This is a genomic window from Rhodococcus sp. RD6.2 (assembly GCF_001040705.1).
Lineage (GTDB): Bacteria > Actinomycetota > Actinomycetes > Mycobacteriales > Mycobacteriaceae > Rhodococcus_G.
Genome location: NZ_CVQP01000003.1, coordinates 1 through 167,865, shown reverse-complemented (window position 1 = coordinate 167,865; position 167,865 = coordinate 1). Strand labels below are relative to the sequence as shown.

153 protein-coding genes and 2 rRNA genes are annotated in these 167,865 nt (G+C 68.6%); 71 read left to right on the top strand and 84 right to left on the bottom strand.

Going from position 1 to position 167,865, the window contains the following annotated elements; genetic code table 11:
- The 5 genes from RHCRD62_RS06175 to RHCRD62_RS06155 all read left to right on the top strand — a co-directional run.
- Nucleotides 1–210 (top strand): 23S ribosomal RNA (locus RHCRD62_RS06175); the annotation flags it as partial.
- Nucleotides 211–329: 119 nt separating this feature from the next.
- Nucleotides 330–446, top strand: a 5S ribosomal RNA gene (gene rrf / locus RHCRD62_RS06170).
- 307 nt (nt 447–753) lie between these two features.
- Nucleotides 754–1,452 (top strand): GNAT family N-acetyltransferase, encoded by a 699-nt coding sequence (locus RHCRD62_RS06165; protein WP_253277219.1) that lies wholly within the window; start codon nt 754–756, stop codon nt 1,450–1,452.
- A 75-nt stretch (nt 1,453–1,527) separates the two neighbouring features.
- Complete coding sequence (locus tag RHCRD62_RS06160) at nt 1,528–1,986, top strand: MarR family winged helix-turn-helix transcriptional regulator (RefSeq protein WP_050063823.1); 459 nt, start codon at nt 1,528–1,530, stop codon at nt 1,984–1,986.
- Nucleotides 1,979–3,757, top strand: a complete 1,779-nt coding sequence (locus RHCRD62_RS06155; RefSeq protein WP_050063849.1) for an AMP-dependent synthetase/ligase — start codon at nt 1,979–1,981, stop codon at nt 3,755–3,757. Before RHCRD62_RS06160 ends, RHCRD62_RS06155 begins: the two co-directional genes overlap by 8 nt.
- Before the next feature lie 30 nt (nt 3,758–3,787).
- Here the strand turns inward: RHCRD62_RS06155 and RHCRD62_RS26330 are convergent, their stop codons facing one another.
- The 3 genes from RHCRD62_RS26330 to RHCRD62_RS06140 all read right to left on the bottom strand — a co-directional run bounded on the left by RHCRD62_RS26330 (nt 3,788) and on the right by RHCRD62_RS06140 (nt 6,192).
- Nucleotides 3,788–4,375, bottom strand: a complete 588-nt coding sequence (locus tag RHCRD62_RS26330) for a hypothetical protein (protein ID WP_253277218.1) — start codon at nt 4,373–4,375, stop codon at nt 3,788–3,790.
- An 85-nt stretch (nt 4,376–4,460) separates the two neighbouring features.
- Nucleotides 4,461–5,372 carry a TIGR03619 family F420-dependent LLM class oxidoreductase gene (locus RHCRD62_RS06145; protein WP_050063822.1) on the bottom strand — a complete coding sequence of 304 codons (912 nt, stop codon included), beginning with the start codon at nt 5,370–5,372 and terminating at the stop codon, nt 4,461–4,463.
- Nucleotides 5,373–5,385: 13 nt separating this feature from the next.
- Nucleotides 5,386–6,192, bottom strand: a complete 807-nt coding sequence (locus tag RHCRD62_RS06140; RefSeq protein WP_050063821.1) for an SDR family NAD(P)-dependent oxidoreductase — start codon at nt 6,190–6,192, stop codon at nt 5,386–5,388.
- Nucleotides 6,193–6,338: 146 nt separating this feature from the next.
- Here RHCRD62_RS06140 and RHCRD62_RS06135 point away from each other — a divergent pair, with 146 nt between their 5' ends.
- Nucleotides 6,339–7,889: a carboxylesterase/lipase family protein gene (locus RHCRD62_RS06135; protein ID WP_253277221.1), complete on the top strand. Its 1,551-nt coding sequence runs from the start codon at nt 6,339–6,341 to the stop codon at nt 7,887–7,889.
- Between the two features lie 30 nt (nt 7,890–7,919).
- On the opposite strand, the gene RHCRD62_RS06130 is transcribed toward RHCRD62_RS06135, so the two are convergent.
- Together RHCRD62_RS06130 and RHCRD62_RS06125 are read right to left on the bottom strand one after the other, a co-directional pair.
- Nucleotides 7,920–9,140, bottom strand: coding sequence for an MFS transporter (locus RHCRD62_RS06130; protein ID WP_050063819.1), 1,221 nt, complete (start codon nt 9,138–9,140; stop codon nt 7,920–7,922).
- Nucleotides 9,141–9,224: 84 nt separating this feature from the next.
- On the bottom strand, nt 9,225–9,521 hold the full coding sequence (locus RHCRD62_RS06125) for a DUF2470 domain-containing protein (protein WP_050063818.1): 297 nt from the start codon (nt 9,519–9,521) through the stop codon (nt 9,225–9,227).
- A 50-nt stretch (nt 9,522–9,571) separates the two neighbouring features.
- Here RHCRD62_RS06125 and RHCRD62_RS06120 point away from each other — a divergent pair, with 50 nt between their 5' ends.
- The 3 genes from RHCRD62_RS06120 (at nt 9,572) to RHCRD62_RS06110 (ending at nt 11,663) form a co-directional block, all read left to right on the top strand.
- A complete protein-coding gene (locus tag RHCRD62_RS06120) occupies nt 9,572–9,937 on the top strand; it encodes a VOC family protein (protein ID WP_050063817.1) in 366 nt (121 codons plus the stop codon).
- A 72-nt stretch (nt 9,938–10,009) separates the two neighbouring features.
- Nucleotides 10,010–11,155, top strand: coding sequence for an acyl-CoA dehydrogenase family protein (locus tag RHCRD62_RS06115; protein ID WP_050063816.1), 1,146 nt, complete (start codon nt 10,010–10,012; stop codon nt 11,153–11,155).
- Nucleotides 11,156–11,204: 49 nt separating this feature from the next.
- On the top strand, nt 11,205–11,663 hold the full coding sequence (locus RHCRD62_RS06110; RefSeq protein WP_084734110.1) for a MaoC/PaaZ C-terminal domain-containing protein: 459 nt from the start codon (nt 11,205–11,207) through the stop codon (nt 11,661–11,663).
- 19 nt (nt 11,664–11,682) lie between these two features.
- Here the strand turns inward: RHCRD62_RS06110 and RHCRD62_RS06105 are convergent, their stop codons facing one another.
- The 5 genes from RHCRD62_RS06105 to RHCRD62_RS06085 are packed head-to-tail and all read right to left on the bottom strand — an operon-like array spanning nt 11,683 to nt 16,166.
- Nucleotides 11,683–12,081, bottom strand: a complete 399-nt coding sequence (locus RHCRD62_RS06105; protein WP_253277217.1) for an OsmC family protein — start codon at nt 12,079–12,081, stop codon at nt 11,683–11,685.
- Between the two features lie 41 nt (nt 12,082–12,122).
- A complete protein-coding gene (locus tag RHCRD62_RS06100) occupies nt 12,123–13,484 on the bottom strand; it encodes an LLM class flavin-dependent oxidoreductase (protein WP_253277216.1) in 1,362 nt (453 codons plus the stop codon).
- Nucleotides 13,485–13,494: 10 nt separating this feature from the next.
- Nucleotides 13,495–14,568, bottom strand: a complete 1,074-nt coding sequence (locus RHCRD62_RS06095; RefSeq protein ID WP_050063813.1) for an NrtA/SsuA/CpmA family ABC transporter substrate-binding protein — start codon at nt 14,566–14,568, stop codon at nt 13,495–13,497.
- A 21-nt stretch (nt 14,569–14,589) separates the two neighbouring features.
- On the bottom strand, nt 14,590–15,318 hold the full coding sequence (locus RHCRD62_RS06090) for an ABC transporter ATP-binding protein (RefSeq protein WP_050063812.1): 729 nt from the start codon (nt 15,316–15,318) through the stop codon (nt 14,590–14,592).
- Entirely contained in the window at nt 15,318–16,166 is an 849-nt protein-coding gene (locus RHCRD62_RS06085; RefSeq protein ID WP_084734109.1) for an ABC transporter permease, read from the bottom strand. The genes RHCRD62_RS06090 and RHCRD62_RS06085 overlap by 1 nt, the downstream gene beginning before the upstream one ends.
- 193 nt (nt 16,167–16,359) lie before the next feature.
- Here RHCRD62_RS06085 and RHCRD62_RS06080 point away from each other — a divergent pair, with 193 nt between their 5' ends.
- A complete protein-coding gene (locus RHCRD62_RS06080; RefSeq protein WP_050063811.1) occupies nt 16,360–16,983 on the top strand; it encodes a GntR family transcriptional regulator in 624 nt (207 codons plus the stop codon).
- 92 nt (nt 16,984–17,075) lie between these two features.
- Entirely contained in the window at nt 17,076–18,518 is a 1,443-nt protein-coding gene (locus RHCRD62_RS06075; protein WP_050063810.1) for a hypothetical protein, read from the top strand.
- A gap of 15 nt (nt 18,519–18,533) precedes the next feature.
- On the opposite strand, the gene RHCRD62_RS06070 is transcribed toward RHCRD62_RS06075, so the two are convergent.
- Nucleotides 18,534–19,319 (bottom strand): enoyl-CoA hydratase/isomerase family protein, encoded by a 786-nt coding sequence (locus RHCRD62_RS06070; RefSeq protein ID WP_050063809.1) that lies wholly within the window; start codon nt 19,317–19,319, stop codon nt 18,534–18,536.
- An 86-nt stretch (nt 19,320–19,405) separates the two neighbouring features.
- On the opposite strand from RHCRD62_RS06070, the gene RHCRD62_RS06065 reads away from it, so the two are divergent.
- Nucleotides 19,406–20,812, top strand: a complete 1,407-nt coding sequence (locus RHCRD62_RS06065) for a plasmid pRiA4b ORF-3 family protein (RefSeq protein WP_050063808.1) — start codon at nt 19,406–19,408, stop codon at nt 20,810–20,812.
- 33 nt (nt 20,813–20,845) lie between these two features.
- Here the strand turns inward: RHCRD62_RS06065 and RHCRD62_RS06060 are convergent, their stop codons facing one another.
- Both RHCRD62_RS06060 and RHCRD62_RS06055 read right to left on the bottom strand, forming a co-directional pair.
- Entirely contained in the window at nt 20,846–22,369 is a 1,524-nt protein-coding gene (locus RHCRD62_RS06060) for an acyl-CoA synthetase (RefSeq protein WP_050063807.1), read from the bottom strand.
- A gap of 96 nt (nt 22,370–22,465) precedes the next feature.
- Nucleotides 22,466–23,467: an MBL fold metallo-hydrolase gene (locus tag RHCRD62_RS06055; protein WP_050063806.1), complete on the bottom strand. Its 1,002-nt coding sequence runs from the start codon at nt 23,465–23,467 to the stop codon at nt 22,466–22,468.
- 292 nt (nt 23,468–23,759) lie between these two features.
- Here RHCRD62_RS06055 and recC point away from each other — a divergent pair, with 292 nt between their 5' ends.
- From recC to recD, 3 genes are read left to right on the top strand one after another with little or no spacing between them, the layout of a single operon-like run.
- A complete protein-coding gene (gene recC / locus RHCRD62_RS06050) occupies nt 23,760–27,023 on the top strand; it encodes an exodeoxyribonuclease V subunit gamma (RefSeq protein WP_050063805.1) in 3,264 nt (1,087 codons plus the stop codon).
- Nucleotides 27,023–30,364, top strand: a complete 3,342-nt coding sequence (locus RHCRD62_RS06045; RefSeq protein WP_084734117.1) for a UvrD-helicase domain-containing protein — start codon at nt 27,023–27,025, stop codon at nt 30,362–30,364. Before recC ends, RHCRD62_RS06045 begins: the two co-directional genes overlap by 1 nt.
- Nucleotides 30,361–32,181 (top strand): exodeoxyribonuclease V subunit alpha, encoded by a 1,821-nt coding sequence (recD, locus tag RHCRD62_RS06040; RefSeq protein ID WP_050063803.1) that lies wholly within the window; start codon nt 30,361–30,363, stop codon nt 32,179–32,181. The genes RHCRD62_RS06045 and recD overlap by 4 nt, the downstream gene beginning before the upstream one ends.
- A 68-nt stretch (nt 32,182–32,249) precedes the next feature.
- Here the strand turns inward: recD and RHCRD62_RS06035 are convergent, their stop codons facing one another.
- Nucleotides 32,250–32,831, bottom strand: a complete 582-nt coding sequence (locus tag RHCRD62_RS06035; protein WP_050063845.1) for a T3SS (YopN, CesT) and YbjN peptide-binding chaperone 1 — start codon at nt 32,829–32,831, stop codon at nt 32,250–32,252.
- A gap of 163 nt (nt 32,832–32,994) precedes the next feature.
- On the opposite strand from RHCRD62_RS06035, the gene RHCRD62_RS06030 reads away from it, so the two are divergent.
- The 4 genes from RHCRD62_RS06030 (at nt 32,995) to RHCRD62_RS26325 (ending at nt 34,807) form a co-directional block, all read left to right on the top strand.
- Nucleotides 32,995–33,504 carry a DUF3558 domain-containing protein gene (locus tag RHCRD62_RS06030; protein WP_050063802.1) on the top strand — a complete coding sequence of 170 codons (510 nt, stop codon included), beginning with the start codon at nt 32,995–32,997 and terminating at the stop codon, nt 33,502–33,504.
- 142 nt (nt 33,505–33,646) lie between these two features.
- Nucleotides 33,647–33,898 (top strand): hypothetical protein, encoded by a 252-nt coding sequence (locus RHCRD62_RS06025; RefSeq protein ID WP_253277215.1) that lies wholly within the window; start codon nt 33,647–33,649, stop codon nt 33,896–33,898.
- Nucleotides 33,895–34,410, top strand: coding sequence for a DUF3558 domain-containing protein (locus RHCRD62_RS26710; protein WP_084734108.1), 516 nt, complete (start codon nt 33,895–33,897; stop codon nt 34,408–34,410). The genes RHCRD62_RS06025 and RHCRD62_RS26710 overlap by 4 nt, the downstream gene beginning before the upstream one ends.
- A gap of 217 nt (nt 34,411–34,627) precedes the next feature.
- On the top strand, nt 34,628–34,807 hold the full coding sequence (locus RHCRD62_RS26325; protein WP_253277214.1) for a hypothetical protein: 180 nt from the start codon (nt 34,628–34,630) through the stop codon (nt 34,805–34,807).
- 68 nt (nt 34,808–34,875) lie between these two features.
- Here the strand turns inward: RHCRD62_RS26325 and RHCRD62_RS06015 are convergent, their stop codons facing one another.
- The 3 genes from RHCRD62_RS06015 to RHCRD62_RS06005 form a co-directional block, all read right to left on the bottom strand.
- On the bottom strand, nt 34,876–36,126 hold the full coding sequence (locus tag RHCRD62_RS06015) for a T3SS (YopN, CesT) and YbjN peptide-binding chaperone 1 (RefSeq protein WP_050063799.1): 1,251 nt from the start codon (nt 36,124–36,126) through the stop codon (nt 34,876–34,878).
- Nucleotides 36,127–36,603: 477 nt separating this feature from the next.
- Nucleotides 36,604–37,266 carry an HD domain-containing protein gene (locus RHCRD62_RS06010; protein ID WP_050063798.1) on the bottom strand — a complete coding sequence of 221 codons (663 nt, stop codon included), beginning with the start codon at nt 37,264–37,266 and terminating at the stop codon, nt 36,604–36,606.
- Nucleotides 37,267–37,340: 74 nt separating this feature from the next.
- Nucleotides 37,341–38,654: a T3SS (YopN, CesT) and YbjN peptide-binding chaperone 1 gene (locus RHCRD62_RS06005; protein WP_157050829.1), complete on the bottom strand. Its 1,314-nt coding sequence runs from the start codon at nt 38,652–38,654 to the stop codon at nt 37,341–37,343.
- Between the two features lie 309 nt (nt 38,655–38,963).
- Here RHCRD62_RS06005 and RHCRD62_RS06000 point away from each other — a divergent pair, with 309 nt between their 5' ends.
- The 6 genes from RHCRD62_RS06000 (at nt 38,964) to RHCRD62_RS05975 (ending at nt 51,735) form a co-directional block, all read left to right on the top strand.
- A complete protein-coding gene (locus tag RHCRD62_RS06000; protein ID WP_050063796.1) occupies nt 38,964–41,132 on the top strand; it encodes a hypothetical protein in 2,169 nt (722 codons plus the stop codon).
- A gap of 96 nt (nt 41,133–41,228) precedes the next feature.
- Nucleotides 41,229–47,294 carry an AAA domain-containing protein gene (locus RHCRD62_RS05995; RefSeq protein ID WP_050063795.1) on the top strand — a complete coding sequence of 2,022 codons (6,066 nt, stop codon included), beginning with the start codon at nt 41,229–41,231 and terminating at the stop codon, nt 47,292–47,294.
- Nucleotides 47,291–48,982, top strand: a complete 1,692-nt coding sequence (locus RHCRD62_RS05990; RefSeq protein ID WP_253277213.1) for a DEAD/DEAH box helicase — start codon at nt 47,291–47,293, stop codon at nt 48,980–48,982. Before RHCRD62_RS05995 ends, RHCRD62_RS05990 begins: the two co-directional genes overlap by 4 nt.
- Nucleotides 48,979–49,827 (top strand): ParA family protein, encoded by an 849-nt coding sequence (locus tag RHCRD62_RS05985; RefSeq protein WP_050063793.1) that lies wholly within the window; start codon nt 48,979–48,981, stop codon nt 49,825–49,827. Before RHCRD62_RS05990 ends, RHCRD62_RS05985 begins: the two co-directional genes overlap by 4 nt.
- The gene (locus tag RHCRD62_RS05980; protein WP_084734107.1) at nt 49,818–50,318 is read left to right on the top strand and encodes a hypothetical protein; all 501 of its coding nucleotides are present in this window, start codon (nt 49,818–49,820) and stop codon (nt 50,316–50,318) included. Before RHCRD62_RS05985 ends, RHCRD62_RS05980 begins: the two co-directional genes overlap by 10 nt.
- 64 nt (nt 50,319–50,382) lie before the next feature.
- Complete coding sequence (locus tag RHCRD62_RS05975) at nt 50,383–51,735, top strand: sigma-70 family RNA polymerase sigma factor (RefSeq protein WP_157050827.1); 1,353 nt, start codon at nt 50,383–50,385, stop codon at nt 51,733–51,735.
- 461 nt (nt 51,736–52,196) lie between these two features.
- On the opposite strand, the gene RHCRD62_RS05970 is transcribed toward RHCRD62_RS05975, so the two are convergent.
- On the bottom strand, nt 52,197–52,517 hold the full coding sequence (locus tag RHCRD62_RS05970; protein ID WP_216596615.1) for a hypothetical protein: 321 nt from the start codon (nt 52,515–52,517) through the stop codon (nt 52,197–52,199).
- Between the two features lie 226 nt (nt 52,518–52,743).
- Here RHCRD62_RS05970 and RHCRD62_RS05965 point away from each other — a divergent pair, with 226 nt between their 5' ends.
- A complete protein-coding gene (locus RHCRD62_RS05965) occupies nt 52,744–53,022 on the top strand; it encodes a hypothetical protein (protein ID WP_050063789.1) in 279 nt (92 codons plus the stop codon).
- 67 nt (nt 53,023–53,089) lie between these two features.
- On the opposite strand, the gene RHCRD62_RS05960 is transcribed toward RHCRD62_RS05965, so the two are convergent.
- Complete coding sequence (locus RHCRD62_RS05960) at nt 53,090–53,326, bottom strand: hypothetical protein (RefSeq protein ID WP_050063788.1); 237 nt, start codon at nt 53,324–53,326, stop codon at nt 53,090–53,092.
- Between the two features lie 434 nt (nt 53,327–53,760).
- Here RHCRD62_RS05960 and RHCRD62_RS05955 point away from each other — a divergent pair, with 434 nt between their 5' ends.
- The 3 genes from RHCRD62_RS05955 to RHCRD62_RS26320 all read left to right on the top strand — a co-directional run bounded on the left by RHCRD62_RS05955 (nt 53,761) and on the right by RHCRD62_RS26320 (nt 59,818).
- Nucleotides 53,761–54,126, top strand: coding sequence for a hypothetical protein (locus RHCRD62_RS05955; protein WP_050063787.1), 366 nt, complete (start codon nt 53,761–53,763; stop codon nt 54,124–54,126).
- Between the two features lie 216 nt (nt 54,127–54,342).
- Nucleotides 54,343–56,448, top strand: a complete 2,106-nt coding sequence (locus tag RHCRD62_RS05950; RefSeq protein WP_084734106.1) for a DUF262 domain-containing protein — start codon at nt 54,343–54,345, stop codon at nt 56,446–56,448.
- A gap of 226 nt (nt 56,449–56,674) precedes the next feature.
- A complete protein-coding gene (locus RHCRD62_RS26320; RefSeq protein WP_172671013.1) occupies nt 56,675–59,818 on the top strand; it encodes an AAA domain-containing protein in 3,144 nt (1,047 codons plus the stop codon).
- Nucleotides 59,819–59,875: 57 nt separating this feature from the next.
- On the opposite strand, the gene RHCRD62_RS05940 is transcribed toward RHCRD62_RS26320, so the two are convergent.
- The 3 genes from RHCRD62_RS05940 to RHCRD62_RS05930 form a co-directional block, all read right to left on the bottom strand.
- Nucleotides 59,876–60,250: a hypothetical protein gene (locus tag RHCRD62_RS05940; protein WP_050063784.1), complete on the bottom strand. Its 375-nt coding sequence runs from the start codon at nt 60,248–60,250 to the stop codon at nt 59,876–59,878.
- A 9-nt stretch (nt 60,251–60,259) separates the two neighbouring features.
- Nucleotides 60,260–61,030 (bottom strand): 8-oxoguanine DNA glycosylase OGG fold protein, encoded by a 771-nt coding sequence (locus RHCRD62_RS05935; protein ID WP_050063783.1) that lies wholly within the window; start codon nt 61,028–61,030, stop codon nt 60,260–60,262.
- A 113-nt stretch (nt 61,031–61,143) separates the two neighbouring features.
- Complete coding sequence (locus tag RHCRD62_RS05930; protein ID WP_050063782.1) at nt 61,144–61,431, bottom strand: hypothetical protein; 288 nt, start codon at nt 61,429–61,431, stop codon at nt 61,144–61,146.
- A gap of 139 nt (nt 61,432–61,570) precedes the next feature.
- Between RHCRD62_RS05930 and RHCRD62_RS26315 the strand changes: the two genes are divergently transcribed.
- Nucleotides 61,571–62,479 carry a hypothetical protein gene (locus RHCRD62_RS26315; protein ID WP_253277212.1) on the top strand — a complete coding sequence of 303 codons (909 nt, stop codon included), beginning with the start codon at nt 61,571–61,573 and terminating at the stop codon, nt 62,477–62,479.
- A 282-nt stretch (nt 62,480–62,761) separates the two neighbouring features.
- Nucleotides 62,762–63,124, top strand: a complete 363-nt coding sequence (locus tag RHCRD62_RS26310; RefSeq protein WP_253277211.1) for a hypothetical protein — start codon at nt 62,762–62,764, stop codon at nt 63,122–63,124.
- A gap of 52 nt (nt 63,125–63,176) precedes the next feature.
- Here the strand turns inward: RHCRD62_RS26310 and RHCRD62_RS05915 are convergent, their stop codons facing one another.
- Nucleotides 63,177–64,142: a zinc-dependent alcohol dehydrogenase family protein gene (locus RHCRD62_RS05915; RefSeq protein ID WP_050063781.1), complete on the bottom strand. Its 966-nt coding sequence runs from the start codon at nt 64,140–64,142 to the stop codon at nt 63,177–63,179.
- Nucleotides 64,143–64,225: 83 nt separating this feature from the next.
- Here RHCRD62_RS05915 and RHCRD62_RS05910 point away from each other — a divergent pair, with 83 nt between their 5' ends.
- Nucleotides 64,226–64,873 (top strand): TetR/AcrR family transcriptional regulator, encoded by a 648-nt coding sequence (locus RHCRD62_RS05910; protein WP_050063780.1) that lies wholly within the window; start codon nt 64,226–64,228, stop codon nt 64,871–64,873.
- Nucleotides 64,874–64,885: 12 nt separating this feature from the next.
- Here the strand turns inward: RHCRD62_RS05910 and RHCRD62_RS05905 are convergent, their stop codons facing one another.
- A complete protein-coding gene (locus RHCRD62_RS05905; RefSeq protein WP_050063779.1) occupies nt 64,886–65,575 on the bottom strand; it encodes an SIMPL domain-containing protein in 690 nt (229 codons plus the stop codon).
- Nucleotides 65,572–66,144: a TetR/AcrR family transcriptional regulator gene (locus RHCRD62_RS05900; RefSeq protein ID WP_050063778.1), complete on the bottom strand. Its 573-nt coding sequence runs from the start codon at nt 66,142–66,144 to the stop codon at nt 65,572–65,574. Before RHCRD62_RS05900 ends, RHCRD62_RS05905 begins: the two co-directional genes overlap by 4 nt.
- A 121-nt stretch (nt 66,145–66,265) precedes the next feature.
- Between RHCRD62_RS05900 and RHCRD62_RS05895 the strand changes: the two genes are divergently transcribed.
- From RHCRD62_RS05895 to RHCRD62_RS05885, 3 genes are all read left to right on the top strand, one after another.
- Nucleotides 66,266–67,441 (top strand): oxygenase MpaB family protein, encoded by a 1,176-nt coding sequence (locus tag RHCRD62_RS05895; RefSeq protein WP_050063777.1) that lies wholly within the window; start codon nt 66,266–66,268, stop codon nt 67,439–67,441.
- Nucleotides 67,442–67,550: 109 nt separating this feature from the next.
- Entirely contained in the window at nt 67,551–68,177 is a 627-nt protein-coding gene (gene pnuC / locus RHCRD62_RS05890; protein WP_172671012.1) for a nicotinamide riboside transporter PnuC, read from the top strand.
- Nucleotides 68,177–69,250, top strand: coding sequence for an AAA family ATPase (locus tag RHCRD62_RS05885; RefSeq protein WP_050063776.1), 1,074 nt, complete (start codon nt 68,177–68,179; stop codon nt 69,248–69,250). The genes pnuC and RHCRD62_RS05885 overlap by 1 nt, the downstream gene beginning before the upstream one ends.
- Before the next feature lie 140 nt (nt 69,251–69,390).
- On the opposite strand, the gene RHCRD62_RS05880 is transcribed toward RHCRD62_RS05885, so the two are convergent.
- Nucleotides 69,391–69,960, bottom strand: coding sequence for a DUF4334 domain-containing protein (locus RHCRD62_RS05880; protein WP_050063775.1), 570 nt, complete (start codon nt 69,958–69,960; stop codon nt 69,391–69,393).
- Between the two features lie 214 nt (nt 69,961–70,174).
- Between RHCRD62_RS05880 and RHCRD62_RS05875 the strand changes: the two genes are divergently transcribed.
- The gene (locus RHCRD62_RS05875) at nt 70,175–70,798 is read left to right on the top strand and encodes a hypothetical protein (RefSeq protein ID WP_050063774.1); all 624 of its coding nucleotides are present in this window, start codon (nt 70,175–70,177) and stop codon (nt 70,796–70,798) included.
- A gap of 9 nt (nt 70,799–70,807) precedes the next feature.
- Nucleotides 70,808–71,443, top strand: a complete 636-nt coding sequence (locus RHCRD62_RS05870; protein ID WP_050063842.1) for an RES family NAD+ phosphorylase — start codon at nt 70,808–70,810, stop codon at nt 71,441–71,443.
- A gap of 51 nt (nt 71,444–71,494) precedes the next feature.
- On the opposite strand, the gene RHCRD62_RS25735 is transcribed toward RHCRD62_RS05870, so the two are convergent.
- From RHCRD62_RS25735 to RHCRD62_RS05850, 5 genes are all read right to left on the bottom strand, one after another.
- Entirely contained in the window at nt 71,495–71,656 is a 162-nt protein-coding gene (locus RHCRD62_RS25735; RefSeq protein WP_157050826.1) for a hypothetical protein, read from the bottom strand.
- A 63-nt stretch (nt 71,657–71,719) separates the two neighbouring features.
- Nucleotides 71,720–72,163 carry a hypothetical protein gene (locus RHCRD62_RS05865; protein WP_050063773.1) on the bottom strand — a complete coding sequence of 148 codons (444 nt, stop codon included), beginning with the start codon at nt 72,161–72,163 and terminating at the stop codon, nt 71,720–71,722.
- Between the two features lie 257 nt (nt 72,164–72,420).
- Nucleotides 72,421–73,740, bottom strand: a complete 1,320-nt coding sequence (locus tag RHCRD62_RS05860) for an ATP-dependent DNA ligase (protein ID WP_050063772.1) — start codon at nt 73,738–73,740, stop codon at nt 72,421–72,423.
- Between the two features lie 486 nt (nt 73,741–74,226).
- On the bottom strand, nt 74,227–74,505 hold the full coding sequence (locus RHCRD62_RS05855; protein ID WP_050063771.1) for a GNAT family N-acetyltransferase: 279 nt from the start codon (nt 74,503–74,505) through the stop codon (nt 74,227–74,229).
- Between the two features lie 214 nt (nt 74,506–74,719).
- The gene (locus tag RHCRD62_RS05850) at nt 74,720–75,631 is read right to left on the bottom strand and encodes an SDR family oxidoreductase (protein ID WP_050063770.1); all 912 of its coding nucleotides are present in this window, start codon (nt 75,629–75,631) and stop codon (nt 74,720–74,722) included.
- A gap of 59 nt (nt 75,632–75,690) precedes the next feature.
- Here RHCRD62_RS05850 and RHCRD62_RS05845 point away from each other — a divergent pair, with 59 nt between their 5' ends.
- Nucleotides 75,691–76,299 (top strand): TetR/AcrR family transcriptional regulator, encoded by a 609-nt coding sequence (locus RHCRD62_RS05845; RefSeq protein WP_050063769.1) that lies wholly within the window; start codon nt 75,691–75,693, stop codon nt 76,297–76,299.
- A 28-nt stretch (nt 76,300–76,327) separates the two neighbouring features.
- On the opposite strand, the gene RHCRD62_RS05840 is transcribed toward RHCRD62_RS05845, so the two are convergent.
- Nucleotides 76,328–77,692: an MFS transporter gene (locus RHCRD62_RS05840; RefSeq protein ID WP_050063768.1), complete on the bottom strand. Its 1,365-nt coding sequence runs from the start codon at nt 77,690–77,692 to the stop codon at nt 76,328–76,330.
- Between the two features lie 67 nt (nt 77,693–77,759).
- On the opposite strand from RHCRD62_RS05840, the gene RHCRD62_RS05835 reads away from it, so the two are divergent.
- Entirely contained in the window at nt 77,760–78,599 is an 840-nt protein-coding gene (locus tag RHCRD62_RS05835; protein WP_084734104.1) for a helix-turn-helix domain-containing protein, read from the top strand.
- Nucleotides 78,600–78,773: 174 nt separating this feature from the next.
- Here RHCRD62_RS05835 and RHCRD62_RS26590 read toward each other — a convergent pair whose 3' ends face one another.
- The 4 genes from RHCRD62_RS26590 to RHCRD62_RS05820 form a co-directional block, all read right to left on the bottom strand.
- Nucleotides 78,774–78,905 carry a hypothetical protein gene (locus RHCRD62_RS26590; protein WP_283235440.1) on the bottom strand — a complete coding sequence of 44 codons (132 nt, stop codon included), beginning with the start codon at nt 78,903–78,905 and terminating at the stop codon, nt 78,774–78,776.
- 335 nt (nt 78,906–79,240) lie between these two features.
- On the bottom strand, nt 79,241–82,468 hold the full coding sequence (locus RHCRD62_RS05830; RefSeq protein ID WP_050063767.1) for a DEAD/DEAH box helicase: 3,228 nt from the start codon (nt 82,466–82,468) through the stop codon (nt 79,241–79,243).
- 82 nt (nt 82,469–82,550) lie between these two features.
- On the bottom strand, nt 82,551–83,489 hold the full coding sequence (locus RHCRD62_RS05825; protein ID WP_050063766.1) for a GTP pyrophosphokinase: 939 nt from the start codon (nt 83,487–83,489) through the stop codon (nt 82,551–82,553).
- A 17-nt stretch (nt 83,490–83,506) separates the two neighbouring features.
- The gene (locus tag RHCRD62_RS05820; RefSeq protein ID WP_050063765.1) at nt 83,507–84,583 is read right to left on the bottom strand and encodes a TY-Chap domain-containing protein; all 1,077 of its coding nucleotides are present in this window, start codon (nt 84,581–84,583) and stop codon (nt 83,507–83,509) included.
- A gap of 268 nt (nt 84,584–84,851) precedes the next feature.
- On the opposite strand from RHCRD62_RS05820, the gene RHCRD62_RS26035 reads away from it, so the two are divergent.
- Nucleotides 84,852–86,294 carry a hypothetical protein gene (locus tag RHCRD62_RS26035; RefSeq protein WP_050063764.1) on the top strand — a complete coding sequence of 481 codons (1,443 nt, stop codon included), beginning with the start codon at nt 84,852–84,854 and terminating at the stop codon, nt 86,292–86,294.
- 7 nt (nt 86,295–86,301) lie between these two features.
- On the opposite strand, the gene RHCRD62_RS05810 is transcribed toward RHCRD62_RS26035, so the two are convergent.
- The 6 genes from RHCRD62_RS05810 to RHCRD62_RS05785 form a co-directional block, all read right to left on the bottom strand.
- Entirely contained in the window at nt 86,302–87,669 is a 1,368-nt protein-coding gene (locus RHCRD62_RS05810) for an FAD-binding oxidoreductase (protein WP_050063763.1), read from the bottom strand.
- A gap of 64 nt (nt 87,670–87,733) precedes the next feature.
- Nucleotides 87,734–88,087: an iron chaperone gene (locus RHCRD62_RS05805; RefSeq protein ID WP_050063762.1), complete on the bottom strand. Its 354-nt coding sequence runs from the start codon at nt 88,085–88,087 to the stop codon at nt 87,734–87,736.
- 17 nt (nt 88,088–88,104) lie between these two features.
- Nucleotides 88,105–88,677 (bottom strand): DUF4232 domain-containing protein, encoded by a 573-nt coding sequence (locus RHCRD62_RS05800; RefSeq protein WP_050063841.1) that lies wholly within the window; start codon nt 88,675–88,677, stop codon nt 88,105–88,107.
- Nucleotides 88,674–90,107, bottom strand: a complete 1,434-nt coding sequence (locus tag RHCRD62_RS05795; protein WP_050063761.1) for an HAD-IB family hydrolase — start codon at nt 90,105–90,107, stop codon at nt 88,674–88,676. Before RHCRD62_RS05795 ends, RHCRD62_RS05800 begins: the two co-directional genes overlap by 4 nt.
- On the bottom strand, nt 90,104–92,431 hold the full coding sequence (locus tag RHCRD62_RS05790) for a glycerol-3-phosphate 1-O-acyltransferase (protein ID WP_050063760.1): 2,328 nt from the start codon (nt 92,429–92,431) through the stop codon (nt 90,104–90,106). Before RHCRD62_RS05790 ends, RHCRD62_RS05795 begins: the two co-directional genes overlap by 4 nt.
- A gap of 60 nt (nt 92,432–92,491) precedes the next feature.
- Nucleotides 92,492–93,958, bottom strand: coding sequence for a wax ester/triacylglycerol synthase domain-containing protein (locus RHCRD62_RS05785; RefSeq protein ID WP_050063759.1), 1,467 nt, complete (start codon nt 93,956–93,958; stop codon nt 92,492–92,494).
- Nucleotides 93,959–94,402: 444 nt separating this feature from the next.
- Here RHCRD62_RS05785 and RHCRD62_RS05780 point away from each other — a divergent pair, with 444 nt between their 5' ends.
- Together RHCRD62_RS05780 and RHCRD62_RS05775 are read left to right on the top strand one after the other, a co-directional pair.
- Nucleotides 94,403–94,714, top strand: a complete 312-nt coding sequence (locus RHCRD62_RS05780; protein ID WP_050063758.1) for a hypothetical protein — start codon at nt 94,403–94,405, stop codon at nt 94,712–94,714.
- 222 nt (nt 94,715–94,936) lie between these two features.
- A complete protein-coding gene (locus RHCRD62_RS05775) occupies nt 94,937–95,224 on the top strand; it encodes a hypothetical protein (RefSeq protein WP_157050823.1) in 288 nt (95 codons plus the stop codon).
- A gap of 8 nt (nt 95,225–95,232) precedes the next feature.
- Here the strand turns inward: RHCRD62_RS05775 and RHCRD62_RS05770 are convergent, their stop codons facing one another.
- The 4 genes from RHCRD62_RS05770 to RHCRD62_RS05760 are packed head-to-tail and all read right to left on the bottom strand — an operon-like array spanning nt 95,233 to nt 97,340.
- Nucleotides 95,233–95,865, bottom strand: coding sequence for a Type 1 glutamine amidotransferase-like domain-containing protein (locus RHCRD62_RS05770; protein WP_050063756.1), 633 nt, complete (start codon nt 95,863–95,865; stop codon nt 95,233–95,235).
- 5 nt (nt 95,866–95,870) lie between these two features.
- Nucleotides 95,871–96,707 carry a maleylpyruvate isomerase family mycothiol-dependent enzyme gene (locus tag RHCRD62_RS05765; RefSeq protein WP_084734103.1) on the bottom strand — a complete coding sequence of 279 codons (837 nt, stop codon included), beginning with the start codon at nt 96,705–96,707 and terminating at the stop codon, nt 95,871–95,873.
- 58 nt (nt 96,708–96,765) lie between these two features.
- Nucleotides 96,766–96,960 (bottom strand): hypothetical protein, encoded by a 195-nt coding sequence (locus RHCRD62_RS25720; protein ID WP_157050822.1) that lies wholly within the window; start codon nt 96,958–96,960, stop codon nt 96,766–96,768.
- A complete protein-coding gene (locus RHCRD62_RS05760) occupies nt 96,957–97,340 on the bottom strand; it encodes a DUF488 domain-containing protein (RefSeq protein ID WP_253277210.1) in 384 nt (127 codons plus the stop codon). The genes RHCRD62_RS25720 and RHCRD62_RS05760 overlap by 4 nt, the downstream gene beginning before the upstream one ends.
- Nucleotides 97,341–97,789: 449 nt before the next feature.
- Between RHCRD62_RS05760 and RHCRD62_RS05755 the strand changes: the two genes are divergently transcribed.
- Genes RHCRD62_RS05755 through RHCRD62_RS05745 form a run of 3 tightly spaced genes read left to right on the top strand, consistent with a single transcriptional unit; the run spans nt 97,790 to nt 100,649 of the window.
- A complete protein-coding gene (locus tag RHCRD62_RS05755; RefSeq protein ID WP_050063754.1) occupies nt 97,790–98,902 on the top strand; it encodes a Re/Si-specific NAD(P)(+) transhydrogenase subunit alpha in 1,113 nt (370 codons plus the stop codon).
- The gene (locus tag RHCRD62_RS05750) at nt 98,902–99,225 is read left to right on the top strand and encodes an NAD(P) transhydrogenase subunit alpha part 2 (RefSeq protein ID WP_050063753.1); all 324 of its coding nucleotides are present in this window, start codon (nt 98,902–98,904) and stop codon (nt 99,223–99,225) included. The genes RHCRD62_RS05755 and RHCRD62_RS05750 overlap by 1 nt, the downstream gene beginning before the upstream one ends.
- Nucleotides 99,225–100,649, top strand: coding sequence for an NAD(P)(+) transhydrogenase (Re/Si-specific) subunit beta (locus RHCRD62_RS05745; protein WP_050063752.1), 1,425 nt, complete (start codon nt 99,225–99,227; stop codon nt 100,647–100,649). The genes RHCRD62_RS05750 and RHCRD62_RS05745 overlap by 1 nt, the downstream gene beginning before the upstream one ends.
- A gap of 367 nt (nt 100,650–101,016) precedes the next feature.
- On the opposite strand, the gene RHCRD62_RS05740 is transcribed toward RHCRD62_RS05745, so the two are convergent.
- From RHCRD62_RS05740 to pdhA, 4 genes are read right to left on the bottom strand one after another with little or no spacing between them, the layout of a single operon-like run.
- Entirely contained in the window at nt 101,017–102,204 is a 1,188-nt protein-coding gene (locus tag RHCRD62_RS05740; protein ID WP_050063751.1) for an MFS transporter, read from the bottom strand.
- A 53-nt stretch (nt 102,205–102,257) separates the two neighbouring features.
- A complete protein-coding gene (locus RHCRD62_RS05735) occupies nt 102,258–103,478 on the bottom strand; it encodes a dihydrolipoamide acetyltransferase family protein (protein ID WP_050063750.1) in 1,221 nt (406 codons plus the stop codon).
- A 4-nt stretch (nt 103,479–103,482) separates the two neighbouring features.
- Nucleotides 103,483–104,460: an alpha-ketoacid dehydrogenase subunit beta gene (locus RHCRD62_RS05730; RefSeq protein WP_050063749.1), complete on the bottom strand. Its 978-nt coding sequence runs from the start codon at nt 104,458–104,460 to the stop codon at nt 103,483–103,485.
- Complete coding sequence (pdhA, locus tag RHCRD62_RS05725; protein ID WP_050063748.1) at nt 104,457–105,545, bottom strand: pyruvate dehydrogenase (acetyl-transferring) E1 component subunit alpha; 1,089 nt, start codon at nt 105,543–105,545, stop codon at nt 104,457–104,459. Before pdhA ends, RHCRD62_RS05730 begins: the two co-directional genes overlap by 4 nt.
- A 245-nt stretch (nt 105,546–105,790) precedes the next feature.
- Between pdhA and RHCRD62_RS05720 the strand changes: the two genes are divergently transcribed.
- The gene (locus tag RHCRD62_RS05720; protein WP_050063747.1) at nt 105,791–106,822 is read left to right on the top strand and encodes a phosphotransferase family protein; all 1,032 of its coding nucleotides are present in this window, start codon (nt 105,791–105,793) and stop codon (nt 106,820–106,822) included.
- A 610-nt stretch (nt 106,823–107,432) separates the two neighbouring features.
- Here RHCRD62_RS05720 and RHCRD62_RS05715 read toward each other — a convergent pair.
- Both RHCRD62_RS05715 and RHCRD62_RS05710 read right to left on the bottom strand, forming a co-directional pair.
- A complete protein-coding gene (locus RHCRD62_RS05715; protein ID WP_050063746.1) occupies nt 107,433–107,882 on the bottom strand; it encodes an acyl-CoA thioesterase in 450 nt (149 codons plus the stop codon).
- A gap of 9 nt (nt 107,883–107,891) precedes the next feature.
- On the bottom strand, nt 107,892–109,052 hold the full coding sequence (locus tag RHCRD62_RS05710) for a benzoate/H(+) symporter BenE family transporter (protein ID WP_253277220.1): 1,161 nt from the start codon (nt 109,050–109,052) through the stop codon (nt 107,892–107,894).
- Nucleotides 109,053–109,226: 174 nt separating this feature from the next.
- On the opposite strand from RHCRD62_RS05710, the gene RHCRD62_RS05705 reads away from it, so the two are divergent.
- Nucleotides 109,227–110,597 (top strand): serine hydrolase domain-containing protein, encoded by a 1,371-nt coding sequence (locus RHCRD62_RS05705; protein ID WP_050063745.1) that lies wholly within the window; start codon nt 109,227–109,229, stop codon nt 110,595–110,597.
- Nucleotides 110,598–110,613: 16 nt separating this feature from the next.
- On the opposite strand, the gene RHCRD62_RS05700 is transcribed toward RHCRD62_RS05705, so the two are convergent.
- Nucleotides 110,614–111,444 (bottom strand): shikimate 5-dehydrogenase, encoded by an 831-nt coding sequence (locus RHCRD62_RS05700; protein ID WP_301280715.1) that lies wholly within the window; start codon nt 111,442–111,444, stop codon nt 110,614–110,616.
- A 349-nt stretch (nt 111,445–111,793) separates the two neighbouring features.
- Between RHCRD62_RS05700 and RHCRD62_RS05695 the strand changes: the two genes are divergently transcribed.
- From RHCRD62_RS05695 to yhjD, 5 genes are all read left to right on the top strand, one after another.
- Entirely contained in the window at nt 111,794–113,017 is a 1,224-nt protein-coding gene (locus tag RHCRD62_RS05695) for an NADP-dependent isocitrate dehydrogenase (protein ID WP_050063744.1), read from the top strand.
- Nucleotides 113,018–113,214: 197 nt separating this feature from the next.
- Nucleotides 113,215–114,369: an MFS transporter gene (locus RHCRD62_RS05690; protein WP_084734115.1), complete on the top strand. Its 1,155-nt coding sequence runs from the start codon at nt 113,215–113,217 to the stop codon at nt 114,367–114,369.
- Nucleotides 114,370–114,409: 40 nt separating this feature from the next.
- Complete coding sequence (locus tag RHCRD62_RS05685; RefSeq protein WP_050063743.1) at nt 114,410–115,213, top strand: exodeoxyribonuclease III; 804 nt, start codon at nt 114,410–114,412, stop codon at nt 115,211–115,213.
- Between the two features lie 41 nt (nt 115,214–115,254).
- Nucleotides 115,255–116,289, top strand: a complete 1,035-nt coding sequence (gene trpS / locus RHCRD62_RS05680; RefSeq protein ID WP_050063742.1) for a tryptophan--tRNA ligase — start codon at nt 115,255–115,257, stop codon at nt 116,287–116,289.
- A 19-nt stretch (nt 116,290–116,308) separates the two neighbouring features.
- A complete protein-coding gene (yhjD, locus tag RHCRD62_RS05675; RefSeq protein WP_050063741.1) occupies nt 116,309–117,340 on the top strand; it encodes an inner membrane protein YhjD in 1,032 nt (343 codons plus the stop codon).
- A 56-nt stretch (nt 117,341–117,396) separates the two neighbouring features.
- Here yhjD and RHCRD62_RS05670 read toward each other — a convergent pair whose 3' ends face one another.
- From RHCRD62_RS05670 to sdhC, 9 genes are all read right to left on the bottom strand, one after another.
- Nucleotides 117,397–118,746: a D-alanyl-D-alanine carboxypeptidase family protein gene (locus RHCRD62_RS05670; RefSeq protein ID WP_367379634.1), complete on the bottom strand. Its 1,350-nt coding sequence runs from the start codon at nt 118,744–118,746 to the stop codon at nt 117,397–117,399.
- A gap of 34 nt (nt 118,747–118,780) precedes the next feature.
- Nucleotides 118,781–119,770 (bottom strand): hypothetical protein, encoded by a 990-nt coding sequence (locus tag RHCRD62_RS05665; protein ID WP_050063740.1) that lies wholly within the window; start codon nt 119,768–119,770, stop codon nt 118,781–118,783.
- Complete coding sequence (locus RHCRD62_RS05660; protein ID WP_050063835.1) at nt 119,767–120,204, bottom strand: M48 family metalloprotease; 438 nt, start codon at nt 120,202–120,204, stop codon at nt 119,767–119,769. The genes RHCRD62_RS05665 and RHCRD62_RS05660 overlap by 4 nt, the downstream gene beginning before the upstream one ends.
- 92 nt (nt 120,205–120,296) lie before the next feature.
- Nucleotides 120,297–121,940, bottom strand: a complete 1,644-nt coding sequence (locus tag RHCRD62_RS26145; protein WP_050063739.1) for a hypothetical protein — start codon at nt 121,938–121,940, stop codon at nt 120,297–120,299.
- A 3-nt stretch (nt 121,941–121,943) separates the two neighbouring features.
- Nucleotides 121,944–122,363: a helix-turn-helix domain-containing protein gene (locus tag RHCRD62_RS05650; RefSeq protein ID WP_050063738.1), complete on the bottom strand. Its 420-nt coding sequence runs from the start codon at nt 122,361–122,363 to the stop codon at nt 121,944–121,946.
- A gap of 221 nt (nt 122,364–122,584) precedes the next feature.
- Entirely contained in the window at nt 122,585–123,361 is a 777-nt protein-coding gene (locus tag RHCRD62_RS05645) for a succinate dehydrogenase iron-sulfur subunit (protein WP_050063737.1), read from the bottom strand.
- Nucleotides 123,361–125,112: a succinate dehydrogenase flavoprotein subunit gene (gene sdhA / locus RHCRD62_RS05640; protein WP_050063736.1), complete on the bottom strand. Its 1,752-nt coding sequence runs from the start codon at nt 125,110–125,112 to the stop codon at nt 123,361–123,363. The genes RHCRD62_RS05645 and sdhA overlap by 1 nt, the downstream gene beginning before the upstream one ends.
- Before the next feature lie 6 nt (nt 125,113–125,118).
- A complete protein-coding gene (locus tag RHCRD62_RS05635) occupies nt 125,119–125,562 on the bottom strand; it encodes a succinate dehydrogenase hydrophobic membrane anchor subunit (protein WP_050063735.1) in 444 nt (147 codons plus the stop codon).
- Between the two features lie 2 nt (nt 125,563–125,564).
- Nucleotides 125,565–125,969 (bottom strand): succinate dehydrogenase, cytochrome b556 subunit, encoded by a 405-nt coding sequence (gene sdhC, locus RHCRD62_RS05630; protein WP_084734113.1) that lies wholly within the window; start codon nt 125,967–125,969, stop codon nt 125,565–125,567.
- Between the two features lie 267 nt (nt 125,970–126,236).
- Between sdhC and RHCRD62_RS05625 the strand changes: the two genes are divergently transcribed.
- Genes RHCRD62_RS05625 through RHCRD62_RS05615 form a run of 3 tightly spaced genes read left to right on the top strand, consistent with a single transcriptional unit; the run spans nt 126,237 to nt 129,077 of the window.
- On the top strand, nt 126,237–126,638 hold the full coding sequence (locus tag RHCRD62_RS05625) for a cytidine deaminase (protein ID WP_050063733.1): 402 nt from the start codon (nt 126,237–126,239) through the stop codon (nt 126,636–126,638).
- Nucleotides 126,635–127,930, top strand: coding sequence for a thymidine phosphorylase (locus tag RHCRD62_RS05620; protein ID WP_050063732.1), 1,296 nt, complete (start codon nt 126,635–126,637; stop codon nt 127,928–127,930). Before RHCRD62_RS05625 ends, RHCRD62_RS05620 begins: the two co-directional genes overlap by 4 nt.
- Nucleotides 127,931–127,940: 10 nt before the next feature.
- A complete protein-coding gene (locus tag RHCRD62_RS05615) occupies nt 127,941–129,077 on the top strand; it encodes an adenosine deaminase (protein ID WP_050063731.1) in 1,137 nt (378 codons plus the stop codon).
- Here RHCRD62_RS05615 and RHCRD62_RS05610 read toward each other — a convergent pair.
- The 5 genes from RHCRD62_RS05610 to RHCRD62_RS05590 all read right to left on the bottom strand — a co-directional run bounded on the left by RHCRD62_RS05610 (nt 129,074) and on the right by RHCRD62_RS05590 (nt 132,668).
- Nucleotides 129,074–130,333: a hypothetical protein gene (locus RHCRD62_RS05610; protein WP_050063730.1), complete on the bottom strand. Its 1,260-nt coding sequence runs from the start codon at nt 130,331–130,333 to the stop codon at nt 129,074–129,076. The genes RHCRD62_RS05615 and RHCRD62_RS05610 overlap by 4 nt on opposite strands.
- 10 nt (nt 130,334–130,343) lie before the next feature.
- On the bottom strand, nt 130,344–130,646 hold the full coding sequence (locus tag RHCRD62_RS05605) for a YbaB/EbfC family DNA-binding protein (RefSeq protein WP_157050821.1): 303 nt from the start codon (nt 130,644–130,646) through the stop codon (nt 130,344–130,346).
- A 74-nt stretch (nt 130,647–130,720) separates the two neighbouring features.
- Entirely contained in the window at nt 130,721–131,185 is a 465-nt protein-coding gene (locus tag RHCRD62_RS05600) for a hypothetical protein (protein ID WP_253277209.1), read from the bottom strand.
- Nucleotides 131,182–132,327 (bottom strand): C40 family peptidase, encoded by a 1,146-nt coding sequence (locus RHCRD62_RS05595; protein ID WP_050063728.1) that lies wholly within the window; start codon nt 132,325–132,327, stop codon nt 131,182–131,184. The genes RHCRD62_RS05600 and RHCRD62_RS05595 overlap by 4 nt, the downstream gene beginning before the upstream one ends.
- Nucleotides 132,324–132,668: a type VII secretion target gene (locus RHCRD62_RS05590; RefSeq protein WP_253277208.1), complete on the bottom strand. Its 345-nt coding sequence runs from the start codon at nt 132,666–132,668 to the stop codon at nt 132,324–132,326. Before RHCRD62_RS05590 ends, RHCRD62_RS05595 begins: the two co-directional genes overlap by 4 nt.
- Before the next feature lie 171 nt (nt 132,669–132,839).
- Between RHCRD62_RS05590 and upp the strand changes: the two genes are divergently transcribed.
- Nucleotides 132,840–133,469, top strand: a complete 630-nt coding sequence (gene upp / locus RHCRD62_RS05585) for a uracil phosphoribosyltransferase (RefSeq protein ID WP_050063727.1) — start codon at nt 132,840–132,842, stop codon at nt 133,467–133,469.
- 3 nt (nt 133,470–133,472) lie between these two features.
- Here upp and RHCRD62_RS05580 read toward each other — a convergent pair whose 3' ends face one another.
- Both RHCRD62_RS05580 and RHCRD62_RS05575 read right to left on the bottom strand, forming a co-directional pair.
- A complete protein-coding gene (locus tag RHCRD62_RS05580; RefSeq protein WP_172671015.1) occupies nt 133,473–135,074 on the bottom strand; it encodes a phospho-sugar mutase in 1,602 nt (533 codons plus the stop codon).
- Nucleotides 135,075–135,082: 8 nt separating this feature from the next.
- A complete protein-coding gene (locus RHCRD62_RS05575; protein ID WP_050063725.1) occupies nt 135,083–135,868 on the bottom strand; it encodes a purine-nucleoside phosphorylase in 786 nt (261 codons plus the stop codon).
- Between the two features lie 51 nt (nt 135,869–135,919).
- Between RHCRD62_RS05575 and RHCRD62_RS05570 the strand changes: the two genes are divergently transcribed.
- The 3 genes from RHCRD62_RS05570 (at nt 135,920) to RHCRD62_RS05560 (ending at nt 139,049) form a co-directional block, all read left to right on the top strand.
- A complete protein-coding gene (locus tag RHCRD62_RS05570) occupies nt 135,920–136,618 on the top strand; it encodes an enoyl-CoA hydratase/isomerase family protein (RefSeq protein ID WP_050063724.1) in 699 nt (232 codons plus the stop codon).
- A 71-nt stretch (nt 136,619–136,689) separates the two neighbouring features.
- A complete protein-coding gene (locus RHCRD62_RS05565) occupies nt 136,690–137,883 on the top strand; it encodes a M20 family metallopeptidase (protein WP_050063723.1) in 1,194 nt (397 codons plus the stop codon).
- A complete protein-coding gene (locus tag RHCRD62_RS05560; protein ID WP_050063722.1) occupies nt 137,880–139,049 on the top strand; it encodes a M20 family metallopeptidase in 1,170 nt (389 codons plus the stop codon). The genes RHCRD62_RS05565 and RHCRD62_RS05560 overlap by 4 nt, the downstream gene beginning before the upstream one ends.
- A gap of 12 nt (nt 139,050–139,061) precedes the next feature.
- Here RHCRD62_RS05560 and RHCRD62_RS05555 read toward each other — a convergent pair whose 3' ends face one another.
- Nucleotides 139,062–139,538 carry a gamma-glutamylcyclotransferase family protein gene (locus tag RHCRD62_RS05555; protein ID WP_050063721.1) on the bottom strand — a complete coding sequence of 159 codons (477 nt, stop codon included), beginning with the start codon at nt 139,536–139,538 and terminating at the stop codon, nt 139,062–139,064.
- A gap of 197 nt (nt 139,539–139,735) precedes the next feature.
- Between RHCRD62_RS05555 and RHCRD62_RS05550 the strand changes: the two genes are divergently transcribed.
- The gene (locus RHCRD62_RS05550; RefSeq protein ID WP_050063720.1) at nt 139,736–141,139 is read left to right on the top strand and encodes an NAD(P)H-quinone dehydrogenase; all 1,404 of its coding nucleotides are present in this window, start codon (nt 139,736–139,738) and stop codon (nt 141,137–141,139) included.
- Between the two features lie 187 nt (nt 141,140–141,326).
- Nucleotides 141,327–142,478, top strand: a complete 1,152-nt coding sequence (locus tag RHCRD62_RS05545; protein ID WP_050063719.1) for an aminotransferase-like domain-containing protein — start codon at nt 141,327–141,329, stop codon at nt 142,476–142,478.
- Between the two features lie 84 nt (nt 142,479–142,562).
- Here RHCRD62_RS05545 and glpK read toward each other — a convergent pair whose 3' ends face one another.
- Nucleotides 142,563–144,065 carry a glycerol kinase GlpK gene (gene glpK, locus RHCRD62_RS05540; protein WP_050063718.1) on the bottom strand — a complete coding sequence of 501 codons (1,503 nt, stop codon included), beginning with the start codon at nt 144,063–144,065 and terminating at the stop codon, nt 142,563–142,565.
- Nucleotides 144,066–144,146: 81 nt separating this feature from the next.
- Between glpK and RHCRD62_RS05535 the strand changes: the two genes are divergently transcribed.
- Nucleotides 144,147–145,880 carry a glycerol-3-phosphate dehydrogenase/oxidase gene (locus RHCRD62_RS05535; protein ID WP_050063717.1) on the top strand — a complete coding sequence of 578 codons (1,734 nt, stop codon included), beginning with the start codon at nt 144,147–144,149 and terminating at the stop codon, nt 145,878–145,880.
- On the opposite strand, the gene RHCRD62_RS05530 is transcribed toward RHCRD62_RS05535, so the two are convergent.
- Both RHCRD62_RS05530 and RHCRD62_RS05525 read right to left on the bottom strand, forming a co-directional pair.
- Nucleotides 145,877–146,374 carry a hypothetical protein gene (locus tag RHCRD62_RS05530; RefSeq protein WP_050063716.1) on the bottom strand — a complete coding sequence of 166 codons (498 nt, stop codon included), beginning with the start codon at nt 146,372–146,374 and terminating at the stop codon, nt 145,877–145,879. The genes RHCRD62_RS05535 and RHCRD62_RS05530 overlap by 4 nt on opposite strands.
- Before the next feature lie 28 nt (nt 146,375–146,402).
- Nucleotides 146,403–147,047 carry a TetR family transcriptional regulator gene (locus RHCRD62_RS05525; RefSeq protein ID WP_050063832.1) on the bottom strand — a complete coding sequence of 215 codons (645 nt, stop codon included), beginning with the start codon at nt 147,045–147,047 and terminating at the stop codon, nt 146,403–146,405.
- Between the two features lie 99 nt (nt 147,048–147,146).
- Between RHCRD62_RS05525 and RHCRD62_RS05520 the strand changes: the two genes are divergently transcribed.
- Together RHCRD62_RS05520 and RHCRD62_RS05515 are read left to right on the top strand one after the other, a co-directional pair.
- Entirely contained in the window at nt 147,147–147,914 is a 768-nt protein-coding gene (locus tag RHCRD62_RS05520) for an SDR family NAD(P)-dependent oxidoreductase (RefSeq protein ID WP_050063831.1), read from the top strand.
- Between the two features lie 88 nt (nt 147,915–148,002).
- Nucleotides 148,003–148,587, top strand: a complete 585-nt coding sequence (locus RHCRD62_RS05515) for a TetR/AcrR family transcriptional regulator (protein WP_050063715.1) — start codon at nt 148,003–148,005, stop codon at nt 148,585–148,587.
- Between the two features lie 4 nt (nt 148,588–148,591).
- Here RHCRD62_RS05515 and RHCRD62_RS26305 read toward each other — a convergent pair whose 3' ends face one another.
- The 7 genes from RHCRD62_RS26305 to RHCRD62_RS05475 form a co-directional block, all read right to left on the bottom strand.
- Nucleotides 148,592–149,176, bottom strand: a complete 585-nt coding sequence (locus tag RHCRD62_RS26305) for a type II toxin-antitoxin system Phd/YefM family antitoxin (protein WP_253277207.1) — start codon at nt 149,174–149,176, stop codon at nt 148,592–148,594.
- Between the two features lie 4 nt (nt 149,177–149,180).
- Entirely contained in the window at nt 149,181–149,969 is a 789-nt protein-coding gene (locus tag RHCRD62_RS05500; RefSeq protein WP_050063829.1) for a DNA-formamidopyrimidine glycosylase family protein, read from the bottom strand.
- 2 nt (nt 149,970–149,971) lie between these two features.
- Nucleotides 149,972–154,540 carry an ATP-dependent helicase gene (locus RHCRD62_RS05495; protein ID WP_050063714.1) on the bottom strand — a complete coding sequence of 1,523 codons (4,569 nt, stop codon included), beginning with the start codon at nt 154,538–154,540 and terminating at the stop codon, nt 149,972–149,974.
- An 88-nt stretch (nt 154,541–154,628) separates the two neighbouring features.
- Nucleotides 154,629–155,162 (bottom strand): fascin domain-containing protein, encoded by a 534-nt coding sequence (locus RHCRD62_RS05490; protein WP_212744385.1) that lies wholly within the window; start codon nt 155,160–155,162, stop codon nt 154,629–154,631.
- A 100-nt stretch (nt 155,163–155,262) separates the two neighbouring features.
- Complete coding sequence (locus tag RHCRD62_RS05485; protein WP_050063713.1) at nt 155,263–156,285, bottom strand: acyl-CoA dehydrogenase family protein; 1,023 nt, start codon at nt 156,283–156,285, stop codon at nt 155,263–155,265.
- Between the two features lie 79 nt (nt 156,286–156,364).
- A complete protein-coding gene (locus tag RHCRD62_RS05480; RefSeq protein WP_050063827.1) occupies nt 156,365–157,159 on the bottom strand; it encodes a VOC family protein in 795 nt (264 codons plus the stop codon).
- Between the two features lie 191 nt (nt 157,160–157,350).
- Nucleotides 157,351–157,953 carry a TetR/AcrR family transcriptional regulator gene (locus tag RHCRD62_RS05475; RefSeq protein ID WP_050063826.1) on the bottom strand — a complete coding sequence of 201 codons (603 nt, stop codon included), beginning with the start codon at nt 157,951–157,953 and terminating at the stop codon, nt 157,351–157,353.
- Nucleotides 157,954–158,022: 69 nt separating this feature from the next.
- Between RHCRD62_RS05475 and RHCRD62_RS05470 the strand changes: the two genes are divergently transcribed.
- Genes RHCRD62_RS05470 through RHCRD62_RS05460 form a run of 3 tightly spaced genes read left to right on the top strand, consistent with a single transcriptional unit; the run spans nt 158,023 to nt 161,269 of the window.
- The gene (locus RHCRD62_RS05470; RefSeq protein WP_050063712.1) at nt 158,023–158,976 is read left to right on the top strand and encodes a patatin-like phospholipase family protein; all 954 of its coding nucleotides are present in this window, start codon (nt 158,023–158,025) and stop codon (nt 158,974–158,976) included.
- On the top strand, nt 158,973–160,436 hold the full coding sequence (locus tag RHCRD62_RS05465) for a flavin-containing monooxygenase (protein WP_050063711.1): 1,464 nt from the start codon (nt 158,973–158,975) through the stop codon (nt 160,434–160,436). The genes RHCRD62_RS05470 and RHCRD62_RS05465 overlap by 4 nt, the downstream gene beginning before the upstream one ends.
- Nucleotides 160,433–161,269, top strand: coding sequence for an SDR family oxidoreductase (locus tag RHCRD62_RS05460; RefSeq protein WP_050063710.1), 837 nt, complete (start codon nt 160,433–160,435; stop codon nt 161,267–161,269). Before RHCRD62_RS05465 ends, RHCRD62_RS05460 begins: the two co-directional genes overlap by 4 nt.
- A 49-nt stretch (nt 161,270–161,318) precedes the next feature.
- On the opposite strand, the gene RHCRD62_RS05455 is transcribed toward RHCRD62_RS05460, so the two are convergent.
- On the bottom strand, nt 161,319–162,497 hold the full coding sequence (locus RHCRD62_RS05455) for a serine hydrolase domain-containing protein (RefSeq protein WP_050063709.1): 1,179 nt from the start codon (nt 162,495–162,497) through the stop codon (nt 161,319–161,321).
- Between the two features lie 93 nt (nt 162,498–162,590).
- Nucleotides 162,591–164,099, bottom strand: a complete 1,509-nt coding sequence (locus RHCRD62_RS05450; RefSeq protein WP_050063708.1) for an L-piperidine-6-carboxylate dehydrogenase — start codon at nt 164,097–164,099, stop codon at nt 162,591–162,593.
- Between the two features lie 71 nt (nt 164,100–164,170).
- On the opposite strand from RHCRD62_RS05450, the gene RHCRD62_RS05445 reads away from it, so the two are divergent.
- From RHCRD62_RS05445 to RHCRD62_RS05430, 4 genes are all read left to right on the top strand, one after another.
- Nucleotides 164,171–164,611: an Lrp/AsnC family transcriptional regulator gene (locus RHCRD62_RS05445; RefSeq protein ID WP_050063707.1), complete on the top strand. Its 441-nt coding sequence runs from the start codon at nt 164,171–164,173 to the stop codon at nt 164,609–164,611.
- Nucleotides 164,612–164,675: 64 nt separating this feature from the next.
- Nucleotides 164,676–166,007 carry an L-lysine 6-transaminase gene (gene lat, locus RHCRD62_RS05440; protein WP_050063706.1) on the top strand — a complete coding sequence of 444 codons (1,332 nt, stop codon included), beginning with the start codon at nt 164,676–164,678 and terminating at the stop codon, nt 166,005–166,007.
- Nucleotides 166,008–166,157: 150 nt separating this feature from the next.
- Complete coding sequence (locus RHCRD62_RS05435; protein WP_050063705.1) at nt 166,158–166,340, top strand: hypothetical protein; 183 nt, start codon at nt 166,158–166,160, stop codon at nt 166,338–166,340.
- A 26-nt stretch (nt 166,341–166,366) separates the two neighbouring features.
- A complete protein-coding gene (locus tag RHCRD62_RS05430) occupies nt 166,367–167,179 on the top strand; it encodes a tyrosine-protein phosphatase (protein WP_157050819.1) in 813 nt (270 codons plus the stop codon).
- On the opposite strand, the gene RHCRD62_RS05425 is transcribed toward RHCRD62_RS05430, so the two are convergent.
- Entirely contained in the window at nt 167,166–167,507 is a 342-nt protein-coding gene (locus RHCRD62_RS05425; RefSeq protein ID WP_050063704.1) for a hypothetical protein, read from the bottom strand. The genes RHCRD62_RS05430 and RHCRD62_RS05425 overlap by 14 nt on opposite strands.
- Before the next feature lie 78 nt (nt 167,508–167,585).
- Nucleotides 167,586–167,865: acyl-CoA carboxylase biotin carboxyl carrier protein subunit (locus tag RHCRD62_RS05420; protein WP_157050818.1), on the bottom strand; the 280-nt coding region annotated here is incomplete at its 5' end.

The window sequence follows — 167,865 nt, the reverse complement described above, 5'->3', positions numbered from 1 at the left end:
CCAGTTGTCCTGCCAAGGGCACTGCTGGTTAGCTACGTTCGGAAGGGATAACCGCTGAAAGCATCTAAGCGGGAAGCCTGTTCCAAGATGAGGTTTCTCACCCCCTTGAGGGGGTAAGGCCCCCGGCAGACTACCGGGTTGATAGGCCAGAACTGGAAGTGCAGTAATGCATGTAGGTGACTGGTACTAATAGGCCGAGGACTTACCACAAAGAAGCTACGCGTCCACTGTGCGGTATCTGAAACAACACACGTTGTTCAGAGCCGGAAATTTCGATCCTGATTGTTGGGGTTGTGTGTTTCTGGTTCCGTGTGACAGTTTCACAGAGTTACGGCGGCCATAGCGGAGGGGAAACGCCCGGTCCCATTCCGAACCCGGAAGCTAAGCCCTCCAGCGCCGATGGTACTGCACTCGACAGGGTGTGGGAGAGTAGGACACCGCCGTACATAACATCCCGGGGACCCCGGAACCAGAGTTTTCTGGTTCCGGGGTTTTCGGCGTTTCAGGGGACCTTTCCCTTGCTCCCCGCAATTCGTCCTGCGCAGGGGTTGTGTGGTGTTCGCACGGGGACTGCGCGCGCAACAGGGGTGCTGACGCACCACAAGGTATGCGAACATCCGACGCTGGGCTCGGGTTGGAGGCCCGGCGGTCCGTCCGCCGTACGATCGCGGCGTGTATCGAACTCTGCAGGCAATGGACGCGAATCTTGCCTCTCACGCATCTCACCTCCATCCCGTGCTTTCCGGCGCACGAGTGCATTCCACGGATGACCTCGTCATTGCGGACAGCGGGCTTGGCGACGACACCTTCAACCTCGTGTGCCGGGCACGGTTCTCGGCGGAACACGCATCGGACCGCGTCGCGGAGACGACGGCGCTCGTTCGAGAGTCGGGGCGCCCCTTCTCGTGGTGGGTCGGGCCCGCGTCGACACCGGACGATCTGCCGGACCTCTTGAGGCTGCACGGTTGGAGCGAGCACGAATCCGAAATCGCCATGACGGCAGAGCTGTCGGAGATTCCGGCACCCACGATCCCTGGCGAACTGCGGGTCGAGACGGTGACGGATGGCGCGGGTCTGCGCGACTATGCCGCGCTGATGGCGGCCAACTGGACCCCGCCGTCGGTGACGGTGACGGAGTACTTCGCCGGCGTCTCGTCCGCGGTGCTGTCTGCGACATGTGCCAGTACGTTCGTCGTCGGGTATGTGGGGGATCGGCCGGTCAGCGGTGCGGAGATCCATGTGAGCGACGGTGTTGTCGGTCTGTACGGCGTCGTGACGCTCGACGATGTCCGCAGGCGCGGGTACGGGACCGCGGTGACGCTTCATGCTCTGGATCGTTCCCGCCGGTCCCGTGTCACGACCGCGGTGTTGCAGGCCAGCGCCGACGGCGTGTCGGTCTACACGCGGATCGGATTCGAGCCGGTCGGTCGGTACGCGGAGTTCGCGCTCTGAGTTGGGCCGGCTCGAGGCGGCCGGGTTTCGCTACCCGGGGTATCCATTCGAGTTGTCCGCGGATATAGTTGCGATATGCAACACCGTGGTTCCGTGGCGCAGGTGCACGAGGAGCTCGTGCACCTGGTCCGGCAGTTGGTGACGGGCGACCGAGTGGACGCGGCCGCCCCGAGTTTCGCTCTGCATTCCGTCCTCTCGTACATCGAACGCAACCCCGGGTGCCGGGCGACGCAGATCGCGGACGCGTTCGGGGTACACCGCTCGACGGTGTCCAGACAGATCAAGACGTGCGTCGACAGTGACTGGGTGGAGGCGGAGATCGGGCCGGTTCGCAACGGGCACCCGCTCACCCTCACCGACACCGGCGCGCGAATGCTCGAGCGCGCGGACCGGAGCAGGCAGGCCGAGGTCGCCGACCGCGTCCGAAGCTGGCCGAGCGAGGACGTCGACACCTTCGCTCAGTTGTTGCGCAGATTCAGTGCGACCGAACCGATTTCCGACACCGACACCAGTGGAGGCGACCCGAATGCGTGAGTACGCGACCGCGCCCAACTTCACCATCGGCGACGACGATGCGATCGTCCGCACCGTTTATCGCCACGCGCAGCAGACGCCGGATCTGGTGCTGTTCTCGCGTCCTGACGGCGACGTGTGGGTGGATGTCACGGCAGCAGCGTTCGCGGACTTGGTCACGGGTGTCGCGAAGGGTCTGATCCAGGGTGGCGTGCAGTCGGGTGACAGGGTGATCCTGATGTCCTCCACTCGTTTCGAGTGGACGTTGCTCGACTTCGCGATCTGGGCTGTGGGTGCGGTATCGGTTCCGGTGTACGATTCGTCGTCCGCGGATCAGGTGCGCTGGATCGTCGACGATTCCGGGGCCAATGTCGCGATCGTCGAAAAGCCCTCCCAGGTCGGGTCTTTCGAGTCGACCGGTGTTCGAGTGCTGCAGATCGACGACGCGGCGATCGACACCCTGCTGGCGTCGGGCACCGGACTGGACGACGCTGCCGTCGAGCAGCGGATGAGTGCGTTGCGGGCGGATGACCTGGCATCGCTCGTCTACACGTCCGGGACGACGGGACGTCCGAAGGGGTGCGAGCTGACGCACCGGAACTTCCTGTCGGAGGTACGCGGAATCCTTGCGGCAAGTATCGGTGAGGTGGCGCAGCCGGGGAACCGGATGCTCACGTTCCTGCCCCTCGCGCACGTCCTTGCTCGCGCGGTGTCGCTGGCGATGTTCGAAGCGGGTGGGGCGCAGGCGCACTGGTCCGACTTCAGCACAATTGTCGGTCAGTTCGGGCGGTACCGACCGAATGTGATCCTCGGTGTGCCGCGGGTGTTCGAGAAGGTTCGGGACGCCGCCGCGCAGCAGGCGTCTGCCGGTGGCGCTGTCAAGAAGCGGGTGTTCGACCTCGCCGAGGCCACCGCCGTTTCCTACAGCGAAGCACTCGACTCCGGTCGGCTGTCGATCACTCTGCGAGTCAAGCATTTCGTCGCGGACAAGCTCGTCTACTCGAAGCTGCGGTCGGTCCTCGGCGGCGAGTGCTGGTGGGCGATCTCCGGGGGCGGGGCGCTCATGCCGCGGCTCGGACACTTCTTCCGCGGCGTCGGCGTTCCCGTCTACGAGGGCTACGGATTGACCGAGTCCACGGCGGCGCACTGTGTGAACGTCCCGGGCGCGCAACGCATCGGCAGCGTGGGGCAGCCTCTCGGCGGCAATGCCGTCCGGATCGCCGCCGACGGCGAGATCGAGCTCAGTGGCGGTGTGGTGTTCGGCGGCTACTGGAAGAACGACGCCGCGACCGAGGCCGTGTTCGACGGGCCGTGGTTCCGCACCGGCGATCTCGGATCCCTCGACGAGGACGGCTATCTCACGATCACAGGCCGGAAGAAGGATCTCCTCATCACCGCCGGAGGAAAGAACGTGTCGCCCGGGCCGCTCGAGGATCGGATGCGATCCCACGAACTGGTGTCGCAGGCGGTGGTCGTCGGTGACGGCAAACCGTTCATCGGTGCTCTCGTGACGGTCGACCCGGAGGCGTTCACCCGGTGGCGGGCCGCGAACGGCAAGGACGCCGACGCCACTGTGTCCGACCTTCGTGGGGACGGGGACCTCCGTGCGGCGATCCAGTCCGTGATCGACGATGCGAACACGCTCGTGTCGCATGCGGAGGCGATCAAGAAGTTCGTGATCCTCGATCACGACCTGACGGAGGAGAACGGCGCGCTCACCGCCACCCTCAAGATCAAGCGGAACGTCGTCTCCGAGCGCTATCGCACCGAGATCGACTCCCTGTACGGCTAGGAGTACCGGTTTCACGCGGAACGCGGAAGTTCACCAGAGCCGATAGGCGGCGTCCGACACAGTGAAGCCGTGTCCCGTGGAACTCTCGCAGGTCACGCCGGTCCGTTCGTCGACGGTGCACGTGAATCCCTGCACTCGGAGCGGCGAGCCGTAGGGCAGTGCCTTCGCGGGGCGGTCGAAACGGTGGAATGCCGGGTCGCCGGTGCTGGCGAATTCGCCGGCACCGGAATCGGTCACACGGATCGCGTTCGGCGCGACTCGACCCGTGCCGCCCACCGCCGACACCGTCGGTGCGTTCGCCGGGAGCGCGCCGTGACATCCGGCGACCGGATCGGGTGCGGTCACGACGGCGCATTCGAATTTCGTACTGGGACTGATGAAGTAGTACGAGCCGTTGTCGGCGCCCATGTACTCGGCGACCTGGGCGGCGGGCACCGGGGTGGTGGTGACCGCGGTTGTCGTTCGGCTGGTCGGCGCAGGCCCGGGCGTGGTCGTCGCCGGTGTCGTCGTCGCCTGTCGCGGAGCGGGACTCGCATCGCCGTCGACCGCGGTGGAGCACGCCGCGGTCGACGCGATGCAGAGCGTGGTCAGCAGCAGGCGAGGTCGGGTGGCGCGCATGCGTGCCATCGTAGGACGCCGACCGTGAGGCTCCTGTCGTCGGTTCTCACGCACTGCGCCGACCGCCGAACGCTCGAGAGTCGGCTCAGGCGAACGCGGCGCGGAAGGTGCGCACGAGGTCGGGGAGGATGGCCGCCGCGACATCGGGATCGGGGTCGAGTGCCTGTAGCGCCACCACGACGTCGGTGACGCCGAGTTCCGTCTGAGCGACCGCGTTCGCGACCGTCTCGTCGAGGTCGACGTTGCCGCCTGCGGTCCGGGCGACGGACAGCCTCCCGCGAGTCTGCAACTCGGCGGGATCACGTCCTGCCTCGGCGAATGCCTTGTGCAGCTGCTCGATTCCGGCTGCGAGGTCGTCGTTCGTGGCGCCCATGATGGGGATCCATCCGTCACCCCAGGTCACGAGCCGGCGGACCACGGGTCGCGACAGCGTGCCGGACACCCAGATCGGGATGCGTCGATCGGGGGCGGGACGCGGTGAGCAGTACACGTCGTCGAACGTGATGCCGGGCCGGTCGACGGCGGCGGGGGCGCCGTCCCACAGGGCTCGGCACACAGCGAGCGTGTCGTCGAGCAGCGGGCCGCGCCGCGTGAAGTCGAGTCCGACCGCCTCGTACTCCTTGGCTTGCCAACCGGTCCCGACACCGAGGTCGAGGCGTCCGTTCGACAGGAGGTCGAGGGTCGCGCCGGTCTTCGCGAGCATCGCACCACCGCGGAGCGCCGCGATGACGATACCGGTGCCGAGTCGGATTCGCCGTGTCCGTCCGGCGACCATCGCGAGGACGGTCATCGGCTCGAGCCACGCCGCGTCGGGGTCGGTCGGGAACGGGCCCCACGTGTACGCGTCGGTGTCCGGTCCCATCACCACGTGATCGGTCATCAGCAGTCGATCGACGCCGGCATCCTCTGCGGCACTGCAGATGTCGAGCAGGTGCCCGAATCGGTCCGCGGCGAGGAGGGTGCCGAAATTGGGAACATTGAGGCTCAGGGTGGGCACGCGAGTGCTCCTTTCAGGGGTTGCGGGGTCGGTTGGTCCAGCCGCCCGTCGCGCGGGGAACCCAGCCACCGGAGCCGTGGGTTCCGCCGTCGACGTGGACGGTGGTGCCGGTGACGAAGCGGGAGAGGTCGGAGGCGAGGAACAGGGCGGCGCCCGCGACGTCGTCCGGTGTGCCGGGCCCGCCGAGCGGCGACCAGCGGGGCCACAGCGCGCGTTCTCCTTCGGGCACCAGATCCGCATACGGAACCTGTGGCGTCTCGATCAGGTCGGGAGCGATGGCGTTCACCCGGACGCCTGCGGGCCCCACCTCGGCGGACAGTGACCGCGTGAACTGCATCAGCGCCGCCTTGTAGGCGGAGTAGACGCTGTGGCCGGGTATCGCCCGATGGGCCTCGACGGTGGTGAGGTTGACGATCGAGCCGCCTCGCTCGGCCAGTCCGGGCAGGAGGGCGTGCGTCAGGCGCAGGACGTGCCCCAGATTCACCTCGTGCAGCGCCGCCCACTGGTCGTCGGTGTCGTCGACGAACGGCCGGGGCGCGCGCACGAAGTGCCCGACGTTGTTGACCAGGACGTCCGCGCCGTGTGCGGCCAGCGCGGGATGGACCGGCGCCGCACACACATCTGCCTCGATCGATTCGATGCTGCCACCGGCGGCGCGGTCGAAGTCGACGTCCGGACCGGGCTCGACGTCGACGACGAGCACGGTCGCGCCGTGCGCTGCGAACGAGCTCGCGATCGCCGCCCCGATTCCGCGGGCACCGCCCGTGACGACGGCGCGCCGGCCGGTGAGCAGGGGGCCTGGGGTACGGACGGCGGTCATGTCGGCGATTGCACATCATCCGTCTCTTGTGTGAGTAGTTCGATCCCGATCACCGGGAGACACCGCGAGCGTCCCCGCGCGGCCCGCCCCGATTGGTACGTTGGCGAACGAGGTGATCGCGGGCCGAAAGGGAGGCTGCCGTGCAGATCGACGAGGACGCGACCGTGAACTCGAGTGACGCCGTCACCGTTCGCGTGACGGGTGGTGACCTGCGTGGACACCCGGCGGGTGGGGTGTACGTGTGGAAGGGCGTCCCGTACGCCTCGGCGGGGAAGGCGCGGCGATTCCGGAGCGCGCTGCCCGTGCCCGCGTGGGACGGCGAACGCGACTGCATTGACTTCGGTCCCATCGCCCCGCAGGCGAAGGCGATGCAGGTGCCGATGGATCCGGCGATGGTCCAGGACGAGGACTGCCTGTCGCTCAACGTCTGGGCCCCGCGACCGGGCGGTGAGCCGCGACCGGTGATGGTGTGGATCCACGGCGGCGCCTACTGCGTCGGCGCGTCGTCGCAGTCCGTGTACGACGGCACGCATCTCGCCGAGGTCGGTGACCTGGTCGTGGTCACCGTCAACTACCGACTCGGGGTGTTCGGTTTCATCGACCTGTCCACGTTGGGTGAGGGTTTCGAGTCGAATGTCGGCCTGCGGGACCAGATCGCGGCGCTGGAGTGGGTCCGCGACAACATCGCCGCCTTCGGCGGCGATCCGGGCAAGGTGACGGTGTTCGGGGAGTCGTCGGGCGCGGCGTCGATCACGACGTTGATGACGGTTCCGCGTGCGGAGGGGCTGTTCCATCGCGCAATCGCGCAGAGCTCACCCGCGACGTCGGTGTACGGGGCGGAGCGGGCGGCGGCGGTCGCGTCGAGGTTCGCCGAACTGGCGGGTGTCGGGAACGGCGACGCCGAACGGTTGCGCGAGATGCCGTTCGAGGAACTGACCGCGGTGGGTGACCGGCTCCTGTCCGAGATCGTGGAGACGGTACCCGGGACGCTCGCGATGGCGCCGGTGGTGGACCGCGACCTGGTGCCGAAGTATCCGGTCGCGGCGTTCCAGAAGGGGTTGTCGCATCGGATTCCGCTCATCATCGGGACCAACAAGGACGAGGCGTCCATCTTCCGGCTGACGAAGTCGCCGATCATGCCGGTCACGGCGGGCACCGTGAACCAGATGTTCACGGCGATCGCATCCGACCATCCGAATCTGCCGCCCACGAAGGTCGCGGACATCATCGCGGCGTATCCCGATTTCGCGAAGTCGACCGGCGCGATGGCGGTGTCGAGGGACGCGGCGTTCCGGATGCCGTGCTTGTGGATCGCCGACGCGCATTCGCAGCACTCACCGACGTGGGTGTACCGGTTCGACCATGCGACACCGATGCTGCGGGCGGCACGTGTCGGTGCCAGCCATGCCACCGAATTGCCATATGTGTTCGGCAACTTCGGCACGTTGAACGTCGATCCGACGTTCTGGCTCGGCGGCAGGAAGGCGGCGGTCGAGGTTGCCGGCCGGGTGCAGCGGCGCTGGCTGGCGTTCGCGTGGCACGGTGTGCCTGCCGCGTTGGACGCGTCGAAGCACTGGGCTCCGTACACGGCGGAGACACGCTCGACGCTGCTCATCGACAAGACCGACGCGATGGTTCCGGATCCCGACCGTGAGTTGCGGTCGGCGTGGGGCGACGAGGTGATGGGGTTCAGCTGACCCGCGGGTAGCGCCCGAGAGGGCGCATCCTCAGTCGTCCAACTGACGCAGCGACGGCAGCGCAACGCAGACGAGAGCCAGCACGCAGACCGGTAAGGCGAGCGCGAAGAACGTCGCGCGCAGGCCGACGGCGTCGATCATCGGTCCGGCGAGCAGGTATCCGAGCGGACCGGCCGCGTACGCCGTGGACGTCATGACCCCGACGACGCGACCGCGCATGTGTTCAGGGCTCCGCGTCTGCATGGCGTAGTTCGCGATCGGTCCGACCGGTCCGTAGACCAGTCCGATCAGCACCGCCAGCGTCAGCGTCACCCACAGGGGCGGCAGGAACGCCATCCCCACCATGCACAATCCGAGCACGGCCACCGCGACGAGCATCATCGTCCGCCGGCTCACTCGCACCGCCAGGGAGCCGTAGGCGAGCGCCCCGGCGACGCCTCCGATGCTCATCGCCATCAGTACCCATCCGAGTTGGGCGGGCTGTCCGAGTTCCGTGAAGTGCACCGGGAACAGGACACTTTCGACGGGCATGTACAGGGCGACGAGCGCCATGTCCACGAGCGCGAGTGTGCGCAGCAACCTGTTGCGCCACACGAACTTCAGGCCCTCTAGGGTGCCCGACCACATCGAACTCGGGCGGGTGTCGTGGTCCGGAACGCCTGCGCCGTCGAGATGGAGGAAGGCGATCGTCGCGAGTGACCCGCCGAAGCACACGGCGGTGACCCACAGAGTGTTCACCGGGCCGACCGTCGCGATGAGGACGCCGCCGACACCGGGCCCGATCAGGTACGCGACGTTGTAGTTCGCTTCGTACAGGCTGTTGGCGCGGTCCAGCCGCCAGCCGGCCGCCTTCGTCGCGGCGGGCAGCATCGCTTCACGGGCCGAGATTCCGGCCGGATCGAAGGCGGCGCCGAGTGCCGCGAGGGCGGCGATCAGCGGGAGCGACAACCCCACCGTGGCGGCGGATATCGGAATCAGGGCCACCGACAGCGCCGACAGTAGGTCGGAGACCAACGAGGTGGGTTTGCGTCCGAACCGGTCGACGACGGTGCCCGAGAACAGTGACGACAGCAGTAGTGGGAGCGTGGCCGCGCCTGCGACGATCGCCGCGTCGGTGGCGCGTCCGGTCTGTTGCAGGACGAGCCACGGCAGCGCCACGATCGTGATGCCGTTGCCCGTCGCCGACAACAAGGTCGCGAGGTTGACGAGCAGGAACGGCGTCAGGCGGCCCGTCGTGGTCGCCGTTGTCATGTCTGAGTTCTTTCAGTAAGGAGGGGACATGACTCGACGCTAGCGGCCGCGGGGTGGGTCCGCGACTGATTTTTCCGCGGGCCGTCAGTGTCCGGCGGGTTCGACGCCGAGGCGTTCGCACGCCGCGTGGTACAGCGCGACCACCTCGGTACGGATCGATGCCCGGTCGGTGACCTGCCCGGGCCACGGCACCCGGACGGTCCGCTCGGCGCCGTCGACGGTCGCCGCCCATTCGCCTGCCTCGGTGTCGAGGCCCGTCATCCGCGCGGCCGTGGCCGCCGGTTCGGCGAAGGCACGCACGATGGCGAGGTTGTCGGCGGCATGGTCGCCGTTCATGTGTCCGGTGACGGCGGCGATGACGGCATCGTCGAAGTTGCTCATGCGCGTCATCGTAGGTGGTGGGAGTTCGCCGGCGGGCCTAGCCTGACCCCATGACGCGTCCCGCGATCGACGTCGACTACACCGTCCTCGACTGCCCGGACCCTGCTGCGCTCGCGGGCTTCTATCGCAAGGTTCTCGGATGGGAGCTGGTGCGCGCGGAGGGCGACTGGGCGGTGCTGCAGGGGCCGGGGGACCTGCGGTTGGCATTCCAGCTCGCGCCCGATTTCGTGCCGGTCCGCTGGCCCGCCGAGGGAGTAAAGGTTCACCTCGACTTCGTGGTCGACGACATGGATGCCGCCGAACGCTGGGTGCTCGGGGCGGGTGCGGAACTCGTCGAGGGCGGCGAGAACCATCCGACGTTCCGGGTGTACCGGGATCCCGTCGGGCACCACTTCTGCCTCTGCGTGCGGGACTGAACGAACGCTCGCACTTCGGACCGTTAGCATAGGTATCTAGTAACGGCACGGATTCGACGAGGCGGTTGTTCGATGAAGAAGTACGTCCCCACCTGGCACGACGACGAGGTTCGGGCACTGTCCGAACTCGCGGCCGGATTCTTCGACCGTGAGGTGGTCGCGCACAACGAGAAGTGGGACGCGCAGCATCGCATCGACCGAGAGGTGTGGCTCGAGGCGGGCAAGCTCGGGCTGTTGTGCTGCTCGATCCCCGAGGAGTACGGCGGAGGCGGCGGCACCTTCGCCCACGACCTCGCCGTGTTCGAGGCGCAGGGCTATGCCGGTGACCTGTCGCTCGGCATCTCCGTGCACTCCGGCATCGTTCCGCACTACATCCTCGAGTACGGCACCGAGGATCAGAAGAAGGCATGGTTGCCGGGGATGGCGACCGGGGAGATCCTCGGCGCGATCGGCATGACGGAGCCCGGTGCCGGATCGGACCTCAAGGCCATCAAGACGACCGCGATCCGGGACGGCGACGAGTACGTCGTCAACGGGTCGAAGACGTTCATCACCAACGGCTCGTCCGCGGACGTCATCGTGATGGCCGTCAAGACCGACCCGAAGGCGGGCGCCAAGGGCGTCTCGATGCTGATCGTGGACCTGCGGGACCAGCCGGGGTTCGCCGTCGGTCGGGTCCTCGACAAGGTCGGCCAGCACGGTGCGGACACGTCCGAACTGTCGTTCACCGACGTCCGTGTCCCGGTGTCAAACCTGCTCGGTGAGGAGGGGCAGGGCTTCGGGCAACTGATGGCGCAGCTGGTGCAGGAGCGGCTGATCATCGGCGCGCAGGCGTCCGGTGCGATGAACCGTGCCGTGCAGGAGACCGTCACCTATACGCGAAACCGGGAAGCGTTCGGGCACACGCTGTTCGAGTTCCAGAATGCCGCCTTCGAGCTCGCGGAGTGTCAGACCATCGCCCGGACCTGCGAGGTGTTCCTCGACCACTGCATCCAGTCGCACCTGCGCGGTGAGCTCGACCCCGCCGAGGCCGCGATGGTCAAGTACTGGCTGACGGACAAGCAGTGTGAGGTCGTCGACCGGTGCGTGCAGTTGCATGGAGGCTACGGCTACATGCGCGAGTACATGATCGCGCGGATGTACGAGGACGCCCGCGTCCAGCGCATCTACGCGGGCGCCAACGAGGTCATGAAGGGCATCATCGCCAAGGCGCTGTGATCCTGGGGGCGTGTGATCCTCGGCGCGTGGCTCTGACACCATCGAGGTCGTGAGCACAGTTAAGTATGCGGAGGATCTGACCGTCGGAGATGTGGTCGAACTCGGCGAGCACACCGTCACCGAAGCCGAACTCCTCGACTTCGCGGGCACCTGGGATCCGCAGGACTTCCACGTGGACGCCGAGGCCGCCGAAAAGGGCGCCTTCGGCGGCCTGATCGCGAGTGGACTCCACTCCATGTCGGTGCTGCAACGCCTTTCGGCGCTCGGGTGGTATAGGCACCTCAGCGTCATCTGTGGCCGTGGAGTGCGTGACGTGCGATTCTGGCGGCCGGTCCGACCCGACGACACCCTCACCGGCACGATCCGCGTCGACGAGATCGTGCTCGACGACCACGGTCGCGGTCTGGTGACCACGACCAGCGAATTGCGGGACGCAGGCGGGAACGTGATGCTGCACGCCGTCATGGACCTGTACGTGCGGCGGCGTCCCGAGCCCGCCATCGGATGACGGCGGGCCCGGGAACGCGTCACGCCGCGACGACCGCCAGGTCGACGCCGCCGCCGCGACGGATGGTGTTGTAGATCGGGCAGGTTGCCACGAACCGTGCACCGAGTGCGTCGGCGTCGCGCTGCTCGACACCCCGCACGGTGATCGTCAGCCGGGTGAAGTCGTAGCGCGTCGGGTCCTCGGTACCGCGGCGGTGCTGCGCGTCCACCGAAATGCCGGTCAGTGGCACGCCGAGTTCGTGCGCGGTGGCCTCGAAGTTGGCCATCGCGCACGAGGCAAGCGCCGACAGGAACAGCTCACCCGCCTGGACGGCTTCGCCCGGTCCGAGTCGCGAGTCGGTGACGAGGTGGTTGGTGCGTGCGCCCAGCACGAACCGTCCCGGTACGCCCGCGATGGTGTGGCCGGAGACGGTGGCCACTGCCGTCCTGGAATCGGAGGCGGAGACGGTTGCCGACCGTGTCATCGGGTGGTGCTCGTGGACAGAGGGATTCGGTTCGCCCACTCCCCGGCGGCGGCGCGGTCGAGGCCGAGGTTCTCGCGTAGCGTGACGCCCTCGTACTCGGTGCGGAACAGGCCGCGCTTCTGAAGTTCGGGGACGACCTGGCGGGTGAAGTCCTCGAAGCCGCCGGGCTGGTACGGCGCCTGCACCATGAAGCCGTCGCATGCGCCCTCGGTGAACCACTGTTCGAGTCCGTCGGCGACGTCGGTTGCGGTGCCGATGAATCCGCCCTCGACACGTCCGCCGTACTGCTTGCCGAGTTCCCGCAGGGTGAGGCCTTCACGTTCGGTGATCTCGCGGACCTCCCGGTAGTGGCCCTCGACGCCGGGGACCTCGACGTCGGGCAGTCGTTCGTCGAGCGGGAACGTGGAGAGGTCCACGTCGAGGTGGTAGGCGAGGGTGGACAGGCCGCCGAGCGGCGGAACGAGGTCGAACAGCAGGTCGGCAGTCTGCCGCGCGATGTCGGTGGTCGCGCCGACGACCGGCGCGATCGATGGCAGGATCTTCACCTGCTCCGGGTCGCGACCGTGCGCGGCGGCGCGTTCCTTGATCTCGCGGTAGAAGTCCCGCGCGGATTCGAGTGATGCGTGGCTGCAGAAGATGACGTCGGACCAGCGGGCGGCGAAGTCCTTGCCCTTGGCTGATGCGCCTGCCTGGATGACGACCGGGTAGCCCTGCGGCGGGCGGGGGACGTTGAGCGGGCCCTGGACGGTGAACCATTCGCCCTTGTGGTCGATCGCATTGACCTTGGCGGGTTCGGCGAAGAGCGGCTCCGCAGTGTCGAGGACCAGGGCGTCGTCGTCCCAGCTGTCCCACAGTTTCGCGGCCACTTCGAGGAACTCGTCGGCCCGCTCGTACCGCTTCTCGCGGGGGAACTGCTCGTCCCGGTTGAAGTTCCTGGCCTCGGACTCCTGGAAGGACGTCACGACGTTCCAGGCGGCGCGGCCCGAGGTGAGGTGGTCGAGGCTCGCGAACGAGCGGGCGACGGTGAACGGTTGCGCGTAGGTGGTGGAGACGGTGGCTGCGAGCCCGAGGTGCCGGGTGACGGCGCCCATCGCGGAGAGAACGTGCAGCGGGTCGAGCCGCATCGACCCGAGGGCGCCGTTGCGGAGCTGGCTGTCGGTGCTGGACCCGAACCGGTCCGGGACGGAGAGGATGTCGGCGAAGAACGCGAGGTCGAACCGGCCGTCCTCGAGGGTGCGCGCGATGTTCTGGTAGTACTCGGCGGACAGCCACCCGGGGACGGACGCGGGGTGGCGCCAGCCTCCGGGGCGTCCGGGGCCGGCAGTGACGAAGGCAGCGAGGTGCATCTGGGAAGTCATGGGGGATGGCCTACTTCGCGAGTTCCTGGTCGATGGCGGACTTGATCGAGTCGAAGCGCGGATCCTGGAGCCAGGACGCCACGTCGACCTGCTCGGGGTAGATGCCGAGACGGTGGAAGTTGTCGGCGAGGTCCTGGGTGCCCGCGATCGCGTCGGCGCCGACCGAGGTGAACTGCCCCGCACCGGAGTACGAGAGGCGGCCCGACTTCACGAGGTCGAGATACACCTGGGCTTCGAGTTCGCTGCCACCGAAACCGCCGAGCCGGGTGAACTCGGCGACCGCGCCCTCCGGGTTCGCCTCGATCCAGCGCTGCGCGTCCCGCACGTTCCGGACGAGGGTGGCGGCCGCCTCCGGATGATTGTTCGCGAACGACTCGCTCGCCACGAAGAACGCGTAGTCGTAGGTCTTCACGTCGGGCAGCGTCGTGGCGTTGTGCTTGCGCTTGGCGAGTTCCGCCGTGGGCTGCCACGTGATCCAGGCGTCGACCTTGCCCTGCGCGAACGCGGCCTCGGCGTCGGCGGCGGTGAGGTTGACGTACTCGATGTCGTCGAGGGTCAGGCCCGCGGATTCGAGGTACTTGACGAGGCTGTAGGTGCCGGTGGTGCCGCGATGGTCGGCGACCTTGCGGCCCTTCAGATCTGCAGCGGAGCGGATGTCGGAGCCCTGCGGGACGAGCACGTCAACCTCGTCGCTCGGCAGCGGGTACGCCACCAGCGGGACGATGGGCACGCCGCCGCCGATCGCGTAGATCACCGCCGTGGCGGTGGCGAAGGAGAAGTCGACACTGCCGGCCTTGATCGCCTCCATCACGGGGAGTGACGCCGGGAAGCCGGTGGGCCATTCGACGGGAACGCCGAGGTCCGCACCGACGTCGAATCCGCCGAGGTTGTTGCGTAGCAGGGTGCCCGGCTCGGCGTTGCCGTCGCCGATCAGCGCGTATCGAACCTGGGCGAGGGGGCCGTCGTCGGCCGCGGCGGTGTCGGAGCTGCAACCGGCGAGCGACAGTGCCGTCAGACCGAGGAGGCCGGCGCCGGTGGCCCTGAGGAAGCCGCGCCGGTTCAGGGAGGTGGTGAGGGGAGACATGGTGGCCTTTCGGGGATGGATCTACGAGTGCAGGGCGCGGTCGGCTTCGAGGAGTCCGTCCAGGAACTCCTCCTTCCATTCGGCCAGCCTGCTGTCACCGCGGTGACGGGGTCGGGGCTGGTCGATCCGCAGTTCCCGGGTGATGCCGCGCTCGGTGAGCAACAGCACCCGATCGGACAGGACGAGGGCTTCCTCGACGTCGTGGGTGACGAGCAGGACGGTCCGCGGGTGTTCGGCGAGCATGCGTTCGAGCAACTGCTGCATCGTGACCCGGGTGATGGCGTCCAGCGCGCCGAACGGCTCGTCGAGCAGGAGCACGTCTGGTCGGTGCAGCAACGCCCGGGCGAGGGCGACCCGTTGCCGCTGGCCGCCGGAAAGCTCCGAGGGCCAGTCGTTCTCGCGTCCCGCGAGTCCGACCTCGCTCAGCAGGGTGGCCGCCTCGCCCTTGCGTCCGCGGGTGCCGAGGGCCGTGTTGTCGAGGACGGTGCGCCAGGGGAGGAGGCGATCTTCCTGGAACATCATGCGGGAGACGACGCGGCGGTCGGAGGTCGGTTGGACGCGGCCCTCCGTCGGCTCCTCGAGTCCGGCGAGGATGCGGAGCAGCGTGGACTTGCCGACGCCACTCGGTCCGAGGAACGTGACGAACTCGCCGGGTGCGATCGACAGGTCGATCTGGTCGAGGACCCGCGTGTCGCGGTAGCTGTGCCCGACTCCGAGGAGGTCGAGGCCGACCAGTGGTTCGGTGCTCATCAGCGGATCTCCTTCTGGTAGTTCGGGTTCCAGCGCAGTACGCGGGACTCGACGAACCGGATCAGCTGGTCGGCGAGGAGTCCTGCGACGGCGTAGAGGAGGATCGCCAGGACGATGCGGTCGTTGCGGAGCAGGTCGCGGCCGTTCTGCGCGAGGAAGCCGATGCCCTCGCTCGTCGCGATTGTCTCGGCGATCACCAGCGTCAGCCAGGCGACGCCGAGCGCGTAGCGCAGGCCGGTGAGGATCATCGGCATTGCGCCGGGCACGATGATCTGCCTGATGCGTTCGCCCCGTCCGAGCCCGTAGGACTCGCCGAGCTGGACGAGTTTCGGGTCGACCGTGCGGATCCCGGCGACGGTGTTGAGGTAGACGGGGAAGATGACGCCGAGCGTCACCAGCACCACCTTCGGAACCTCGCCGATACCGAACGCGGCGATCAGCAGTGGCACCAGGGCGAGGTGCGGAAGCGCACGGACCATCTGCAGTGTCCGGTCGACCAGGCCCTCCGCGATTCGGGAGAGCCCGACCGCGAAGCCGAGGATCAGGCCGATCGAGGCGCCGATGGTGAAGCCGAGGATGATTCTGCGCACGCTCACGAGCAGGTGGTTCTGCAGTTCTCCGCTGCTCCAAAGATTTCCGGCAGTGTCGAGCACCTTGCTCGGCGGCGGCAGGATCGCCGCCGAGATCACTCCGTTCGACGACGCCCACTGCCAGCCGAGCAGAACGAGGACCGGAACCACCCACGGCAGAAGCGCGGTGTGACGGGGTAGCCGCGGTGCGCGCGTGCGGGCTGGTGTCTCGGTGGTGGGCCGGGTGGTCGGGGGTGACGTGACGGCGGTGTCAGGCATGGTCTGCCGCCTGCGGTGTGGGTGGTGCGGTGCTCATCGTTCTCCTCGCGTGCCGTGGTGCGAGAGCCATGTAAATACAGATGAACGCCGATGACGACATTTGTATACACACGGATTCAAACTCTTCCGTCGAGCCCGACGGCGCCGGTAGGTATCTCTGTCGTAGACCGCGAACACGAGGTGAGGGGCCGCAGTGCCAGACGACAGATCGCCCTACGCGCAGCTGCGCGCACGCATCACCGGAGGAGCGCACCTGCCGGGATCGCTCCTGGTCCCCGCCACCGTCGGCGTGCAACTCGGGGTGTCGCGAACCCCCGTGCGCGAGGCGCTGCAGCGGCTCGAGTTCGAGGGCCTGGTCACCAAGGTGACGCGCGGCTACGTCGTCCGGGTGCGCACCGAGGACGAGGTGATCGCGATCTGCGAGGCGCGCATCGCGCTCGAATCCGCGGTCGCGTTCGCGGCCGCCACCCGCCGCTCCGAGTTCGACCTCGCGCGCCTCATCGGGCTGTTCGACCGGGCGGTCACCGCACCGGACGCGGTGACCGCGCTGCGACTGCACAACGACTGGCACGCCGCACTCCGCGTCGCCGCGCACAATCCGACAATCACCGAACTGATGGAACGTCTCGACGCCCAACTCGCCGTGTACGACGCCGAGGAGTCCAAGGCGCCGACGAACCTCACGGCCATCGAACACGAGCATCGCGGCATCCACGAGGCCGTCGTCGACGGGGACGGCGACCGTGCGAGGGCCCTCATGGTTGCTCATCAGGAACGCACCCGTGACATTCGGATCGCGGCCATGGCCGCTCGCTGACGTCCCGCGACGTGGTCCGAGTCCGGGTGGCGCCGCGTGGGTGTTCGTCCGGCAGGATGGGTCCGTCAGGAGAGGGGCGGCGGGTGCATTCGGTGGGGGAGATCGACGCATACGCGTCGCGGGTCGTCGCGGCCTGCACGGTCGGTGACGTCGGTGCGCTGAACGAAGTGGCCACGTGGATGGCGGGTCTGGCGGCCGAGGATCTGGTCCGGCTGGATCAACGTGCTCGCCGTCGCTGGATGTCGCCGCAGCAGCGCGACGGCATCGCGCGTGATTGGGGCGCCGATCGGTTGGCTGCGCACCCTCGGTCTGCGCTCGCGATGAGCATGGTGGCTGACGGCTACGTGCGCGAGCGCGCCGTCGCGGTTCTCACTCGGCAACCCGGAACGCACGCATCCCGGGCGCTCGCGCTGCGGACGTGTGATCACATCCTCCCGATCCGCGTCTCGGCCTGCGCGGCCATCCTCGGTCGGACCGATCCCGCTCACCTGGACGCGATCACTCCCGTGCTGCTGGTCCTGAATCGGTTCGCCCGCGACTGGCGCGGCGCGGTTCTCGACGAGTACCACGCTTCCGCCGGGCAGCGGCACGGCAACCGGTCGATGTGGGCGCTGTTGCGCGCCAACGAGGATCGGCTGGTCAGGCGCTTCGCGGCCGGACGGAGCATCGAGGACGGAACCCTCGGCCCCGACGGTGCGGCGGCGTCCTATCCGGGGGAGAAGGACGTCGTGGTGCAGCGGGTGCTCGGCCGACTGTTGTTGCGGGACGGCGAGCCGTCGGTGGTGGCGCCGCTGCTCACCCGGGGCATCTCGGCGTCCGATCGGGCCGGTGCGCTGGCCCGCTTCGACGCCGATGTCCTCGCCCGCGACGACGTCCGGCGCCTGCTGTTCGACAGTTCCGTCCTCGTCCGGTTGTGGGCGTGTCGCAGGTGGGCCGAGTTGGGGGAGGACCCGGTGGCCGCCTGCCGGGACGTAACCGGCTCCGCGTCGCTGCCCGCGCGTGTCCGCGCACGTGCTCACCTCGGCTTGCGGGAGGCCGGATGTCCACCCGGTCCGGACGAGATCCGTGCCCTGATCGAATCGGACGAATCGCCATTGCGTGCAATGGGTTTGCGCCTGTTGGTAGGGCAGGCCGTCGCAGATGACGTCCCCGGTCTGCTCCGGCAGGTGGTGGACGGCTCTCGCGGCGAAGCCCGATTGGCGACGGGCGTGCTCGCCGCGCAGCTCGAACTCTGGCGAACGGCCGACGTCGAGGCGCTGTGGGGTGAACCGGATCCGGAGACGCGCCGCCGTGCTTGGGTGTTGGAACGAGCGCGGGGCGGATGGGACGCCGTCGTCGCGGACCTGCGGGCATGCGGGCATGACGATCCTGCCCTGCACGCGGCGGCCTACTCGGTCGTGGCAGCGTTACCGGCATACACGGTGCCGACAGCCGCGCACCGTGAGCGGATCTCGGAGTTGTTGCCGGGAAGCCGTCTCCCCGAGTCGAAGCGTCGCGCGATCGCGGTGTGGGCGGGTGTCGAATCGGGCCACTGACACCCGCCGTCCCGCTCAGGCTCCCGCGGGGAGCTTCGTGAAGTCGGGCTCGCGTCCCTCGGCGAAGGCGACGAGCGCCTCGATGTTCGCGGGCCCACCCATGAGTTCGGCGAAGCAGGCGTTCTCGCGTTCGCGGGCGGCGGCGATCTCGGCGCGTAACGGTGCCGTCATCGTCTGCTTCACCGCGACGAGGCTCGAGATCGGTTTGGTGGCAAGTACTTCGGCGTGCTTGCGTGCGACGTCCAGAAGATCGTCCGGCTCGCAGACCTGGAAGACGAGGCCCATCTCCTTCGCCTGCTCGGCGTGAATCCACTCCGAGCTCATCAGCACCCAGGCGGCGTTCTGTCGTCCGATGAGGGTGGGCAGCAGGAAGCTCGACGCGGCCTCCGGTGCCACGCCGAGGCCGGTGAACGGGCACTTCAGCTTCGCCGAGGTGGACATGAATGCGAGGTCGGCGAATCCGATGATGGTGGTGCCGATACCGAGGCCGAGCCCGTTGACGGCGACGATCAGCGGCTTCGGGAACTCGGTGAGTGCGTCTATCAGGCCGAGGAAGCCGTGCTTGCCGGGCTGGAAGTTCGGGTCGCTGGTGCGGGCGTGCATCTCCCGCAGGTCGGTGCCCGCGCTGAACGCGCGGCCGTTGCCGGTCAGGAGTACCACCGCCACCGACGGATCCTCGGCGGCGTCCCGCAGCGCCTCGGTGGCCGCGTCGTAGAGGGCCTCGTTGAACGCGTTGAGTGCGTCGGGACGGTCGAGAGTCAGCGTTCGGACGCGCGCGCGGTCGTCGATGAGGATGCTCATGTCCCGCATGGTAGAACGTGTTGCATTTCAATGGGGGCGATCCTGCGTGCCCTGTCTGCGGCCCCGATCTGTCCTAGGGTTGCCGAATGGGAGCCTTCGAACCGGGAAGACGCCTGCGGGTCGTGCCCACCGACCCCGACGAGCTGCGGGCGTTCGTTGAAGCGGCGGGCAGCCTGCCGGTGCCACCGAATGGAGGTGCCGTCGCCTACCGCCTGCGGATCTCACTCGACGGCGTCACGCCGGAGGTGTGGCGGAGCCTGACCGTCAGGTCCACCTCGAGGCTCGACGAACTCCATCCGGTGCTGCAGACCGTCATGGGATGGACCGACTCCCACCTGCATCAATGGCGACGCCCGGACCCGAACGACCCCGGTCGCGTCGAACGGTTCGCGACACGCTCCTGCATCGAGGAGGGTTTCGCGAACGGGTCTCGATGCGAGGACATGGTGCGGCTCGACGACGTCCTCACCGCACCCGGTGACGCCCTCGTGTACGAGTACGACTTCGGTGACGGTTGGGAGCACACGGTCGTCCTCGACGGCATCGACCACGACCAGTCGCCCGAGGGGGCGCACTGCATTGCGGGCGAGCGGGCCTGCCCGCCCGAGGACTGCGGCGGCGTGTCCGGCTACGCGCGACTGACGGACGCCCTCGCGGACCCGGAGCGTCCCGCGCACGCGCCGCTGGTGGGCTGGGCCGGTGCCTTCGAACCCGAGTCCTTCTCGGCCGCCGACGTCAACATGATGCTGGCCGCGCGGGACGCCATGCGACAGTTCCCGCCGGTGATCGGATCGCAGGTGGAGCCCCTGCTGACGCGTATCCCGTACCAGGCGGCGCCGCATGTCCACGCGTTGATGGCCCGCGCCCACCTGCAGGTGCGTTCCGACGTCCGCACGGTGGACATGCAGGACGGTGCGCTGACCCACCTGCGTTGGTTGCTCCGGCGGATCGGCGACGACGGCATCACGCTGACGGCGTCCGGCTACGTGCCGCCCGCCCACATCGAGGCCGCCCGCACCGAACTCGACTGGGGTGACCGGTGCCTGCCCGACAGCACCCGCGAAGTCGACAACTCGTACTTTCAGCGGTTCCGGGACTCCGCACTGACGCTCGGCCTGATCCGGAAACACAAGGGCAAGCTGGTGCTGTCGAAGCGTGGAGCGGAGTTGCTGGACCGGGAAAACGACCTGTGGGAGCACGTGCTCGCCACCCTTCCCCTCGGCAGCGAGTCCATCGAACGGGAGGCGGGGCGTCTGCTGTTGCTCACCGTGGCGGCTGGTGCGTCGGCAGACGAGCGGCGCGTGGCGATGAGCGAAGGCCTCGCCGCACTGGGATGGTGGAACGAGGACGGCAGCGCCCTCACCCAGTTCGACGTGTCCTGGGTGGCCGCGCCGACCCAGGACTTTCTCTCCACGATCGGGGCGCTGGGTCCGATGGGCGGGGTGCCACCGGACTGGGCGCGCGGGTTCGCCCGGATGACACTGTCGATGTAGCGGGCCGCGGCAGGAGCCGCGACCCGCTACCCGTCAGGCCCCGGTGCGCAGCTCGCGCTTGAGCAGCTTTCCGCTCTGGTTACGGGGCAGCGCGTCGACGAACCGAATCTGCTTGGGCACCTTGAACGGTGCGATCCGCTCCTTGACGTGCCCGATCAAGCCGTCGGCCGTCGCCTCCTGGCCGTCGCGCAGCACCACGACCGCCGTGATCGCCTCGATCCACTTCTCGTCCGGGGTGCCGATCACCGCGACCTCCGCGACCGCCGGATGGGTGTAGAGGGCGTCCTCGACCTCACGGGACGCGACGAGGATGCCGCCCGTGTTGATGACATCCTTGATGCGGTCCACGACGGTGACGAAACCGTCGGAGTCGCGGGTGACCAGGTCGCCGGAGTGGAACCAGCCGTCGCGGAACGCCTCCGCCGTCGCGTCCGGATTCTCCCAGTACCCCTGGCACAGTTGCGGGGACCGGTAGAGGATCTCGCCGGACTCGCCGTCGGCGACGTCGTTGCCGTCCGCGTCGACGACCCGGGTCTCGACGAAGAACACGGCACGCCCGCACGCCGACGGCCGGTCCTCGTGCTCCTCCGGCCGCAGCACGCAGGCGAGGGGCCCGATCTCGGACTGGCCGAAGCAGTTGTAGAAGCCGAGGTCGGGGTAGCGCTCGCGCAGCCGGTTCAGCACCGTCACCGGCATGATCGACGCGCCGTACTGGGCCTTGCGCAGCGACGACAGGTCGCGGGTGTCGAGGTCGGGGTGGTTCGCGAGCGGCACCCACACCGTCGGCGCCAGGAACAGCGAACCGATGCGGTCCTCCTCGATCCGGCGCAGGATCTCCGGAATGTCCGGCGCCGCCATCAGGTTCACCGTCGCGCCCACCGACAGGTACGGCAGCATGAACACGTGCATGCCCGCCGAGTGGTACAGCGGCATCGCGATCAGCGGGTTGTCGTCGGCCTTGAGGTCGAGGGCGATCACCGACGAGACGTACTCGTAGGCGAGTGCCTCGTGGGTCATCATGGCGCCCTTGGGCTTCGACGTCGTGCCCGAGGTGTAGAGGAGCTGCGCCAGGTCGGTCGCGGCGGCGCGCGGCGGGAACACGGGTGCCTCGCCGGTCAGGGACTTCTCGAGCAGCGATCCGTCGGCGTCACGCAGGGGCAGCACGTGTGCGACGGCCGGCAGGGCGCCGCGCACCGAATCGAGGACACCGGTCAGCGCCGGGTCGACGAGCACCGCACGCGCGCCCGACTGCGACACGAGGTAGGTGAGTTCCTCACCCTTGAGGGCGTAGTTCACCGGAACGTGGACGAGGCCGGCGCGGGCGCACGCCAGGAAACCGATGACGTAGGCGTCCGAGTTGGTGCCGTACGCCGCGACGCGGTCGCCCGGTTCGAGGCCGAGTGCGGTGAAGTGCGCGGCGGCGCGGCTCACGGCGGCGTCGAGGTCGCGGTAGGTGTGGGTGCGTCCGTCGAAGATCAGTGCGTCGCGGTCGGGGAACTTCGCCGCCGAGCGTCGCAGGATGCCGTCGAGGGTGTGGGTGCGGGGGTCGAGACTCATGTACGTCAGATTATGGGACGTCCAATAGTTGCGCTAGAGCCTGTGAATTCTTCCGGTGCCGGGAGGGCCGGAAGGACTCACAGGCGGCGCCGTCGCCTACACGCGAACGAAGCGGGCAGGCTCGGAGCCCTGCACCTGGACGACCTGCTCACGGGTGACGAGGTGACGCAGGTGCGCCGCGGCCTCGGACACCGCCATGCCCTTCGCGAGCGGGTGGAAATCGGACCACGCCCGGTACCACTTCATCCGCTCGGCGACCTCCCACAGCGTGATCTCGTCGTCGCCGAACGCGTCGTACAGGTGCTCGAGGCGCTCCTCGTGGTGCTCGACGAGTTCCTTCGCGCGCCCCGGCAGGTCCGTGATCGGCAGGCCGTGCGCTCCGAGTCCACGCGTGACGCCCATCGACTGCACCCGCTGCAGCGAGCTCAGGAACTCGGCGAGCGCGTCCCGCTCCTCCAGCGGGTAGATGAAGTTCCCGACGTGCGGCGTCGTCTTCTGCAGGACGTGGTCGCCGGTGAACATGACGTCGGCGTCCTCCAGATGGAAGCACGCGTGGCCGGGGGTGTGACCGGGCGTGAACACCATCCGCAGGGTGCGGCCGCCCGCCAACGGGATCACCTGGCCGCCGGTGAGAATGCGATCCGCCGCCGACTCCGGGCCGGCAGGCGGCTTGAGGTGCGTCGCCGCCCGGTAGGCCTCGCAGTCCGCGTCGGACGCACCCGCCCGCCGCAGGTTCACGATCTGATCCTCGAGCCACTCCGCGGTGTGTCCCGACGACATCAACCGGAACATCTCGTTGTCGGCCTCGTGCATCGCGATCCACGCGCCCGACGCCTCCCGGACCCGTCCGCACAGGCCGGTGTGGTCGGGGTGGAAGTGGGTGAGGACGACGCCCTCGACGTCGGCGATCGAGTGGCCCATCGACTCGAGTCCGCCGGTCAGGCCCTCCCAACCCTCGTCGCCGTCCCAGCCCGTGTCGACGAGGACGACGCCGTTCGGCGACTCCATCGCGTAGATCAGCGTGCTGCCCAACGGGTTGTGGGTCATCGGAACCGTGATCTGGAAGATGCCATCACCGATGGCTACTGCGTCGGACATCGCTACCTCTTCAAGGGTGAAATTCGATCTAGTCTTTCGATCATCACTACCTCACGACGTGGCCTGGAGCACAGCCTGTGTGCCCGTTCAGTGGGCGTTGTGTGACAAATTCAACTCGGTGGCAGCGGGAGATTTGCAGGGGTTTCGACGGGTGCGCACGGGCATTCGGCGTGCACAACCGGTGTGCATGCGCGGACAGGCGTGCGAACGCCGTGACCAGGCACGCGGGACGTCCGGTGCGCTGTCGGAACGCTGTGGTAAGCCTGTTTCGAACCGATCGAGGGGGCCTCGCTTGCTGACTCTGCACCGCGCCGAACGTTCGGACGTGCTCGCCGACGCGCTCGCGAAGGTTCTCGTCGTCCCGCTGCCGGACCCGTTCGCCCGCGAGGTCGTCGCCGTCCCAGCGAAGGGCGTGGAACGGTGGCTGACGCAACGACTTTCGAGCGTTCTGGGTGCGGCGCCGACGGGGGCAGACGGGATCGCCGCCAACATCGACTTCCCGTCGCCGACCCGTCTCGTCGACGATGCGCTCGCCGCGGTCACCGGCGCGACCGCGGACACCGACCCGTGGCACCCGGCGCGCGTGCTGTGGACGCTCCTCGATGTGGTCGACGACAGCCTGGACGATCCGTGGGCCGCGGTCCTGGCCCGGCACCTGGGCCGCGACGATCCGTCCGGTCACCGTGTCGGACGCCGCTACGGCACCGCCGCTCACCTGGCCGAACTGTTCCGCACCTACGGTGTGCAGCGTCCGGGGATGCTCGTCGACTGGGCCGCCGGCCACGACACCGACGGCGCGGGCGGCGACCTGCCGTCCGACCTCGTGTGGCAGGCGCAGCTGTGGCGACGCCTGCGCGACCGGATCGGTGCCGACAGCCCCGCCGAGCGGTTGGCGCCGGCGTGCGAGGCGCTGCGGGCCCGCCCCGACGTCGTGGACCTGCCCGACCGGATCTCCGTGTTCGGACCGACCCGGCTGACCACGGCGCAGCTCGAGGTCCTCGCCGCGTTGGCGGTCAATCGTGATGTGCACCTGTGGGTTCCGCACCCCAGCGTGGCGATGTTCGACGCGTTGACGCGGTTCGAACCGCCCTCGACCCGCGCCGGCGACGAATCCGGGCTCGCCGTGACACACCCGCTGCTCGCGAGCCTGGGCCGCGACGTGCGGGAACTGCAGTTTCGGATCGGCGCCGAGGGCGTCGCGCACGAGCACCACGCCGCGCCGCCGCGGCCGGAAACCCTGCTCGGGCGGCTGCAGGACGACCTGGCGGCAGATCGGGAGCCGAGCAGCGCGGACGATGACGGGTCCGTGCAGATCCACGCCTGCCACGGCCCGGCGCGGCAGGTGGAGGTGCTGCGTGAATCCCTGCTGCACCTGTTCACCGACCTGGACGACCTCGAACCCCGCGACGTGCTGATCATGTGCCCCGACGTCGAGACGTACGCGCCGCTGATCCGGGCGGCGTTCGGGCAGGACGGCATCGGGCATCCCGGTCACGGGCTGCGGGTCCGGCTCGCGGACCGTGCACTGCACCAGACCAATCCGGTGCTCGCCGTGGTCGCGTCGCTGCTCGACCTCGCGGACGGTCGCGTCACGGCCAGCCAGATCCTCGATCTCGCCGACGCGGAGCCGGTGCGCCGCCGGTTCGCGTTCACCGACGACGACGTCGAACGACTCCGTGAGTGGACCACCGCCGCCGGTGCCCGCTGGGGAATCGGGCCGCGGGAGCGCACCGCGTACGGGCTGCCGGACTTCGCGCAGAACACCGTCCGTTCGGCGCTCGACCGCATCCTGCTCGGCGCCGCGGCCGACGACACCGACGGCGACTGGCTGGGGCTGACGCTGCCGCTCGGCGGCGTCGACAGCAACGACATCGACCTCACCGGCAAGCTGGCCGAATTCGTCGACCGCCTCGATGTCGCACTGCGGGGGCTGACGGGCCCGCAGCCGACACCGGCGTGGGCCGCCGCCCTCACCCGTGCGCTCGACCTGATGGTCGACGTCCGCGAGCGGGACGCGTGGCAGTTGGGGCAGGCGCATCGCGAACTGGCGGCCGCGATGGAGCACGGCACCGCGGAACTGAGATTGGCGGACGTGCGGGCCATGCTGGCGTCGCGGCTCGCGGGACGCCCCACCCGCTCGAACTTCCGCACCGGCGAGTTGACGGTGTGCACGATGGTGCCGATGCGGTCGGTGCCGCACCGGGTGGTCGCGCTGCTCGGCCTCGACGACGAGGCGTTCCCCCGCAGTCCCGGAGTGGACGGCGACAACGTCCTCGGCCGCACTCCGCTTCCGGGGGAACGGGATCCGCGCAGCGAGGACCGGCAGCTGCTACTGGACGCCATCGGTGCGACGGGGGAGCGGCTGCTGCTGTTCTACACGGGCATGGACCCGGTCAGTGGTGCGCCGCGGCCCCCGGCGATCCCGCTGAGCGAGGTCCGCGACGTCCTCGACGCGATGGTCGGCGGGTCCGGCACCCTCGTGCGGTCGCATCCGTTGCAGCCGTTCGACCCCCGCAACTTTCGTCCCGAGCACCCGTTCAGCTTCGACCCCGCCGCGCTCGCCGGAGCGCGTGCGGCGCAGCGGCCGGCCCTGCCGGAACCGGAGTTCCTGCCCGCACCGCTGGCGGAACCGGAGCGCGGCGACGTCGCCCTCGCCGACCTCGTCGCGTTCGTCGTCCACCCCACCCAGGCCTTCCTCAAACAGCGTCTCGGCGTGCGGATCGCGGACCTCGACGAGGAGATCGCCGACTCGCTCGACCTCGAACTGGACTCCCTCGCCGCGTGGTCGATCGGCGAACGCATGCTCACCGCGGTCCTCGCCGACGACCGCGACATCGCCGACGCGATCGCGCAGTTCCGGCAGGCGGAGTGGCGTCGCGGCACCCTGCCCCCGGCCGCGCTCGGGGGTCGGGCGCTGGCGGGCATCGAGGAGGCGGTCCGCGTCCTCGGGTCCGCGGGGCGGGTGCCGGGCCGGCCCGAAACCGTCGACATCGATCTCGACCTCGGGGGTCGTCGTCTCGTCGGGAGCGTCGACGGCGTCCACGGCGACCTCGTCGCCCGCACCACCTACTCGAAACTCGGCCCGAAGCACCGGCTCACCGCGTGGGTGCAGGTGCTGGCGCTGGCGGCGTCGTACCCGGACCGGCAGTGGAAGGCCGACACCACGGGCAAGGCGCCGATGCGGCGTCCGACGGCGTGGCGCTCGCACCTCGTGGCTCCCGCGGACGCCCGTGCCCACCTCGACACCCTGATCGCGCTGCGGGACAACGGCCTTCGAGCGCCACTGCCGATCGTCACTTCTGCCACCGCCGCCTACGCCCAACGCCGCGCCGGCGGCGACGCCGTCGCCTCCGCACTCGACTCCGCCGAGAAGGAATGGTCGAGCCTCTTCGGCGACGCCAAGGACAAGCACGTGGCGTACCTGTACGGGGTGGACGCACCGATCACGGTGCTCACCGCCGCCGGAGCGCCCGGTTCGGAGGGCACCGAATTCGGTGAACACGCCCGCACGCTGTGGGCGCCGCTGCTCGCCGCCGAGACCGTCGGAGCCGCCTGATGACCCCCGCCACCGACCGCGCCGCATTCGATCTGCTCGGCGACCTGCCCACCGGGACAACGGTCCTCGAAGCCAGCGCGGGCACCGGCAAGACGTACGCCATCGTCGGCCTCGCCGTCCGCTATGTCGCCGAACTCGGCGTCGACCCGGAACGCCTGCTGCTCGTGACGTTCAGCCGCGCCGCCACGAAGGAACTACGCGAACGCACCCGCGACCGCTTCGCCGCCGTCGCCGCGGGCCTCGCCGACCCCGCCGCGAGCAGCGACGGACTGGTCGCGTTCCTCGCCGATGCCGACCCCGACACGGTGACGCTGCGACGTCAGCGGCTCCTGCAGGCGCTGTCGAACTTCGACGCCGCCACCATCGCGACCACCCACAGTTTCTGCCAGCGGATGCTCGACGGCATCGGCATCGCCGGCGAACGCGACCCCGACACCGAACTCGTCGAGGAAGCCACCGGCCTGATCGCCGAGGCCGTCTCCGACCTCTATCTGAGCCGATTCGGACGCGACCCCGACCCGACCCTCACTCCCGAGGAGGCGCGAAAAGCGGCGCGGGCGGCCATCTTCGACCCGCAGGCCGTCCTGGCCCCCGCGAACGCGGACGGCACCGCGGCCGGCGATGCGGTCGCGTTCGCCCAGTCCGTGCGGGACGAGGTGCGTCGCCGCAAACGCGCCGCGGGGATCCGCGACTTCGACGACCTGCCCGCCCTGCTGCACGGCGTCCTCACCGACGACGAGCACGGCGAGGACGCCCGGCGGCGGGTGCGGGAACGGTACGACGTCGTCCTCGTCGACGAGTTCCAGGACACCGACCCGTTACAGTGGGGGATCCTCAAGGCCGCGTTCCACGGGCACGCCACCCTGATCCTCGTTGGTGACCCCAAGCAGGCGATCTACGCGTTCCGCGGCGCCGAGGTGTACGCGTACCTCGACGCCGTCACCGAATCCCGCACCCTCGAACTGACCACGAACTGGCGCAGCGACAAGCCCCTGCTCGACGCGCTCGCGCACGTGCAGGGTGGTGCGGCGCTCGGACATCCCGACATCGTCGTGCACCCCGTCGCCGCCGAGAACGACGGATCCCGGGTGACGGGGGTGCCGCCGATCCGGCTGCGGTACCTCACCCGAGCAGGCGCGGGGCCGTTGGGCAAGAGCGGCTATCCCGCGATCGCGCCGCTGCGGGCGCGGGTCGCGGACGACGTCGCCGCCGACATCGTGCGCCTGGTGTCCGGGGAGGCCACCATCGACCTCGGCTCACCGTCCGCGGGAGGGCGGGGCATCGTGCCCGGCGACGTGGCCGTGTTGGTGCGCACCAACAGGCAGATCACCCTGGTGCACGACGCGCTGGACCGCGCCGGCATCCCGGCCGTCACGGTCGGTGGGCTCAGCGTGTTCGTCACGCCCGCCGCCCGGGACTGGCTGTGGGTGCTGCAGGCATTGGAACAGCCGCACCGCTCCGACCGCGTCCGGCCCGCCGCGCTGACGTCGCTGCTGGGGAAGACCGCCACCGACCTCGACGCCGGCGGCGACGAACTGGTCGCGCAGATCGGCGGCGGCATCCGGGATCTCGGACGTGTCTTCGCGACGGCGGGGTTCGCGGCGATGGTGGAACGGCTCGCCGCGTGGAGCACCCTCGAATCCCGGCTGCTGGCCCGGGTCGGTGGCGAGCGCCGCCTGACCGACCTGCGGCACATCGCGCAGCTGCTCGGTGAAGTTGCCGTCGCGCAGGGCCTTGGCCTGACCGCGCTCACCCGCTGGCTCACCGACCGGATGCGCGAACCCAACGTCGGCACCGCCGACCGCAGTCGTCGCCTCGACTCCGATGCCGCCGCCGTGCAGATCGCGACAGTGCACGCCACCAAGGGACTCGAGTACCCGATCGTCTACGTCCCCTTCGGGTGGGACGCCGCGAAGAACCCGACCCCCGACAAGCTGCTGCTGCACGACGACGAGCACCGGCGCATCCTCGACGTCGGCGGGCCGGACGGCCCCGGCTACCGCGAACGCCGGGCACGGCACGACGAGGAGGAGGCAGGCGAGGAACTGCGCCTGCTGTACGTCGCCTTGACCCGCGCCAAGTGTGCGCTGGTGTTGTGGTGGGCGCCGTCCACGTCGACGGCGTCGGCGCCGCTGCACCGGATGCTGCTCGCCCGCGTGCCGGGTGCGCTGGAGGTGCCGCGCAGCCTGCCGGTGCCCGCCGATCCGCAAGTGGCGCAGCTGTTCACCCGCTGGGCGGACGGGGTGCCCGGCGTCGACGTGGAGGCCGTCGCACCCGATCCGATCGAGGTGGGGTCGTGGAACCCGCCGCACGAGAGCATCGACGAGCTCGAGGCCGCGACGTTCCACCGCGTCCTCGACGACGAGTGGCGTCGCACCTCCTACACCGCCATCACCGCCGCCGCGCACGCTCTCGCGCCCGTCGCGAGCGAGACGGAGGAACCGGCTCTCGACGACGAACCCGAGGAACCGCCCCTCACGGCGTCGGGCGCCGACACCGGCGACGGGCACCTGCCGTCCCCGATGAACGGGATGCCCGCCGGCGCCGCGTTCGGCACCCTCGTCCACGCCGTACTCGAATACGTCGACACCGCCGCCGACGACCTCACCGCCGAGGTGCTGCAACGATGCCGTGAGGAGGTGACATCCGGGTTCGCGGACGTCGACCCGGACGCACTCGCCGCGTCGCTGATGCCGGTCCTCGCGACGCCGTTGGGGGAGTCGCACACTCTGGCGTCGATCGCGCCCTCGGACCGCCTGCCGGAGTTGGATTTCGAGTTCCCGCTGGACCACGATGCCCGAGGCTCCGCCCGAGGATGGGCAGGCGACGATGCCGCGGCCGAGGTCACCTTGGACGCCACGGTCGCGCTGTTGCGCAGGCACCTGCCCGCCGACGACGTCCTCGCGTCGTACGCCGACGACCTGGCCGAACTCGGCGCGGTCCCGCTGCGCGGCTACCTGACCGGCAGCATCGACGCGGTCCTCCGCCTGCCCGGCCCGCGGTTCGTCGTGGTCGACTACAAGACCAACCGCATCGTGCCCGGCGACGTGACCACCGGACACTTCACCCGCGACTCGATGGCCGCCGAGATGATGCGCTCCCACTATCCGCTGCAGGCGCTGCTGTACTCCGTTGCCCTGCACCGCTACCTGCGATGGCGGTTGCCCGGATACGACCCGGAGGTGCATCTCGGCGGCGTGCAGTACCTGTTCGTTCGCGGCATGGCCGGGCCGGACACTCCGGACGGGTGCGGGGTGTTCGAGTGGCACCCGCCTGCCGCGCTGATCACCGACTTGTCCGATCTGCTCGCCGGACACACGACCCACGGGGGTGCGCGATGACCGACGCGCGGATCGCGCAACGCGGCAAGGGTGTGTTGCGGGTGTTCAACGAGGCGAAGGTGCTCGGCGCGGCGGACGTGCACATCGCGGTACGGCTCGCGCAGATGGCGGGGGAGTCGTCGGAGGACGCCGTGCTGGCGACGGCGCTCGCGGTGCGGGCCGTGCGGTCGGGGTCGGTGTGTCTGGAGGTCAACGGCATTCGGGACATCGGTGTCGACGCGGTCCAGTCCGAGGACGGGTCCGAGATCGATCTCGACGCGTTGCCGTGGCCCGAGCCGGCGGTGCTGCTGGGTGCGCTGCGCGCCAGCCCCCTTGTCGTCGGCGGCGCCGCCGGTCCGCTGCGCCCGTTGCGGCTCGTCGACACCGACGTCGGTTCGCTTCTGTACCTGGAGAAGTACCACCGGCAGGAGGAGACGGTGCGCCGTGTCCTCGACTCGCGGGCCGGCGATCACCCCGATGTCGACGTGGACGCGCTGCGCGCGGGACTAGCCGAGCTGTTCCCCGGCGCCGAACCGGACCGGCAGCGCGTGGCGGTCGCCGTCGCGGCGACGCACAGGACGGCGGTCATCGCGGGCGGCCCGGGCACCGGCAAGACCCACACCGTCGCGCGGGTGCTGGCGATGCTTCGCCGCCTGCACGGCGACGGTCTACGCATCGGGCTCGCGGCGCCGACAGGGAAAGCGGCTGCGCGGCTGCAGGAATCGGTGCGGGCACAGGACGCATCGCTCGGTCTGCCGCCGACCCTCGCGGCGTCGACGCTGCACCGCCTGCTCGGGTGGGGTCACAACGGCCCCCGCTACCACGCGGGCAACCACCTGCCGTACGACGTGATCGTCGTCGACGAGACGTCGATGGTGTCGCTGACCATGATGTGCCGGCTCCTCGAGGCTCTGCGTCCGCAGACCCGACTGGTGCTCGTCGGCGACCCGAACCAGCTGGCGTCCGTCGACGCGGGCGCCGTGCTCGCCGACCTCGTGGATCGACCCGTCACGGTCGCGGCGAACCCGGTGCTGGACCGGGTCGTCGGGGCCGATCTCGAGACGTGGACCGCGGACGAGCGGGATCGGTTGCGGGGCGGCATCGTTCGGCTTACCCGCGGCTGGCGCTTCGACCGTGACATCGGTGCCCTCGCCGACGCCGTCCGCGACGAAGAAGAGGACCGCGTCATCGACCTGCTGCGGGCGGGCGGGGACCAGATCGAGTTCCTGGCACCCGACGACCTCGACGCGCTGCGGCGTGAGGTGGTGGGCACCGCGGTGGACGTGGTGCAGGCTGCGGAGGCCGGTGACGTGGCCGCGGCGCTGGACCTGTCGGAGCGGCACCGGCTGCTGTGCGCGCACCGCGACGGACCGTACGGCGTCGCGTGGTGGGAGCGGGCGTCCCTCGAATGGATCGGCGCCGAAGTCGGGCACCGGCTCGACCCCGACGCCCTCACCGCGGGCCGGCCGCTGCTCGTCACCGCGAACGACTACGACGCGCGGATCTACAACGGCGACACCGGAGTCGTGGTCCGGCGCGGCGACGGTGAACTCGTCGCGGCGTTCGCGCGCGGCGCCGAACCGCTGATCCTGCACCCCAGCAGGCTCTCGTCCACGCAGTCCGTGTACGCCATGACCATTCACCGCAGCCAGGGCAGCCAGTACGGCACGGTGTCCGTCATCCTCCCCGACGAGCGCTCTTCGCTGCTCACCCGGGAACTGCTCTACACCGCCATCACCCGCGCGAAGGACAAGGTGCGGATCATCGGCACCGAGGACGCCGTGCGCGAGGCAGTACGGAGGAAGGTGCGGCGGGCCAGCGGTCTGCGGTTGGGATGACGTCCGCGAGCTGACAGACGAAAGCCCGGCAGACAACATGCCTGCCGGGCCTTCGGGGTGTTCGGGTGTCAGACCTTCGGGACGCCGACGGGAATCGTCTCGCCGAGGTCACCGGCGTCGTCGTGCCCGCACGCGCAGTCGTCGCCGCAGCCCCCGCCGCCGCACACACCCGCGTAGGTGACGTCGTCGGCATCGCAGTCCAGGGTCGCACCGAAACGGTCCGCGAAGTCGTCATCCAGGTCGTGCGTCAGATCGTGGAACTCGTCGACGACGTTCAGCAGATGCTGCGGCGCGAACGGATCGGCATCGACGAACGTCGACACCAGCAGGTGCTCGCCGTCGATCACGAAACGCAGCAGCGGCCACTCATGCGCCAACTCGATCAGCTGCTCGGCGGCCTTCGCGCGATCCGTCACGCCGTCCAGCAGCGACGCCCACACATGCAGCTGCGGCGCATCCTCCGCGACCGTCACGAACAGCCCGAACCCGTGCACGGGGATCGCGACGTCGCCGTCCTCGTCGGTCTCGGGAGCCTCGCCGAGGAACTCCGTCAGAGCCCGCACCGTCAGCGCATGCAACTGCTCACGATCCTCCGTCGCGATCGCGAAAGCGCCATCGAACTGCAGCGGCTGGTCGTTCAGGTCGGTCATCATTCCTCTTTTGCTGGTCACACGTGTGTTTATCACCCGGTCGGGGCGCCACCCACCGTAGCGCGAGCCGGTGAACAGAAGCTTGCCGAGTGACAGACGGAACCCCCAGGTCGCCGGCTGCGTCTAGATACAGTGTGCGCACGTTCTGCAGGGGGAGAAGAACATGAGAACGACCATCGGGGTGATGTTGTTCGCAGCGGCGCTCGTTTCCGGATGCGGCACCGTCAGCGGGCAGGCCGAGGCGGAGGATCCGACCGCCAGCGACCCGGCCTTCGACCCGTGCGAGGACATTCCTGACGAGGCGCTTCGTGAAGTGGGAATGGACCCGGCCACCGAGGGCCGGGACATTCTGGGGGTTCATCAGCCCGGGTGGAATCTGTGTGGTTGGGGCGGCGAGTCTGTGACGCTTTCGGCGTATGCAAGCAACTACACCCTCGACGACGTCCGGCGCCACCCCGACTACGTCGGGTTCGAGGAGATCGAACTTGATGGAAGCGCAGGGCTGACCTTTCGACACCGGGCGTTTGCAGAAGGTGAGATCTGCTACGCGGCCGTCGAACGCCCCGCCGGGCTTCTTATGGTGGCGGCATCGATGATCACTGGGTCGGATCCGAATGTATGTCGCTTCGCTGAAGATGCTGTCGTTCGATTCATGCCGTACTGGTCGAAGTGAGGCGTGATCAATGACAGACGGGAAGACCGATTCCTGGAGTTCGCTGGCAGAGTCCGTGGACCAGGGGCACCTCACACTCGAACGCGGGACTGCACAACAATGCGCACGCCACTGCACAGACTTCATTGCGAAGCTGGCGAGTATGCGCGATCTTGCGCGCCAGCTCGGCGAGATCAAAGGCTTTGGCACCTTCCCAAGCGGAATAGCGCTGGCAGAGAAGTTCAGCAAGAAGGCTGTCGGCGGCGACTATTCGATGGTGCAGGCGCTGACGGACCACATTGCCGAGGTTGAGGCGATGCGAGACGTGTTTCTGCGGATCGAAGCGCAGTACGTGGCGACGGATGAGCGTGGGGCGCAGGCACTTGCCGCGATTGATCCTGAGGTGGGCGGATGAGGGCGAAAGCGGTTGTCGGGGTGATGGTCTGCGCGGCAGCCTTGGCATCCGGGTGTGGGACTGTCGCCGGTGAGGCCAAGCCTCAAGACCCGACGGCGAGCCAGCCGGAGTTCAATCCGTGTGACGACCTATCCGATGACGCGGTGCGTGCTGCGGGGATGGATCCTGCGACTGAGGCGCGAGAAATTCTGGGGGTCCAGCAACCGGGGTGGAGTATCTGCGAATGGGATGGCCCGTCCTACGCACTCGGCGTCGCTGCGACGAACTACTCACTTGGCGACGTTCGACGAAACCCGGAGTTCAAGGGATTCGAGCCGGTCGAGGTTCCAGGCAGGAGTGCGATTCGGTTCGGGTCCGCTAGCGGTGGGAGCGACGATCGCTGCTACGTCGCAACGCCGTCCGGATCCGGAACTGTGCTGATATCGGCGACTCTCCCTGTAGGCCGGCCGGGAGACCCGTGCGCACTCGCTCTTGATGGGACCCGGGTACTCCTCCCGTATCTACCGGAATAGCGAAAGGAACGATCGGAAATGCCGGAACCAAGTCCGTTGACTTGGATTGAGTTGGGGCGCAGCGGTTGACTCGGGCGAACTGTCCCTCGACGGAAATGTCGCGGCCCGGTGCGCGCAGCACTGTCGAGATCTGGTCGGGAAGTTGGAGGGATTGAGAAAAGAGGTGTTCTGGCTGGGAGCTGTTAAGGGAATGGGGACGTTTCCCAGCGGAATCGCATTGGCAGAGAAGTTCGGCAAGAAGGCCGTCGGCGGTGATTACTCGATGGTCGACGCCTTGGCCGATCACATCGCCGAAGTGCAGGCGATGCAAGCGGTGTTCCAGAAGATTCAGGCGCGCTACGACGCAACGGAACAATCGAATGCCGACCTCCTCCGCGGGATCCCCGGCGCGAGCTGACAGACCAAGGGCTGCTCCGGTGGAGCACGACAGATCCGCTTGGTTCCGCGGAGCGCGATGAAGCGTTGTCAGCTGAACAGGTCGGGCTGGTCGGGTTGGGTGTCGAACAGCTTCATCTGCTGAGGCCGACGGTGAACGCCGAGGGTGACGACTCGCAGCGCTTCGCGCAGTGACGTGACGGTTCGTTCCCATCCGTGGGATTCGTGGGCGCAGGCGTCGGCCTCCTCGAGGTCGCCCGCATCGCGGGCTTCGTTCGAGGAGTTGTACCAGGCGATCTCCTGCTCTTCGCTGATGTGGAGATATTCGAGGATGGTGTCGCGGTCGAATCCACACACCGTCGCGACCTGCTCGGAGTCGAGGGCCCCGCCGCTACCCGGGTCCAGGTGTAGGAGTGCAAGGAGTCCCGCCGGCAGATCGGGCTCCGGTTCGTCGATCTCGTCGTCCGTACGGGTGAGCTCTCCGTCGAATCGTTGGGCGAATTCTTCGTCGATCGTGTCGAGAAATGCTGCCATGCAATCGAGTTGATCGCTGAGCTGCTGCGCGGAGAACGGTGAGGTGGGAAGGTCGATGGCGGCGTCGACCTGATCGCCGTCCCACGTCAGGCGCACGAACCGGTACTCGGAGTTGAGGTCGGCGAGCACCTCGGCTGCACGAGTGCGGCCAGTGATACCGGTCAGCAGTGGGACCAGGATGCGCAGTTGAGGGCGTTCCGGATCCGGCAGCACGAACGCCTGCATGGTGCCGAGGGTGAGGACGAAATCGCCTCCTTCGTCGGTGACCGGAGGGGTTCCGTACTTCCATTCCAGTGCAAGGGAAATCGCGGTGTGCAGCTCGTCGTAGTCGGTCGGGAACTCGACCTGAGGAGGCGTCGGCACCACTGCTTCGAGTGGAACGTCCGCCGATCGGGAGCGCAGGGCGACCGGTCCCTCCGAATCGCGGGCGTAGACGAAACAGGGATGTTGGATGCCACCGACCTGACGGAGAAACTCTGCCGACAACACGGCGGCGCGGTCAGCGAATCGCAGGGGCATGTCTGTGCGGACCGAGTCCTGTTCGCCCGTCGGCAACCAGCCCTGGCCGTGGACCCTGCCCAGCAGCGCCTGGTCGACCGCAAGTCCGGCACATCGGGCGACACACACGAGGTGCTCATCCGACACCTGGTAGTCCACCGTGACGGACAGGGAGGTGAGATCTGCCGACGCCGCTCCGACGATGAAGTAGTCGTCGCGATCCATCGAAGCCAGCTGATTCGCCAACTCGATGCGGAACTCCCGCCACGACTGCTCGACTGCGCCGTCGAAGGTGTTCGTCTGAATCATGTGTGCCCCCTGCCTCCCGTGTGGTGGAGACGGTACGGGGAGGCACCGACAGAGTTGTCTTCCAAGTTCGCGATCCCCGAGCCGCGGGGCAGATCGGCATGGGCACTCCGGATTCAGAGTGCACGATCGGTGGGCGGTGACGTGTGCGGACTGCGCGCCACGACGTCACCGCAGTGCTCGACGACCAGGAATCCGCCGTTGTGGGAGGGCGCGAGGCGCAGGACGCGATCGCAACGATCTGGGACGTCTGCGACTGCCAGGCAGGAAGCGCGTGAGTTTGGCTGTGGCGGGCGATGGTTCGGGGTCGTGATGGCACGATGCCGATCGAGCAGGTGACTACTCGTGAATCACTCTGCACCACGAAACTCGGCCGGTTCGTGTCGGAGGAGCAGGCCCCGTACTTGGTGAGGCCGTGCGCCAGGGCGGTCTCCGCCGGACCTTGATGCCGACATGACGAGGACTCGCCCGGTGGTCAGCTCAGGCGCCGGCCCTGACGAGGACCTCGGCGACCATGTCGAGCTCGACGCGCATCCCCGCCACCCCGGTCGGTGACAGCGAGAGCGCGTCGCGGTGCCGCTCGAGGGCGGCGGCAAACACCGGCACGAGTGGCGCGTACTTGAGAGCGAGCCTTCGGCGCTTGGTCCCATCGGTGATGGCGCCGAGGCTCCCGGCATTGTCGATGTAGTCCGTGAACTTGGCGAGCAGAACCTGGGGATCGCCGATCACCGTTTCGACGTGCGCGGCATAGGCGGCCCGTTTGGCCGCAGGGTCCAGTCCGGGTGCGGTCGGTGGGTTGGTGACGGCGGCGACGATCCGTTCGACGTCGGGGCCGAACCACGCGCGGATCGCATCGAGTGCGCGTTCGGTGCTCGGGTCGTCGCCGCCTGCGAGGGCGACGAGTTCGGTCGCGTGGTCCTCGACGGTGTCGTGCAGGACTGCGGCAGCGAGCACGGCGGGGTCGGTGCATCCGTGGCGGGCGAGCCGCACGGCGTTCCGTAGTGGGTGCGCGGTGTACGGCTCCGTGCCGGGCCCGACTGGCCGCGTGTCGGTGCGGTGCACGTAGGCAGCGACGCGGATCGCGGCGGGGATCGGGTCACCATGACCCTCGAGCAGCTCGACGGTGAGCAGTGCCGAATCCATCTCGTGGAGCGGCAGGCGCGCAAGCGCGTGGATGGAGGTCAGGGGTGATTCTCCTTGCGTCGATTGGCTGAACGTCAGTCGAACAGGCCAGGCTGGTCGGGGTGTTCGAACAGCTCGCCCTGCCGCGGCCGCGCTGAATGTCGTTGCGGCGCCGTGTGTGCACGTGGTGTGTGCGGCAATGTGACGATCCTAAGTGCCGCGCGCAGCGCACCGACGGTTCGCTGCCAGGCGCCGGCCTCGTGCATGCAGATGTCGAACTCGTCGCGGTTGTCCGCGGCGGAGGCGTCATCGGCCGACCGATTCCAGGCGATCTCCTGCTCTTCGCAGATACGCAGGTAGTCGAGGATCGCGTCGCGGTCATGGCCGCAGACCTCGGCGACCTCGTCCGGGTCGAGGGCGCCGGCGCCGCTCGCGTCGAGCTGGATCAGGGTCAGCAGGCTCGGCGGCAGGCCTGTGTCGTCGTCGGTTTCGCTGCCCTCGGGCACGGGTGCGCTGTCATCATCGGCGGCGGTGTGTTTGCAGTACCGGCCGCCGAGGCGTTCCGCGAACCTCTCGTCGAGGCGCTGCAGGAAGTCCTCCATGAGGTCGAGGTGATCGCACAGGTGCACACCGGAGAACGGCGAGGCGGGCAGGTCGATGATCGCGTTGACCTGATCGGACGCGAGTGTCAGCCGGATGAACGCGTACCGGGAGTTGAGTTCGGTGAGCACCTCCGAGGCGCGGGTGAGTCCGGTGACGTCTTGCAGCAACGGCACCAGGATCCGCACCTGCGGGCGCCCGCCATGCGGGATGACGTAGGAGGTGAACCCGTCGAGGGCGATCACGAAGTCGCCGTCGTCATCGGTGGTGGGTGCGGCGCCGAAATGGCCCGCGAGAACTCTCCCGACCGCTGCGTGCAGCTCTTCCGGATCGCGAGGGAACTCGACATCGGGCGGTTCCCACGTGTCGGATTCGATCGGCGGCTGCGACATTGCCCGCGTGAGTTCGAGTGGACCATCGGAGGTTCGGGCCTCCACGAAGCTCGGGTGGGCGATACCGGCCACCTCCCGCAATACCGTCACCGAGGCAGCGGCCGTCCGATCCACCTGATGCAGCGGAACCTCCAGGAAGAACCGGTCCGGCCGGCCGTCTTCGACCCAGCCGTCCGCACACACCAGGTCGAACAGTGAATGGTCATCGGCAAGCGCATCCTGCTGGGCGGAACACACGATGCGTTCGGCTGTCAGGAAGTACTCCAACGTCACCAGGAGCGACTCACGATCCGCGGACAGCGCGCCGACGACGAGCACCTCGTCCCCGCTAATTGCCGCCAACCGGTCCGCCAACGCGCCCCGGAACTCCCGCCACGCCTCATCGACCGCGCGGTCGAACTCGCCTCCATCGGACATCGGCCACTCCTTCACCCCGGACGTCGCGTCGACGTTATCGCGCGGCCCCGACAGGGTGCGCGTCGATTTCGGAACGAGGAGCCGCCGTGCCTCCCTCGACCTCGTGACAGGGCAGCTCGGCATCAGCGATCGATCTGTGGCCTGGACTCCCGCGCCTGCGCGCCTTCCGATTCGAGCGACGGCAGTGGCGTCATTCAGTCGACCGATAGCGGTCGGGTCTGTCGGTTGCCTCGGCTAACCTCAGTGAAGCGTGAGGAGGCCAGCCCTGGCCGTCACTCCGTAGCCGTGGAGGGATGAAGGGAGACAGCGGTGGTGGCCAACGGGCTCGCGGGCTTCCTCGAGCCAACCGATGAGGAACTCGACGACGCGTGGGGTTCTGTTGCAGACCGTGTCGATCCGAGTGTCGGGCGACAGGTCAATTTCATCCCGTCCGAAGTCGTGGTGTGCCTGTGCGCGATGCGAATTGTCGACCACAGTCGCTTCGGAAGCAGTTCCGCGACTCGGGCGCCGTTTCCTGTTCCCGAGCTTGCCCGCCTGTTCCGGAGACCGAACACCAGCATCCTCGCCAAGATGGCCAACCTCGACGGAAGTCGGCCGAACGGGGGCCGGTTCGACCGGGAAGTGTTCGACACGCTGACCGCAGACCCTGACGCACTGGATGTCCTCTACGCGCGCATCCTCCGTGCCGCGCGGCGGCAGGGCTTCGGTCCGGATCTGCTTCCGGATTTCCTCGAACTGCTGGACGACGTCGAGTCGACAGAGACAGTCGACGACCCCGCCGACGATGCTGCAACGGCGTCGCACGGTTCGGTCCTGTGGTTCACCGGAATCGACGGCGAGGTGATCGTCGACGCCACTCACGTGTGGATCACGCGGGAGCGTGTCTCCGACTATCCATTCCCCACCAGTCCCCGCCGCGCACCCCGTAGCGCTGTTCGTGCCTGCACGGTGCTACCGCCTCGCCGCGACGAGGCGGACGGCGCGGTACACATTCGCGTCGAGGGCTGTGGCGATCTCCCTGACAACTTCTCGGCTCATCCCGACGTTGTCTACTTCGGTCCGGGTCGTCGTGCCGAGTTCGAATCGTTGGCAGCACTGTTGAATCCGGGGCCTCTCCCCGAGCAACCGATGACCCTGCGGGACGACTTCCTCGAGGCGCTCGACCGGCTCGAAGGGGTCGCCACCGCGCAGGAGATCCTCGATTCCGTTGCAGCGGCGAATGGCGCCGCCGGTGACATCGGCCGGATGGAACAGATGGCCGACGAACTCGACGCACTCGACGACGATCCCTGTCTCACCTGGGCGTGGATGGGAACGGCCTGGGTTGCGGTCGGAGGTGTGCACCCGGAACCAGAGGAACGGCGTATCGATCTGGTGCGCGCGGTGGAACAGATCGTGACCATTTCTGGCGATACCGGTGTCAGCGCGCTCGTCGCGGCCATCGCCGGCACGCCACTGGAGAAGCTGTCGAGGCCGCGACTCGCGGAATTGTGGGAAGCGGTGCACACAGGCGACAGTGAGCGCCGCGACGGCACTATCGTCTCGGACGGTGCGCCACGTTCGGTCACGAGTCCGTCGGTGACGCCGGACAGGGAAGTCGCGCTGGCGGTGGCGCTGCCGAGTGCCGTCGCGACCGTGCCGGCACGCCCATCCGACGTGCCATTGGAATCGGTTCGGGTGCAGCCGGCTTCGCCCCCGAATCCGAAGGCCAACGCCGACACTGCCGTGATCCGCAATGCGCAGGTGGGCAGCAGCTGGCGTGTGTATCTCGATTGGGCTGGATTCCGGACGATCGCGGTCTGTGATCCGATCACCGGAGCCACCGAGATCGCCAAGGGGGAACTGGAGGGCCGCCGCTTCCCCGGCCCCGCGGCCGCGGCCGCCGCCGTCATCGAACGAATCGAGCCGGGCGCCGTGCCTCCGGTGGACGGCTGGACGTCGTGGACGCTCGACGACGGCACCAGCCGTCCGCTCGACGCGGTTCGCGGCGTTGCAGTGCCAACTCCACAGCCGCGCCGGCAGCCAGAGACGGTACCGAGCAACGCCGGTCCCTCGACGGCGACCACCGCCGACCGGGGAATCGCCTGGTTCATCGAGCAGGTGCGGGATCGCGGCGCCTCCGCAACACGGGTGACGGGGACGCGTCGCACAGCGGTTCGAGTGACCGTGCGTGGCCACGACCCGGTGGTGGTGCGGGTGAAGACCCGCACGGATGGAACCTGGCAGGCGTCGAAAACCGATGAGGATCCCCGTACCGACGACACCGGGGCCGGATTTTGGGCCTTCGTCGACCTGTGGCTCAGTCCGCCGGCGGTGTTCATCCTTCCGTCCAAGGATGTTGCTGACGGGATTCGGCGAGCCACCGATGCCTGGGTGGCACGGGATCCGAGCCGTCAGCGCACAGGCCACCACGCGATCGAGCCCGCGCGAGTCCGATATGGCCGCGACCGATGGGACCTGCTCGGTCTGTTCCGGTAGTTCGTTCACTGGGGGTCGGCCCGGGCGTGTCGCGCCGAGTCCCTACCCTGTACTTCAATATTGCGCAGCTAACCAGGATTTGAGAGGGACAACGCCGTGAACAGGGAGGACGATCCCCACCTCAAGGACCGGGTTCAGAGGCTGATGCGGTTCCTTCGGGAACTCGTGAAGTCGCGCAGCAAACCGGTTCTGGACCACCGTCGGCACGAGGACGTGGTGTGGCTGTCCGGGGACGCCGTCGAGGTCGCACTCGTCCGGGACGGGGCGGCCGGTGACGTGGTGCTCCGATCGCGACGCGTCATGCTGGCCGACCCTCCGGAGCTTCCGGCTCACCTGCGCGGCCACGTTCGCGGGGATGTCACCGACTCGGCTGCGACGCCGACCCTGGACGCCGAGGCCACCGACAGTGCCACCGCATTCGGTGACTGGCTCGTGGAGTGGCGAACGTGGGCGGCGACGGACCGGGAACGGCGACCGGTCTGGCAACTGAACAACTCGCTACAGCGGGCGATGCAGGAACTCGGCGCGCGACCCGAATCCATCGAGCTGGTCGTCGCGTCAGGCCTACTCTCCTTGGCTGCGACCGACGGGAATGAGCCCGTCCGGACGCACATCCTCACCCAGCCCGCCACGATCGAACGCGACGAGTCGTCCGGGGATCTGCTGGTCCGGTTGGCCGTAGAGACCACACCGCGTCTCGAGGACACGCAACTGCTGACGGGCTTGCCGATCTTCGATCCCACCGGTTCGCGTGCCCTGCAGGACGAGCTGCACGACCTGTCCTCGCCGATCGACATGGCTATCCCGGTGTTCCTGAAGGCCTGGGCCACACGATCGCTGACGGTGCCGGTCCAGGTCGAGGGCGAATCCGATGATCCGGGCTCGGGCCGGACGTTGGTCGCCGCACCGGCGTTGGTGCTCCGCAAGCGGGGCGCCTTCGCGCTCGTCGAGTACTACGACAGGATGATCGCCGAAGCCGAACGCGACAGTGTTCCGGTGCCGCTCGGATTGGCGCAGCTCGTCGAGGCCATCGAACCGGACGACAGGGTGGACTGGCTGGACCGTGCCGGTTCCTCGCCGTCCGCGACGCTTGCCGAAGATCCGCTGTTCCCGCTGCCCGCGAACCCGGAGCAGCGGGAGATCATCGCGCGACTCGCCCGTGACAGCGGGGTGGTGGTCGAGGGTCCGCCCGGAACCGGCAAGACGCACACGATCGCAAACCTGGTGTCCGCGTTGCTCGCTCAAGGTCAGCGCGTCCTCGTCACCAGCGAGAAGGCGCAGGCGCTTCGGGTGCTTCGGGACAAGCTTCCCAAGGAGATGCAGGAGCTGTGTGTCGCGATCACCGATGTCGGACGCGGGGGGTCGGCCGAGCTGAACCGCAGCGTCGCCGAGATCGCCACTCGCAAGTCGTCGTACAACGCCGCCGCCACCGGCGCGCGCATCGACGACCTCACTGCTCGGCGCAACGAGGCGTTGAGCCGACGTACCGCCATCACGGAGCGCATCCGATCGCTCCGGGAAGCCGAAACCTTCGTTCATCCCCAGATCGCCGCCGGGTACGCCGGCACCGCGGCGTCCATTGTCCGCGACGTCACCCGGCGCGCCGACCGCTACGAGTGGCTGGCCGGACCGCTGCACTCCGCCGAGCCGGGGATCGGTTGTGCGCAGTTGCAGGCGACGATCGAGCTGACCGCGAGGTCGACGCCCGAGCGGAGGCAACGCCTGCAGCAGGCGCTGCCGCGGATCGACGGCGTACTGCCGACTGCTGCAGCGCTGCAGCAGCTGTGCGCGCGGGCGGGTGCCGCACCGCAGGACGTGCGTCCCGAAGCAGCGTGGCTCATGTCGGCGCTGGCCAGCGCGTCGCCACACGTCCTGGCCGACGTCCGATCGCGGTGCGAGCGACTGCAGGGAGTGGTCGGCGACATCCGACGCCAGTCCACGGCCATCCAGGCCGCGGCGGACGCGGTACTGTCCGGCGCCGTCGGGCACCTGTGGTCGAAGACCGCCGACCTTCCCGGGCTTCTGGAACTCGCCGTTCACTCCGACACCTTCGTGGGGCAGCGGACGGTGGATGTGCCGGTCGTGAACCGACACGCACTCGACGTGTACGGCGCGATGGCGTTGGCGATGCACGGCGGGCTCGAATGGCGTGGCCGGTTCCGCAAGAGTGACCAGCAGAAAGCGGTGGAGGCACTCGGGCCTGTCGCAACCGTCGACGGACAGCCGGCGACGACGACGGAATCGATGCGGGTGGTCGCGGAGCACCTCCGGGCGCTGGACTCCGTTCAGCGGGCGGCCGCCCTCCTCGCCGACCTCGGGGTACCCGTTGACACCGCCGGATCGCGTGGGGCGCAGGTCAATGCGCTCGGCAACGTGGAGTACTCGATCCGGATCGTGAATGCGCTTGTCGAACAGGTGAACTCGATCACGGATGCGTTGAGGTCAATTCACCCGATGGCGCCTCCGGTCCGGAGCGTCACGGAGGCGGCAGCGATCGCCGCGGCTGCAGCGGCGATCGCGGCACGGTCCGACACTGACGCAGCCCGCACCGCATTGCAGGAATTGGGGGAGTCGGTGGCGGCGTGCTTCGCGTCTGCGCCGTCCCCGGAGAGCGGGGCGCTCGTCGGCGCCGTCGGTGCAGGCGACTACGCGGGCATCGAGGCTGCGCTCTCCGCTCTGGAGCATGCGCGGGCCGTCCAGGCCGACGAGGAGCTGCTGGAGAGTCTTCGACGACAGTTGGTGGACTCCGCGCCTGCGTTGGCTTCGCTCGTCGCCGACACCGCGTCGGACGAGCGATGGTTCGTTCGCGTCTCCGAGTTCGAGGAGGCGTGGGCGTGGCGCCGCGCGCAGCAGTGGGTGCTGGCCCACCACGAGGAAGGTCTGGACCGCCGCCTCGAATCCGACTTGGAGCAGGTCGAGGCCGAAATCTCACGTCTTACTGCACAGCTCGCCGCCGAGCGGGCGTGGCGAGGCTGCCTGGAGCGGATGACGGCAGAGCAGGTGCAGGCATTGCAGGCGTATCGCGGGCAGGTCGCGAACATCGGTAAGGGCACCGGCAAGTACGCCGAGCAGTACCGCTCGGCGGCGCGGTCTGCCATGCAGGTGGCGCAGGGTGCGGTACCGGCATGGGTGATGCCGTTGCAGCAGGTGCTCGCGTCCATTCCGGCGGAACCCGGTGCATTCGACGTGGTGATCGTGGACGAGGCCAGCCAGGCCGACATCGCCAGCCTGTTCCTCCTGTGGCTTGCGCCCCGGGTGATCGTCGTCGGCGACGACAAGCAGTGTGCGCCGAGTGAGGTCGCGTCGGGCGCGCTCGACGCGGTGTTCCAGCGGCTCGACACATACCTGCCGGACATGCCGGAGTACCTGCGTGCCAGCCTGACCCCGCGCGACAGCCTGTTCTCGATGTTGCGCACCCGATTCGGTCAGGTTGTTCGGCTCCGCGAGCATTTCCGCTGCATGCCCGAGATCATCACCTGGTCGAGCAACCAGTTCTATCGAGATGCCCCTCTGGTTCCGTTGCGGCAGTTCGGATCCGATCGCCTGAAGCCGCTGCGTACCTCATACGTCGAGGGCGGTGTGGTCACCGGGCGGGATGCGAAGCTGGCCAACGGGCCGGAAGCACTGGCGATCGCGGACGCGATCGAAGCCTGCCTGGATGATCCCGCGTACAACGGGAAGACGTTCGGCGTCGTGGTGCTGCAGGGGCAGGCGCAGGTCGACGTTATCCGGAACGAACTGCTCGAGCGGCTCGACGGCAAACAGTGGGACGAGCGCCGCCTGCGGATCGGCACACCACCGGACTTCCAGGGCGACGAACGGCACGTCGTCTTCCTGTCGATGGTGATCGCACCGGGTCAGCGGGTGGCAGCGCGGACCGACAACAAGGCGCAGCGTGCGTTCAACGTCGCCGCGTCGCGGGCGCAGGACCAGCTGTGGCTGTTCCATTCCGTGACCGCGGACTCGTTGCGGGAGACGGACCTTCGGCATTCACTGCTGACCTACATGCTGTCGACCTCGCCGGCCCCGGCCGACCCGATGCCCGTCGGCGTCACCCGCGACGACCGGCATGTCGCATTCGACAGTCTCTTCGAGCAGCGCGTCTTTCTCGACATCACCGACCGCGGGTACCACGTCAACCCGCAGGTCGAGGTGAACAGCCGGCGCATCGACCTGGTCGTGACCGGCGGTGCAGGCCGGCTCGCAGTCGAGTGCGACGGCGACGCCTTCCACACCACGCCAGAGCAGCGGGCACGGGACCTCGAGCGTGAACGCGAACTCAAGCGGTGCGGGTGGGAGTTCTGGCGGATTCGGGAATCGGCGTATTACCTCGACCCGGTCGGCGCGCTGAGCGGGCTGTGGGCGGAGCTCGACCGCCGCGGCATCGCGCCGACGATCCTGGACGGCGCACGCCCGGATACCGGCCCCACGTGGACGCCGGCGGTACTGATCGACGACGAGTCCAAGTCGGACGAGCCCGACGACTGGGTGCCAACTCCTCCGGTCGTGAAGGTCGAGCAGATCGCCGATATCGCGACCTTTGCGGAGCAGGCGGGAGTTGTCGCCGAGCGCGAGCCCGTCGTGGTTTCGGTGCACGACGTCTCCACGATGTCTGAGCCCGATGAACGAGAATCCGACCTCGCTCTGGTTCGGGGGCAGACGACGGATCCCGAGGAGCACACCGACAGCGGTGCAGGAGCGCATGCCGGCCTCGGTGGGTGGACGGTGATTCCGGACGAGCAGGCGGAGGCCGCTGCCGAGACAGCGCACCCGCGAACGGTGTCGACGGCAGGTACGGGGCCCGTCCCTGCGACGGGTGGTGACACAGTCTCCGCGAGTTCGGATACGTCAACGGCCGGTGAGTCGGCGGGTTGGTACGACCAGTTCGCGCAGCACAAGCCGCTCTCGCTGTTCGACGAGCTGGAGGTGGACGAGCCGCCCTCACTGTTCGACGGGTTCGCGGCCAGCGAGCAGGTGTCGCCGGTCGAGACCGCTGCAGCGACGGTGGACGAACCCGAATCGACGGTCGGGGTAGTCGAGGCCGAGTCGACGACGGCGAGCGTCGCCGTGTCGGCGTCTGCGTGGGAAACCGTCGATCCAGCATTGGTTCCGGTAATGCCGCACAGGATGGGAACGCCGGAGCCCAAGAGTGTGGACCCGCTCCCGACACCGTCTCCGAATATCCTTCAGCATGCTGGGACCGATTCGTCGGCCGCATCGCCGCCCCGGACAACGCACCCACTCCCGGTGGACAACCAGGTGGGGGATGGCGGCGGAGGCTCGGCGTCGGCGTCGGCATGGGAGATCATGCCGCGCAGCGCAATCCCACGCGACGACGATGCCGGACGGTCGAGCGGGCTGAATGAAGGGCACGAGAGATCTGTGGGCAGGAGCGCAGCTGCACCGGCCGATGACGAACGCGCCGGTGATCGCGAGGTGTCGCCTCGCCTGCTCCAACAGCTCATCCTTGCGGAGGCCAAGCGGGGGCCGGTAACCATGGAAACGCTGGAGAGACACCTGAGGGTCTCCGGTGCGAAGGTCCGCGAGGCATCAGAAATTCTCGTCGAGACCGGTTCACTCATTCGGACCGGAGAACATCTCTTGCTACCGGAGGACGCCTCCGACGAGGCGGAACGAGGCGCACCAGCGCAGTCCGGAGCGGGCGCCCCGCGCGGTGCGACCGTGCGTCCCGGGTCGGCCGAGGCGAAGATCCTCCAGGTGCTCGAACGGGGTCCAGCCAAGTTCGGGGTGCTCTGGCGCGCAGCCGGAAGTGACACCATCAAGCTCGGACCCAGGATCGACCAACTCGCGGTCGACGGGTTGATCACCTATTCGGACGGCGCGTACCGACTTGCGTCAGCAAATCGTTCGCCGGAACCGCCAACCAACGACTCGGACGAGTCGACGACCCGCGGCTTGGCCGAGCCGACGACCGAGTCCAGCGCTCAGTCCACGGCGACCACACTCCCTCGCGCGCAGCCGCCGTCGGCGAAGAGGATCTTGCAGGCGGCCTCGTGGAGCGCGCCGGTCACCCTTGCTCGAGCCGTTCAGATCACCCGTCTGACCGAGACCGAACTGGAGCCGATTTTCGCCGAACTCGAGCGAGAGTCCGTGCTTCGCAGGGAGAACGGCGCAGATGGCATGAGGTGGGTGCGCCGATGAGCGCAGTCGGCGGCTTCGAACTGCGGGCATGGCAGCAGGAGGCATTCGACAGGTGGGTCGCGGCCGGACGTAGGGGTGTCGTCGAGGCCGTCACGGGAACGGGCAAGACCGCGGTCGGGATCACCGCCGCCGCGGATGCGGTCGATCGGGGACGGACCGTGCTGGTGGTGGTGCCGGGGGTGGCGCTGCTCGAGCAGTGGTACCAGGCGATCCGCCGGGCGGTCCCGAATGCTCGGGTCGGGCGCCGCGGAGCGGGCGTGACTGACAGTTTTGCAGGCGTCGACATCCTGGTGAGCACGGTCCAGTCCGCGATCGGGTCCGGTGCGCCCATGCCCGACGGGCCGGCGCTTCTGGTGGCGGACGAGGTGCACCGCTACGGGGCATCGTCGTTTTCGCGGTTGCTCAGCGACGCCTTCGACGAACGGATCGGTCTTACAGCGACATTCGAGCGAAACGACAATGGCATCCAGGAACACCTGCTGCCGTACTTCGAGACGCTCATCCCCGGTTGTGACTACCCACGTGGGCACACCGACGGGATTCTCGCGCCTGTGCGGGTGATGCTCGTTTCGGTGCCGTTCACACCAGAGGAACAGTTCGAGTACAACGAACTGGACGAGACCGTCACGAAGGAGCGGTTGGCGCTGACCCGGAAGTACGGGTGCCGTGAGGAGCCGTTCGGCGAGTTCATGCGTGACGTGATGATTCTCAGCGAGGGCGGCGCAGACCGGGCCACGTGGTCGGCGCGGCGCTATCTGAAGGCGTTTTCGCGCCGTCGAGCGATCTTGGCGGAGAGTCAGGGCAAGTTGGACACCCTCCGGGAGATCGGCAGCGTCCTCGCCACCGGCGGACGCAGCATCGTGTTCTCCGAGACCAAGGAGTCCGCCAAGCTGGCGGCGGAGGCGCTGCTCGAGCAGGGAGTGGTCGCCGCGCCCTACACGAGTGACCTGTCGACCGGCGACCGCGCGGAGCTGCTCGGGTTGTTCAAAGAGGGCATCATGACCACACTCGCGGCGCCGCGAGTGCTCGACGAGGGCGTCGACGTCCCTGAGGCCGACGTGGGAATCATTCTGGCCAGCAGCCGGACCCGTCGGCAGATGATTCAGAGGATGGGCCGGATCGTCCGCCCCAAGTCGGACGGACGTCACGCGTCCTTCCTGGTGCTCTACATCGGGGAGAGCAGTGAGGACCCGGGCCGCGGCGCACACGGCACCTTTCTCGAGCAGCTCACCACGATCGCGTCGGACCTCGTCGACGTCGATGCGGGCGACGCGCCGGGACTGCTCGCCGACTGGTTGTCGCGGGCGCCGCAACCCGCCGAGCAGTTGGCGACACAGCCTCTTGCCGACAACGATGACGTGGAGACGGTGAGCGAGACGCGCTCCCTCCTGACCGTGAGTGTGGCCAGCTCCGACCTCGCGGTCACGGACTTGTTGCTGTCGTGCCTCGCGGTGCTCGAACCCGGCGAGATCCAGGTGATGCTGTGCCGACTGGGGATCGGAGAAGGAAATCGTGCGTCGATCCGACAGACATCCGAGATGCTCGACATCACCGAGTCGGACGTGCGGGCCCATGAGGCGGCGGCGCTGGCCCGACTCGAAGCCGCTGACGTCGCAGGGGCTCTGTCGGACCTGTCTGCCATGGTGATGCAGGCAGTCGGCGACGAAGGATTGGGGGAGTCCGCGTGACCCACGTCGTGGCAACGATCAACCTCAAAGGCGGGGTGGGGAAGACAACGACGACCGCGGCGCTCGCAGAGATGCTGTCCGGGGAATTCGGCCAGCGGGTACTCCTCATCGATCTGGATCCGCAGACGAACTTGACGATCATGATGATCGGCGAGCAGCGATGGGGTGAACTCGACGCCGCGGGAGGGACACTCGCGACGCTGTTCGAGGTTGCGCTCGGCGATCGTCCCGGACCCGTGGACGTGTCGACGCTCATCCAGCGGCAGGTGTCGGCACTGCCCTCCGTCACGTCGGTGGACCTGCTGCCGTCGTCGCTCCGGTTGATCGGCCTGCAGGACCGGATCACCGACATCGCCGACGGCCCAACCGAGGTCCTGGCGCGGGCACTGAAGCCGGTCCTCGTCGACTACGACTACGTCCTCATCGACTGCCCGCCCAACCTGGGTGCGATGACACTCAACGGGCTGCGGCTGGCGGACGCGTACCTCATCCCGACCATTCCGGACGTGATGTCCACGTACGGGATCGGGCCGGTGCAGGAACGGGTTCGGCAGTTCGCCGACGAATGGGGAACCAGCATCGTCGAGCTCGGAGTGGTGGTGACCAAGTACCGCAAGGCGTCCGCCGTGCACCGCAACACCGTCGACGACCTGAATCGCAACAGACAGATCTCGATGGTATTTCCGTCGCTGATCCCGGAGGCGAACCAGATCGCCGCGGCCGCCGAGTACGCGGACTTCGGCACGCTGCACAAGAAGTACGGCAACGACGGCCAGTTCGCGGCACTGCGTGACCTGGCCCAGGATTTCATCGCGACAACAAAGGTGCGGTTGGCATGGCAATGAACGGACAGAGTGGCGGACTGGATGCGGAGACGCTGCGCCGTCGGCGCGCGGTGACGGAAGCGGAGACATCACTCGTCGCATTGGTCACCGCCAACCCGGCTGCAGGGGAAGCGCTGTCGCGGCTCGTGCACGTCATCGCGGCAGAGGCCGCTCGGACGCCGCGGTTCGCGAAAGCGCTCGCCGACGCACTCACCGCCGACTCAGAGGCTGCGGGTACTCCGGCGCCCGCCCGCCCACGGGCGGCAGCGAAGCCACGGACACGACGGTCCAAGGGACTGCTGGACCCGTTCGCCGTCTACGAGGTGTCCGGGGAACCGGGTCTGCGCGCCCGGCTGACCACCCTGGATGCCGACCAGCTCAAGGACATCATCGCCGAGCAGGGCATGAATCACGACGGTGCCGCGATGCGGTGGAAGACCACGTCCAGGCTCGTCGATCGGATAGTTGAACGGGTGCAGGCACGGGCGACGAAGGGCGACGTGCTCAGATAGGGAGGCAGTCGTGTTCATACGGTTCGACGGTGACGACGGGCAGCTGATCCTGCACGACGGGTACGTGTGGATCACCCGCGAGAACCTGCCTGCGAGTGTGGAATTCAGACACCCGACCGACCCACGGCGAGCGCCCCTGCGTTCGGTCGAGTTGCTGACCGTGTTCCGCGGCTCCGAAACAGGATCGGCATGTGCGCACGTCATCGCGCGAGGCGACGACGATCGCGTGCGGTGCGCTGACGTGGTGTGCGACGGGCCCGGAGGCGTTCGGTTCGGAATCGGCACGACGGAAATCGACCGACTGGTTGCGTCCTTCGTTGACGTGGGTGTCGAGGTGCAGGAGGTCCGATCAAGGGCCACACGACCGCCACTGCACGGGATCATGATCGAACCCGTCGCAATCGATTCGGACGGCGATACGACTTCCGCTGATGCCATCGACTGGTACATGAAGCGCATTCGTCGGATCGACCTCCTCGCCGCCGAAGTGGAGGTGGACCTGGCGCAGCGAATCGAGGCGGGCCTCTACGCCGAGGAGCTCCTGAATCTCGCAGAGGAGAGCGGCGAGCGGATTTCATCGACAGATCGTCGGGACATGCGGAGCCTTGTTCGCGATGGTGTCCGCGCTCGAAACCACATGATCGAGGCGAACCTTCGGCTCGTGGTGCACACCGCCAAGGCGTACGAGGACCGCGGACTCGAGCTGCTCGACCTGATCCAGGAGGGCAACCTGGGTTTGATCAGGGCGGTCGAGAAGTTCGACTACATGCAGGGCAACAAGTTCTCCACATACGCGACGTGGTGGATTCGGCAGGCGATCACCCGTGGGATAGCAGACAAGGCGCGCAGCGTGCGACTTCCAGTGCATGTCGTCGAAGACGTCAGCCGACTCGGCCGATTACGTGACGAGAGTGAGCGCATCACTGGGCGGGTGGCGAGCGACGCGGAGATTGCGATCGCCGCTGAGATGGATGTCGACAAGGTGCGAATGCTCGAAAGCTGGTCACAACCTGTCGAAAGCTTGGATGACACGGTCGATTCGAATGCGACCGTGCCGAGCCCGGACGAGGATCGTGGGCCGAACCCCGACATCGAGGACGACGCTGTGGAGGGTCTGGAAGTCGTCTTTCACGAGGATCTGCATCGGCAATTCGAGGCGATGTTCGATCGCCTCAAGGACCGCGAGGCTGCCGTAATCGCCTTGCGGCATGGGTTTGTCAGCAACTACGCAGGGCCGTGGCATGGCCTCGACGAGGGGACCCTCGACGGCGAACCACGCACACTCGACGAGATCGGTCAGATCTACGGCGTCACACGCGAGCGCATCCGTCAGATCGAAGCCAAGACACTGAAACGGCTTCGAACCGAGAGCGGTTTGACGGATGCGCTGTGGCCGTACCTCGACCTGATCGAGTAGCTCACCGTGACCGTCTCCACGTCGGCCTCTGAAGGGTCTCCGGTCATGCCGACGGGTTTGGCGAGGCGATTGCGGTGACCATTTCTGGTCGGTTCCTCTCAACCACGACTGGGCCACGGATACTGACGCGGTCGGGTGTGTCGGTGACGACCACGATGATCGACGCCGACAGTCGCTCGACGACGAACTCCTCCGACACTGGATCTCGGCTTCTTCCAGGACAGTCAATTCGGCCGGATCGATCGTTGACGACCTTGCAGAGAATCTGCATCCGGGTACGGTACTGCAGGTCGACGAGCTTGGTGTCGGCGCCGTCGTTGTCGTTGGCTACCTGACCTCCTCAGGTTTGTAGCGACATCGGCGCCGTCGTCGGAGGCCGAATATCTCTGCGGTTGCTTACCCTAGGGTTCACTGCATCCCGCGGGCCTGTAACAAGTCGTTCGCACGAGCAGCCTGATCCGTCACGCCGAGTAGTCGAACTGCTCCAGACGTCGACGCGCGATGTTCAACTCATCGAGGTCGAACAGCGTCTCGAACCGAGGATCGAGGACGAGCGCTTCCACAGTGAGATCGAGGCGTCCGCGCTCCCAGAGCGATGCGAAGCCGTCCGACACCGTGGGCGACGCCAGCAGCTTCTTCGCGGTCGCGACCGGGCCGATCTCGGCGAGCATCGAACGGAAATAGGTGGCGTTGTACCCGGCCTCGCTGCGGCCGCGTTCGTAGCCGGCGATCATGTGGCGGCTGAAGTCGGCGGTCAGTTCGCCGTCGTTTGGTTCGACCACCTCCACGGTGTCGAGCTCGATGTCGGTGCCGGCAGCAACCTCGTTGCCGATGGTCCAACGCCAGACCGCGGCCGGGCGGCCGCGACCTGCCCGGGAACAAGATTGTCGGTGCGCGCCAGCCTGGGGGTGGATGTGCGGTCAGGGCTGTCACGTTTCGCTTGCTCGCAAGCCTCCGATCCCGCACTCTCACCGGGACAGCACGCCCCACGCACCGGAGGAGCCCACCGTGGCCCGACAGGAGTTCATCGTCAGCATCGAGCTCGCCGAGCGATTCGACGGACTCACCCAGGACGACCTCGATGACCGTTACGAGCGGCTCGACGCGTTCACTCCGAAGACCGAGTGGGGAGCGGCGCACCGGACAGCGATCACCCTCCGGGTTCTCGGCGAGACCACCGACGAGGCGCACGATCTCGCGCAGGGGCTGGTTGACCTGCACGCCAACCCGAATCAGGTCCATCGCCTGACCGCCTCGGTCACGAGCCTCGGGGAGATCAGCCCGTAGACGCTGGCGGCGACCTCGCCCGACGGGCGGCCTACACCGACGAACCCGGTGTGGGCCGCCGGTCCGATCAGGTGTAGTTGAAATCCTCGTCCAACTCGCCGTTGATCACCGGGGGCGGCGTCTCGTTGCACGCCCGCTGGAAGTCGCGGGCGATGGTGGGGTTGGAGTCGTAGGGTGCGGAGTCGTACCACTCGCGCAACTCCGCGCACCGTTCGCTGTCGCCGCAGGCCGCGACCGCCGGCATGACCGCGATCAACGCGGCCGCCGCCATGACTCCGTTCCGTACGTGGACCTTGCTCAGCATCTGTGCTCCTCGTCGTGCCTGTGTTGTGTGGGCGGCCCGAGTGCTGGTCGGGATTCGATTGCGCTGCACCGGAGGTCCGGTCGTTCGCCGGTCCGTCACTGCTCCCAGATGTAGCCGCCGTTGTCGTGTTGGTTCACCGGCACACAGCGGGCACTGATGCCGTTGCTCGTGTGGCCGGTCGATCCGGGTGTGCAGCTCGTCCCGAGCGTCACCTCGTAGCCGTGCTGGGCAGGAAGGGGCCCGGTCGGCCGGTACGGCTCGACGGTGGTGGGCGTCGGCTCGACGTACGAGGGTACGTCAGGTGCCGGCGCGGGCGGCGGTACCTCGGGAGGCCGTGTCTTCTCGGCGACGCAATCGGGGGAGTACCCGTGGTCCCGTCACTCAGCAGCGTCGCACCGTCGCCCACAGCGAGGCAGTGCACGAAATGCGCCTCGGTGACCGGCGGATGCACCTCGGGTGCGGCGGGGGGAGTTAGTTCGGCGGCCGCCGGCGTGATGGCGGGCGGACTCACGACCACCGATGGCATTGCGGTGGGGGAGCTGGTCGCCGCCGACGGGGTGGACACCTGGGTGGTCGGCGGCGGCACGGACTCCGGGGTTCCGCATGCCGCGAGCGCCACCAGCAACGCGGGTGCGGCCAGCATGCGTCGTCTCACGAGCTCCTCGGTTCCGGTCTATGCGGCCTCCCTCGGGTCCGTCCGCGGGTCGCTGACGGCATGGGCCGGCCAATACCTGTACCAGCAGGACGCGCCAGACACCGCCGAATTCCGCACGGCCCGCGGGTGGGTGTCAGTCGAATGATGGACCTCCCTGGGATGTGCTCACGGGGAATGACATAACGTCAGGGGCTATCGGCCCAGCTGGCGCAGATCGGCGGGAGCATCCGCGGGGAACGGATGGGTGCTGTGATCGATGCCCATGCACACGCAGGGAAGCACCCTCTCGGCCACTCGATCATGCTGGTGGATCATCATGTGACATCGCTGGAGATATTGGCCGCAGCAGCAAGGGAGACCAGTGGAAGCGCATCCACGCAGACTGAAGACGGTGTTTCGTAGCGAGGTGCGGTTAGTCGTACCGCTGTTCCAGCGTCCATACGTGTGGGACGAGGATGAGCAGTGGGCGCCGTTGTGGGAGGACGTCATTGCGACGTTCGACCGGCGGGAAGACGCGGAGACCACTCCTCATTTCCTCGGTGCCATCGTGCTTGAGGAGAAGCGTCATGCCTTGGGCAGCATTGAGGTCAGAGAGGTTATCGATGGTCAACAACGCCTGACCACCCTGCAACTTCTCATCGCGGCACTACGCGACACCTACGCCGCCGAGGGCATCAAGACCCGCTCGCTGAGCCGGCTGAGCAAGACCTTGGTGAACGACACCGACTATGTCGACGGGCCGAACGAAGAGTTCAAACTGTGGCCGACCAACCGTGACCGCGATACCTACGCCGCGGTCATGCGCGGCCTCCATCTCACCAGTACCCGTGATCCGGCGCTGCCGAGAATCGCCTCGGCATACGTGTACTTCCGTGAACAGATCGATGCCCTCGTCTCCGGCTGCAAAGAGGACGACATCGAGGCCGTCCTGGATGGTTTGGCCGAGGTCATGCTCGAGCACCTGGAAGTGGTGGTGATCGACCTCGGTGTCGACGACAATGCGCAGGTCATCTTCGAAACCCTCAACGCGCGGGGAACGGCTCTCCGTGCCTCCGACCTGATCAAGAATGCGTTGTTCCGGACACTGCAGGACAGCAGCCGTCCTGTCGAGGCGCTCTACGAGAAGCTCTGGGAACCGCTCGAGCTTCCGCAATGGCAGAAGGACGTGCGTCTAGGTCGACTCACCCGGCCGCGGCTGGACGTCTACGTCGGCTACTTCCTCACCATCCTGTTGCGCCGGGAAGTCCAGTCCCATCAACTCTTCGCGACGTCACGTAGCTACTTCGCGGGCGATGCCGATCGAGCAGAGCAGTTCCTTACGGACCTGGCCCAGTACGCCCGAATCTACGACGAGCTCGACGACGGAACCATCGGAACCCCTGCCGAACGACGCCTCCTGATTCAGCTTGAGATCGTCGACACCCACACCGTCATCCCCGTCCTGCTCTGGCTGTTCGCCCACACCGACGGGGAAGAACGACTGCGTTCGATTGCCTTGCTCGAGGCCTATCTGGTGCGTCGCGCCGTCTGCCGGCTCACCCCGAAGAACTACAACAGACTCTTCCTCGAACTGCTGCGCCGGCTCTCCTCCGGTGAGACTCCTGCCCACGAGACCATCGAACAGTTCCTGGTGCAGCAGGATTCGGACTCGGGACTGTGGCCGAGTGACGAGGACCTGGCGAAGTCGTTGCGGACCTTGCCCCTGTATCGACTGCTCAAACGAGACCGACTCCAGCGTGTGCTCCTGGCGTTCGAGAATCACCTGACCACCGACCGCACGGAGCCGGTGCCGGCCAGCTCGAAGCTGTCGATCGAACACCTGATGCCGCAAAGTTGGAGTGAGAACTGGCCGCTGCCACCGGGGCTGGCTGCGGAGAGTGAAGAAGAGCAGAGAGACAGCCTGCTGCACACCATCGGCAACCTCACGCTCGTCACCGGCAAGCTCAATTCCAGCCTGTCCAACGGGTCTTGGGCCACCAAGCGCGAACACCTGCTCACATACTCTGCGCTGACTCTGAACCGGACACTTCCGCGGGACTGGACCACCACGCAGATCGAGCACCGATCCGAGGCGTTCGCGCAGGCGGCCATCGCCATCTGGCCGCGCCCGGCGAGGGACGCCACCGTCACGGTCCGGCGCATCGCCGATGCGGATCGCGTTCTCACCCCCGACCGGGACCACGCACCGGAACGGGTCCGGAACCAGAGGTCCGCGGCGCCGAGGACCTCCGCACGGCGTGACATCGGGCAGCACATTGTCAATGCCTTCACCGGCCTCGAAGGCGGTGACTTTCTGACCATCGCCGAGATCCGCAAGGTTCCGTCTCCCCAGTACCCGGTGGATGACCTTCCCTCACCGGGTGCGATCAGCGCGCGCCTGTTCCCCGGCAACGGGGGCCGGACCACGGTGCCCGGAGTTGTCGGGGAGATCTTCAATGGCAGGCAAGGAGCGCGTAAGGCGCGATAGTGGCCTCGGTTCGCGTTCGTGACCAGGGTGAATGGCGTAACGCGGCTATCGGTGCGCAAAGGTGACCAATTGCATCCGATGCACGAATGGCCGGCTTGCCGTCGCTGCCGGCCGCCACGCAAGATCGCTCGGTGCGAGCCGGGGCGTCCCATCACCGTCGACAACCACGAGGAAGAATCCTGGGCGAAACCCGGCAGCCCGTATCGGCCTACTCTCGTGTGATCGCATGCGAACAACAGGGGGCGGGGCCGTGAGCGGGGACTGGAATTCGAAGGCCGACATCGTGGCGTTCTGGAGGGCCGTGGAGCTGTTCAGTCCACAGACGGTGCCGAAGGTGGATCGGCTCGACACGCAGGCGCCGGTGGAGAAGGTCTCGACCGGGTCGCCACTGCCATGGGAAACAGGGCACCGGCTCGCGGCGAAGCCGCCTCGGCGTGGGTTCCAGCGGCGACATGTCGTGTACCTCGGCGTCTACCGCATCGACGACGTGTGGGTGGCGGTCGATCACATCCTCGATCCGGGGACGGAGAACTTCGACCCACGTCCGGCGGGGGACTGCGCGCTCGCCGCGATCCTCGTCGACGAGCACGGCCGCTTCCTCCCTGACACCGCGATTGTGTCCGGGCTCGCGTGGGCCGCGGGCCGCACTCGGAATCCGGGACCGGGTGATCCGTTGTGGCTGGACGGTTTCGGCGATGCCGGCAAGCGGTTCGCGAAACTGGTCGACGACGTCCAGTCGGTCGACGAGGACCGAGGAGGCCGGGCACCACTCGACGACGCCGCACTGCTCGCGATCCGCGCGCGAACTGAAGCGCTCCTCGACCTGGGCGGACTCGTCTCGTGCACCGAGATTCGGGTCCGGTCCGTCGAGGTCCGCGAGTCGGACGGCGTGGACAGCACCGACTTCCTCAACAGCTTCATCGCCGCCGACCTCGACCTTGTTCGGGGCGAGGTCGCGGCAGGCAACATCGGTGTGGCGCTCTCGCAGTACCTGACCGAGGATTCCGGCCTCGACGCTGCCCGGCGTGTCGATGTCCACGCACAGCCCTCCGCGTCCCTCGACGGCTGCCGGCCCGGCGCGACCCCGCTCGGTCGGTGGCCCAACAATCCGGATCGCCCCCTCGCCCTCGGCCAGCAGTTCGCTGTCAACTCGATCATGGGGGAACTCGCCGACGGCGCAGGAATATTCGCGGTGAACGGGCCTCCCGGCACCGGGAAATCGACGCTGCTGCGCGACCTCGTCGCCGCGATCGTCGTCGAACGCGCGAACCGCCTCGCCGATCTTCGGCACCCCGCGGACGCCTTCACCGCGGCGCCGCACCGCTGGAAGGCAGGCGACTACACCCGCGTCGTCCAGCGGTGGGCGCCCACGTTCCACGGATTCGAGATCGTCGTCGCGTCCTCCAATAACGGCGCCGTCGAGAACATCAGCCACGAGATGCCTGCCGCGGCCGCCATCGACTCGACCGTCTTCGAGGCGGACTACTTCGGGGACATCGCGTCGGCGCTGCTCCCCGACGACGAGGACACGGCCTGGGCTCTGACCGCGGCGCGACTCGGCCGCAAGTCGTATCGCACACGGTTCGCGGACACACTGTGGTTCGACGAGAAGGAGCCGCGCGGAAAGCAGGAGGACGGCCCGCCGCGGGTCCTGCGCCGCGGCATCCAGTCGATCCTGAAGACCTTCGAATCGTCTGCGCCCCAACGTCCGTGGCGGGACGCCGTCGCGGATTACGAGACGAAACGAGCCCGTGTCGCGGCGCTGCTCGCGGAGCGGCAGCGGGCGCACGACGAGCTCGCCGAGGCCACCGCGGTGCGCCGCCGGCTCGTCGAGTTGGATCCGCAGGTGGCCGCCGCAGCCGACGCCCTGCGTCGCGGACAGGAGGCCGAGACGCACGCGCGGTCGGCCGTCGACCGCGAGGGTCAGGGCCGTACGGCCGTCGCCGCGGAGATCGAGTCCCACGACCGCACGCGCCCGGCGTGGTGGCGGATGGTCGGCAAGAAAGCGCGCGCCGAGCGGGAACGATGGCAGGCCCGAAGCCGACAGCTCTCCGAGGCGCTGGCCCGGTGGGACGCGACGTACCAGCAGGTGTGGGCGGCCCACCAGGAGACGATGCACGTCCTCGTCGACGCCCAGGGTCGGCACGAGCCGCTCGCCCGCGAGCAGCAGGCCGGACAGGAACGACTGCACCACCTCGACGCCGCCCTCGATCTCCACCGTGAACGGTGGGGAAACACTGTGCCGGAACATGACTGGCACGACGACACCGAACGCCGTGAACTCGCAGCACCATGGTCGGACCCCGAGGTCGCCGAGGCCCGAAGTCGACTCTTCCTGGCGGCGCTGACCCTGCACCGCGAGTTCCTCGCGCACGTCCCGAAACAGATGCGGCAGAGCCTGCACGGCGCGTACGACGTCGTCACCGGGGCCTCGCCTCGCGAACTCGGGGCTGACGCCGTCGCCGACGCCTGGCGGGCACTGTTCTTCCTCGTCCCGGTGATGTCGTCCACCTTCGCGTCCTTCGACCGCGTCTTCCGCGGCCTCGGAGCGGAGAGCCTCGGCTGGCTCCTCATCGACGAAGCCGGTCAGGCCACACCCCAGAACCCGGTGGGTGCGATCTGGCGGGCCCGCCGCACCGTCGTCGTCGGTGACCCGATCCAGCTCGAACCCGTTGTCACGCTGCCGTTCCGTGCGCAACAGGCCGTCCGGCGGACCTTCGGGGTGTCGGAGCGGTGGCTGCCCGCGCGGGGTTCGGCGCAGTCCCTCGCCGATCGACTCAACCGTTGGGGCACCACACTGTCGGACGGGGAGGAGCCGATCTGGGTGGGTGCGCCGCTGCGGGTCCACCGCCGGTGCGACGACCCGATGTTCACCATCGTCAACACCATCGCCTACGACGGCACCATGCTCCACGGTCGCGACCCCAGCCCCAGCGGGCCGCTCCAGCCGTCGCAGTGGATGCACGTCACAGGACCGTCGTCCGGGCACTACGTTCGGGCCGAGCACGACCTACTCATCGAGCAGCTGAACGCGTTGCGCGACAGCGGGCACGAGATGAGCGAGGTCATCGTCATCACGCCGTTCAGACAGGTGGCGAGCCGACTCGTCGCCCTCGAACGGCAGTACCCCGGACTGTCCGCGGGTACGGTGCACCGGGCACAGGGTAAGGAAGCCGACGTCGTGTTCTTCGTCCTCGGCGGCGACCCGAGCAAGGACGGCGCCAAACGGTGGGCGGCGTCGAAACCGAACCTCGCGAACGTTGCGATCAGTCGGGCAAAGGAGCGGCTGTACGTCATCGGCGACCGCGACGCGTGGTCGCGGCACCCGCGGTTCGACGTGCTCGCACGCGAACTGGCCCGTCACGAGTAGGTGCGAGACAGGACCGCGCGCGGAGCTTCCATGCAGGTGTGGCGGCAGGTGCGACAGTCAGGTGTCGAGGACGAGCCGTGGTGGCCGCGGGCAACGGATCCGGACCCGACCCCAGTCGCCCTCCAGCAGATACCGGTCCTGAGTTTCGACGGTGAGGCTGTCGATGTTGCCGACGTCGGGTTCACCGGTCGCGTAGGTGAACCCGACCGCGGTCCGTGACAGCCACACAAGCTCCGTCACGTCGTCGAAGGTCAGTTCGGCACGCGCGTAGCAGTACTGTTCGCCCGGAACTGGTGGGTGATACCGCGGGTGCTCGGACCTCAACACGGCGTCCAACGTGAACGAGAACCGGTGCGGCGCTGCCTCGATCGACAGGACGTAGCTGTCCTCGAGATAGACGCCGACCAACTCGGGAAGATCGGCATACGTCATGGTGCGGGATCAGAACAGTGTCGGCTCGGCCAGCGACCCGCTGCGCGCCTCCTGAACTCGCGCGTTCCACCGTTCCACCAGCCAACGCTCGACGAGTTCCGGGGTGGTCCCAGCCGACTCGCTCCAGTGCTGGAGGACTTCGAGGTACCGGTCGTAGCGACGGCGCGTGAAGCCGCTGACCGCCGGATCCTCCAACCAGCCCAGATGGATGAGGGTGGAGACGCCATGCTGATCCAGCAGTTGCGCCCTGATGCCTGCGGCCTTGACGCCGAGGGCCCACAGGAACACCGTCGTCAGCGGAACCCCGACGTTCGGCAGACCGGGCCAGCCCGTACCCGACGTGTAGTCGAAGTCGGGGAGCCGCTTGTCGCGGACGAGCTGGTCGATGGCGGCCTTGACCGCGGCGTGCCGGTGCACGTTCGGCGCCGCGAACCGGTTCGACACGTCCGGGAATCGACGCGCCGCGCGCCGCTTCTGATGGGCGCTGCGCCACGCCGCGCACAGGAACAGCAGCCCGAGGCCCCTGTGCTCGGCCTCGACCAGCTCGCTTCCCATCTGCAAGTCGTTGCGCAGCACCGTCGCCCGACCACCACTGACGACGCGGCCGTCCATGTCGCGGCCCTTCAACTGAACCTGGTGCTCGTCGCTCTCAAGGTGGTCATTCCACCAGTCCAGGTCGACGAGGACACCGTCGTCGAGGACGTGGATGTCGTAGGTCCTGTTCGTGCACCACAGGACGCAGTCCTTGGGTGGTTCGAAACCCTCGTCGAACGGATGCATCCGCCCATGATGGCAGCGCGCACCCACGACGCCGCGGAGGCGCGGCGAACGGGCCGACGGCCGCGACGACCCCGGTGCTCGTTTGCCGGCTCGTGGGAGCGCGCGGCGACTGGCTAGAAGAACGCGGCGGCGCTGGCTGCGGTGTCGGCGTAGGAGGCGGCGATCGACGCCACGCGGTCGGCGGCCTCGCGAATGCCGGCGATCACCTCGGTCCACGCGGAGAGCCGTTGGTCCCACAGGGACAGCCATACCTCCAGTGGGGGACCAGACCGACCATGGGCGATTGCCGTCGTCTCGGCGTCGACACTGCCGACTGCGTACTGCAGTGCATCCGCCGCGCGAACCAGATTCTGGGCTTCGCCGGTGAGGAGTTCTGCTCCCGCAGAGAAGGATTGGGCCACGTTGCCACACTACGTCCGGTTGCGTCCCGCGAGGGACCGATCGAGGTTGTCGGTGCCATACGGGATACTCTGTGCCGGGCTTACGGCCCGGGGGACGTAATTCACAGGGGGAGATGTGCAGGATCAACGGAATTGGCGTGTGCGGCGGACGTCGACGTCGACGTGGTTGTGGCGGGGACTGTGTGCGCTGTCCATTGCCGTACTGGCGGCCGGATGTTCGACGTCGACGCAATCCGGCACCACCACCGAAGTGTCGTCTGCGTCGACGTCCAAGCCTCAGGCGGTTGCCTCGTCGACGCCACCGTCCTCCGAGTCCGGCGGCTCGAACGCGGTGCAGAATGCGAACGCTGACGAGTACTACCTCGGATACGGCAAGCACGCCTTCCGCCTCGAGTCCGGAACCGCGGGATGCTGGTTCAACCCGAAGAATCACGATGACCCGCAGCCGCATCTGTCATGCAACGTGCGGGATCTGGTCTCCGACCCTCCGGTGCGAAATCAGTTCACCGGGCGCGACGAGACGGCGAACGATGTCGTGCTCGACGCCGCGGGAGTGCGGCGCGACATCGACATGGCCGGCGGGCAGTTGGCAGGGCCCACGCTTCATCCCGGGGTGACACTGTCGGTTGGACCACTCGCGTGCACCGCGACGTCGGTGACCTCACTGTCGTGTTCGGGTCCGACGGGATCGTTCGACTTCGACGGTGACGCGGCGTCCGTCACGATCGCCGGCGAAGACACCTCCGCCGCATCCAACGCCGCCGTGCTCGCTGGGCCCGGTCAGGTCTGTGGCGAGGTGGGGACCCGGTCGGGGCCGCGTCCGGTGGCAGTCCTGACAGGTCAGGTCGACTGCGAGACCGCCCTTCGCATTGCGGACACCTATGCCAACGATGTGTCGGTGGTGAAACAGGGGCAGGGGCAGTTCGCCCAGGTCGAGGGCTGGTTGTGCATGTGGGCGTATGTGGAAGGTCGCTCCCATCGGGACTCGTACCTGCGGTGCGATGACGACCCCGTAGCCGCGCAGGCGTCGTTCCGAATCGGAAACTGAACCGGCGGGGCGAAGTGGGTCGTCGAGGGCGACGTATCCTCCGGGAATGAGGCCCTCACCGCACATGCAGCGACGTATCGGGGTCTCCGGGCCGCACGGAACCGGCAAGACCACGCTGGTCGAAGAACTGTGCGCCCGACTGGACGGTCACACCCCGATCGACGAGCCCTACCTGCTGCTCGAGGAGGAGGGTACGAGTGCGAGTTTCCGCCGTCCGTCGGCGATTATCGCGCGCAACTGCGGAGATCGCTGCGCTCGCTCCAGGACTCCGGGGCCGGCGTCGTGTTCGACCGGACCCCGCTGGACTTCCTTGCCTACCTCACTGTGTGCGGCGTCGACCCCGCGGACATGGTCGACGTGGATCTGGTCAGGTCGGCGATGGCGACGATCGATCTTCTGGTGGTGGTGCCGATCACCGAGGACACGGATCGGCTGCTGCCACGGGCCGACTTTCCCGAACTCGGTGCGGCCGTCAACGACGCACTTCTGGAACTGGTGTACGACGATCCGCTGCAGCTATGCGAGGGCCTGACCGTCGTCGAACTGGCCGGGCCTGTTGACCGACGGGTCGAGACGGTGCTCGCCGCACTCCGACCCGACGTGGGTGCTCGATCTCCGAGCTTCGGCCGGACGGACCTGTCGTAATTCCACTGCGCGCGTGTTTTTCTCGCGGCCCGAAGGGTGCGACCGCGCTCGGTCAGTTCGGGGTGAGGACGATCCGGCCGAACACCGTGCCGTCGTCCATCTGGCGGTGCGCCTCGGCGGCCTTCTCCAGTGGGAGGACCTGGTGCACGACCGCGTGTAGGTCCCCTCGGGCCGTGGCGGCGAACTGCTCGGCCCGCACGCGGTCCCGCTCCGTGACAGGGACGCTGTCGAGGCTGAACACGGAGAACGAGGGGGACCGCTGAAACGAGCTCATCAGCCTGGTGCCGAAGTCCGCGGGCGGTGGACCTGCGACGAGTCCGACGAGGACCAGTCTGCCGTTGGGTGCGAGCCGGTCGATGAAGGTGGGGAGGTCGTCGCCGGCGACGATGTCGATGATGACGTCGAAGGACTCGGGGGCGGATGGGTCGCCGGCGCCCGAGCGGTCGAGGACGTGGGTCGCGCCGAGGTCGAGGAGTCGTCGCCCGCGCTCGGGTGAAGAGGTGGTGACGGTGATGACGCCGGCGCCGCCGCGCGCGGCGAGTTCGACGGTGGCGATACCGATGCTGCCTGCCGCGCCGCGCACGAGCACGGACTCGCCGGCCGCGAAGCGTGCGTGTGCCAACGCGAAATGTGCGACGGTGGCGGAACTTCCGGCGGTGACCGCGTCGATCGACGTCAGGTCGTCGGGTAGCGCCACGATGTCCTCGACCCGGGCGACGGCCTGCTCGACGTACCCGCCGCCGGTCCCGGTGAACGCCCACACCCGGCGTCCGACCCAGGACGCGTCGACTCCGTCGCCGACCGCCGTCACGGTTCCGGCGACCTCGCTGCCGGCGATCAGGCCCTCGGTGAATCCGTAACCCGCGAGGGTGCCGCGGCGGATGACGGCGTCCACACCGCCGACCCCGATCGCCTCGGTGTCCAGGACGACCTGTCCGGGCCCGGGTGTCGGTGCCGGGATGTCGATCACCTCCATGCCGTCGGGATCTCCGAATCGTCGTATCGCGATCGCTCGCATGGGTGGCTCCATTTCTGTTGCGGCGGTAAGGTTCTCTCGCGAAGGTAGTGGACGGTCCCGTCCGCTTAGGGGAAGTGAGAGTCATGACGGACCAACTGCCTCACATGCTGCGAGCCGATGCCCAGGACAACCGCGACCGGGTGATGGACGCGGCGAAGGCACTGTTCTCCGAGTACGGGCTGACGGTCACGATGCGGGAGATCGCGCGCCGCGCCGGTGTCGGGCCCGCGACCCTGTATCGCCGGTTCCCGACCAAGCAGGTCCTGGTCGAGGAGGCGTTCGCGCAGGAACTGCGGGCCTGCCGCGACATCGTCGACGACGGCGCCGCGGACCCGGACCCGTGGCGGGGATTCTGTGCGGTGATCGAACGGACCGTCGTCCTCAACGTCCGCAACCACGGTTTCGTCGAGGCGTTCATGTCCGAGGATCGGGAGGCCGGCGGCTTCGCCGTGCACCGCGCGACGTTGTTCCGGAAGGTCGCCGCGTTGGCCCGGCGTGCTCAGGCGGCGGGAGAGCTGCGCAGGGACTTCGTCCTCGACGACGTCGTGCTCGTACTGGTCGCCGCCCGCGGCCTGGCGTCGCTGCCGCTCGACAGTCGGCCGGCGGCGGCTCGCCGGTACGCCGGGCTCGCGATCGACGGATTCCGGGCATCGACTGCGCACGGGACGCTCCCGCGCGCCCCGAAACTCGGCGCTGCGGTCACGACGGGACGGGCCAAGAAGCCGTCCTAGTCGCGGTGGGTGTCAGGACGCCTCGAACCGCGCTTCGACGTCGGCGCTGATGGTGATCCGGTCGGGTTCGAGCACCAGTTCGGGTTCGCCGTCGACACCCATCGGCGCGGCGAGCGCCCGCATCATCGGGGCGCCGGCAGGGTGGACGGGCCCGGTCGGCGGAGCGACGCCGAGCATGCCCGGGTCGGCGATCGCGACCGCGTGAAAGGTGCCGAACCCCAACGTCTCCGTGAACCGCTGCGCCTTCTCGATGGCGTCGAGGACGGCGAGATGCCGCACCTTCGCGAGCCGCTTCGCTTCCGCCTTGCGGCTCACCCACCACCGCAGGTGGTCGACGTTGACGGCCTCGACCTCGGAGGCGCGGGTGACGAACGGGCCGACGGCGCGGAAGTCGCTGAACGTCACCGTGATCGACGCCGACGACTGATATCGCCATGGCTTCTTCTTGCCGTCCTGGCTGTACGGGCGGTGGCGGCTGTGCTGCACCTGATCGAGGGTCCACCGCTTGACGGGACTGTTCTCGTGATCGCGCAGCGCCGTCACCAGGTCGGTGACGGCCTTGACCGCCGCGGTGGCGGGCTCAGCCGCTGCCTCGTGGGTCGCGCCGTCGGCGTGGACTCGCAGTCGCACCGTGCAGCGGTTCGGCGTGAACTCACGCTCCGCGTGGCCGGTGACGGTGATGGCGATCGAGTGCTGCGTCATACGTCGAGTGTGCCAGCGTGTCCGAACGCGGCCAGCAGCATCCGGGCCGTCGTCGCGATCAGGGTGTCCCGATCGGACCCGGGTGGACGCAGCAACGCGATCCGGGAGCACAGGCTCGCCGTCGCTCCCATGGTGATGAACACCAGGTCGTCGATCGCCGCGTCGTCCAGGTCCGGCCGCAGCCGCGTCGGAATGATCCGAGCCAACGGCAGCAACGGTCCCTCGACCTCTGCCCACGCGTCGCCGAACGCGCTCTCCGCCGACGTGTACGACGCCCGCATCACCGCCGCATGCGCCTCGAACGCCGACGTCAGACCCTCGACGACCGTCACCATCGCGTCGAACGGTTGCTGGTCCATGGCGCGGCCGATGCTGCTCGACAGCCGGGTGGTGATGTCGTGCACGGCGGCCAGGCGTAGTTCCTCGACGATGGCGTCCATGTCCGCGAAGTAGCGGTAGACGGTGCCGATGCTGACGTGGGCGTGCTCCGCGAGTGCGGCGGTGCTGGGTCTCCTGGTGGGGTCACGCTCGAGAAGAGTGAGGGTAGAGGTGAGGATCCGACCTCGCATCTCGCGTCCGCGCTGCTGTACGGGTGAGCGTCGTGCGGTCTTACCTGCCATTTCGACCCTCCCGATGAGGCTGTGTGAAAGTGAATAGTAAGTGAGGATTCCTCGTGTTTACATGAAATGCATGGATCGACCGACTCCCAGCGCCCTCGTCAACGCCGATCTCGCGCTGCGCCGCTACGGCGACGCCGGCCGCGTGTGGCTCGACGGGATGTGGGAGGCCGATCCACTGGCCGACGCGGTGGTCGACGATGGGTTCGGGGGATCGTCGGCCACCGCATCGGTCCGTGCCGCGATCGACGGCGGCATCGACTCCGTCGTGGACGCCCCGCAGTCGCTGCGCGACCTCTTCGCGTTCCTCGACGACGAACCCGAGTGGCTCGACCACGACCGGCTCGACCGCGCCGCCGACGCCCTCATCCAGAACAGCGCCGTGATGGGCATGGTGCTCGGCGCCGCGTCCCTCGTTCGGGGTGCGGGCAACACCATCGCAGGCAAGCCGCTCGCGCTCACCGGCCGGTACGCCAGCGAGCCCGCCATCCGTTCCGTCGAGGTGGGGGAGTGGCTGCGTCACGTCATCTCGCGCGGCGGAATGCGCCGCGGCGGTGCCGGTTTCGAGTACACGGTCCGCGTCCGCGTCATCCACGCGCACGTGCGTCGCGGCATCCGGCTCAGCGGACAGTGGGACGACGCGGCGTGGGGCGTGCCGATCCCGCAGCCGTACATGGCATTCACCATCGCCGAGTTCGGACACATCGCCAACGAGGCCATGCACGGCCTCGGCGTGCGCTTCACCGATCGCGAGCTCGCCGACATCTACCACCTGTGGCGATACGTCGGGCACGTCATCGGCATGAGCGACGCGCTGAACCCGCACACCGAGGCCGACCACGTCCGGATCGAGGAGCTGTACCGGCTCACCTCGCCCGGCCCCGGCGACGACGACCGCGACTTCGTCGTCGCGCTCACCGAGGACTACCTGGCGCCCGAGCTCGCGAACCTCCTCCCCGGAAGCGGGCAGATGCGGAAGTCGTTGGCCGTCAAGCTGATGTACGGACTGCAGCGGGTGTTCATCGGTGACGCGGACGCCGACGCCCTGCGCCTCCCCGACAGTCGGATCAAGCACGTCCTCCGTCACGCCGGCCCGGTGCTGGCCGCGGTCGGGCGGGTCCAGCGGCTCCGGGTCACCGATCGGGAAGCGGCGACTTTGAAGGCGTACCGGATGAGGGATTCCGAGATGGCGCGGATGCGCGCCTCGTACCGCGTCGAGCACGATCTGGTGGACGCGGCACCGCACTGACTCCCTCGCGTCGACGACCCCGCGCGTGCGCTCGGGGTCGTTTCGCGTTCCCGTTGCATCAGTAAGCGTAGAAATGATCTAATCTGTGCAGCAACTGAAAGGGGGCATCATGATCACCTTCCTCAACTCGACCGCCTTCACCGCATTCGGTGCGCCGACCACCTGGGCCGAAGTGCTCGGCTTCGTCACCGGCGCCCTGTGCGTGTGGCTGGTCGCGCAGCAGTCCGCCTGGAACTGGCCGATCGGCATCGCGAACAATCTCGTCTGGATCCTGCTGTTCGCGACCGCTGGCCTCTACGCCGACTCGGGACTTCAGGTCGTCTACATCGCCCTCGCACTGTGGGGATGGTCCAACTGGGTGCGTGGCGCCGACACCGGCGCGCTGCCCGTCACCGGCACCAGCGCGCAGGAATGGGTGTGGCTGGCGGGCGCGGGGGTTCTCGGCACCGCCGCGCTGACTGTCCTGCTCGACACGGCGACATCGTCCACCGTTCCCTTCTGGGACGCGGTCACCACCGTCCTGTCGCTGCTCGCGACGTGGGGTCAGGCGACGAAACGCTGGGAGTCGTGGCTGCTGTGGATCGCCGCCGACCTCATCTACATTCCGCTGTACCTGCACAAGGGGCTGACGCTGACCGCCCTGCTGTACTGCGGGTTCCTGCTGCTGTGTGTCCGCGGACTCGTCGCGTGGCGCCGTAGCCGCGTCGCGGCGCCCGAGTTCGCGGTGGTGACGTGATGTATCGGCACGCGCTCGTGATCGGCAAGTTCTATCCGCCGCACGCCGGCCACCACCACCTCGTCCGCTCGGCGGCCGAGGTCGCCGAGCGGGTGACGGTCGTGGTGATGGCGTCCGCCGCGGAGTCGATTCCGTTGGCGGACAGGGTGTCCTGGATGCGCGACACTCACGCCGTCGACGAGACGGTGACCGTCACCGGCGTGGTGTGCGACGCGCCGATGGACCTCGACTCGCAACCCGTGTGGGCGGCGCAGGTCGCGTGCATGCGGGCCGCGGTCCGGCGCGTCACCGCTGTCCCCGTCGACGCCGTCGTCTCCAGTGAGAAGTACGGAGACGAACTGGCGCAGTGGTTCTCGGCCACCCACGTGAGCGTCGACCCCGCGCGCGTCACCCACCCCGTGTCCGGGACGGACTGCCGCGCCGACCTGCCCGCACGCTGGGACGACCTCGCCGCTCCGGCTCGTGCGGGTCTGACGACGCGGATCGTGGTGCTCGGCGCCGAGTCGACGGGCACCACCACCGTCAGTCGCGCACTGGCCGAGCGGCTTCGCGGGCGCGGCGGTGTCTGGGCTCGGACCGGCTGGGTGTCCGAGTACGGGCGGCAGGCCACGGTGGACAAGCTCGACCACCTGCGACGCGAGCGCCCGGATGCGTCGATGGACGATCTCGTGTGGACCGGCGACGACTTCGCCCACATCGCCGCCGAACAGACGCGGCTCGAAGAGGCGGCTGCCCGTGCCGGGTCGCCCGTCCTCATCTGCGACACAGACGCGTTCGCCACCACCGTGTGGGAACGGCGGTACCTCGGGGAGTTTGCCGGGCACGCCGTCGCGCCCGAGCGCCGTGCCCTCTACCTGCTCACCGACCACGACGGAGTTCCCTTCGTGCAGGACGGAATTCGCGACGGCGAACACCTCCGCGCCGACATGACCCGCTGGTTCGAGGACGCGCTCACTGCAACGGATCGGTCCTGGGTGCTGCTCACCGGCACCCTCGACGAGCGGGTGCAGCTCGCGGAGCGCGTCGTCGACCAGGTGCTGCGGGTCAACACGACGTTCGCGGACCCGCTGTGAGTGGGTGGTCGTGGCGCTGCGCCGGCGTGACCGAATGTGGCGTTCGGTCACTTGAAGTGACCGAACGCCACATTCGGTCAAAAGAAGGGGGTGTTGGGGCGGCGTCGGTCAGACGAGTGGTGTGGGTTGGGGGCGGTGGGTCAGCGGGAGCCGGCGACCACGGGCAGTGACTCGTCGCGGGTGAGGGAGAAGAAGTAGGGGCGCTCCGATCCGCGGAGGTCCATCCATCCGATGACGGTGTCGTCGGAGATGCGGCGGAACACGTCGTTGATGGGGTGGGCGTCGTAGATCATCGTGGCGGTGTCGACGCCGCGGAAGCGGGTGGACCGCAGCCGTGCCTTGGGCTTGCGTGTCGAGACGACGGGTCGGCCGGTGGCGACGAGCCTCGACAGGTCCTTGCCCTCGAAGGACGGGACGAGGCGGTGCATCAGCAGCGTGAACGGGATGCGCTGCGGATCGAGCGCCCACAGGGACCGGCCGTCCGCGGACGGGAACAGCAGTGGGTGAACGGTCTCCGCGTCCACGAACTGCTTGCCCCACCAGCCACTGGCGTCGAGCATGCCGTCCATCTTGTGTCCCGTGCGCAGTTCGGCGCCGCGCCACGTGCCGATCAGGAAGTCCGGGTCGGCGGGGGATGCGTCGTCGAACACCGCCTGTGCCTCGCCCACCGTCGCACGCTGCTCGGCGATGATCCGCTCTGCCACCGACATGCCGTCCTCCTGGTCGTTAGTTAACCGACATTCTGCACAGAGTTGTGCAAACAGGGAAGGGGGTGGTGTGCGTCGAGGTCCGACGAGTGCTAGCCGGTGAGCATGGGGAGCTGGCGGGGGAGGCCCGCGGTGTGGACAGGATCACGGTGGCGATTAACCCCACCTGCGACTATCGTGGATTTACGCGAGCAAATGACTGTAAGGATGCGGTGGGATGGGGAACACGAGGCGAAGCGTCGAGGACCGCTACCGGCACGGTGAGCTGGACTTCGAGGCCGCGGTACGGGAAGTGACCGGCGCCGACGTCGACCGTGAGTTCTTCGCGCGGATCGTGCACGGCCTCTCCGTGAAGGACCCGGCCGGACTGGCCCTGTCCGAGCACGACGCCGCACTGCTCACCGACGGCGGTTTCGTCACCGACCCCGCCGCTGCGACCGCAGCGCGGGTGGACCGGGACATCCGCATGCAGGACCTGGTCCACCGCTCACTGTCGGTCGCCGACGCCGCCGAACGCCTCGGGGTCACCACAGCCCGTGTCCGCCAACGCCTGACCGACGGCACCCTGTGGGCGTTCACCTCGGGCCGCCGCCGCCTGCTGCCGCCCGCCCAGTTCACCGCCGCCGGCGCGGTCCCGTTCCTCGATCAGGTGCTGCCGCTGCTGAGCAAGGAACTGCACCCGCTCACGGTGCAGGCGCTGCTGACGCAGCCGCAGCCGTCCCTGACCGTGGAGGGCCGCTCAGTGTCGATCGTGGCGTGGCTGACGGGCAGCGCGGGCACCGCCTCGGACATCGAGCAGGCCGCCGACGTGATCACCGCCGCAGACTGGGAATCGGCGTAGATGGGGTCGATGCTGCCCCCACCTCCAACCGCCTCCGTCCTCCGTGACGCGGGAGTTCATCCTGACGAACTGATCACCTGGCAGCCCACCGAGCTGGTGTGGCGCGTGCACCGCACCACCGGCGGTCACGTCCTGCCGTGGAACGGGATGCGGACCCACGGGCCGATCCTGCGATTCGACCACCACCCGCGCGCGGTGGGCGATCACCCCGGCTACGGCATTTGGTACGGCGCATCCAGTCCCCGAGGTGGCCTGGCCGAAGCGTTCCAGTCGGCGCGGGTCATCGACCGCGAGTACGGCGACCCGTACCTGACCGGGCTGCGGTTCCTGCGGCCGCTGGGGCTGCTCGACGTGTCCGGGATCGGCGGCGCGGCGTGGTCGACCCGAGTCGGCGGCAACCACGCCCTCGACTGCGCCCCGCACCGCCGCAGCCAGCACTGGGCGCGCACCATCTTCCGTGCCCACAGCGACCTCGACGGCGTCATCTACCGGGGCCGGTTCGCCGGCAGCGTGAGCGTCGCGCTGATCGAACGCGCCACCGACGCGTTCCCCGCCCGCCCCGCGCTGTCGCTGCCGCTTGCGCATCCCGCGCTCGACGGTCCGATCGCGACTGCTGCACATCAGCTCGGCTACACCATCACCTGACGACTGTGGCCCGCCCTCGGAGGGCGGGCCACAGTCAGTTCGGTGCACCGATCAGGTCAGCATCGAGACGGACAGCACGAGGGCGGCGACGGACACGAACTCCGCACGTGTCGGAGCCATTTTCTGTCGGCGCCAGACGGCGACCGCCGACGCGAAGGTTGCGGCGGCAATCAGGAGAAGGAAGAACCGGCCGAGCATGGCAGCTGTAGTCATGAATCGGAGTAGACAACGGATCCCCGAAATCGCACAACGGGGGGTACCCGCCAGTGGGCCCGTTCAGAAGGCGTCGTCGGGGTGCAGCGGCCCGAACACTGCCCGCCACGGCCCCGCCAACAGGTCATAGTGCTGCTGCTCGAATCCGTACCGGCCGATGAGATCTCGGACGACGAGCGCGAGCGCAGCCTCCCAGGCGGCCTTCCACTCGACGGACCAGACGCCACCGAACGGCCTGGTGGCGTCCGCAGCCGCGACCCACGCGGCGTCGACGTTGCGGGCCTCGCACCAGGCGGCGCAGATGGCGATACCGGCAGCGTCGATGGCCCCACCGTCGGCGGCTGAACCTCCACAGGCGCCGGCCGCCGTGGCCCGGGTGGTGGCGAACTGCTCGACTTGTTCGGGTGTCGCGGTGGCGACGATGCGGACCAGAGCGCCGATCTCCTGCCACTGTGGATCGGTGATCGCTGCTGTCTCGGCATCCAACGTGTGGTCGATGACCTGCATGGTTTCCCCCAAAGCGTTGCGGATCCAGCGGTGCACGCCAGGCGGCGCAAGCAGTAAGCCTGGCGTACGACAGCTTGCCGGTGCCGCTTCCGATCACATCCCGGCGTGGCGCCACCGAATCCGGACAGCCGCGCAGGCGGCGACCCGGGCGTGGGACGACGGTGGCCCCAACCGACGCCACCATGGTGGCCACCGGGTTGACGGGTTCGACCTCGTAGCCGTTGTCATCGAGCCAGATGTGATGGCTCCGAAGGGGGTCAGACGGTCTTGTTCGTGCCTGCGTCGGCGAACTGACCGAGCAGGCACTCCACGGGGGCCTTGTCGTAGCGCTGGCGGATCAGTCGCGGCTGGACCATGCGCGGGTGTTCGGGGTTGGTGACGTACAGGAACGTCACCACCCAGACCTGACCGACCTCGACTGCGCCCTTGCCGATGGTGGACGCGGTACCGACCTGGACGAGGTTCCCCTCGGCGTCGTGGACGGCGAGCTCCGCGGAGTCCTTCACCGGGTGCAGGGCGGTGACGACGACATCGACGTCCTTGATGAGCTTGTGCTTGACCAGCATGGTCGAGCGGCGACCGGACTCGTAGGTGCCACCGCGATGGCGCAGGATGATGCCCTCACGCTGCTCGGCCACAGCGGATTCGAGCATGGCGACCTTCGTCTGGGCGGTCACCGCGATCGGCGCGAGCACCACCGAACTGCCCTCCGGGGCCTTGTCGACGGCGGCGATGCCCAGCACCTCGGTGAGGATGGTGAGCGCGTGGTGACGGTCCGGGAACGTGGTGGTCTCCCGCGTCCAGGTGTGGACGCCGTCGGTGGCGACGATGAGGTCGAACAGCACCAGGGTGCGTCCCACCACCTCACCGTCGAAGACCCAGCGACCGGAGTGCAAGGCGCTGAACGGATTCAGGTGCGCCGGTCCGACATTGCGGACCTTCGCCTGGCCCTGGCGGTTGAGCACGCGAATCTCACCGTTGTCGACTTCGATGACGACACGGTCGCCGTCGTACTTGAACTGGGCGTACCAGTCGTCGGAGTCCATCGCGTCCGCGACGGTCTCGGCGGGCTGCACGGACGCGAGCATCGGTCGCACCGGCAGCAGCGGAATGGTGTCGTCAGCGACCGCGGGACTCACTCCCAACGCGCCGCTGGTCAGCGCCTCGACAGCCAGCGCCGTGAGGTTCAGACGCGGGGCATCAACCTCGACGGCAGCGACCGGTTCGGTGACGATGCCGACGGCGTCACCCATCGGCAAACCCTCCGCGAGCTTGTCGAGCACCGTGAGGTTGTCCGCGGTGATGACGGCGCTGGTTTCGACGGCACCCGAGCGCACCGGCTCGTAGCCCTTCTTCACCTTGCCGGCGAACTTGGCGGCGGCGGCCTTCGCTGCCGCCTCGGGGCTGGCGGCCTCGACGATCTTGGTGAAGGTGCCCAGGGTGCCGTTGCGGCCGTACTGAGAAACCCACACGGAGCCGAAGGTGAAGGTCCGGTAGAACTTGTCGTTCCCGGCACGCGGGTCGATGTAGACGGCCTCGTTGATGTGGGCGGTGGTGGTCACTGCGGGGACCGACATACTCGGCTTCCTCCTGAAGGGCGGTGGGTGCTGCGATGCACCAACCTTGACAGCCACCCCCGACAGGGTGGGGCAGTCGCAGCAGTGGGTGCGACGCCGCAGGCAGTCCGCACCCCGGGAGGCCGAGCTGGGGGCGGCGACCCGGACAGCCGCCACCCGCAGGGATGACGAACCCGATCAACGAGCTTGAGGCCACGGACGGCAGCAAGATCGAGCGGGCCTCGATCTACCCAGAGCCGAGCACTGCCCAGTCGAGGCCTCTCACGCCGCGAGCACGTGAGCCGTCGCCTCGCGACCGCCCGAGGCCGAGCAGTGCAGCCTCGACACCGATCGCGTGGTGGTCATTCGCGCGAGCAGGCTTGTCTCGGAACCCAACTCACCCATCGCCTTTGTGGCACCTCGACGCCAACCCGGAGTGCCGTGAAATGGTCCGGCAGGCAGGTACCCGCGACCTGCTCCGGTCCGCTCAGATCTACATCCGAGGGCTCAGGCGACGAGATCCTGGTATTCGGGATGCTTCGCGACATAGGCGTCCACATACGAGCAGGACGTCCGAATCTTCAGCCCCTCTGCGCGCGTGGTGTCGAGGGCGGCCGCGACCAGTGCACCGGCGAGTCCCTGTCCACGGAACTCGGTTTCGGTGACCGTGTGGTCGAAGTCCCGGACGCCGTGGTGCTCGGTGTACTCGGCGTACGCGGCAACCTTGTCGTCGACGAGGATCTCGAAACGATTGTGCTCCGGAACGTGCTCGATGCGATGCGACACGGTTGCCGTCCTTTCGTCGGGATACCCAGCACGCTACGGCGTGGGGTCAACGACTCGAACAACCGCTCCTGACGGACGGCTATTCCGTCGAGAAGTGCGATGTGCGCCGGAGGTCGGGTTCGCTGCCACCGTGCGTCGACGAATCCGGAACCACCGACCAACCCGCAGCGCGCGGGTTCGGTGTTGACGGGGTGATCCCACGAGCTTTCGCCGATCAGCCGATCCGGATCGCGTCGGCGTCGAACGCAGGCGCGATCGACGCGAGATCGGTGATCTGATGCAGCCACGTCGGCCGGTCGACAGGGGACGACAGTAGTAGGCGCGTCGCTTCGGCCGCGACGAGCGCGGTGGCCCGCGACTGGCCGCGCCCGGATGCCCACACGGTCTTTGACGCGCCACGGGCAGCGATCACCCATGCGTCGCCGCCCGGCATCGCGCCCGCAGGCACCCAGCGCGCCGCCCATGGGGCCCAGGTCAGCGCCGCCAATCCGACGGTGGCCAGTCGGGAGTCGAGACGGAGGTGCGTGCGCACGGGAACGTCGAGGTCGACGCTCAGCCGGTGCTGGTCCGCGAAATCGGTTCGCAGCACCGGGAATCGGGAGTAGCCGGGCAGGGGGAAGCGGGTGGGTCGCGTGTAGTTGCGGACGCGGCGCCCGTCGGGATCGAGGAAGTGCTTGCCGGCAAGTCCGTACGTCCATGCCGTGGCTGCGGCGCCGTGTGCCTCGCCTGCGCCGAGGCCGATCGCGACGTCCACCGGACCGCCGCCCCGCGCTGCCTCCACCGCAAGCAGGCTCGACAACCCGGGTGCGATGCCGACCCCGAGCAGGACCGGGCCCGAAACGGCTTCGAGGGCAGCCGCATACGACGAGGTCGCGGTGATGTCGACGAACGGGATGCCGCGGCCGGCGACGTCGGCCGCGAGCGCCGGATCCTCGATGCCTGCGCAGTTCACGACGACGTCGATGCCGTCCACGGAAGCATCGAGCGGTACTGCGGGGTCGATGACTCGGTCGGCCCGCGCCGGGTCGCGGCCGCCTGCGAGTGCCGTGATGCCCGTCGTGCGTAGCGCCGCCACGAGATGTGTGCCGACGGCCCCGTAGCCGCCCAGTACGAGAACTGTGGTCATCGTTTCTCCGATCTCTAGAGCAACACTCTAGTGTCCAACTCTAGAGTTAGACTCTCGGCATGGCAACGGCCCCCGACGACAGCATCCCCGCGCGGCGCAAGATCCTCGTCGCGGCGCGAACGCTCTTCACCACCGCGGGATACGCGTCCACCACCATCAAGGCGATCGCCGTGGAGGCCGGCGTGGCGGTGCAGACCGTGTACTTCGTGTTCGGCAACAAGCGCAGCATTCTCGCGGCACTGCTCGATGTGTCGATCGCAGGCGACGACGAGCCGGTGCCCACCCTGGAACGGCAATGGGTGGCCGACGCGGTCGCTGCCCGGGACCCGATGGAACAGTTGCGCATTCAGGTTCACGCGTCTCGTCAGGTGCTGGACCGAGTGGGTCCGGTGCTGCTCGCCGTACGGGCAGCGGCGGGAGCGGACGCCGAAGTGGCGCAGCTCTGGGCGACCACGTGCGCACACCACGAAACAGTGTTGCGCCATCTCATGACGGCGCTGGCCGGGAAGGTCGAAGCCCTCGATGTCGAGCGATGCGTCGACATCGGGCTCGTGCTCCTCGCGCCGGAATCACACGACCTGCTGCTCAATGAACGAAGCTGGTCCGCAACGGACTACGAGCAGTGGGTTGTGGAATCGCTCGCAGCGACGGCCGATATTCGGCGCTGACTTCGCGGGGTCGGTGCCCCCAGTTCGTTCAGGTTTGTGTGCCTGACGGCGTCTTTCGGCCGTCGGCTCCACGTCGAATGGGCAGCTGTGGGCTGGTGTCACTCGACGGCAGCAGGATGAAGACGAGTGCAGCCGCGAGCGCCACGCAGGCCACGCCTGCAGTGAGGCCACCCGAGTAGCCCATGACAGCCAGTGCGGCCACCCCGACGGCGCCGCCGATCTGCTGGACGGACGTGAACAGGGCCGAGCCGAGCCCAGCGTTCTCCTCCGTTGTCCCGTCGACAGCAGCTACGGCCAGGACGGGCAGTGTCAGCCCATTGCCGATGCTCAGTACGAGCATGCCGGGCAGGACGTGAGAGGCATAGGAGTCATCCGCAGCCAGGCCGGACAGCAGAAGCAGACCGGCGATGTCGACCAGGAGGGCCAGCAGGAGCGCCCGGCGCCTCCCAATCCTGAGCGAGACGCGGGAGGACAGCCACATGCCCGCCAGAATGCCTGCGCCATAGGGCAGGTAGGCCACGCCTGCGAGGAGCGGGCTGTACTCCAGAGCCGTCTGCACCTGGATCATCAGCAAGAACGACATCGCGTACATCGCCATCGAGAACAGCAGGGTGGCAACGTTGGCGACTGCCCGAGTCCGCGAATCCAGGAACGACCGTGGCACCAGCGGAGCCGTCGACCGCGACTCTGCCACCACGAACGCCACCGCCAAGGCGGCGGACAGCAGTACGACGCCGATGACGAGTGGATCGCTCCAGCCGGCCGCACCGGCTCGCAGCAGCCCGTACACCAGCGACACTGCGGCACCGGTCACCAGGACCGCGCCGCGCACGTCGAGAGGGCGTCGGCTGCGGGCGCGGGACTCGGGAACCAGGCGCGGGAGCAGCGCCAGCGCTATGGCGACGATGGGCAGGTTGATCAGGAAGATCCCGCGCCAGGAGACAAGGTCGGTCAGCGCTCCGGACAGCACTAGACCCGAGGTGCCACCCAAGGCGGCGATGCCGCCCCAGATGCCCAGCGCCTTGGCCCTTTCCTCCCGTCCCGGATACAGCAACGTGATCATCGACATTGCTGCCGGACTGGCCATCGCAGCACCCGCGCCCTGTACGAACCGCCCGATCACAAGCTGCCAAGGCTCCTGCGCGATCGCGCAAGCCAAGCTGGCCACGCCGAACAGCGCCACGCCAATGAGGAAGACGCGACGGCGACCCAGCAAATCCGCCAGCCGGCCACACAGCAGCAGCAGCCCACCGAAGGCGAGGAAGTAGGCGTTGACGACCCAGGGCAACCCGGAAGGGCTGAATCCCAGCTCATCTCGGATGCTGGGCAGGGCCACGATCACGACGGTGTCATCGAGCACGAGCATGAACTGGACGAGACACAACACAATCATGGGCACGAGACGACGTTATGACCCACGACATTTGGCCACAATCCGCGCTGAGGCCAGACTGTGTCGCATGGAGGACATTGGCGCGATCATCGTGGGCCACTTCCCGCTTACCTCCGGGGAGTGGATCCCCGCGCACAGTCACACCCACCACCAGATCGCCTGGACCCGACGCGGCGTCCTGAGCGTCGGTGTGGGCGAGTTGTACTGGGTCTTGCCGCCCACCAGGGCCCTGTGGGTGCCCGCGGGCGTCACCCACACAACCGGCGCCACCCGAGATGCGGTGCTGTGCAGCCTGTACCTGGCCCCGGAACACTGCCCGCTGGACTGGACCGAGCCCACCGTGGTCGGCATCGACGGCTTGCTGGCGGAGCTGACGACGTACCTGGCCCGCACCGACATCCCCGACGAGGCGCGGTTGCGCGCCGAGGCGGTGGTGCCCGACCTGCTGCACCCGTTGCCCACCCGGCCCATTGATGTGCCGCAACCCACCGATGAGCGCGTTCGGATCGTGGCGAACACCCTGCTCGCGGACCCGGCCGACCAGCGGGGCCTCGAGGCTCACGCCCGCGTGGTCGGCGTGAGCAGTCGGACCTTGACTCGGCTTTTCAGCGGAGACATGGGAATGAGCTTCGACCGTTGGCGCACGCGGGTCCGGATGCGCGCCGCCCTGCCGCTGCTGGCCGAGGGCCAGCCGGTTTCGCGCGTGGCGCACAGCGTGGGATACGCCACGGCGAGCGCGTTCCTGGCGGCCTTCCGACGCACGGTCGGCACGACGCCCGGGCAATACCTGCGCAGTGGGCACGACGGAAGTGGCCGTCCTGGCAACACCGGTGCCGCGGCCGGCTCACCGAGGAAGATCAGCGCGGCGCGTGATTCCGGCAGCGGAGGATCAAAGCCTTGGAAATAGGAGGGAATTGCTCTGAACAGAAGCAGCAGATACAGCCCGTGACCACGCAACGCGAACTGCACGGAACGGTGCCATGGGTGGCGGAGCCAGGTCGGTGCGGGATCGGTGTCCGACGACGACCAAGGCCCGTACGGCGCAGTGCCGTACGGGCCTTGGTCGGTGACGAGCGTCGGATCAGCTCTGGCTGATCCCGCCGGCCAGGATGACCAGCGCGTTGATGGTGTTGGTGACCGAGTCGACCAGGCCGGCACCGACGATGTCGACGCTGCCGAGCGGAATCAGGGCGGCGGTTTCGAGAGAACCCATGGTGTACCTCCAAATGCGGCGGGACCAATGCGGTCCCGGGTGAAAAAGTTCACCCCGACGGGTCGGGGAGTGGCGCTGCGTCCGCTGTTCGGGGCGCAGCCGGCGGTCAGGAGGCGGAGAGTCCCGCGAGCACGCCGAACAGGTGCTCCAACGACGAAACGAGCTGGCTGGACGCCAACAGATCCTCGACCGATCCCATGTGTATCTCCTCACGTGAAAGCGCCGCTCGACGCAGTTCTCTTGAGCGGCAGTCATCTTCGATGGTTCTCGGGTCGGTGACCCAGGAACTTAGGTGATGCTAACAGTGGGAGGGTTGGCGTGGGGGAGCCACGATTTCAGTTGAGCAGCTCGCGGATGTCCTCGGCCGACAGTGACGAGCTGAACGCACCGCCCTCGTCGACCACCGACGAGAACAGTTCCGACTTCCGCCCCTTGAGCGTCATCACCTTCTCCTCGATCGTGTCCTTGGCGATGAGTCGATACACCATCACGTTTCGGGTCTGGCCGATTCGATGGGTGCGGTCCACCGCCTGCGCCTCGGTGGCGGGGTTCCACCACGGATCGAGCAGGAAGCAGTAGTCGGCCTCGGTGAGATTCAGCCCGAACCCGCCCGCCTTGAGGCTGATCAGGAAGACGGGCGCGTCGCCGCTCTTGAACTCGTCGAGCACCTGCGCGCGACCCCGGGTCCGCCCGTCGAGGTAGGAGTGCGCGATGTTCTCCGTGTCGAGGCGCGTGCGAACCCGGTCGAGGAAGCCGGTGAACTGGCTGAACACCAGCGCTCGGTGCCCGCCCGCGACGACGTCCTCGAGCTGCTCGATCAGCGCGTCGATCTTCGCAGACCCCACCGTCCGGTGCGTGTCGTCGACGAGGGCGGGGTCGAGGCTGAGCTGCCGCAGCACCGTCAGCGACTGCAGGATCGTGAACCGGTTGGAGTCGAGGTCGTCGACCAGACCGAGAATCTTCTGCCGCTCCCGCTGCAGCCGGGTGTCGTAGAGCTTGCGGTGCAGCGGCGACAACTCGACCTCGAGCACCTGCTCCTGCTTCTCGGGCAGATCGGCGGCGACCTGCTCCTTCGTGCGGCGCAGCATCAGGGGACGGATCCGCCTGCGCAGCTGGGCGAGAAGTTCGGTGTCCCCGGACTTCTCGATGGGTGTGCGGTAGAACTCCTGGAACTTCGTCGGATGCGGGAACAGCCCCGGCGCCGTGATCGACAGCAGCGACCACAGCTCCATCAGGGTGTTCTCCAGCGGCGTGCCCGAGATCGCGACCTTCGTCGGGGCGTCGATCCGGCGCATCGCCTGATACGCCTTGGATCGGTGATTCTTGACGAACTGCGCCTCGTCGAGCAACAGCATCGACCATCGGTACGACTCGTACTCGTCGGCGTCGAGCCGTGCCAGCGTGTACGAGGTGATCACCACGTCCGCACCCTCGATCGACTCGCCGAGTGCCGCACCGCGCTTCGCGGACGTCTCGGACATGGCGACGACGTTCAGATGCGGCGCGAACCGCTGCGCCTCGGACGCCCAGTTCGGCACCACCGACGTCGGCGCCACGATCAGTACGGGTTCAGCCGACGACTTCGTCTGCCGCGCATGGCAGATCAGCGCCAACGACTGCACCGTCTTGCCGAGTCCCATGTCGTCCGCGAGGATGCCACCGAGTCGGTTCGTCCACAGGAACGCCAGCCACCGGAACCCCTCGAGCTGGTAGGGCCGCAGTGTCGCCTGCAGCGTTGACGGTGGCTCCAGGTCCGCGGTCTCGGTGAGGTCCAGCAGGCCCTGTACCTGCACCCGCCACTGCTCGGCCTGACGCTCCACGACGCCGAGCGCCGCCAACTCCTCCCACACCCCGGCCTGGAACCTGCTCAGCCGCAACTGGTTCGGATCCTGGTCGTGCATGTCCCTGGCCTCGGTGATCAGCGCCTTCAGGCGCTGCAGCTCAGGCTTGTCCAGGGACAGGTACGCGCCGTCGGGGAGCAGCAGATGCGAGTCGCCCGCGCTGAGGGCGGTGAAGACGTCCTTGAACGGAACCGGCTGACCCTCGACGCGGACCGTGATCTCCAGATCGAACCAGTCACCGTCGTCCGTCGCGTCGGTGCCGACCCCGATCTGCAGGGATTCGCCCGCGTCCCGGTAGTCGGCGGGACTGCCGCTCACCCGGACCTCGACGTCGTCGCGGCCCTCGAGCAACGGCAGCAGCTCGCCCGCCACCCGGGCGGTGTCGAGGCCGTGCAACGTCACGCGCGGGTACGGACGGTCGATGCCCTCCCGGCGTAGTCCGTACTGGTCCAGTGGCGCGTCGAGTCCGGCGAGCAGCGCACGTTCACGCTCCTCCGAACGGAACGCCTCGTGCAGGGGACCGTCCAGCGCCGCCAGCCGTTCCACGCCGTCGATCCGGTAGGCCATCCACCACGTCACATCGGCGCGGTGCCCTTCGGAATAGGCGACGTCGAGGACCAGTCCGGGGCCCTCCACTGTCGGCGGCGTGAAGTCGTCACTCGACGAGCGGACCGCCGCAGCGCGCTGCAGGCGGGGGAAGTACTCGCTGGTGAACCGGGTCGTGTCCTCCGGTGGCACCGTCACCGACTCGTTCCCGATGATCAGGTCCTGCATCGCCCGTGGTGCGCGCCCGGTGAGCCGGGCCATTCGGAACGGCCATCGGTCGGGTTCCGGCTTGCGTGGCTCGTCGGAGGGAAGGTAGAGCACCCCGTGCGGGTCGGAGCCGAAGAATCCGAGCACGCTCACGGGGACGTCGGAGTCGTCGACGTGGATGGTCGGTGTCACGTCGAGACCACGATCCGACCGGGAGAGGTCCACGACCAACTCGGCACGGGCAGGCCGCGGTATCGTCCCCATCTCCTTCCGGGTGTGGACGAATTCGACACCGGCGTCGTACATCTCGTCGATCAGCGTCCACAATCGTTCCGGCACCACGGATGTGAGGTCGATGTCCTTCTCGTTGCCGTATCCGTAGTAGCCGCGCCTGCCCACCTGATACGTCGACCACAACTCGGCGAGAAGCAGGACCTGTCGTGGGTCCGCCTCGGGAACGTGCCCGAGACCGGACCACGTCATGTTGCCGTTCACCCAGCCCGCCTTGCCGGGCCGAACCAGCCTCGCTGCCATGCCCCACCGGTCCGAACGCGGGCCGCGCATCAGTGACAACTGCACACCCAGTGGCATCGTCCCGCCCTGGGCGTGGTCCTCGGGCAGAGCGGAGTCGAGGACAGCCTCCCAGTCCGGTCCGGACTCCGCCTCGTCCAACGCGGATTCGACCAACACGACCGTCAACGCCACCACGTGCTTGCAGTTCATCCGGACCGGGCACGAACACTGTCCGAAGGTGAACTCGATCTCCTCACCGAACCGCTGGAAGTTCGCGATCGCCTGATACGAACCCGTACCCTCCACGGTCCCGATCGCCCTCAGTTCGTCCGGATACCAGTCGATGCCCGCGACCGCGCCCGAACGGGCATAGCGGACGCCGCGACCGTAGGACGTCTGCCCGACCACCCGCGCCAACGAAGCAAGGGTGAAATCGGCGTGCGGGTCGGCGCTCATAACCTCCGACCGTACCGCGACCGCGAACCGAAGCGGTGTGCACAGGTGGCCGGTCCGGGTGACTCCGCTGCTGGTCCCACGCTCAGCCGAGTGACACGGGATGGAAGTAGAGGGCCGTGTCCGTCTCCTCGATCCGCACGTCCACCGTGTCCCCGACGTGGAGATGGCTGGCGACGTTGATCCGGGCATTCGTCCCGAGTGCGGCCCGCACGGATCGTGCGGGAATCAGCCCCTGCCTGCCGTCCGGGGAGATCGCCAGCGCATAGCGTCTGCCCGTTCGGGTGACCCGCGCGAACACCGTCACCTCGTCGAGCTCCGGGCCCGCTTCGCCTTCCGGTGCGGTCTGCCGATCCAGTTCCGCCGCGAGCAGATCCGCCATCGTGTCCACGTTGTCGAGGAGTTCCGCCATCCGGCGCGCCACCTCCTGGTGGAACTCGTTGGGCTTGAGCGCCTTGCCGGGCTTGTACATGTCCTCGTGCGTCAGCTCACCCCACGCGTCCTGCAGGCGCGTCTTCACCTGCACCTCCACCTTCACCGGGAGATCGCCCTCGTGCGTCGCAACTTTCACCAGCAACACCGCGTGGTAGGCGCGGTACCCGCTGTCCTTCGGTGCGGTGACGTAATCGGTGGGCGGGTGCGCGAGCCGTACCGAACACGCAGGGGACGCGCACGCCTCCTCCAGCTTTTCCGTGAAGGCGGTCAGATCACGAGGTGTCTTGCACAGCACCTTCACGCCGAGCAGGTCGTGCAACGACTCGGCGACCTCCTCCGGAGTCGTCGGGCGCTGGATCCGCCCGTTCGCCACCTTGCGCATGATCTTGTCGACGGTCCGCGCCCGATCCTTGATCCGGGCCTCGTCGGCGTTCAGCCGGTCGCGATCCTCGTCCTCGAGTACCGAATCGGCCAGCGTGTCCAGGAAGGTCTGCGTCGTCACCAGCGCCGCCGCCCACGCTCGCTCCCGCTGGTCGTACAGCGTGTCGACCAGCGCCGCCACCGCGTCCGCCTTCTTCGTCCTCCGCATGGTCCGTCGGTGGTCGATCAGTTCGGCTCGTCGAAGAGCGTCTGCTCGTCCGGATCCGGGAACAGTTCACCCTGACGCCCCGGTCGTCCCTGACTCGGCGCCTGCGGCGGCGTCAACTCACCACGCTGCACCTCGACGGCGTCCGTTTCATCGTCCACCAGAGCGTCCAACCGGCCACCGAACCGGTGGGCGAAACGCGGATCGACCGTCCGCGCGAACGCGAACAACTGTTGCATCGTGTCGATCAGATGCTGGGGAACGTACGGGGTCGCCAGCACTGCCGCCCACACGTCCACCCGATCCGCGGTCAGCGTGAACTTCAGATGCGGCCACCGCCGATTCAGATCCGCCACCAGCTCACTCGCCCGGGTGCGGTCGCTGACGTCCCGCACCAGCGGCATCCGGACCTGCACCTCACCGCCGTCGAGGTGTGGCCCCACGAAACCGACGAGCTGCCCGATCGCCACCATGAAGTCGTCGTCGCCGTCCGGGTCGTCGTCGCCGGCCGGCTCGTCGAACAACTCCGACAACGTCGACGCGACCAGGTCGTACAGGTGAGCGGAGTCGCGTGGAGTCACCGCCCGCGCCAGATCCAGCGAGTACGGCTCGTCGTCCGCCTCTGCCGGCTCCAGCGCGTCGGCCCACTCCTGTGCACCCGGCGCATCGACCCGCAGGAACGTCGGATGCGGCACCGACCACACCTCACGGAAGACCGTCACCGACATCGCGGCCAACTGATCCGCCCAGTTCGACGGCTTGTCGACGAAGAACGCGGGCGAACCCGAATCGGGCTCGTCGTCGGGGGCCCGGGTCGGTCGTTGCCACCCCAACGTCACCAGCTGTGCCTCGTCGGCCGCGGACAGCCGATACCGCGGATCGAGATAGGCATTCGACGGCACCTCGCAGCGGATCTGGCCGTTCCCCCACGCCAGGAACTGCACGCACGGGACGAACCCGTCGACGCTGGACTCCTCGCCCAGTTCGAGGGCCAGAAGATCGTCCTCCCGCATCACCGCGATCACGTCGGCCAGGCGATCCTGATGGTCGGACCAGGCGCGGTCGACGACGACATCGAAACTCTCCGATTCGGCCATGATCCCCCTCGTCCGTCGTGCCCGGCATGCATGTGACGTCCACGCTATCGCGACTGACGGCCCGCAGCCGGGAGCCGAGCCGGTAGTCCACGACATGTCCCGAGAACGTGGAACCGAATCGGACTCCCACGCGTCCAAACGACCAGTGGGCCGACTTCGACAGGGGGTGACATGCGGCGAATCGCAGTTGCGGGTGTCGCGTGGGTGGCCATCGCCGTGAGCGGGATCGTGAGCGGGGCCTGATGGAAGCGATGTGGAGGGGGCGAGTATGAGCTTCGTGGACAAGCTCGTGCCGACCGAGGTGCTGGGCTCGGCCATTGTGGGCGCGGCGGGTATCGCCATGGACGTGGCGGGGCCCGCCCTGGTGGACATCGTCGGCGGTGAGGTGCCGGGGCGCGCGCAGATCGACCACTGGAGCGTCGGAAACGACGACCGTGCCGCGATCTACCCCAGGCAGTCCGAACTCGAAAGCCGCTTCGGCGGCGAGTTCGACGCCAACGTGTACGTCGACGAGAACTTCGATTCCCTGTCCCACGAGGCGATCATGGCAGCGGTGGAGCCGATGAACCCGGCTGTCGTCACTGCCAGTGCGGAAGGGTGGACCGCGATCGGCGCCGCACTGAGCGTGGGGCTCAACGACTTCAAGGTCGCCGTGATGGGCGAGATCGGGAGCGGTGACGCGGCCCGATGGGCGGGTATCGCGGCGGACAGTGCCAAGGAGGCCACCGAGCGCTACGTGACGGCGTCCGATCAGTTGGCGGCCGCGGGCAGCCTCGTGGGAACGAAGGTGGAGGAGGCGGCCACGGCGATCACTCAGGTGAAGGCGACCATTCCGCCGCCGGTGGAACTGGGCTTCCTGTCCCGACCCCACGACTTCGTCCTCAGCGCCTTCGGGATCAAGGGGCCGATGCACGAGGCCAGTGAAGCCCACCAGCAGGCCATTCACATCATGAAAACGGTGTACAGCCCGGTCATGCGGCAGGCCGACACGCGGGTGCCGACGCTGCCGTCGCCGGTCAGCGTGACCGGTGGTCCCGGGAGTGGCGGCGACGGAGGCACGGGCGACGGAGGCACGGGCGGCGGAGGCGCGGGCGGCGGTGGCGGCACCGGAACGTGGCCGGCCGACCAGGAGGGGCCGCGGAACGCCGACGTCGACACCGCGGCGGGCACTCCCGGAAGCGAGAGCGGATCGGCGCAGGGCACCGGCCACGCAGCGGCGGGGGACGACGCGACCGCCGCGAATCCGAACGAGTTGGCGGGTGGGTCGGACGACCGGAGCGAGGTGCGGGCGGCCGGGCTGGGCCCGGACGGCTCGGGCCCGGCGGTCGGGGGCGCCGGTGTGGGTTCACCGGGCAGTGGCAGTGGCAGTGGCAGTGGTTACGGTTCCACGACACCCGGCCACGGATCGGGTGGGGCAGGGTCGGCCGGGTCAGGCTATGCGGGAACAGGTCCCGGGTCCGGAGGGTACGGAGGATCGGGTGTCGTGGCCGCTCCCGGTGGCGGACAGGTGCCCGCGGCATCGGCTGCCGGTGCGGGCGCTGCGGGGAAGCCGGGCGCACCCGGCGCGGGCATGATGCCGCCCGCTGCCGGGCGCGGCCAGGGCGACTCCGACGCCGAGCACGACACGCCCGCCTACCTGGTCAACGCCGACAACGGCAACGACCTGGTCGGGACGTTGCCGCTGGTTGCGCCACCCGTTCTTGGGGCGTGACGCCGGGTCAGGAGAGGACCGCGCCGGGATTGAGGATGCCGTCCGGATCGAGAGCGTTCTTGATCCGGCGGGTCAGGTCCATCACGTCCGGCCCCAGTTGGTTCGGCAACCAGTCCCGCTTGAGGCGACCCACGCCGTGTTCGCCGGTGATCGTGCCGCCCAGCTGGAGTGCCAGGTCCATCACGTCACCGAACGCACGCTGAGCGCGGGCGGTCTCGTCGGTGTCGTTCGGGTCGAAGACGATCAGCGGGTGGGTGTTCCCGTCGCCGGCATGCGCGACGACACAGATCCGGACCCCGCAGTCGGCGGCGATGCGCTCGACGCCTGCGATCAGCGTCGGCAGCGCCTGCATCGGCACCCCTACGTCCTCGAGGAGCAGAGACCCGAGCGCCTGCACTGCGGGGAACACCGCGCGGCGGGCGGCGGTGAACGCCTCACCCTCGTCGGGATCGTCGGTGGCGAACACCTCGGTGGCGGAACAGGATTCACAGGCCGCGACCATCGCGGCGATCTCCTGTTCCGCGGCAGCACCCGGAGCGTCGGACTGCGCCAACAGCAGGGCGCGGGCGGACCGGTCCAGTCCCATCCGCAGCGAATCCTCGACGGCGTTGATCGACGCCTGGTCCATGAACTCGAGCATCGCCGGGCGCAGCGTTCGGGTGATCGCCAGCACCGCTTCCGCCGCGGCCTCCACCGTCGCGAACGACGCAACCATCGTCGACCTCGGCGGTTGCGCCGGAATCAGTTTGAGGGTCAGCTCGGTGATGACGCCGAGAGTGCCCTCGCTGCCCACGAACAACTTCGTCAAGGACAGGCCCGCCACATCCTTCAGCCGCGGCCCACCCAACCGAACCGCCGTCCCGTCGGCCAGCACCACCTGCATCCCGAGCACATAGTCCGTGGTGACGCCGTACTTCACGCAGCACAGGCCGCCCGCGTTGGTGGCGGCGTTGCCCCCGATCGAGCAGATCTCGAACGACGACGGGTCAGGCGGGTACCAGAGACCGTGCTCGGCAGCGGCCTGCTTGACCTCGGCGTTGAGCAACCCGGGACCGACGACGGCGGTGCGTGTCACCGGATCGACCTCCACGGCCCGCATGCGCTCGGTGGACAACACGATCCCACCGTCGACGGCGGACGAACCACCCGACAGCCCCGATCCGGCGCCGCGCGGCACCACCGGGACGCGGTGCGCGGCGGCCCACCGCACCGCGGTCTGCACGTCGTCGGTGCTGGTGGCGCGCACCACCGCGAGCGGTGTGCCCGCGTTCGGGTCGGCGGCCCAGTCCTGGCGGTAGCCGGCGACGATGTCGGGGTCGGTGAGGAGGACTCCGTCGGGGAGTTCCCCGGCGAGGGCGGTCAGATCAGCGGTCATGCCCTCATCATTCGCTCACGGTCCCCGCGTGGCCACCAGGCGCCCCGCCGGGGTCGTCGGTGGCTCATCCGGCGCGTTCGATCACGAGGAAGGTGGCGATGCGGCCGATCAGGTCGTAGGGGATCGGCTCGCTCAACGGGAACTTCGCGGTTCCCGGGCCGGACCGGTAGGGGGCGAGATCGGCGGCGAACGCGTCGTCGCCCTCCGGGAGGGGATACACACTGACGTGCTTGGCCCACCCGGCGAAGTGCACGACCGACTTGCCGTCGACGGTGAGAGTGGGGATCTGGTAGCTGATCTTCTCGCCTGCGTCCGGAACGGCGTCGTGGAGCGTGCGCCGGATCCCGTCGAGCACCTCGCGGGTCTCGTCGGGGAACGACGCCAGGTAGTCGTCCACCGAGTCGAATGTCTCTGCCATGACGCCCCTTTCGGCGATCACATCGGTGCGACCGCGGTGACCTGCAGTTGATCCACGTTGGGCAGTGCGCATCCGGTGCCCGGGTAGGCGACGAACAGTGCGGCCGAGTCGTCCGGCGGATACACGTGAAGTCCGGCAACCGGTGTCGGGCCACACTGGTAGTCCGGGTAGTTCAGGACCTGCACCGCGCGGACCGACGCCGTCGCGCGTCCGCCGGGGGCCAGGGTGACGGGACCGCTCGGCGAACCCGACCGCGTCGCCGCCGCGCCGACCTCCGTGCCGTTCTCGGCGGTGACGTAGGAGACGCCGGGGAAGCCGGACAGGATGCAGGTGCGGTCCCCGGTGTTCGTGAACACCAGCGGCATCGTCACGGACCCCGCCGACCCGTCGGTGCGCCCGAGGTTCAGCGACAGTTCGTCGGCGGTGCACCGGTCCGCGACCGGAATGTCCGTCGTCGCCGACGCGACCTGGTCCGTGGGTGCCAACTCGATGGTGATCGATTTCGGTGGTTCGTCGTCCGAGGAGCACCCCGCGAGGATCGCCACGGCGCCCAGGACAGCGGTGCCCAGCGCAGCGGCGCGAGTGATCATCGCGGACCCCGTCGCAGGCATTCCTCGAACAGCTCGCGCACTTCGCGGACGTGGTCGTCGAGATTCTCCGTCGTCCAGTCGGTCGTCGGCACCGGATCGAGGACCTCGGCGTGAACCGTACCGGGGTGGGCGACGAACGAATTGCGCCACATCAGTTCGCCTGCATCGTGGATGACGATCGGCACGACCGGAACCCCGGCCTGCAGCGCCAGGTGGAAGCCGCCCTTCTTGAACCGGCCGAGTTTCGGAGTGGGAGACCGGGTTCCCTCCGGCGCGATCGCGATGGAGATCCCCGACTTCAGCTTCTGCACCGCGGGAGCGAGCGCGGCCTTGGCTCGTGACGTGTCGGCCCGATCGACGTATGCGACGTCGAGCAACGCCCCGACGGGAGCGAAACGCGGATCGTGCGCCGCCTCCTGCTTCGCCACGCCCGTGACGTCCCGGCGGATGACGGTCCCGAGCACGAGCACGTCCAGCGAACTCTGGTGGTTGAACATGAAGACCGCGGGACGATGGCTCCACGCGTTGTCGCGTCCCTGTACCTCGACGTGAATCCCGAGGATCGCCAACGCGAGATCGGGCCCGACGGTCCCGACGAGATTCGCCGCGTTCTGGCGACTGCGGGTCAGCAGACCGGCGCCGACGCCGACCGCACTGGCGGTCATCAGCGCACCGAGCGCGGTCGCGGTGCGGGCCGTGGACAACACCGTCGGTCCGCGCTGCGGCTCCGCGAGGCGCACCACGGGCCACTCGCTGCGCTGGGCGCGTCGGGTGAGGCTGCGGTCCGGATTGAGCGCAACGGGCCTGCCCACCGACTCGAGCATCGGCACGTCCTCGTTGCCATTCGAGTAGGCGAACGCGTCCGCGAGGTCGGCGCCGTGATCGGCCGCGTACTCGGCGAGTGCCTTCGCCTTCGCCTCGCCCCACAGCGGCGGTGCCGCGAGGCGTCCGGTCAGCATGCCGTCCACCACTTCGGGAGTCGAGCAGAGCACGTCGGCGATGTCGAGGTCGTCCGCGACGTACTGCGCCTGGTACGGCGTCGCGGACGTCGCCATGACGATTGTGTGCCCGGCCCTACGGTGCGCGGCGAGGATGTCACGGGCGTCGCGGTAGATCATGCCCGCGATCTGCTGCCGGAACAGCCGCAGACCCCACTCCCGCAGTTCGTCGTCCTGCCTGCCTGCGAGGGCCTGCACGGCGATGTCCATCAGTGCGCCGACGTCGGCTCCCCGGAACTGCGTGTCGAAGGCCGCACCCGTCGTGCGCAGCAGCTCGCCGAGACTGATGTCGAAGCTGCGCAGTCGATCCCGGTACACGACGGACGCCGAGTACCCCGAGATCAGGGTGCCGTCGAGGTCGAAGGCCGCCAGCGTTCCCGGGCCGGGCGGCGCCTCCGCAATCGCCCGGTACAGGTCGTCGAGGGCGGTCATGCGCTTGGTCCGTCCGAGTTGGATTCCGGTGCGCCCGAAGCCACATCGGGTTCGGTCAGGGTGGCAAGTCGCTCGTGGGCGAGTTCCCGGATCCGCCGCACCCGACGGACCAGGGCCCGGATCTCCGCGGCGAACTCCTCCCGGCGTACCACGACGGCATCGGCGCCCGCCGCGTCACCGTCCTCGACGTCGGTTTCGACGAGCCCTCGATTGCGGGCCAGTGCCAGGGCGGTGCCGAACAGTTCGCTCGAGATCGACTCGCTGCTGGCGATCTGCTGGCGCAAGCGGCGCTGTTTGGCGATTCCGAGACACTTTGTCATGAACGATTTCTCGTCGAAGGTCGACGACACCGGCATCACGACCAGCTGATCGGCCACCACCTCGTAGGCTTCGAGGAACGGCTGCAGCACCCGGTGTGCCAGGTAGGGGAGAACCGCCGCCAGCATCGTGGACGCGTGGTCGGGGTCGTCGAGGTCGTCCTCCCAGCCGGAGCGGATGATCGTCAGTTCGTCCCGCATCTGTTGTTCGAACGTGGCCTTGTCCGGGAAGAAGAACTCGAACTTGAGGATGTCGCGGATGCGTTTCGCGTCTTCCCACCCCGACGTCACCAGATTGTCGGGGTGATCGTCGACGGCGCCCTGGATCACCAACTCCGCGATCGCACGGTTGACGAGGAAGTGGATGCTGTTGTTGCGGTAGAACGCCGCGACGAGGTGCTGATCGGATCCGAGATAGTAGACGAGCTCGTCACCCTCGGCGTAGCGCCGCAGGACACCCGAATCCAGGTGTGTCTGCAGTGCCTTCCGCACCACCTGCGGGTTCGTCAGGTCGACGTCGCCTGCCGTCGGCAGGTCCCGGATCACGATGTATTCGATGAGCGGAGTCAGGATGAGCTCCAACTCGCGGACGGTCAGCGCACGATCCTCGATGCCGAGGAAGGCGAGCAGCACCAGCGACGAGGCGGTGATCGGCGTGACCTCGTTGATGCGGTGACAGACCTCGAACGCCGTCTTCTGGATGGCGCGACGCTGATCGGATTCCTGGGCGAGAGCCTGTGCCAACGACAACGGTCTGCCGATGGTCACGTGCGCGACACCGTTGCGCTCACCCTGCGCGCGGACGTAGCCGACCATCCACCGCAGACCTTCCTTCTGCTTGACCTCGCCGTGCGCCTCCGCCGCCATCGCCGACACCTCGTACAACTGGTCGTAGATGAGAGAGACCGGAACGAGATACACGTCCGAGGCGACCGACGACTGGAACGCCTGCGCGAGGTACGTGAGAATCCCGAAGCGCGGCGGCCGCAGCTTTCCGGTGCGGCCGCGGCCGCCCTCGATATACCACTCGAGGTTGAACCGCTTCGTGATCAGGTACCGCATGTACTCGCGCAGCGTCCACTTGTACACCTCGTCGTCGCCGAACTTGCGCCGGATGAACACGGTGCCACTGCGTTTCCCGATCGGACCGATCGGCCAGAAATTGATGTTCAAGCCGCCCATGACGTGATTGAGCGGAAGATCGTTGGCCAGCAGCGCCGGACGCAGCACCAGCGGGTCGAGATACGAGCGGTGGCTCGGCAGGAATACGAGTGAGTGCTGGCGGTTGAGTTCCCGCAGCTCGTCGAACCGGGCGGTGTCCACGTCGAGGCGGTAGGCGCGGGAGAAGTAGCGGCCCAGCCGGCCCCACAGCGCGACCGCGCGTCTGCTCTGCGTCGCGACCAGCTCGTCGAGGGATGCCCGGGCGTGCTGGTCGACGTCGCTGAGTCGGACGTGCTGCTCCGCCGAGAGACGACGGATGCCCTCGCGGTACCGCCTGCTGTCGGTGATCTCGTCGACCACGAACCTCGACACCTTGTACTGGTCGCCGAGCAGGGTCCGTTCGGCCCGTTCCAGTGCCAGCGCGGCCTGCCTTCGGATGTACTCGGGCAGCGATCCGCCGCCGTCCTCCGCGAGGCGGCGTTCGAGGTCGCTGAGCGGGGCGGGCTCACCCTCGATCACCCGGCAGCGCGTCGGATCGGTGCGGAGCAGTCGACGCTGCGCGCCGCGGCCCGGATGCAGTGGGTCGCGCGGTGATATCGCCTCGCGCACGCGAACCGTGCCCGGCTCGTTCGGGTTCCGCGGCAGCCACACCACCCGAACCGGCGTCAGGAGCGGGTCGTCCTCGCGCCTCGTCAGGTCGAGCAGCGCCTGATCGGTGATGGCGACCGCGGTCGCCGGGACGGTGGCGTCGCTCAGTTGCTCGCCGAGCCAGGTGTGCAGCACCCCGGACTCCGTCTCCGTCATCGCCTCGGTCAGGTACACCCGAGGCCTCGTCGAGTTCGTCATCGCACTCCCCATCCTCGCTGCACGGCCATGCTCACAGCACCTCCATCCTCGCCGAGGTCGTCACCTCGACCCGTCGGACACGCCAAGGGCCACCACTTCGTCGAGGGCCTCCTGGAGGCAGTCCATGAACAGCTTCGGATCGGCTACCGCGGCGGTGTCGAGGTTGACTCCGATGCAGCACACTCCGACGTGCGAGACCATCGTCGCCATCACCGCGCAGCCCGGTGCCGGGCCGAACGGGAACATTCGCTCGATCCGTGCGCCCGCGAGGTAGACCGGAACGGGAACTCCGGCGACGTTGCTGGCCTGCAGATCGAGTCCCGTCGACTGTGACAGGTACCAGTTGGCGAGCAACCAGGTCGGGAGTCGGGACAAGACGGGCGCGGCCATGTCGAGTGCGTCGATCGCCGGTTCCTCCCGCAACCCGAGGACGATCGCCCGCACCTTCGCGATGCGCTCGGTGGGGTCGTCCACGGTCGCGGGACCCACGAACCGGACCGCGGTGAACCGGTTGCCGCCCGACGGATCCGAGGCGGTGCGCATGTTCACCGGCATACCCATCGGGACGGGGGAGGGCTCCTGGCCTCGTGCACGCTGATACCGGGCGAATCCTCCGAGCAGCGCGGCGACGTAGGCGTCGTTCACCGAGCCGCCTGCCGCCTTGGCCGCGGTCTTGAGTTCGGGCAGACCGACTTCGAGGACGCCGAACCACCGTCCGAGGCCGCGGTCGCGGAGCAGGGGAGAGCCTTCCGCCGGCGGCGGCGTGACGATACGGCGCAGTGAGTTCGCGTAGCCGAGCACGTCGCCCGCCGTCCCCAACGGATCGGTGACGGCTGCCGCCGCGGTGCGCACCGCGCCGTCGACGAGCCCTCGGATGAGGCCTGGAGTGCGGCGTAACTGCGTGACGACCTCCTCACCGAAGGCCGTCACGGTGTTCAGGTTCTCCGGCGGCGCGGGCAGACGGTCGGGCTTGTCCGGGGTCGGCTCGCGGCGCCTGCTGTGCAGGAGCGTCATCAGGCCGATGCCGCCCATGCCGTCGGTCATGCTGTGGTGGGTCTTGACGAAGTAGACCGCGCGGCCGTCGTCGAGTCCCTCGATCAGCATCGCCGTCCACGGGGGCCTGGCCTTGTCGAACGGCTCGCAGGCCAGATGCCTGCAGATCCGCAGCGCGTGGTCGAACGTCGCGGGCTCGGGCAACCGAACCCGACGCAGGTGGTAGTCCAGGTCGAACTCCGGGTCCACCGACCACACCGGATTGCCCAGGCCGAAAACGGGTTCCACGGCGCGCATCCGAATTCGCGGGACGATGTGCGACGCCCATTCGTGCGCCCGCACGAGCCGATCCCAGTCAGGGGACTCGTCGAGGACGTCCACGGCGACGATCGGCGATCGGAGCCTCGGCTGTGCCTCCTCCATCCGCCACATGCCCGCCTCGAGATCGGACATGGTGCGGTCCCAACCCGCTGCCACACCGGAGAGGTCGACATCCACCGCGCTCGGAGGAACGAGAGGTCGGCCGTCACCCATGTCGCACTCCCAACGTCGTCGACTGCGGTTGCGCACACGCCGCCGTCCACTCCAGGTCGTTGCCGACGCGGGTCACGCCTGCGGGTGCCTCCCTCAGTCTGTACCCGCCCGGTGCGCTCCGGGGCGGATTCCGTCGTGAGTGCGAGTGTCGTGCCGGGTGGGCAGGCGTGCGCGCCGTGCCGAGGCCGTCCACCGGACGGGGGAGTCGATCCATATCGCCTCCGGAACCAGCCGGGGGGTGTATGAGTATTTTGTGGTGCATCACACACGCCGGTTAACCAGATGTTTCGATGCTGGCTATACAAACAATGCTCTGACCGCGCTAGATTGCCCCCATCGCTCGGTACCGGTGATTCGTTACAGGTCCGGCGAAAGTGTCGGTTGGTTGGCCGACGCTCGTTGTTACCGCGCCCGGATGCGCGGAGTGCGTGATTGGAGTTACCGATGGCCGTGACGAGTGCAATCGACGGGATCGTGCGGGCAATCTTCGCCTATGAGTTCGACGACCTGGACTCCGTCGACTCGGATGCCGTCGACGCGATCAGGGCCGGAAAGCTGGACGACTGGGTCTGCGCCGTCGCCGACTCCGGACTGCTTGCCAACGACATGGTGCGCGACCTCGAAGCTGCCTGGCGTGGAAATCCGGAACTCCTGGTCGACGCCCTGTTGGATGGCGCCGACGAGGTCACCTCGCGGCGAGTGCGGGCGTCGCGGGTGCCTGCCGCTGTCGCGGCCGAAGCCGCGTTCGTCAGCTGATCCCCGGAGGGCGGCCGACCGTTCGTCGTCTCGTTCGTCACATCAGTCACAGTGGACACTCTGTTACCAGATTGTGGCGATTCGTCCTCGTCAAGGCCGAGAATTCCGGCTAGGTTGGGCTCCAATCGCTCGACGGCGTCACAGTGTTACACCGTCGCTCGAAGTCATTACGACGAAGGGATCGGCCGTATGAACAACCTGGCAACTCCGACCCAAGAGTTGATGAGTGCGGTTCTGTCCTGTGAGTGGGATGGCGGGGAGATCGACGTCCACGCCGTCGACCAGGTGCGCGACGGTGAGCTGAACACCTGGCGGGAGGCGCTCTCGGACAGTGGACTGTTCACGGACGAGGCCCTTGCCGGAGTGGTCGCGGCATGGCGCCGCGACCCCGAGATCCTCGTCGACGCGCTGCTCGCGGGAGCCGACGAGATCTCCCGGCGACGACTCAAGGCTCCGCGCCGCCCGTCGCTGCTTCCCGTCCTCTGCACCCGCTCGGGCGTTCTCGGCTGATCCGACATTCACGAACCCTCATCGATCACGACGACCTCGTCATCGGTGAGGGTTCTGTATTTCACGCCCGACCTCAGGTAGCCGTCGGCGATGCGGTCGATCAACTCGACCTCCTCTGCCGGATAGCCCGGAGAACGATGGTGCGGCACGATTGCGAAATCGATCAGACCGAGACCGTCCCAGATCGGCGTCGTCCCGCACACCGCCTCGACCTCGGCCGGGTCGTCCACGAGTTCGAGGCCGCGCAAGCTCGGCGACATCACACACGCGCCCGCACTGTAGCCGGCATACGCCAGCGCATCCTGCCGCAGCAGATCCGTCAGAACCGCGTCACCGCCGCACGCCGCGAGCCGTGCGCGCAACACGAAGGTGTTGCCGCCACGGACCCACACCGCGTCGCACCCCGCCAGGTGATTCCGCAGCTCGTCGGGCGTGCCTGCGTACTTTCGCAGGTCCAACTCGTGCGCGTCGAAACCGAGTCTCCGTAACGGAACCAGGTCGGACACCACGGCAGAGTCCCGCGCCGTTCCCCATGCATCCGCTGCGTTCGCGATCACCGCGACCCGGCCCGAGCCGCCGACGAGGTGCACGAACCGGTCACGGTGCGCGCCGAACCGGTACGACGCGAGAAACAGTCGCATCGCCGTCAGATCGTGAACGCCAGATTGGTCGCGATCTGGATGCCGAGTTCCTCGTGACCGGTGATCGTCACCTCGCCCGCTCGGTCGGTGGGCGAGACCCGGCCGCCGCACAACCGGGTGAACAGCCGCGAATCCATGGTCAGTGTCGTCGTCGCCGGGCCCGGCAGCTCGTCGACGAGCGCGGCGCGGCCCTCGACCGCCACGTGAATGTTCCGAGCCAGGGGGCCGGTCAGTGCGAAGGTCACCGACGTGCCCTGCGGAGCCCTGCCTTTCTTCGCAACGGCGAAGGGGACACCCGAGAGGAGTTCGGCGAGGGCGTACTCGGCGCGCACGTCACCCTCGTCGCCCGGCCGCCCGATCGCGTCGCGGATGTCGTGTTCGTGGAACCAGCAGTCGAACAGGCGGGTCCGCATGAAGCGGCCGTAGCTGTCCGGGCCGACCGGCGTCATCGACGGCGCGTCGAAATCGGCCTGCGTCATCGTCCGGAGCGCGTCGGCGCGGCGGGAGGTGATGTCCCGGTAGTGAGCGAGGATCTGCTCGGGCGTGTGCTCACGCAGTCCGTGGATCCAGCGTTCGTTGAACGCGCCGATCGGATTGTGGACGTGGGGCGAATCGGGGACGTCGCCCTCCTCGACCGGCGGATCGATACCCGCGAGCATCGACTCCGTTCCGATCAGGTGTGCCACCACGTCCTGTACCGACCAGCCGGGCAGGGGAGACGGCGTCGACCACTGCGCGGGGGTCAACTCGTCGAGCAGGAATCCGATCGTCTGCCACTCGCCGATCAAGGCGTCCGTGAGGGGTTCCTTGTCGAGCAGGGTCGGTGTCTTCGCGTCACTCACCCGGCCAACTCTAGGACCGGCCCACCAGCAGCGCCGGGAGTCGGCGAATCCGGCGTGCCTACCCGGCGCAGCGCGGGCAGGGGTGTTCGGGGCCGTCGGGCAGGAACGCGCCGCACTCCGGGCACACGCGATCCAGCCAGCACACCGGGTCGCCGCCGAGGTCCTCGCCGCCCGGTTTCCGCGCGTCGGAGTGCTCCGTCATCGGCTCCTGGGTCATCGGCTCCCGGGTCATGTGGTCACGGCTCGCGATCAACGTTTCTCCTCCAGGAACTCCGCCAGAACCTCCGCGTGGCTGTGCGCGACGTCCCGGGTCGCGGTCAACAGCACGAGGGCATGCCCCTGCGCGAGCGCGCGGACGTGGTCGACGGACTCCTGGCCGGCGTCGGACTCGAGCTCGGCCCGATAACGGGCTCGGAACTCGCGGAAGTGTGAGGTGTCGTGGCTGTACCAGCGACGCAGTTCCGTCGACGGGGCGAGGTCCTTCGCCCAGTCGTCGTAGTGGAAGGAGTCCTTGCGAACCCCGCGCGGCCAGAGTCGGTCGACGAACACGCGAACCGTGCCCGGTTCGGCTTCGGGATGGTCGTAGACCCGCTCGACGGTGACGTGCGCGCCGTCGAGGGCGGCTCTGGTCACTGCATTCCTGTCGATCATCGATCGCCTCCGGTGCTTGCGCCCGAATCGTCACGGCGTGCGGTGTGGGCTCCCACCTGAGCCCAGTTTAGGGAGTCCGGACGGACCGCGCCGGGCACATCGTCGAGTTGTGACGGTTACCTGCTTGCCATTGTGAATCTCACACGTTCGATGTGTGTCCTGTGAGATCCAGGGACGTGACGAACAAAGGTCCAGGTCACCCAACATGCCGAATCAGGTCTGTGACCTGGGGCACAATAAGAGGACTCTGTGCTGGGTTAACTCCAGTACGGATTCGATTCAGTAGGCGAAAGTCGGGATCCGAGGTGCCTTCGGGACCGTAAGTCTGGCTAGCATTGGCCCACCTCGTGCCGCCGGACATACGCCGTTCGTCCGCATTCGGGCCTCCACCCTCTCGGCCCGCCCCAATTCATCGCAGGAAAGCAGTCACATTGGAAACATCGAAGAGCACGCCGCAGGCGCGCCCGACGGTCGGCGTCGTTCGAGAGACGAACGACGGCGAACGTCGAGTGGCCCTCGTGCCCAAGGTCGTCACCACCCTGATCGGCAAGGGCCTCGACGTCGTCGTCGAAGCCGGCGCCGGCCTTGGGGCGTTGATCCCGGACGAGCTGTACAAGGAGGCCGGTGCCACCATCGGCGACCCGTGGTCGGCTGACCTGGTCGTCAAGGTCGCGCCGCCCACCGACGCCGAAACCGCGAAGCTGAAGTCGGGATCCGTCCTGATCGGATTCCTGGCGCCGCGCACCAACCCGGACGGGATCGCCGCACTGAAGGCCGCGGGAGTGTCCGCGTTCGCCGTCGAGGCGATCCCGCGCATCTCCCGCGCCCAGGTGATGGACGCGCTGTCGTCGCAGGCGAACGTCGCCGGCTACAAGGCCGTCATCGTCGCCGCATCGGAGTCCACCCGGTACTTCCCGATGCTGACCACCGCCGCGGGCACCGTGAAGCCGGCGACCGTGCTGGTTCTCGGTGTCGGTGTCGCCGGTCTGCAGGCCCTCGCGACCGCGAAGCGGCTCGGCGGCCGGACCACCGGCTACGACGTGCGTCCGGAGGTTGCCGACCAGGTGCGCTCCGTCGGCGCGCAGTGGCTCGACCTCGGTATCGACGCCGCCGGTGAAGGTGGTTACGCGCGTGAACTCACCGACGACGAGCGGGCGCAGCAGCAGCAGGCGCTCGAGAACGCGATCAAGGGCTTCGACGTGGTGGTCACGACCGCACTCGTGCCCGGCCGTCCCGCTCCTCGCCTGGTCACCGCCGCAGCGGTCGAAGGCATGAAGCCCGGCAGCGTCGTCGTCGACCTCGCGGGCGAGACCGGCGGCAACTGCGAACTGACCGAGCCCGGTCAGACCGTCGTCAAGCACGGTGTGACGATCTGCTCGCCGCTGAACCTGCCCGCGACGATGCCCGAGCACGCGTCGGAGCTGTACTCGAAGAACCTGCAGGCCGTCATCGAGCTGATGCTCGACGACAACGGCGCACTCGCACCCGATTTCGACGACGAGATCCTCGCGGCCGCCTGCGTCACCCGGGAGGCGAACGCCTGATGTACAACGAACTGCTCGCGAACATCGCGATCCTGGTCCTGGCCGGGTTCGTCGGATTCGCCGTCATCTCCAAGGTTCCGAACACGCTGCACACGCCGCTGATGTCGGGTACCAACGCCATCCACGGCATCGTCGTGCTCGGCGCGCTGGTCGTCCTCGGACACCTCCCCGGCGACGCGCCGTGGTCGATCAAGCTGATCCTGTTCGTGGCGCTGGTGTTCGGCACCCTGAACGTCGTCGGCGGCTTCGTCGTCACCGATCGGATGCTTGCGATGTTCAAGCCCAAGAAGGCTGTGGCCGAGAAGAAGGAGGCTGACGCCTGATGGGCTACCTCGTCACAATCCTGTACATCGTCGCGTTCTCGATGTTCATCTACGGTCTCTCGGGCCTGACCGGCCCGAAGACCGCGGTGCGCGGCAACTACATCGCTGCCGTCGGCATGCTGGTCGCCGTCGTGGCCGTGCTGATCGACGTCCGCGAGACCGACAACTGGATTCTCATCGCCGCCGGCCTGATCGTCGGTGTCGTCCTCGGTGTGCCGCCCGCGCTGCGCACCAAGATGACCGCGATGCCGCAGCTGGTCGCGCTGTTCAACGGCGTCGGCGGTGGCACGGTCGCGCTGATCGCGTGGGCCGAGTTCCTCAACTCCGACGGCTTCACCGCCGTCGAGGCGGTGCCGTCGGCACCGTTCATCATCGGCTCGCTGTTCGCCGCGATCATCGGTTCGGTCTCCTTCTGGGGCTCGCTGGTGGCGTTCGCGAAGCTGCAGGAACTGCTGAACAAGAACGTGGAGAAGGTCTTCGTCTCCAATGCCAAGGCCTTCCAGGTCGCGAACATGGCGTTGGCGCTGATCTCGATCGGACTTGCCGTCTACATCGGCATGGGCGCCGACGGTGACCCGCAGTCGTCGCTGCTGATCCTCGGTCTGCTCGTCGCGGCCGGTGTGATGGGCCTCTTCGTGGTGCTGCCGATCGGCGGCGCCGACATGCCCGTCGTCATCTCCCTGCTCAACGCCCTCACCGGTCTGTCCGCCGCGGCGGCCGGCCTGGCACTGAACAACCAGGCGATGATCGTCGCAGGCATGATCGTCGGTGCGTCGGGCACCATCCTGACCAACCTCATGGCCAAGGCGATGAACCGGTCCATCCCGGCGATCATCTTCGGCTCGTTCGGCGGCGGAGACGCAGGCGGTGCGGGCGGCGCGGCATCCGGTGGCACCGTCAAGGCGACCTCCGCCTCCGACGCGGCGATCCAGATGGCGTACGCGAACCAGGTCATCGTCGTCCCCGGCTACGGACTTGCTGTCGCGCAGGCCCAGCACGCCGTCAAGGAAATGGCAAACCTGCTCGAGGAGAAGGGCGTCGAGGTCAAGTACGCGATCCACCCGGTCGCAGGCCGCATGCCCGGACACATGAACGTCCTGCTCGCCGAAGCCGACGTCGAGTACGACTCGATGAAGGAGATGGACGACATCAATGGTGAGTTCTCCCGCACCGACGTCACCATCGTCATCGGCGCCAACGACGTCACCAACCCGGCTGCACGTCAGGACTCGTCGTCCCCGATCTACGGGATGCCGATCCTCAACGTCGACCAGTCGAAGTCGGTCATCGTGCTCAAGCGGTCCATGTCGTCCGGCTACGCCGGCATCGACAACCCGCTGTTCACCGCGGACCAGACGTCGATGCTCTTCGGCGACGCCAAGAAGATGGTCGGCGCCGTCACCGAGGAACTGAAGGCGCTGTAGATCCGGCACCGCCACAGGCAACGAAGGCGCCCCTCTCCGACTCGTTCGGGGAGGGGCGCCTTCGTTGCTTCGTGTTCCGGAACCGGTGGTCAGGTGATGACGCTGCCGGTCGGGATGAGTGCGGTGGTGATCGCGGCGATCACGATCGCCACCGGGTCGATGTCGGTGATGCTGCTCATCGTCGGGGCTCCTGTGATCTCAGCGATTGCCCGGCAGCACCGGCATGATGCCGATCGGCATCGGCTCGTTGTCGGTGATGAGGTCTACGAAGAACCCGATGATGTCCTCGACGCTGCCCATGGATCCTCCTGCGTGGTTTCCGGTCGGTTGCGGGCCGAGGATAGCCACCGTGCGCGGTCCGGACCACTCAATCGTCAGCGACGTCAGACGCCGGACTGACCTGGCCGGCGAACCACGACGCCAGCAGGACGATCACGAGCGGCACGACGAGCGTCGCCGTCAACGGCATCAGGTGCGTGAGCCACCCCAGCAGGGCCGGACCCGCGAGCAGCCCGATGTACCCCATCCCGACGACCCGCGACATGTTCACGCCGGGAGCGCCGCCGTGCAGGTTGCCCGCCGCCGTGAAGATCTGCGGGATGCACCCCGACAGGCCGAGCCCGAACAGTGCCCATCCGGCGAGGGTCAGCGGCACCCACACCGAGGCGATGACCGCAGTCAACCCGACCGCCGCGATCAGCGTCCCGTAGCGGACGACCGCGACCGGACCGAAGGTGGCTGCCACCTGGTCGGCGGTGAGCCGGCCGACGGTCATCATCACTGCGAATGCGCCGAACGCCAGTGCCGCCGTCGACTCGGAGGTACCCAGGTGTTCCTTGACCTGCAGGGTGCTCCAGTCGTTCGCGGCGCCTTCGGCGAGGAACACCGCGAACGCGATTGCGCCGAGGGTGAGGATCTTCGCGGTCGGGGTGCGACCGGAGCCGGCTGCGCCGGCGGGGCGCTGCGGGGCGGCGTGATGTTCGTGGGGGAGAAGCATCGGCACGCAGGCGAGGATGAGCACGGCGCCCAGCGCCGCCGCCCCGGACAGGGCGGTCAGCGGACTCCATCCGGCGGCAAGCGTGGCCGCGCCCAGCAGCGAGCCGACGACACCGCCGAGGGAGAACAGTGCGTGGAACGCCGACATGATCGGTCGGCCGTACGCGCGTTCGACGTGCACGGCCTGCGAGTTCATCGACACGTCGAGCGCCCCGTTGCCGAGGCCGAACACGGCGAGTGCCGCGGCGAGTGTGACGGTGTCCGTCGCGAGGCCGGGGCCGATCGCTCCGGCCGACAGCAGCAGACCTGCCGCACCGACCATCGGTTTGCTGCCCCACCGGTCTGCCAGCGGCCCCGCGATCTGCATGCCGATCAGTGCGGCGCCCGCCAGCACCAGCAGCAGCCATCCGAGGGTGGCGTGGCTGATGCCGGTGCGTTCGGAGATCGCGGGAATGTGCACCACCCACGCGGCGAGCAGGAATCCGTTGACGGCGAAGACGCCGAAGACGGCGGCGCGGGCACGGCGGAGGCGGACGGTGTCGAGAGTGGTGAGAAGCATCGCTCCCCATTCTGGCGGCTCCGCCGCCAGAATTGCCTCCTTGGTGGCCAGAACTACCACGAAGGCGCATGGGCGCCGGAGCCATCGAGGAGGGTGGCGACGTCGGCGAGGAACCGCGAACCCTGCTCACCGTCGACGACACGGTGGTCGAACGAGAGACCCAGCGTCGCGACCCAGCGGGGAACGACCCGGTCGTCGACCACCCAGGGGCGGCGCGTGACGGCACCGAGGCACAGGATCGCCGCCTGGCCGGGCACGAGGATCGGGGTGCCTGCGTCGACGCCGAACACGCCGACGTTCGTGACGGTGATGGTGCCGCCGGTCAGGTCGGCGGGAGTGGACGTGCCTGCTCGGGCCTCGGCGGATACCTCGGACAGCGCCTGCGCGAGGTCGACGAGGGTCATTGCGTGCGCGTCCCGGACCGTCGGCACGAGCAGGCCACGGTCGGTCGCGACCGCGACGCCCAGGTTCACGTGCCCGAACGTGACGATCTCCTGCCGCTCCTCGTCCCAGCTCGAGTTCAGTTCGGGATGGGTCCGCAGCGACACCAGCATCGCCTTCGCGACGAGCGCCAGCGGGGTGAGCGTGATCTCGGTGAACGCGGCCGTCGCGCGCAACCGGTCGAGCAGGTCCATCGATGCCGTGACGTCGGCGGTGACGAACACGGTCACGTGCGGTGCGGTGAATGCGCTGCGGACCATTGCGTCGGCGGTTCGTTTGCGGACGCCGTGAACGGGGGTACGGGTTTCGTCGGGCTCCGTCGCACGAACTGTCCCGGCGTCCCTGGCCCCGACGTCCCCGAGATCCCCGACCGTGACGGCGCCGCCCGGGCCGCTGCCCCGCACCGTCACCAGGTCGACGCCCAGTTCCCGGGCCAGGCGACGCGCGGACGGTGTCGCGTCCGGGCGGGTCTGCGGGCCGTCGTCCGGGCGTGGTGCTGGGGGTGGGCCGCGCCGCCTGGTCCCGGTCGGCGTGGTCGGCCCGTATCCGACGAGCACCGGATCACCTTGCGGTGCAGCCTGTTCGGGCAGGTCCGTCGTGTCGATCCGGATCAGTGGCGCACCGACGGCGACGATCGTGCCCGGCTCGGCGAGCAGTTCGACGACGACGCCCGCGAAGGGAGACGGCAGTTCGACGCCTGCCTTCGCGGTCTCGACCTCCGCGATCGGTTGGTTGAGTGTGACGACGTCGCCTGCGGCCACCGTCCACGACACCAGTTCGGCGTCGGTGAGGCCTTCGCCGAGGTCGGGTAGCCGGAACTCGTGAACGGTCACGGCGTCACCCGGCGAGGGTCCGGTCGACGGCGTCGAGGATCCGGTCCGGGTCGGGAAGGTAGTGCTTCTCGAGCTTTGCCGGCGGGTACGGCGTCGCGAAGCCGCCGACGCGCTGAATCGGAGCCTCGAGTTGGTAGAAGGAGCGTTCGCCGATGCGGGCGGCAATCTCCGCGCCGAGTCCCGCGAACACCGGGGCCTCGTGGGCGACGACGAGCCGGCCGGTGCGGCGCACGGATGCTTCGACGGTGTCGAAGTCGATGGGGGAGAGCGACCGTAGGTCCACCACTTCGAGGGAGTGGCCCTCGCTGTCGGCGATGTCGGCGGCGGCGAGAGCGGTCGCCACCATCGGTCCGTACGCGACGACGGTCGTGTCGGTACCGGGCCGGATCACGCGGGCGCGGTACAGGTCGAGTTCGGGGGATACCTCAGGGTCGAACTCGCCGCGGTCCCAGTACCGCCGCTTCGGTTCGAGGAAGATCACCGGGTCGTCGTCCGCGATGGCCTGCCGGATCATCGTGTACGCGTCGGCGGGACTGGACGGCGTCACCACCCGCAGGCCCGCGATGTGCGCGAACAGGGCCTCCGGCGACTCCGAATGATGTTCGACCGCACCGATTCCGCCGCCGAACGGAATGCGGATCGTCAGAGGCGCCCGGACGCGGCCCTCGGTGCGGTAGTGGATCTTGGCGACCTGCGAGACGATCTGGTCGAACGCCGGATAGACGAAGCCGTCGAACTGGATCTCGCACACCGGCCGGTACCCGCGCAGTGCGAGACCGAACGCGGTTCCGACGATGCCGGATTCGGCGAGGGGTGTGTCCATGACGCGATTCGAGCCGAAGTCCTTCTGCAGGGTGTCCGTCACCCGGAACACCCCGCCGAGGGCGCCGATGTCCTCGCCCATCAGGACGACCTTCGGGTCGTCCTCGAGCGCGCGACGCAGTCCGGCGTTGACGGCTCCCGCGAGGGTGGTGGTGGTCATGACGGCACCTCCTCGAACGAGCGAAGGTAGTTCCGGTACCGCGCGCGTTCCTCGTCGAGGAGGGGATGCCCGTGGGTGTAGACGTGCTCGAACAGGGCCGCCGGGTCGGGGTCGGCGAGTGCGAGGGTGCCCGCGCGGAACGCGGCGGCGGCGGCGTCCGCCTGCTCGCGGACGCCGGAGTCGAAGGTTTCGTCCCACCCGTCCTCCGCGGCGAGCAGACGGCGGATCCGCTCGAGGGGATCGCGCGCCTGCCACGGTGCGACGTCGGCGCCCGTGCGGTAGCGGGTGGGATCGTCGGACGTGGTGTGCGGACCCATCCGGAACGTCAGCGCCTCGACGAATCCGGGGCCGCCGCCGTCGCGGGCGCGGGCAACGGCGCCGCGGGTGACGGCGAGGACCGCGAGGACGTCGTTGCCGTCGACCTGCACCGACGGGATTCCGTATCCCGTTGCCCTCTGCGCCAACGGGATCGGGGACTGCAGTCGCACCGGTTCGCTGATCGCCCACTGATTGTTCTGGCAGAAGAACACGACACCGGCGCCCCACGTGGCCGCGAACCCGAGTGCCTCTGCGATGTCGCCCTGACTGGTCGCGCCGTCGCCGAAGTAGGCGACGGTGGCGATCTCGGCGCCGTCCAGATGTGCGCCGAGCGCATAGCCGACGGCGTGCAGTCCCTGCGCACCGACGACGATCGCGGGGTTCGTCATCGCGTGCGCGTTCGGGTCCCAGCAGGACAGGGACACCCCGCGCCACAACCTCGGCCACTGGGCAGGGTCGACGCCGCGGCAGTACGCGAGGCCGTGTTCGCGGTAGCTGGTGAACACGTAGTCGTCGGGGTGCAGGGCCCGCGCGGAGCCGATCTGGGCGGCTTCCTGGCCGAGGCAGGGCGCCCAGATCCCGAGTTGACCCTGCCTCTGCAGCGCGGTTGCCTCGGCGTCGATCCGCCTTACCACCGCCATGTCCGTGTACAGCCCGCGCAGCCGTGCGGTGTCGATGTCGGCGACGACCTCCGCGCACGGCGCACCGTGCACCCGCCTGCCGTCCGGTTGGACCAGCTGGACCGGGTAGACCTTCTTGTCGCCCACCGGGACCTCCTCGCGGTAGCCGCCGGGGAAGTCCTCGTGAGACGACGCCCGACGCGCCGAGCCCTCACCACCAGCATCCCCCTTTGTCGCGGTGGCGCAAGGTGCGCGTACCAGCAGGCCGATGCGGAGTCGTGATATCCAGCCGACCGTGTGAGTGGGGCACTAGCATCGACGGTTCGGACGGGCATGCCGCCGAATCCGTAGGGCCAGGGCCGGACGGTCCGGCGATCAGGAGGGATCAGTCGATGAGCAATGCCGTTGGCCTCAACGAGGAGGCGGTCGCCGCCTGGATCGCGGACCTCGGGATCGGAGCGCTCGCGCCACTGACCTTCCAGCGCATCGGCAACGGTCAGTCGAACCTCACCTACCGGGTGACGGACTCCAGCGATTCCCAGTGGGTTCTGCGCAGGCCGCCACTCGGACATCTGCTGGCGTCCGCCCACGACGTCGCCCGCGAGTACCGGATCATCACCGCCCTCCAGGGTACGGGAGTGCCCGTTCCGAAAGCCCTTGCCCTGACGGAGGACCCGTCGGTCACCGACGCTCCCCTGATGCTGATGAGTCACGTCGACGGCGTCGTCGTCGACAACATCGGAGTTGCCAGGAAGTTGACGCCCGAGCTGCGCCGCGCAACGGGACTGTCCATGCCGAGGGCGCTCGCGCGCATTCACGGCGTCGATCTCGAACTCGCGGGCCTCGACGACCTGGCGAGCCGATCTCCGTTTGCCGAACGCCAGATGCGACGGTGGACGGGGCAGTGGGAGAAGTCGAAGACGCGCGAGGTCCAGGCGCTCGACGATCTGACCGAGCTGTTGGCGCGGTCGATCCCGCAGCAGACCGAGACGACCCTCGTGCACGGTGATTTCCACCTGAGCAACGTCATCACCTCGAAGGACGACGGCAGGGTCGTCGCCGTTGTCGACTGGGAACTGTCCACGCTGGGTGATCCGCTCGCCGACGTCGGAGCGCTGCTCGGCTACTGGGCGCAGGCCGACGACGCCGTGACCGGTCCGTTCGTGGCGTCGACGGTGGAGGGGTTCCCGACACGCGACGAACTCGCCGAGGTGTACTTCGCCGAGACGGGCCGTGACCCGGCGGCGCTCGGCTTCTGGCATGCGCTCTCACTGTGGAAGCTCGCGATCATCGCCGAGGGGGTGTTGCGTCGGACGTTGGACGACCCCCGCAACACCGCCGAGTCGGGCGGGCCGTCCGTCAAGCTCATCGACGACATCGTCGAACGGGCACGCGAGACCGCGGACGCCGCCGGCCTTCGCTGACCTTCCGGCAAATACCTGGCGTGAGTGGGTATTTCGTTACCGTCTCTGTATCCCGATCGATCGGTTTGTGAATCCGGCAGTGTGGTAGGTGATTTCGGTCGTGAATCGACAGCAAGAGACGCCGGATCTGTATTCATGATTGGATCTTTGCTTCACCGCCGCTATCGAATTCGAGAGTTTCGCGAACTCGAAGGGGTGTTCGCGTCGGTGAAGTGATTCCCGAAAAGCGGCACGTAATCCGCTGTGGTGGTGGCACACTCGTGCTCGGCCGATTCGGCTGCATGTGACACACCGCGAACCCGCCGCGTACACGGTGGAGTGACCGGGTTCGACGCGCTTCCTATCGGGGGGAGTTCGTCAGCGCACCCCGGCATTGCCGGACCCGGTGCATCAACGGATTAGAAGGAGTCTTCATGGATCAGATCGTCACTCTGCTCACTGATCTTCTCGGCAGCTTCTCCGCCGACGGCGAGACCACGCCGCCGCCGGTCGCCGAGACCCCCGCAGAGTAGGTCACGATCGGGGCATCGCCCCGGCCGCACCTGTGCATTCCGTCCACCCCGCTCGGACCCGAGCGGGGTGGACGTGTTCCTCGGGTGGCGCGATTCGCTCAGATGCGGACGAGCCGTTCGACCGCGGAACGGATCTCGTCGGGGATCGGTACGGGACGCCGCGTCTCGGAGTCCACGTACACGTGCACGAAACGACCTGTCGCAGCCAGGTCGAGGCCGTCACCCGCAACGCGGAAGATGGCCAGCGAGTAGGTGATCGAGCTGCTTCCGAGCCGGTCGACGGCCAATCCGATCTGAAGGGCGTCCGGGAAGCTCAGCTCACGGCGGTACGTACAGGACGTCTCCGCGACGACACCGATCGCGGGCAGGTCGCGGATGTCCACCCCCGACTCCTGGATGAGGAACGCGTTCACCGCCGTGTCGAAGTACGAGTAGTAGGTGACGTTGTTGACGTGCCCGTAGTGGTCGTTGTCGGCCCACCGGGTGGGTACAGGCCAGAGGACGGGGTAGTCGGCTGCGGTCGGGACGGAAGCGGCGTCGGCGGTCACGAACCGACCCTAGTCACCCGACCGAACGCGTCGCGGCTCCGCCCGCAGCAGCAGTCGGATCACCAGGCCCGCCGCCAGCGCCCAGAACGCGGAACCGATCCCGGCGAACGCGACACCCGACGCCGCCACCAGGAAGGTCAGCACCGCCGGGAGGCGATCCGACTCGTCGGACAGCGCCGACATCAGAGCGCCCGCGAGGGTCGCGAGCAGGGCGAGACCGGCAACGGTCTCGACGACGCCGGGCGGTGCGGCGACCACCAGCGCGGACAGCGCCGCCGAGGTCACGGCGAGAACCAGATAGGACAGCCCTGCGGTGAACGCCGCGACCCACCGTCGGCGCGGGTCGGGGTGTGCGGTGGGGGCGGCCGCCAGCGCGGCACTGATCGCGGCGAGATTGATCGCGTGTCCGCCCGCGGGTGCCCCCACCACCGTGCCGACACCCGTCACGGCCATCGCGGCGCGCCACGGGACCCGGTAGCCGAACGACGCCATCACGGCCGTGCCCGGGATGTTCTGCGACGCCATCGTCACGACGTACAGCGGTAGGGCGATTCCCACCATGGCCTGCCACGACCACTGCGGGACCGTGAGGTCGAGTCGGGGGACGAGTGCGGTCCGGTCGACGGTCGCGTTGCCGGACGCCAGATCGATCGCGATCACCACCGCGGCGGTCGCGAACGCCGCGGGCACCGCCCAGCGGGTCGAGAACCGTTGCAGGACGAGCCACACCACGATGACCGGCGCCACTGCGGCGGGTGAAACGCGCAGCGCGGTGACGGGTTCGAGGCACAGGGGGAGCAGCACGCCCGCGAGCATCGCCTGCGCCAGCGGGACGGGAATCGACGCGATGAGGCGCCCCAGTCGCGGCCACAGCCCGGTGAGGACGATGGCGACACCCACCGCGACGAACGCTCCGACCGCGGCGGGCCACCCGCCTGCGACGGCGCCGGAACCCGCGAGCAGCGCCGCACCCGGTGTCGACCAGGCGAGCGTGATCGGCATCCGGAACCGACGGGCCAACCACACCATTCCGACGGCCTGGGTCACGCACAGGGCCAGCAGTCCCGAGGCGGCCTGCTCGGGGCTCGCACCGACCGCGCGCAGCCCGGTGAGCACGACCGCGAACGAACTCGTGAACCCGACGAGAGCGGTGACCACCCCGGCGACGATCGCGTGACCGGTACCCGGATCGGACGGGGACGAGCGGGATTCGGCAGGTGCAGGCACGACGGACATTGTCCCCGGCACGTCGCGGTGGCCTCGCGCGGTGGTTCCCATCCGGCGCGCCGGCCGCCCGCGGGGTAGCTTGTGACTCACACCACACGCCGACGACGGGACCGGCACATGACGCCACCGATCGCGACCTGGTTCCGTCGACGCCTCGGACCGGTGGCTGTCGCCGCCACCGCACTGCTGGTCCTCGCCGGCTGCTCCGACTCCGGCACGGACACCACGACATCGACGACGTCCGGATCCGCAACAGTCGGATCGGACGCACCATTGGACCCCGCACTCTCGCAACGCCTGGACGTCGCCATCGAGTCGGCGATGGAGCAGGCCTCGATACCCGGCGCGATCGTCGGTGTCTGGAGCCCGGAGGGCGCCTACGTCACGGCGCACGGCGTCGCGGACAAGGCCACCGGCGCGCCCATGGAGACCGACTTCTACAGCCGCATCGGCAGCGTCACCAAGACCTTCACCGTCACCGGGATCCTCCAACTCGTCGACGAGGGCACGGTCGGCCTCGACGATCCGATCGACAAGTACATCCCGGGTGTTCCGGGAGGTGACCGGATCACGATCCGCGAGCTGGCGCGCATGCAGAGTGGGCTCGCGAACTACACGGCGAGCGAGGATTTCCAGAAGGCGTTCTTCGCCGACCCGAATGCCCCGTTCACTCCCGAAAAGCTCCTCGGATACGCATTCGCGCTGCCCACGTCGTTCCCGCCCGGCGAGGGATTCGAGTACTCGAACACCAACACGACCCTGCTCGGCCTGGTCGTCGAGAAGGTCAGCGGAATGTCGCTGCCCGACTACATCACCGAGAAGATCCTCGCGCCGCTGGAACTGGACGACACCAGTTTCCCCACCGATGCGGCCTTCCCCGAGCCTCACGCGCAGGGGTACACGACGCAGACCCTCGACGGAAACGAGGCCACCGCAACCGACTGGAACCCGTCCTGGGGCTGGGCGGCGGGCGCGATGATTTCCACCCTCGACGACCTGCGGATCTGGGCTCCCGCCCTGGCGAACGGAACACTCCTCACCCCGGAAACGCAGGCGCAGCGGCTCGAGACCGTCACTGCCCCCGGCTACGCGCCGGGGGTCGGCTACGGGCTCGGGATCTTCGACGTCGAGGGCTGGATCGGGCACAACGGCAGCCTCCCGGGATATCAGACCGTCGTCGTCCACCTGCCGGAGAAGGAGATGACCCTCGTCATCATGATCAACACCGACGAGGCGTACGAGGGGAGCGAGCCGAGCACGTTGCTGGCCAACGCGATCACGCAGGTCATCACCCCGGACCACGTGTACCGACTGGCCGACAAGGCGCCGACGTCGGGTCCGCCCGCAGTGCCCGCGACGCCGGTTCCGCCGGCAGCGACCACGATGCAGGTTCCGCCGGCAGTGCCCACGACGCACGTTCCGCCCCCGATGACCACGATGCCGGTGACGCCCGCAGCGACCACGATGGTGCCAACCCCCACCGGTTGAGCCGCACCGGCCGGCGTCAGGCGCGGGAGAACTCCGACGCCCGCCGGATCTGATCGGCGGTCGGCATGACACCGGTGTAGAGGACGAACTGCTCCGCGGCCTGCAACGCGATCACCTCGGCGCCGGTGACGACGGACTTCCCGGCGGCCCGGGCGGCCCGGATCAGCGGAGTCTCCGGCGGCATCGCGACCACGTCGAACACGGTATCCGCGGCGTGCACCGCGTCGTCGGCGAACGGGGAGTCGTCGGCTTCCGGACCGCCCGCCATGCCGATCGGGGTCGCGTTCACGAGAAGTCGGGGACGCAGCCTGCCGAGTTCCGGCTGCCAGTCGAAACCGTACTGCTCGGCGAGCGCCCGACCGGTCGACTCGTTCCGCGCGATCACGGTGACGTCGGCCAGTCCGGTGTCCCGCAGCGCTGCGACGACGGCCTTCGCCATCCCGCCGCTGCCCGCGACGGCGGCGCTCGTGGTGGGTTTGACCGCACGGTCCCGCAGGAGAGTGGCCACGGCCTGGTAGTCGGTGTTGTAGGCGTGCAGCACGCCGCCCTCGTTGACGATGGTGTTGACCGAGTCGATCGCCGACGCCGACGGGTGCATCACGTCGACGTGGGCGATGCACGCCTCCTTGAACGGCATCGACACCCCGCAGCCCCGAATCCCCAGGGCCCGGATGCCTGCGATCGCCGTGGGCAGATCGGTGGTCGTGAAGGCCTTGTACAGGAAGTCGAGGTCCAGTTCCTCGTACAGGAAGTTGTGGAACCGCGTCCCGATGTTCGAGGGCCGCGCGGACAGGGACATGCAGAGTGTCGTGTCCCGGTTGACGGTGTCCTTGCTGAGTGGGCGCACCCGTCCACGGTAGCGCCGGGAGCTGCGGCGCACCCGTGAGCGAGTGACTCGCATCACGCCACGCCGTACAGTCGAAGGGTGTCGAGGCCGGGGTGGATGGCGAAACCTGCGGCAGCAGTGCGAAAGACCTCCGGGTGATGGCCTGAGCTGGGCGTAGTTGCCGAACGATGGGCGAGGGTCGACCGTTGGCGCGCCGAGCGGCTAGCAGTACGCTTGTTATGTTTGGCTCCGCAGCCCGGGGTTGCCCCGCGTTGTATGGGTTTACGAATTGAGTCGTTCGCCGGCCGCTCACGATGCGGACGGCAACCGTGTGACCAGGGGAAACTTCCTAGGAGGACGCGAAGTACATATGTCCAAGATCAAGGTTGAGGGCACCGTCGTCGAACTCGACGGCGACGAGATGACACGCATCATCTGGCAGTTCATCAAGGACAAGCTGATTCACCCGTACCTCGATGTGAATCTCGAGTACTACGACCTCGGTATCGAGTACCGCGACAAGACCGACGACCAGGTCACCATCGATGCCGCGAACGCCATCAAGAAGCACGGCGTGGGCGTCAAGTGCGCGACCATCACCCCGGACGAGGCGCGGGTCGAGGAATTCGGTCTCAAGAAGATGTGGCGGTCGCCGAACGGCACCATCCGTAACATCCTCGGCGGCACCATCTTCCGCGCGCCGATCCTGATCTCCAACGTGCCGCGCCTGGTTCCGGGCTGGACCAAGCCGGTCATCGTCGGACGTCATGCCTTCGGCGACCAGTACCGCGCCACCGACTTCAAGGTTCCCGGCGCAGGCACGGTCACCATCACGTACACCCCCGATGACGGCTCCGAGCCGATCCAGCACGAGGTGTGCAAGATTCCCGAGGACGGCGGCGTCGTCATGGGGATGTACAACTACAAGAAGTCCATCCAGGACTTCGCGCGGGCGTCGCTGGCCTACGGTCTGCAGCAGAACTACCCGGTCTACCTGTCGACCAAGAACACGATCCTCAAGGCCTACGACGGCATGTTCAAGGACGAGTTCCAGCGGATCTACGAGGAAGAGTTCAAGCCGGAGTTCGACGCCGCGGGCCTGACCTACGAGCACCGCCTCATCGACGACATGGTCGCCTCCTCGCTCAAGTGGGAGGGCGGCTACGTCTGGGCCTGCAAGAACTACGACGGTGACGTCCAGTCGGACACCGTCGCGCAGGGCTACGGCTCGCTGGGCCTGATGACCTCCGTGCTGATGACCCCGGACGGCAAGACCGTCGAGGCGGAGGCCGCGCACGGCACCGTCACCCGGCACTACCGCCAGCACCAGCAGGGCAAGCCGACGTCGACCAACCCGATCGCGTCGATCTTCGCCTGGACCCGTGGCCTCGAGCACCGCGGCAAGCTCGACAACACCCCCGAGGTGATCGACTTCGCACAGCAGCTCGAGGACGTCGTCATCAAGACCGTCGAGGGTGGTCAGATGACGAAGGATCTCGCGCTTCTGGTCGGTGGAGATCAGGGCTACCTGACCACCGAGGAGTTCCTCGGTGCGCTCGACGAGAACCTGCGCAAGGCGGTCTCGGCGAAGTAGGTCGCGCCGCGTCACGAAGGGCCCCCGCCCGGTCGGAGCACGACCGCGGCAGGGGCCCTTCGTCGTGGCGGCACCGTCGGGTGAGCGAGCTCACCGGCTCCCACCTGGAGGTTCGTCGCCGACGCGACGACAATCGACGGGTGGTTTCGTCGACACTGTCCCGCTCCGAACGTCCGCCCTCCCTTCGGTCACTCGCGATGCTCGCCCTCGCGCTCGGCGGATTCGGGATCGGCACGACCGAGTTCGTCGCCATGGGACTGCTGCCCGAGATGGCCGGTGGCCTCGACATCAGCGAGCCGACGGCGGGACATGTCATCTCCGCGTACGCGCTCGGGGTGGTCGTGGGCGCCCCGCTCATCGCGGCCCTGACCGCGCGAGTCCCCAGGCGAACCCTGCTGATCGCACTCATGGTGGCGTTCACCCTCGGTAACGCGGCGTCGGTGCTCGCCCCCGACTATCCGACGCTGATGGCCGCGCGGTTCGTTGCCGGGTTGCCGCACGGCGCGTACTTCGGGGTCGCGGCACTGGTCGCGGCGCACCTCGCGGAACCGGGCCGCCGCGCCAAGGCCGTCGCGAACGTGATGATCGGGCTGTCGATCGCGAACGTCGTCGGGGTCCCGGTCGCCACGTGGCTCGGGCAGCACCTCGGCTGGCGAAGCGCGTTCGCGCTCGTCACCGTCATCGGAGTCGCGGTTGTCGCGTCCCTGATCGCATGGATTCCGCGACTGGACGCGATGCCGACGACCAACCCGATCACCGAACTCGGCGCTCTCACCCGGGTGCAGGTGTGGATGACGCTGATCATGGGCATGGTCGGTTTCGGCGGCATGTTCGCCGTCTACTCGTACATCAGCACCACGCTCACCGACGTGACCGGCCTCGCGAAGTCGCTGATCCCGATTGCATTGATGCTGTACGGGCTCGGCATGGTGGTGGGAAACGTCGTCGGCGGCCACCTCGCCGACCGTGCCCTGACGAAGGGGCTCGCCGTCTCGATGACCGCGCTGGCGCTGATCCTCGCGGTCTTCGTGATCGCCGTGCGCACGCCGGTGACCGCGCTGGTGTTCGTGTTCCTCATCGGCGTCGCCGGATCGGCGATGGTGCCTGCACTGCAGACCAGGCTCATGGACGTCGCCGCCGACGCGCAGACCCTGGCGGCGGCCCTCAACCACGCGGCATTGAACGTCGCGAACGCGTTCGGCGCCTGGATCGGCGGCGTCGTGATCGCCGCCGGATACGGGTACACGGCGCCCGCAGCGGTCGGGTCGATGCTCGCGGTCGCGGGGCTTGTCGTGCTCGGCTTCGCGGTCCTGCTGGAACGCAGAAGGGCGTCCACGCAGGTCACCGGGTGAGGTCCGCCCGTGTCGGCGCGCTCCGCTACGGTGTCCTCCCGTGCCGCACATCATCACCACCGTCAACGTCAACGGCATCAGGGCCGCAGCCAAGAAGGGTCTGCTCGAGTGGCTCGCCGCCACCGATGCCGACGTCGTCTGTCTGCAGGAGACCCGCGCCGACGACAAGCAGCTCCGAACCACCCTGGCGTCCGCCCTCGACTCCGGATGGCATGCGGTCAGTGCCGAACCGGAGGTCAAGGGCCGCAACGGTGTCGCGGTGCTCTCGCGGCGGCCCGCGGATGCAGTGCGGATCGGTCACGGCGACGACGAGTTCGCCGGTGCGGGCCGCTATCTCGAAGCAGACTTCGACGACCTCACCGTCGCCAGCCTCTACCTGCCGTCCGGGGAGGTCGGCACGGATCGGCAGGTGGAGAAGGAACGATTCCTCGGGACGTTCGGCGCACACCTGTCGGCCGCAGCCGCGGCGGCCACACAGGCAGGCAGGCACATGGTGGTGTGCGGTGACTGGAACATCGCGCACACCGAGCTGGATCTGAAGAACCACAAGGGCAACGTGAAGAACTCGGGATTCCTGCCCGAGGAACGCGCCTGGATGGGTTCGGTGTTCGGGGAGTACGGCTGGGTCGACGTGGTGCGCGGCCTGCACCCCGACATCGCCGGGCCGTACACCTGGTGGTCGTACCGCGGAAAGGCGTTCGACAACGACTCCGGATGGCGGATCGACTACCAGGCCGCCACCCCGGAACTCGCAGAGCGCGCGAAGGAAGCGGTCGTCGAGCGCGCGGAGTCGTACGACCAGCGCTGGTCCGACCACGCGCCGGTGACGGTGCGCTACCGCTGACCGGTTCCGTCGCCTCCGGGACTGCATGAAAAGATCGACGCATGTCGAGTTCCGAATCGTCCGCCCCCACCGCCAAGCAGCGGGTGCTGTCCGGTATCCAGCCGACCGCCGACTCGTTCCACCTCGGCAACTACCTCGGCGCGCTCGCCCAGTGGGTGCAGTTGCAGGACGATTTCGACGCCTTCTACTTCATCCCCGACCTGCACGCCATCACCGTTCCGCAGAACCCGAAGGACCTCCGCAAGCGCACCAAGATCGCCGCGGCGCAGCTGCTGGCGCTCGGGATCGACCCGGAGCGGTCGACGCTGTTCGTGCAGAGCCAGGTGCCCGAACACGCCCAGCTGGCGTGGGTTCTCAACTGCATCACCGGTTTCGGTGAGGCGAGCCGGATGACGCAGTTCAAGGACAAGTCGGCGAAGCAGGGCACCGAGGCGGCGACGGTCGGCCTGTTCACCTACCCCGTGTTGATGGCCGCGGACATCCTGCTGTACCGCCCGCAGCGCGTGCCGGTCGGCGAGGACCAGCGTCAGCACCTCGAGATGGCCCGCGACCTCGCGCAGCGATTCAACACCCGGTTCGGCAAGACGTTCGTGATTCCCGAGGCGCAGATGATCAAGGGCACCTCCAAGATCTACGACCTGCAGGATCCGACGTCGAAGATGAGCAAGTCCGCCGCATCCGATGCGGGCCTGATCAACCTGCTCGACGACCCGAAGGTGTCCGCCAAGCGCATCCGGTCCGCCGTCACCGACAACGAGCGGGAGATCCGGTTCGACCGCGAGACCAAGCCGGGCGTCTCGAACCTGCTCACGATCCAGTCCGCGCTGTCCGGGACGAGCGTCGAGGACCTCGAAAAGGGTTACGAGGGCAAGGGTTACGGCGACCTCAAGGCCGACACCGCAGACGTCCTGGTCGAGTTCGTCACCCCACTGCGTGCGAAGGTCGACGAGTACCTCTCCGACCAGGCCGAACTCGACCGCATCCTCGATGCGGGCGCGGATCGGGCGCGCGAAGTGTCGTCCCGTGTGCTGGCGGCCGTCTATGACAAGGTGGGGTTCCTGCCGCAGAAGGGCTGAACCGAAGGAGACGTAGCAGGTGCCGGACATCAAGGGGTTCTTGGAGCGCCGACGTGCCGCCTGGCCCTGGCTCGATCACGTCGTCCGCGCCGCCGGTCGCTACCAGGACAACCGGGGCGACTATTTCGCCGCGGGCATCACGTATTTCAGTGTGTTCGCGCTGTTTCCCCTGTTGATGGTGGCCTTCGCGATCGGCGGCTTCGTCCTCGTCCGGGACCCCGCGCTGCTCGACTCCATCCACGACGCCGTCACCGAGGCGATGCCGGGAGATCTCGGAGTTCAGATCAACGAGCTCATCGACTCCGCCGTAGCGGCGCGCGCCACCGTCGGTGTGTTCGGTCTGCTCGTCGCCGCGTACTCGGGCCTCGGATGGATGGCGAACGTCCGTGAGGCGTTGACGGAGATGTGGGAACAGCAGCACCCCAGGTCCGGGTTCGTCGCGACGAAACTGCACGACCTGGCGAAGCTGGGCGGCCTCTTCGTCGCAGTGGTGGCGTCGATCGGGCTGTCGGTGCTCGCCGGGGGCGGCGTCATCGGAACCGTGCTCGAGTTCCTCGGAATCGACGATCTCGGCTGGGTGCAGTCGCTCGTCGAGATCGGGCTCGGTGTGCTTGCGCTCGCCGTGACGTGGGGTCTGCTGACCTGGGCGATCGCCCGGCTGCCCCGGGAACCGGTCACCCTGGGCAGCGCAGCCCGCGCCGCGCTGATCGCTGCCGTCGGCTTCGAGATCTTCAAACGGGTCGGGGTGATCTACCTGCAGAGCGTCACCGGCGGTCCGGCGGGTTCGACATTCGGTCCGATCATCGGTCTGCTCGTCTTCATCTACTTCACAGCGCGGCTCGTCCTGTTCTCGACAGCGTGGGCGGCAACGTCCCATGAGAACGAGGCCCGGGCGTTCGTACCGCCGCCCGAGCCAGCAGTGATCGAGGTGGCCGCGCCAGCGCCCGCGAGGCGCACCACGTTCGCCGAGGCGACGGTCCTGGTAGGGACCGGCGTCGCCGCGACGCTCGGAATAGGTGGGTTGCTGCGGCGACACCGAGCCAGGCGCTGACGCGCTGTGCCTGTTGCGTAGCCCCACTGCCACAAGGCGCACAGGCGGCGGAGCCGCTAGCGCCGTCGGCGGCCCTGAACCACTGCGGCCGATGCGACGAGCACGGCGATGATCCCGCCGCCGACCGCGACGATCGTGGTGGTCGACGCGCCACCCGAGGAGTGTGTGGCTGCGCCCGCCGCGGACACCGGACTCGCCCCCGCAGGCGGCGCTGCAACGGTGACGGAACCGGTGTCCTCCGCTTCGTCGGAGGACACGCTGCCGGGCTCGACGAGGGCCCCCACCGACGTCGATTCGGGGAGGGCGAAGCCGTAGTCGAGGAGTCGTGCGGCCTGCTCCCACGGGCGGATCGGTTCGACGTCCGCCTTCACCAGCGTCACCACGAGCCGTCGTCCGCCGCGTTCCGCCCCGGCGACGAACGTCTGCCGGGCGTCGTCCGTGTAGCCGGTCTTCCCGCCCAGTGCGCCGTCGTAGTTGTAGAGCAGCTTGTTGTCGTTGGACAGCGCGAAACCGGGCCGCGGGGTGTCGGTCGGATCGGCGGGGTCCTCGGGAAACCCAGGGAAGTCCACCGTCTGTGTCCGGATCATCTCGGCGAACGTGTCGTTGCGCAGCGCCGCGCGGTAGATCAGGGCGAGATCGTAAGCGGACGTGGACATTCCGGGTCCGTCGAGTCCGGAGGGTGTGGCCGTCCGTGTGTCGTGGGCGCCGAGCGCCACGGCGAGTTCGTTCATCTTCCGCACTGTCTCGGCGTCTCCGCCGAGCTGGGTGGACAGCGCATGCGCGGCATCGTTGCCCGACGCCATCACCAGCCCCTGCAGCAGCTGTCGGTTCGTGTACACCCCGCCCTTGCCCAGTCCCACCGCGCTGCCCTCGATGGCGGCGTCCTCGGAGGTGGCCGTCACCGTGGCATCGAGGTCCAGCTCGTCGAGCGCGACGAGCGCCAGCAGCATCTTGATCGTGCTCGCAGGTCGATAGCGGCCGTGCGGATCCTTCGCCGCGAGCACCTCCCCGGTGTCGAGGTCAGCCAGCACCCACCCTGTCGCGGAGATGTCCGCAGGTAGCGGGGGAGTGTTCTCGGCGGTCACCACACCGCACTCGTCGAGGTCTCCGCCGCCGACGACATCCGACGGGACGGGAAGCGGGGCCGGTGCCGTCTGCCCCGGGGCCGGAATCTCGGAGAGATCGATCGCAGGCGGTGGCACAGACCGGTTCGGGCACGAGTCCGTGTTCGGGGTCATGAAAGGTGCGCTGGTGGGCGGTACGCCGTCCGGCGGCTGCTGCGCCGCCGCGGGGGCACCGACCAGGACGAGCAGGCCGACCGCGACAGCGGCAACAGCGCAGCCCCTCACCCCGCGGCGCGTCGGCGTCGGGGCGAGCGTCATCGAAGTTCTGCCGAGCATGGTCATCGCGGAGGCAGGGTAACGCACAACAGCCGGTCGGTTACACCCCGGCAGTGGTGGCGGCGCGTCTGCGCGGTCGGTCGTACGCCGTACAGACCGCGAGGATCCACTGCCGATCCGTCACGCCCTCCGGTGTGCCCAGCCACCCCGGATCGAACGGTTCGATTTCGACCGCGGTGCGATGCAGCCAGCCGGCGACCGCATCCGCCTGTGTCGACATCTCCGTGGGCGGTTCGGACGCACCGCGGGTGATCAGTCCGGCACCCGCGTGCAGGTACAGGCCGTCGAGGATCTGCGACACCCGGTCGTCGGCCGTCAGCGTCGTCGTCACGGACTTGTAGTCGCTGTCGAGCAGTTCGGGATGCGCCGTGGTCAGCATCGTCCACACCGTCCTGGTCCGGCGCAGGTCGAGCCGTGCTCGCGCCCATGCCTCGATCATCACCGACGAGCAGCCGGCGCTGACGAGTATCACCGCGAGCGACCACCACGCCGACCCGGGGGAGACGTGATCGTCGGTGGCCGTCGCGAGATTCACCGCACACATCGCCGCAATTACAACCAGTCCCGCGCTGTACAGGCCGATCGCCCGCCCGAGCGGGTTCCAGCGGATGTACCGCACCGACACTCCGGTCGCGAACAGTGACGCGACGACCAGATAGGCGGACGTGACCGGACTGTGGTGCGCGGACACCAGTTCCACGACGACGACAACAGCCGCGACCAACGCGGACGCGGCCGAGAGCGGCCACTGTGGCCGCGTGCTCAACACCGTCAGCGACGCAGCCGCGATCAACGCGGTCGTCGCGGCGAACAGCACCAGGCACAATTCGAACACCGTCGCGGCCACACCGTCGCCGGACCCGTCCAGCACCTCGGTCACGGTCGTCGTCCGCACCGTCGCCGCCACCGTCAACGTCACCGCGGCGATCGCGATCGCGATCCGCGCCAGGGACGGCGGTCGAACGGTCAACCGGCCGATGCGAGCGCCCACCGCCGTCGAACACAGCAGCGCGACAACCCAGGTGATCACCCGAGAGCCTCGTCGAAGCAGAGCAGCGGACGCCAGTCGTCACCGCGGTCGAATTGGCCGAGTCGCTGCAACAGCCGGACCGCGAATGCCTCCGCCTCCCACTCGTGCAACGCCTCGCGATCCGGATCGACCGAGGCCGACGACCGCTGGCTGAGCATGTACGCGATCAGGTCGTCGTCGGCCGCGAGAGTCGCCTCCTTGACGGCAGCACCAGGGTGGCGGAAAACGATGTGTCCGACTTCGTGGGCAAGGGTTCTCGTCACACTCGGCAGGCTACGCGCGAGCACGATCCGATCGTGATCGGCGAACTCGCGGCGCTGTCCCCACACCCCCGGACCCAGATCCTCGTACACGATCTCGATCGGACGACGACGCCTGTCGGCCAACGACTGGACGATGTCCTCGATCGTCACCGCATGTGTCTGCGCAGCCATGTCCAGGACGGCGTCGACCGCAGCAAGGACGCGGCGATGATCGCGGACCGGACGCGACCCGTCACCGCGCGCCGACTCGGTGCGGGAGGCGGTCACGGCCGCGGCTCCAGGAACTCCGCCCGCGCGCGATCCAAACGCAAGCGAGTTGCGCGTGCACTCCGGAAACTCATGAACCCCGTCGCACCGGCCGCAGCCAGAACTGCTGTCACACCTGCGGTTGCCGCGCCGACGTCGCCACCCGGGCGCGACGCCGACGCCAATGCCACGTCCGGCTGCGACGGCGCAGCGTAGGTTGCCGCACCCGCGGTCGATTCCGGCCGCGCCGCCGTCGACGCGCCCTCGGATACAGCCGCAGGCTCCGCTGCCGCATCGGTGCGGTTGTCGCGCTCATCCATCCCCTGATCATCACCGGCCGCCTCGTCTCGCGAGGGCGGTTCGGGCGCAGTGGTCTGTTCCGGTGCGGTCGGCTGGTCGGACTCGCTCGGCTGCTCGGGCGCGGCGGACTCCGGGCCGGACGACGGAGTCGGCTCGTCGCCCGCATCGCCTCGGGCGTCGTTGCCGCCGCTGGACTGCTCCCCGTCGGCACGTTGCGTCGTCGTCGACGTCGGCTCGGCTGAGGTCGTTGTCGGTTCGACGGTGGTGGTGGTGGGTTCGACGGTGGTGGTGGTGGGTTCGACGGTGGTGGTGGTGGGTTCCACGGTGGTTGTCGTCGGTTCGACGGTGGTGGTGGTGGGTTCCACGGTGGTTGTCGTCGGTTCGACGGTGGTGGTGGTGGGTTCGACCGTGGTGGTGGTGGGTTCCACGGTGGTCGTCGTCGGTTCGACGGTGGTCGTCGTCGGTTCGACGGTGGTGGTGGTCGGTTCCACGGTGGTGGTGGTGGGTTCGACCGTTGTGGTGGTCGGTTCCACGGTGGTGGTGGTGGGTTCGACCGTGGTGGTGGTGGTCGGTTCGACGGTGGTGGTGGTGGGTTCCACGGTGGTTGTCGTCGGTTCGACGGTGGTGGTGGTGGTGGGTTCGACGGTGGTGGTGGTGGTCGGTTCGACGGTGGTGGTGGTGGGTTCCACGGTGGTCGTCGTCGGTTCGACGGTGGTCGTCGTCGGTTCGACGGTGGTCGTCGTCGGTTCGACGGTGGTGGTGGTGGGTTCCACGGTGGTGGTGGTGGTGGTGGGTTCGACCGTTGTGGTGGTCGGCTCGACGGTGGTTGTCGTCGGTTCCACGGTGGTGGTGGTGGGTTCGACCGTTGTGGTGGTCGGCTCGACGGTGGTTGTCGTCGGTTCCACGGTGGTGGTGGTGGGTTCGACCGTTGTGGTGGTCGGCTCGACGGTGGTTGTCGTCGGCTCCACGGTGGTGGTGGTCGGCTCGACCGTTGTGGTAGTGGGCCGGACAGTCGTGGTTCGGGTCGGCCGGGTTGTGGTGGACGGCGTTCCACCGCAGTGGTTTCCGTGCCGATTGTGATCGTGGTGGCACCAGTGGCCGTAGGCGTTGCCGTTGCCGTTGTTGCCCGGACCGTTGCCGTTGCCGTTGCCGTTGCCGTTGCCGTTGTTGCCGTTCCCGTTACCCCTGTTGCCCTGATCCTGTTCGTGGGCGACGAGGGCGGGTGTCGCGGCGGATGAGTCGCCGTCCCCGATGTCGTACTGTGCGGCGATGACGACGGCGGGCACGGTGATCGCGACACCCAGCAAGGCGCTGACGGTCAGGACCCGCCAGCGCCTTGCCTGTGCGAAGGTGGTTCGCACCTGTTACTCGGTGGAGTCCGGGGGAGTGGCGGGCAAACCTTCACTGCGCCGGAGCTTTTCGGCCATGGCGGTGAGGAGTTCCTGCGACTCGCTGGACAGATCGAATGCACGAGCCGAGAGGCGCCGCAGCCCGTAACCGCGGAGCTGGGAGAGTAGTTCGAGGTCGTGGTCGATCCGAGCGGCGTAGATGTCGTCGAAGAAGTAGTCGGACTTGACCTTGAAGAACTGGGCAAGTGCCGCAACGGTTTCGGGTGAAGGATTGGTGCGCTGCCCGTTCCTCAACTGGGAGATGTAGGGCTTGGAGATGCGGTGGCCGGAACCGTTGAGAGCCTCGGCGACCTCGGTGTTGGTGTGCGGCTTGCGGCCTGGTGGATGCACTGTCTCGAACAGCTTGTTCAGTCGAGAAGCGAAGTCTGACTCCATTGCTGTTGGTCCCGATCCCTTCGTATGTTTGACCCCTGAATCAGGGTCTCGACCCCTTCATCGGCATATGGTAACGGATTGGTTGCGGAAGGAACGCAGCTTCGTGATCTGAAATGTGAACGTAACGCCTGACCTGGTCAGAAAGCACACAAAGGCGCGGACCCTCTCGGGTCCGCGCCTTTGTAGCTGGACGGCGTTGTCGGGTGATCGACCGAAGGCTGTCAGCGAGTGAACAACAGCGCCCGCTTGACTTCCTGGATGGCCTTCGTGACCTGGATGCCACGAGGGCATGCGTCGGTGCAGTTGAAGGTCGTGCGGCAGCGCCACACACCTTCCTTGTCGTTGAGGATGTCAAGCCGCTCGGCGGCACCCTCGTCACGGCTGTCGAAGATGAACCGGTGTGCGTTCACGATCGCGGCCGGGCCGAAGTAGCTGCCGTCGCTCCAGTACACCGGGCACGAGGTGGTGCAGCACGCGCACAGGATGCACTTGGTGGTGTCGTCGAAGCGAGCGCGGTCGGCCTGCGACTGGATCCGCTCGCGGGTCGGCTCGTTGCCCGAGGTCATCAGGAACGGCTTCACGGCGCGGAACGCGTCGAAGAACGGCTCCATGTCGACGACGAGATCCTTCTCGACCGGCAGACCCTTGATCGGCTCGATCGTGATGGTCAGCTGCTTGCTCGCGTCCTTCGGGAGCAGGTCCCGCATGAGGACCTTGCAGGCCAGTCGGTTGACACCGTTGATCCGCATGGCATCCGAACCGCAGACGCCGTGCGCGCAGGACCGACGGAACGTCAGCGTGCCGTCCAGGTAGCCCTTCACGTACAGCAGCAGGTTCAGCAGGCGATCGGTCGGCAGGGTCGGAACCTGGAAGGACTCCCAGTGCTGACCGTTGCCGTCCTCCGGGTTGAACCGGGCGATCTTGAGGGTGACCATGACGGCGCCCTCGGGCACGGGAGGCAGCGCGGGCGCGTCCTTGTCTACAACGGGTGCGGACATCAGTACTTACGCTCCATCGGCTCGTAGCGGGTCTGGACAACCGGCTTGTAGTCCAGACGGATCGGGGCGATGAGGTCCGCCCCTTCCTTGTACGCCATCGTGTGCTGCATGTACTCGGCGTCGTTGCGATCCGGGTAGTCCTCGCGGGCGTGACCGCCGCGGGACTCCTTGCGGTTCAGTGCACCGGCGACGGTCACCTCGGCCATCTCCAGCAGGAAGCCGAGTTCGACGGCCTCGAGCAGGTCGCTGTTGTAGCGCTTGCCCTTGTCCTGCACGGTGATGTGGTTGTAACGCTCCTTGAAGCCCTTGATGTCCTCCAGGGCCCGCGTGAGGGTTTCCTCGGTGCGGAACACGGACGCGTTGTTGTCCATGGACTGCTGCAGCTCGGTGCGGATGTCCGCGACGCGCTCGTGGCCGTGGTCGGACAGGATGACCTCGAGCCACTCCTCGACCATCTTCGCGGGCTCGTCCGGCAGCGGCACGAACTCGGTGGACAGGGCGTACTCGGCGGCCGCGATGCCGGCGCGACGGCCGAACACGTTGATGTCGAGCAGCGAGTTGGTGCCGAGACGGTTCGCGCCGTGCACGGACACGCAGGCGCACTCGCCCGCGGCGTACAGGCCGGGGACGTGATCCTCGTTGTTGCGCAGGACCTCACCGTTGATCTTGGTGGGGATGCCGCCCATCACGTAGTGGCACGTCGGGTACACCGGCACGAGCTCGGTGACCGGGTCGACGCCCAGGTAGGTGCGCGCGAACTCGGTGATGTCGGGGAGCTTCTCCTCGAGCACGTCCTCACCGAGGTGCGTGACGTCGATGTAGACGTAGTCCTTGTTCGGACCTGCGCCACGACCCTCGAGCACCTCGAGCACCATCGACCGGGCGACGATGTCACGCGGCGCGAGGTCCTTGATGGTGGGGGCGTAGCGCTCCATGAAGCGCTCGCCGTCCACGTTGCGGAGGATGCCGCCCTCGCCGCGCACGGCCTCGGAGATCAGGATGCCGAGACCCGCGAGTCCTGTGGGATGGAACTGGTGGAACTCCATGTCCTCCAGCGGCAGACCCTTGCGGAAGATGATGCCCATGCCGTCACCGGTGAGGGTGTGCGCGTTGGACGTCGTCTTGTACATGCGGCCCGAGCCACCGGTGGCGAACACGATCGACTTCGCGTGGAAGACGTGGATGTCGCCGGTCGACAGCTCGTACGCGATGACGCCGGTGGCGACCGGGCCCTCGTCGGTCTCGGTGAGCGCGATGTCGAGCGCGTAGAACTCGTTGAAGAACTCGACGTCGTGCTTGACGCAGTTCTGGTAGAGCGTCTGGAGGATCATGTGGCCCGTGCGGTCCGCGGCGTAGCAGGCCCGGCGAACCGGAGCCTTGCCGTGGTCACGGGTGTGACCGCCGAAGCGGCGCTGATCGATCTTGCCTTCGGGGGTGCGGTTGAAGGGAAGACCCATCTTCTCCAGGTCGAGCACCGCGTCGATGGCCTCCTTGGCCATGATCTCGACGGCGTCCTGGTCGGCGAGGTAGTCGCCGCCCTTGACGGTGTCGAAGGTGTGCCACTCCCAGTTGTCCTCTTCCACGTTGGCGAGTGCGGCGCACATGCCGCCCTGCGCCGCGCCGGTGTGGGAGCGGGTGGGGTAGAGCTTGGTCAGGACCGCAGTCCGGGTGCGGGGACCCGACTCGATGGCGGCGCGCATGCCGGCGCCGCCTGCCCCGACAATGACGACGTCGTAACGATGTTCCAGCATGAAGAGTTAGCTCCCCGGGATGAAGGTCGGGTCGAAGGTGAAGATGACATACGTGCCGGTGACGAGGATGAGAATCATCGCCACCGCGAGGACGACGTTGAGCCAGAAGCGCGTCGAGTCCTTGCGCGAGTAGTCAGCAATCACGGTGCGCAGTCCGTTGCCACCGTGGAGCATCGCGAGCCACAGCATCGACAGATCCCAGAGCTGCCAGAACGGGCTGGACCAGCGGCCGGCGACGAACGCGAAGTTGATGCGGTGCACACCCTCGTCGACCATCAGCATGATGAAGAGGTGGCCGAGTACCAGGATGATCAGGGCGAGGCCGGACAGGCGCATGAACAACCAGGCGTAGAGCTCGAAGTTGTTCTTGGCCTGACGCCGCGGCGAACGCGGGCTGTCCAGGCTGGCGGGGCGGTCGTACGAGGTGGCGAGAACCTTTGCTTCACTCATTGTCAGTGCCCCGCAAACATGTTGTAGAAGATGCGACCGGCGGCCGGAATCATCACCACGAACCAGATCGCGAGGATGACCCAGAGCATCACGCGCTGGTACTGGGCGCCCTTCGACCAGAAGTCGACGAGCATCACGCGCAGGCCGTTGAGTGCGTGGTAGAGCACCATCGCGACGAGGGCGAGCTCCATGAGCCCCACGACGGGGTTCTTGTAGGTCTCGATGACCCGGTCGTAGGTGTCCGGATTGACTCGCACCAGTGCGGTGTCGAGCACGTGGACGAAGAGGAAGAAGAATGTCGCGACACCGGTGATCCTGTGCAGGACCCAGGACCACATTCCGGGGTCGCCCCGGTATAGCGACCGCGTGCGCTCCTGTGCCGGAGCGGCTTCAGTCGTGCTACTCATCGAGTGCTGTGCCTCCAACATTTTTGGTGGACGCGCCGCACCGGGAGTTCGACTGATTCTGGGTACACCCTGGGGTTTTCAGTCTTGGTGCGACGAGAACCTGAACCGACTCCCTGCACTGTAATCCTCCCGGAATCCGGGAACTAATTCGGCGGGCGGTTCGTACGAGGCAGAAGCATCCTACTTAGGTTTGCCTGTCCAACTACATTCGACGTCAGGAGGGTGAAGTACTGCGCCCGTTCGGCATGCATGCCAGGATGGTGCACCGTGGCGGAAATCGACTGGAATGTGTTGCGGGACAATGCTGATCGGGTGATGATGCAGGCATATGCGCCCTACTCGAAGTTCCCTGTCGGGGCGGCGGCGCTCGTCGACGACGGTCGGATCGTCGTCGGATGCAATGTGGAAAATGTCTCATACGGGCTGGGGCTCTGCGCCGAATGTGGACTCGTCGGTAACTTACACGCGTCCGGCGGCGGACGCCTGCTGGCGTTCACGTGCCGGGACGCGAACTCGGATATTCTGATGCCCTGCGGACGGTGCCGGCAGCTGCTGCTGGAGCACGGCGGAGGCGAGCTGCTCGTCGACACGCCGACGGGGCCGGTCCCGCTGTCGGTGCTTCTACCTGCGGCTTTCGGTCCGGACGACCTCGAACGCGTCGCGCGATGAGCGGCCTCGACGCGATCTCGGTCATCACAGCCAAACGCGACGGCTGTGAGCTCACCGACACCCAGATCCGCTGGGTCGTGAGCGAGTACACGGCCGGGGGTGTCGCCGACGAGCAGATGGCGGCCCTGGCGATGGCGATCGTGCTGCGCGGCCTCGATCGCCGCGAAACCGCGGCGTGGACCCACGCCATGATCGCGTCGGGGCGGCGCATGGACCTGTCCGGACTGCCCCGGCCGACCGTGGACAAGCATTCGACCGGCGGTGTGGGAGACAAGATCACGCTTCCCCTCGCCCCGCTCGTGGCGGCCTGCGGTGCCATCGTGCCGCAGCTCTCCGGGCGCGGACTGGGCCACACCGGCGGAACCCTCGACAAACTCGAGGCGATCCCCGGCTGGCGTGCTGACCTGGGGTCCGACGAGATGATGCGGATCCTCGCGGATCCGGCGATCGGCGCGGTCGTGTGCGCCGCGGGAGCAGATCTCGCTCCCGCCGACCGCAAGCTGTACGCCCTTCGGGACGTCACCGGAACCGTCGAATCGATCCCGCTCATCGCCAGCTCGATCATGAGCAAGAAGATCGCCGAAGGGTCACAGTCGCTGGTTCTCGATGTGAAGGTCGGGTCCGGCGCGTTCGTGCAGTCGCTGCCCGACGCCCGCGAACTGGCCACCGCCATGGTCGAACTCGGAAACGACGCCGGGGTGCGTACGGTCGCCCTGCTCACGGGAATGGACACCCCGCTCGGTCACACCGCGGGCAACGCGCTCGAGGTCGCGGAGTCGGTCGAGGTGCTCGCCGGTGGTGGTCCGCCGGACGTCGTGGAACTGACCCTCACGCTCGCTCGCGAGATGCTCGCCGCCGCCGGTCTGGACGCGGTCGACCCCGTCGACGCACTGCAGGACGGGCGGGCGATGGATCGCTGGCGAGCCATGGTCGCGGCGCAGGGTGGCGACCCGGACGCTCCGCTGCCACCCGCTCGGGAACGAGAAGTGTTGTACGCAAACGCCTCCGGTGTGTTGACCCGGCTCGACGCCAGAGCCGTCGGGGTTGCCGCCTGGCGACTCGGTGCCGGACGCGAGCGGCAGGGTCAGGCCGTCCAGGCAGGGGCGGGGATACGGTGGCACGCCCGTCCCGGCGACCGGGTCGAGGCCGGAGCGCCACTGTTCACCCTGTACACCGACACGCCACACCGGTTCGAGTCCGCCCGGGCCGCGCTCGACGGCGCCTGGGACATCGGCGACACGCCACCCGACGAGCCGCTCGTCATCGAGCGCATCGGCATGGTCCCGGTCTAACTTCTCAGACATGGGTACGCCACCGCAGAACCCCGGATCCGCACCCCTCGACCTCGCCACGGTGCGCACCGCACCCAAAGCGGTCCTGCACGACCACCTCGACGGTGGGCTCAGGCCCGCAACCGTCCTCGAACTCGCCCAACACATCGGATACGACGCGCTCCCGGCGACCGATGCCGACGACCTCGCCGTCTGGTTCGCCGCGGCCGCGGGCAGTGGCTCGCTCGAGCGCTATCTCGAGACGTTCGCGCACACCGTCGCGGTGATGCAGACGCCCGAGGGCCTCCAGCGGGTGGCACGCGAATGCGTCGCAGACCTCGCCGCCGACGGAGTGGTCTACGCGGAGGTGCGGTTCGCGCCCGAGCAACACCTCGAACGGGGACTGAGCCTCGACGACGTCGTCCACCACACCCTGCTCGGGTTCGAGGACGGGATGGCTCAGGTCCGTGACCAGGGTCGCGAGATTCGCGTCGGCTGCCTGCTCACCGCGATGCGGCACGCCGCCCGGTCGCGGGAGATCGCCGAACTGGCGCTCCGGTTCCGGGACCGCGGAGTCGTCGGTTTCGATATCGCGGGCGCCGAGGCGGGCCACCCGCCGAGCCGACACCTCGACGCCTTCGAGCTGATGCGGGCCAACAACGCACATTTCACCATTCACGCCGGCGAGGCGTTCGGTCTGCCGTCGATCCACGAGGCGATCGCGTTCTGTGGGGCCGATCGCCTCGGGCACGGAGTCCGGATCACCGATGACATCACCGTCGGCGACGACGGGGACACCCGGCTCGGCAGGCTTGCGAACTACGTTCGCGACCAGCGCATCCCGTTGGAGCTGTGTCCCAGCTCCAACGTGCAGACCGGTGCCGTCCCCAGCCTCGACAAGCACCCCTTCGACCTGCTCGCCCGGTTGCGGTTCCGGGTGACGGTGAACACCGACAACCGGCTGATGAGCGCGACGACCATGAGCGAGGAAATGGTCGCGCTCGCCGTGACCTTCGGCTACGGCTGGAGCGATCTCGAACGCTTCACCATCAACGCGATGAAGTCGGCGTTCATCCCGTTCCCGGAGCGGCTCCGGCTGATCGACGACGTCGTCAAACCCGGATACGCCCGACTCAAGGGGTTGGGCACTGACAGGCCGACCCGTTAGACGAGCTGCAGGCGGGCCTCGAACTCTCGCTCCAGGTCACGCCAGGACTGCGCCTCCGCGGTGAACGGGGCGCTGGGGGCCAGCCGCGTCGGATCCGGGTTCAGCGTGTACGACACGTACCAGCCGAGCGGGGTGGACGGCGCCAGCGCCTGCTCCGTCGACTCGTCCCCGGCGAACTGCGCCGCGTCCGTGAACAGTTCGACGGCGAGGTCGAGTTGGTCGGCGTCGACCGACTGCGGTCCGTCCGCGAGGTCGTCGGCCAGACCCGGCAGCACGTACACGTTCTCGTCGGTGACCTCGACGTCGAGGGAGCCGTCCACGGCCGCGGCCTGCACCTCGGCGTAGGTGCTCACGCGTGCCAGTGCGTGATCGTGGTCGTCGGCGAGGAACCGCGCCAGCGCCCGCTCCGACGTGAACGCGAGGATCTTCCCGGCCCTGCCGAGGAAGACCGGGTCGTCGTCGAGGTAGCAGCGCAGCGTGAAGTAGGTGTCCGCCGAGGTGATGATCTTGACCGGGTCGATGCCGACCGACGTCCAGAACGTCTCCTCGTCATCGCCCTCCTCCTCGTCGGTCTCGCCGTCGAGGCTGACGTACTCGATGTCGTCGTCCTCGTCGTCGCCCTCCTCGGCGGCATCGTCCGCGTCGACGACGTTCTCCTGCGCCGCGACGATCTCAGCCTCGGCCTCCGCGACGGCGGCGGCGTCGGTCTGCGGTGTCGTGACGACCGCGTCGATAGCGTCGATCACGGCCTCCCATCCCGCCGCGACGGCCGTCCCGATCTGGTCCCACCGCTGCTCGCCGTCCCGGCCGACGAACGCGGGCTCACCCGCGGAGACGGCGTCGAGCACCGGATTCGCCCCGAAGTACCGGATCACGACGTCGAGGTCGCACACCTCGCCGATCGAGCGGACGATCTCGAACGTGTCCTCGAGCTCGCCGAGGGTGTCCGCGTCGGGGTCGCCTGCCACGAGTTCGGGAACACCGACCAGGTCGAACACGTGCGTGTCGTCGGGTTCGAACTCCGCGGCAGACAGCGCCGCGACGATCGCCCACGACGGATGCTCGACCAGATCGTGCTCGCGGTCCGAGCGGACGAACGCGGCCAGTTCGGCCGCCGAGGAGAACCCGTACAGATCGTCACCGTGACCGAGGAAGGCCTCCCACTCATCGTCCCCTTCACGCCAGCGCGGCGCCCACAGGGTGACGAGGTCGCCGTCGGTCAGTCCGAGTTGAATCGGGACGATGTCTCCAGCCATGGCGCGAAGCCTAATCGCTCAACCTCTCCGCGAGCGATGCCAGTAGCCGTTCCCGTCGCTCCGCCACCAGTTGCGCAGCGCGGGCCGCGGTCTCGACGACCGCCCGGCCCAGTTCATCGGCGTCGGTGCCGGACAGCGACTCGGGGAAGAACAGCCCGCACATGCCCCCGTGCTCGTCCACCTCGACGCTCACCAGACCTGACGAATGCGTGACCCGTGCCCGCGCCGACGACAACTGGTGCAGGGCGTCGTCGAGCGCGGCGAGCCCCGCGGTCGCCCGCGCGACCACGGCATCCATCTCTGCGCCGCTCACCGCACCACTCCGTTCCGGCCGCTCACCGCACCACTCCGTTCCGGCCGCTCACCGCACCACTCCGTTCGCGCCGCTCACACGGGCCTCATCCACGTCGGCGCCGCTGACTCGTTCGCGTCGCGTCGCGCCTGGTCGGCGGAGAGTGCGTCACGCTCGGGCAGCCCGAGTTGGTCGAGGATGTCGTCCCGGACGCCCGCCGCGGCCAGTTCGTCGCGCCTGCGTGCCTTCGCCTCCTGCGTCGATCTCCGGCACAGGTCCAGGATCGCCGCCGCGAGTTCGCCGCCGCCGTAGCGCAATTCCCGAGAGTCGATGCGGACGTCGATCGGCAGGCCGGTGGAGGTGGCGGTGACGGCGACGGTGCCTCGCGGGTTGACGATGGTGGTGGAGTCGGACTGGGACGGCGGTTCGCCGGGGGACCGGTCATCGCGAGCGGGCTCGTCGAGGCGGTCGTCGGCGCCCGGCACGGCGACATCGAGCGCGGGGACGCCGAGCACCGGTACCCCGAGCACGGGGCCGCCCGCATCGAACGGCGCGCTCACGCGGTGGGCCTGTAGAAGCCGTAGAAGCCCATCCCGATGTTCGCGGTCCGAACCGCCGACACCTGGACCGGGTCACCTGCCTCGACCATCTGGCCGTTCCCGATGACCATCGCCACGTGCCCGTCCCAGACGGCGAGGTCGCCGGGCATCAGATCGCCGGCCTCGACCGGAATGCCGACCGTCTGCTCCTGGGCCGTGCGCGGCAGTTCGATGCCCGCCTCGCCGTACGCCCACTGCGTCAGGCCCGAGCAGTCCAGGCCCTGGCCGGGTGCCGTGCCACCCCACTGGTACGGGACACCCTGCTGGCTCAGTGCGTTCCGCACCGCATTCGCGGCCTCGGGATTCGGTGCCGTGGCGGTGCTGCCGTCGGGGAGCCGGATCTCGACGCCGCCGCTGCTGCCCAGGTCGCCGCTGCCGATGTCTGCGGATCCGAGGGCGGGCGCCCCCACCTCCGCCGGTGGGCCCTGTGGCTCGGTGCCGAACGGATTCGGAGCTGTCGCGATGGCGTCGGCGAAGTGCTTGACGAACGCGTTCATGGCGTCGCCACGCTGTTGGAGTCCCGACAGCGGACTCCCGCCGCCGGTGGGGGCCGGCTGTATCGCGGCCCGCACGTCGCCCGTGGTCGTCGGCGAGGTGATCGGATCGGGCGCCGTCAGTTGCGCCATGGCGGCGGTGTGGACCTCGAGTTCGCCACGCACCCGCATGACCACGGACAGGCCACGCGAGAGGTGGTCGATCGCGGCTGCGACGATCATCATCTGACCGGCCGGGGTGGCCAGCGCCGGGCCGGCCGAGATCGCGGTCGACACGAACGACTGCACGATGCCCTGCAACTCGACGAGTCCCGCGGCAACGACCTCCGACGCGGCCGTCAAGACGCTCGCGATCTCTGTGCCCTGCTCGGACAGTTGTACCTGCTGGGTTTGTGCCTGCTCGCCCTTGGCGATCGCGGCCTGGGCGGGCGCACCCGTCCACGCCGCACCGAGCTCGGAGAGCCCGAGTTTGCCGATGGCATACGCGGTGTCGAGCGCCGCGGACGCGATGGTGAGCGCTTGGGGTGCGCCGTCCGCGGGCAGGGTTCCCGAGCCGAACGCGGTGACGAGTTCCGTGAGGGGTCGGCCGAGGACGTCGAGGGCGATCATGCGCTCACCCCACCCGCGGCATCGATCGCGGCCGCGACGCCGTGGTCGGTGCCGTCGTATTCGGCAGCGGTTGCATGCGCCGCGGCCCCCATCCCGTCGAGCGTGTCCGCGAGGGCGTGGAGCGCCGCCGTGTGCGAGCCGTGGGCCGTGGCGAACGCGGCGAGGAAATCGCCTCCGATCAGTCCGAACACCGGGGTCAGCGGACCCGGTCCCATCGCCGCGGCACCGATCGCCGCCCCCCTGACCCCGGACGCCATCGTCGCGGCAGCGACACCGTACGCGCGGATTCCGTCGGTCACCGCCGAGAATCCGTCGGTCGCCGCCGAGAATTCGTCGATCACCCCTGAGCTCCCGCTCATCCCGTACCCCCCGTTTCGTCGTGTCGACCGGATGCCTGCCTGTACACCCGCCACCCCGTTGGACGCGCCCGGGTGCGTTCCGGTTCCGCGGCGTTGACGAACACTTCCGGGACCGTTGCGCGCGCCCGGTGGTCGGCTGCCTATCCTGGGCGCATGGAGACGCACGTGGTCGACCACCCGTTGGCGGCAGCCCTGCTCACCACCATGCGCGACACCCGCAGCAGCAACCCCGCCTTCCGGGCGGCACTGCGCGAGCTGACGCACATGCTCATCTACGAGGCCATCCGAGACGCGGAGATCGAGGAGTTCGAGGTGGTGACGCCCGTCGCGCCTGCGCGGGGCGTCAGGCTGGCGAACCCGCCTCTGCTCGTTCCGGTCCTCCGCGCAGGCCTAGGCATGGTCGAGCAGGCCAGCTCGCTGATCCCGCAGTCGCAGGTGGGGTTCGTCGGCATGGCCCGTGACGAGGAAACCCACGAGCCGGTGCCCTACCTCGAGTCGCTCCCCGTCGACCTCGCGGGCATCCCCGTGTACGTCCTCGATCCGATGCTCGCGACGGGCGGCTCGATGGTGCGGACCATCGAACTCCTCGCGCAGCGCGGGGCTACCGACATCACCGCGGTGTGCGTGGTCGCGGCTCCACAAGGTGTGACAGCGCTGGCCGACTCCGGGTTTCCGGTCCGGCTGGTCGTCGCCGCCGTCGACGAGGGTCTCGACGAGAACGCGTACATCGTCCCGGGGCTCGGCGACGCGGGCGACCGCCAGTTCGGGCCCCGCAACATCTAGCGGTCACCCCAATTGGGGTGAGAATCGCGCACAGGCGCGAAGCGTCTCCTGCGCGGCGGCTCGTGCGCGGGGCAGGTCGGCGCGGCTCGTGACCGGCTCGAACGCCTCGAAATAGCACTTGAGCTTCGGCTCCGTCCCCGACGGGCGCACCACCACCCGCACGTGCTCGCCCGACAGGACCACGGCGTCGGTCCGGGCCTGCCCGCGGCGGAGCAGGAGGTCCTCACCCGACACGGGCTCGCCCGCGAGGTCGGTCGGGAGGTTCTCACGCAGCCGGGTCATCGCTTCGGTGATCCGGTCGAGGTGCTCGACACGGTGTGACACCTGCGTCGTGGCGTGCACCCCGAATTCGACCGCGAGGTCGTCGAGGACGTCCTGCAGTGTGCGGCCCCGCGCTTTCAGTCCTGCCGCGACATCGGCGAGCACGACCGCGGCGGAGATGCCGTCCTTGTCGCGAACCAGATCCGGTGCCACGCAGTGCCCGATGGCCTCTTCGTACGCGTACACCAGGCCCTCGCCCGCCCGCACCAGCCATTTGAAGCCGGTGAGGGTCTGTGCGAACCGGGCGCCGCGGGCGGCCGCGATGCGGCCGAGCAGTTGGGACGACACCACCGTCGTCGCGACGAGCGGGTCGGCTCCGGCCGGTTGCGCGCGCAGCAGATGGTCGCCGAGGATCGCACCGGTTTCGTCGCCGGTGAGCATCCGCCATCCGTCCGGCGTCGGGACCCCCACGGCGCACCGGTCGGCGTCGGGGTCGAGCGCGATCGCGAGGTCGGCGTCGACGGAATCGGCCAACTGCAGCAGTGCGTCCGTTGCGCCGGGTTCCTCGGGATTGGGGAACGCGACGGTGGGAAAGTTCGGGTCGGGCGCGAACTGGATGCCGACGGTGTGGATCTCGGAGAACCTTGCGGCCTGCAGCGCCTCGACCGCGGTGGCGCCGCCGACGCCGTGCAGTGGGGTGAGCGCGATCCGCAGGTCGCGGTCCTCGCCTCGGGCCAGGGCGGCGACGCGCGCGAGATAGTCGGCGCGCAGCGAGACCGCGTCCGCCGATTCGACCGGCGATCGGGGCACCGCGACGGCAGGTCCGACAGCAGCGATGGCGGCTTCGATCTCGCGGTCGGACGGCGAGATCAGTTGCGCGCCACCGTCGAGGTACACCTTGTAGCCGTTGTCGGCAGCCGGGTTGTGGGACGCGGTGATCTGCACGCCGAGTTGCGCCCCCAACGCCCGGACGGCGTAGGCGAGCACCGGCGTCGGAGTCGGTCCGGGAAGCAGGACCACCGAGAATCCGGCGCCGGCAAGCACTTCCGCCGCCGTCGTCGCGAACAGTGCGGATCCGTGGCGTCCGTCCCTGCCGACGACCACCACCGACCCGCCGAGGCACTTCGCCCGCAGCCAGGCCCCGATGCCCGCGGTCGTGCGGGTGACGACCGCGACGTTCATCCCGTTCGGACCTGCGCGGAGGGGGCCACGCAGTCCTGCGGTGCCGAACGTCAAAGGCGCCGAGAAGCGGTCCGCGAGTTCGGTGTCCGAGAGTGCCCGCAGGTCGGCCCGGGCGGCGGGGTCGGGATCGCCTGCGATCCAGTCGTCCACCAGGCGCCGCAGCTCCGGCGTCACAGTGCCGACACCAGTTCGCGCAGCAGAGTTCCGATGCGGCCCGCCGACGCCGCTCCGGCCGCGAGGACCTCTGCGTGGTCGAGTCGTTCGCCGGTGATGCCCGCGGCGAGGTTGGTGACCAGGGAGATGCCGAGTACCTCCGCGCCGAGTTCGCGGGCGGCGATCGTCTCGTGGACGGTCGACATCCCGACGAGGTCGGCGCCGAGGATGCGGAGCATCCGGATCTCGGCGGGCGTTTCGTAGTGCGGTCCGGGCAGTCCCGCGTACACGCCCTCGTCCAACGCGGGATCGATCGACCGGGCGAGTGCGCGCAGGCGGGGCGAGTAGGCGTCGACGAGGTCGACGAACCGGGCGCCGACGAGGGGGGAGCGGGCGGTCAGGTTGAGGTGGTCGGCGATCAACACGGGCTGCCCCACGGACAGTCCGTCGCGGATGCCCCCGGCGGCGTTGGTCAGTACGACGGTGCGAGCGCCGGCGGCGACGGCCGTCCGCACCGGGTGGACGACCCGCGCGAGGTCGTGGCCCTCGTACGCGTGGGTGCGTCCGAGCAGGACCAGTGCCCGGTGGTCGCCGACCGGGACCGACAGCACGGTTCCCGCGTGACCCGAGGCGGACGGCGCAGCGAAGCCGGGGAGGTCGGACATCGGGACGCTCGCGGTCGCGGAGCCGAACGCGTCCGCTGCCGCCTGCCACCCGGAGCCGAGCACGATCGCGACGTCGTGCCTGGCCGCGCCGGTCCGTTCACCCAGTACCCGCGCGGCCTGCTGCTCGAGGGAGTCCATGAGGGCACAGTACTGGCGACAACGGAAGTTACCCGTAGGTAGTATTCGGGCATGCCTTACCTCGAGCGCGACGGCGACGTCCACATCCTGTACCTCGGTGACCAGGGTCAGACCGACAGCGAGAACCGCTTCCACCCCGACTGGATCGACGCGTTCCACGCCACCCTCGACGAGGTCGAGGCTGTGGAGGGACCGGCGTCGCTGGTGTTCGCGGCGTCCGGCAAGTTCTTCACCAACGGACTCGACACGGACTGGCTGTTCGGCAACCTCGACCAGATCCACGCCTATCTCGACAAGGTGCACACGATCTTCACTCGGGTTCTGACGTTCCCGATGACCACGGTCGCCGCCGTCGGCGGCCACGCGTTCGGCGGGGGCACGATGCTCGCGGCGTCCAGCGACCAGCGGGTGATGCGTGCCGACCGCGGGTTCTGGTGCCTGCCGGAGGCCAAGCTCAACATGCCGTTCACCGTGGGTATGAACGCCCTGATGACCCTGCAGCTGCCCCGCACCGTCGCCGTCGAGGCGATGACCACGAGCCGCCGCTACGGCGGCGCCGATGCGCTCGCCGCAGGCATCGTCAACGAGATCGCCGACGGGGACGGGGTGCTCCCCGCTGCGATCGCGCGGGCCGCCGCAACCACCGCGCTGCACGGCGCGAACCTGCGCAAGATCAAGTCCGACGTGCACGCCCCGATCCTCGAGGCGTTCGCCGTCCCGACGACCCCGGAGAACCTGACCTTCGGGTGATGCGCCTCCGCAGTGGTGCAACATGCGCACCACTGCGGCTCCGCTGCCCCAGTGGTGAGACACTGGGACCTGTGACCTCGGAAGTGGACGACGCGATCGCCGGTGCGCAGGCGGATCTGATCGCGCTGTCCCACTCCATCCACGCCGAGCCCGAACTCGCCTTCGCCGAGCATCGCAGCGTCGCGAAGGTCGCGGAAGTGCTGTCCCGGTACGGCTTCGACGTCACCGTTCCCTATTTCGGCCTGCCGACCGCGTTGTGCGCCGAGTACGGCAGCGGCGACTTCGTCGTCGGTCTCCTCGCCGAGTACGACGCCCTCCCCGAAATCGGGCACGCGTGCGGACACAATGTCATCGCCGCGGCGGCCGTCGGTGCCGGGATCGCGTTGGCGCCCCTGGCCGATCGACTGGGAATCACGATCCGGGTGATCGGCACCCCGGCCGAGGAAACGGGCGGGGGCAAGGTCCTGATGCTCGAACGCGGGGCGTTCGACGACCTCGCGATGGTGGCGATGGTTCACCCCGGACCCGAGGACATCGCGGGCGCCCATTCCCTGGCGATGGCGGACATCGCCGTCACGTTCCGTGGGCGGGAGGCGCACGCGTCGGCCGCGCCGCAGCTGGGACTCAACGCCGCCGACGCCGCGACCGTCGCACAGGTCGGACTCGGCCTGCTGCGCCAGCATCTCGAACCGGGTCAGCAGATGCACGGCATCGTCAGCGACGGTGGCATCGCACCGAACATCGTGCCCGCCCACACCGAGATGCTCTACTACCTCCGCGCGGGCACCTCCACCGCGCTGTCCGCACTGACCGACCGGGTGTTCGCCTGCTTCGAGGCGGGCGCGCTCGCCGCCGGCTGCACACACGAAATTCGCACGGTGTCACCGAATTACGACGAACTGCGCCCCGACCCCTGGCTCGTGGGGGCGTACCGGGAACAGATCGAGACGATGGGCCGCTCGCCGCTGCCCCCCGACCGGGAAGGATCGCGCCCGCTGGGCAGCACCGACATGGGAAACGTGACGCAGGTGATTCCGGGGATCCATCCGGTGATCGGGATCGACTCGGGTGGCGCGGTCACCCACCAACCGGAGTTCGCAGCGGCCTGCGTGACCGACTCCGCCGATCGTGCGGTACTCGACGGCGCCCGCGCGCTCGCGGGGACGGTGGTCGCCGCGGCAACCGACCCGGCGCAGCGGACACGGCTGCTGGGCGCCGCCGCGGCGCGCTCGGACGCACAGGAGCGACGGGGGACCGCACGGTGACCGGATGGATCGACCGGTGGGTCGACGAGCACGCCCGCGAACTGTCCGGGTGGCGCCGACACATCCATGCCCACCCGGAACTCGCCCGTCAGGAGTTCGCGACCACCGCCTTCGTCGCGGACACGCTCACCGCAGCCGGATTGACTCCGCGCATCCTGCCGGGGGGAACCGGTCTCGTCTGCGACATCGGTCCCGACGGTCCGCGCGTCGCCCTGCGCGCGGACATGGACGCGCTGCCCCTGCAGGAGGACACCGGCGCGCCGTACGCGTCCACGGTCCCCGGGGTGTCCCATGCCTGCGGCCACGACGCACACACGACGATCCTCCTGGGCACGGGCCTCGCGCTCGCGCAGTCACCCGAGTCGCTGCCCAACGGCGTCCGACTGGTGTTCCAGCCCGCCGAGGAGGTCATGCCGGGCGGCGCACTCGACGTCGTCGCCACCGGGGCGATGGAAGGTGTGTCGAGAATCTTTGCACTGCACTGTGATCCGCGCCTCGCGGCGGGACGGGTCGGAGTCCGGCTCGGTGCCATCACCTCCGCTGCCGACACGGTCGAACTGCTGCTCGACTCGCCGGGCGGCCACACCTCACGACCTCACCTGACCACCGACCTGGTCTACGCGCTCGGCACCGTGATCACCGGACTGCCGGGCATGCTCAGCAGGCGCATCGACCCGCGCACCAGCACGGTGATGGTGTGGGGTGCGGTCAGCGCGGGCCAGGCGCCCAACGCGATTCCGCAGACGGGACGACTGATCGGGACGGTGCGGACCGGGGACCACGACACCTGGGCGCTGCTCGAACCGCTCGTCCGGGAGATCGTGCACGGACTGCTCGCCCCGACCGGCGTCCGCTACGAACTGAACTACCGGCGCGGAGTGCCGCCCGTCGTCAACGACGAGGTGTCCACCCGCATGTTCGAGCACGCCATCTCGCAGCTCGGACCCGACGCGTTGTCGGACACCCCTCAGTCCGGTGGTGGCGAGGACTTCTCCTGGTATCTCGAGGAGGTGCCGGGCGCGATGGCCCGGCTCGGCGTCTGGTCGGGGGTCGGCGAGCAACTCGACATCCACCAGCCGACCTTCGACCTGGACGAACGGGCGCTCGGGGTCGGGGTGCGGGTGCTCGCGAACTTGGCGATCGGTGGCGAGCCGACGGTTCCCTGACGAGTCGGCGGTTCAGCCCGAGTAGCCGGGCGTTCCCGGGCCGACGTTGCGGCTGTTGCGGGTGCGCAGTTCGCGGACGTAGTCGGCCGGGGCGCCCGCGATCTCGGCGGCGTCCGCCATCACGCCCAGGTAGCGCGCCGACGGGAGGCCGCCCTCGTACGCATCGAGCACGTACAGCCACGCGAGGACGGAGTCACCGGAGTCGGTGTCCACCCGGACCCGGATCTTGCGGTGAATCCCCAGCTCCGAACCCTCCCACCGGTCGAGGCTCGCCTCGTCCTCGTCGGGCACGTCGTACAGCACCACGAACACCCGTGAGTCGGGGTCCTCGACGACCGTCGCCAGTGCGCCCTCCCAGCCGATGTCTCCGCCGCTGAACGTCAGACGCCAGCCGTCGAGCCAGCCCGTCCCGGCCATCGGCGAATGGGGGCACCGCAGCAGCATCTGCTCGGGGTGCATGTTGGATCCGTACGCGGCGTAAATCGGCACGGCGAAAGCCTAGACCGTGCGCGTACGAGCTTCGAACTGTCGACCTCGGATCCGGGTCGCGCGGCGTGGCCACCGTCCACCGCAGCAACGGCTCCACTCGCCGCACCGCCGCCCGCTCGATGTGCAGGGCACCACCCGGGTGGAATAGCGTGGATGCACCGAGAACTGTGCACACGCTGCCGAAACATGGAGGACGGATGACCCGGATCGTGATCATTGGCGGTGGCCCTGCGGGCTACGAGGCGGCGCTCGTCGCGGCAGCTCACGGGGCGACGGTCTCCCTCGTCGATTCGGACGGTGTCGGCGGTGCGTGCGTGCTGTGGGACTGCGTCCCGTCGAAGACGTTCATCGCGTCCACCGGTGTCCGCACCGACATGCGTCGCGCCACCGATCTCGGAATCTCCCTCGATCCGGCGCAGGCCACCATCTCCCTGCCCCAGATCCACTCCCGGGTCAAGAGCCTCGCGCAGGCCCAGTCCGCGGACATCCGGGACAAGCTGCAGACCGCGGGTGTCGAACTGCTCGCAGGTACCGCGGAGTTGATCGACTCGGTCATCGGCATGGCCTCGCACAAGGTGAAGGCGCATCTGGCCGACGGTGGCGAGCGGGTGCTGGAGGCGGACGTCGTTCTCATCGCGACCGGGGCGTCGCCCCGCGTGCTGCCGGGCGCCGAGCCGGACGGCGACCGCATCCTCAACTGGCGTCAGCTCTACGACCTCGAGACCCTGCCCGAGCATCTCGTGGTCGTCGGCTCCGGTGTGACGGGCGCCGAATTCGTCTCGGCCTACACCGAAATGGGTGTGCACGTGACGATGGTGTCGAGCCGCGACCGGGTGCTGCCGCACGAGGACGCGGATGCGGCGATGGTCCTCGAGGAGGCGCTGTCCGAACGCGGTGTCACCCTGGTCAAGCACGCCAGGGCCGACTCCGTCGTTCGCACCGCCGACGGCATCCGCGTGACCCTGTCCGACGGCCGCACCGTCGACGGCAGCCACGCCCTCATGACCGTCGGTTCCACCCCCAACACCTCGGGGCTGGGACTCGAGAAGGTCGGCATCGAACTCGATCGCGGCGGCTACCTGCGGGTCGACCGGGTGTCCCGGACATCGGTGTCCGGGGTCTACGCGGCCGGCGACTGTACCGGCCTGCTCCCGCTCGCCTCGGTCGCCGCCATGCAGGGCCGCATCGCCATGTACCACGCGCTCGGTGAGGGCGTGAGTCCCATCAAGCTCAAGACCGTCGCGTCCGCCGTGTTCACCCGCCCCGAGATCGCGAACGTCGGCGTCAGCCAGGCTGCCATCGACAACGGCGACGTGCCCGCCCGCACCGTCATGCTGCCGCTCAACACCAACCCTCGGGCCAAGATGTCGTCGCTGCGTCGCGGATTCGTGAAGATCTTCTGCCGCCCCGCGACCGGCGTCGTCATCGGCGGTGTCGTCGTCGCGCCGACGGCGTCCGAGCTGATCCTGCCGATCGCCATCGCCGTGCAGAACAACCTCTCGGTCAACGACCTCGCGCAGACGTTCTCGGTGTACCCGTCGCTGTCCGGCTCGATCACCGAGGCCGCGCGGCAGTTGATGCGGCACGACGATCTGGACTGACATGTCCAACATGTGGGATCGATGGTTCACATGGCAAACGCGATGATGCGATAGTGGAAGGCGGCCGGCACCCCCGGCCGCCTTCCGTGCCTCCCGCCCGTGGATCCGCCGGCGACAGGTCTTTCACGCCTTGTCCCCGCTCGCCGAATCCCGGGAGGATCCCGTGTCCCCAGTCCTCGCGCGCCGCATGGCCGCGCTCCGTTCGTCCGCCATCCGTGACCTGCTCGCGGTGACCGCCCGCCCCGAGGTCATCGGCCTCGCAGGCGGCCTTCCCGACCCGAATCTCGTTCCACTCCAGAGAATTCGAGATGCCACCATGCGAGCGCTCGTGACGGCCGACGCACTGCAGTACACCGAGACCGCGGGACTGCTCGCGCTGCGCGAGGTGATCGCAGACCGCGAGTCGGCGTACCGTCCGTGTCGGGTGGACGTGGCCGACGTCGCCGTCACGCACGGCTCCCAACAGGGGCTCAGCCTGCTCGCTCAGGTGCTCGTCGATCCCGGCGCGACCGTCGTCGTCGAGGAACCTGCGTACCCCGGAGCCCTGCAGGTGCTGCGGGCGGCCCAGGCGCGGATCGTGACAGTTCCCCTCGACGAGGACGGCATGCGCGTCGATCTACTGGCCGACCTGCTCGAATCGGGGGAGCGGCCGGTGTTCGTGCACACCGTCAGTACCTTCCACAACCCGCGTGGGGTGACGCTGTCCGTGTCGCGTCGACGCGAGTTGGTGGCTCTTGCCGAGAGATTCGGGTTCCACGTCGTCGAGGACGACCCGTACGGAGAGCTGTACTACACGGGTCGGCCGCCGGAACCCGTTGCCGCGCTCTCGGATCGGGTGATCCGGCTGTCCAGCGTGTCGAAGATCCTCGCGCCTGCACTTCGCGTGGGGTGGATGGTCGCCCCGCGCGAGATCCGTGCGGCGGTCGAACTCGTCAAGCAGGGCGCGGACCTGTGCGATTCCCGACTGACCCAGCAGGTGGTCGCAGAACTGCTCGCCGACGGGCCGTGGCTGGACGAACACGTCACGGGACTACGGGCCGACTACGGTCGGCGCGCCGACACGCTGGGTGCCGCGGTCCGGCGAGAGTTCGGTGACACCGCGACACTGTCCCCGATCGGCGGTGGCATGTTCGGCTGGCTCGAGTTCCACGACGGCACCGACACCGACGCCCTGCTCACGGCGGCACTCGGCCGCGGAGTCGCCTTCGTCCCGGGGTCCGCCTTCGCCGTCGGTGGCGGGGCCGGGGCGGGGGCGAGTGCGCGCCTGTGCTTCACGACGAACACCGCCGACCGGCTGGACGAGGCCGTCGCCCGGCTCGCCGCTGCCCACGACTGCTGAGTCGACGCCGCCCGAGAGGTTCCCTAATGTCACATTTGGTCACTTGGCGATACCCGATGTGACATCAGGGAACGTGCGCCTGGGTCAGTCGACCCAGTCGTAGGTGCGCTCGACGGCCTTGTTCCACTCCCGGTACAGGCGGTCCCGCTCGTCCGCGGCCATGTTCGGGGTCCAGGTGTGCCCGATCTCCCAGTTGGCGCGGATGTCGTCCTCGGAGTTCCAGTACCCGACGGCCAGGCCTGCGGCGTAGGCGGCGCCGAGCGCGGTGGTCTCGTTGACGACCGGCCGGATGACGGGAACGTCGAGGATGTCCGACTGGAACTGCATGAGGGTCTCGTTGAGCACCATGCCGCCGTCGACCTTGAGCGAGGTGAGGGTCACGCCGGAGTCGGCCTCCGCCGCCTCGATGACCTCGCGGGTCTGGAATGCGGTGGCCTCGAGTGCCGCGCGGGCGAGGTGCCCCTTGTTGACGAAACGGGTGAGCCCGACGATGGCTCCGCGGGCGTCGGGACGCCAGCGCGGAGCGAACAGCCCGGAGAAGGCGGGGACGATGTAGGTGCCACCGTTGTCGGGGACCGCGGACGCCAGCAGCTCGACTTCCTTCGCGGAGTTGATGATGCCGAGATTGTCGCGCAACCACTGCACGAGCGACCCCGTCACCGCGATCGACCCTTCGAGTGCGTAGACGGCTGCCGCGTCACCGATCCGGTAGCAGACGGTGGTGAGCAGCCCGTGCTCGCTCTGCACCGGCGTCGTTCCGGTGTTGAGGAGCAGGAAGTTGCCGGTGCCGTAGGTGTTCTTGGCATCGCCGGGCGACAGGCACGCCTGCCCGAACGTCGCGGCCTGCTGGTCGCCCAGGATGCCCGAAACGGGAACGCCCGCCAGGTTTCCCCGACCGCGGGCGGTGCCGTAGACGTGGGACGAGCTGCGGATCTCGGGCAGCAGCGACATCGGGATCTGCATGTCGGAGCAGATCTGCTCGTCCCACTCGAGGGTGTGCAGGTTCATGAGCATCGTGCGGGACGCGTTGGTGACGTCCGTGGCGTGGACGCCGCCGGACACCCCGCCGGTGAGGTTCCACAGGATCCACGAGTCCATCGTCCCGAAGCAGAGGTCACCCGCTTCGGCTCGGGCCCGGACGCCGTCGACGTTGTCGAGGATCCAGCGAAGCTTCGGTCCCGAGAAGTAGGTGGAGAGGGGAAGCCCGGTCGCCTGCCGATAGCGGTCGGGTCCCTCGTCGCCGGCGAGTTCCTCGCACAGTTCGGCGGTGCGGGTGTCCTGCCAGACGATGGCGTTGTGCACCGGTTCGCCCGTGGTGCGATCCCACACGACGGTCGTCTCGCGCTGATTGGTGATGCCGACCGCGGCGAGGTCCGCATGGGCGAGGTCACGTTTGGCGAGGGCGCTCGCCACCACCTCGCGGGTGCTGCGCCAGATCTCGCTCGCGTCGTGTTCGACCCACCCGGCCTGGGGGAAGATCTGACGGTGTTCCTGCTGCGCGGAGGTGACCACGCGGCCGGCGTGATCGAAGATCATGCAGCGGCTCGACGTGGTGCCCTGGTCGATCGCGGCGATGTACCGGGTCACTGGCGTCCTACTCTCTCGGCGGTCTCGGCACGAAGCTACTAGGCTGAGCCACGATTTGCCGTCAAGCTCGGGAGCGAAGCGTTGGACAAGCAGCCTGGTGTGCAGTTCCTCGGCCCCGACCAGCGAAAGCTGGCCTGGGAGCAGTTGGGCGCCGAACAGTTCGACGTGGTGGTGATCGGCGGCGGTGTCGTCGGCGCGGGCACCGCCCTCGACGCGGCGACCCGAGGACTCAAGGTCGCGTTGGTGGAGGCGCGTGACTTCGCGTCCGGAACGTCGTCGCGGTCGTCGAAGATGTTCCACGGCGGACTGCGCTACCTCGAACAGCTCGAGTTCGGTCTGGTGGCGGAGGCGCTGCACGAGCGGGAACTGTCGATGTCGACGCTGGCGCCGCATCTGGTCAAGCCGCTCGAGTTCCTGTTCCCGCTGACGCACCGGGTGTGGGAACGGCCTTACATGGCAGCCGGTTTCATGCTGTACGACCGGATGGGCGGCGCGAAATCCGTTCCGGCGCAGAAGCATCTGACCAGGGCGGGCGCGCTGCGGATGTCGCCGGGATTGAAGCGGAACGCTCTCATCGGTGGAATTCGCTACTTCGACACCGTCGTCGACGACGCCAGGCACACGATGACCGTCGCCCGCACCGCCGCGCACTACGGCGCCGTGGTGCGCACGTCGACCCAGGTGGTGGGGTTCCTTCGGGAAGCGGACCGGGTTTCCGGTGTGCGTGTGCGCGATTCGGAGGACGGCAGCACGACGGAGGTGCGTGGACACGTCGTCGTCAACGCCACTGGAGTGTGGACCGACGAGATCCAGGCGCTGTCGCGTCAGCGGGGTCGTTTCCGGGTGCGTGCCAGCAAGGGTGTGCACATCGTCGTGCCGCGGGATCGCATCGTCAGCGACGCCGCGATCATCCTGCGTACCGAGAAGTCCGTGCTCTTCGTGATTCCGTGGGGTGGTCACTGGATCATCGGAACGACCGACACGGACTGGAACCTCGACCTGGCGCATCCGGCCGCGACGAAGGCCGACATCGACTACATCCTCGGGCACGTCAACAAGGCGCTCGTCACGCCGCTCACCCACGACGACATCGACGGCGTGTACGCCGGACTGCGGCCGCTGCTGGCGGGGGAGAGTGACGAGACGTCGAAGCTCTCGCGTGAGCATGCGGTGGCGCGTGTCGCGCCCGGTCTGGTCGCGATCGCGGGCGGTAAGTACACGACCTATCGGGTGATGGGCATGGACGCCGTCGACCTGGCGTCGGAGGACATCCCGGCACGGATCGCGCCGTCGATCACCGAGCGTGTTCCCCTGGTCGGGGCCGACGGCTACTTCGCACTCGTCAACCAGTCGGTGCACCTGGGGAAGCTGCACGGCTTGCACCCCTACCGCGTGAAGCACCTTCTCGATCGCTACGGCTCGCTCATCGACGAGGTGCTCGCACTGGCCGCGGAGACACCCGAGCTGCTCCAGCCGCTCACCGATGCCCCGGATTATCTCCAGGTCGAGGCGGTGTACGCGGCCGCAGCCGAGGGCGCGCTCCACCTCGAGGACATCCTTGCGCGGCGCACCCGCATCTCGATCGAGTACTCCCATCGCGGGGTGAACTGCGCCGAGCAGGTCGCCAGACTCGTCGCTCCCGTCCTCGGCTGGGACGAGGCCGGAATCGACCGGGAGGTCGCGACCTACCGCGCGCGTGTCGAGGCCGAGGTGATGTCGCAGGCGCAGCCGGACGATCCGGGTGCCGACGCGCTCAGGGCTGCGGCACCCGAAGCGCGAGCGGAGATCCTGGAACCGGTACCGATCTCGCGTTAGTGGGTCAGGAACAGTTTGATCGCGACGATCACGACCGCGATCACTCCCAGGACCAGTGACCCGATCAGGGTCTGACCGGTGGGGCGTTCGCCGCGCAGTCGGGTGATGACATAGGTGATGCTCGCGATGCGCGTGACCACCCAGATCTCCGCGAGGATGAGCGCCGTCGACAGTTCGATCAGGCCGAGGCCGCCGATGCCGACGACGAGGGCGGGGACGAGTCCCGACGTGAGGACCGGGACGGAGTCGCGGAGTTCCGCGATGCGTTCGGTGGTGGTGAGCTGACGTCCGCTGCGGGCGCTGCGGCCGACCGATTCAGCGAACGCATGCGCCACGAACGTGGACAGCGACGTCGCGATCACCACGAGGCTGGCCCGGGTGATGCCGGTGCTGTGATTCAGCGGTATCAAGGCCGTCAGGACCAGGATGTTGCCGTACACGTACGCACTGATCCGGCTGGCATAGTCCTCGACGGGAAGCGGCGGTCTTGGCATGCGTTACAGCGTCGCACGGACGCGGTGCTCACGCGGTTTCGAGTGACGCGAGTCCTGCGGTGAGTGTCCGGATGCAGCGCACCGCGATGTCCGCGGGTCTCGGAGCTCCGCCGGTGTCGTCGCCGGTCCCCGCCCATGTTTGGATCGCCAGCCGCATCGCCGTGTTGCCCGCGACTGCGGCGAGCCGGACGTCGACTGGGTCGGCGTCAGGGCCCATCAGGACGCCGAGGGTCGCGACGAGCTTCTCCTCGGTGTCGTTGACGACGCGGAACCACACCGACTCCAGGCCGGGATCGCCGGGGACGGCGCGCAGGAGGTCGCGGCTGAGCTGCAGGGCCCGGTAGCCGGACGGCTCGGACGCGACGAGCGCTCGGCGTGCGGACGCCTCGAGCGCCGCCGCGATCGGGGTGCCGGGTTCGGTTCCGGCGAGGTCGACGAGCCAGTCGTCGATACCAGAGGTGATCAGCGGCGCGACGGCCTCCTCCTTGGTGCGGAAGTAGCGGTAGAAGGTGCGCAGTCCGATCCCTGCTGCGCCGGCGATGTCCTCGGCGGTGACGGCGGCGGCACCGCGCTCGGCGAACAGTCGGGCGGCGGATCGGGCGATGTCGAGTTGGGTCTGCGCCTTCCGTCGTTCGGTCAGCGACACGAGGGGTTGCGCATTCGGGTCCGCCATGTGCACCATCATCACATGGTGGCACGACGTGCCACTATGGCGCGAGATGCCAATGATGAAAACTTCAACCATCCGGTGAGACGAGAGGAAGTGCAGTTGATGAATCGCTTCGAGGGACGCAAGGTGCTCGTCACCGGTGCAGGATCGGGTATCGGGCAGGCCACTGTCGCCCGAATCCTGGAAGAAGGCGGAATCGTCGCTGCCGCGGACGTCAACGAGGCCGGCCTCGAAGTGACGAAGGCACGTGCGGAGGAAGCGGGCACCGCGGGCCGACTGACCGTGACGACGGTCGACATCTCCAACGAGGACTCGGTCCGCGACAGCATCGGCGGCGTCATCGACAACCTCGGTGGGTTGCAGGTGCTGATCAATGCCGCGGGGATCCTGCGGTCCTCCCACACCGCCGACACGACGCTCGACTTCTGGAACACGGTCATCGGCGTCAACCTCACGGGAACCTTCCTCGTCACCCGCCAGGCACTGCCCGCGCTGCTCGACTCGGGCAAGGGTGTCGTCGTGAACTTCAGTTCGACGTCGGCGCACTTCGCGCATCCCTACATGGCTGCCTACGCGGCGTCGAAGGGCGGCATCCGGTCGTTCACCCACGCGATCGCCCTCGAGTACGCCAAGCAGGGCCTGCGGGCCGTCGCCGTCGAGCCGGGCTCCATCGCGTCGGGCATGACCAGCAACCCCGGGTTCCCGACCGAAGGGGTCGACCCGTCGCTGATCGGCAAGCTGTACCCGTGGATCGGTGACGGCTTCGCGCCGCCGGAGGACGTCGCGGGCGTCATCGCGATGCTGGCGTCCGACGACGGAAAGTTCGTCACCGGCACCGAGATTCGGATCGACGGCGGAACCCACATGTAGGTAGGTGCCTACGACGCATGTGCGCCCTTTCGGTAGCGCCGGCCACCGAAAAGGCGCACATGCGCGAAGCGCCTACACTTCTCAGACGATGAGCACCGTTAGGTCAGCCCTCGACGAACGCCGTAAGCAGCGCCGTACCCGACTACTCGATGTCGGGGTCGACCTGCTGGGCGCGGCGGAGAGCCCCGCCGTCAGTGTCCGTGCCGTGTGTCGTGCGGCGGGCCTCACCGAACGCTACTTCTATGAGAGCTTTGCCGACCGTGACACCTACGTCCGCGAGGTCTACGCGGAGGTGGGTGAACGGGCGCGCGCCGCACTGGTCGCGGCGGTCGGGAAGGCCTCCAGCCCAGCCGAACTCGCGGAGTTCGCAGTGCGCGCGTTCGTCGAGCTGGTCCTCGATCACCCGGAAGCGGGTCGCGTCCTGCTGCTCGCGCCGACGCGTGAACCTGCCCTCGGCGGACGCGGACTCGCACTCGTCCCGAGTTTCGTCGCCCTGATTCAGGCTCAGCTCGGTGCCGTCGACGACCCCGACGAACGCGCCCTGCGCGCACTCGGACTCGTCGGCGCCCTGACGAGCCTGTTCATCGGCTATCTCGACGGGACCGTCACCGTGTCCCGGGAGACGCTGATCCGGCACTGTCTGGGCCTGCTCGAGCGGGAGAGCCACGCATGACGTCTCAGCGGTGGTCGGCGTATGCGTCCGCACGCGGACCGATCGCGGTGACCTCGACGATCCGACGGACCTCGTCGATCCGGAAGACCACCCGGTTGGCGCCCCGCTGACACGAGTACAGGATCGAGAGCGCAGGCGCGCTCAGTTCGGTGCCGACAGCGCGCGGGTCGTCGACGAGGGGACCGGTGAGGAGGCCGAACAGCGCGAGTGCGTCGGGGGTGCGGACCGTATCGATGAGCGCGAGCGCCGCGGATCGTGCGACGACCAATCGATGGTGCGACGCCACCGGAGCCGGTCGGTTCGCCGCCCCGGGGTCGCGGCCCGCTTCGCGCATGCCCAGCGCGAGCGCGTCGGCGTCGAGGACGTCCCCGGCGGCGATCTCGGCGACACCGGCCTCGTGCGCGCCCAGCATGGCCGGGTCGGACAACAGGGCGATCGTCTCCAGCAATCCGTCGTAACGGTTCGCGCCCAGCAGCACAGCAGCACGCGCTCCGTCCGCGACGATCTCGAACGTTTCCCCGGTGTGTGCGGTTGCCGCAACGAGCTCGGGCAGCTGCCGCTGTGCGTCGCCCACCCGGATGGTCGTCATGCGATCACGGTAGCGGCGGTTGGCAGTTCGGGCACCAGAAGATCTGCCGCTCGTGCGCGGCGTCGTCGCCGAGTGACCCGGATTCGACGAGAGTGCCGCAGCGCCAACACGGTTTACCGGCGCGCCCGTACACCCAGGTGGAGCGGCCGCGGCGGCGGTCTCCGGTGGTGACGCGGACGACGCGGTCACGGTTCGCGATCAGCAGCCGGCGCGCCAGATCCGTCCAGGCCGTCGGGTCGCCTGCCGCGGCAACCGGGGTGGCGGGGTGGACGCCCCGCAGGAAGCACAGTTCGTTGCGGTACACGTTGCCGACGCCCGCCATGACCCGCTGGTCGAGGAGTGCGACCCCGACGGCGCGCGCCGGGTCGGAGGCCAGGTTCGCCCCCGCGATCTGCTCGTCCCAGTCCGCGCCGAGCAGATCGGGACCGAGGTGTCCGACTGCCGCCGATTCCTGTTCGCGCGGTATCACCTCCACGACGCCCAGCTGGAAGCCGACGGCGACTGCATCGGTGGTGCCGAGCAGGATGCGCGCCTGCCACGAGGGCCGACGCCATCGCGCGCCCGCCGGGTAGACGTGCCAGGCGCCCTCCATCTTCAGGTGGGTGTGGACGCTGAGGTCTCCGACGCGGATCAACAGGTGCTTGCCGCGACTGACCACCTCGTCGACGGGTCCCGGCGTGAGGTCAACCGTGGCGAACGCAGGCACTCGAATGTCGCAGAGTGTCAACGCCTTCCCCTCGAGCGCGGCGCGCAGACGGGTCGCGGCCTGCCACACCGTGTCACCCTCGGGCACCGTCACCGCCCCGCATAGGGCGTCCGCTTCCGCAGGCCGCGGGGTGTGGCCGAGAACCCGGCCTCGACCAGGGTGGGTGCCAACGGGCTGGAGTGGACGGATTCGCCGTCCACCTTCTCCACGACGATCTTCTCGACGCCGCCGCGGTCGACGAGTTCGCCGAGGGCGAGCGCCGCGGCGTGCCGATCGCCTGGGTCGGCGGTGAACGTCAGCAGGGTCTTCCCTCCTCGCTCGACGTACAGCGCCAGGTCGCCGTCGACGAGGACGACCATGGCACCGGCCTTGCGGCCCGGCCGATGCCCCCCTTCCGTCGCAGGCCAGCCGAGGGCCGCGCCGTACGGGTTGGCGGGGTCGGTCGCCGCCAATGCCACGGCCGCGCGGGGCCGGTCCGGGGTGGGGGCGTCCGCGTAGCCGCGCAGCCGGTCGACGACGTCCGACGTCGAGAACTGAGCGGCACCGAGACCGTCGACGAAATAGCCGCGTCTGCACCGCCCGCTCTCCTCGAACTCGCGTAGCACCTTGTACATCAACGCGAACCCGCCGGGAACGTCCTCCGCGACAACCGAACCGCGGGTCACGACGCCGTGGCGGTCGAGCAGCAGGTCGGCCCGGCCGTGCGCGCGGATCGTCGGGTCCGGTTCCGGTTCGGGAAGCAGTGACCACCGGCCGCCCACGGTCGGGGGACCGGTCCGGGACGGCATCGTGGGCCGCGGCAGCGCGCGGTAGGCGCGGGTGCGCGGCGCGCGGCGCGGAGCGCGGTGACTGGGCGCGGCGCGTGTGGTGCCCGACAGCAGTGCCCGCAGCGGGGCCAGCGAATCGTTGCCGACGTACCCGCCCCACACCAGCTGCCACAGCGCGTCGGACAACGCCGCATCGTCGGTGGCGCCGATCTGGTCCGACAGGTTGCGGAAGAAGAAGGCGCCACCCGGCGCGAGGGTGTCGAGGATCGCGCGGTGCATCTCGGTCAGCTCGATCTCCTGTGGCGGCGTCAGCGTCAGGGGCGCCGTGTCCGCGAGGTGCAGCCGCACCCACCCGTCGCTCCCCGAGATGTGCCCGGCGCCCGACCACAGGACCTCCCCGGTGGTGGTCAGTTCGTCGAGCATCGCGGGGGTGTAGTCGCGCACGCGGGACGGCAGGACGATCGACTCCCACGCCGACGCCGGAATCGGCGCCCCGGCAAGCTGGTCGACGACGGCGGCCACCCCGTCGACGCCGCGCAGACCCCCACCGACGTGCTGCCAGTCGGGCAGGAACCGGCCGAGCGCCTGCTGCTCCACCGGCTCGACGTCCCTGCGGGCGGCGGCGAGCGACCGGCGTCGCAGGCGACGCAGGACCTCGGTGTCGCACCACTCCGATCCGGTTGCGGCGGGACGGAACTCGCCCTCGACGACGCGTTTGTCCTGGGCCAGCCGCAACAGGACGTCGCGGACCACCGAGACTCCGAGGCCGAATCGCGCCGCGGCGTCGGCGAGGGTGAACGGGCCGTGGGTGCGGGCGTAGCGGCCGATCAGGTCGCCGAGCGGGTCGTCGACCGGTTCGACGAACGCGGCGGGTACGCCGATAGGCAGCGGCACACCAAGTGCGTCCCGCATCCGCGGTGCGTCCTCGATCGCCACCCACCAGTCCGCGCCGGCGAAGGACACCGCCAGCGCACGCTTGCGGGATTCGAGTTCGCCCAGCCACGGCAGGGGATCCGCGGTCGCTCTGGCCGCGACCTCGGCCTCGGTGAGGGGGCCGAGGAGCCGCAACAGGTCTGCCACTCCCTCCGCGTCCCTGGCGTTGCGATCGGGAACCAGGCGCTGCAGTTCGAGTTCGGTCTGCTCGATGACGTTGTCGTCGAGCAGTTCCCGCAACTCCACCCGGCCGAGCAGTTCCGCCAACAACGTCGAGTCGAGCGACAGGGCGGCCGCACGGCGTTCGGCGAGGGGGCTGTCGCCCTCGTACATGAACGCGCCGACGTAGTCGAACAGCAGCGACGTCGCGAACGGTGACGGTGACGCCGTCTCCACCTCGACGATCCGGATCCGGCGGCGCCCGACGTCGGTGAGCAGTCGTGTCAGCGACGGCAGGTCGTACACATCCTGCAGGCACTCCCGCACGGTCTCGAGGAGGATCGGGAACGTCGGGTACTTGCGGGCGACGTCGAGGAGTTGAGCCGCGCGTTGGCGTTGCTGCCACAGCGGCGCGCGGCGGCCCGGGGTGCGCCGCGGCAGCAGCAGTGCGCGGGCCGCGCACTCGCGAAACCGGGACGCGAACAGGGCCGACCCGCCGACTTGCTCGGTGACGACGTCCTCGATCTCGTCGCGGTCGAACACGAACAGCTCCGCGCCGGGCGGAGCGTCCTCGGTGTCGGGGAGTCGCACGATGATGCCGTCGTCCGATGCCGTTGGTGCGGAGTCGATTCCGAAGCGCTCCTGCAGTCGGGCGCCGATGGCCAGTGCCCACGGCGCGTGCACGGGCATCCCGTACGGCGAGTGCAGAACCAGGCGCCAGTCGCCGAGTTCGTCCCGGAACCGTTCCAGGACCAGTGTTCGGTCGCTGGGGACCTGACCGGTCACCGCGGCCTGCTCGGAAACCAGCGCGAGGAGATTGGTGACGGCGTTGTCGTCGAGACCCTGCGACGCGAGCCGTGCCCGCAGCTCCTCTGGCTCGCCGAGTGATGTCTCCCGCAGAAACTCGCCGAGTGCGGCGCCCAGCTCGGCGGGGCGGCCCAGACCGTCACCGTGCCAGAACGGCAGGCGTCCGGGCATCCCGTAGGCGGGGGAGACGAGCACGCGGTCGTGGGTGATCTCCTCGATCCGCCAGCTCGTGGCGCCGAGGGCGAAGACGTCGCCGACGCGGGACTCGTAGACCATCTCCTCGTCGAGTTCGCCGACCCGGCTTTGCTTCTCGCCGACCATGTAGACGGTGAAGAGGCCGCGGTCGGGGATCGCGCCGCCCGAGGTCACGGCCAGGCGCTGCGCGCCCGGCCTGCCCGTCAGGACGTCGGCGTCGCGGTCCCACACCAGCCGCGGGCGCAGCTCGGCGAACTCGTCGGACGGGTAGCGGCCCGCGAGCAGGTCGAGGGTGGCGTCGAACGCGGACCGGGGCAGCGTCGCGAAGCTGCCGGTGCGCCGGACCGCGTCGAACCAGACGCCGGCGTCGATCGGGTCGAGCGCACAGGCTGCGACGGTGTGCTGGGCGAGGATGTCGAGCGGATTTGCGGGCACCGCAAGCGCTTCGATCCTCCCCGTCGTCATGCGCTCGACGGTGACCGCGCAGTGGATCAGGTCGGTGCGGTGTTTGGGGAACAGGACGCCGCGGGAGATCTCGCCGACCTGGTGTCCGGCGCGGCCGACACGCTGCAGCCCGCTCGCCACCGACGGCGGAGCCTCCACCTGGATCACGAGATCGACCGCACCCATGTCGATGCCGAGCTCCAGGCTCGACGTGGCGACGACACACCGCAGTCGCCCGGACTTGAGGTCGTCCTCGATCAGGGCGCGCTGATCCTTGCTGACCGAGCCGTGGTGGGCCCGGGCGAGCAGGGGATCGGCGCCGTGACTGACCTCCGATGTGGCCCCGATCAGCGCCGGTGTCCTGTGGGCTGTGGCCGCCGGGTCACCTCGGCTGGCCGCGCCGTCCTCGCCGAGACGTTCCGCGTACACCTCGTTGAGGCGGGCGGTCAGCCGCTCCGCGAGCCGCCTCGAATTGGCGAACACGATCGACGACGAGTGGTCGAGCACGAGGTCCACGATCTGTTCCTCGACGTGCGGCCAGATCGAACCCTGCTGCGGGGCAGGTGAAGCGGACTCCTCGTCCGGTGTGGTGACGCCGAGCTCCGTCATGTCCTCGACCGGGACGCGTACCGTCAGGTCGAACGTCTTGGGTGACGCGGGCGCCACGATGTGCACCGGTGCGGAGCCGGCCAGGAACCGCGCCACCTCCTCGTGCGGGCGCACGGTCGCCGACAATCCGATCCGTTGCGCGGGACGATCCAGCAGCATGTCCAGCCGCTCGAGCGAGAGTGCCAGGTGCGCACCACGTTTCGTCGCGGCCACCGCGTGCACCTCGTCCACGATCACGGTGTGCACCGAGGCGAGGGTCTCGCGCGCCGCCGAGGTCAGCATCAGGAACAGCGACTCCGGCGTCGTGATGAGGATGTCCGGGGGAGTGCGCAGCATGGTGCGACGAGCCGCGGGCGTGGTGTCGCCGGATCGCACGCCGACGGTGACCGCGGGAGGTGTCAGACCGAGCCGCTTCGCCGTCTGCGTGATGCCGACGAGCGGGGCGCGCAGGTTTCGTTCGACGTCGACGGCGAGGGCCTTGAGCGGCGACACGTACAGCACCGACGTTCCCGGCTTCCGGTCCGTCTCGGTGTCGTCCGTTCGATGCGGGCGTGACGCCAGCTGATCCAGTGCCCACAGGAACGCCGACAGTGTCTTGCCGGACCCCGTCGGGGCGACCACGAGGGCGTGCGCTCCGTCGGCGATCGCCTCCCACGCGCCGAGTTGCGCGGACGTGGGGGCCGGGAAGGCACCCTCGAACCACTCACGGGTGGCCGCGGAGAACCTGCCGAGCACCGAATCCATGGATCCATACTGCCCGCAGGGTCCGACATCGTCAGTACAGCGGACAGCGCCACCGGCACGTGTGCCGGTGGCGCCGGAGGGAACCCGGTCAGTGCCCGCAGGTCACGTGGAACCGCTCCCACGCTCCGACCTGCGTCGCGTCGGAATGGATCGCGTCGCTGACTCGGCCGCCACCGTCGACTGCGGTCAGATACCGGCCGTTGACGGTCGAGATCGAGTACCAGTCGCCACCGAGGGAGTGCAATGTGAGCTTCTCCCAGCCGCGCAGCCACGTGGCATCCGAGTGCATCACGTCGGTGATGCGCCCGCCGCCGCCGACGGCAGTCAGATAGTTGCCGGTCATGGTCTGGACGCCGTAGGCGATCTCCGGAGAGCCGTCGCGTGAGTCGACGAGAGTGAACTTCTCCCATCCACGGATCTGTGTCGCATCGGTGTGGAGGACGTCGGTGGTGCGTCCGCCGCCGCCGACGGCCGTCAGGTAGTTCCCGTTCACCGTCTGGAAGGCGCAGCCGGAGACGGGACCGTTGTAGGCGCTCGCCGACGCGGCGCCGAAGAGCCCACCGGCCATGACGGCGGCCGCCGCGAGTCCGGCGGTGATGAAACGTTTGGTACGACTGGACATGATGATCACCTCAGGGGTCGGTTCGGATGTTGACCCCAGCCTCACCCGGGGCGGCCGCGGGAAACACCGACCCTTGGGTGCAAACGGACACCACCCGGTGTCAGTCGGTGCCGCGACCGAACCGGTCCAGCAGCGCCGACCGGATCTGCGGTCGGGACGCCGCGACCAGCGTCAGCGTCGCCTCCCGCATGAGACGTTCGGCGGTCGCTCCGGCGATCGATGCTGCGCTGCCCGTCGCCGTGACCAGCGCGGCGGCGGTGCGCACGGCAAGTTCCGACGCCGCCGCGCGCGCCGTACTCAGGTCGCCGGTGCCCGCGAACGCCCCGTCCAGGCTCGCGCGGACCTGCTCGGCGTCGGAGGCGAATCGGCGGACGTCCACTCCGCGTTCGGCGAGTTCGGTGCGGGCCCGCCGTGCGACCCCCGTCGCCATGCAGCCGTTGAGCCACGACCCGAACAGTTGTCCGGCGGCGAACACGGCCGGGTCGACGACACCGACCACCTGCTCGTCCGGCACCACGAGTCCGTCGATCCGCAACCGCACGGTGTTGCTGCCGCGGGCGGCGATGAGCGGCAGATGCTCGACGGTGATGCCGTCGGTGGCTGCGGCGTCGACGAGGACGTGGACGATCGAGTCGTCGAACTCGTCCCGCGCAGACAGTTGCAGCACGTCGACGATGCCCCAGCCGGTGACGAACGGGGCCACTCCGTCGAGGATGTAGCCGTCGCCGTCGACGCGACGTGCGTACAGCAGTGGTGGTTGCGGGATCGCACCAGCGAAGGCGACGCCGCCGCGCACCGACCCGGAGACGAGACCGTCCCAGAACCGTTCGCGCAGAGCGGTGTTGGGGCTGGCGGCGAGCGCCGCGACGACCCCGTGATGCTGCATCCAGGTGAACGTCGTCGCGAGGCACCCGCCGCACAGCGTCTCGACGACCGCGACGAGGTCGCCGATGTCGATGGTCGGGCCACCGAGTTCGGGGGGTGCGGCGAGACCGTAGAACCCCGCGTCGGCGAGTGCGTAGAAGTGGCTCGACGGGATCTCCCCGTCGGCGTCCACGCTGTCGGCGACCGGGAACAGCACGTCCTCGGCGATGTCGTGAGCGAGCTCCGGCCAGTGCGTCACGGCGCCAGCGTATTGCCCGCGGGTCCCGTCTGCCCGGAGGCGGACCGACGGGACCCATCAGTTTTTACATGCCGAGTGTCTACATGCCGGTCGGTGGGTGGCCCAGGGAGAAGGCCGCGCCGAAAGGGTCGGTGACCGTTGCGAGCGTCCCGTAGGGGGTGTCCTCGGCGGGCATCAGGACCGTGCCGCCGAGCGATTCGACCTGCGCGACGGTGGCGGCGACATCGTCGGATGTGACATACGCCTGCCAGAACGACGGCACCTCGGGTGGACTGAGCTTCGAGGTGTCCATGATGCCCGAGTACGACAAATCGCCGATGAAGACCTGGCTGTAGGCATCCGGTCCGGGCGAGCCGTCCCCGCCCGTTCCGATCTCCTCGAGCCGAGCGCCGATCACCTTCGGGTAGAAGTCGATCGACTTCGCATAGTCCTTGCTGTGGCACTCGAACCAGTACGGCGTCCCGTGCTCGCCCCACTGGGTGAACCCGTGGTGCAGGCCGGGCTGCCAGAACCCGATCACCGCTCCTGCAGGATCTGTCACCACTGCCATGGTGCCCTCGTCGCCGACCGCCATCGGCGGGACCATCACCGAACCGCCCGCGGCCTCGGCCGCCGCCAACGTCGCCGCCGCGTCGTCGGTGCGCAGGTACACGGACCAGATGTTCGGCGGGCCGCCGGCCTCCTCCATCCACGGAGACAGGCCGGCCACGCGTCGCCCGTTCTTCGTGAAGTTCTGGTAGCCGCCGAACTCTTCGCGCGGTGCCTCGACCTCCCAGCCGAAGATCGCGCTATAGAACTCCGCAGCCTTCGCGGGGTTGCTGCTCATCAGATCGAACCAGACTGGGGCACCAGCAGGTGCGGAGTATTCGGACATGATCGAACCCTTCTCGGACGCAACGTTCTCGGATGCAGGTACTGACCGCTGTCGCGTCCGATTCTCATCGGCGCGCCGGTGGATTGCCACCTGTCAGCGGAATCGTCCGCCGCTCCGCTTCCCGTTGATCGAGCGTGACGAGCGAGGCGCCACACCCTGAGCGACGCCGTGTGCGAGCCCCGGCCGGTGCGTCACGGGCCGTCTCCGGATCCGCCGAGAAGCGCGCGCAGGTTTCGGGTGATCACCGAGGTCGAGATCGTCGGGTCGATGGCCCGCTGGATGCCGAGGCCGACGCCGAAGCTCAGGACGCTGGTCGTCGCGTCCTCCACGGACATCGGGAGGGTGACCTCGCCGGACGCCACGAGCGCGCCGAGGACGGCCTGCACGATGTGATGGGTCGAGGACAGGTTCGTTGCCAGCGCCGTTCGCAGTTCGGGGTCGTGACGGGTGGCTGCGATGAACTCGAACTCGAGCATCGTCCATTCGACGTCACCGAGGGTGCGCTCCGCCCAGTCCTCGAACGCGATCAGCCGTTCCTCGAGCGGCACCGGCCGCGCCATCACCTCGGCGATTTCGCTGCCCTTGGTCGCGTGGATCAGCTGGAGGACCTCCAGGCAGAGCTCCTTCTTGTTGCGGAAGTTCGAGTACACGGCACCCTTCGAGTAGCCGGCCTCCTCCGCGACCTTCTCGAGGGAGGTGACGCCGTAGCCATTGGCGAGGAACAGGTCGCGGGCGGTCGCTATCAGGTGGGCCCGCGTCTGGGCCTGGCTTTCCGACCTGGTCATCCGGGTCATCGACACTCCGTTCGCGAAAATTCTCCATTTGGCATACCGATGGTATTCGAATACTGCTAGTTTCTGAATATGACTTCGAGTGACAGACACCTTCGTCGGGGACTGGTCATCGGTTGCGGCGGCACTCTCGGTGCGGCGTGGACGGTCGCGGCACTGGCTGCCGTCCGCAACGCCCTGGATTGGGACCCACGCGAGGCGGACGTCCTCGTCGGGACGTCGGCGGGCGCGGAACTCGTCACGATGCTCGGCAGCGGTCTCGGCGTGGACGAGCTGGTCGCGATGCAGCTGGGCGAGCAGGTCGCCCACCCGGCGCTGCGCACCCACCTGGCCGACGCACCGGGCCGGTTCCCGCCCCTGCCGCGCCTCGGGCTCGGGTCGCGGCGACTGGTCCGGAACCGCAGCGTCGGTACCGTCACCGCACTGAGCGGCCTGCTCCCGCCCGGCGGCGGGGACGCGGCATGGCTCGATCGGCTCGCATCCGGGATGGCGCCGGATCGTGCGTGGGTGGCGCACCCCGCGACCTGGCTCGTCGCGATGGATCACGACTCCGGCGAACGCGTCGCGTTCGGGTCTCCGGGTGCTCCGGAAGCGACGCTCTCGCAAGCGCTTCGCGCGTCGTGGGCGATCCCCGGCTGGTTCCCGCCGGTGCGGATCGGTGGTCGTCGATTCGTCGACGGCGGGGCCGCGTCGACCGCCTCCGCGGACCTCGTCGCGCCGCTCGAACTCGACGAACTCGTCGTGCTCGCGCCGATGGCGTCCACCGGCCGGGTGCCTGCGCGCGGCGCCGCTCGACTCGAACGGCTGATCCTGCGCGGATGGATGAGTGCGGGTCTCGACGCCGAACTGGACGTCGTGCGCGCCGCGGGAACCCGGGTGATCCGCCTCGACGCGACTGCCGAGGACCTCGCCGTGATGGGCCCGAACTTCATGGACAACCGCAGACGGCTCGCGACGCTGGAGTCGTCGCTGCGCACCACCCGGGCCGCCGTGGCCCGCCAGATCGAGAACGGAGTGACGCGATGACCCAGCCGGAACACGTCGAGTTCGCCATCATCGGAGCCGGAATCTCCGGCATCGGTGCGGCGATCACCCTGCGACGCATGGGCATCACCGACTTCGTCGTCCTCGAGAAGGGCGACGCACTCGGCGGCACGTGGCGCGACAACAGTTACCCCGGATGTGCGTGCGACGTCCCGTCCGGGCTCTACTCGTACTCGTTCGCCCCCAATCCGGAGTGGACCAGGCTGTTCGCCGGGCAAGGGGAGATCCTCGACTACGTCGACAGGATTGCCGCCGAACACGGCGTCGGAGAGCACGTCCGCTTCGGCACCGAGATGACCCGTGCGCAATGGGACGAGACCCGCCACCGGTGGGTGGTCGACACGAACCGCGGAACCCTCACCGCGGGTTCGGTGATCGCGGCCGCCGGGCCGTGGAGCGAACCGCTGGTGCCCGACATCCCGGGACTCGACACCTTCGACGGCGAGGCCTTCCACTCGTCCCGGTGGAACCACGACCTCGACCTGACCGGGAAGCGGGTCGCGGTGGTCGGAACCGGTGCGTCCGCAGTGCAGTTCGTGCCCGCGATCGTGCCCGACGTCGAGCAACTGCACCTGTACCAGCGCACTGCCCAGTGGGTGCTGCCCAAGCCCGACCACTACGTTCCGAAGGTCGAACGGTGGGTCATGCGGCGCGTTCCCGGTGCGCAGCGGGCCTTGCGGTCGATCGAGTACACCATCATGGAGGCGCTCGGCGTCGGCTTCCGCAACCCGTGGATCCTGCGGATCGTGCAGCAGATCGGCCGAGCCCAACTCCGAGCGCAGGTCCCCGATCCCGAACTGCGACAGGCACTCACACCGGACTACACCCTCGGCTGCAAGCGGCTGCTGCTGTCCAACACCTACTACCCGGCGCTGACGCGGCCGAACGTCGAGGTGCACGCGAACGCCGTCGCCTCCGTGCGCGGCAACACCGTCATCGGAACCGACGGCGCCGAACGCGAGGTCGACGTCATCATCTTCGGCACCGGCTTCCACATCCTCGACATGCCCATCGGCAGCAAGGTCTTCGACGGTGCCGGCCGCAGCCTCGACGATCACTGGAAGGGCAGTCCACAGGCCTACCTCGGGACCACGGTCGCGGGATTCCCCAACGCCTTCGTCCTGCTCGGTCCCGCGCTCGGTACCGGACACACCTCGGCATTCACCATCCTCGAAGCGCAGTTGGAGTACCTGGCGTCGGCGATCAGCGCGGCCCGCACCGGAGGGTGGACACGGATGGAGACCCGCGCCGACGTGCAGGCCGCCTTCAACGCCGACGTGCAGCAGGCGCTGGCGACGACCGTCTACAACGCGGGCGGCTGCCAGAGCTACTTCCTCGACGTCAACGGTCGCAACAGCTTCAACTGGCCGTGGTCGACGGGCCGAATGGTGCAGCGACTGAACGAATTCGATCAACGAGCATACGAGGTGTCGACACGATGAAGTACCCGGAGATCTCCCTCGGCGGCGCGGTCGTCCTCGTCACGGGCGCGGGACGCGGCATCGGCCGGGCCACCGCGCAGGCGCTGGCGGCCGGCGGTGCGCGCGTCGCGGTGGCCGACCTGGACCGCGCCGCAGCGGACGCCGCGGCGGCCGAGATCGGTTCGGCGGCGCGGGCGTACACCCTCGACGTGCGTTCCCGGGCGTCGTGGGACGCGTGTGTCGCCGCGGTCGTCGCGGACCTCGGGCCGATCGACGTCCTGGTCGGCAATGCGGGTGTGATGCCGGTGGCGCCGTTCCTCGACGAACCGGACGAGATCGGCGAGGCAACCCTCGACGTGAACGTGTGGGGCCTGATCCATGGCATGCGGGCGGTGGCGCCGGCGATGATCGAGCGGGGTCGCGGGCACATCATCAACGTCGCGTCCCTCGCCGGGAAGATCGCGATCCCCGGGCTGGCCGTCTACAACGCCAGCAAGTTCGCGGCCGTCGGGCTGTCGGCGGCGGCGCGCCTGGAGTTCGCCGAGCACGGGGTGAGCGTGTCGACGGTGCTGCCCAGCGCGGTGCGCACCACGCTGACGTCGGGCCTGCCGCTCGGCAAGGGGCTGCCCACGGTCGACCCCGAGGACATCGCGGCCGCCGTCGTCCGGACCTGCCGCACCCGGCGAGCCGAGACGCCCGTGCCCGGCTACCTGGCCGCCCTCGACCTCGGGCTCGCCGCGGCACCGGAGACGCTGATCCGGCTCGTGCGGCGGGTCGTCGGCGGCGACCGGGCCGTGACCTCCGTCGACTCGGCGGCGCGGGCGGACTACGACGAGCGTGTCCGCCGGCTGTGACCGGTGTGGGTGGCCGCGGGCGTCGGTAGGTCCGTCGCTCGGCGCAGTGTCACCGACCTGTCTCGTTCGCGAGGACCTCGGCCAGGGCGCGGAAGGTCGCGTCGGCTGGATGTGCGTCGGGAACGTTCGACTCGTTCATGTACACGACGATGCTCGCGCCCGTGTCGGGGTCGTGGAACGTCGCGGCGGTGAACCCGATGCCCTCGCCGTTGTGGCCCCACCAGCCGCCGGTCTCGCCCATGCCGACCGCGTACAGGTCGTACGGCGGTCGGGGGATCGGGTGGCCGACCTGACGCAGCTCCTGCGTCTCGGGCTTCAGCAGCGCACCGGTGCCGAGCGTCTGCGCCCAGACCCGGCCGTCGTCGAGGGTCGAGAACAGCGCTCCCGCGGCACCGAGGATCGAGGGGTTCTCGTCCTGGCCCTCCGGGATCCCGTCGGTCACGATGTAGCCGACGGGATGGGGTGCTGCCCAGTCGTCGACGTCGGTCAGATAGGCGGTGCCGGACTGTCCGAGCGGCCCGAGGATGCGCTCGTCGAGCGCCTCGGCGTAGGACTGACCGGTGACCTTCTCGATGACGGCGCCGAGGAGGTTCGTGTTGGCGTTCGTGTACTCGTAGTCGCTGCCGGGGGCGAACTGCGCCGGCTGGTCGATCACGAAGCTGTTCAGTTCGGCGAGGGTGTAGATCTTCGTCGGGTCCGCGCTGAAGTCGTCGATGAAGGCCTGCCCCACGTAGTCGGCGTTGCCGCTCGACATGTTCGCGAGCTCGAGGAGGGTGATCTCGTCGCCGTCAGTGATCCCGTCGACGTACCGGTCGATGGTGTCGTCGAGACTCAGCTTGCCCTCGTCGGCCAGCTGGAGAACGAGGGTGACGGTGTACGACTTGGTGACGCTCCGGATGGGCCAGGTCATGTCGGTGGTGACGGGGACGTTGCCGTCGACGTCGGCGAGGCCGACCGCGGTCGTCCACGAGCCCTGCCCGGGAACCCAGACGCCCGCGGCAGCGCCGGGCACGTCGTACTCCGTCATGACCTGCTCGACCGCGTTCCGTAGCCGGTCCTGGAGCTCGGCGGGCAACTCGCCCTCGGGTGCGGCCGGTCGGGTCGCCGATGGAGCGGTCCCGGCGTCGTCACTCGGTGCGGCTGTGCATCCGCCGACCAGAAGGCCGAGGGCGGCGATCGCGCCGACCGCGAGACGTCGCCATGTTCGCACGGCATCGTGGGTCGTCATCGTTCCCCTCACCGAGAACGGGCAGAGCCACGTCGACTCGCGCCTCGGCTCTCATGCTGGGGGACGCGGTCGCGCGCCGCAATCCGACATCGCCTACCCGAAGTGCACTCCCTGCGCGAGGGGGAGCTGGTCGGAGTAGTTGACGGTGTTGGTCGCGCGGCGCATGTACGCCTTCCACGAGTCGGAACCGGACTCGCGGCCACCGCCGGTCTCCTTCTCACCGCCGAACGCGCCGCCGATCTCGGCGCCCGACGTGCCGATGTTGACGTTCGCGATGCCGCAGTCCGACCCGTCGGCGGCGAGGAAGCGTTCCGCCTCACGCTGATCGAGGGTGAAGATCGAGGACGCCAGACCCTGCGGGACGGCGTTGTGCAGCGCGATCGCCTCGTCGAACCTGTCGTACGTCAGCACGTACAGGATCGGTGCGAACGTTTCCTCCAGGACGACGGCGGTCTGCTCGGGCATCCGCACCAGTGCGGGTGACGCGTAGACGCCGTCGCGATCCACCCGCTCGCCGCCGCACACCACCGTGCCCCCGGCGTCGCGTGCCCGACCCAGCGCGGCCGCCATTGCGTCCCATGATCGTTCGCGGATCAGCGGGCCGACGAGTACGCCGTCCTCGAACGGATCACCGACCCGGAGCTGTCGGTACGCGTCCGCGACCCGGTCGACGACGGTGTCCACGACCGACGAGTGCACGATCAGCCGGCGCAGCGTCGTGCAGCGCTGCCCTGCGGTGCCCGCGGCGGCGAACACGATCCCGCGGACGGCTAGGTCCAGGTCCGCGGACGGCGCGACGACCGCGGCGTTGTTGCCGCCCAACTCCAGCAGGCACCGTCCGAACCGGGCCGCCACCCGGGGTCCGACCTCGCGACCCATCCGCACCGACCCCGTCGCGCTGACCAGGGCGACCCGCGGGTCGTCGACGAGCTGTTCACCGACCGGTCCGCTCCCGAGCAGAACGGAGTGAAGGCTGTCCGGTGCACCGATTTCCTTCGCCGCCTGCTGCAGCAGCGCATCGCACGCGAGGGCCGTCAACGGAGTCAGCTCGGACGGCTTCCACACCACGGGATCGCCGCACACCAGGGCGATTGCGGTGTTCCACGCCCAGACCGCGACGGGAAAGTTGAACGCGGAGATCACCCCGACGACCCCGAGCGGATGCCAGGTCTCCATCAGCCGGTGGCCGGGACGCTCGGACGGCATGGTCCGGCCGTAGAGCTGCCGCGACAACCCGACCGCGAACTCGCAGACGTCGATCATCTCCTGCACTTCGCCGAGGGCCTCGGACGGAATCTTCCCGGCCTCGATCGTGACGAGGTCGGCGAGCGCGTGCTTGTGCTCGGTGAGCAGTTCGCCGAGGCGACGCACCAGTGCCCCACGAGCGGGCGCGGGCACGACCCGCCACTGCGAGAACGCCTGCTGCGCATGCTCGATCGCCGCCGACACGTCGTCCGGTGTGCTCTCGCGCAACGTGAACAGCACGGTGCCGTCCACCGGTGAGAGCGCGGGCAGGTCGTCGCCGGACGGGACGGTGACGCCGCACGCGCGCAGGGCGTCGGCGGCGCGGCTGCACAGGTCGCGGGGTACGGTCTCGGTCATCGCGGTGCCTCCGTCGGTCTCACGGTTCGGAACGTGTCGGGTTCGAGTACGTACTGGGCTAGCCTGCCCCCATGTCGGAGCCATTGGACGAGATCGACACACTGCTCGTGCACGAACTGGTCGACGACGGCCGCGCCACGCTGTCCGCGCTCGCGCAGAAGGCGGGGTTGTCGGTGTCCGCGGTCCAGACGCGGGTGCGGCGCCTCGAGTCCAGGGGAGTGATCCGCGGGTACGGTGCCCGCGTCGACCCCGCCGCGCTCGGCGACGAACTGTCGGCGTTCGTGGCGATCACTCCTTTCGATCCGTCGGGCCCGGACGACGCCCCCGCGCGGCTGGCGGACATTCCCGAGGTCCGTGCGTGTCACTCTGTTGCCGGTGAGGACAGCTACGTGTTGCTGGTGCGGGTGGCGTCTCCCCGGGCCCTCGAGCACCTGTTGCAGCGAATTCGGACCGCCGCGAACGTCCGAACCCGCAGCACCATCATTCTGCAAACATTTTACGATCAGACGTAGCCTGAACCGGAATTGTTACATCAGGCCAGTGCATTTCCGTAAGTTTTGCGCATAGCCTGACGGTATGAGCGGCGCCATCGATCACCGACCCGGCCCCGGGCGTATCGGGCCCGGCGATGTTCTCCGCGTGCTCGGCGAGCACCTCCTGGTCGACGGATTCGATCTCGTCCTCGACCTGAAACGCTCCCGGGGTCGCACCCTCGTCGACGAACGCGACGGCACCGAATACCTCGACATGTTCGGGTTCTTCGCCTCCTCCGCGCTCGGGATGAACCATCCCGACCTCGCGGACGATCCCGCGTTCCTGCTCGAGCTCGCCGAGGCGGCCGTCAACAAACCCAGCAACTCCGACGTCTACACCACCGAGATGGCACGGTTCGTCGACACCTTCGAACGGGTCCTCGGCGACCCCCGACTGCCGCACCTGTTCCTCGTCGACGGTGGCGCACTCGCCGTCGAGAACGCGCTCAAGGTCGCGTTCGACTGGAAGAGTCGCCGCAACGAGGCCGCCGGCCGCGACGCCGCGCTCGGCACCAAGGTCCTGCACCTGCGGCACGCCTTCCATGGTCGCAGCGGTTACACCCTCTCCCTGACCAACACCGACCCGATCAAGGTCGCCCGGTTCCCGCGATTCGACTGGCCGCGGATCGACGCTCCCGCAGTCGAAACCGGCGTCGACATCGCCGCCGCCGAGGAACTCGCCCTGAGTCAGGCGCGCCGGGCCTTCGCCGACCATCCCCACGACATCGCCTGTTTCGTCGCCGAGCCGATCCAGGGCGAGGGCGGCGACCGGCACCTGCGTCCGGAGTTCCTGCAGTCGATGGCCCGGCTCTGCACCGAACGCGATGCCCTGTTCGTCCTCGACGAAGTGCAGACCGGGGTCGGGCTCACCGGAACCGCCTGGGCGTACCGGCAACTCGGCCTCGAACCGGACATCGTCGCGTTCGGGAAGAAGACCCAGGTGTGCGGGATCATGGCCGGCGGACGCGTCGACGAGGAGCCGCACAACGTCTTCCGCGTGAGCTCCCGAATCAACTCCACCTGGGGCGGCAACCTCACCGACATGGTCAGGGCCAGACGTGTTCTCGAAGTCGTGGAGCGGGACCGGCTGATCGACCGGGCACGACTGCTCGGCTCGCACCTGCTCACCGAGTTGCGCGCACTCGCCGCGCGCCGTCCCGGAGTCGTGACCGACGCGCGGGGACGCGGACTCATGTGCGCGGTCACCCTCGACACCGCGACCCGACGGGACGCGGCGGTCGCCGCACTGCGCGAGCGCGAACACGTGCTCCTGCTCGGCACGGGTGAGCGGGGAGTCCGGTTCCGGCCACCGCTGACGGTCACGACGACCGAACTGTCCGACGCCGTTGCCGCACTCGACCGGGTACTCGACTGATCGACCCAGGTCGACGGGCGAAATCCGAACCTGTCGTACCCCCCTGTCATTCTGAGCGGCTCCGGAAGTGGAGCGGCGGATCCCGCGCGCGGCGTTGATCGACAACGTCCGATCGCGGACACCGCCCCGAACGCTCCGAAGGACCACCACGTGACCCACCCGTTCGAACCACCCGCGCATGCCGACCGCGACCTGACCCGGGCCACCTGGATGATCTGCGTTGCCTCAGCGCTGGTGCTCGGCATGACGATCGGCGTGGCCGTAGGTGACGCCGCAGGTCCGGCAGCATGCGGCCCGGGTGAGGGCATTGTCGCGACGCCGACGGGCCAGTGACGGATCACGTGGATTACCGTGCAGGCATGAGCATCATGCGGCCACTCGGCTCCCTCATCCCCGTCTCGTCCGTGCCCAACCTGCGCGACGCAGGCGGCTACCCCGCCGGTGCCGGAGCGACGGTGCGCCGGGGAGTGCTCTACCGGTCAACCGACCTCGGTGCCGTCACCGACACCGACGCGGTCGCACTCGACGATCTCGGCATCGCCACGGTGTTCGACCTGCGCACTGTTGCGGAACGGGAGGTGCGGCCCGACCGCGTCCCGACCGGCGCGAAGGAGGTGCCCCTCGACGTCCTCGCGGACCGTGATCCGTCGGCGGCGCCCGCGATGATGCTCAAGCTCCTCGAGGACCCGAAGCTCGCAGAGGAGGCGCTCGGCGGCTCGGAGGCCAGCGAGCACCTGCTGAGCAGTTACCGCGAGTTCGTGTCGCTGCCGTCCGCGGTCACGGCCTACCGGTCCCTCTACACCGACCTCGCCCGCGGGACCGATGCGCCCGCACTGATCCACTGCACCACGGGCAAGGACCGCACCGGCTGGGGCGTCGCCGCGCTGCTGCTGCTCCTCGGAGTCGACGAGGAAACGGTCTTCACCGAATACCTGCTCACCAACGAGCATCTGCTGCCTGCGCTCTCGCCGGTGTTCGACCGTTTCCGCAACGCGGGCGGAAACCCGGACATCCTGCTGCCGATTCTCGGTGTGCGCCGGGAGTACCTGGAGACGGCGATCGACGAGATGAGCACGACGTTCGGCGACATCGAGAGCTACTTCACACGGGGACTCGGACTCGAAGCAGAGGACGTGAACGCGCTGCGGGAGCGTCTGCTCAGCCGCGACTGATCGTCAGCCCGAGTCCCGCCGCACCGAAGCGCTGCACCGATTCCACGGCGGCGTCGAGTGCGTCGTCGTGGCCGGGGCGCGCCCGCCCGGTCAGGGACGCGGCGTCGCCGTGCAGGGTCAGGCCGACCTCGGCGAGCAGTTCGCCGGTGGTCGGCTCGCACACCGCCCACGAGTAGTGCTCGTCGGACGCCCACTGCGCGGCGCGCGTCGCAACGTGCTCGGGATCGGTGATGCCGCAGTCGGCAAGCGCGGGCCGGTCGTCGACGCGTTCGTCGGACCGCAACGCACGCAGATACCAGGATCCGGCGTTGATTTCGATCGGTTCCATGAGATTCCTCAGGTGCCTGGCGCACGTGCGCGAGTCCGGTAACCGGAGCTACCGAACTCGCGCACGTGCCCGGAGGGCCTACTTCAGTTCGGCGAGGACGGTGCCCTGCGTGATCGCGGCACCCGGCTCGACAGCCAACCCCGTCACGACACCCGCCTTGTGCGCGGTCACCGGGTTCTCCATCTTCATCGCCTCGAGGACCACGATCAGATCACCCTCGGCGACCTCCTGACCCTCCTCGACAGCAACCTTGACGACGGTGCCCTGCATCGGCGCGGTGACCGCATCACCCGACGCGGCACCCGCACCGCCGCCACCACGCTTACGGGACTTCGGCTTGCGGGTGATCGCCCCGACC

What these genes read in the sequence shown, in the direction of transcription:
- RHCRD62_RS05460 (WP_050063710.1), top strand. Translation starts at nt 160,433, where the DNA reads ATGAAGTACCCGGAGATCTCCCTCGGCGGCGCGGTCGTCCTCGTCACG.
- RHCRD62_RS06025 (WP_253277215.1), top strand. Translation starts at nt 33,647, where the DNA reads ATGCGCGATCTTGCGCGCCAGCTCGGCGAGATCAAAGGCTTTGGCACC.
- RHCRD62_RS05910 (WP_050063780.1), top strand. Translation starts at nt 64,226, where the DNA reads ATGACGGACCAACTGCCTCACATGCTGCGAGCCGATGCCCAGGACAAC.
- RHCRD62_RS05550 (WP_050063720.1), top strand. Translation starts at nt 139,736, where the DNA reads ATGACCCGGATCGTGATCATTGGCGGTGGCCCTGCGGGCTACGAGGCG.
- RHCRD62_RS05660 (WP_050063835.1), bottom strand. Translation starts at nt 120,204, where the DNA reads ATGGCTGCGCAGACACATGCGGTGACGATCGAGGACATCGTCCAGTCG.
- RHCRD62_RS06125 (WP_050063818.1), bottom strand. Translation starts at nt 9,521, where the DNA reads ATGAGCAACTTCGACGATGCCGTCATCGCCGCCGTCACCGGACACATG.
- RHCRD62_RS05775 (WP_157050823.1), top strand. Translation starts at nt 94,937, where the DNA reads ATGAGTGCGGTTCTGTCCTGTGAGTGGGATGGCGGGGAGATCGACGTC.
- RHCRD62_RS05570 (WP_050063724.1), top strand. Translation starts at nt 135,920, where the DNA reads ATGCCTTACCTCGAGCGCGACGGCGACGTCCACATCCTGTACCTCGGT.
- RHCRD62_RS05900 (WP_050063778.1), bottom strand. Translation starts at nt 66,144, where the DNA reads ATGCGAGGTCGGATCCTCACCTCTACCCTCACTCTTCTCGAGCGTGAC.
- RHCRD62_RS05690 (WP_084734115.1), top strand. Translation starts at nt 113,215, where the DNA reads ATGCTCGCCCTCGCGCTCGGCGGATTCGGGATCGGCACGACCGAGTTC.
- RHCRD62_RS06160 (WP_050063823.1), top strand. Translation starts at nt 1,528, where the DNA reads ATGCAACACCGTGGTTCCGTGGCGCAGGTGCACGAGGAGCTCGTGCAC.
- RHCRD62_RS05645 (WP_050063737.1), bottom strand. Translation starts at nt 123,361, where the DNA reads ATGTCCGCACCCGTTGTAGACAAGGACGCGCCCGCGCTGCCTCCCGTG.
- RHCRD62_RS05515 (WP_050063715.1), top strand. Translation starts at nt 148,003, where the DNA reads ATGAGCACCGTTAGGTCAGCCCTCGACGAACGCCGTAAGCAGCGCCGT.
- RHCRD62_RS06030 (WP_050063802.1), top strand. Translation starts at nt 32,995, where the DNA reads ATGAGAACGACCATCGGGGTGATGTTGTTCGCAGCGGCGCTCGTTTCC.
- RHCRD62_RS05800 (WP_050063841.1), bottom strand. Translation starts at nt 88,677, where the DNA reads ATGATCACTCGCGCCGCTGCGCTGGGCACCGCTGTCCTGGGCGCCGTG.
- RHCRD62_RS05495 (WP_050063714.1), bottom strand. Translation starts at nt 154,540, where the DNA reads ATGGATTCGGTGCTCGGCAGGTTCTCCGCGGCCACCCGTGAGTGGTTC.
- RHCRD62_RS05885 (WP_050063776.1), top strand. Translation starts at nt 68,177, where the DNA reads ATGTATCGGCACGCGCTCGTGATCGGCAAGTTCTATCCGCCGCACGCC.
- upp (WP_050063727.1), top strand. Translation starts at nt 132,840, where the DNA reads ATGGAGACGCACGTGGTCGACCACCCGTTGGCGGCAGCCCTGCTCACC.
- RHCRD62_RS06085 (WP_084734109.1), bottom strand. Translation starts at nt 16,166, where the DNA reads ATGCCTGACACCGCCGTCACGTCACCCCCGACCACCCGGCCCACCACC.
- RHCRD62_RS05480 (WP_050063827.1), bottom strand. Translation starts at nt 157,159, where the DNA reads ATGTCCGAATACTCCGCACCTGCTGGTGCCCCAGTCTGGTTCGATCTG.
- RHCRD62_RS05880 (WP_050063775.1), bottom strand. Translation starts at nt 69,960, where the DNA reads ATGTCGGTGGCAGAGCGGATCATCGCCGAGCAGCGTGCGACGGTGGGC.
- RHCRD62_RS06065 (WP_050063808.1), top strand. Translation starts at nt 19,406, where the DNA reads ATGGGAGCCTTCGAACCGGGAAGACGCCTGCGGGTCGTGCCCACCGAC.
- RHCRD62_RS05960 (WP_050063788.1), bottom strand. Translation starts at nt 53,326, where the DNA reads ATGCTGAGCAAGGTCCACGTACGGAACGGAGTCATGGCGGCGGCCGCG.
- RHCRD62_RS05445 (WP_050063707.1), top strand. Translation starts at nt 164,171, where the DNA reads ATGTCGGAGCCATTGGACGAGATCGACACACTGCTCGTGCACGAACTG.
- RHCRD62_RS06090 (WP_050063812.1), bottom strand. Translation starts at nt 15,318, where the DNA reads ATGAGCACCGAACCACTGGTCGGCCTCGACCTCCTCGGAGTCGGGCAC.
- RHCRD62_RS06100 (WP_253277216.1), bottom strand. Translation starts at nt 13,484, where the DNA reads ATGACTTCCCAGATGCACCTCGCTGCCTTCGTCACTGCCGGCCCCGGA.
- RHCRD62_RS05845 (WP_050063769.1), top strand. Translation starts at nt 75,691, where the DNA reads ATGGCAACGGCCCCCGACGACAGCATCCCCGCGCGGCGCAAGATCCTC.
- RHCRD62_RS06010 (WP_050063798.1), bottom strand. Translation starts at nt 37,266, where the DNA reads ATGGATTCGGCACTGCTCACCGTCGAGCTGCTCGAGGGTCATGGTGAC.
- RHCRD62_RS05870 (WP_050063842.1), top strand. Translation starts at nt 70,808, where the DNA reads ATGCTGCCCCCACCTCCAACCGCCTCCGTCCTCCGTGACGCGGGAGTT.
- RHCRD62_RS05980 (WP_084734107.1), top strand. Translation starts at nt 49,818, where the DNA reads ATGGCAATGAACGGACAGAGTGGCGGACTGGATGCGGAGACGCTGCGC.
- RHCRD62_RS06095 (WP_050063813.1), bottom strand. Translation starts at nt 14,568, where the DNA reads ATGTCTCCCCTCACCACCTCCCTGAACCGGCGCGGCTTCCTCAGGGCC.
- RHCRD62_RS06015 (WP_050063799.1), bottom strand. Translation starts at nt 36,126, where the DNA reads ATGATTCAGACGAACACCTTCGACGGCGCAGTCGAGCAGTCGTGGCGG.
- RHCRD62_RS06060 (WP_050063807.1), bottom strand. Translation starts at nt 22,369, where the DNA reads ATGAGTCTCGACCCCCGCACCCACACCCTCGACGGCATCCTGCGACGC.
- RHCRD62_RS26035 (WP_050063764.1), top strand. Translation starts at nt 84,852, where the DNA reads ATGAGCTTCGTGGACAAGCTCGTGCCGACCGAGGTGCTGGGCTCGGCC.
- pnuC (WP_172671012.1), top strand. Translation starts at nt 67,551, where the DNA reads ATGATCACCTTCCTCAACTCGACCGCCTTCACCGCATTCGGTGCGCCG.
- RHCRD62_RS05770 (WP_050063756.1), bottom strand. Translation starts at nt 95,865, where the DNA reads ATGCGACTGTTTCTCGCGTCGTACCGGTTCGGCGCGCACCGTGACCGG.
- RHCRD62_RS05720 (WP_050063747.1), top strand. Translation starts at nt 105,791, where the DNA reads ATGAGCAATGCCGTTGGCCTCAACGAGGAGGCGGTCGCCGCCTGGATC.
- RHCRD62_RS05650 (WP_050063738.1), bottom strand. Translation starts at nt 122,363, where the DNA reads ATGGAGTCAGACTTCGCTTCTCGACTGAACAAGCTGTTCGAGACAGTG.
- RHCRD62_RS05470 (WP_050063712.1), top strand. Translation starts at nt 158,023, where the DNA reads ATGACTTCGAGTGACAGACACCTTCGTCGGGGACTGGTCATCGGTTGC.
- RHCRD62_RS05895 (WP_050063777.1), top strand. Translation starts at nt 66,266, where the DNA reads ATGGATCGACCGACTCCCAGCGCCCTCGTCAACGCCGATCTCGCGCTG.
- RHCRD62_RS05475 (WP_050063826.1), bottom strand. Translation starts at nt 157,953, where the DNA reads ATGACCCGGATGACCAGGTCGGAAAGCCAGGCCCAGACGCGGGCCCAC.
- RHCRD62_RS05730 (WP_050063749.1), bottom strand. Translation starts at nt 104,460, where the DNA reads ATGACCACCACCACCCTCGCGGGAGCCGTCAACGCCGGACTGCGTCGC.
- RHCRD62_RS26320 (WP_172671013.1), top strand. Translation starts at nt 56,675, where the DNA reads ATGCGAACAACAGGGGGCGGGGCCGTGAGCGGGGACTGGAATTCGAAG.
- RHCRD62_RS06005 (WP_157050829.1), bottom strand. Translation starts at nt 38,654, where the DNA reads ATGTCCGATGGAGGCGAGTTCGACCGCGCGGTCGATGAGGCGTGGCGG.
- RHCRD62_RS05940 (WP_050063784.1), bottom strand. Translation starts at nt 60,250, where the DNA reads ATGACGTATGCCGATCTTCCCGAGTTGGTCGGCGTCTATCTCGAGGAC.
- RHCRD62_RS05705 (WP_050063745.1), top strand. Translation starts at nt 109,227, where the DNA reads ATGACGCCACCGATCGCGACCTGGTTCCGTCGACGCCTCGGACCGGTG.
- RHCRD62_RS05595 (WP_050063728.1), bottom strand. Translation starts at nt 132,327, where the DNA reads ATGATCGCCCTCGACGTCCTCGGCCGACCCCTCACGGAACTCGTCACC.
- RHCRD62_RS05670 (WP_367379634.1), bottom strand. Translation starts at nt 118,746, where the DNA reads ATGACCATGCTCGGCAGAACTTCGATGACGCTCGCCCCGACGCCGACG.
- RHCRD62_RS05785 (WP_050063759.1), bottom strand. Translation starts at nt 93,958, where the DNA reads ATGGGTGACGGCCGACCTCTCGTTCCTCCGAGCGCGGTGGATGTCGAC.
- trpS (WP_050063742.1), top strand. Translation starts at nt 115,255, where the DNA reads ATGTCGAGTTCCGAATCGTCCGCCCCCACCGCCAAGCAGCGGGTGCTG.
- RHCRD62_RS05450 (WP_050063708.1), bottom strand. Translation starts at nt 164,099, where the DNA reads ATGACCGAGACCGTACCCCGCGACCTGTGCAGCCGCGCCGCCGACGCC.
- RHCRD62_RS05905 (WP_050063779.1), bottom strand. Translation starts at nt 65,575, where the DNA reads ATGACGCAGCACTCGATCGCCATCACCGTCACCGGCCACGCGGAGCGT.
- RHCRD62_RS05635 (WP_050063735.1), bottom strand. Translation starts at nt 125,562, where the DNA reads ATGAGTGAAGCAAAGGTTCTCGCCACCTCGTACGACCGCCCCGCCAGC.
- RHCRD62_RS25735 (WP_157050826.1), bottom strand. Translation starts at nt 71,656, where the DNA reads ATGACTACAGCTGCCATGCTCGGCCGGTTCTTCCTTCTCCTGATTGCC.
- RHCRD62_RS05780 (WP_050063758.1), top strand. Translation starts at nt 94,403, where the DNA reads ATGGCCGTGACGAGTGCAATCGACGGGATCGTGCGGGCAATCTTCGCC.
- RHCRD62_RS05935 (WP_050063783.1), bottom strand. Translation starts at nt 61,030, where the DNA reads ATGCATCCGTTCGACGAGGGTTTCGAACCACCCAAGGACTGCGTCCTG.
- lat (WP_050063706.1), top strand. Translation starts at nt 164,676, where the DNA reads ATGAGCGGCGCCATCGATCACCGACCCGGCCCCGGGCGTATCGGGCCC.
- RHCRD62_RS05615 (WP_050063731.1), top strand. Translation starts at nt 127,941, where the DNA reads ATGGGTACGCCACCGCAGAACCCCGGATCCGCACCCCTCGACCTCGCC.
- RHCRD62_RS05425 (WP_050063704.1), bottom strand. Translation starts at nt 167,507, where the DNA reads ATGGAACCGATCGAAATCAACGCCGGATCCTGGTATCTGCGTGCGTTG.
- RHCRD62_RS05740 (WP_050063751.1), bottom strand. Translation starts at nt 102,204, where the DNA reads ATGCTTCTCACCACTCTCGACACCGTCCGCCTCCGCCGTGCCCGCGCC.
- RHCRD62_RS05490 (WP_212744385.1), bottom strand. Translation starts at nt 155,162, where the DNA reads ATGTCCAGTCGTACCAAACGTTTCATCACCGCCGGACTCGCGGCGGCC.
- RHCRD62_RS05915 (WP_050063781.1), bottom strand. Translation starts at nt 64,142, where the DNA reads ATGCGAGCGATCGCGATACGACGATTCGGAGATCCCGACGGCATGGAG.
- RHCRD62_RS05840 (WP_050063768.1), bottom strand. Translation starts at nt 77,692, where the DNA reads ATGATTGTGTTGTGTCTCGTCCAGTTCATGCTCGTGCTCGATGACACC.
- sdhA (WP_050063736.1), bottom strand. Translation starts at nt 125,112, where the DNA reads ATGCTGGAACATCGTTACGACGTCGTCATTGTCGGGGCAGGCGGCGCC.
- RHCRD62_RS26330 (WP_253277218.1), bottom strand. Translation starts at nt 4,375, where the DNA reads ATGCGCGCCACCCGACCTCGCCTGCTGCTGACCACGCTCTGCATCGCG.
- RHCRD62_RS05520 (WP_050063831.1), top strand. Translation starts at nt 147,147, where the DNA reads ATGAATCGCTTCGAGGGACGCAAGGTGCTCGTCACCGGTGCAGGATCG.
- RHCRD62_RS05830 (WP_050063767.1), bottom strand. Translation starts at nt 82,468, where the DNA reads ATGAGCGCCGACCCGCACGCCGATTTCACCCTTGCTTCGTTGGCGCGG.
- RHCRD62_RS06140 (WP_050063821.1), bottom strand. Translation starts at nt 6,192, where the DNA reads ATGACCGCCGTCCGTACCCCAGGCCCCCTGCTCACCGGCCGGCGCGCC.
- RHCRD62_RS05575 (WP_050063725.1), bottom strand. Translation starts at nt 135,868, where the DNA reads ATGGACTCCCTCGAGCAGCAGGCCGCGCGGGTACTGGGTGAACGGACC.
- RHCRD62_RS05750 (WP_050063753.1), top strand. Translation starts at nt 98,902, where the DNA reads ATGTACAACGAACTGCTCGCGAACATCGCGATCCTGGTCCTGGCCGGG.
- RHCRD62_RS06055 (WP_050063806.1), bottom strand. Translation starts at nt 23,467, where the DNA reads ATGTCCGACGCAGTAGCCATCGGTGATGGCATCTTCCAGATCACGGTT.
- sdhC (WP_084734113.1), bottom strand. Translation starts at nt 125,969, where the DNA reads ATGAGTAGCACGACTGAAGCCGCTCCGGCACAGGAGCGCACGCGGTCG.
- RHCRD62_RS05820 (WP_050063765.1), bottom strand. Translation starts at nt 84,583, where the DNA reads ATGGCCGAATCGGAGAGTTTCGATGTCGTCGTCGACCGCGCCTGGTCC.
- RHCRD62_RS26305 (WP_253277207.1), bottom strand. Translation starts at nt 149,176, where the DNA reads ATGACGACCATCCGGGTGGGCGACGCACAGCGGCAGCTGCCCGAGCTC.
- RHCRD62_RS05455 (WP_050063709.1), bottom strand. Translation starts at nt 162,497, where the DNA reads ATGACGACCCACGATGCCGTGCGAACATGGCGACGTCTCGCGGTCGGC.
- RHCRD62_RS05875 (WP_050063774.1), top strand. Translation starts at nt 70,175, where the DNA reads ATGGGGAACACGAGGCGAAGCGTCGAGGACCGCTACCGGCACGGTGAG.
- RHCRD62_RS05835 (WP_084734104.1), top strand. Translation starts at nt 77,760, where the DNA reads ATGGAGGACATTGGCGCGATCATCGTGGGCCACTTCCCGCTTACCTCC.
- RHCRD62_RS05850 (WP_050063770.1), bottom strand. Translation starts at nt 75,631, where the DNA reads ATGACCACAGTTCTCGTACTGGGCGGCTACGGGGCCGTCGGCACACAT.
- RHCRD62_RS05545 (WP_050063719.1), top strand. Translation starts at nt 141,327, where the DNA reads ATGGCCGCGCTCCGTTCGTCCGCCATCCGTGACCTGCTCGCGGTGACC.
- RHCRD62_RS05430 (WP_157050819.1), top strand. Translation starts at nt 166,367, where the DNA reads ATGAGCATCATGCGGCCACTCGGCTCCCTCATCCCCGTCTCGTCCGTG.
- recD (WP_050063803.1), top strand. Translation starts at nt 30,361, where the DNA reads ATGACCGACGCGCGGATCGCGCAACGCGGCAAGGGTGTGTTGCGGGTG.
- RHCRD62_RS06035 (WP_050063845.1), bottom strand. Translation starts at nt 32,831, where the DNA reads ATGACCGACCTGAACGACCAGCCGCTGCAGTTCGATGGCGCTTTCGCG.
- RHCRD62_RS06045 (WP_084734117.1), top strand. Translation starts at nt 27,023, where the DNA reads ATGACCCCCGCCACCGACCGCGCCGCATTCGATCTGCTCGGCGACCTG.
- RHCRD62_RS05825 (WP_050063766.1), bottom strand. Translation starts at nt 83,489, where the DNA reads ATGCGGAGGACGAAGAAGGCGGACGCGGTGGCGGCGCTGGTCGACACG.
- RHCRD62_RS05805 (WP_050063762.1), bottom strand. Translation starts at nt 88,087, where the DNA reads ATGGCAGAGACATTCGACTCGGTGGACGACTACCTGGCGTCGTTCCCC.
- RHCRD62_RS05790 (WP_050063760.1), bottom strand. Translation starts at nt 92,431, where the DNA reads ATGACGAACTCGACGAGGCCTCGGGTGTACCTGACCGAGGCGATGACG.
- RHCRD62_RS05530 (WP_050063716.1), bottom strand. Translation starts at nt 146,374, where the DNA reads ATGCCAAGACCGCCGCTTCCCGTCGAGGACTATGCCAGCCGGATCAGT.
- RHCRD62_RS05860 (WP_050063772.1), bottom strand. Translation starts at nt 73,740, where the DNA reads ATGTCGGTCCCCGCAGTGACCACCACCGCCCACATCAACGAGGCCGTC.
- RHCRD62_RS05795 (WP_050063761.1), bottom strand. Translation starts at nt 90,107, where the DNA reads ATGACCGCCCTCGACGACCTGTACCGGGCGATTGCGGAGGCGCCGCCC.
- RHCRD62_RS05990 (WP_253277213.1), top strand. Translation starts at nt 47,291, where the DNA reads ATGAGCGCAGTCGGCGGCTTCGAACTGCGGGCATGGCAGCAGGAGGCA.
- RHCRD62_RS06120 (WP_050063817.1), top strand. Translation starts at nt 9,572, where the DNA reads ATGACGCGTCCCGCGATCGACGTCGACTACACCGTCCTCGACTGCCCG.
- RHCRD62_RS06070 (WP_050063809.1), bottom strand. Translation starts at nt 19,319, where the DNA reads ATGAGCATCCTCATCGACGACCGCGCGCGCGTCCGAACGCTGACTCTC.
- RHCRD62_RS05465 (WP_050063711.1), top strand. Translation starts at nt 158,973, where the DNA reads ATGACCCAGCCGGAACACGTCGAGTTCGCCATCATCGGAGCCGGAATC.
- RHCRD62_RS26590 (WP_283235440.1), bottom strand. Translation starts at nt 78,905, where the DNA reads ATGGGTTCTCTCGAAACCGCCGCCCTGATTCCGCTCGGCAGCGTCGAC.
- RHCRD62_RS06155 (WP_050063849.1), top strand. Translation starts at nt 1,979, where the DNA reads ATGCGTGAGTACGCGACCGCGCCCAACTTCACCATCGGCGACGACGAT.
- RHCRD62_RS26710 (WP_084734108.1), top strand. Translation starts at nt 33,895, where the DNA reads ATGAGGGCGAAAGCGGTTGTCGGGGTGATGGTCTGCGCGGCAGCCTTG.
- RHCRD62_RS06115 (WP_050063816.1), top strand. Translation starts at nt 10,010, where the DNA reads ATGAAGAAGTACGTCCCCACCTGGCACGACGACGAGGTTCGGGCACTG.
- RHCRD62_RS05525 (WP_050063832.1), bottom strand. Translation starts at nt 147,047, where the DNA reads ATGGCGGACCCGAATGCGCAACCCCTCGTGTCGCTGACCGAACGACGG.
- RHCRD62_RS05745 (WP_050063752.1), top strand. Translation starts at nt 99,225, where the DNA reads ATGGGCTACCTCGTCACAATCCTGTACATCGTCGCGTTCTCGATGTTC.
- RHCRD62_RS05695 (WP_050063744.1), top strand. Translation starts at nt 111,794, where the DNA reads ATGTCCAAGATCAAGGTTGAGGGCACCGTCGTCGAACTCGACGGCGAC.
- RHCRD62_RS05865 (WP_050063773.1), bottom strand. Translation starts at nt 72,163, where the DNA reads ATGCAGGTCATCGACCACACGTTGGATGCCGAGACAGCAGCGATCACC.
- RHCRD62_RS05810 (WP_050063763.1), bottom strand. Translation starts at nt 87,669, where the DNA reads ATGACCGCTGATCTGACCGCCCTCGCCGGGGAACTCCCCGACGGAGTC.
- RHCRD62_RS05620 (WP_050063732.1), top strand. Translation starts at nt 126,635, where the DNA reads ATGAGCGGCCTCGACGCGATCTCGGTCATCACAGCCAAACGCGACGGC.
- RHCRD62_RS06130 (WP_050063819.1), bottom strand. Translation starts at nt 9,140, where the DNA reads ATGACAACGGCGACCACGACGGGCCGCCTGACGCCGTTCCTGCTCGTC.
- RHCRD62_RS05610 (WP_050063730.1), bottom strand. Translation starts at nt 130,333, where the DNA reads ATGGCTGGAGACATCGTCCCGATTCAACTCGGACTGACCGACGGCGAC.